This is a genomic window from Gilvimarinus algae (assembly GCF_030518215.1).
Classification (GTDB): domain Bacteria; phylum Pseudomonadota; class Gammaproteobacteria; order Pseudomonadales; family Cellvibrionaceae; genus Gilvimarinus; species Gilvimarinus algae.
The window spans coordinates 458,384-685,697 of sequence record NZ_JAULRT010000062.1; the positions used below are offsets into that span (position 1 = coordinate 458,384).

Genomic DNA, 227,314 nt, shown 5'->3' on the forward strand with positions numbered 1-227,314 from the left:
CGATCACATTGCCATTGGCATCGTAGCCGTAAATGCGATAGCGCTGCGCCTGGCGTTTCAAATTCATATTGCTGTCGCGATAGCTGCCCCCCTCCGGCCCCGGTCCGTTGCTGCCGCCTGGGTCTACCACCACGCCCAGTGCCTCTGGGCCAATAAAATACTCATCGCTGTTGCCAAGCCGGGCAATGCCAATGCCGGGGTGTATACGAATCTGCGTTATCTGATTGGCCATGATTGTTTTCCTTCTCCCTGTAACGAATACGGTGGCTGTGTCTGCACGCGCGGCGAGTTTATGGTTATGGCCGGGCGCTGATATTTATGCTTATCGGGCGACAATGTGGCGGCAGGGCAACGTCTTTGCGTGAACGCTAGACGCTGACACAACAGAAAAAGAGAAGGCCGCAAAGCGCTTTTGCGGTTGACCGGATTTTACTTGAGAATAAGACGCACTATCGTGCAGTGAAGTCCTCTGTTATCCATGGCACCTTCCCTTATCGGCCGACATACTGAACTGCTAGTGAGTATGGACGATTTGACGGAAATCACAAACGAAATTTTTGTGTCTATCCGATAAAGACAATCAACTGTGAATGCTGGGAGAATAGAAGCGCTATTCGCACGCTACTACTTTTTCTGTCTCATGCATTGAACAACTGCCGAATCTATAGAGGGTTTGTCGCCCAGGCATTCTTTTAGGGTCTTTTTGCTTTGTGATTCGCTATCCATCGCACGGATGCTCCCGACTTGTGCAACCCACCCATCGCTTGAATGCTTCTTATTACCTGATACGCCGGGCTTTTGTAGATAACGAGATGATAACTGAGGGGTGAGATTTTTTGACTGATGGTTTTGTTTGATTTTATCTGCCGCTTGTTTCAGTGAAAAAATAGCTCTGTCTTTATCCTCTATGACTCTTTGTAGATCAGCATTTTTAAGCTCAAGGTTTCTTAGCTCGCTCTTGATTGTGCGCAAGTTGATGGCAGTGAAAACAGCAAATATGATGGAACATATTGTGAGGCCGATAAGTATCAGCTTAACCGATGAGGATGTATGGTGAATAGGTAGGCGACCTATCAGCTCGTCATCCAGCAAGCTTGAGTTGATATTGTTCCAATCGTTTAGGCTCACTTTTTAGGCTCCTTCCTTTGGCCGGTTGCTGCGACAGCGGACTCATCTAAGACCTGCCAAAGCCGCGCCATCGAATCCTGAATCCGGTTTATATTCTGTTTAAACGATATCGTCTAACTTTTTAACCGCTGCCGAGTACCCTTGAGGCATTTTCTGTGCTTTTGTGGCACTCGTGTAAGAGGTTTTCTCCACCAATTTTGCCATGGCTTGATACCCAAAACCCTGATTAAAGGCAATGCCCCCAATGGGTTTCCAGCCTCGGTTGAGTAGGTCGCTGACTTTTTGCTCGAGTTCTTTAAATCCTTTTTCGCCTGTAATTACCCGGTATTCGTATTGCTTGATTGATTCCATTCCTTCTACTCCTGTTTGCTGACACGCCTGTGAACCAAGGTTCGATTTTCGCCTGACATGAGAGAAAAGCCAAGACGGCCTCTCGCTGGGGGCGAGGCTACGTGCCACTTGATGCTACAAATGACTTGGTCCAACGGGCTCCACTGTTCTACTTGCGTCCCTTATGGTATGTATGACTATAATACAAATTCCTGGGCCAGGGTTATGGCTCAGGCTATACCGATAACGACAATAGGAGAGCAACGATGAAAACCCGTCAGTTTCAAGGCTTTTGCCAAACGCTTGTGGCGCTGTGCTTTTGTGCCAGTGCGGTGGCCTGGGCGCAGGATGGAAAAATGTACCCCATAGAGGCACCTGAAGAACCTGGGGCCATTGCGCTGAACACCGGTGGCGTGGACAACCAGGAGGCCTCCGAGAGCTGGTTCCGCCAATGGGGCGACCCTATGGCGCGTAATATCACTAAGGCGACGCTCACGCCCGTGCTAGCCGACCCGGCCAAGGCCAATGGCACCTCGGTGATAGTGGCCCCCGGTGGCGGCTTTATGTGGCTGTCCATGGGCAATGAAGGCTGGGAGGTGGCAGAGGCGCTCGCCGCTCAGGGGATCAACGCTTTTGTACTCAAGTACCGCCTGCAGCCCACCGAGCCCTCGTTGGTGGATTTTGAAAAGCAAATGAATCAGCGCTTCGCCGATGCGGCCGAGTCCACTAACGAAGAGGGCACCGACACTCCGCCGGAGCGCCCGCGCTGGGATCTCTCTAACCAACTGGAGGATGTCGAGGCCGCTTATGACATGATTCTCGCGCGCAAGGACGAGTGGGGCGTAGACCCGGCTCGCATCGGCATGATCGGCTTTTCTGCCGGCGCGGGGCTGACCATGCACACCACTTTGAACTCCAAAAAAGTGGATTTGGCCTTTATCGGTCCGATTTACGGCGGAATGAATTCGGTTGACGTGCCCGAGGGTGCGCCGCCCATGTTCGCCGCTATTGCCGCCGATGATTTTCTGTTTCACGGTCAGTTCGGGTTGATTCAGTCCTGGTATGAAGCGGGCGTGCCCGTTGAGTTTCACCTCTACCAAAACGGCGGCCACGGCTTTGGTTTGGGCAACCCCGATCGCACCAGCAACAAGTGGTTTGATGCCTTTTTGAACTGGCTGGATGTCAACGGTTTTTTAAACGCTAAACAGTAGATTGTTCACAAGGGGCGCCGGAGAGGGCGTCCTTTTGTTTAGTGGTTCAATTATTGAGTTGTCTATTGGGCCAAGTGTCAAGTATTTAGCTTTGTGTTGATCGCTAGGTTATCCGCTCCTCTGAGTGCCAAAAGATTGTCTCTGTACACGGTTGATTGGCATCTGCTATAAATGGTTAAAAATACTATAAGTCAATAACAATAAGTCGCTGGAGTGCTTTGCATGCTTCGCTCGCTGTCCACCAAACTCATGGCTGCCATGACGGCCCTGATGCTCACCGTCGCCGCGCTCATTCTGATGGCCAGTTACTACGTCATATCTGCGCAGCAGCAAGCCGCTTTTGAAAAAGAAGTTCACAATACGGTCGAGCTGATCAACTCGTCACTGCTGGAGCCGGTGTTTGCCTACGATTTTCAGCAGATTGAGGCCATTGCCGAGTCTCTGGTTAACACCGCACTGATCGACCGGCTGGTGGTGACCGATCACCGGGGTAAGGCGTTGGCCAGTGCCGGCACCGCTGGCAGCCACAGCGAGCAGTTGCTGCGCACGGGCATTGAAATCCAGCGCGATGGCGATGTAATCGGCCAGTACGATGTAACCTTTTCGTCGCGCCAGGTTCAGACGGTGCTGAGCAATCAACTCACCATGGGGCTGGTGATTGTCGCCGCGCTGGTGCTGGCAGTGTTGATCACCCAGGCATTGCTTACGCGCCGTATTATCGTGCGCCCGTTAAATTTGATTTCCGATAACCTGGCGGCCATTGCCAAGGGCGGCGGCGATCTTACCCGGCGCTTACCCGCCGACAGTGGCGATGAAATCGCGCACCTGGCGGACAACTACAATCGCGTGATTGAGCAGATCGCCTCGATTATTCGCGGTGTGGTGGAGCTGACCCACACCTTTGATGGTCACGTCCGGCAAATGAGCGACGCCTCCGATGATACGGCCCGCTCTACAGAGCAACAAATGCGCGAGCTGGAACAGGCCTCGGCCGCGCTCAATCAACTGGCGGCCTCCGCCGAACAGGTGGCTCGCTCCTCGGGCGAGACCGCCGAGCGCACGCGCGATACCCAGGCAGCGTCCGATGAAGGCACCCAGGTGGTGGGCTCGTCACAAGCCAATATTCAGCGCTTGACCACCCAAATTGAAGCCACCGCACACAAAATCGACTCACTCAAAGCCAGCAGCCAGAACATTGGTAAAGTGGTTGAAGTGATTCGTGCCATCGCCGAGCAGACCAATTTGCTGGCACTGAATGCGGCCATTGAGGCCGCCCGCGCGGGCGAACAGGGCCGCGGGTTTGCGGTGGTCGCCGATGAGGTGCGCACTCTTGCCCAGCGCACCCAGAGCTCCACCGAGGAAATCGAAAATATTGTCTCCAAGCTGCAATCCGATGCCGACCAGGCACACGACGCCATGACGGAGAACACCCAGTGGGCCGAAGAGACGGTAGAAACCGGCAAGCGGGTAGAGGCGGTGTTAGCGAGTATTCAGGGCCATGTCACCACCATTAACGACATGAACCATCAGGTGGCCACGGCCGCCGAGGAGCAAAGCGCCGTGGCCAACGAGGTCAACCAGTTTATTACCGCGCTGTCCTCGCTCTCCGAAACCGTATCCAGCCATGCGCACACCATGCGCTCCAGCTCCTCCAAGCTGCTTGAAGAAAACAACGAGCTGCAAGAGCGGATGCACAAGTTTAAAATTTGAGAACCTGACATGCCTTTGTTTACACGCACTATTTCCAAGCTGCTGTCACCCCCGTGCCATTACCTCTTGGCAATGACCGCAGTGCTCGCATTCAGCGGACCGCTTTCGGCCTCGGCGCAAACACTGCTGCGGGTGAATCAAACCGAGCATCCGCTGGACGCCTACGCTGTCGGCGCCCTGCGAGTTGCCCTTGAGTACATGGAAGGTGACTACCAGCTGGACATCACCCAAGACCCAATCACCCAAACCCGGGCGATTGAGCGGTTGGAGTCCGATCAAATGGATGTAATGTGGTTGTCCTCCAACAAGCAGGTGGAAGAGCAGCTATTGCCTGTGCGCTTCCCGCTGCTGAAAGGCTTGCTCGGCTACCGGATTTTTATCATCAACCCCGAGAGCCAATCGCGTTTTAACCGTGTAGAAAGCTTTTCCGACTTGCAAGAATTGACCTTCGGCCAGGGCGCCGGTTGGCCGGATATTGAAATCTTGCAAAGCAATGATCTTGAGGTTATTACCACCAGCAAATACGACAACTTGTTTTACATGGTCGAGGGCGGGCGCTTCGATGCCTTCCCGCGTGGCGTGCTTGAGCCCTGGACCGAACTGGCCGCGCGTCCCGATCTGCCGCTCGCGGTTGAAGAGAATCTGGTGCTGGTGTATACCTTGCCGTTTTATCTCTTTGTCAGCCCCGACAAGCCCGAGCTGGCGCAAGCGCTGCACGAGGGGTTGGACAAGGCACTTGCCGATGGCCGGTTTGATCAATACTTCTACGGCACCGACATGATTGAAGACGCCTTGACCCGCTCCAACCTCAAAAGTCGGCAACCTTTTCCTCTGAAAAACCCGTCCCTGTCGGACCAAACACCGCTGGATCGCGAGGGGTATTGGCTGAGGTTGGAGGATCTTTGAGTTTTACCTCGTATTCACCCCGTTAGGTGCTGCCGAAGCTGGGTTTGGTGTTTTGGGATTGGATGGTTGAGGTGGGTGAGTTCTACAGACGCTACCGTCTCTGGCCTTTCAAGCAAGAGGTTGTCTTAACGGTCAGTAAACAAAGCTCTATTCAGCCTGCTAGGCTTCTAAGATGCGACTGCAGCCACTGTCCTCCTGCTTTGCCCGGCGAGCGATGCGCTGGTGTAGGCAGCCCATCCCCAGTTGAAGTCGCCCAAGGGCCGGGGCTCACTCTTATTCATTACGGCCAGTCCGCTTTTGCCTTGTGCAGCACCTCGGGCATCGCGCTAGTGCCTGCTGTGGGTGGTATAGATCCTGCTTAATTGATGTTCTTCAATGTAAATTGCTCTAAAACACGCCTTAGCAGCGCTAAGAGAGAAAAAATCACAATCTCAACGCGCTTTTGACAATTTGCCGGGCCAAGTTTGCGGGTGTTTTAGCGCAGTTCAACCAATCAAGTGAAAGGTGGATAGGCATGTTAATGAGTCGTTGGGTTTTCAGCTCCATGTTGGTCGTGGCTCTGGCGGGTTGTCAGTCGGTGTACTACGGGGCGATGGAGAAAGCGGGTGTTCACAAGCGCGATATTATGATTGATCGTGTGGAGTCGGTACAGGAGGCGCAAACCGATGCCAAAGAGCAGTTCGAGTCGGCCCTGGAGCAGTATCAATCGATTGTCACGATCGAAAATCAGGATCTGGTAGAGCGCTATGAAGAACTCAACGACGAATACGAAGACAGCAAAGCGGCCGCTGAAGCCGTGTCCGAGCGAATTAATTCGGTGGAAGACGTTTCTGAAGCGCTGTTCGATGAGTGGGAAGATGAAATTGATTTGTACAGCAATGCCAACCTAAAGCGACAAAGTGAGGCCAAGCTAAGTCAGACAAAAAAGCAATATGAAAAACTGATTAAAGCTATGCGCAGCGCGGAGGCGCGCATGGACCCTGTATTACAAGTGTTTCAAGATCAGGTATTGTTCCTGAAGCATAATCTGAACGCGCGCGCGATTGACTCGCTGCAGGGTGAACTGGGAAATGTAAATACCGAAGTCGCTCAGCTGATCAGAGAAATGGAAAAGTCCATTGCCGAGTCGGAAGCGTTTATTAGCAGCCTCAAGAATTAGTAGGGTAATGTTGCGCGGCGAAGCAGCTCACGAGTGCCGCTTGACGAGGCCGGCAAGCGCAAGGCGCGCTAATAGTTTGTCATTACCTGTCCGTGCTGAGCCCAGCCAGTAGGCGTTGTAGGAGTTTTTCATGAATCGACCCTCGCCCGATAAATTCTACTCCGAGCGGGCACCTATCGAGATCGGCCTGGTCATCATCGGCCGTATGGATCGTATTGATAAGCAGGCTATTCAAGCGGCGCGCGAACAGCTGCTCGTTTGGCTGCAATCACAGTTTCCCCAGTTTGCCTGGCGCATCAGCGCCGTTCAGCGTGAAGAGGTGCCGCTGAGCATTCGCCAGGAGCCCTCCGCGTTGTTGCGCGATGGCAGTGACTTGCGCGATGCCGAAGGCTGGGATTTTGCTATTTTGTTTACCGCCGCCGATTTAACGTGCCGGTACAAACCCTACTCAATCGCCGTTACTTCCAGCGCGCTGGACTTGGCAGTAGTGTCAACCAATCGAATTGATCCTCATGCGTTTGATGCGGAAGTGGATGAGCGCGAGCGCATTCACACAGTGGCGCAACGCTTAACCACGCTTTGCATTCGCTCTTTAGGCCACCTTAATGGTCTTGCTACTTCTGGCGAAGAAAGCAATTTTATGCAGATTCCCTCATCGCCTAAAGACTTGTCGCAGATGAGCGAGTTCGGCAGCGACCAGCACCGTGCGATTGAGCATAACCTGCATCAAATTGCTGATCCGCGTCTGGAAGAAACCCAGGCGGCGACCGAACTGTCGCCCTTTCGCTTTTACTTGCAGTCGGCCTACATCAACCGACACGAGATTTTTGACGCGGTAAGACACGCGCGCCCCTGGGAGTTTCCGCTGCGTTTGTTGCGCCTTACGGCTGCTGCGGTTTCAACGACCACGCTGCTAATGCTCACCGCAGAAACCTGGCACCTGGCTTCCAACCAGGCTATTGCCAAGCTTGCCATGCTCTTGGGGGTTGTATTGGTTGTGACCACCGCCTTGGTCGCCGTAAGACAGCGTTTGTTGATTCGCAGGCGTCGCTCGCTGATGAGAGAGCAAATTGTCATTACCAATTGTTCGGCGGTAGCGATCGTATTGATCGGCCTTGCCACCACGGCGGCCGCTCTCCTGGCGCTCAATCTTTCGGCAGGCTTCTTTCTGTACGCCCCTGATTTGGTAGCATCATGGGTTCAGTCGGCTGTTGTTGAGCCCGTTTCCACCACCTACTGGCAAGTGTCTTTATTCGTGACCACATTGGGTTTATTTATTGGTGCCTTAGGGGCCACTTTCGAACAACAGCACCACTTTCGCCATGTGGTGTTTGTGGATGAAGAAATATGATCGATGTGTTCGTTTCTTATTGCTGGTCGCAATGAGTGAACCGCGGCGGGGTTGCGTCCAACCCCGTATCTACAATCGACTCAAACCAAGAAGCCTCCGCAGGCGAGGGTTGGTCTATTTCCATCTTTGGATTTAACTGGTTGGATGCTAGGGGCGGGTGAATTCTAAAACGCTAGGGCGTTCTAGAACCCTGCGGGCTTCGCTGCGCTCGTTGCTCATTGCTGGTCGCAATGAGTGAACCGGGGCGGTTCTGTGGCTCACCCCGTACTACGGATATTAAAAACAAAGCCCCCGCAGGCGAGGCCTGCGGGGGCTTTGTTTTTAATATGGTAGCTAGGGGCGGACTTGAACCGCCGACCCCAGCATTATGAGTGCTGTGCTCTAACCAGCTGAGCTACCTAGCCATATCGAGGGCGCGTATTTTCGCCAGCTGGTGGGGTAAAGTCAAGGGTTAATGGTAAGAAAATCAGGCTATTATCGGGGGTGTTTGGGGTGGGCTTTGTGTGCGCCCGACTCCAGCATTATGAGAGCCTTGACTATTTCCTCAAAACAACACAAATCAAATAAAAACAATGGCTTAGCGCCTCAGTAGACCATGCTGGCCTAATAAAAACCTTTATTTATGGTACTCTGATAGTAGTTTTTATGTGCCACTGGTGGCAAAATCTATGTGCACCTCATATCGGAGATCGAAGGAATGAGTAAAGATAGAGATCGTACAGTTTTTCAGCGGCCCAATGGTACCTGGGTCAATAAACGGAATGATGCTGGCAAGGCTTCATCCGTCCACGCTACGCAAAAAGCGGCCGAGAGTTCTGCTAGGCAGATGCTTACTAATCAAGGTGGTGGTGAGTTAACCACTATGGGCCGTAATGGGAGAATACGCAGCAAAGATACTATCGGAGCTGGTAATGATCCTGTCCCTCCAAAAGATAAAGAGCATTAGTTCTATCTGGTGCTGCACTTTAAGTTTATAGATACCAAATCTTGATGATCAGCTCGATTTTTATAAGGCTGACACATTATTTGCTAATAACAAAAAAATTTTCAGAGTGTAATTTTAATATTTTTTAAGTATATGCTTTGATATTTGAAAGTTGGGGTAAGGATGCAATTAATCAATTTTTCAGTTGATAGAATAATTATTCATCAAGTTTTTCAGCGCGGTCCGGAAGGTGAAAAAATTAAGCCGTTACAAAGCCATGATTTCACCCGGTTCGATAATACAGCAATGGATGCGTTTAAGTCCCGTGTTAGAGATGCGCTTGGAGACGGCTCAAAAGCTGTTCAGATGGAAATTGTTGATGAAGACAAAAACGGTATGCCTGCTATAGTTAATGAAATAGTTGGCAAGGATGATGCTGATTTCGTTGTTTCTTCATATGATGTAGCTAAGAAGCTTACTGACGCTCAGAAAACTAGGGGTATACCCGGTGGCATTGTAGTTGTTTTTACTGGAACCCACGGCGCTCATAAACATAAATTTCTCGGGGTGATAAAGGCTGAAATATACAGCGCTTACGAAAAATTAATTGATAAGAAAACTAATGAAATATCTCTTAAATACGTAGAGGAAGTTCTTTTAACTCCGGGCACCAAGCTTTATAAAACGGCGGGATTTTTTGAGCGTGTAGGTTCTCTAAGTGATAGTGACGGCTTAAATAGTAAGTGGTCAGTTCTCATTTCTGATAATCAGATAAGTCAAACAGATGGCAAAGCCGCCGCTATGTATTTTTATTCTGATTTCCTTGGGTGTGGGTACCCAGAAACGAGTGCTAGAACTACTAAAAAATTCTATGATGCTGCTAGTGCTTTTATAAAGCAAATGAACGTTTCAGCCGAAAAAAAGATTGATTTGTATAACGCTCTAACTACCTATCTAAAGGTGAATACGTCTTCAGTTGTTTCTCCTCAAGAGTTTGGTTCTAGCTATTTTGATGTTGATACACAAGATGAGTTTATTGCTCATTTAAGTGAAAAAGGCCTTCCGCCTACATCTTTTACAAAGGATAATGCTCATATAGCCTCCAAGTTGAAAGTTAGGAAGGTTCAATTTTCTAAGAATGTTAAGATTATTGCGCCTTCTGACGTATTTAAGGATTTAGTCTCAATAGAAACTATTGAGGGTGATCTCGACGAATCTGGTGCCCCTAAAGTTTGGACTAGAATATTAGTTAAAGACCTTGTTGTGAATCAAGAATGAACGAAGTTGATTTCAAGGAAAAGTGGGATTTAGAAAAGCCTATTTATAAGGCTTGGGGTGACTTTGTTCTTGAGAATATCGAAAATGGAATTAGGGATTCTGGGGAGTCTCTGGATGTTTTTTTTAAAATCCCTCCTTCTGTTCGCTTAAAGTCCAATGAGTCTCTCGTTGATAAGGCGTTTTATCGTCCCGGTAAAAATTATTCTGACCCCTATAATGATATTGAGGATAAAGTCGGTGTCCGCTTTGTTGTCCTTCTTTTAGAGAATATAGATAAAATTTGTAAGTATATTGAAGGTTCGGCAAATTGGAGTTTTGATAAATGTAAGCATTTTAATTTGGATAGAGAAAGGGAGCCTTTACTTTTTACGTATCAGTCTGTTCATTATATTCTTCGGCCTGTAGATACTTTTAATTATGGTGGTGTAGAGGTTTTGCCCAATACGCCTTGTGAGGTTCAGGTGAGGACGTTGTTGCAGCATGCTCATGCTGAATTGACGCATGATGCAATATACAAATCAAAAAAGGCTGTTTTACCTGCAGTTCATAGGACTGTTGCTAAAAGTATGGCCCTTATTGAAACCACGGATGATTTTTTTACCGACGTTACGAAGAAGTTAAATGAAGGTCCTGTCGAACAGTTTTCTGTTCAGAGGTCGTTGGATGAAATATATATGTCGTTAACCCAAATAGAGCCTCTTAACCAGAAATCTTCACTTGCAATATTCGATTGTTTTGAGAAATTTGTAACTGAAGATTTGCCAAATGATATAGAAGATTTTATGAGTGAAAACTCTTTTCTTGTTGATAGTATTAAATCAAATTTTGACTCGGGTGGTCTCTACCGTCAGAGTGTTGTTCTTTTTGTTTATTACTTGCTTCGTAAGAGAAAGCAAAGACTCATGGCCGACTGGCCGTTTTCTATGGAGAAACTGGAGCCATTGGCTAATGACTTAGGTGTTAGTTTGTATTCCTAGTTAGCATCATATTGTATTGCTTTATGGTTTTTTTAAACCCCTCTTTTGATCTTTAATTTCCTCTCTTAGTATGCTGATAATTTTAGGCGCTTTAATCCCAATTTTTACCTGGCCTTTATCAACATCTGTTACCGTTAATTCCACCTTTCCTTGCTTTGTTTCTACGACAATGGTTTCGTCTATTGTTCTCGTGAATATCTCCATGATTTCATCCTTGATTGTTAGTTGGGTTAGGTTTACCAGCTTTTGTCTATTTCCCATCGAGTACATCTAATTACATCGTCGTCTATAACGCTATTGGGCTTAATGCATTCTTTTAGGCTTCTGTTTGGCTTGGGTATTGGGGTGTCTTTTAGCGCTACAATTTTGTCCTCTGACTGGTAATGTACCCAGTCTTCTCTCGCGCTTTTTCCCTTGGCTTTGTCCATAAGCCTTTGCCTTGATTGTTGTAATTTTAAATGCGTTTCTTCCCGCTCTATTCGTAAAGCCTCGTCCCTGCCGTATTTTTTTATTCGCTCGATCCGCTTGTCAAAGTGTTCGGTATCTACTTTTTGGCCGCCGAACTCCATGTCTTTTACAACATATTTTGCTTTTTCTTGGATTGCTATTGCCGTTATGTCTTGGGGGGAGAGCATGCGTGTTTCGCCTTCTTCGTTTTTAGCGCAAGCGATCAGCAATAGAGGTAGTATGATAGTAGCGGTAAGTTTTCCTTTCATGGTTGTTCTCCCTTCACGGCTGCTAAGACCTTAATTTATTCCCTTTCCAGCGTGTAGCTACCCTGGCCGCTATTACCCGGCCTTCCCGGTTGTCCCTAAGTCTTCCTGAGCTTGCTTTGTCATTGGGCTGATTTGCCCGGCTTCTGGCATTTCTTCTTCATAGGCTAGCCATAGCTTGTACTGTGGCCACGTTTTTCCAATAGCTTCGATTTCCTCATGCCGCACTTTCGCACGGCCAGAAAATAGGTTCGTTATCCGCGAATATGGTATGCCCGCTAGGCCTGCGAACTTTTCCCTAGTATGGCCTTCGGCTTCAATTATTAGCCTAATTCTATCAACCACTTCCATAGTCATTAACTAATTAAATTGTACTATGTAATACCAAATAACTACACTTACATAGTAATAGTTAGTTAGGTAAACCAAGTTTCATTGTGGCGTAACGAGGTTGAAAAGCCAAGCCAAATGAAAACCGACCAAAGGTGACACTATGGAAAAGGGATGCGTTTTTCTTCTGGACAATGGCCAGCCGTGGGTACTCCGCGCTTTCGCTACCGCACAAGGCTGGAGCTTCTCTGCCTCTCCCAATGATGGCTGCATAGCCTCCGTTCACATCGTCGATGATCGCCCCTGTTTCCCCGCTGTAGACGATGCCTGTTATGTCACTGCCTTTGGTATAGGTTCCGCTACCTTCATCGTCTCCCTGGCTGAATTCAAAAAGGCGCGCGCCTACGTACAGAAGTACGCTCAAGAGGTCGCAGCATGATCGCCCCTAATCAGCCTATCAACCTGTCCGTATTGCCCCCGGTAAGCTCACAAGAGCAGTTCGCTCAATGGCTGGGCATTACTCAAGATACCGTCCGGGGCTGGGTAGAAAACAACACCGTCCCCAACATCAAAATTGGCCGCCAGCGCTTCATCAACATCACACGCCTGGTCGAACAATTGCGCGAGGGTAAAACCATATTCAGCCGCGGGGACTACTCCGATGCTGATTAACCTCATTCATCATATATCCATGACTTGCAGTGCCCCCAGGGCACAAGGCCGCGTGAGCGGGGCCAGTGTGGGCGACAGTGACGCGCAAGCGCTCACGTCTGCTGTGCAGATCGTCCACACGGTAACTCTCGCACGAGTGGCCAAACAGAAAACCCTGTCCGCAGCCGTCCGCGCTGCTTTGCCCGGAAGCCTACCAGAGCTCCCATTAGCTCAACCCATACCCGGGCTTTTTTATTCAGAACACTTGCGCCAAAAGCCGGGGCGTGAGTTGAGAGGTAAACCGGCTGAACTCACCTAAAAGGTAACACTATGAACCAAGTACTGAACGTTGAACTCTACGGCGCCTCAATGGCTGACGTTGACGGCCGCCAATACGCCTCCCTCTACATCGGTCAAAAAGTCGAAGACGAAAAAGAGGAGGGCGCCAAGGGCATCGTCATTATGAAAATGCCGTGTGACCCCGATGTGTATCACGCCCTGAACGCCCCGAAATACCCGGCCCAGGTGCAAGCCCACGTTCGACTCAAAAAAGCCGCCGGCGGCAAGCTAGGCCAGCACTGCGTCAAGATCGCCCCGGCGCCGTCTGCTGCTCCTTCTGCCCCTAGCAAGTAATCGTTCGTTTAGTTTCTGTGGGGCCTTCAAATGACCAATTTACAGTGCTCGCAATGGAACATTCTCCCTGACGGCACAGTTCAATGCCTGGGCACTGTTACCGAATCAGCGGGCCTTCTCCCGCCGATAACCTTCGCTGAAGCTAACGTTTTACTAGGTGCAATTCTAGGCCTTTATGCCTTGATCTTTGTGATCGTTGCTAACGCGGATTCCCTAAAATCTTTTTTGAGGTAATACCTATGTCAACAGTCGTACAACTTCACTCTCGTTCTCGTCGCATCAAAGCTCTAGCAGCCGCTGCTGCCGCTGGACTCATGGTCGCAGGTTCAACTGCACTTGCACAGGTTGACCCAGCTGCTGTGGTTTCTTCTATCACTGCTGCAGATGCCGTTGTCATTGCAATCGGCTCTGCCGTCCTCGGTGTACTCGCCACTATCTTGGCCTTCAAGCTCGCAAAGCGCTTGATGTAAACCGCCGGAATTGAACACCGGGCTTCGGCCCGGTTTTTACTTTAAGGGTCTGCTAATGATTACTTGGGAATGGATTTACTTTTTCATTATGTTTACCGCATTCACCTTACTGTTCAGGGGTTTAGTCAAGTGAAGCGTTTTCTATTTTGTATTTTTTTACTTCCGCTTTTTTCATACGCTGAGCTTCAACCCGGCGAAGAGATTACTGTTCAAGCTCAAACCGTCAGCACAGGATACATCTCAACTGGTCAGGCATTCGATGATTGGATGGCCCAGTGCAGTCAGGACAGAACAGCGTGTTACCGCTACGCAGACCCTACTGAAGGCAACGAAGGTAAATGGCGCAAGGGGTATTGTGAGGCCACCTATACTCATTACCTCCATCCCGGCCAAGTTCTACAGCTCGTTTCCGGCCCTGACAGAAATCCCGATGCCTCCGGCTATCTGTGCACATATACACCTGAGAACGTCTGCGGCCCTCATGCTGGAGAACCTTTACAATCTAACCCACATCAATATTCCAACTGTCCCGGATTTCCTGCCCAGCTTTGTCAATTAGCCGTTGGTGAAACTGCAGAATTTTGCATCGCATCGCCGACAACTGTCGGTGAAGTACAAGGCGACTCCGCTTATATTGTCAATTACACATTTATCGCCCAAGTTTGTAATCCTCAAAATTTTCAAACCGAATTCGTGACTTACGCTGACTGTGATCACTCAAGCAGTTCTTCAGAAGGCTCTTCCTCTTCTTCGTCTGACGATAACGGCGAAGGCAGCTCATCAAGCGACAATCCCTCATCAGGTTCCTCATCGTCTAGTTCATCCTCTTCATCATCATCAAGCAGTATTCCGCCCGATATCGACGGTGACGGAATCGAAGACGGTGAAGACGACGATATGGACGGAGACGGCACACCAAACAGTGACGATGATGATATTGATGGCGATGGCATACCCAATGATGAAGACGGTTCACCAAACGGGGATGGTTACGGTGACTCCGGCGATGGTGAAGGTGACTGTGAAGGTGACGAGTGCGGTGAGGGTGAAGGCCCCGGCGGGGACTGTGACCCTGAAGTTGAAGAGTGTGGCTCTGGACTCGATAACGGTACATGTACAGAAGAAGAAGTCATAGCCCCCCAATGCGGCTCAAACGCTGATCCAATCCAATGCGCGATTCAAGAGCACACTTTCAACGTACGCTGTCAGGACAAGCTCTGGCGCGAAGACCTAGAAGGGGATGATGAATATAACGCTGGTGATTCACTTCTTGATGATCCACAGGACAACACCGCAAACGCCATTCAAGAGGAAGAAAATGATTTCACGGCTCACAATGACCTTGATGCTAGCGGCATGGGCGGCGGCGTTTGTCCTCCACCTACTGGTTTTTCTCTATTTGGTGTAACGCGAGAAATAACATGGCAGCCCATATGCGATCTCGCTGCCGATCTTCGCCCATTTATCATCGCTCTCGGCTACATCATCGCCGCTCTCGTTTTCTTTAGATCATTCACAGGAGGTTAATTATGCAAATGCCCTCTATCTTTTCACCCATTGCCGTATTTCTAGCCACCATTACTGGTCCATTGGTCGCTCGTGTAATGCTCGCTCTCGGCGTTGGTGTCATCAGTTACACCGGCATCGATGTAGCACTTACTGAACTGTTTGACCGCATCAATACGTCTTGGTCTGGTATACCCGCAAACGTTATTGCTATATGCGGCTTGGCCGGTATTGACGTTTTTATAACGCTCGTCGCCTCCGCTTACATGTCATCTATCACTTTCCGCTTAGTTTCCGGTGCTATTAAGCGAATCGGATTTATGAACGTCGAAACCGAGGCCTAATATGTTCACAATCGTTTCCGGCTTGCCTGGCGCAGGCAAGACTCTTCATACCATTGCTACCAATAAAAAGCACACCGGCAAGCGCCCTGTTTTTTATTACAACATCCCATTAAGTGAAGAGGGCGCAAAGATCCTCGGCTGGATTGAGCTCACAAAAGAACAGGTAATGACTTGGTACGATGAAATTCCCGCTAATGGGATTTTGATCGTAGATGAGGCTCAGCAGCTATGGCCCATCCGCCCAGCTTCGAAGCCTGTTCCGCGTTCACTATCTGAAATCGAGACTCACCGGCACAAAGGTGTTGATCTCATATTCATTACCCAGGACCCTACGCTTTTAGACTCTCATGCCCGCAAGCTTGCTAACGAGCATATACACTATGTGAGACCGTACGGCGCTAAATACGCTATTCGACACCACAGCGGTACAGGCGTTAAAGACGTTAAAAGCAAAGCCCAGCTAGACGCTACAACAAAATCCAGAATAGGGCAGCCGTCCGATATTTTCCCGCTTTACAAGTCCGCTGAAGTCCATACACACAAATTCAGACCGCCAAAGGTTTTGTTTATTATTCCTCTTCTGCTTATGCTCGTGGCCTATTCGATCTATTACGCTTTTTCCGCTATAACCGGTGGCTCATCCGCATCCCAGCAGACGACGCAGACTAACACCCAGCAAAACGGCCCGGCTTCGAAGTCACAGGTTGTCGACGAAGATTCTATGACCTGGCCACAGCTTTTAAAGCCTGAAATTCCCGGCCTTCCTTACACCGCTCCGTTATATCGTCAAAAAGCGATGCAGGTTGTTGAAGTTCCCCGTGTTGCGGGCTGTATGGAATTTGAAAATACATGCCATTGCTTCACCCAGCAGGGCAGCCGCATCAATGACGTTTCACAGCAAGTCTGTAGAAAGTGGCTCGTTAATCGCCCGTTTGATCACCTCGTTTACCAGAATCAGCAGCGAGAGGGCGGGCCGGATGAGTCGAGCGCGAGGCACGAGCGCCGATCAACCGGCACGCCTTCAACGCGCTACATATCAAGCCTCGATATTAAGGTTCCCTCTGAGCCCTACTAACGTCTCTGTAACACGTTAATAAAAAGGGGAGTGATACCCCACACAGAAACACAGCGAACCACAAAATAGTAATATTCAGGGTGATTCTATGAGATACGAAAATAAGCGCTGGCATCGTGAAGGGTCCGTTTTCATGATGGAAAACAAAACCGTTGACCTCTCCGGGCTCCGTTACCTGCACAGCGGTGTTGATACCGTAAAACAGTTGTATAACTGCCTGATCCGTCCTGACGTCCTGCAGGACTTACAGACCGCTTATGAGGGCTCTGATCAGTTCTTCACCGTTGGCGGTATAGACTGGCTGATTACCCGGTCCAGCAAGGCCAGCGGTTACCAGTTCATCCTCAAAAACCTAGATATTGGCTTCGTCGTCCTGCTTAAATCCTTCTACGCTGAGGCCGATCTGTCCGCCTCACACCTGAAAATCGAGGTCACCCCTCAGACCATCAGCGAGTACTCCCCGGAAGCGCTGACAGCCGAAATAGACCGCATTGCCGCCTTGTTCTGCGTCCAGCTGGTACACGCCGGAGTTTCCGTCCATATCGCCACTGACGTCAAAGGGCTGGTGATTCCGTCTGACTTTGAGGCTCGTCTAGTCGCCAAGGCTAAGCGCCAATACAAGTTCAACTCCATCAGCAACGCACAGATCGCCCTCAATGAAACCGCTGTTATCTATGGTTCTGGCCAGTCGTATACCTTCGGGTCTGCCGGTGCACTTCAATTCTGCGTCTATGACAAAACCGCTGAGGCCATTAAGAGCGACAAGATAGGGTTCTGGGAAGGGGTGTGGGGCAAAGTGCCCAGGGCGGACTTTGACGGCGATTTCAGCGAGGGTAACCCAATCTCTGAGTATGAGCAGGGCGATACCGTACACCGTATAGAGGCGCGTTTTCATCACTCTGTGATCAATCAATTCAGTTGGGGCACCAAAGACGCTGAGGGCCGCTCTGTCAGCATCAAAAACTATTCTGACCTCGTGCCACACCTGACCGCTCTCTGGCAGTACGCTCTGAACAATTTCCGACTCCAACACTCAACCAGCTACATAGACCCGCTCTGGCAGTCCCTCATTGAAGACGTGCAGTATTTCTGCCCTTCACCTGACTTGCTGTACAAACGAGCCCATAAGCCGCCTAGTGAGTGCTCACGGCGCAATGTCGCCTTCTGGTTAGGCAATCAGATCAAGCTCTATTCAAGAGGTCGTTTTAAACCTGAATACGTTGTCTCCCGTCTTCTGGAATCGGGTTTACAGGCTGACTTGGCTCATTACTTCAATGTGAAGCTGTACGGCGAATCAGAGGCCTTATATTCGGTCCTTCTCGAGTTCGTAAAAGACAAAATGCAAACCCATCTGCTGTCCGGTGTCGCTGCATGATCAGAAAGTTACCCGATGGCCGCTATGAACTCGATTTCTACCCGTTTGGCTCGTCAGGCCCTCGAATAAAGCGCATTCGGAAAACACGCAAAGAGTGCAAAGAGATTGAAACCGAGTTTCTTTCAAAGAAGCGTCAGTTATCAACGCCCGCCGATAACATGCGCCTCTCTGAATTCGTCCAGCTCTGGTACAACGTCCACGGCTGCACACTCAAGGACCACAAATACCGCCTGACCCGCACAATTAGGATAGTGGAGCGCCTCGGTGATCCCAGGGCAATAGACTTCACGGCCGCTGAGTTCGCGCACTACCGGGAACAAAGGTTAAAAGAAGTCTCTATAAACACCATCAATCACGAGACAAGGTATCTCCGGGCTGTGTACGCAGAGTTAATCCGGCTCGACCTGTTCACCGGTGACAACCCAATGTCTAAAATTCGTACCTTCAAGGTGGATGAACGGGAACTGAGTTACCTCACCAAAGTGCAGATAGCCCGACTCCTGGAAGAGTGCGATATATCGAGGAACAACCATACCGGCGCTGTCGCTCGACTATGCTTGGCTACTGGTGCTCGATGGAATGAAGCAAACCGTCTCATGTCGTCCCAGCTTCTCGAAGACAGGGTGGTCTACGCCGGCACCAAAAACGGCAGGGTGAGGGTCATACCCATACGCCCCAAGCTCTCGGCATACCTTCGCGGCTTAGCCTTTCCCCAGGGTAGATTATTCGATGATTGCTATGCCGCTTTCAGGCAAGCGGTTCAACGCTCGGAAATTATTTTACCCGATGGCCAGATGTCACACGTGCTTCGTCACACCTTTGCAAGTCACTTTATGATGAACGGCGGGGACATACTCGTACTGCAAAGATTGCTCGGTCACACGGACTTAAAAGTCACCATGAGATACGCCCATTTGTCACCACGGTATATGGATACAGTGCCGGATTTCTCGCCTCTGAATGGGGCTTTAATTTGAAGTTGGTAGGAAATTGGTAGGAAATAAAAAAGGGTCAGCAGGCGCTAACCTACCGACCCTTTCTAAATATGGTAGCTAGGGGCGGACTTGAACCGCCGACCCCAGCATTATGAGTGCTGTGCTCGGCAGAGGCGAAAAGGTCCATGCTATAGTGCTCTGCCCGTTCACAATTTAAGCATACTTTGGACGCAATGGCACAGATCATACGCATACTGTTTGTAGGTTTCACCCTGGCTTTGCTGGGTTGTTCACCGGATGGCCAGGTGGCGAGCGAGGCGGGGGCGGTGTCTTCCGCTGCCTCGTCGGCACCCGCCGAGCCGGCGCCACCGCCGGGTTTTCAGAACTACGTGGAAACCGGGGATTTGCCCGCCTTCCTCGAGCGCGGGGTGCTGCGGCTGCTGGCGCCTCGGCGCGAGTATCAGGGATTGCCGCGCTCGGGCATGCCCTCCGAGGGCTACCGCGAGTTGGCGGAGAAGTTCGCCCGCCTGAATAACCTGGAGCCCGAGTGGATTATCAAAGATTCGCTGGATGCCCTGATCCCGGCGTTGCTGGCGGGTGAGGGGGATCTGGTGGTCAACCATATGACCCGCACCGCCGAGCGGGCGGATAACGTCTTGTTTTCGCTGCCGATTTCCCGCGCCACTGAGCGGATTATCACGCCTGCGGCCGCGCCCTCGGTGGATTCTCTGGAGCAGCTGGCCGGTATGCGCCTGCTGGTGCCCAAGGGCTCCTCCTATGAGCAAACGCTGGCCGATGTGAAAGCCGAGCACCCGGATATCGATTTTACCGTGGTGGTGCGCCAGCTCGATGGCAACCCGGATACCCTGGTGGACTTGGTTACCAGCGGAGAGTACGACGCGACGGTGCTGGACGATGGCGTGGCGCAGACGCTCTCCCAGTACCGGGAGGACTTCACCGTGGGGCTGGCCGTTTCCGCCACCCGGCCCGTGGCCTGGGCCATGCGGCCGGGCAGTGAACATTTGCAAACACGCCTGAATGAGTTTCTGACCCGCTACGCCATTTACGCCTCCATGCGCGACTATCGCACCGACGATTTAAGTGGCATCAAAGAGCGCGGTGTGATCCGCATGATCACCCGCAACAACCCCACCAGCTATTTTATGTGGCGCGGCGAGTTGATGGGGTTTGAGTACGACCTGGTGAAAAAGTACGCCAGCGAGCAGAGCCTGCGCCTGGAGGTATTGGTCGCGCCGCCCAATGTGGACCCTATTGAATGGCTGCTCGCCGGTCGTGGTGATGTCATCGCCGCAGCCATGACGGTGACTCCGGAGCGCTCTGAGAGGGCGTCGTTTACCCGGTACTACAACAAAGTGGCCGAGCAGTTGGTGACCGGCGATGACCGGCCGCCCCTGGACACGCTTGAGGATTTAAACGGCCGCACGCTCGTTATCAACCCCCAGCACGCCTACTGGCAGACGGCGCAGGAGATTCGCGAGCTGGGCATTGATGTCACCGTCACCGCCCCTAACGATAACTTGTCCAGCAGCGAGATTTTGCTGGCGGTGGCCGAGGGCGGCTTTGATGCCACCATTGCCGACAGCCATTTGGTGAGCATCGAGCGCCAGTTTGCCACCAACCTTGTACCCGGTTACGGGTTTACCGAGCAGGATCACGCCTGGGCCGTGCGCCCGGACAATACCGAGCTGCTGGCCTCGCTGAATGAGTTTCTTAACCGCCACTATCGCGGCCTGTTTTTTAACGTGACCTACAACAAATATTTCAGAAACCCGGAGCGAATCGGCAAGTATCAGGGCGAGCGCCTGACCGTGAGCGATGGCCTTTCGCCCTATGACCATCTGGTCAAACCTCTGGGGCGCGAGTATCAGTTTGACTGGCAGTTGATTATCTCGCAAATGTATCAGGAGAGCCGCTTTGAGCCCGACGCCCGCTCCTTTGCCGGTGCTCAGGGCTTACTGCAGGTGTTGCCCAGCACCGCGAAAGAACTGGGCTATACCGTGCCCTTTGATGAGCTGTCGGGCATTGAGGCCGGCGTCAGTTACCTGGACTGGACGCGCGATCGCTTTGAGGACTACCTGCCGCTGGACGAGCGGTTGTGGTTTGCCCTCGCCGCCTACAACGCCGGTTTTGGCCATGTGCAGGACGCCCGTCGCCTGGCCCGGCAAAAAGGCTGGAACCCGGACGTCTGGTTTGGCAACGTCGAGCGGGCCATGCTGCTCTTGTCCCGGCGCGAGTACTACAGCAAAGCGCGCTTCGGTTATGTGCGCGGCACCGAGCCTGTGCAGTATGTCCGCAACATCCGCGACCGCTACCGGGGTTATCTGGCCTCGAAGAACAAGGTTAGGTAAAACGGTCAATGAGAGTATGACGTCGGCGGTTGGAGTCAGAGACCAAAAAGAAGAGCGTCAGACGTCCGACCTCAGACGTCTGACTTTTTATTACTTAAACATTAAACCGAAAGTGCACCACATCGCCGTCTTTGACGATATAGTCTTTACCTTCCAGGCGCCATTTGCCGGCGTCTTTTGCGCCTTGTTCGCCACCGAGCTCGACAAAGTCGTCGTAGCCGACAACTTCGGCGCGAATAAAGCCTTTTTCAAAGTCGGTGTGAATTTTACCGGCCGCTTGCGGCGCGGTGGCGCCCACAGGGATGGTCCAGGCGCGCACTTCTTTAACACCGGCGGTAAAGTAGGTGTGCAGGCCTAACAGCTCGTAGCCCGCGCGAATCACACGGTTTAGGCCGGGCTCGTCCATACCCAGCGCTTCTAAGAACTCGGCTTTCTCTTCGTCATCCAGCTCACTGATTTCAGCTTCGATTTTATTGCAGATAGGGACAACCACCGCGTTTTCTTCGGCGGCAATCGCGCGCACCGTATCTAAATGCGGGTTGTCTTCAAAGCCGTCTTCAGCAACGTTGGCAATGTACATGGTGGGCTTGAGTGTCATCAGACTCAGCTCGCGCAGCTGCTTTCGCTCGTCGTCGGTCAGCTCAAACGAGCGCAGTGGTTTGGCTTCATCAAGATGCGGTTGGATTTTTTCCAGCAGCGCTTTCATGGCAATGGCGTGCTTGTCTTGGCCTTTGGCCGCCTTGGCAAAACGCTGAATGGCTTTTTCCACGGTTTCCAGGTCCGCCAGGGCCAGCTCGGTGTTGATGACTTCGATGTCCGAGGCGGGGTTGATGTTGCCGTCCACGTGGATGACGTTTTCGTCTTCAAAGCAGCGCACTACGTGGGCAATGGCGTCGGTTTCACGAATATTGGCGAGGAATTTGTTGCCCAGGCCCTCGCCCTTGGAGGCTCCGGCGACCAGACCGGCGATATCGACAAACTCCATGGTGGTGGCGATGACCTTTTCCGGCTTGACGATCTCGGCCAGCTTGTCCTGACGCGGATCGGGTACGGCCACGACGCCGGCGTTGGGCTCGATGGTGCAAAAGGGGAAGTTCTCGGCGCCAATGCCCGCTTTGGTCAGCGCGTTAAACAGAGTGGATTTACCCACATTGGGGAGCCCGACGATACCGCAGTTAAAACCCATGACGATGTCTCTTTGCCTAGACGTGAACAGGAAATTGAGTGCAAAACGCTCAAAACGGCGGATTATACATGATTCGGCGCGCCGGTTGTGCGCTACGCCTGAGCTTGGAACTAGTGTCCTGTCCGAGAAGTTCGCATAATTTCAGCGCACCCTACAAGGTCTCTGGCTGTGTTGCGCGGACACTAGCGCTTAAACAGCCTCTCGGTGCGCTTTTTTGCGCGCCAGGCGAGGTTGAGCCCGCGTCTGGCTAGCTGGAAGGTACGGCTGTTGGTCAGGTTATCCAGCAGGTTTTGCAGCCGATGGTTGTCGCGGTACAGACGCGCCAGATGCTGATCGCGCCGCGCCAGCAGGGCTTGAATCTGTTGATAGTCTTGCTCGCTGAGCAGCTGACCGGGCCGGATGTGCTCCGGGAGAGGCCTTTCTATGTAGATGGTGGAGTGGCGGCCATGGTATTCAGCCGCTGGCCGGGTTTTCGTGTAAAAATACAGTGCCACGGATTTGCGTGTGTGCGGGTCGCTATCGCCGGCCGGCAGGCTAATGCGCTTGAAGCCGTGCCAGGAGTGGTCGTGGGTGGCGAAAATCACACAGCGGTTAAACAAAGGTGCCACTTCGGTAATGGCATTTTCGTGAGGGGGCAGGCGCGGGTCGGTATGGAACTCAATGGCCCCGCCCCAGTCCGCGGACCACTCGTGATTTAAATAGACGATGAGGTTGAGCCGGCGGTGGTGGCCGGTGACCGGGTGTCGATTGAAATCGACGTGGGGATCGAGATCCTGGCCGTGGCAGTTTTCATGCGTGCCACCGCCGAAATAGTCCGGGTCGTAGATCAAATCGTCGATGCCGGTGGCCTTGCTGACCCAGTCTAAAAACTCGCGCGATTTAATGAGCGTGTCCAGCTTTTGGTAGGTGGGGCCGATATCGCGAATGTTCGGGTAAGTGGCCTTGCGGCCTAGGGTGCCGTTTTCGTTTTTGGCCCGTTCATCGTCAAATGCGGGAAACTCGCTGAGCAGCGCTTCACAGAATGTCGGGTTAAAAAAGTTATCCACGACCAAATGCGAGAAGGGGCGAGCCTGCTGAAACGTCTCTGCCATTTGATCGTCAGCGGCCAAGGTAGTGTGGCTTAGGTAGTCCGACAGGGACATAGGGTTTACTCGTGTTATGGCTTTTGCGCTGAGTATACCTCAGCGCGTATGCAAATTCACAAAGCAGGTTTACCCCTGATAGGCCGTCAGCAGTGTTTGCAACGGGTGGGGCAGACGCTCGTCGAGCAGGCGCTTGACCTGGCTGCGGCAGGAGTATCCGGTGGCGGTCAGCTTGCCGCTGTTGTCGGCATTGGTGACCACGGCCTCCCAACTCATGGCAAAAATCTTTTTCGATGTGTCCACGTTGGCGCGCTCGTGACCGTAGGTGCCGGCCATGCCGCAGCAGCCGGTGTCCACCACGCTGAGGGTTTGCCCAAGGGCGCCGAACACGGTTTGCCAGTCTCTAATAGAGGCCGCCGCGTTGGTTTTTTCGGTGCAGTGGGCCAGGAGCTTGTAGTCGCTTTTGCCAAACAAGGCGGTGGAATCTGTGATGTCCTGTGCGGCGAGCCACTCCTGTATCAGTGCCACTGATGGGGCTTGTTCGCCCAGCAGCTTTTTGTACTCGCTGCGATACGCCAGGGTCATGGACGGCTCCAGGCCCACCAGCGGGATCTTGGTATCGGCCAGGGAGTTAAGCATACGGGCGTTATTGTTCGCGGCTTTAGCAAAGCCGCTCAAAAAACCGTGCACGTGCAGGGGCTTGCCGTTGGGTTTGAACGGCGCGAGCATGGGGTTAAACCCGAGAATCTTCAGCAGTTTAATGGCATCCAATACCAGCTGGGTTTCAAAGTAACTGGTAAAGGCATCCTGCACCAGAATGACGGTTTTGGCTTTTTGCTCTGCGTTTAGCGTGGCAATGTTTTCCGCGGTGGCGTAGCGGGCGCCAGCCTTTTGCAGCGCGGTGTCCAGATGAATGCCCGTGAGCAGGGGGCTGTCCACCATACCGGCGGTTTTGGCCAGGATTTTTTGCATAAACGCTGGCTTCATCAGGCCGTTATACAGCCAGGGCACCCGGGCCATGGTGGGCATCAGGTACTCCAGTGAACCGATAAAATAATCTTTTAATGGGCGCAAATAGCGGCTGTAGTAAAGCTCCAGAAACTTGGCGCGAAACTCGGGCACGTCGACTTTAATCGGGCACTGGCCGACGCAGGATTTGCACGCCAGGCAGCCTTGCATGGCGGTATTGACCTCGTGCGAAAAGTCATATTCACCGCGCTTTTTGTTAAAGGTGTTGAGCGCACGTGCGGGCAGGCCGGCTATAAACCAGCGCTTGCGCAGCTGCTGGGTTTCTTCCAGTGGGTTGACCTGCCGCTCGCTCAATTGTTTCAGCCACTCGCGCATCAAAGAGGCCCGACCTTTGGGCGAGTGAATGCGCTCGCGGGTGGCCTTCCACGAGGGGCACATGGCGTCGTTGGGGTTCCAGTTGTAGCACAGGCCGTTGCCGTTGCAGTGCATGCCTTCGCTGTAACCGTCCCAGACCTCGACGGGAATTTTGCGATCCTGCTGGCCGCGGGTGACGACGCCATCAATGGTCAGCAGTTGGGCGCTGTTATCGGGTGTGGCAATTTTCCCCGGGTTTAATTGATTGTAGGGGTCGAAGGCGGCTTTCACCTGCTGAATGCAGGGATAGAGCTCGCCGAAAAACTGCGGCGCGTACTCCGAGCGCACGCCTTTGCCGTGCTCACCCCAGAGCAGGCCGTGGTATTTTTGCGTGAGAGCCACCACCTGATCGGAGATTTGACGGATCAGTTTTTCCTGCTCGGGGTCTTTCATGTCGATGGCGGGGCGCACGTGCAAAACGCCGGCGTCCACATGGCCGAACATCCCGTATTGCAGCTTGTGACTGTCCAGCAGTTCACGAAACTCGGCGATAAAATCGGCCAGGTGCTCGGGCGGCACCGCGGTATCTTCTACAAAAGGAATCGGCCGCGCTTCGCCTTCGGCGTTGCCCAGCAGGCCAACGGCTTTTTTGCGCATGCCCCAGATTTTGTTGACCGATTCATGGCCCATGGCGATGGTGTAGCCGATGCGGCCGGTGGTCTCTTTGTCCGCTTCGCTCATGGCGTCCAGCGCGTCGGTCAGGCGCTTGATGCCCGCCTCCAACTCTTGCTGTGAGTCCGCGGTGTATTCCACAAGGTTAATACCTTTGATCTCCTGCCCCGGCACCGGCGGGAAAAAATCGCTGACGCTGTGCCAGACGATATCGTTCATGGCCAGGTTCAGGACTTTGGAGTCGACCGTTTCAATGGACGTGGGGCCGGCTTTCATCAGCTCTGTGGCATCGCGCAAGGCAGCATTAAAGTCGCGGTAGTTGACATTGACCAGCGCGGCGACTTTGGGAATGGGCAAAACGTTGAGCTTGGCCTCAGCGATAAACCCGAGTGTGCCCTCGCTGCCGCACAGCACGCTGTTTAAATCAAAGGCTTGGCTCTGGGTGCGCACATGAGCGAGGTCGTAGCCCGTGAGGCAGCGGTTGAGCTTGGGGAACTTGGCGTCGATGAGTGCGCGGTTTTCCCGCTCGATGTCGTCTACGGCGCAGTAGATGTCGCCGATACGCCCGGATTGCTCGCGGCGGCTCGCCAGCAGTTCGTCCGAGACGGGCTCAGAGTCGCACACGCTGCCATCCAGAAGCACAGTTTTCAAGGCCAGCACATGGTCGCGGGTTTTACCGTAGAGACAAGAGCCCTGGCCGGAGGCGTCGGTATTGATCATGCCGCCGATGGTGGCGCGGTTGCTGGTCGACAACTCGGGGGCGAAAAACAGTCCGTAGGGTTTGAGCGCGGCGTTCAGCTGATCTTTGACCACGCCGGTTTGCACGCGCACCCAGCGCTCGGATTCATTGATTTCCAGAATCTGGTTCATGTGGCGGGAGATGTCCACCACCAGGCCGTCTGTCAGCGACTGGCCGTTGGTGCCCGTGCCGCCGCCGCGCGGGCTGAGCACCACCTGGCGAAACTCATCGCGCTGCGAGAGCTTGGCAATCAGTACCAAATCGTCCATATGGCGCGGGTAGACGACGCCCTGGGGCAACACCTGGTAGATGGAGTTGTCCGTGGACAGCACGGTGCGGTTGGCGTAATCCGGGTTGAGGTCGCCGGCAAACCCTTGATCTTTAAGGGTTTCGATAAATTGCAGGTAAACCGACTGGACCGGTGATGTCTCGCGAATACGGGGGATCATAGAGCGTACAGACTGCTGGAAAGTTGAGGGTCTATTTTACTGGCTAACGGCGCTTTGAGCCAGTGTGGGTATGATACGTCAAGCGCCGGGTAATAGATGCACGATCAACTGCGGCCTGAGTGGGGCTTAGTCGGCCGCAGCGTTGCCCGGCGGAGCCGGGCAACAAGGAAGGGGGTCAGTCTTCGTAGGTGATGGTGATGTAACCATAGCGAAAGGCCGATGTGCCCTGGTATCCGCTCCAGGAGACGTGCTGCTCGCTGTACTGGCAGGCGCCCACCGGCTCATAGACAAACATATAACCACCCCAGCCGCCGTAGCTGGTGACAAATTCCCATTCGCAACCGGCGCGTTCTTGGAACATTTCATCGTAGGGCGTGGGAGCGGTTTGCGAGTAGTACTGAACTTCTGGGTATTCATAGGTCAGCGCGCTGGCTGAAAAACCCAAGAGTAACGCGCCCAAACCGGCGGTGAGTTTTACGTTTTTCATGGTGTTCTCCTTCGTTGGTATTGACTGAGAGCCGGACTCCAGCTCTCCTTTGGGCGTCCGCCCAAAGCCTTGTGCCTACTGATCCAGCAGGCTGGCGCTATCCTCGGCTCTGTCCAGATAAACCGTGGTAATGCCTGTGGTGGGGTCGGCCTGCGCGATGTAGTCGCCCACGGGGATCTTTGACGACTCGTCGTAAAACAGCGTCTCAAGTAGGTGGTTGACTGGGGCTTGATAGGCTCTCGGGGTAATCAGCTCAATGCGGCACTGCGAGGCACGGCACTCGTTGCTGACGATGGAGGGGGTTTCTTCAAGCGAACGAAGTGCTTGATTGATGGCGTTTTCCTGCTGGTAGGACCAGCCCATGTCGCGTTCTTGCTGTTCGAATTGGGCACTCAGTTGTCCCGTCATATCCCCGTTCGCTTGCCGGCGCAGGCGGGCGTAGTCTCGGGCTTTGCGTTGTAATTTTTCAGCTTGTAGCTGGGCCAGCTTTTGTTGCTGTTCTGTGTCGAGTGGTTCTGGCGGTTTTGCGGCGGCGGGCGCTTGTACGGCCTTGGTTGAGGCTGCCTCACCGCGCTGGTTGGTGGCCCGGGGGATTATCTTTTTAGGGGCGGCCGGTTGCTCTGGCTCGGACGTCAGAGAAGCGGTAGAGCGTATCTCGACGCTGGCGACCGGTTCTGCTGTTTTATCAAGCGCAGTGGCTGTTATCAGACCCAAAGAAAAACATACGAGTGCTGTGAGGATGAGCTTGGCGTCCATTTATCCATCCTTTGATTGGTTATTGGCTTCGGTGATGTAAACCGATGGACGCAGTGAAGCAGCCTCGGGTAGAGGCGTCGTCTCACTTTCGTTTGATCATGGAAATGGGAGTGCCACTTGAGTCATATCAGTAAGTGCAACTGCTCAAGTATCGAGTTCAGCGAGTTTTACAAGTGAACCCTGTCACATTGGATTGGGAATGCGTGGCGCTCTCGACAGATGACTGCCGAGGGTGTTTCGAGAATACTGGGGGATCAAAGGCACATAGGGGGCTAGAAAGTCGAGTACCTATGTCCTGGCTAACGGCGCTTTGAGTCAGTCTCTAGGATCATTGACCATGTGTAGACTGAAGTTCAGCCATCGATGTGGTAGTGAATTTTGAGCTCTTCCATGATGCGCGTTTCTTCGGGTTTGGGTGACGCGTGAATCGTCGACTGACTGATCCAATTTTGACCTAAGCTATCCTCAGAGTTGGCAGTCATTATAGTAAAACGTAAGGAATGGTTTGATGGAGCGAGTACTCTGTGAAACACCGGCTACAGGTCGTAAGGCCGTACGTATCGACCGATGGAAGTACGATTTTGTCGCCGAAGCTATTTTGTCTGCAGTACCCGACACTGAACCCGGTTTATTTTTTAAAGGCTTGCCGACGCAAGTGGCTAAATACCTGCCGGAAGACAAACCCATTGGTTCTGTGGGCTGGTACACCACAACAGTGAAGTTGAGTCTGGAGGTTAAAGGCAAGCTGCGGCGGTTGGCAGGTGTCTGGCCGCAGCGATTAGTGAAGGTGCTCTAATGGTTATTGCTGCCATTTGTTTTACGGGCAAGTAGGGCCGCATTAAACAAAAGGATAACGGCAATGACGCACTGAGCGACCGGGAAGATGCCGCTTTGCTGGGCTCTAAAGACTAGCATGCTTACCCCTGCAAGGGTCATGAGCAGTGCTAGTGCCAAGTATGGCCATTTTTTCTCTACAACTTTGTCATTACTCACTGCGTTTGATGCTCCTTGTGTTGTCCCGCTACCGTTAAAAAGCCTGCTGCAGCACCAGCAGAATCCACATGCCGACCAGGCAGACATTGCTGAGCAGGAAGACCCGCATGCGCCAGATGACTTTGTTGCGCGTTAGGTGAATGATCGCTTGCAGTGCGCGTAGGCCGACATACAGCCACGCCAATAGCAGCATGGTTGGGCCTGTCAGCCCGGTCACCATGGCGGCGAGGCAGGCGGCGTAAAACAGCGGCGGGATCTCCAGCAGGTTGTTGTAGCAGCGCTGGGTGAGCACCATGGCCTCGGGCAGTTGATCGGGCGGCAAGTGATAGGTTTTGAAGTATCCCAGGGGGACCTGATGCTGTTTAACGGCCCGGATTCTCGCCCTCAGCATGGTCAGGGCGACGGCAAAGGTCAGTAGGACCATGGCGGCCATGGGGTAGATCATATGGACCTCCGTGTTGATCAAAGTTTGATCGCCGGGCATTGGCACTGTAAATCGGCGTTAGGGACACTATAATAGCCCCCTTTGAAGGCCCGCAACCGGTATCTCTCCAGAGCGTGGGGGCCGGCGGAGAATTCCAGACCAACAGGACCGAAATACCTATGATCATCAAGCCAAAAGTACGCGGTTTTATCTGCATCAATGCCCACCCTCAAGGCTGTGCGGCTCATGTGCAAGAGCAAATTGACTACACCAAGGCCCAGGGCACCATTGAGGGAGGGCCAAAAAACGTGCTGGTGATTGGCTGCTCGACGGGTTATGGCCTGGCCTCGCGCATCACCGCGGCCTTTGGTAGCGGCGCCAAAACCCTCGGTTTGTGTTTTGAGAAACCGCCGACTGAAAAGAAAACAGCCTCGGCCGGCTACTACAACACCGCTGCCTTCCACGCAGCTGCGGAAAAGGAAGGCCTCTACGCCCGCAGCATCAATGGCGATGCCTTTAGTAACGAGATTAAAGCCCAGGCGATTGCCGCCATTAAAGAAGACTTGGGCAAGGTCGACCTGGTGGTCTATTCGCTGGCCTCACCACGGCGTACAGACCCCAACACCGGCGAAACCTACAACTCGGTGCTCAAGCCCATCGGCGAGGGGTACACGGCCAAGAACCTGAATACCGATACCATGAAAATCGGTGAGGTGACTGTCGAGCCGGCAACGGACGACGAGATCGCTCAAACCGTCAAGGTGATGGGCGGCGAAGATTGGGAAATGTGGCTGGACGCCCTGGCCGAGGCCGACGTACTGGCCGAAGGCGCGAAAACCGTGGCCTACACTTACCTTGGCGACAAGTTGACCTGGCCTATCTACGGCCGCGCCACCATCGGTAAGGCAAAAGAGGATCTGGATCGGGCTGCCGGTGCCATTAATCAGAACCTGTCTGACAAAGGTGTTAGCGCCAATGTTGCCGTGTTGAAAGCATTGGTCACTCAAGCCGCTGCTGCTATCCCGGTAATGCCTTTGTATATGTCCATCCTCTTTAAAGTGATGAAAGAAAAGGGCACTCACGAAGGTTGCATCGAGCAGTTGCAGCGCCTGTTTACCGAATGTTTGTACACTTCCAACCCACGTCTGGATGACGGCGGCCGCTTTAGAGTGGACGACAAAGAACTGGACCCGGCGACTCAGGCAGAGGTGGAGGCCATTTGGCCACAGGTGACCGAAGAGAACCTGATGGCGCTGACAGATTACAAAACCTATAACGCTAACTTCCTCAAGCTGTTTGGTTTTGGTTTTGACTCGGTGGACTACGACGCTGAAACCTCACCGCTGGTCGAGCACAATTTTTAATTGGCCTTGAGTGATGGGCATGGTAGGTCATTTACGCGCGCTGGTGAGTCTCTGCCTGTTTGTGGTGGTGACTCTGGTGATTGGTGTGCCGCTGATGAGTCTGTCGCTTGCCAAACTTGTGCTCTATCGCACATCGCTCAGACCTGTGCTCACGCGCTGGCTGGATAAAACCGCCAGCGCTTGGATTAGCTGCAACAATTTTCATCAGAAGGTGTTGTTGCCTACCCGGCTAAAGGTGGAGGGGCCGGAGACCTTTGCCCGGCGCCAGTGGTTTATGCTGATCGTCAATCATCAGAGCTGGGTCGATATCCTGGTGCTGATTCGGGTGCTAAACCGCAAGGTGCCATACTTCAAGTTTTTCTTGAAAACTTCGCTGTTTTGGATACCCATTATTGGTCTTGCCTGCTGGGCGCTGGATTTTCCGTTTATGCGCCGACACAGCAAAGAGCAAATCGAGCGGGACCCGGCCCTTGCCGGTCGCGACTTGGATACGACGCGCAAGCAGTGTGAGCGCTACAGCAATAAACCGGTGACTATCATCAGCTATGTCGAGGGCACGCGCTTTACGCCGGCCAAGCACGCGGCGCAGCAATCGCCCTACCAGCATTTGCTGATTCCCAAGGCCGGCGGCATGGCGTTTACTCTGGCTGCCATGTCCGGGCGCATCAACACGATTTTGGATGTGACCATTCACTATCCGGGCGGGCGGCCCAATTTCTGGGAGTATCTCGGTGGCAAGGTGAAGCGCATTGATGTTGTGGTGCAAGAGCGTCCGGTGACGGACGACTTAATTGGCGATTACGCTCGCGACCCGCAGTTTAAGGCACACTTTCAATCCTGGGTTAACGGGCTCTGGCAGGAAAAAGACGCACTGCTTGAGCGGTTGTCCGAACAGCGTTAGGCATATATGAATCGCACCCACTTTTCTCTCGGCCTGTTGCACCCGCGCTATTGGTTTTTTTGGCTGGGTGCTACAGCGTGGTTTTTACTGGCGCAGTTGCCGTTTCGCTGGCAGATGTGGTTGTCCAGGCGCCTGGCTCCTTTGTTGTTTTTGAACAAAAAGCGCATTGGCTACGCGCGGGAGAATTTAAAGCGTTGCTTTCCCGACATGAGCGAGACAGAGCGCGAAAGCTTGCTGAAAAAGAACGCCGAGTCCATGGCCGCGGCCGCCTTTGAAACCGGTATCGGCTGGTTTTGGCCCCAGTGGCGGCTGCGCAAACTGCACAGCATCACTGGCAAAGAGCACCTGGAGGAGGCCGAGCGCGACGGCGTGGGTGTATTGCTTTTAACCACCCATTTCAGCACTTTGGACATTGGCAGTGCGTTCTTGGGCTGCAATATTGAGTTTGACGGACTCTACCGGCCCCACAGCAACGCGGTTTATGATTATCTGCAGCGCAAGGGCCGCGAGTCCTACTGCAAAACCGGTCTTGCCATACCGCGTGACAGTGTGCGCACCATGATCGCCAGACTGCGCAAAGGCCGCGCGGTCTGGTACGCCCCCGACCGCGATCTCGGGGCCAAGAACAGTGTGTTTGTAAATTTTTTCGGCGTGCCCACTGCCATGATTACCGCCACCAGTAAAATTGTCGCACTGGGTAAGGCACGGGTGATTCCCTTTACTCAATACCGTCGTCCCGACGGCTCGGGCTACGATCTGATCATCCACCCGCCGTTTGCGGATTTTCCCAGTGACGATGAGGTGGCCGATACCCAGCGCATCGCCAGCTTTATGGAAGGGGAGATCGCCAAGTATCCCGAGCAGTATTTCTGGGCCCAGCCGCGTTTTAAAACCCGGCCCGAGGGCGAGGCCAGCTTCTACGAGTAGCGCTTGGGCTACTCGTTAACCGCGTCCATTGGCTCCACCGAATCCATAAAATGACGGGCGATAAAAATCGCCAACTCGCCAAACTCCCAAAACTCATCGGTTTTGCTGTTCATGCTGAGCGCTATTGTCATTTGATACTCGGGGATGATCATCAGCCAGCACTGGGCGCCGCGCGACACCCCGCCGTGATTGACGTTGGTGGCCATGTAATCGTCCCCTTCATGCAGCCGCCAGCCGAGGGCGTAATGTTGCGGGTTGAGCTCGCCGCTGTCGAGGCGCTGGGGCTGCCAGAAGCGCGCGCGAACATCAGTGGGAATAAATTCCGTATCCAGCCAGGCCGATCCGAGCTTTACCAAATCCGAGGGCGTCGAGACAAAGCCGCCGCCGGCGAGGCGGTGGCTCAGATCCACCTGGCGCCAGCGCTTGGCCCTATCGCCTTGCGTCCAGTAAAAGCGTGCCATGGGCTCGCGGTGCTCGCCGGGGTCGGCGCCGGTGGCGCTCATCTGCAAAGGTGTCAGTACCCGCTCCTGCAGCAACTGCTGATAGGGTGTGCCGGCGGCGCTTTGCATTACCGCGCTCAAGAGCACAGTGCTGTAGCTTGTGTACTGAAAATCGCTGCCCGGCTCGAACGCCAGCGGCGTGTCATCAAAGATATTCAGTGAATCCTCAACATCCTCGTAGTGGGTTTGTAGCGCCATGATGCGGTAGAGACCGTCCCACTCCGCTGTGTGCTTGTACTCCATCAGCCCAGCGGTATGAGAGGCCAGTTGCCGCGCCGTGATTTTATGCCACTGACGGTTGGGCAGCTCGGGCAAGTAGCGGGCAATCGGCGTGTCCAGATCGACGGTGCCATCGGCCACGAGCTGGGCCAGCGCGGTTATGGTCAGGGGCTTGGAGACGCTGCCAATGCGAAAGCGTGTTTGCGCCGTGGCCACCACTCGGTTCTCGATGTCCGCCCAACCCACCGCACCTGCCCAGACACGCTGGCCCTTAATGGCGACGGCCGCCGACAGCGCTGGTGCCTTTATAGCCTGGCGGTGTCGGCTCATCGCTTCCAGTGACCGCTCGGCGGCCTGCCGATAGTTGTCGTCATCCAGTGTGCTCGAGCTGGGCCCGTCGGCGGGTAGGGCCACAAAGCCCCAGGCCGGCATGGGGGCATCGCCTTTGTAGGCGAAAAACTGGTAGACCGGCCAGGCAAACCATAAGCAGACGCCCAGTGGTAACAGTGCGGCGAGGCTAATGGTAATAAGTCGTTTGTGTCGCATAGAGTCCTCCTGTGTGGGAGGACGATTGTGGTTGGCGCACCGGCGTCTGGCTCGCCGATTCCAAAAAAACTATGGCCGATTTTGAAATTGGCGGCGGTAGTCGCTGGGAGTGCAGGCAAAACGCGCTTTAAAGGCGCGGTTGAACGGGCCGATTGAGCCGTAGCCCAAGTCCAGGGCAAGGTTCGTGATAGGCGTGTCCTGGCTTTTCAGGCACTCGGCAGCGGCAGGCAGGCGATGGTGATTGAGAAAATCGGAAAAATTGCGATAGCCGAGCTCGCGATTGATCAGTTGGCGCAGCTGGTACTCCTGGCCACCGAGCTCACGGGCGAGCGAGGCAACGGTGAGGTTGGGCTGGGTGTAGCCGCCCTGTGCAAGAAACGCATCCAGCTTAAGCTGCAGTGGATTAGGTTGCCTGGCTGGCTCCTGGGCGGGTGCGCGAGCGGTGTTTGACAGCTCGTCGGCGTTTGACCGGCCAGGCCGCGGAAGCAAAGCAACCGACAGAGCACTGACGCCGATCAGTATCAGGGCCGCGTTTGACAGACCGAACAACCAGTGATGGCGGATAAACTCCGGCCCCAGCTCCACGCAGCCGAGGTACAGAAAAAAGGCGCTGGCAATGAGGGTAGCTTGCACCCTTAGGCTGCGTCTGGCATCAATGAGATCGTCACTCATGCCCTTCAGCAGGTGGACAATAACGTGGGCGACCAGGCCGATAGACAGCAGATGGTTCAGATCGTGAAACCAGCCGATACCCTGAAGAACGGCAAAATAGTAGATAAACCACAGGCCGTAGAGCAACAATGCGCCCTTGAGCAACTTCGGCCAGCGCGCCGGGGAAAAATCGTCGCGAAAATAGAGCATGGTAGCCAGCCACAGTGCGTAGGCCACGCTGTCGGTGAGCAGCAACAGCCAACCGCGCAGGGGGCCGTAGTGCGCATCGGCGATTGGAGCGGTAAGCAGCAGGTAACCGGCAGCGCACAAGGCGAGCCACGCAAGGGCCCGCTTTGCCGGGTACCAGGGGCGGTGCAAAAAGCCCAGGCTCAGCAGGAGGATTTGCCCGATGGCTGCCGCCCGCAGGCAGATGTCCAGCAGCTCGGCCGAGGGGTTAAGCATCCGGCCGGCTCCACAGGTAGGTGGTCACGCACAGAAAAATCACCGCACATATTGCTATTACTGGCCAGGGTGTTTGGGCCAGCCACATAATCATCAGGCTACCGATCAGCAGCAGGGGCGTGAGCCGCTTGGCATAGCGGGGCACGGCGCGTTTGTCGTGCCAGGCGGTGAGTATGGGGCCAAAGCGCGGGTGGCTGTAGAGCCACTGGTGCATTCGGGGCGAGCCCCGGGAAGCGGCCCAGGCGGCGACCAATAAAAAAGGCACCGTGGGCATTACGGGAAAGAACACCCCGATAAAACCCAGTAGAGCGCCGACCCAGGCGAGGATCAGCCACGGCAGCCGCAGCAGTAGCGTGGACTTGGGTTTGCTCGGCGGTGTCTGGTTCATTGGCCGCGGTAGGCTTCGGCCCCTTTATTGATGCCCTCAAAGGCGCGGATGCGCAGCGCCGCGCCCGGGTTTTCCTGCGCCGTGCGCACCGCGATGTGTTCGGCCAGGCATTCAACAGTGGTGTCGGTGTCGATCAGGTAGCACATGGCCTTGGGCAGACGCAGGGTAAATTCACCCTGATCTGAGGTATAGGCAAAATCGTAGTAATCGGCGCCGGCTATGTGCGGCTGGCCGATCAGGTCTTCCGCTGTACCTATGTAAATATCGCGCCAGCGCTCAGCCCAGGTGTGTTCCAGCTGGGGGGCTTTTACGCCGTCGCGCCAGATGTCGATGCGCGAGCGGTGGCCGTGAGCGATGCGCTGACAGTTGCCCTTGTGCTTTTTCAGACCGTGGGAGTAGTGATAGAAAGCGCCGTCGATCTGCTCAGTGGAAAAGTCCAGATCGAGCTTATCCAGTGGTTGGTCAAAAGCGTTCAGTAGCTGGGTTTCACACCATCGGGCGATGGACTCAGTGGTCAAAATGTCGGTATCGACCAGGGCGATGGCCTGGCGGGGGCAGGTGATTTCGATGCTTTCGCCGCTTTTTAGCCACCAGGTGAGTGCCAGGGTGTCGCCGGTTTGGCTGAGGTTGAGCTGCTCGGAGAGCGCCGGCACGGCCAAGCGGTGATCCAGCTCGGTATCCAGCCATTGGCGGGCCACTTTTTTGACCTTGCCAAAGTCGCACACCATGCTCTCGTCATTGAGGGCGCCGTGCAGGCGAATATTGGCCAGCCAGGTTTCGCCGACGATGCCGCGTTCGGGGTCGAGATAGCTAAAATCTACGTTGGTCAGGTTGTCGACGAATAAAAGCATAAGTGAACACAGTCAAGATGGCGCTAGATGGCAGGGCCAATATGATAACAGCTAGAGCGGTGATTCTCATTAGGCCTAACGGCGGTTGTGAATTTGTGCCAGACTTACTCTGCTGACTCGCGCTATCAACTCGCGTGCGGGAAAACACACATGGACAGGGAGGGTAAGTGGCATGGGTTTACTGAACGAAACCGCTATTGTCTGGGGCGCTCTACCTCTAGCGCTGATTCTCTGGGCGCTACCTCTGTTGGACGTTACCTATTCACGCCGTGTGACGGGCGGGGAAAAACTCGCATGGCTCGCCGCCTGCGCGGTGATGAGTTGGCTAGCCTGGATCGTGTTTTTCCTGGCCGCGCCGGTCACACGCCCAGACGCCCGCTGATGCTCGGCATGCGGGCGCCGGATTCGCGGCGGTTATCCCAGCGCTTTAAGGGCGCCTTCGTAGTCGGGCTCTTCAGCCACTTCGCTTACCAGCTGTGAGTAGCTCACTTCACCGGACTCATCAATAACGACCACGGCGCGGGCGGTAACGCCAGCCAGCGGGCCGTCGACCAGTTTCACGCCATAAGAGTCGGCAAAATCTGAACGGAACGCTGAACCTGTGACCACCTTGTCCAGGCCTTCGGCGCCGCAAAAGCGTGCCTGGGCGAAGGGCAGGTCGTGTGACACACAGACAACGGTTGTGTTGTCCAGGCCGCTGGCTTTCTCGTTAAACGTGCGTACCGATTGGGCGCAGGTAGGGGTGTCGACGCTCGGGAAGATGTTCAGGACCACCTTTTGTCCTTTCAGGTCGCTGAGTTTCAGCTCGCTCAGGTCCGACTTGACCAGTGTAAAATCAGGCGCCTTAGCACCGCTTGCCGGCAGATCGCCGCTGGTGTGAATGGGATTGCCTTTCAAAGTCACCGTGGCCATAGTGGTCTCCTTTAGTGGGTGATTGAACTGGAGAACATGGTGTTGAGGTGGTGTGAAATCAAGGCCTTTAGGATAGTTGATGAAGAATAATTCGGGGTTTGTGATTCGCGCCCTCGCGGCGCTTGAACGCGCGGGCAATCGCTCGCCGCAACCGGTGGTGCTCTTTGCCTGGCTGATGCTCGCCATCGCGCTCGCCTCGGCACTGGCTCAGTGGCTCGGCTGGCAGGTGAATTTACCCGGCGCGGCGGCGCCGGTGGCCGCGCGCAGTCTATTATCTGCCGAGGGCATTCACTGGGCGCTGACCCATATGGTGGACAACTTTGTCGGATTTGCCCCGGTGGGAGCAGTGCTGGTGATCATGCTCGGTTTGGGTATCGCTGAACACTCGGGGCTATTGCGGGTGATTCTGATGCGGGTGGTGTTGGCGCTGCGCCGCCGCTTTTTGAGTTTTGCGGTGGTGCTGGCCGGTATTTTGTCCAACATCGCTTTTGACGTCGGTTATGTCTTGCTGATTCCTCTGGCCGGTCTGTTGTTCCAGACGGCGGGGCGGCCGGCACTGGCAGGGATTGCGGCGGGCTTTGCCGGTGTGTCAGCCGGTTACAGTGCCAATCTGGTGCTCGGTCCGGCCGATATCATTCTCGCCGGCCTGTCCAGCGAAGCGCTGCAGTTGGTGGCGCCTGGCGAGTCGGTAAGTGTGGCGGCTAACTATTATTTTGCTGCAGTTTCCACGCTGCTGTTGGCGCTCGCCGGGGCCTGGGTCACCGAGCGGGTAGTGGTCCCTTACCTCGGCGAGTTGGATACCGATGCGGCCGAGTTGCCCGAGCAGGACCGGGGCAGTCCGACAGGGCTCAAGGCGGTGGCCCTATGGACGCTGGCTTTTGCGCTGCTGGTCGCTGTGCTGGCGGTACCCGAAGGGGCGCCTCTGCGAGATGGCGAGGGCTCGGGGTTTGCGCTACAGGCCCTGGTGCCCTTGATCGCGATTTATGCGGGTATAGCCGGCTTAATCTACGGGCGTCTCAGCGGCCGCTTTCGGCAAAGGGGGGATGCCACGGCTGGCATGGAACAGGCCATGTCGGCCCTTGCCGGCTATTTGGTGCTGATGTTTTTCGCGGCTCAGGCGGTGGCGTGGTTTGGCTGGAGCCAGCTTGGGAGTCTGCTGGCGGCCACGGGGGCCGGGGCCCTGGCGGCCTTTGATGGTCAGGTGGTGGTGTTACTCATGGCCTTTATCCTGATCAGCGCGCTGATTAATCTGTTTGTCGGTAGCGCGTCGGCCAAGTGGGGCATACTCGCGCCCGTTTTTGTGCCTATGCTGTTGCTCTTGGGGGTTGCCCCCGAGCAAACTCAAATGGCCTACCGCATTGGCGACAGCGTGACCAATATTGTCACGCCCTTGATGCCGTATTTTGGTGTGGTGCTGGCCTTTGCTGCGCGCCACCGGCCGGGGATAGGTGTGGGCACTATGCTCGCCATGATGCTGCCTTATTCGCTGGTGTTTTTGCTCGTGTGGAGTGCGGCCTTCGCGCTCTGGCTTGGCTTAGGGCTACCCTTGGGGTTTTAGGCTCGGTGAATGCGCCTTGCAAAGCGCGGTCAACTTGCGGATAATGCGCGGCCTCGACAGACTGGCTCTGTCGCTGCAGTGGTGGCCCTGCCGGTCCCCCCGCAATGATCAGCCGTGAACTCCGCCAGGCCCGGAAGGGAGCAACGGTAGCGGTGATATCATGTGCCGGGGTGTGGCTGGTGGGGTCATCTCCAACTTTTCCCCAATCTTGCGCCGTCTGCCCAGCCGTGTTTATTTGCGGCCGGTACCGCTATAATCCGTGCATTTACACGCAATACTGAGGATGGCATGAGTTATCAGGTCCTGGCACGCAAGTGGCGCCCCCGTACGTTTCGCGACCTTGTCGGGCAGGAGCATGTTCTGCGGGCGCTGGTGAATGCGCTCGATCACGATCGCCTGCATCACGCCTATCTGTTTACCGGCACCCGCGGTGTGGGCAAAACCACCATCGCCCGTATTCTCGCCAAGTGTTTAAACTGCGAAGTGGGCGTTAGTTCCACGCCCTGTGGCCAATGCGCGGCCTGTGTGGAAATTGCCGAAAACCGCTTTGTCGATTTGATTGAGGTGGACGCGGCCAGCCGCACCAAGGTGGAAGATACCCGCGAGCTTTTGGAAAACGTCCAGTACGCGCCGACTCGCGGCCGCTACAAGGTGTACCTGATCGATGAGGTGCACATGCTTTCCAGCCACTCGTTCAATGCGCTGCTGAAAACCCTCGAAGAGCCACCGCCACACGTTAAGTTCTTGCTGGCCACGACCGACCCCCAGCGGCTGCCGGTGACCATTCTGTCGCGCTGTTTGCAGTTTAACCTCAAGAACATGACCCCTGAGCTGGTTACCGGCCACTTGCAGCATGTGCTGGAAACCGAAATGGTGCCCTTTGAGCAGAGCGCGCTCTGGCAGCTTGGCCGCGCGGCCGATGGCAGTATGCGCGATGCTCTGAGCCTCACGGACCAGGCCATTGCTTTTGGCTCCGGCAAGGTCACAGAAGCCGACGTGCGCACCATGCTCGGTACGATTGACCGCAGCGCTGTCTACGATATTTTGCGCTCGCTTGCCGCCGGCGACGGCAAGGCGGTGCTGGCAGCCGTGGCGCAAATGGCCGAGCACGCGCCGGATTTTGCCAGTGCACTGGCCGACCTGTTGTCGATTTTGCACCGGGTCGCCATTGGCCAGGCCCTGCCGGAAGCGGTGGACAACAGTCACGGCGATCGCGAACAGATTCTCGCTCTGGCCAGCCAGTTGCCGCCTGAGGATGTGCAGCTGTTTTACCAAACCGGGCTGCTCGGACGGCGGGATCTACCCCTGGCGCCCGAGCCCCGCGCTGGCTTCGAAATGGTGTTGCTGCGCATGCTTGCCTTCCGCCCGCAGGGCGTCACCGATATTCCTGTACGCAAGCTGGCTGCGCCAGCTCCGGGGGAGGCCAGTCCCGTCGCCCAGACGCCACAACCCGAAGCCCAAAGCCAGGCCCAGGCCTCCGGTGCACCTCTGGACGCCCCGGCGGATAATGAATCGTCTTACGATGCCCCGGCCAGTTCCGCCGACGAGGCGCCACAGGCTCAACCCGCGCCAGAAGCGCCTGGGCCCGCAAGGCACGAAGCGCCGGTACCTGCCCAGGCCGACTCATCCCCCGTCTCAGCGCAAACACCTGGAACGATGGAAGAGCCGCCGCCCTGGGATGAAGAACCGGTACCGGATCACCTTGAATCGCAAGACTCAGGACCGCAAACACGGGCGTCCGAGCCCTTCGCTGAGCAAGCGCAGGCGATGCCCGCTGACGCAGCTCCGATTGCCGAAGCCGCTGCCACCGAAGCTCAAGCGCCGGCTTATTCGTCGTCCAATGATTCGGCGCCCGCCGCCCCTCACGCGCCCGAGCCCAATGAGCTTTCGCGTGATAGTGCTCCCGCTGCTGCGCCAGCACCTGCACCTGCACCTGCACCTGCACCGAAACCGGCTGTGGCGCGTATACCCTTGGAGCGAAGCGGCCCCGAGGCCTGGCCCCAGATTTTTCTCGGCCTCGATATTGGCGGTGTGGTGCAGAACATCGCCGCCAACTGCGAGTTGGTGGGCCGTCAGGGCAATGAACTGCACTTTATCTTGGATGAGCACAACAGCAGCCTTTACGGTGAAGGTCAACAACAGCGCCTGGCCGATGCGCTGGGCGATTACTACGGCGAGCCGGTCAGGGTCGTGATCACCCCAGGGGCGGTGCACACTGAAACCCCGGCCCAGATTGCCGCGCGCAAGCGCAGCGAGCGGCTGGAGCAGGCGGTTGAAGCGGTGAAGGCCGACCCCATAGTGCAGCAACTGATCGAACATTTTTCTGCCACCCTCGATGAGAGTTCCGTCGAGCCGGTGGACCATCACTGATTGCGAGGTAATACCATGATTAAAGGCATGGGCGACTTGATGAAACAAGCGCAGCAAATGCAAGAGCGTATGCAGCAAATGCAGGAAGAGCTGGCCAGCGCCGAGGTGGAGGGCCAGGCAGGCGCCGGGATGGTGAAAATCACCATGACCGGCCGTCACGACGTAAAGCGCGTGAGTATCGACGACAGTTTGATGAGTGAAGACAAAGAAATGCTGGAGGATCTGCTGGCCGCTGCCGTCAATGACGCTGTGCGCCGCGTCGAGGCCAACAGCAAGGAAAAAATGTCGGAAATGACCTCGGGCATGGGTATGCCTCCCGGCTTTAAAATGCCGTTTTAATCCAGTGCGAGCAGCTTTCTGATGTTCAGTCCTCTGATTGACGAGTTAATGTCCGCGCTTCGCTGCTTGCCGGGAGTGGGCCCGAAATCGGCGCAGCGAATGGCCATGCAACTGCTGGAACACGACCGCGAGGGCGCCAGCCGCCTGGCCGACTGTCTGAACCGCGCGGTCGAGGGGGTGGCCCGGTGTCGGCGCTGTCGCACCCTGACCGAGCAGGATTTGTGCGGTGTCTGCGCAAACGAGCGGCGTGACAGCAGCTTGTTGTGTATCGTCGAGACACCCGCGGATGTACTCGCTATTGAGCAGGCGGGCAGTTATCAGGGTAAGTATTTTGTTCTGCTCGGACATCTGTCGCCCATCGACGGAGTCGGCCCAGAGGACATTGGCGTGGACCAATTGCTGGCGCTGCTCGACAGCGAGCCTATCAGTGAGATTATTCTCGCCACCAACCCCACGGTGGAGGGCGAGGCCACAGCCTATTACATCAGCGAGCGCGCCCGCCGCGCCGGCGTGACTGTCTCGCGCATCGCCCATGGCGTCCCCCTGGGGGGGGAGCTGGAATACATCGACGGTGGCACACTGGCTCACGCCTTTTCCAGCCGCCGTACACTGTGACTGATCTTATGCCAATTGCGACACATCCCATTTGGGTGGACGATGAAGCCACCTTGAACCAACTTTGCCTGCGCTGGGCGAGCCAGGCGGCCATTGCCGTCGATACTGAGTTTATGCGCAGCGACACTTTCTACCCGATTGCCGGATTGATTCAGGTGGGCGATGGTCATGGCTGTTACCTGATAGATCCCTTGGCGATAGAGGATCTCAGCGCACTGGCCGAGTTGTGGCGCAACGAGCGAGTCACCAAGGTGCTGCACGCCTGCTCGGAAGATTTAGAGGTGTTTAATGCGCTCCTGGGCACTGTCCCTTCGCCGCTGTTTGACACCCAGATCGGCGCCGCTTTTGCCGGCTGGGGCTATTCACTGGGCTATGCCGCGCTGGTGCGCGAGCAGTTGGGGGTGGACATCCCCAAAGGTGAAACCCGCTCGGACTGGTTGGTGCGACCTTTGAGTAGCGCCCAAAAAGACTACGCCGCGCTCGATGTGGCGCATTTGCTGATTGTCTATGGCAAGCTGCTTAAAGCGTTAAAGGACAAATCGCGGTTGGAGTGGGTAAAAGCCGATTGCGCCGCGCTGGTGGAGGCGGCGAATGCTGCCCCTGAGCTGGACTCTGGCCACCTCAAAATCGGGCTCGGCTGGAAATTGTCGCCCCGAGGGGTAGAAGCACTTCAGCGCCTGTGTCGCTGGCGTGAAATCGAGGCGCGTGAGCGCGACATTCCGCGCAATCGTTTGCTGAAGGAGCAGCCGTTGTTTGAGATGGCCCAGCGCCTGCCCGCCGATTTTGGCGCCTTGCAGCGTATTGAGGGGATTCCCCGGCGCACACTGAAAGACGATGGTGAAACCCTGCTGGATATCGTGGCCAGCGCTCGGGCGGTGGCCGACGATGCGCTGCCCGCACGGCTCGACCCGCCCCTCGGCCGCGAGCATGGCCCTGCCATTAAGTCGATGAAAGCCTGGGTGCGTGAGCGCGCCGAGGAACTCGAGTTGCCGCCAGAGGTGCTGATACGCAAGAAAGAATATGAAAGCATTGTGCGCGCGGTGATTGCGGGCGAGGTGGTGTTGCCCGAGCGATTATTGGGCTGGCGCTACGGTGTGATTGGCGAGGGGCTTGAGCGGTTGGCCACCCAGGCGCTGGAGGAGCAACAATGAAGGTCATCTGCCAGATTTATCGCAGTACTCGCGACAGCGGTATGTACCTGTACTGCAAGAAAGAAGACGGCTTGAGCAAAGTGCCCGAGGCGCTGATGCAGCGTTTTGGCCGGCCGGAACCGGCAATGGTGCTGGCTCTGGATGAACAGCGCCGGCTGGCGCACGCCGATATCCAGAAAGTATTGCAGGCACTGGCTGAGCCCGGTTACTACTTACAAATGCCGCCGGCCGAGACCCTGGAGGCAGAAGCGGCGGCAGTGCGCGAACACAACGCCAAGCTGTCCTGATGGCCGAGCAGGTATTCTGGCAACGCAAGCGCCTTGAGGAGATGACGCCGCAGGAGTGGGAGTCATTGTGCGACGGTTGCGGTAAGTGTTGCCTGCACAAGCTTGAGGACGAGGACACCGGTGAGGTCTACTACACGGACGTGGCCTGCAAACTGCTCGATCAGGATACTTGCCGTTGTCGCGATTACGCCAATCGTCAGCAACAGGTACCGGATTGCCTGGTGTTGCAGCCAGCGGAGATCGAGCGTTTCCACTGGCTACCGGCCAGTTGTGCCTACCGTTTACTGGCCGAGGGCCAGCCGCTGCCGGATTGGCATCCGTTGGTCACTGGCGATCCGGGTTCGACCCTGGCGGCGGGCATATCGGTTGCCGGTTGCACCTTGGCAGAAGAAGCAGTTGATCCGGACGATCTCGAAGAGCGAATTATTTACTGGGTGAATTAAATGGATAAACAACTGATTGCCTGGAGCGTCTACCTGGCCGGCGGCGTCTTGCTGGGGCTTTTTGGCTGGCGTATTACCCGGGGGCTGTCGCGTTACTGGCGGCACTTTTTGCTGGTCTCTTATGCCGTGCTGGTGTTCACGCCCTTCAGTCTCAACCTCGCGGACAAACCCGATGCCTATGCGCCGGCACTGTTTATTGCAGTGTTAAATACCTTGTTTCAGGGAGCCGAGGCAGGCTTGGATGCGGCCGTCACCCTGGCGCTGATCTGGGTGGTGGCTCTGGTGATCTCGCTGGTCTACCTGCTGCTCACAGGCCGCCGGAAAAGACCCCCGGAGCCACCGGCTGGAGAAGCTCCCGCCGTGGATTAATGGCACTTTTATTCCACACTGCTATAAATGGATAGAAGATAACAGTAGGAGCGGTTATGGGATTGATGGCGAAAACTCTGGCAATGGTTCTGCTGCTGGTCGTGTCGCTGCCTTCAATGGGGCAGGGCGGTGAACCTGCCGATGTGCGCCTGGTGGTCGACATTTCGGGCAGTATGAAACAGACCGACCCCGAGAACTTGCGGGTGCCGGCCCTCGAGCTGCTGGTCAAGTTGCTTCCCGAATCGTCTCGTGCGGGTGTCTGGACCTTTGGTCAGCAAGTGAACATGCTGGTGCCCTACGACAGCGTGGACGAGCGCTGGAAAGAGCAGGCGCTGGGCGAGACGGGCAACATCAATTCCGTTGGTCTTTTTACCCACATCGGCAAGGCGCTCGAGCGCGCGACCGAGGTGCCACCCGGCGGCGAGCGAGCCGGCGTGGTCCTGCTGACGGACGGTAAAGTGGACATCGATAAAAGCGCCGCGCGCAACGCCCGCGAACGCGAGCGCATTCTCGCCGAGCTTTTGCCGCAACTCAAAGTGCGCGGCTTTACTCTGCACACCATTGCCCTGTCGGATGACGCCGACATTGACTTGCTGCAGCAGCTATCGGGCAGCACCGATGGCCGTCATGCCGTGGTGCGCAGTGCCGAAGAGCTGATGCAGGCCTATCTGCAGATTTTTGATCAGGCGGTTCCCGCCAAGCGCCTACCGCTCAAGGACAATCGATTCTTGGTGGATGACAGCGTCGAGGAATTCACCGCACTGATTTTTCGCGCCGCCGACGGTGAGCCCGCGCAACTCGTGGCGCCCTCTGGCAAGCGACTCTCCGCCAGGGATTATGGCGCCAACACCCGCTGGTACAGCGCCGACGGTTACGACTTGATCACTGTGCGTGAGCCCGAAGCCGGCCAGTGGCAAGTGATCGCCGAGCAGGCCCCGCAAAACCGGGTCACCGTGGTCAGCGATCTTGAACTTTTGGTGGAGCCCCTGCCGAATAATCTGGTGGCGGGTAAGTCGGTCACCTTAAATTTTGGGCTTTACGAAAAGGGCGAGCCGGTTGCCGATACGGATTTTCTCAGCCTGCTAACGGCCCGGGCGCGTATCTCTCAGGTGGGTTCGCCCGCTTCCTGGGCGATAGAGCTAATCGACGAAACACCGACCAAAGGTGTCTTTAGCGAGCCGCTACCGGCCTTTACCGAGCGCGGCGAGTATCTGATTTCGCTGGTGGTCGACGGCAAAACCTTTGCCCGCGAATACCAACACCGTCTGCGAGTGGGCTCGCTGTTTACTGTGGCCATGGACAAGCGCATTGACAGCAAGACCGTCAGCTACACCCTGAGCGTGGAGGCCGATTCACAGTTGATCAACAGCGCTCAGAGCGCGGTCGTTGCTCATGTTAAGCAGTCTACCGGCGATAGCGCCTTGCGCTCGTTAACGCAGACCGAGCCCGGCCACTGGACGCTGACTCTGGTGCCGGAATTACCGGGGCGCTATCTTATTGAGCTCAATGCCAGTGGTGAAGACGCGGCGGGCGCCAGTTTTGATGAGTCTCTGCCCAATCAATACTTCGATTATCCCGCCGAGGGAGACCCGGTGGTGACCGAGGCTGACCGTGAAATTGAACAGCTGGAGCAGGCCCTGGCCGATGAGCGCGCTGCACTGGCGAGGGAGCTAAACGGCGAGACGGAACCTGCGCCAGAACCTGAAGCAGAGCCTGAACCGCCGGCAGAAAAGGCACCTGAGCCAGCCCCTGAGCCCGAGGCCGAGCCGGAACAAAAGGCGGTTGATACGGGGCAGAGCAGCGGCATAAACTGGCTGCTGATTGCCGCGGTGGCGGCGGGCAATCTGGCATTGATCGGGTTGATTTATTGGGCTTACCGACGCTTTAGCAGCAAGGATGTGCAGAGCGAGCTGGATGAATTTGAGCAACAGCTCAAGCAAGCGGGCGAGTCCGAGGCGGCACAAGCGACAGCCTCTGACAGCGTGGCTCTGGATGACAGTGATCCCATGGCGGCGCTGGATGCCCTGGCCGAGCCGGGTATGGACGATGAAGCGCTGTTTCCGGTGGACGAGGATACCGCGAGTGACGATGATGATCTGCCGATGGACGATCTCGGCAGTGACGACGAGGACGATAAAAAGCCCTGATGCAACTGTATTTACCCCAGGTGGAGGCGTTTCCCGAGGCCACGCGCCTTTACCGTCACTGGGGAGAGCGGGTCAAATGCGGCAAGCGTGATCGCCTCTACTGCTTGCGCCAGGGGGAGCAAACACTGGGTATGGCCCGGGTGCTCGAACCGGACTCCGGCGTTTTTTTGTTGCGCAACTTAACGGTGGCGCCTGAGCGCAGAGGCCAATCGCTGGGGCGGGAATTGATGCGCCGCCTGTTGGCCGATCGCTCTGTTCAGCCGCTCCACTGCTATGCCCTGGGGCATCTTCAGAGGTTTTACGAGTCGCTCGGTTTTCAGTGTCTGCCATTGGATTCAGTGCCCGATGCCATCGCCGAACCCTTTGCACGCTACCAGGCTCGGGGCAAACCATTTGTACTCATGGGTGTGGATCTGCGGGAGAGAGTAGATGTGTGAACTACTGGGAATGTCGGCCAATGTTCCCACGGACCTTTGCTTTAGTTTTACCGGCCTTTTGCATCGTGGCGGTGGTACCGGCCCCCACCGCGATGGTTGGGGCGTTGTGTTCTATGAGGGCAAAGGTATCCGCGCTTTTCGCGACAGTGCGCCCAGTATCGACTCCGAAATTGCCCGTTTGGTCAGTCGCTTTCCCATGAAAAGCTGCATCGCCATTAGCCACATTCGCGAAGCCAATGTGGGCGCGGTCAATCTGGAGAACACACACCCCTTTGTTCGCGAGCTTTGGGGGCAAAACTGGACCTTCGCTCACAATGGCCAGCTGGAAAATTCCGCTGATTTGCCCCTTGGAGAATTCACTCCCGTCGGTACCACCGACAGTGAGCATGCCTTTTGCTGGTTACTGGCCAAAATAAAAAGCCGCTACGGCTCGGCCGATGGTCCCGCTAATGATCGGATCAATTACTGGCGCCAACTAAAGCGCTGGTGTGATCATCTTAAAGGTATGGGTGTGACTAATTTGTTGTTCAGTGAAGGGCGGTATTTATACGCTTATTGCTCAACCAAATTAGCCTGGATTACCCGCCGTGCACCTTTTGGAGAAGCCCGGTTAAGCGACGCTGAAATGACGGTTGATTTTGGCGAGCACACTACCTGCAATGATGTGGTTACCATAATCGCCACCCATCCTCTCACCGACAATGAAACATGGAAGCCGATGGAGTCGGGTCAATTTATAGTGTTTGATCAGGGGCAAGTAGCATTCAGCTTGAGTTAAGTTGATGAGAGCTACCTTAGTATTAGGTTTCGTTACCTGTCAGATTCTTAGATTTAAAAAGGGAGAGGTTATGTGCAAAAAAGGGTTTTTTCTGCTATTCGTAGTCACTGTGAGTGCTTGCGGTGGGGGTGGCCAGCAATACAGCGCTTCAAGCTCCTCCAGTGAGGCCAGCTCGTCAAGCTCAAGCAGTAGCAGTGAGGCTTTGGAGGTTTCAACAGAAACGACGGGTCAGGGGACCGTAACACCCTCTCAGATACAACTTGAGCCAGGAGCGGTTGCTGAATTTACCGTTCAACCTGACCCAGGCTATTCCGTCGAAAGTATTACCGGTTGTCCGGGGCAGCTGGAAGCCATGATTTTCACTGTGGGTGCTCTGCAAAGCTCTTGTGAGCTAAGCGTCACCTTTAGTATGAATGCGCTGGCCTCTCCGAGCTTGTCTGTGCAATATCAAACCAATAGACGATTGTTGTTTTCTTGGGAATCGACCGGGAACGCCTACTATAAGCTGATAGAAATAGACAGTTTGGGTGAGGAGCATATCGTTGACGAAAGAATTGACTTCGACAGAGATCGGCTTGTTAAAGATATCTTTATATTGGGCCAGCTGGGTTCAGCCTACCAATTGCTCAGCTGCACTGGTGAAGTATGTGCAGCTTCAGAACAAGTAGAGCCCGAGGGCGAAGCAGCCGCATCCGTACAAGTTTTGCAGCAAGATGAGAAAGACGGCTATTCCAAGAATGCGTTTGGACAGCATGCTCTCATTGGTGAGTCTAGCGGAAACATTTATGCGCCCTCTTATTACATAAACGAATCCTATATAGGCTATCTTCCTTCTGATTTAGTGATTTTCTCTGAGAGGGAAAGCAACGAGCTGCATTCGGTGCAGCGTATAGAAACTGCTTCTATTGATGGTTTGGCTATTGATTCTGCCGAAAAGAATATCTTTCTGGCGCTTGCTCCCAGTCTTAGTTCAGCGATTGGGGAATCCTACCTGTCTTGGTACAAGAGCGATGGCGATGAGTTTTTTCCGCCAGAGGCCCAGTTAAGTGATCTTAACAGGAGAATAAGAAGTATATCTGTCAGTGCAGACGGCGGCTTGCTGGCGCTGGGGGTCGACTCTTTCAGCGGTGATCTTAACGAGCTGCCAGAGGTCTGGCTTTACTCCGTTGGAGATGAATTGCCTTTTGTAACGTCGCTTGCTCCTGAGGTTTTGGATGCTCAAGATGAATTCGGAGCTTCAATCGCTATGTCAGCCAATGGTGATGTTTTGGTAGTCGGCGCGCCGGGAGAAGACAGTGCACGAATTGATGGGGAAATAAGTCCCCATGACAATTCGCAAAACCAAGCCGGTGCTGTGTATGTTTTTGAGCAAAATGGGGACATATGGAGTCAAACGGCCATGTTGAAGTCACCGAATCCCAGAGGTAGATGGTGGGATTGCTACATGGAAGATTGTGCCAAGCTCCACCGGCCAGATGATGCGAGTGGCGATTCATTTGGGGCTTCTGTTTCCGTTAGCGCTGATGGACGTCTGGTGGTGGTGGGCGCGCCTTTGGACGATCAAGGCAAAGGGAGCGTCCACATTTTTAGAGCCTCGTCAACGTGGGAGCATCAAGAGAGTTTGCAGCTGAATCATGCTGACAGTAAAAGTTGGATCTCTCCTACCGAGCACATGGGGGGAGACAATTTCGGTTACAGCGTGTCGATGAGTGGCGATGGGCAATACTTAGCCGTGGGGGCCCCTTATGAAGAGAGCGAGGCGACGGGGTTGCAAGGCAACTCTGCGGACAACTCCAGGCCAAATTCTGGTGCGGCGATGCTGTACAAGTTAGGCCCGGTTGGTGTTCAAAGCTCGACATATATAAAGTCGAACGACCCGGATAGTTTGTTTTTTGGCGTCTCTGTCGACATCTCTGAAGGAGGTGGTCGATCTATGGTGGTGTCTGACAGGGCAGGCGTGCACGTCTATTAGCTCTTTCGATCCAATTAAATTTGGTAATGGAGCCAATTTATGAATTTGATTTTCTGCGACGCCCTGAGACTTGCTAAGATTTCAACTAAATATTTTCAATGTAGTCAGGAGGCGACATGGACATAGATATTGGTATTGATCAATCGGATCGCAAGCAGTTGGCCGAGGGCTTGTCGCGCGTGTTGGCAGACACTTACACGCTCTATCTGAAGACCCATAACTTCCACTGGAACGTGACCGGCCCGATGTTTCAAACCTTGCATCTGATGTTTGAAACGCAGTACACCGAGCTGGCCGTTGCCGTTGATGACATCGCCGAGCGCATTCGCTCTCTCGGCTACCCGGCACCCGGCACTTACAAGCAGTACGTTGAGTTGTCTTCGATCAAAGAAGAGGAAGGTGTGCCCACCGCCAAAGAGATGATCGCCAGTTTGGTGGCAGGGCAGGAGTCTGTTGTCAAAACTGCACGCGCCCTCTATCCCGTGGTGGAAAAATCCAATGATGAAGCCACCGGAGATCTGTTGACCCAGCGAATTCAACTGCACGAGAAAACCGCCTGGATGCTGCGCTCGCTGCTCGAAGAGTAATTGTCCGATACGGCCCGCCGCAGCCACACTGGCTGCGGCGGGCCATTTTATTTTTAAGATCTGCAGGACAGGGTACAATAGCCGCCCCCTGTTTCTGGAGACGCTATGACCAGCCTGCCCCTCAATCTCGATCAACCGCTAGCGCAAGCAATGCTCATTGATGCCCAGCGCCTGCGCCGCAAGGCCCAGGATGTGCGCGAGCGCGAAAAGCAGGGCAAGCCAGTGGATCGCATTCTTGCCAAGTGGCACAGTGAGTGGGAGCAGTCCAGGGCCCGAGCTGAGGCTCGCCGGGGGCAAGTCCCCAGTGAGATCAACTACCCCGACAATCTCCCTGTCAGCGGCAAGCGCGATGACATCGCCGAGTTGATACGCGAGCATCAAGTGGTGGTCCTGGCCGGCGAAACCGGCTCAGGCAAGACCACCCAGTTACCCAAAATTTGTCTGCAATTGGGTCTGGGCGTGCGCGGCATGATCGGTCACACGCAGCCCCGGCGGATTGCGGCACAAACCGTAGCAGCCCGGGTGGCCGAGGAGTTGGGCTCACCGCTGGGCGGTTTGGTGGGCTACCAGGTTCGCTTTACCGAGCAGGCCACGGACCAAACCCTGATCAAGGTGATGACCGACGGTATTCTGCTGGCCGAAATCCAGCAAGACCCCTATCTCAACCGCTACGATACCTTGATCATCGATGAGGCCCACGAGCGCAGCCTAAACATCGACTTCCTGCTGGGTTACCTCAAGCAACTGCTGCCCAAGCGCCCCGATCTCAAGCTGATCATCACTTCGGCCACCATTGATGTCGAGCGCTTTTCCCGTCACTTCAACGGTGCTCCGGTGATTGAAGTGTCGGGCCGCACTTACCCCGTGGACGTCTGGTACCGCCCGCCGGTGGACAGCGACAGCGAAGACAGCGATAGCTATCAGGCCATTATCGAAGCCATCGAAGAAATCGACCTGTACGAGCGTAAGTCGGCCAAAACGCGAGGCGGGGACATTTTGGTCTTTTTAAGTGGCGAGCGTGAGATTCGCGAGGCGGCCAAACGTTTACGCTTGGCTGAGCTGCGCCACTACGAGGTCTTGCCGTTTTACGCGCGGCTGAGCCTTGCTGAGCAAAATCGGGTGTTCAGTGCGCATAAGGGGCGGCGCATTGTTCTGGCGACCAACGTGGCCGAAACGTCAATCACTGTGCCCGGCATTCGCTATGTGATTGATACCGGCGTTGCGCGCATCAGCCGCTACAGCGTGCGTACTAAGGTTCAGCGCTTGCCCATTGAGCCAATCTCCCAGGCGAGTGCCAATCAGCGCAAAGGCCGCTGCGGCCGGGTGAGCGATGGCATCTGTGTGCGCCTTTACAGTGAAGAGGATTATCTCGGTCGCCCCGAATTTACCGATGCGGAAATTCTGCGTACCAACTTGGCGGCGGTGATTTTGCAGATGTTGCAGCTGCGCATTGGCGATATCAACGAATTTCCCTTTGTCGATCCGCCAGATTCCCGGCTGATCAACGATGGTTTTAAGCTCTTGCAGGAGTTGCACGCGGTGGATAAACGCCACCGCCTTACCGGCGATGGTCGCCGCCTGGCGCAGCTGTCTGTGGATCCCACCTTAGGGCGCATGCTGCTTGCCGCCAACGACCTGGGCGCGCTGGAAGAGGTATTGATTATTGTCAGTGCTCTCTCGGTGCAAGACCCGCGCGAGCGACCCGCGGAAAAGCAGCAGGCCGCCGATCAGATGCACAAGCGTTTTGCCGATGAGCACTCGGACTTTATCGCCTATGTGAACCTCTGGCATTTCCACGAAAGCAAACGTCAGGAGTTGACGCAAAACCAGTTGCGCAAACTCTGCAAAAAGGAGTTTCTGTCGTTTTTACGCCTGCGCGAATGGCGGGATATTCATCGGCAGCTAAAACTTATCTGCAAAAAGCTCAACCTGAGTTTTAACACACAGCCTGCTGGCTACGACCAGATTCATCAGGCTATGGTGGCCGGCTTGCTCGGCAACGTGGGCTTTCACAATGAAGGGCGCGAGTACCTCGGCGCGCGTAACCGCAAGTTCGCGATATTCCCGGGTTCATCGCAACAAAAAAGGCGGCCCAAATGGCTGGTAGCGGCGCAATTGTTGGAAACCTCGCAGTTGTTTGCCCACGATGTGGCCAAGGTCGAGCCCGAGTGGTTGCTGCAGGCGGCGAAGCATCTGGTCAAGCGCCATCACTTTGAGCCCCACTATGATCCGCGCTCGGGGCAGGTCAAGGCGTTTGAAAAAGTGAGTCTCTACGGCCTGACCCTGGTGGAAAAGCAGCGGGTTAATTACAGCCAGATCAACCCACAAGAGTGTCGCGAAGTCTTTATTCGCGCCGCCCTGGTCGAGGGACGTTATCTCAAGCGCGGGCAGAAACCGCCGGCTTTTTACCGCCACAACCAGGATCTGGTGGCAGAACTGGAAGCGCTGGAGGCCAAGTCCCGGCGCCGGGACATTCTCGCTGAAGACGAAGTCATCTACGAGTTTTACAACGAGCGCATCCCCGCCGAGGTGATTAACCGCACCGGCTTCGAGGCCTGGCGCAAAGAGGCGGAGCTCACGCAACCGGAGCTGTTGAAAATTCCGCGCGAGCGGCTAATGCAGCGCGCCGTTGCCGATATCAGTGAAGCGCAGTTTCCCGATACCCTGCAGTGGCAGGGCATCAGCTATCCACTGAGTTACCATTTTGAGCCGGGGCACCCGGACGACGGCGTCAGCGTCAATGTGCCGGTGAGCTTGCTGCAAGAGTTGCCCGAGTACCGCCTGCAGTGGCTGGTGCCGGGTATGCTGAGGGATAAATGCATTGATTTGCTGAAGAGCCTGCCCAAGGCTGTGCGCAAACACTTCGTCCCCGTGCCGGATGTGGTGGACAAAGCCCTGGCGGCCATGTCGCCGGATAATGTACCCCTGACCGAGGCTCTTGGCCATCAGCTCAAGCGCCAAACTCTGGTGGTTGTTAGAGACGAGGATTGGGCGCAGGCCCGCGTGGAAGACTTTTTCCGCTTTAATATTAAAGTGGTGGATGATCGCGGTAAGACCATTGCCGCTAGCCGTGATCTTGCCGAACTGCGCGAGCGCTACCGGGAGACGGTACAGAGCAATATTCGCGATGCGGCCGATGATATTACTCGCGAGGGCATCACCCGCTGGGATCAGGCCCTGCCCGAGACGATTGAGCTCAAGCGTAAGGGCCTGTCCATTCGCGCTTATCCCGCTTTGGTCGATAAACGGGACTCGGCGGCCATGGAGGTGCTGGACGATCCGCGCCAGGCGCATGATCAGTCGCTGGCTGGAGTCTCCCGGTTGCTGCTGCTCGAATGCCGGGACACCGTTAAATACCTTGGGAAAGAGCTGCTAAAAGGCAAGGAGCTCGGGTTGTCGGTGGTGCAGGTTGGCAAACGCGATGCGGTGGTTGACGACCTGTGCCTGGCGGCGGCCTGCCAGCTGGCCATGGCCGATGGTGCGATTCCGCGCGACGAGCAGGCGTTTGATGCCGCGCTGGCACGGGTGAAACCCGACTTGGTGGAGCGTGCTCAGGCCCTTGAGGGTATTTTGGTGAAGGCCCTGGCGCAGGTGGTGAGTATCAAGAAAGCCCTCAAGCAAAGCAAGAACGCCCTGACGATCGCTCTGGCGGCTGGGGATATCAACCATCAACTGGATCGCTTGTTTTACCCCAAAATGGTTTTCCTTACGCCCTACGAGTGGTTTTGCGAGTATCCGCGCTACCTTGAGGCCATTACCCTCCGCCTGGAAAAGGCGGCCCTGAACCCGCAGAAAGACCGGATGCTGATGGCGGAGCTGGAGCCATTGGAACAGCGGTTGACGGACTATCTGAGCAGCCATGGCGAGTATCAGCTGCGCGAGAATCCGGCGCTGGCCCGCTATCGCTGGGCGTTGGAGGAGCTGCGAGTATCGCTCTTCGCTCAGACCCTGAAAACGCGGTTTCCCGTTTCGGTGAAACGGCTCAACAAGCTCTGGAGCGAGGAAGTGGGGGCATAATCGGCGCTCGGTAAGCAAAGAGTAAGGGGTTTTGCGAGCTGGGTGTAACAAATCGTAAAACAGATACTCTATAGTGGGAGCGCGGTGTATCCATAAGGCTCGCTGCGCATCATCAATGAAACAAATGGAGATGGTCCGATGAATAAGAACTTTAAATCCCCCCTCGCGGCTGCCGTTGGCGCAGCTTTTCTGGCTGGTGCCGCCATGGCGCCGGTAGCCACTGCCGCTGAAAATCCGTTTGCGGCCGAATCTCTCGGTTCAGGCTACAAACTTGCCGCGCACGATGGTGAAGGCAAGTGCGGCGAAGGCAAGTGCGGTGAGCACAAAGCCGAAAAGGAAGGAAAATGCGGCGAGGGCAAATGCGGCGAGAAAAAAGCGGCCAAAGAAGGTAAATGCGGCGAAGGTAAGTGCGGCGAGAAAAAAGCCGACAAGGAAGGTAAGTGTGGCGAAGGCAAATGCGGCGGCGAAAAAGCAGACAAGGAAGGCAAGTGCGGCAGCAAGTCAGATAAAGAAGGCGCTTGCGGCCACTGATGGATAAGCATCGCTTTGCGATAGCCGGTGCGGGTTTGGGCCTGCGCCGGAGCCTTCTGGCCCCTTTGGCGGATGTCTCCACCAATGAGGTCCAGTTTCTGGAGGTGGCTCCAGAGAATTGGATTGGTGTGGGCGGCCGTCTAGGGCGCCAGTTTCGTGCCTACACGGAGCGTTTTCCGTTTGTGTGCCACGGTTTGTCTTTATCCATTGGTTCGCGTGATCCGCTGAATATTGATCTGCTCAAGGCAGTCAAAGGTTTTATGCGCGATCACGGGGTTATTGGTTACTCTGAGCATCTGAGTTACTGTAGCGACGATGGCCAATTGTATGACCTGCTGCCGATTCCGTTTACTGAAGACGCCGCCCGGCGTGTGGCTGAGCGCATTGTCCGAGCCCAGGATATTCTCGGCCAGCGCATCGCCATCGAAAATGCCTCCTATTACTGCGCCCCAGGCGCGCAGATGAGCGAGAGCGAATTTATTAATGCGGTGGTGGAAGAGGCCGATTGCAGCTTGCTGCTGGACATCAATAACATCATCGTTAACAGCGTAAACCATGGCTACGACGCCGAGACGTTTCTGCGCTCGATGCCTTTGGAGCGCGTGGCCTACGCGCATATTGCCGGCCATTATCATGAGGCCGAGGATCTGCGCGTTGATACCCACGGTGCGCCCGTCGAGGCGCCGGCCTGGAAGCTTCTCGAGCGCTTTTATGCCCTGGCCGGGCCAGTGCCGACTTTGCTGGAGCGCGACTTTAACCTTCCGCCGGTACCCGAGTTATTGGGTGAGGTGGCGCAAATTCGAGAGCGCCAAGTGCGTTGCGACGCCGGTGCCTCTGGCCGTCGTGCGCACGCGGAGTCGTCAGTATGACAATGGGTGAGTCCGAGCGCTTGCAAGAGGCGCTTTCCCGTCATTTGCGCCACCCCGGCGTTCATCCTGCACCCGCGGGTATTGAAGACAGACGCCTGGCCATATACCGCGACCTGATTTACAACAACATCGAGGGATTCATCGCCGGGGGGTTCCCCGTGCTGCGCGAAATTCTCGACGATGACCGCTGGCACGCTCTGGTCAGGGATTTTGTCTCTACCCATCGAAGTCAAAGTCCGTATTTTCTCGAAATCAGCCAGGAATTTCTGGCCTACCTGCAAAATGAGCGTCAAGGTTCGCCCGACGACCCGCCATTTCTGCTTGAGTTGGCGCATTACGAGTGGGTGGAGCTGGCCCTAGATGTAGCCGAGGGCGAGTTACCTGCCGCCAGACAAGCTCAGGATCTGCTGGGCGGGCGAGTGCAGGTGTCCCCTTTACTGTGGTGTTTGAGCTATCGCTATCCGGTGCATCGCCTCGGCCCGGATTTTCAGCCCATGGAACCTCCCCCGGAGCCTACCTTCTTGTTGGTCTATCGCAACCGCGCCGAACAGGTAGAGTTTATGCTCTCCAATAATGTCACTGTGCGATTGATCAAGATCCTGCAAGCTGGCACTGAATCCGGTGAGTCGGCGCTGCGCCAATTGGCTCAAGAGATGGAGCACCCCGACCCGGCACAACTGATTGAACACGGCGCCGGCCTATTAGAAGAGTTGAGCGCCAGAGACATTCTCTGGGCCGAGTGAGCAGCAAACCCGCCAGTTTCATCTATAGTTACTGTGAAACAACCTATTGTGCGCCAGATGCGTTTTTTTGGTGCTTTTCTCCGGGTCTGTAACATAAATGAAATATATTCCTCGCACTATACGCGCCGTTTGTCATATAACTGTCACTAAAAATTCATCACCTTGACATTTAACTGTCATGAGTGGGCGGAGGCGATTCAATGAAAAAATCGGTTTTGAGCACGGCTTTCCTTGTGGTCATGGCGGCACAATCCGCCAATGCGGTTACCCTGTATGGCAAGGCCAATGTGGCACTGCAGCAAGTCGACGAAGCAGGGGACAGCGAGATCGAGCTGATCAGCAACTCCTCGCGCATCGGCCTGATGGGCGACGGCGCGGTCTCTGACAATGTGTTGGTTCTTTACCGCTTCGAATACGAAACCAGCGTTGACGATGGGGAAAACAGCGGTCAGACTCTGACCCAACGCAACATCTATCTCGGTGTGCAGACCCAGTACGGCACACTGATGGGCGGTGTGTTCGATACCCCCCTGAAAACGGCGGCCTCTCCTGTTGACCTGTTCAACGACCTGGAAGGGGATATTCGCAATATCTTTGCCGGTGAGATCCGTGCCAAAAATATCGTCCAGTACGTCACGCCCAAGTCCTTTGGCGCGGTGACGGGCAAGATCGCCTACATTACCAAGGAGGTAGATGGTATTGACGGGGTGTCGGCCTCTATCGCCTATTCAGATGGGCCGATTTATCTGGCCGCCGCCATGGATCAGGATGTGGAGGACAATGTCGCCAATACGGACACCTACCGTGTTATCGGCGCCTATACTCTTGGCGACTTACAGATCGGCGGCGCCTATGAAAAGTACGATAACGAGCAGGGTGATGGTGACGGTTACTTTGCCTCTGTTCAGTGGGACATTACCGACCAGTGGGTGTTTAAGACTCAGTATGGCCAGTCGGATATCAAGGTAGAGGGGCGCGAGAGCTTCAGTATCGGGGGAGACTATAAGTTCACCAAGGCCATCAAGGCGTTTGGCTACTTTACCCAAAATGAGGATGATCTGGTCCGGGATGACGACTACCTGGGTGTCGGTATGGAAATCAAGTTTTGATGATGCATAGAGCCCTTATCCGTATCGCTTTGGCTGCGTCAGCGACGATCGTCTTTCCCGGCGCTTTGGCGCAACAGGAGTGTGAGCCGGCTGTGGACATGATTGAAAGCAACGACGCGGTCAATCGCATCAGTGAATGTGACTATAGTGATGAGGGTATTAATGGCTGGTTGTCGGGACTCGGTGAGCGCAAGCCCACTGATTCCGCGGCGGCCGCGTCTTCCTCCGCCAGCGCTTCAGGGGCCGAGGGCGGTGAGTTCGAGTTGAGCAGCGCGCCTGTGGCCGAGCCGCTGGCGCTCCTGCAAGCCCGCTTTGCGTTAATCAGCAAGGCGGCGCAGCGCTGTGAGCAGGGCGCCGCCATTGTAAAGCTTGAGCGTTACCGCCCGCTGGAGGGGGGTAAACTGCGTCTGGAAATGCGGTTTCAGTGTCAGGACTGAGACCGGCATTGTGTCGCCTGGGTTGTTTCGCTAGAATATGAACAATCGTTCAGCGGCGGGTGGCGCAGGCCTAGAGGTTAGGCACAGACTTCCCATCGAGTGACCGACGTTGCCGAGGCTTTCGGCTTGCGCGGTCAATCCCCATCGGCATGCGGGTTCGTGTGTCGAGAGCTGCTCTTCATCTGCGGATATTACAGGAATGTACCCGTGAATTCATTGCACCGAATTTTATTGTTGCTGGCGCTTGCTGGCGCTCCCGTCTTTGCTCACGCCTCCGATGCGCAAGATCCTTGGGAGGAGTTTAACCGCGCTATGTTCGCGTTTAACGATGCGGCCGATACCTTCGTGATCCGGCCCGTGGCCAAGGGCTACAGCACAGTCACCCCGGCGCCCGTGCGCCGCGGCGTCAGTAATGTGTTTAACAATCTTCTCGAAGTGCGCAATGTCTTTAACGATGTTTTGCAGGGAAAGTTCGCCCAGGCGGGCAAGGACAGCGGACGCTTTTTGGTGAACAGCACGCTCGGCGTTGTCGGGCTGTTTGATGTGGCTACCCACATGGGCATGCCCAGGGGGGAGGGTGAGGATTTTGGTCAGACTCTCGCGGTCTGGGGTGTGCCCGATGGACCCTATTTGGTGCTGCCGGTATTTGGGCCGCGCACCTTGCGCGACGCAGCGGGCACCCCGGTGGATTGGGTCACCGACCCGAAAACCTACATTGGTCATACCCGTACCAGCTATGAAGTGAAGGTGGCCGAGCTGGTGGATACCCGGGCTGGTCTGCTCGCGCTGGAGCAGGATATCGGCTCTGACAAGTACACCCTCTATCGCGACATCTACCTGCAACGCCGGGAATATCTGATTAAAGATGGCGAGGTAGAGGACTCCTTCGGCAGCGACGTCGACGATTTTGAGGACTTCTGAACTTAGTCGATCACTTCGATAATCTGCATGCCAGTGGCGAAACGCTCGCCTTGAGGCAGGACCCTCACCACTTTGACCACCGCCCGCAGTTGAGGGCTGTGGCCATGATTGGAGGCGATGTTGATTTCCCACTCGCTGTCTTGTGCCAGCTCGTCGTCCAGCTCCAGCTGCATGCCACCGCCGCTCAGTTCGCGGCAGATCCCTTTGTAGGTGCCCCCATCGCCGGTGAGAGTGGCTTCCAGCGGGGTTTCAATTTTCATGCGGATAAAATCGCGTTTCTCGTCAAAGGGTTTGCCGGATAGGCTCATCGTTTACTCCTTCGGGTGGGTCGCTGCGATTGTTGTTATGCGCCTTAAGATTAGCAGCGAAAAGCGTGTAAGACCACTGTCTGTGTAAGGCGGCGGGGACGCTTGCGTGTGACGCTATAAGGGAGTACTGTAATGCGCCATTACGCTGGCCGGTTCGGGCCGGCGGGCACCAGTTGGGTTCAACGGGTAGAGTAATGACCGATACCAGCCGCACGCTATTGATCATCGATGACGATAAACCGGTGCGCCACAGTATCGCTGCTTTTCTGGAAGACAGCGGCTTTCAGGTGGTCGAGGCGGCGGATGGGCCCACCGGGCTTGCCCTCTACGCCGAGCGAGACATTGACTTGGTGATCACCGATCTGCGCATGCCCTCTATGGACGGTTTGACCGTTCTCAAAAATCTCCACGATATCTCAGCCGACACGCCCGTTATTGTCATTTCCGGTGCCGGTGTGATGAGCGATGTGGTTTCGGCGCTGCGCCTTGGGGCCAGTGACTACCTGATTAAACCTATTGTGGATATGGAAGTGCTGGTGCACTCGGTGGAAAAGGCGCTGGAGCGCCGCGACCTCTTGGCGCAGAACAAAAAATACCGGGAAAAGCTCGAGCGGGCCAATAAGGGCTTGCGGGAAAATTTGCGAGTGCTGGAGCGCGATCAGGTGGCCGGCCGACAGGTGCAAAGACGACTTCTTCCACATCCTCAGACTACGGCTGAGGGCTACAGTGTCGCTCATCATATTGCGCCCTCGCTCTACCTCAGCGGCGATTTTGTCGACTATGCTCATATTGGCCGTCGCTATCTAGCGTTTTATCTGGCGGATGTGTCCGGTCATGGGGCTTCCTCGGCGTTTGTGACCATTTGGTTGAAACACTTGGTGAGCCGGATGGTGCGTGAGGAGGGGCTGTTTGGCGATGAGGCGTCTTTTCAGACCGGGGCCAGCAGTATGCTGGCGGACATCAATCGCGAGTTGAACGAAACCAGCCTGAATCATCACCTCACGTTTTTTGTGGGCGTCATCGATACCCAGACACACGAAATGCGCTATGTGGTGGCGGGGCACCTGCCAATGCCGCTGCTGGTGACTGAGGGTAAGGCTGAGTTTTTACAGGGCAGTGGCAAGCCAGTGGGGATTTTTAAAAACGCCAGTTGGCAGGTCCACTCGTTGACGTTGCCTGAGCAGTTTTCGCTGGTTTGCTTTTCCGATGGAGTTTTGGAAATTCTACCGGCGGCAAGTCTCAAGGAAAAAGAGGCCTATTTACTGGAATTAATGGCGCAAAAGGCGCAAAATCTAGAAACCGTATGCAACGCCCTGGCGATTAAAGATGTCAGCGAAACACCCGACGATATCGCCATTTTGACCATTACCCGAGGTTATTGACAATGCGACCTGGCCAGATTCTGGTTGCCGATCACGATGGTGTGTTTGTGATTAAGATGGTGGGTGATGTGCGCTTGACCCTGTGCATTTCATTTGATCAGTTTATTGACAACATGTTTGGTCGGGAGGGGTTTGCCGGCGTCCTGTTTGACCTGTCTGACGCCGAGGCCATCGACAGCACGACCCTAGGGTTGATGGCAAAAATTTCCATCCTCGGGGAGGAGCGCGACGGTTCGCGGCCGATCATTCTCTCCACCAATGAAAGCATTAACCGCATTCTTGAAACCATGGGGTTTGCCGACATTTTTACCATAGTCAGCGAGCTGGATTCACCGGTTGAGGCGACAGAGCCTCTCCCCGAAGGCGAACAACCGGATGACGAAGAGGTGGTGAAAGGCAAGGTCATTGAGGCTCACCGCATTCTAATGGGGCTCAACCGCGACAATGAAAAAACCTTTACCAACCTCGTCAATATGCTAGAGGGCGATCAATAGGCGCTCAGTCTTGCGCCTGTTCCCTGGCCTGATTGCGCGCCACCAAAAAATCCGTGTGCGACAGATACACCAAATCAGCCACTCTGCGGATAAGGTGCTCCTCGTATTTATCCAGATCCCCGTCGGCCAGAGCAATTTGCCACATGGACTTGATCAGTACGAACTTCTCTTCCCGTGAGCAATGATCATTCACCCTTTGAGTAAACTGAAAGAGCGAGGTCGCATCCTGTTGCCTGGATTCGGCCTGTTGCTGCAGCTCGTTGACTTCCTCGGCAGAGAGTCCGTAAACCTCTGAGAGAATGGATTTGAACGCGGCAAGCTCGGCACCGTCAAACACCCGGTCGGCCGCGGCTACCTCCATCAACAAAGCGGCGGCGGCTAGGTGCTTTTCGTCGTCGGAGAGCGCTTCTTGATCGCCGCCTGCCTCAGACAGGCGGCTTTCGAAAAAACGGGCAATGCGATTAAGCATTGGCCAGCTCTTTCAGCAGGTCTTCCAATTTTACCTGATCCTTCGCGAAGTTACGGATACCCTCGGCCAGCTTTTCGGTGGCCATGGCATCGTCGTTCAGGCCAAAGCGGAACTGGCTTTCATTTTCCAGCAGCTTGTCGATGGCAGAACCGGTGTTGTTCGGTGACAGGACTCGCTCAAGAGAGCCGGTGTCTTCGTCCAGCTCTTTGAGCAGCTGCGGGCTGATGGTCAGGCGGTCGCAGCCAGCCAGTGCTTCAATTTCGCCGGTGTTGCGGAAGCTGGCGCCCATAACAACTGTTTCGTAGTTGTGCTGTTTGTAGTAGTTGTAGATGTGGCGCACGGACTGAACGCCAGGATCGGTTTCCGCGGTGTAATCTTCGCCGGTGGCGTTTTTATACCAATCGAGGATACGGCCGACAAACGGCGAGATCAAAAAGACGCCCGCATCGGCGCAGGCCGCCGCCTGACCAAAGCCGAACAGCAGCGTCAGGTTACAGTTAATGCCTTCTTTTTCCAGCTGCTCTGCGGCTCGGATGCCTTCCCAGGTAGAGGCCAGTTTGATCAGCACTCTGGATTTGTCGATGCCGTTTTGCTGATACAGATCGATCAGGTGGTGAGCCTTGTCGATGCTGGCGGCCGAATCAAAGCTCAAGCGCGCGTCCACTTCGGTCGAGATGCGGCCGGGCACGAGTTTGAGGATTTCGCAGCCGATAGCAACGGCCAGGTGGTCGCAGGCGTACTTGAGTTGCTGATCGCTGCTGCCGCCTTCTTTTTTGGCAGCGCTGATACACGCATCGAGCAGAGATTTGTAACCGGGCAGCTGGGCCGCTTTGAGCAGCAGCGACGGGTTGGTGGTGGCGTCCTGCGGCTTGTAGAGTTTGATGGCTTCGATATCGCCGGTGTCGGCAACCACGTCGGTCATCTGCTTGAGTTGTTCGAGTTTGGTACTCACAATTTGGCTCCTAAACGTATTGTCAAAAGTGCGAAGTTGACGCTAGCGGCACCCCGATTGCTCTCGTGGAGCTTGTAGTTGTGGTAGCCGCCCAGACGGATCCCAGGCGGTGGACTTGCGGGCGCGTGAGTGGCCGTTCGCGGACAACCACTCCCCAAAACCTCAGAGGCGCTATTGTAAACGCTATTGCGGGTCGGGCAAAGCGCGGGCCTCGCCGCCGAGCTGACTGAGGGCTTTTTCCAGCACCTCAATACCCGCACCTTTCTTGTGGGCATTTTCGCTGATCTCGCGCCGAAACCGCCGGGCGCCGGGTAGTCCCTGATACAGCCCGAGGATGTGCCGCGTCAACTGGTTCAACTTGGTACCTTTGGACAGTTCCCGTTCGCAGTAATTCATAAACTGCGCCATGACCTGAGCTCGGCTCGGTGGTGGCGCCGGGTCGCCATAGAGCGTCTGGTCGACGGTCGCCAGCAGATAGGGGTTGGCGTAGATCTCCCGCCCGAGCATAACGCCGTCGACCTCATCGAGCAGGCGCTGACACTGCTCCATGGTCACAATGCCGCCGTTGACAATGATCTCCAGCTCCGGCCTTTCGCGCTTGAGTCTGGCGACAAGGGTGTAGTCAAGCGGTGGAATGTCGCGGTTTTCTTTTGGGCTCAACCCCTGCAGCCAGGCCTTACGGGCATGCACAATAAACGTGCGGCAGCCGCTTTCGGCAACGGTATCGACAAAGCGCATCAGACCGTCGTAATCGTCCATGTCGTCTATGCCAATGCGGTGTTTGATGGTCACCGGGAGGTCCACGCGCTCGCTCATGGCGCTCATGCAGTCTCTTACCAACTCGGGTTCAGCCATGAGGCAGGCGCCAATTCTCCCGCTCTGCACGCGGTCCGAGGGGCAGCCGCAGTTGAGATTGACCTCGTTGTAGCCCCACTGCTGAGCAAATTGGGCGCAGCGCGCCAGCGCCTGTGGGTCAGAGCCGCCCAATTGCAGCGCTACGGGCTGCTCGGCCGGGTCAAACGCCAAAAAGCGCTCCCGGTCACCGTAAATCAGCGCGCCGGTGGTGACCATCTCGGTGTAGAGCACAGCCCGCTGACTCAACAGTCGCCAGAAATAGCGGCAGTGCCTGTCCGACCAGTCCATCATCGGGGCACAGGTGAAACGGCGGTTGAGTTCGGGACGTGCAGACATGGTGTTCTCGTGGCTGGTTTCGGGCCCGGGCATTTTACCCGTTTCCGGTGAGCTTGGACAAAGGGCGTTGCAGAGCTTTTGTACGCGGTGCCCTTAATGCGCAGTTTGGCTTTCAAGGGTGTATCAAAATACACAACATCAACCGTTATTCGTGCTTTGTGTCACCATGCATTACTTGGCGCTGCATCCAATCAACAAAAGCGTGCGTAGTACCCCACATTTCTCACTGGGCAGAAACTCAACCATCATCTCAGCCTGTGTATAATATCGCTCAGACATATTATCGACTCATAAGGGGATGTGATGAAAACCTTATACTTAAGTGCCGCTGCGCTGCTGTTCAGTGCAGGTATTGCCCACGCTCAGGATGAGGCAGAAGAGACGCCGCCATGGGTGGTATCTGCCGAGCTGGGCGCGATCAATACCACGGGTAATACCGAAACAACCTCGGTCAACGGCAAGCTGGACATTACCCAGAATCTTACTCACTGGAAAAATCAGTACATCGCCAGCGTGCTCTATAAAGAGGACATGGTAGAGAACGACGATGGCAGCGAAGACAAAGAGACAACGGCGGAGAAGTATTTTGTCTCGGCGAAAAGCGCTTATTTGCTCTCCGGGGAGCACGGGAATCTGTTTGTCTTCGGCTCGCACACGCATGATGAGTTTGGTGCGTATCGCAAGTACACGACCTTGTCAGCCGGTTACGGAAATCGGCTGATTGACCGTAAGAAGTTAACGCTCGATGCGGAAATCGGCCCGGGTTATTTCTGGGGCGACAAGGTCGAAGATGAAGAAAACGATATCATCGTCAAGGAAGAAGGTTTTATGGTGCGCGGCGCCGCAGAGCTTAAGTGGCTGATCACAAGCAACGCGACCTTTAATCAAAAGTTCGGCGTGGAAGCGGCGGATGATAACACTCGCTACCAGAGCGATACGTCACTGAGTACCAAAATCAGTGACCGTATGCAGATGAAAGTCGGTTATGCTGTCAGCCACGATACCGATGTCGCTGACGATAAGGAAAACACCGACACCACCACCTACATCAATCTGGTTTACAACTTTTGAGTCAAGTGCCCACCGGCCAACGCCTGTTTCACTTAGAGTGAACAGACCTCTCGCGCCTTGCCATAGGCTGGGCGCGAGGTGCACGCCTGCTGCCAGCGGTTGACCGCCTTGAATTCATCGAGTTGGAGCGGCTCGCTGGCCTGGTAAAAACCTCCCAGGCACTCCACCCAGGGCACTATGGCCATATCCGCGATGCTGTAACTTTCGCCCAGCATATACTCGTGGCGTTCAAGGTGATGCTCAAGCACGCCTAATAAGCGTCGAGTTTCATCGGTGTAGCGCTTGAGCGGATAGGGATGGTCGCACTTGTCGCGGGCGTATTTGAAAAAGTGCCCAAACTGCCCGAACATGGGGCCGATGTGCCCTACCTGAAAATAGAGCCACTGATCACAGGCACTTTTGCCTGCCCGGTCCAGCGGGATAAATTCGCCGGTTTTGTCAGCCAGATAGCGCAAAATGGCACCTGACTCCATCAAGCTGATGGGGTGGTCATCGGGGCCATTGGGGTCGATCAGGGCGGGAATTTTGCTGTTGGGGTTTATAACTTTAAAAGCTTCGCTAAACTGATCGCCTTCGAGTATGTTGATGGTGTGTGGCTCGTAGGCGAGATGCATTTCCTCAAGTGCCAGAGCCACCTTGATGCCGTTGGGCGTGTTCATGGAGTAAAGCTGGATGTGTGAGGGGTGGCTGGCAGGCCAGCGCTCCCTAACCAGGTGCAGCTGCATAGGGGCCTCCGGGGCAGTCCGTTTGCGGTCAATCCGCAGTGAGAGAGATAAATGACTTTAACACATTGTGACGACAGCGGTGCCGCCCGCATGGTGGATGTCTCGGACAAGCCGGTAAGCCAGCGAGAGGCCCGTGCCCGCGCCTATGTTGCCATGTCGGCAGTAACCCTTGAGGCGGTGGCTGAGAACCGTATGAAAAAAGGCGATGTACTGGCTACCGCGCGCATTGCCGGCATCCAGGCGGCGAAAAAGTGCAGTGACCTTATTCCCTTGTGCCACCCGCTGGCGCTGTCGAAAGTAGAGATCAACTTCGAGCTTCAGCCATCATCGGGTAGAATCCGCATCGAGAGTTACTGCAAGCTGGCCGGCCAAACCGGCGTAGAGATGGAGGCACTGACGGCGGCCAGCGTCGCGGCACTGACGATTATCGATATGTGTAAAGCCATGGATATGGCCATGGAGGTGACACAGCTCTGCCTGCTGGAAAAAAGTGGCGGCAGGCGTGGGCATTACCAGCGAGGCGACGATGATTAAACTGGTGTTTTTTGCCCGTCTGCGAGAAACCCTGGGCTGCGATGCGCTGACGCTGGATCTGGACAAGCCCGCCACCGCGGCCGAGGTGATCGAACGATTGAAAGTGCGCGAACCTCACTGGCGCCAAGCACTGGACGATACCCGCTTGTTGATGGCGCTCAACCAGCAGATGATAAAACCCGATGCTGAAGTTCGCCCGGGCGATGAGCTGGCGCTGTTTCCACCGGTCACTGGGGGCTAGCGGTGACTGGCCAAGTGCAGGTGCAGACAGGGGATTTTGATGTGGGCGAGCAATACCGTGCCCTGCTCGCATCGGGCGCCGACTCGGGTGGCTTGGCCCTGTTTATTGGCCGGGTACGCGCCGATGAGGGCGCCGACCCGGTGGTGGCTTTGGAGCTCGAGCATTACCCTGCCATGACCGAGCGCTCGTTGCAGGCGCTGGTGGGCCAGGCGCAGGAGCGTTGGGCGCTCGATCAGGTGAGTGTGGTGCACCGGGTAGGGCGGTTGAGTGTCGGTGACCAAATTGTCTTTGTCGGAGTCGCTGCTGCGCACCGGCGTGAGGCCTTTGCGGCGGCGCAGTTTTTGATGGATAAGCTCAAAACCACCGCACCTTTTTGGAAAAAAGAGTTTCGGCGCAGTGGCGCCAGCGCCTGGGTGGAGGCGAAAGCGAGCGACGAGGCCGCGGCCAGCTATTGGGCTTAAGGTCAGTGCACTATCTGGGGCGTAGGGGCTGATCTGGTTGCTGGGCTATCAACGCGCCGCTACACGGAGCCTAGCGCCCAGAGGGGCGCTGCCTCAATGTGCGGCCTCTGCGCGTGTCTCAGCCCCCAAGCTCAGAGGCGCTATTCTTCGATGGCCTCATCAACGGCGTCGGCGGTTTTGCGTCCCGCCTCTTTGGTTTTTTCCCAGCCCTCGCGCCCCAGATCCTTGGCGGTATCCACGCCTTCGCGGGTCACCTCTTTGGTTTTCTCCCAGCCCTCTTCGGCCGCATCGCCGGCGTCATCGGCCATGTCGGCGGCCTTGTCTTTCAGTTCGCGCGCTTTTTCACCGGCCGCCTTGGCGGCTTCCTGTGCGGTTTGCTTGGCGCTCTCAAGCGTTTGCTCGGCGGATTGCTCCAGTTTGGATTCTTCGCCCTCGGGGCTGCAGGCGGTAATGCTTGTCAGCAACGCCAGCGCTGGCAGTAGCAGAGATTTTGTCATGGTCGGTCCCTATATCGGTTGTCAGGGCGCTCTGGTTATCTTGAGGCCTGCGAAAGTGTAAAAGAGTTTTAGCGTCTGTGGTAGCGGGCATGGATGCGGGGGCAGGTCAAGTTGGTTACAATGGTGGCTTGTGTGAAGCGCTTCCCGATCGGAACAGATCATGTCATTTGAGCAGTTTGAAACCTGGTCGCTCTATCTGGGCGTTGGCGGCCTGATCGCCTTTATGGTGTTTATCGTCTGGGACCTTGCAAAAAAGTCCAAAGCCGGGCGATTCGGGACCTTCATCCTGTTTCTGGCGTTGGGGTTGGGGCTTCTCGGGTTTATCATCAAGACGCTCTTGGTCGAGGTTATCGACAAATAAAGAGCCTCTGCGGACAATAACCTATGTTTGATTTGTTTACGCCCACCTCCAAAGTGCAAAAAGACCGCCAGGTCATTCACGACACAGATGCTCGGGTGGCCAAATATAGTCGGCGTGGCCTAGTGCTCAATTTTCTCGTCTTTGCCTTGAGCTTGGCCTTTGGCGACTTTTTTTACCGCGAAACCAATCTTGCCATTGTCCTGGTGACGGGGCTTTTGCTCGTGACCTTGCTGCGCAGTTACTACTTGTTCCGCTTTGAGGCGCTCTACGCCCGAGCGCCCAAGCGCTGGCGCACTCAATATTTTCTCGCGTCGTTTTTTGGGGCCGTCTGGTGGAGCGTTATTCTGGTCAGTCTGACCTGGGTACTGGGCATGCGCGAAGAAACCTTGGTGATGTGGCTCTACACCGTGGTGTTTTACTCTTCGGTGGCGAATGTGTTTGCTCCTTATATCCGCTTTTTGAAGATTTACCTATTTATAGGCATGATTCCGGCCGCCTTAACGGCCATGCTGCTCGGCACCATTGACGGTTACCTCTACGCGGCAATCATGGTGCTGTTCTACATGATGCTGGTGCACCAGGCGCGGGTGACCGGCGTGGGGTACTGGGAGCGCCTGGAGGCCAACCATGTATTGCACGAGCGCGCCAGGGGGCTCGAGAATGAGCAAAAAAGCTCCCGCGCAGCCATCGAGCTGAAAAACGAGTTTTTGGTGAATCTGGGGCATGAATTTCGCGCCTCGCTCAATGATATTCTCGGCACCTTGTCACTGGTGGACGATGCTGAGTTGTCGGATCGCCAGCGCGACTTGTTGAGTATGGCCAGCAAGGCCGGCGAGCGGCAGTTGGACTTGGTGAACAACGTGGTGGACTTCTCCAAAATCACCACTAAGTCATTGGAGCTGGATGAATCGGTGTTTGATCTGCGCCGTCTGGTGGCTAAGCTGGTGCGGGATTTTTCCCTCGAAGCGCACCAGCAGGGGGTCGAGCTTAACTATCTGATGGACTCTGACTTGCCGGCGCGCGTGAGGGGTGATGCTGCGCGCCTGCGCCAAATTGTTGCCACCTTGCTGGGTCACTCGCTCAAGTTTTCAGTCACCGGTAACGTATTTGTCGAGGTGACTTACAACACCAGTCAAGGTGAAAACGGTGAGTTGCAGATCGTAATCAGCGACAGCCACTACCATCGCACCGACGAGGCCAAGGCTGAAGTGGACGAGTCGCGGCTGCAAGAGGCCGAGCAGACCGGCCGGGTAGGTATTGGTTTATCCATCAGCAAGGGGCTTGCAGAGTGTATGGAGGGGAGCGTTCATTTGCTGAAAACCCCCTCAGGCGGCAACCGTGCGGTTATCAACGTGCACTTGCAGACTATCAGTCATCACGGTAAATCCTTAGGCGCCGACCAGCGTTTGCGCGGCAAGCGCCTGCTGTTAGTGGACTTGCCGGACCGGGTGGCGCTGGATTTGGTGGACGAGCTGGGCAATTGGGGTGTCCAGGCGCAGACAGTCTATGGCTACGAGCAGGCGGTGGATCGAGTGGCTGATTGCGCAAGCAGTGGCGAGCCGGTAGATCTTGTGCTGATTTATAACCGTTTGAACAGTTTCAATGCGCTGGCGCTGTCCAAGGAGTTGGCGGGCGCTGAGACCACCGCCGATCTCAAGCAGGTGATTGCCATGAGTGTGCTTCAGCGCGATACCGAAGAGGTCCACCAGCACTTGTCGCGCTTCGAGCAAGTGAGTTGCCTGGAAAAGCCGATTATGTACAAGCAGCTCTACGATGCTTTGTGCCAGCGGCTTCTCACTCAGGTGCCCGCAGACCCCGAGCCCCCGGCCTCTAGGGCCGAGCCTGTGGCTCCGGTGGCAGACGGCCCAGGCATTCAGCGAGTGCTGGTGGTGGAGGATCACCGGGTCAATCAGATGGTCGCCTCGGGAATGCTGAAAAAGCTTGGTTGTTACGTGCAGTTGGTGAGTTCTGGGCCCGAGGCTGTGGCTATTTTGGAAAAAGAGCGTTTTGACTTAGTGTTGCTTGACAGCGAGCTTCCCGATGGCTCGGGAGTGGCCGCCGTGCAAAAAATCCGTGAGCAGGAAAAAGCCGCAAACAGCCGCCGCCGTGTGCCAGTGATTGCAATGATACCGGAGCTCAATGAGGAGCAGGTCAGTGCTTTGTTTTCAGCCGGTTTCGACGATCAGCTCAGCAAACCCCTGCGCTACGATGCTCTGGAGGGGAGGCTGCAGCGCTGGCTGGGCGTCGCCAGCGCCGGTTAGTGTCCCGCCAGGGCCAAGTCAGTGGCGCCGCTTTACGTGCTCGCTTTAAAACTGGCCCAAATGGGGCAGTGATCTGAGGGCTTTTCCATACCGCGCAGTTCATAATCGATACCTGCATCGACGCACTGGGGCGCCAGTGCCTGACTGGCAAGGATCAGGTCAATCCGCAGGCCTCGTTTGGGCTCTCTTTCAAAACCGCGGGAGCGATAATCAAACCAGCTAAAGGTGTCCTTGTCTTCGGGGTGCAGTTGTCGGTAGGTGTCAACCAGCCCCCAACCCAGTAAATGATCCAACCACTCGCGCTCCTCGGGAAGAAAGCTGCATTTGCCAGTGCGCAACCAGCGTTTGCGGTTATCTTCGCCAATGCCAATATCATCGTCGCGGTGGGAGACATTGACATCGCCCATCAACAGCAGAGGCTCGGTGGCGTTGTGCTGGGTTTGCAGCAGCTGATTCAGGTCGGCGTAGTACTTTTCTTTCGCCGGAAATTTAACCGGGTGGTCGCGACTCTCACCTTGCGGGAAATAGCCATTGTAGACACGGATGGGGCCAAAATCCGGTACCTCAAAGGTTCCGCCGATAAAGCGGCGTTGTGACTGCTCGGTATCACCGGGGAAACCCTTAAGCGTTTCTACAAACGGGTGACGGGACATCAGCGCCACCCCATAGTGTGTCTTCTGCCCGTGGAAGGCGACGTGATAGCCCATAGCTTCCACATCGGCCAGGGGGAACTGGTCGTCGGCGACCTTGGTTTCCTGCAGACCAATAAAATCGGGATTGTATTTATCGACAATCGCCTGCAATTGATGCAGGCGCGAGCGTATGCTGTTGATGTTAAACGATATGGCTTTCATGACAAGTCTGGTTGTTGTGGGGTTGTGGAGGGGCCGGTGGCTAGCCACCGGCGGAGTCTCAGAAGTTGGCAACCTTGGGAGCTTCATCACTTTGGGTGCCGCGAATAAAATCCATAAGAATAAAACCGGCTTCCGTCAGAAATGGGTCTTTCTCTGGCTCAATTTTATCTGGGCCCGTGTCCATGGCCTGCTCTTCAGGGTCGGCCTCGACACTGCTCTGCTCGCTGTCAATGTCTTCAAAACTCTCGTAAACGGCGAGGCCCTTGGCTTTGCGGCGCTTGTTCTCAAGTGACAGAAGCTGTTGTTCAAAGCCCGCCTTCTCGCTCAGGCGGGTCTTCTCGCTGAGCGAAATTCGGTCTTTGCTTGAGTTCTCCTCCACCAGGGTCTGCTGCTCGGTGAGGAAAATGAAATCTGGATCGGATTTCACCCTATCGCGATGAGTTTGCTCAATCGCTGGCAGCAGTTTGGCGATGTCAAAGTAGCGGTCGTGTTTGACCGCGTGAATGTTGTCCCAGGGCAGGGCGTAATCGTAACTACTTTCGCCGACCTCACTTGGGTCGATTAGCTCTGGCAGCTCGATATCGGGCAGCACGCCACGGTGTTGGGTGCTGTCCCCGGAGACGCGGTAGAACTTGGATTCGGTAATCTTCAGCTGTCCGTACTTCAGAGGTTGCAGCGACTGCACCGAGCCTTTGCCGAAGGACTGGCTGCCGACAATAATACCGCGGCCGTAGTCCTGAATGGCGCCAGCAAAAATTTCAGAGGCCGAGGCACTGAGTCTGTTGATCAGTACGACGATGGGGCCGCGGAACACCGCCTTGGAGTGAGAGCGGTAGTTGCGCGAAATGAGTTGATTGGTTTGGCGAATCTGTACCACCGGGCCCTGGTCGATAAACAGGTCGGTCAGCGACGTGGCCTCGTGCAGAGAGCCGCCGCCGTTGTTGCGAAGATCGACAATGATGCCATCCACGTTTTCCGCTGCCAGCTCGCCGAGTAGCTTAAACACATCCCGCGTGGTGCTTTTGTAGTTGGGGTCGCGTTTGCGGTAGGCCTCGAAGTCCATGTAAAAGGTTGGGATGTCGATCACGCCAATTTTATAGCTGTTCTCGCTCTCATCGGTCAGCTCGAATACGGCTTTTTGAGCCGCTTGTTCTTCCAGTTTTACCTTGTCGCGCTTGATGCTCACGATGTGGGTCGTGCTGCCGGCGGCGGCCTTGGCAGGCAGTACCTCAAGACGCACTATGCTGTCTTTTTTGCCGCGAATTAGATCGACCACTTCGTCCAGTCGCCAGCCCACCACATCAGCGATTTCACCATCAGTGCCCTGGCCGACACCGACGATGCGATCGGCCGGTTTGAGCTGACCCTGCTTGTCTGCTGGGCCAGCGGGAATCAGGCGGACAACTTTGGTGTATTCGTCCTCGCTTTGCAGCATGGCACCAATACCTTCGAGCGACAGCGACATGTTGATGTTGAAGTTTTCCAGCATGCGCGGTGACAAATAATTGGTGTGGGGGTCGTAGAGCATGGTGAAGGCGTTGATGACGGCATTGAAGGCGTCTTCACCGGTTTGTTGGCTCATGCGCCGCGATTGGTTACTGTAACGCTTGACGAGCAACTCGCGGGCCTCATCAACTGGCTTTCCCGCGAGTTTCAGATTGAGTACATCGGCCTTCACGCGTTTGCGCCAGAGCTCTTTGGCGGCCGCCTCATCGGCTGGCCAGCTGGCCTTGTCCCTATCTACCAACAAGCTTTCCTCGGTGTCAAAATCAAAGGTGTGCTCTTTGTTTTCCAGCAGGGCAACGGCGGTATCCATGCGGGCGATAAACCGCTCGCGATAGAGTTTGTAAATGTCAAAGGCCGGCTTCAACTCTCCTTTCTGGAAGTCATCATCGAATTGATTGCGATGCTTATTGAACTGCTCAATATCGGCCTGAATAAAGTAGCTTTTCCCTGGGTCGAGGGTTTTCAGGTAGTTATCGAGAAATTTCTGCGACAGTTCGTCGTTGATGTCCTGATCCCGGTAATGGTGCTCGTGCAGAGCACTGACAATGTCTGCAGTGGTCTTTTTCTGTTCGGCGGTGATCTCCAGTGGTTCGGGCTGCAGAGCCTGAGCCAGTTGCGAGAGCAGAAGCAGAAAACAAAACGCCAGGGAAAAGTTCACACCTGAATGCAGGCGGGGCAGGGGGTTGGATTTTTCCAGCATAGGTAACTCTTGGCTCCGGGTGTACTACTGAGGTGGCTTAAGGCGGGAGGTTCGGCTCCAGCGCCCGTGTCACCGTTATACGGACTCTTGGCTCATTTCAGACTAAGGCCCCGATAGGCCTAAGACAGCAACATAGCATTATTTGTTCGCCTAGCCCAGCAAGGCTCCCGGGTAAATAAGTGTTGATCGGGTTAAAGGCCGGTAAATACCCCCGCTGAATCAGTCTCGACTACGCAATATTTGCACTATTTTGGCGCTTTGCCCTTTGGGGGCCGGCTCCAGAGCACTCACTCGAGCGGCCAATTCCCGAGTGGTTCGCAGGTGGCGCACGAACCGGCGGCAGTTATGACACAGGGCCAAATGCAGCCGTATTTGCCATTTGAGCGATTTGGGCCCTGAGCCGTCCAGATATTCACTGGCCAGTTGGGCGAGTTCGCGACACTTCAACATTGGCCGGTCTCCTGATAGCGATCGATCACTTGCATCAAACTCAGGCGTGCCCGATGAACCAACACCCGGGCGTTGGCGCTGGAGATATCCAGTAGCTGGCAAATCTCCTCAAAGCTTCTCTGCTCTAAGTCGCGAAGCACAAAAGCGGCCTTTTGTGCAGGCGGAAGCAGAGCCAGTGTTTTGTTGATGCATCGGTGCAGTTGCGTTTGTTCCAGCAGAGCCTCGGGGCTGTCGAGGTGCCAGTGCGCTGGCGCGTTGGCCCAGTGGCCGTCGGCGCGAAACTTCATGCCCTCCAGGCCGTCGGTTTCGCCTGGCAGAGCGTCCAGTGACTGCTGGCGGGATTCGCGTTTCGCCCGGTTTTTCGCTTCGTTGCTGACGATGCGCAACAGCCAGGTTTTCAGGCTGGCGCGGCCTTCGAACTTGGACAGGGCGCGGTGGGCAGAAACCCAGGCTTCCTGTACCACTTCCTCTGCCAGTGAGGAGCCGGCAATGCCAGTGGCGACGGTGAGCATCACGCTGTAGTGGCGCTCGATAAGGCGGATATAGGCCTGGTCATCCCCGGCCAGGGCTGCCTCGATCAGTGCGGCCTCTTCGGTGTCGGTGTTGTCAGTATCCGTCAAAGGCTGTACTCGCGTTCTAGTGTTACGCCCCTGAAGCGGGGAAGTATCGAGAAAGGGGATGGCCGGCGGCCGGTGCCTGAACAGGGCGCAATATATCATTGTTAGCGGCTCTTTGAGGCGAGGCGGCTGAATGCGTAGCGGACGATCCAATAATCTGCGCTAAGATACCGCCCTGGGCCCCAGACCAGCAGGGCCAGTAACATAATTAAATAGGTAGCGGCGAACTCGATGCCATTATTAAGCACCACGAAGGAGCCGCTTGAGGTGAGCCAGTCGTAGTGACCGTGTTCGCGCAGTATATCCCGCGCGCGCTCCAGTTTAATGGCTGCCTGCTCGACCCGCTCGGTGGCAAAAGGGGCGCCCGGGTCGGCGATGGCCTGCCAGCCATAGTCCCGGTGCACCGTGCCGATGGCGACGAGCATGGTGATAATCAGCGGTATGACTGTCGCCCGGGTAAACAGGCCAAGCGCCAGCAGTATCGCGCCGCCGAGCTCGGCGGCAGTGGCAAGCGCCGCCATCAACCAAGGCAGCGGCAATCCCAGTCCCCAGTCGCTGTTGCCAAACCAGGCCACGGTATCGCTGAAGTGACTTAGCTTCTGTGTACCTGCCATCCAGAATATCGGCACGAGGTAGACTCTTAAGGCGAGCCCGGCAAAGACGTCGAGCTTCTGCAGCGCGGCGACAGCCGAGCGATACTGGTGGAACAAGGTGCTGAGCATAGGGGGCTACCTTTTGGAGTCGCTTGGGTTACTGATTCCGAGGCCCATTGAGCGCCGGCTTTTGACTAAAGAGGCTCAAAAAGGCATTTCGTTACAGTGGCGGTGGTTTAGCCGCGCCACTTTTTATATACTGGCCCGCTTTTAACGGCGCCACGAGCGCAAACACACAAGTGGCCTTTGGTAGGGGTCACCACTGAGAAGGATAGACAATGCCTGTTATTACCCTCCCCGACGGTTCAAAGCGCGAGTTTCCCCAGCCGGTTACCCTGCTGCAAGTGGCTGAAGACATAGGTCCGGGCCTTGCCAAGGCCACAGTCTGCGGTCGCATTAACGGTCGCCTGGTGGATGCCTGCGAACTCATTGAGCAAGATGCCGAGATTACGCTGATTACCGGCCGCGATGACGAGGGTTTGGAAGTGATTCGTCACTCCTTTGCGCACCTGGTCGGCCATGCCATCAAGCAGCTGTTTCCCGAGGCCAAAATGGCCATTGGCCCTGTGATTGATGATGGTTTTTACTACGACATTGATTACGAACGCCCGCTGACACCGGAAGATCTGGAGGCGATCGAAGCGCGCATCGGCGAGCTGATCAAGAAAGATTACGACGTGATCAAACAGATGACCCCCATCGCCCAGGCGCGTACCGTCTTTGCCGAGCGTGGAGAGGATTACAAGGTTGAGCTGGTGGATGGCCTGATCGCCGAAGGCGAGCAGGCAGTGGGCCTTTACCACCACGAAGAGTACGTGGACATGTGCCGCGGCCCCCACGTGCCCAATACCCGGGTGATGCGCCACTTTAAACTGATGCGTGTGTCAGGCGCCTACTGGCGCGGCGATGCCAGTAACAAGCAGTTGCAGCGCATTTACGGCACCGCCTGGAACGACAAGAAAGAACTGAAGGCCTATTTGCGCCGCTTGGAAGAGGCGGAGAAGCGCGATCACCGCAAGCTGGCGAAGAAGTTCGACCTTTTCCACATGCAGGAAGAGGCGCCGGGCATGGTGTTCTGGCACCCTAAGGGTTGGTCGGTCTATACCACCATTGAACAGTACATGCGCCAGGTGCAGCGCGACAACGGCTATCAGGAAATCAAAACCCCTCAGGTGGTGGATTTGAGCCTGTGGCAAAAATCCGGTCATGCCGACAAGTTCGGCGATGACATGTTTATGCTCAAATCCGAAGACCGTGAATTTGCGGTCAAGCCCATGAACTGCCCCTGCCACGTGCAGGTGTTTAACCAGGGGCTGCGCAGCTACCGCGATCTGCCGCTTCGTTTGGCGGAGTTTGGCTCCTGCCACCGCAACGAGGCTTCAGGCTCTTTGCACGGTATTATGCGGGTGCGCGGCTTTACCCAGGATGATGCGCATATCTTCTGTACCGAGGCGGCCATTCAGGAAGAGGTGTCAGCGTTTACTGACCTGCTGTACAAGGTCTACGCTGACTTTGGTTTCAATGAGGTGATTATTCGCCTGTCGACTCGTCCCGAGCAGCGCGTCGGCGATGACGCGGTCTGGGACAAGGCGGAAAAAGCCTTGTCCGACGCGCTTGATGCCAAAGAGCTCGACTGGAAGCTCTTACCGGGTGAGGGGGCGTTTTACGGACCGAAAATCGAGTTCTCCCTGAAAGATTGCCTGGGTCGGGTATGGCAGTGTGGCACCATTCAGGTGGACTTCTCCATGCCTGGACGCCTGGATGCCCAGTATGTGGCCGAAGATGGCTCGCGACAGGTGCCGGTTATGCTGCATCGCGCGATTCTGGGTTCGTTTGAGCGTTTTATCGGTATTTTGATCGAAAACTACGAGGGCGCTTTCCCCACTTGGTTGGCGCCGGTGCAGGTGGTGGTGGCCAATATTACCGACAATCAGGCCGAATACGTGCAAAAAATCGAAAAAACCCTCTCAGAACGTGGGTTTAGGGCGGTTTCGGACTTGAGAAACGAGAAGATCGGCTTTAAAATCCGCGAGCACACCATTCAGCGGGTTCCCTACTTGATCGTCGTGGGTGACAAAGAGGTGGAATCCGGCCAGGTAGCCGTGCGTACGCGCGACGGTAACGACCTGGGTGTAATGAGTCTGGAAGCCTTTACCGACCTGTTGGCAGCGGATGTTGCTAACCGTAGTCGGGTATTGGCGTCTGACTCGCAAGATTAATTGACAGGAGAAAGATACTATCAAAAGAGATAACGCTAAAGGCAAATCCAAGAAAGCCCGTATTAACGATCAAATTGAAGCGGATGAAGTCCGGCTGATCGGAGCCGACGGGGATCAGGTGGGAGTCGTCTCTCTCACAGAAGCCCTGAAAGTGGCTCAGGACGCCGATTTGGATCTGGTTGAAATAGCGCCTGATAGTACACCCATAGTTTGTAAGGTTATGGACTATGGCAAACACCTGTTTGAGATTAAGAAGACCAAGGCCGCTGCCAAGAAAAAACAGAAGCAGCAGCAGGTCAAGGAAATGAAGTTTCGTCCAGGGACGGAAGAGGGAGACTATAAGGTCAAACTACGCAACCTTATGCGTTTCCTCGAAAATGGGGACAAGGCCAAGGTGTCATTGCGATACCGCGGCCGGGAAATGGCTCACCAGGAGCTCGGGATGGAAATGATGCAGCGCATCGAAGTTGATCTTGAGGAACTGGCCACAGTTGAGCAGCGACCGAAAATGGAAGGTCGTCAGCTGATTATGGTGCTGGCCCCGAAAAAGAGATAGTAGCCGGGCTTTTAGCTGCCTTTGGTTACTGAATATTATCCATTGCAAATGCGGAGTTTTATCTCATGGCAACAAAAGCTAAAGTACACTCTGGCGCCGCCAAGCGCTTTAAAAAGACGGCCTCTGGTTATAAGCACAAGCACGCTAACAAGAGCCACATCCTCACCAAAATGACCACCAAGCGCAAGCGCCAGCTGCGCGGTACCAGCACGCTCAACGCCGCTGATACCCCGCTGGTAGATCGTATGCTTCGCGCCAAGTAATTGGTTCATTGAGAATTTAAGAGGAGTTTATTATGGCCCGTGTAAAACGTGGTGTAGAGGCGCGTCGTCGTCACAAGAAAGTTTTAAAAGCTGCAAAAGGTTACTACGGCGCTCGTTCGCGCGTATTTCGTGTTGCTAAGCAGGCGGTCATTAAGGCCGGCCAGTACGCGTACCGCGACCGTCGTGTCAACAAGCGCAATTTCCGCGCTCTTTGGATTACCCGTATTAACGCTCAGTCCCGTGCAGAGGGCATGACTTACAGCCAGCTGATTGCTGGTTTGAAGAAAGCCAACATCGCACTGGACCGTCGTGTTCTGGCGGATCTCGCCGTATACGACAAAGCGGCCTTTGCTGCCGTTGTTGCTCAGGCAAAATCAGCTCTGGCTGCTTAATCGCCGCAATGACGCAGGCGGGCTCGCTGCCCGTGCAATGACGCGATAAAGGGGAGGGCTGATCTTGGCCTCCCCTTTTTTATTGCCGGAATAACGTGGTTTGCCCTTGCAAACCTAACGCAACAACAATTGGATACTGCGATGGAAAATCTCGCCGCGCTCACCGAAGAGGCGCTCAAGCTGGTAGACAGTGCTGACGATCTGGCCGCCCTGGACAAGGTCCGGGTGGAATATCTTGGCAAGAAGGGGCTGATCAGTGCCCAGGCCAAAATGCTGGGTAAGCTCTCGCCCGAGGAGCGCCCTGCAGCCGGGGCGAAAATCAACGAGGCCAAGCAACAGGTACAGCTGCGCCTCGATGAGGTCAAGGCGCGTCTCGAGCGCCAGGCGATTGAGGCCAAGCTGGCGCAGGAGACCATTGATGTCACGCTGCCGGGGCGTGCCCGCGACACCGGTGGCCTGCACCCTGTGACCCGCACATTGGAGCGCATTGCTGAGATTTTTGCCCAGGTGGGCTACGAGGTGGCCGAGGGGCCCGAAATCGAAGACGACCATCACAACTTTGAGGCGCTGAATATTCCTGCGCATCACCCCGCGCGCGCCATGCACGATACCTTTTACGTCGAGGATAAGCACTTTGCTACGACGGGCAGCAGCTATGTGCTGCGCACACACACCTCGCCGGTGCAGGTGCGGGTGATGGAAACCAACCAGCCGCCCATACGTATTATTTGTCCGGGGCGGGTGTACCGCTGTGACTCGGATCTGACTCACACCCCGATGTTTCATCAGGTGGAAGGCTTGGTGGTGGACAAAAACATCAGCTTTGCCGATCTCAAGGGCACGGTGGATCAGTTTCTCAAGTCGTTTTTCGAGGTGGATGCGCCTGTGCGTTTCCGCCCGTCTTACTTTCCGTTTACCGAACCTTCGGCGGAAGTGGACATCGGCTGCACTCAGTGCCATGGCAAAGGGTGCCGGGTGTGCAAGTACACCGGTTGGATCGAGATCATGGGCTGCGGCATGGTGCACCCCAATGTGTTCAGCGCGTCGGGCATCGACCCGGAGGTCTATACCGGGTTTGCCTTCGGTATTGGCGTCGAGCGGATGGCCATGTTGCGTTACGGTGTCAACGATCTGCGCCTGTTCTTTGAGAATGATTTGAAATTTCTGCAGCAGTTTTAAGCGCAGGCTACCGACCAACAGCACGAAAACCGAACAGGCTAAGAGATTGGATTATGAAAGTAAGTGAATCCTGGTTGCGCGAATGGATCAACCCAGACATCAGCACCCACGAGGTGATAGATCAGCTCACCATGGCGGGCATTGAGGTGGACGCAGCCGAACCGGTTGCTGGCGCGTTTAGCGGTGTGGTGGTGGGGCAGATCGTCAGCATTGCGCCACACCCGGATGCGGATAAGCTGCGTGTGTGTCAGGTGGCCGGTCACCCGGATGGTGCTGAGGTTCAAGTGGTCTGCGGTGCGCCCAATGCACGGGCAGGGCTGAAAGTTCCCTTTGCGACCGTAGGCGCCCAGCTGCCCGGCGACTTTAAAATAAAAAAAGCCAAGCTGCGCGGTGTCGAATCCTTTGGCATGCTCTGCGCTCAGACTGAGCTTGAGGCCGGCGATGACGACGACGGTTTGTGGGAGCTGGTCGAGGACGCACCAGTGGGGACGGACTTGCGTGAGTATCTCAATCTCGATGACACCGTGATCGAAGTGGACATTACACCCAACAGGGGCGATTGCCTGAGCGTTCGGGGGTTGGCGCGCGAGCTGGGTGTTATCAACCGCCTGCCGGTAACCCAGGTGCAGGCCCCGCAGGTCCCAGCGGTCATTGACGATACCTTGCCGGTAACCCTGGAGGCGGGAGAGGCCTGTTCGCGCTACCTGGGTCGTATCATTCGCGGCGTGGCCGTCGATGCCCCAAGCCCCCTGTGGCTGCAGGAAAAGCTGCGCCGCGCCGGCCTTCGCTCCATCGATGCGATTGTCGATGTTACCAATTATGTGTTGCTAGAGCTCGGCCAGCCCATGCACGCTTTTGACTTGGCAAAAATCGACGGCGCGGTGCGCGTGCGTGAGGCCCGCGTCGGTGAGCGCCTGACGCTCTTGGATGAGCAGGACATCGAATTGTCCCCAGGGACATTGATAATTGCCGATAATCGCGGTCCTCTAGCGGTAGCCGGTATCATGGGTGGGCTGGCAAGCTCGGTAACGGCCCAAACTCGCGATATTTTCCTGGAGAGCGCCTTTTTTAATCCCTTGGCGATTGCCGGTCGCGCCCGCAGCTATGGACTGCATACGGATTCATCGCACCGCTTTGAGCGCGGTGTCGATTACGAGCTGGCGCGCACGGCCATCGAGCGCGCCACAGGCTTGCTGCTGGAGATCGTCGGCGGGCAGCCCGGCCCGGTAATTGAGCAAGTCAACGAGCATTTGCCCCAGCCCGCGGCCATCGAGCTGCGCGAGGAGCGCATCGCCAGTGGTCTGGATATTCAGATGGACGCGGCCACCGTTGAGGATATCCTCGGCCGCCTCGGCTTTACCGAGACGGCCACAAGTGCCGGGCAGTGGCGTTTCGCCGCCCCCAGCTGGCGCTTTGACTGCAGTATCGAGGCCGATCTTCTCGAAGAGCTGGCGCGCATTTACGGCTACAATCGCTTGCCGACCAAAGTGCCCGGTCAGAGTATGGATATCAAACCCCATACCGAGTCCCGCCTGAAACTTGGTGCTTTGCGCCGTCATCTGATTTCCAGAGGTTATCAGGAGGTCGTGACCTACAGCTTTATCGACCCGAAGCTCTGTGCTCAGTTTGAGCCGCAGATCGACCCAGTGGTGCTGCAAAACCCGATCAGCGCCGATATGGGCGTGATGCGCACCAGCCTCCTGCCCGGGCTGGTGAGCACTCTGCGCTATAACCTCAACCGGCAGCAGCAGCGCGTTCGATTGTTTGAGTCGGGTCAGAAGTTCGTGCCCGGTAGTGGGGGGGTGGCCCAGGAGCCAACGCTCGCAGGCCTAGTCTACGGTCCCGTGGCGGAGGAGAGCTGGGCCAACGAGAGCCGGGCAGCAGACTTCTTTGATCTCAAAGGCGACATTGAGGCCCTGCTGGGGCTGACGGGGCAGGCCGCGCGGTTTGACTTCCAGGCGGCGACGCATCCAGCCCTGCACCCCGGTCAAACAGCGCAGTTGCTGTTTGAGGGCGAGCGACTCGGCGTGCTGGGCGCTCTGCACCCACAGTTGCAGGACGATCTGGATCTGCCCGAAGGTGTTTTCGCCTTCGAGTTGTCGCTTAAGTCTCTGCTCAGCGCCCGGGTGCCAGCCTTTACCCCCCTGTCGCGTTTCCCGGCTGTAAGGCGTGACTTGGCGCTCCTGGTCGGGCGTGATTTGCCCGTGTCCGAGCTGCTGGCCAGCATCAAAAATGTGGCGGGAGAGCATTTGTCAGACTTAAAGGTATTTGACCTTTATATGGGCAAAGGCATTGATCCGCATAGAAAAAGTGTGGCTTTGGGCTTGACCTTTCAGCATCCTTCCCGCACTCTTAACGATGAGGAAATCAACGGGTTCATCGAGCGTGTGATGGACCATGTGACCCAAACCTACGGTGCAACCCTGAGATAGGCGGGAAACCTATGCCCAACGGCGCGCTGACAAAAGCGGACTTGGCAGAAAAACTCTACGAAGAGCTGGGCCTGAACAAGCGCGAGGCCAAGGAGCTGGTCGAACTGTTTTTTGAAGAAATCCGCCGCTCGCTGGAGTGCAATGAGCAGGTCAAGCTATCCGGCTTCGGCAACTTTGATCTGCGCGATAAAAGCCAACGCCCCGGTCGCAATCCCAAGACCGGGGAAGAAATCCCCATCAGTGCACGTCGGGTTGTTACCTTCAGACCGGGACAAAAACTGAAGGCCCGAGTAGAGACCTATGCTGGAACCAAGTCATAACGACGAACTGCCGGTTATACCCGGCAAGCGCTATTTCACCATTGGTGAGGTGAGCGAGCTCTGTGCGGTAAAACCGCACGTGCTGCGTTACTGGGAGCAGGAATTCCCCCAGCTCAAGCCGGTCAAACGTCGCGGTAATCGCCGCTACTACCAGCGCCAGGACGTACTGACCATTCGTCAGATACGCTCGCTGCTCTACGATCAGGGCTTTACCATTGGTGGTGCTCGTCAGCAAATGAGCGGTGAAACCGCTCAGCAGGATGCCAGCCAGTTCAGCCAGCTGGTCAGCCAGATGATTTCGGAGCTTGAGCAGGTGCTCGATGTTCTGAAAACCTGAGCTTCTCGTAAGTTATTGAAAACTAAGGCAGCTATTGCGTATTGCAATCTGCCAGAATTCGGGTATTATGCCCACCTCGTTTGGCGAGCCGAGCTCATCAAACGCACGAAAATACCTCTGTCGGAACGTAGCGCAGCCTGGTAGCGCACCACACTGGGGGTGTGGTGGTCGTGGGTTCGAATCCCGCCGTTCCGACCATTTTCCCTTTAATTTTCATCAGCTTGCCACTTCTTGGGTGGATCATTTCATCCCCTAGCTTGAATTTCTTCCGTCCGCCCCAACGTCTTCAGTTCTTGCCCCGTGAGTGGTGGCAGTACCGGCATAAGATGCTACTATGTGCACCTGATTTTGAGTGGAGAAGCGCAGCGCGCTCGACAATAACAACGAGGTATTTACGTGACCAAACAGTTAATGATTTACGACAACATCCAGCCGGTAACCAGTGATAAGCATCGCAACTTGGCGGTAAAGGTAACATCCCACGACTTTGCCGGTGAGCTCACCTCCGTGCCCCTGCTGGCGACTGAGATTCCTTTTGCCTCAGCTGAATTCCCAGTGATTTTCTCTGCCCCTAATCAGGATGGCGAGCACACACCACTGGCGGTTGTCGGTGTGCAGCAGGGCGAAAACCTGATGCTCAATGACGAGGGGATTTTTGATACCCGTTACGTGCCTGCATTTATTCGTCGCTATCCGTTCGTGTTTGCCGGCGACAAAGACAGCCAGAATCTGACTCTGTGCATCGATGAAGACAGCAAGGCGCTGGTTGCTGATGGCAGTGAAGGCCAGCGTTTGTTTGACGATAACGGCGAGCAGACTGAATACCTGAAAGAAATCCTGAAGTTTTTGCAGGACTACCAGTATCGCGCTGAGATGACCAAGGTTTTCTGCAGCAAGCTGAAGGAATTGGATCTGTTAGAGCCGATGCAGGCGAATATTGAGTTTCGCAATAACGCGGGCAACAACATGAGCATCAAGGGCTTTTACACAGTGAAGCGTGAAAAGCTCAAGGCGCTGACCGATGAGCAGGTGACCGATCTGTTTAAGCGCGACGGGCTAGAGCTGATTTACGCTCACCTCAACTCTCTGGGAAATCTCAATACCTTGGTTGAGCGCAAAAACGCCAAATTTGGTGATGCGCCGAAAGCGGCCAACGGCTAATAGACTGCTGTACAGTCCCTTCGAATGAGCCGGCTCACAGGAGCCGGCTTTTTTGCCGGGTTACCCGTCTGTGTACACCATCAAAGTATCCATCCTGGCGCTATGGACAATGTCGTCTGCCGTCGTGCCAAACAGCCTTTTCAGCCCTCGAGAGCCGTGACTGCCAATAACCACCAAATCGCTTGGTAGCTTTTGGGCCAGTGCGTGAATCTCCGGTGCTGGGTCTCCAAAGACAATGTGCAAGTGCTCTGAATTGAGCCCATAGGCGTCGCTGAGCTCGCGCAAAGCCGGAAAGACCCGCTGGCGAATTTGTGCCTCGTTCATGGCGTGATTGCGACCGGTGAGATCACCCAGCCCCGTCACCGGATGCTCCTCAACGTGAACCACATGAATATTCCGGGCGCTGGTCAGGCTTAAGGCTTTTTCCAGTAACTGCCGAGCCTGATGGTCATCGCCCAGAGCGACTGCTACTAGGATGCGCGTGTAGGATGCCATGGTTTACCACTCCTCTTTTGCCTAAAGTCTGGACCGGCACTCGTCAAATCACAACAGTCTGCCAGGAAACCGCTGAAAATCGACTGTGCTCGGCATTTGGGTGGCTGGCGGCGCTCGGATGTGCATTGATTTTCGCCTAAACCCTGTGCTCTGTGCTCCGGCGGCGCCCTACCTGCCTTCGTTAGTGAGCTCGTCAGAGATTCCCCAGGGCCTGGTGCCCCTGAGCTGGACAGCGGCGGAATTATCAACCACGCTCAATGAACCAGCTTTCCATTGTGGCGTACATAAGGCCATTGGCAAATGAGCGAGCAGGAGGTGTAAAGCACATGCAAGCGGGCGAGGTGTTGGGGCAGCGGCTTCAGGGGAAATCCATTTTGTTGACAGGGGCAACCGGCTTTGTCGGCTCGGCGCTGGTGCCGCAGTTGCTAGAGAGGGGCCTCAAAGTCACAGTCTTCACTCGCCGACCTAAGGTGGCGAGGGCACAGTTTGGCGAGCGGGTGGAAGTGCTGACCGACCTGATGCAGCTATCGCCCGCGGGCTATTACGGCGTTGTCAATCTGGCCGGTGCTCCGATTATGGCAGGGCGCTGGAGTCGCTCGCGGCGTGAGTTGTTGCTGCAAAGCCGTGTTGGGACCACCTCGGCCCTCCTTGAGCACTTGCGCAGTCTGGCCGTGTTCCCTGAGGTGGTGATCAGCGGCAGTGCCATCGGATTTTACGGTGATACGGGTGAGGCGCCCGCCACTGAGGCGACCCCTTCTGGCAGTGGCTTCGCTCCACAGCTGTGCCGGGAATGGGAAGCCGAGGCGCGAGGTTTTGAGCACGCTGGCGCACGCTTGTGCCTGTTGCGCACGGGAATCGTTCTAGGGCAGGGCGGCGGCGCCCTGGCGCAGATGCTGCCAGCGTTTCGCTTGGGCCTTGGTGGACCTATTGGTCAGGGGCAACAGTGGATGAGCTGGATTCACCGGCAGGACTTGATACATTTGATCATTTGGCTATTGGTCGATCATACAATCGAGGGGCCGGTTAACGGCACCGCTCCAGAGCCTGTGCGTAACGCCGACTTTACCCGCACCTTGGCCGAAGCTCTGGGGCGTCCCTGTTGGTTGCACATGCCAGCCTGGGTTCTTAAGGCGGCACTGGGTCAGGCGGCCGAGGAGCTCTTGCTCGCGAGCAATAGGGTTTTGCCACAAAAAGCCTCGAGTCACGCCTTTGGCTTTTCTTATCCCGAGCTGGCCGGAGCGCTCGATAATATTGTGAAAAAAAAATAATACCCGCACCTTGAATTATCTACGGCAGACCTTAAATAAGGGTTGTGCCGGCTCTATTGAGGGGTACGCAACCCGCCCGATCCGATGGATGGGCACTAGTTTTTATATTGCTCAAAATTGAGGATATTGCTATGCGTAATTTTGATTTTTCTCCACTGTATCGTTCTTCCATTGGCTTTGATCGAGTCGCCAGTTTGCTCGACTCCCTGTCGCGTACAGAGCAGAGCCAACCCAGTTATCCGCCCTACAACATCGAGTTGACCGGCGAAGATCACTACCGAATTTCTATGGCCGTGGCTGGTTTTGATCGCAGCGAATTAACCATTGAAGTGAACCAGAACCACCTGACGGTTGCCGGCCAGAAAGCCGCAGACGATGACTCGCGCACCTACCTGCACCGAGGGATTGCCGCGCGCAATTTTGAGCGCCGGTTCCAGTTAGCGGATCATGTGCGTGTGGATGCCGCCAACATTGAAAATGGCTTGCTGCACATTGATCTCGTGCGGGAAGTGCCCGAGTCGGTAAAGCCGCGCACAATTGAAATTGGCAACGCAACAGCTCAGCCGCGTGTCGAGCAGAAGTCGTCTGAAAATGCCGACAAAGACAGCTCTCAAGCGGCCTAGCCTTGCTGCCCTCCCTTTAACCCCCAAGCTTTTGTGCCGGCATACGCCGGCACTTTTTTGTTGAGTATGGACAAAATTGCCTGCCCATTGTGTGGCCGCGAGGGGGCTATCCCCTTTTATCGGGATCGCAGACGTGAGTACTGCCGCTGTCGCCAATGCCAGTTGGTGTTTGTGCCACCTTCTTTCTATTTAAGTGCCGTGGATGAAAAGGCCGAATACGACCTGCATGAAAACACGGTCGAAGACTCCGGTTATCGGCGCTTTTTGCAGCGCGCACTATCGCCACTGTTACCGAAGTTGCGGCCGGGGATGACCGGGCTGGATTTTGGTTGTGGCCCTGCTCCCGCGCTACAAGCAATGCTTTGCGAGCAGGGATTTGACGTGAGCGTGTACGATGTTTTCTACGCGCCCGAGTCCGCTGCCCTTGCAAGGACTTACGATTTTATTACGGCCACCGAAGTGGTCGAGCATCTGCATGATCCTGCGAGTGAGTTGGAGCGTCTTTGGCGGCAGTTGCGCTCTGGCGGTTGGCTCCTGTTGATGACTAAGCGGGTGCTAGACGTTGAGGCTTTTGCCAGCTGGCATTATAAAAACGATCCTACGCATGTGTGCTTTTTCAGTGAGGCGACCTTTGCCTGGTTGGCAAACCGGTGGTGCGCCACTTTGGAAATCGCAGGCGCAGATGTGGTGTTGCTGGGCAAAGCTTAGTGGCGTTCCAAACGCTCTGTGGCAGTTGGAAAGGCGTCAACTGGTTCGAAAGAGTTTGGCCCTGACGGTTGAGCGATAATCACTGGGTGTGGTGTCGAGCTGGCTCTTAAACAATTCAGTGAAATAGGTGGTGTCCTGATAACCCGTGCGCTCGGCGATTTCCGCAATGGACAAGTTGCTGGTTTTCAAAAGATCCTTCGCGGTATTGATGCGGGTGCGGCGCAAGTACGCCAAAGGTGTGCTACCGGTGGCGCTTTTGAAGCGGCGGTTTAGGGTGCGGGTACTCATATCAAAGCGCTTGGCCAGAGTGCTCATAGTAATGTTTCTGGCGTAGTTGTCCCTGAGCCACATTTGTACCTGGACGATTTGCTCATCCGGGTGCGGGTGATCGGCGTCTTCATAGTAGGCCATGCTTTCGTAGGAGCGGCGTATTTCGTGAGAAAAGTGGCGCTCGACGTGTGAGGCAAGCGAGCGATCCAAAAACCTGCCAATAAAATGCACGGTCAGGTCAGCAAGCGAGTTGACACTCGCCGCGCAATAGACGCGCCCGGCCTGGGTGATAAAGTGTTGGCGCTTTAAATCCACATTGGGATAATCCTTTTGAAACTGGTCAAAGTAATGCCAGTGGGTTGTCGCTACCCGGCCGTCCAGAAGTCCGGCCTCGGCCATAAAGCAGCAGCCCGTGCTCACGGCGCAAAGAATGGCACCCTGCTGGTGGCACTCTCGCAGCCACTGGATCAGCGGTTGCGAACGTTGCAGTGTCGGGCGCGGGTTTCGCCAAAGCGCCGGAAGGTAAATGATATCGCTGTCCCTGGCCTGCTCCAGGCTGAGCTCCGGCTGCCAAGTGAATCCATGCGGCCCTTGTGGCACCGCAGCATCGATAGACGCGGTTCTAATCTCTAGGCGGGGCGATGCTTTTTTGTCTCTGCGGGCACTGGCGAGCGAGGCGGTGTGCAGCATCTCCATGGGCAGCACGGTGCCTGTGGCCAGCATGTTGTCAGTGAGGATAAAGGTGATCTTCGTGGTTTCCATGGCTATCGCGAGGGTGAAGCGTGTGATGGCCAGAATACCATAGGTTTTGTCTTAAATGTCCCTGACGGTTGCCGCGCCATGGCTCTACACTCTCAGACCTTCGATCACGTCCCCCGAGTTAAACAGCTGGAGAGCAAGATGTCCCGATTGCCCGTTATTGTTGGTTTTGGCGGTTACAACGCCGCGGGGCGCAGTTCGGGGCATCACGCCTTTCGGCGCATGGTTATCGAAAGCCTGCCTGCCAAAGAGCGCCAGGAAACTCTGGCCGCGCTCGGCGTAATGATGGGGATCATCCGCTTTCAGGAAGGGCAGTGGCGCGATGAAACCGGCGAAAGCCTAAGTCTTGCAGCTATTGAGACGCGCCACGGTCAAGCCATACTGGATGGCAGTCTGATTCGTCGCATAGACACCTCTTTTTTTGACGTGGATTCTGCCGCCTGGCAGAAATCGGCGAGTCTGGGCGGTGAGACTGAGACCCAGACGTTTATCCTCAAGGCGCGCGACTTGCCAGAACCTGTGCCCGCCAATTGGCAGGTGACAGAGCTTGAGGGGCGCAAGGTCAAAGTCGAGGTCACCGGCCCCGTGGAGGTAAAGCTCGATAGCTACCGGGACATCCCGGTGAAATCTGCCGGGCAACTGCCGGCGGGGTTTGACCCGGCTCAGTTGTACAACGCGCGCTTTCATCCCCGCGCCTTGCAGCTGGCGGTGATCGCCGCCTCGGATGCGGTGCGCTCTTTGGGTATTGCCTGGGAGGCCGTGGCGGCCAGTGTCAAGCCGGACGAGGTGGGCGTTTACGCCAGCAACGTCATGAGTCAGATGGATGAAGACGGCTTTGGCGGTCTCCTGCAGGCGCGCCTGCGGGGCGGGCGGGTCACCACCAAGCAGTGCCCGCTTGGTCTCAACAGTATGCCGGCGGATTTCGTCAACGCTTATATCTTGGGCAGTGTAGGGCATACGGGGGCGATAGCCGGTGCCTGCGCGTCTTTTCTTTACAACCTGCGCTCGGCGCTGGAGGACATCACCAGTGGCCGCTGCCGTGTGGCGGTGGTGGGTAACGCCGAGGCGCCCATAACCCAAGAAATAATCGATGGCTACGCCACCATGGGCGCTTTGGCCAGCGAAGACAAACTGAAAAAAATCGATGGCAGCGATAGCACCGATCCGCGTCGCTCCAGCCGGCCGTTTGGTGATAACTGCGGGTTTACCATCGCCGAATCCGGCCAGTATGTCGTGCTGATGGACGATGCGCTGGCGCTGGAGTTGGGGGCGGATATTCACGGGGCGGTGAACGATGTGTTCATCAACGCCGATGGCTTTAAAAAATCTATCTCGGCTCCAGGGCCGGGCAATCACATTACCTTTGCCAAGGCTGTGGCCTCGGCGCGCGCTATTGTTGGCGATGAGGTCATCCGCCGGCGCTCTATGATTCATGCGCACGGCTCCAGCACGCCGCAGAATCGGGTGACAGAGTCGCAGATATTCGACCAGATTGGCGCTTACTTCGGTATTGAAAGCTGGCCTGTTGCGGCCATTAAGGCCTATGTGGGCCACTCCTTGTCGCCTGCCAGTGCCGATCAGTTGATTGCCAGCCTGGGCACTTTTAAGTACGGCATAGTGCCGGGCATCAAGACCATTGACCGGGTGGCGGAGGATGTCTTCAGCGATCGCTTGCATATTCCCGTCACCGATTACACCCCCCAAGAGCCCATAGATGTGGCCTTTTTGAACTCCAAAGGCTTTGGTGGCAACAATGCCACTGCCAGTGTGCTCTCGCCGCGGGTGGTCGAGGCCATGCTTGAAAAGCGCTATGGCGGTGCGGTATACGCCCGCTACGCGGCCAAGCGCGAGGCGACCCGGGCGGCGGCGCAGGCCTATGACGAAGCGGCAGCGAGAGGCGAGTTTGCGACCATTTATCAGTTTGGCGAGGGCCTTATCGATGAAAGTCAGATACGCCTGGAAAACGGCGAGCTGCGTCTGCCGGGCTTTGCTCAAAGCATTAATCTCGATTTGCCCAACCGCTTTGAGGATATGGTCTAGCCGGATCTGCACAAAACTCGCGCAGCAAAGCTATACAAACCCAGATCTTTCCCTTAGAATACGGCGCCTTTCGCAACCGGATAGAGTCCGGTCGCTTGCAACAGTTAATCGCGGGCAGGCGCAGCCTGTCCGCACAACCACAGGAAAGTATCAATGGTAACTATTCGTCTGTCACGTGGTGGTTCTAAGAAGCGTCCTTTTTACCACCTGACCGTAACCGACAGCCGCAGTGCACGTAACGGCCGCTTTATCGAGCGTGTGGGCTTTTTCAACCCCATCGCCCGCGGTCAGGAAGAGCGCCTGCGCGTGGATCAAGAGCGTGTAAACTACTGGGTTGGCCAGGGCGCGCAGTTGAGTGAGCGCGTTGCCAAGCTGGTTAAAGAAGCCGCTTAATCGCTGCTTGCCCGATGTCGGCGGGATCTTCCAATCTGGTAGATGTTGGGCGCATAAGCGCGGTGTTTGGCGTAAAGGGCTGGGTCAAAGTTCAGTCGTTTACCGAGCCGGCGGAAAACCTGTTTGACTACGCCCCCTGGTGGTTAAAAACCGCTCACGGGGTAAAAACAGTCGAAATAGACGAGGCAAAGCCCCACGGTAAGGGCTTTGTCGCCCATCTGAAAGGGGTGGATGACCGCGACTTGGCGGCCAGCTATGCGGGCCTAACCATCGCGGTTGAACGGAATTTGCTGCCCGAGCTTGAGACCGGTGAATTTTACTGGCACCAGCTCCAGGGTTTGAGCGTAATTAGCCGCTTTGAGAGTGGTGAGTATCGTCTGGGGCGAGTGGCCCGCCTGCTGGAAACCGGAGCCAACGATGTGTTGGTGGTGGCAGCCGATGCGGACAGCGTGGATGAGCGCGAGCGCCTGATTCCCTATGTGCCGGAGCAGTATGTGGTCGATATCGACCTGGCAGCGGGCACCATGATCGTGGATTGGGATCCGGAATTCTGACCACAGGGTAACCCAGGAGCCAGTGTGAGCGCTGATTTAAGCGGACATTCACCGCTGAAAATAGCCGTGGTTACGCTCTTCCCGGAAATGTTTCAGGCGGTGCGTGACAGTGGCATTACCGCGCGCGCTGTGAAAGAGGGGCGTGTTGCTATCGAGTGCTGGAATCCGCGAGATTTCACCACTGACAAGCATCGCACGGTCGACGACCGCCCTTACGGTGGTGGCCCGGGAATGTTGATGAAAGTCCAGCCTCTGGCCGATGCGGTGGCAAGTGCTAAGGCCTGGACGGGCGAGGCCCGAGTGATTTACCTGTCGCCACAGGGGCGGGTTTTCCATCAGGCCGCCGCCAGAGATATGGCCCTCGGCGGCAACCTGATATTGCTTGCCGGGCGCTATGAAGGCATAGACGAGCGCCTGATTGAGGCGGTCGTGGATGAAGAGTGGTCCATTGGCGATTATGTCTTGTCCGGCGGTGAGTTGCCGGCCATGGTGCTGATGGATGCGGTGATACGGCTTTTGCCTGGTGCGCTGGGCGACAAGCAGTCGGCGGTAGAGGACTCTTTTACCGATGGCTTGCTGGATCACCCACACTATACGCGCCCAGAGGCGCTCGAAGGTGTGGCGGTTCCCGACGTCTTGCTCTCGGGAGATCATGAAAAAATTCGGCGCTGGCGCCTGAAACAGGCGTTGGGGCGGACCTGGCTGAGAAGGCCAGATTTGTTGCAACAAAAAGACTTAACCGAGGAGCAGCAGGTGCTGCTGACGGACTTTCGTCGGGACCTTAATGACTCACTCTAGCTGTGAAGCTACAGACTCTCAGGAGAAACGAGATGACCAACAAAATCATTCAAGAGCTCGAAAACGAACAGCTCAAAAAAGACGTACCTGATTTTTCCCCAGGCGACACCGTTGTGGTGCAGGTAAAAGTGACCGAGGGTAACCGCGAGCGTCTTCAGGCGTACGAAGGTGTGGTAATCGCCAAGCGTAACCGTGGACTTAACTCTGCTTTTACCGTGCGTAAGATTTCTCACGGTGTTGGTGTAGAGCGTACCTTCCAGACTCACAGCCGCCAGGTGGACAGCATTGCTGTTAAGCGTCGCGGTGATGTGCGTCAGGCCAAGCTTTACTACCTGCGTGATCTGACCGGTAAGGCGGCTCGCATCAAGGAAAAGCTGGGCGCCTAATCGCGTTTGGCAAGACAAAAAGCCGGTGCAGCACGCTGCACCGGCTTTTTTTGTTTTTGCCAACCGAGCTCTGAGATGCCCATAATGAACCTCAAAGGGCTCGGACGACAATGACAGCGCCACATCACATACAAATTCAATCCTATCTTGACAGTCTCTGGCTGGAAAAGGGGCTCTCCGCTCATACCCGAGACAGCTATGGCCGCGACCTCAAGGCTTTTGGCCGTTGGCTCGAGGAGAGGGGCACCTGTGAACTCAACGCCGTTGAGCAAGAGCAGGTTATGGCCTATCTCGCCTGGCGTCACTCCCAGCACTATTCAAGCCGGTCCACGGCCAGGCTGCTCTCCTGCCTGCGCGGTTACTATCGGTATCAGATCCGCGAGGGCAAGCTGACGGCGGACCCTATAGCCGCCATTGATAACCCCAAGCTGCCACGCGCACTGCCCAAACTTTTGACCGAGGCGGATGTCGAAGCTTTGCTTGGCGCACCCGATACTGATGATGCGATTGGCCTGCGGGATCGGGCGATGCTTGAGTTGCTCTACGCCTGCGGCCTGCGGGTGTCTGAGTTAACGGGTCTAACCCTGGCCATGTTGAATTTGCGCCAGGGCGTGGTTCGGGTTGTGGGCAAAGGCAGTAAGGAGCGGTTGGTGCCGCTGGGGGAGGAGGCGAGTCACTGGCTCAATCGTTATTTGCAGGGTGGGCGAGCGCAATTGCTGGGTAATAAGCCCGTGGATACACTCTTTCCCAGTACCCGTGGCGGCCAGATGACGCGTCAGACCTTTTGGCACAGAATAAAGCACTGGGCCCGGGTGGCGGGGATCGAAAAGCCGCTTTCGCCCCATACGCTGCGCCACGCCTTTGCCACCCACCTGCTGAATCACGGCGCCGACTTGCGGGTGGTTCAGCTGTTGCTGGGACACAGTGATTTGTCGACCACGCAGATCTACACCCATGTAGCTCAGGCCAGAATGCAGTCTCTGCACCGCCAGCACCATCCGCGTGGCTGAGGCTTTAACCTTATCTTGTGTTAAACTGCGTGGCCTTAATTGGCTATCGCCGGAATGAAAGAGACGTAGTTATGATTTTGACCGCTGTTCGCTCCTGCCTGCTCTGCCTTGCCTTCTGGGCTGTTACCGCCGGTGCGCAGGACGCTGCTGAAACCGAGTCCTCGCCCAGTGCGGTACAAACGCCTGAGCAAACCATCACCGCCAAGCTCAATAAAATCACCGGCGGCGCCCCTCTGGGTGATATTCGCCCCTCGGTGATTGACGGTTTGTACAATGTGCAGATCATCGGTGGGCCGGCCGTGATGATTACCGGTGACGGTCAGCACGTGATTATGGGTGACATGTACGAGGTAACGGACGGCGGTTTGGCCCCCATTCAGGACCCCTACTTGCTCAATGCTCGCAAGGACTTTGTTGCCAGCCTGAAAGAGGGTGATACCATCAATTTTGCCCCCGAGGGTGAAACCAAGCACGTCGCCTATGTATTTACTGACGTGGATTGCGGCTATTGCCGTCGGCTCCACACTCAAATGCACAGCTACCGCGAGCGCGGCGAGAAAAAGCCCGGCTACAACGATTTGGGTATTGAAATTCGCTATCTCGCCTTTCCGCGCGCCGGTGCGAACAGCCCCTCAGCGGCCAAACTCGAAAGCGCTTGGTGTGCGAAGGACCCGGTAGCGGCCCTGGACAAGCTTAAGAACCTTGAGCAAGTCGAGCCTGCTACTTGCGACAGCGCCCCGATTGAACACCAGTACGTAAAAGGTGGCGAGCTCGGGGTGAACGCAACACCGACGATTCTCTTGCCCGATGGCCGCCTTTTTGTCGGCTTTCAGTCACCGGATCGCTTGCTGGAAAGCATCGAACAGGGCCAGTAAACTGCCCGGAGTCTGCCAGCCCCTGCGCTATGCTAGGCGCCTGTTAGGCTCCGGAAACCCCAAAAGGCACCCCTAATTGACAGCAACCTTCCGCCTGAGTAAGGTTGCCGTCTTTTCTATATACAGACTCCATAAGAGGAATCAATGTTGAAACCGGTCAGAATAGGTATCTGCGGTCTGGGCACCGTAGGCAGTGGCACCGTCAATGTTCTCGCGCGCAACCAGCGCGTCATTAACGCCCGCGCCGGTAGTGACATTATTGTGGAGCAGGTGGGTGCCCGGCGTGACAATCCGCAGGTGGATATGACGGCGCTGAATGTTACCCGCGATATTTTCGAGGTGGCCAGCAACCCGAACGTGGATGTGGTGGTCGAACTGATCGGCGGCATCACCGTGGCGCGCGAGCTGATTCTCAAGGCCATTGCCAATGGCAAGCATATTGTAACGGCCAATAAAGCGCTGATTGCCGAGCACGGCAACGAAATTTTTGCTGCCGCCGATGCCGCCGGTGTGACCGTGGCGTTTGAGGCGGCCGTGGCTGGTGGTATTCCCATTATCAAGTCGATTCGCGAGGGGCTGTCGGCTAACCGAATCGAGTGGCTGGCCGGAATCATTAATGGTACGGGCAACTTTATCCTCACTGAAATGCGCGACAAAGGCCGCGCGTTTGAAGACGTTTTGGCGGAAGCGCAGGAGCTCGGTTACGCCGAGGCCGATCCGACCTTTGACGTCGAGGGGATAGACGCGGCCCACAAGTTGGTAATTCTCGCCTCCATGTGCTTTGGTATTCCACTGCAGTTCGACAAAGTCTTTACCGAGGGTATCAGCAAGATCGAGCCTGTGGATGTGGCCTACGCCGATGAGCTGGGCTATCGTATCAAGCACTTGGGCATTGCCCGTAGGGTGGCCGATGGCATCGAGCTGCGGGTGCACCCGACCTTGATCCCCGAGCGCCGTCAATTGGCGAATGTCGATGGGGTCATGAACGCGATTATGATCAAAGGCGATGCCGTAGGGCCGACCATGTACTACGGCGCTGGTGCCGGTGCCGAGCCCACGGCCTCCTCGGTGATTGCCGATATCGTCGATGTTGCCCGCACTCTGACCGCAGACCCCGAGCATCGCGTTCCCTACCTGGGCTTTCACCAAAGCAGCCTGGTCGACAGCGCTATTTTGCCGATCGAGGACATTGAAACGGCGTATTACCTGCGTATGTCGGCGCTGGATAAGCCCGGTGTTTTATCTCAGGTGGCGACGATTCTCAGCGACTCCGGCATCAGTATTGAAGCACTGATTCAGAAAGAGGCGGATGAAGACGAAGAGATTGTCCCCCTGATTTTGCTGACCAACCGCGCGGTTGAAAAAGATCTGGCAGCGGCCATCAGTAAAATTGAAGCGCTGAGCTCTATTACCGGGCCCATTACCCGTATCCGTTTAGAGCCGTTAAAATAATCGGGCGCCTAGCGCCCCTTCCATGATTGCATTCAGGTTATCGACGTGAAATACATCAGCACCCGCGGCCAGGCGCCGTCACTGTCCTTTGAAGAAGTGGTTTTGACTGGCCTTGCCTCTGATGGCGGCCTCTATGTGCCGGAAACTCTGCCGCAGTTTTCCCACGAAGAAATCGCCAGCTGGGCTGGCCTGTCCTATCAGGAGCTGGCGTTTAAGGTGATGTCGCCTTTTGTCGCCGGTGAAATTCCCGATGCGGATTTGCGCCGGCTGATTGACGATGCCTACGCCGGTTTTCGTCACGAGGCGATAGCGCCGCTGGTACAGACCGGTCACAACGAGTGGATTCTCGAGCTGTTTCAGGGGCCAACCCTGGCGTTTAAAGACTTTGCGTTGCAGTTTCTCGGTCACTTGCTCGATTACATTTTGAAAAAGCGCGATCAAAAAGTCGTGGTCATGGGAGCTACCTCGGGTGATACCGGCTCGGCCGCTATCGAGGGTTGCCGGCGCTGCGAGAATATCGATATTTTTATTCTTCACCCACACAATCGGGTATCCAACGTGCAGCGTCGCCAGATGACAACAGTGCTGGAAGGCAATGTGCACAATATCGCGCTCGACGGTAACTTTGACGACTGCCAGAACATGGTCAAAGCCAGTTTTGCCGATCAGTCCTTTTTGCCGCAAGGGCGCCAGCTGGTAGCGGTTAACTCCATCAACTGGGCGCGTATTATGGCTCAGATCGTTTATTATTTTTATGCCTCATTGGCGCTTGGCGGCCCGGCGCGCCCGGTGTCTTTCTCCGTGCCGACCGGTAATTTCGGTGATATTTTTGCCGGCTACCTGGCATCGCGCATGGGCCTGCCAATTGATCAGCTGGTGATCGCCACCAACAGCAACGATATTTTGCACCGCGCTATCAGCAGTAACGATCACAGTAAGCACGAGCTGCAGCATACCTTGTCGCCGAGCATGGACATCATGGTATCCAGTAACTTTGAGCGCATGCTGTTTGACCTCTACGATCGCGACGGTGCGGCCATTGCCGCCTTGATGGAGGAGTTTAAGTCAGGCGCCATGCACTTGAGCGAAGGAGCGCTGACCCGAGCGCGCGAGCTGTTTGCAAGCCACAAAGTGGATGACGCGCGAATGCTTGAAGTCATTCGCGATGTGTTTGAAAAAACCGAGTATCTGCTGGACCCTCATACTGCTATCGGGGTAGAGGCCGCCCGAGCTACCCGTCGTAATCGGGATCTGCCTATGGTCTGCCTGGCGACGGCGCACCCGGCCAAGTTCCCCGAGGCCGTGCGCCAAGCCGGCCAGGAAACCGATCCTCAGTTGCCTCATCATATGGCTGATCTTTTCCAACGAGAAGAGCGCTATGAAGTCCTGCCCAACGATACCGAGACCGTGCATAAATTTATGCGTGAGCATTTGGCTTGCTGATGTGCGAGCCTGAGGGTCGATATCGCCCCTCAGGCTCGCGTAAATTTTTTGCACAAGGCACACTGTGAGTTTGTCTTGTACGCCGGCCCTCAGACCTCAGTCGACCGACGAGTTCTCCCCATGCAGAAAACCATAAAACGCCGTCCCCTTCCCGCCCACCGGTTGGTGGATACCGGTTTGCCGGCGTTGCTGGAAAGACTCTATGCCGCCCGGGGCATCGATAGCCCAGAGCAACTGGAGCTGACGCTCAAGCGGCTGCTAAAGCCCGGCATGAAAGGGCTTGATGAGGCGGCCGAGCTACTTGCCGATGCAGTAGTCGCTCAGGCGCGGATTTTGATTGTCGGCGATTTTGACGCTGACGGCGCCACCAGCTCGTCTCTGGCGGTATTGGCACTTAAGGCCATGGGGGCGCAGCATGTGGATTTTCTGGTGCCGAACCGATTCGAATATGGTTACGGCTTGACACCGGAAATTGTATTGGTTGCGGCCGAGCGCGAACCCGATGTCATCGTTACAGTGGACAATGGTATCTCCAGTGTTGAGGGTGTGAGGGCCGCGCAGGCGCTCGGTATGGCCGTGGTGGTAACCGACCATCACCTGGCCGGCTCAGTGTTGCCTAAGGCGGAGGCCATCGTTAATCCCAATCAGCCGGGCTGCGACTTCCCCAGTAAAAACCTTGCGGGTGTCGGCGTTATTTTCTACGTTATGAACGCCCTAAAGAAGGTGCTTTCGACCATGGGCTGGTTTACCGAGGTGGGGGTCGAAGAGCCCAATATGGCTCAGTACCTCGATCTGGTGGCTCTGGGTACGGTGGCCGATGTGGTGCCGTTGGACAGCAATAATCGCATTTTGGTCGAGCAGGGTATTCGCCGTATTCGTGCCGGTGTCGCCCGCCCGGGTATTTTGGCCTTGCTGGAGGTATCCGGTCGGCAGCGTGAGCGGCTCGTGGCCAGTGATCTTGGCTTTGCACTGGGCCCGCGCCTCAATGCCGCGGGCCGGCTTGATGACATGAGCATTGGTATTCGCTGCCTGCTAGCCGATGACTACCCGCAGGCGAGGGAGTTGGCCGCCGAGCTGGACGGATTTAACCGCGACAGGCGTGCCATTGAAAGCGGAATGCAGCGCGAGGCGATGGACATGCTGGACAAGCTCAGTGTCGACGAGGCCAATCCGCTGCCCTGGGGGCTCTGCCTGTACGATGCCAGTTGGCATCAGGGGGTGATCGGTATTCTCGCCTCGCGCATTAAAGACCGCTTTCACCGCCCGGTGATTGTGTTTGCCGACGCCGCTGAAGGTGAGATCAAAGGTTCGGCGCGTTCTATTCCGGGGCTGCACATTCGCGACGTCCTGGATGCGGTCGCCACGGCGCACCCCGGTTTATTGCAAAAGTTTGGCGGTCACGCCATGGCCGCCGGGATGAGTCTCCAGGCGCAAGATTATGCAGCGTTTTGTGAAGCGTTTGACCAGGAGGTGAAACGTCAACTCCGCGAAGAGGATTTGCAGGTTGTACTGCTTAGTGACGGCGAGCTTCGCGCCGAGGAGTTTCAGCTGGAACTGGCACGCCAGTTGCGCGAAGCCGGCCCCTGGGGACAGCACTTCCCAGAGCCATTATTCGACGGTGAATTTTACCTGGTGCAGCAGCGGATTGTCGGCGACAAGCATTTAAAGCTGGTGTTGGCACAGGACCCGTCGCGCCGGCAGTTGATTGACGCCATTGCCTTTAACGTTGACCTGGCGGTGTGGCCCTGCCAGACGGCCGAAAAAGTGCGCGCTGCGTTTAAGCTGGACGTGAACGAGTTTCGCGGGCACGAATCGCTGCAGCTGATGATCGATTACTTGGAGCCACTCTGAGCGAGCATGGGCTCAAGCACCCGCCAGACGTTGTCGAGTAAGATCGGTTGCGCTTCTGCCTTGGGGTGAATACCGTCGTTTTGCATCAGGTTGTTATCCAGGGCCACTCCTTCCAATAAAAAGGGCACCAACGCCAGCTCGTACTCATCCGCGAGAGCGGGAAACACATCGCTAAATGCGTCGGCGTAACGCGCCCCATAATTGGGGGGTATCTGTATGCCCACCAGCAGCACCTGAGCCTCATGCGACTTGGCCGTTTCGATCATAGCAGCGAGATTCGATTGCATGATTTTGATGGGCTGGCCTCGCAGACCATCGTTGCCGCCGAGCTCGAGAATTACAAGGGTGGGGGAGTGGGTGGTCAGCAGCTTTTCCAGCCGTGCGCGGCCGCCTGTGGTCGTCTCACCACTGACACTGGCATTAATGACACGCTGTTCGTAGCCCTGATCGCGCAATTTTTCTTGCAATAAATTGGCCCAGCCCTGCTCAAGATCGATACCGTAACCGGCACTCAAGCTGTCGCCCATCACCAGAATGCGGCCCGGCTCGGCCATCGCTTGCAGCGCAAAAAGCAGCGCCAGCATGCATCCATTTACCAAAATTAAACGTCTTAAGCTATTAAGCATTGTAGAATCCAGTGAAATTCAAACCGTTTACAGACCCGCCTATCCAGGGAGACTCCATGGCTTATATGCTCCAGGCCGCCCAGTTGGGAAAAACAGTTACGACCGCCGCCGGTGATCTTACCATTCTCAAAGACATTAATCTCAGCGTTGCCAAAGGGGAGAGCCTGGCGATTACGGGGGCCTCGGGTTCTGGTAAATCCACGCTTCTCGGACTGCTCGCGGGTCTGGATGTTCCCACCACCGGCCGGGTTGAACTTGCCGGCATCAATCTAGGTGAGCTGGACGAAGAGGGGCGTGCGCGCGTGCGTGCTGAGCATGTTGGCTTTGTGTTCCAGTCGTTTCAGCTGCTGCCTGGGTTGACGGCACTGGAAAACGTAATGCTGCCGCTTGAGCTGGTCGGCGATGCCAAAGCGCGCCAGCGCGCCAGCGAATACCTGGAGCGGGTGGGGCTGGCGGCTCGCCTCGGACATTATCCGCCGCAGCTTTCCGGCGGAGAGCAGCAGCGCGTTGCCATTGCCAGAGCCTTTGCCTGTGAGCCGGACATCCTGTTTGCCGATGAGCCCACCGGCAACCTCGACAGCAGCACTGGCCATACGATTAATGATTTGTTGTTCGGCCTGAACGAGGAGGCCGGCACTACGCTGGTGCTGATTACCCATGAAGAGCGGTTGGCCAATCGCTGTGCCCGCCAGTTACAGCTCGCGGGTGGGGAGTTGATGATAGCCAGCGCCGAGGCTATTGCCTGATGTTGGCCTGGCGATTGTTGTGGCGTAATTGGCGCAGTGGCGAAATCAAATTACTGTCCGTCGCGTTGGCGCTGGCGGTTACTGTGGTCAGTGCGATTGCTCTGTTCACTGACCGGCTTGAGGGCACGTTACTCGAGCAGAGTAACTCCCTGCTCGGTGCGGATCGACTGGTCACCAGTAATCAACCTCACAGACGCGAATGGGCCGATGAGGCCAGGCGGCGCGATCTTGCACAAACTCGCGTGGTGCACTTTGCCTCCATGGTGTTTGCCGGCGATGAAATGCACCTGGCATCGGTTAAGGCCGTTGCTGAGGGGTATCCGCTGCGCGGTTACATCGATACCAGCCAAACGCCCTTTGCGCTTGAGCCCGAGCTGATCGAGCGTGCCCAGGGAATTCCAGCGGCCGGAGAGGTCTGGGTGGATTCGCGACTCTTGCCTCTGCTGCACATAGAGCTTGGAGATACGCTGCAAGTGGGGGAGGGGCGTCTTAGGGCTACCCGTGTGATTACCAGTGAACCCGATGGCAGTGGCCCCTTCAGTGTCATGGGTGCCCGTATTCTGATGAATTGGGCCGATCTGGAGCGCACCCGGGTAATTCAGCCGGGCAGTCGGGTGGAGTATCAGTGGTTGTTGGCTGGCGAGGAGGCGCAAGTCTCTGAGTTTATGCAGTGGCTGGAGCCCAAGCTCTCCGAGCATGAAGAAGTCATGGACATTGAAAACGCGCAACGCCGCTTGCAGGGCACCTTGCTGTCCGGGCGACGCTTTTTGGTGCTGGCTGCGGTGATGGGTGTGCTTCTGGCCGGCGTTGCCATCGCCCTAGCGGCACGCCAGTTCGCCGACCGCCACATTAATCAGGTGGCGCTTTTGAAAAGCCTGGGCACCTCGGCCGGGCGTATTCGTGGTCTTTATCTAGCTCAGCTGCTGATTCTCGCCGCCCTGGCATCGTTGCTCGGCCTGGCATTGGGAGCACTCTTGCAGGAGGTGATTGCCCGAGTGGTGCTCAAGCTTTACCAGATCGAGATGGCGCCCAGTGGCCTGATACCGATTGCGCTGAGCCTTCTGAGCGGGCCTTTGGCGCTTGTGGGCTTTGCGCTGCCAAGTCTTTGGTTTTTGCCGGGTGTGCCGCCGATTAAAGTGTTGCGCCAGGAAATGGTCATACCGCGCGGAGCCTTTGTCTGGCAAGTGATTCTGGCGTGCGCGGTTTTGATTCTCTTGGTCGGTGTGTTCGGGCGCGATCTGGTGCTCGGTTTGACGGTACTGGCGGCCCTTGCGGTTGTTGGCAGTCTCGCCAGTGCATTGGCTCTGGGGCTTTTGGCCACCAGCCGGCGCGCCGGTGCTCAAGCCGGTAGCCGCTGGCGTTTGGCGCTGGCCAGTATCCAGCGTCGCCGCGGTGCCAGTGTTTTACAGGTGGTAGTCTTCGCTACAGCCATTATGCTGTTGTTGAGCCTAACCATTGTGCGAACGTCGCTTATTGAGGAGTGGCAGGTTAAGGTGCCGGACAACGCGCCCAACCATTTTCTCCTCAACATTGCGCCGTCGCAGGTTGAGGATTTCAGAGCGCTGTTGACCGCCGACTCGCTGAAAGTAGAGCAGCTCTACCCAATGGTGCGCGGGCGGCTGACGCACATAAACGATGAACCCAAACCCGAAGATACCCTGAACAGAGAAGCCTCTTTGACCTGGACCGCTGAGCTCGCCGAGGATAATCAAGTGGTGGCTGGTAAGTGGTGGGGCGAGTGGCAGCGCGGCGAGGCAGACCTGCCGGGTGTGTCGGTGGAGCAGGAGGTGGCCGAGCGCTTGGGCATAGCTTTGGGAGACCGCCTGAGCTTTTCGATCGGGGGGCTAGCCGCCGAGGCTGAGGTGGCAAGCTTTCGCACCTTGGAGTGGGAATCCCTGCAACCGAATTTTTACTTTATCTTCGAGCCCGGTGCACTCGATGATTATGCGCCCATGTACATGACGAGCGTATATTTGCCCGCGGAGAAAAAGCGTTTTATCAACACCTTGCTGACGCGTTACCCGACCGTTGTGGTCATTGAACTCGACAGAATCATCAACCAGATCCGGACGATTATTTCTCAGGTCAGCGATGGCGTGGGTCTGGTACTGGCCATGGTGCTGCTGGGTGGCTGCCTGGTATTGATCGCGGCGGTGACCGGCAGTATCGATGCGCGCAAACAAGAGGCAGGCCTGTTGCGTGCGCTCGGTGCCCCTCGCCGCCTTATGGTGGGAGGCATCTGGATTGAATTTGCCCTGCTGGGCGGTTGTGCTGGCGTGATTGCAGTGATGGCCTCGGAGGCGTTGTTGCTGGGTTTGCAAGTGTTCGTGTTTGAAGTGCCTGTGCAGCCTCACTATCTGTATTGGCTTCTGACGCCCGCGGTAAGCGCAGTGTTCGTTGGTGTTCTAGGCGCAATTAGCTGTCGCCATGCGGTGACCACACCGCCAGCGATTGTCCTGCGCGAGGCTCAGTAGCGGTGTGAGATTGATAGGCGTAGTTGTGGCTGGCCGACGGTTGATGTAGAGGGTTTGGGTGAGTCGCGAACGAATACCTTCAGCATCGCCTTCGCTGCGATCTTTTCAATGTCACAGCCTCTGTTGGATGTCATGACATCCAACACTAGCTATTCTTTGTGAGGATGGGTGTGCTTACGCCCTCAGGTGTTTTCTAACATTCACTCGTTTTGGGCCCGAGCACGTGCCCATCATAAAGGTGTGCGTGGTTTCTCGTAAACCGTATATCAGCTCTGAAAATTTCCAGGTCCCAGTCTTAGCGCTAAAAACACGCAGTTGAATTGGGTTGGGTTATGCTTTAGGCACCGTGTATATTGGTTTGAATTGGAGAGCGCTTCACCGATTATGAAACATTCTCGCTTTGCGGAAGAACTGTATCAGAAACTTACCAACGAAGAAGACGCGCGGGTCTGTAAGGCCATTGAAGAGCGCGCCTGTCGCGAGGTGCCTGGTAATTTTTTGTTGATGATTCTGAGTCACTTCCTGACCAAGTGTGGCGATACCCTCACCAATCCCAAAATTGTCATGCCCTGGGTGTTTCAGGCGGTGGCTGCGCCTGTGGCATTTATCGGTTTTTTGGTGCCCATTCGTGAGTCGGGCTCGCTGTTACCACAGCTGATGATCGCAGCGTTTGTGCGCGGGCGTGCCCTTAGAAAGTGGATCTGGGTATTGGGCAGTGTCTTGCAAGCAGGTGCTGTTTTAGCGATGGCTGGTACGGTGCTGACTCTTTCTGGTGCTCTGGCCGGCTGGACGCTGTTGGTACTACTGGTGGTGTTTTCGCTGGCGCGTGGTCTTTGTTCTGTGGCATCGAAGGATGTGCTCGGTAAGACCATTCCCAAGACGCGGCGCGGTCAGATTAACGGCTGGTCGGCGAGTGCAGCGGGATTGGTGACCGTAGTCTTTGCAGTATGGTTGTTTTTGCAGCGCGATCGGATTGAGTTCGGCCCTAGTGACTGTGCCCTTTTACTGGCGGTAGCTGGGGCTTTCTGGTTGCTTGCAGCGGTGGTGTACGCCATGATTCGGGAGTTTCCCGGCGCCACCAGCGGCGGGGCCAACGCTTTGGCAACAGCGTTTGGCTCACTTGGGCTGTTGGTTAAGGACAAACCCTTTCGCCGCTTTGTCATTACCCGGGCCATGCTCTTGTGTTCTGCTCTGACAGCTCCATACATCGTCGCCCTGGCCCAGCAGGAAGTGGGGACTGAGGCTTACATGCTGGGGTTGTTCTTATTGGCCTCAGGAGCTGCAAGCTTAATTTCAGCACCGGCATGGGGGCGCTTTGCAGATCGTTCCAGTCGTCTGGTCATTATGTTTGGTGCTGCCATGACAGCCAGTGTTGCGGCGAGCGTCGCCTTGGCTTTTTGGATGATGCCGGCAGTGCTGGCATTACCCTGGATGTTGCCGCTGGCCTACTTTTTTCTCGCATTGGCTCACCAAGGTGTGAGAGTCGGACGCAAGACCTATGTGGTGGATTTGGCCGAAGGCGATCAGCGCACCGACTACGTGGCCGTGAGCAACAGCGTTATCGGTGTGGTTTTACTGCTGCTCGGGGGTTCGGGCTGGATCGCCAGTGTGTTTGACATCGCCACGGCTATTGCGTTTTTGTCGACGCTGGGGGCGATGGGTGCATGGCTTGCCCGCTCTTTGCCAGAGGTTCAGTCTCGCCCCTGATCTCGCTGATGTGATAGCGGGGCCGGGCTTTGACTTCCTGGTAGAGCTTGGCCAGGTACTCACCGATAACACCGAGGCTCAGCAATTGCACGCTGCCGATAAACAACAGTGGTAGCAGAATAGAGGCCCAACCGGGAATGGCGTTGTCGGTGAAAAAACGTGTTATCAGGACCCACGCAATCAGCAGCATCGAAAGGGCGCTGGCGGTAATACCCAGCAGCGTAATGGCTCGCAGTGGCGCGGTGGAGAAGCTGGAAATGCCGTTCCAGGCCAGTGACAACATCTTGCGCAGCGGGTATTTGCTTTCACCGGCGAGCCGGCTCTGTCGGTCGTACTCGATAATGCTGGAGGTAAAGCCCACCTCGCGGACAATGCCGCGCAAAAACAACTGACTCTCACGATACTCCAGCAGCGCATTGAGCGCGCGCCGGGACATTAGGCGAAAATCAGCGTGGTTGAACACCAGATCCACACCCATGCGCCGCATCAGATAGTAATAGCCCTCGGCGGTAAAACGCTTAAAAAACGTGTCTGTTTTGCGTGCAGCCCGCACGCCGTAGACTACGTCTGAGCCTTTGTGAAACTCATCGACCATGCGTTCGATGTTGCTCGGATCGTCTTGCAGGTCGGCATCGATACTGACCACCATATCCTCAACCGTTGTCTCAAGTCCGGCGATTAGAGCGTTCTGGTGACCCCGGTTGCGCGAGAGTTTTATACCGACGACCTTTCCGCTGCTTGCGAGACTGGCCTGGTCGATTTGCTCCCAGGTGTTGTCGCGACTGCCATCGTCCACCAGATAGAGCTTGGATGTGTTGGAAATTTTTCCCTTCTCGATAAGTTCATCGAGAGTTGCCAGCAAAACCGGAAGGCTCTGCGGCAGCATGTCTTGCTCGTTGTAGCAGGGGACTACAATTGCCAAAGTTGCCGTTGCCATATGCGTTACCGATAGATCCAGAATTTGTGTAGTAGAAAATTACTTACCAAGGTGACCGCTGTGGCCAGCATTTGCGCCAGCACATAGTGGGGCATTAGCATATCCGCCAGGTAAAAAACCGCGGTGTTGAGCCCCAGGCCAATCGCGACCGTAACGGCAAATCGCAATGCCGACTCGCTGTGCTTTTGCGTCGCCTGAAAGGTGAAGTAGTAGTTGGCCAGGTAATTAAACACCGCCGATAAAGTAAAGGCAGCGGCGGATGCGGCCACGTTGGGCAAAATAGTCAGCTCTACCAGAAGGATCAGTAACAGATACTGCAAGACTGTTGCCGCGCCACCGACGAGCAGGAAGCGTCCGAACTGCAAGCGATACAGCCGGTGCAACCATTGTCCAACAGACGTGGTGCGCCCGTTGGTGGTTTTGGCAGAAGTCTCTGACACTGTGAAGTTCCCAAATGGCCCCTATTGCTGGACGGCGTTAAGGGGCACTGGTTATAGTTATAGCGTGCGATGCACGTTGCGTTTTATAACATTTAACCGGCGAGAGTGTAAGGCGCCGTTCACTGGAATACGAGGTACTTATGTCAGAGGAAAAGCTCGATCATCTCATTACCCGGTTACACGATTTGTTTGGTAATGACGAAGTGAGCCCGGCGCAACAGCGGTTAATGGCAGAGTTGGAGCGGCACACTCATGCGGCGGGTACGGCCGAAAGTCCAGACCCGCGACCGGTGGATACGCTTGAGGCTATGCTTGAGGATTTTGAAGAGGAGCACCCTCAGGTATCTGCGGTGCTCGGGGAGATCATCAACGCCCTGAGAAACATGGGCATGTAAACGCGACGATTGCCGCCTTGACGCGCGCCGCTTAGGCCCAGCCCACTGCGGCGCGGGCGCGCTCAATGTAGATATACTCCGCCCTGCCTGTAGCGGGGTGGCAGGCATGGCGCAAATGATGGTGATCCAGAGTCGAGCCCATGTACTCCCAGCACTGGCCGCCATTAATACACAGGTGATCCCCGCCGTTGATCTTATACAGCGAAAGTTCGTCCCACATTCTGGCCCATTCGGGGTGTGATACGTCCAGATATTCCATCGTTAGCATTGATCCAGTCTACTTATCCTCAAGTTATTTTCAACATTTCACTTTGTTTGTCAACTATAGCTCATAAACTGTTGATTTATATTATTTTTATGTGAGTTTGTATAGCTTTTATCGGCCGAAGAAAGTTATCTAATTGCGCATTTTAAAGAGAATTGTTCCCAGCTTCTGGCGACTTGATCGCAAAAAGCGTCAAAATGCCTGCTTGACCTTCACCTTACTGGAAGGTTTAGTATCCGGGTAAATGCTGATCGGGAGTTCGAAAATGAAAATCGGTGAAGCCGCCGAGGCCACGGGTCTGAGCCCCAAATCCATTCGCTACTACGAGTCTCTGGGACTCGTGTGCAGTGAGCGCCAGGAAAATGGCTACCGCTATTACAGTCCGGCGAATATCCGGCAACTGACCCTGGTGTCGCGCGCCCGCAAAGTGGGCTTTTCTCTCGAGGAGTGTCGCGAACTGCTGTTGCTGCAAAGTGATACCCGCCGGCACAGCGCCGCTGTAAAACGGGCGGTGGAGCACAAAATCGAGCAGTTGGATGAGCAGCTGAGCCATCTCAAGGCCATGCGCCAGACGCTGACCGAACTGGCTGTCCGCTGTCGCGGTGATGAGGCGCCCGAATGTGCCATTTTGCAAGGTTTAACCCGCGAGGATTCGGGAATGACCTTTACCCTTCTGGAGGACCATCATGAGTGAGCCGTGCCATAAAGACCCGGAACCCACACCGGCGCACAGCTGCTGTGCCCCCGCTGGCAACTTCAAGGGTAAGACGCGCCCGGACATCCTCCTATGGGGCTCGTTGATCGGTTGCGTGACTCTTTATCTGGCCTATTTTACTGGCGCGGTGGCGGAAGGCTGGTTGATGCACATGGCGCACGCCGTGTTTGAGCTGCTCAATACCATGTGGTGGGGGGTTGCCCTGGGGATTGTGTTTGTCGGGCTGCTCCATTTTGTGCCGCAGACATTGGTGGTTTCTCTGCTCGGCCGTGGAGGTTCATTGTCTGGTATTTTGCGGGCCACGGCGGCCGGCGTACTGCTTGATTTGTGCAGCCACGGCATTTTAATGGTGGGCATGAAGCTCTACCAAAAGGGCGCGAGCCTTGGCCAGGTAATGGCTTTCTTGATTGCCAGCCCCTGGAATTCGCTGTCGCTAACGCTGATTATGATTGCCTTGATCGGGGTACCCTGGACCCTCGCCTTTATTCTTTTGTCCATGGTGATTGCCGTGATCGCCGGATTGATTTTTGATCGGGCCGTCGCTGCACGACGCCTGGCCGACAACCCATACGGGCAGGACACTGACAGCGAGGCCCAACCCATCGCCCCCCAGCTTAAATCGCTGCTGGCGGATATTACCCTAAGGCCGCGAGCACTGGCGGCGGTGGGTCGCGAGGGGCTCAAGGGATCGCGCATGGTGATTCGCTGGTTGCTCTTCGGGGTGTTACTGGCCGCGGCCATTCGTGCGCTGGTACCCGCTGACGCCTTCGCCGACTGGTTCGGTCCGACCCTGCTGGGCTTATTGCTGACGACCGTCGCCGCTGCGATTATCGAGGTCTGTTCTGAGGGCTCAACCCCCATCGCCGCCGACTTGATGAATCGTGCCAAAGCCCCGGGCAACAGCTTCCTGTTTCTAATGGCCGGAGTGGCCACGGACTACACTGAGATTATGGTGATCAAAGACACCATGAAGTCCTGGAAGACCGCTCTGTTTCTGCCGTTGATTGTTCTGCCACAGGTGATTGTGGTGGCCTGGATACTCAATTTCTTCGCGCCCTGAACCCAGCCTGGCTTCAGTCGCCGACGGTAGTGTGCAGGCCGTTTGTAAGGTAGAATGCGCCGCTTTTGTACACCATTTGCGAGCACCCATGGAAATCAATCCGCACCTGACAGCCCTTAAAGACCTCAAGGCGCGCACCGACGTGCTTAGGGGGTATCTTTGACTACGATGCCAAGAAAGAGCGCCTGACAGAAGTCGAGCTCGAGCTCGGCGAACCTGACGTCTGGAACAACCCCGAGCGCGCCCAGGCTCTGGGCAAAGAGCGGTCGTCCCTCGAGGCCGTGGTAAAGACCATCGATGATCTGGACAGCGGCGTCAGTGACCTGACCGAGCTGCTGGAAATGGCCAAAGAGGAGAACGACGAGGACAGCCTGAATGATGTGATCGAAGAGATCACGGGGCTGGATGATCAGTTGCAGCTGCTGGAATTCCGTCGTATGTTCTCCGGCGAAATGGACGAAAACAGCGCCTACCTGGATATCCAGGCCGGCTCTGGTGGCACCGAGGCGCAGGATTGGGCCGAAATGGTGCTTCGTATGTATTTGCGCTGGGGCGAGGCCAAGGGCTTCAAGGCGACGCTGGAAGAGGCATCGGCGGGCGAGGTGGCTGGCATTAAAAGCGCTACCATTCGCTTTGAGGGCGAGTACGCCTTTGGCTGGCTGCGCACAGAAACCGGCGTTCACCGCCTGGTGCGCAAATCGCCGTTCGACTCGGGCAACCGGCGCCATACGTCTTTTTGCTCGGTGTTTGTGTCACCGGAAATTGACGACGACATTGAGATTGATATTAACCCGGCCGACGTGCGCACCGATACCTACCGTGCCTCGGGCGCCGGTGGCCAGCACATTAACAAGACCGATTCGGCTGTGCGTTTGACCCATGAGCCTACCAATACGGTTGTGCAGTGTCAGAGCGAGCGCTCGCAGCACTCCAACCGCGATAAAGCCTGGAAAATGCTGCGCGCCAAACTCTACGAGTTGGAAGTGCAAAAGCGCAACGCAGATAAGCAGGCTCTGGAAGACACCAAATCCGATATCGGCTGGGGCAGTCAAATCCGCTCCTACGTGCTGGATGATCAGCGCATCAAGGATTTGCGCACCGGTGTGCAAACCAGCAACTGCCAGAGCGTACTGGACGGGTCGCTGGATCAATTTATTGAAGCGAGCCTAAAGGCTGGACTCTAATCGAGATAAGTGACCCGCTATGACTGACGAGCAACTAAACGCACAGGAAGAAAACAAGCTGATCGCCGAGCGCCGCGCCAAGCTTGCGAGCATTCGCGAGCGCGGCAACGCCTTTCCCAACGACTTTCGCCGCACCGACGTCAGCGTTGATTTGCTGGCCGACTTTGGTGACAAGAGCAAAGAAGAGCTCGAGGCGCTGGACCATCAGGTCAGTGTCGCCGGACGCATTATGGCCAAGCGCGGTCCCTTTATGCTGATTCAGGACGGTGAGGGCAGCATTCAGTTTTACGCCTCAAAGGAGGTGCAAAACGCGATTAAAGACAGCGATGGCCAGTGGGATATTGGCGATATCGTCGGCGGTTCAGGGCCGCTGCACAAATCCGGCAAGGGTGATCTGTATGTGAACCTGAGCGAGTGGAAGCTGCTGACCAAATCCCTGCGGCCGCTGCCGGAAAAATATCACGGTCTGGCCGATCAGGAGCTGCGTTATCGTCAGCGCTACGTGGACTTGATCGTCAATCCCGAGGTGCGCAACACCTTCCGCCTGCGTTCAAAGTGCATCAGTTTTATTCGCAACTACCTGGACGGCCAGGGCTTTATGGAAGTGGAAACACCCATGCTGCAGGTGATCCCGGGCGGTGCCAGTGCGCGACCCTTTGTAACGCACCACAACGCGCTGGACATCGATATGTACCTGCGTATAGCGCCTGAGCTTTATCTCAAGCGCCTGGTGGTTGGCGGCTTCGAGCGAGTTTATGAAATCAACCGCAACTTCCGCAACGAGGGTTTGTCGACACGTCACAACCCTGAGTTCACCATGCTCGAGTTCTATCAGGCCTATGCCGATTATAACGACTTGATGGACCACACCGAAAACATGCTGCGCGGCATGTGCGAAAGCGTGGTAGGCAGCACCACCGTCCATTATCAGGGCAGTGAGTATGATTTTGCCAAGCCCTTCGCCCGTATCAGCGTCTTCGATTCGATTTTGCGGTACAACCCTGAACTTAATGCAGAGGATATTGCCGATCTTGAATCGGCCCGCAAGGTCGCGGAAAAGTTGCACATTCCGCTGAAAGACAGTTATGGGCTTGGCAAGGTGCAGATTGAGATTTTTGAAGCGACGGTGGAAGAAAAGCTCGATCAACCCACCTTTATCACCGAGTACCCCACGGAAGTCTCGCCACTGGCCCGGCGCAAAGACGACAATCCCTTTGTCACCGAGCGCTTTGAGTTTTTTGTCGGTGGCCGCGAAGTGGCCAATGGCTTCTCCGAGCTCAATGACGCCGAAGACCAAGCCGAGCGTTTTCGCGCACAGGTGGCCGAGAAGGATGCTGGCGATGATGAGGCCATGCACTATGACGCCGATTATGTTCGCGCCCTGGAATACGGCTTGCCGCCTACCGCGGGCGAGGGTATTGGCATCGACCGCCTGGTGATGCTCTTTGCCGATGCGCCGTCCATTCGCGACGTCTTGCTTTTTCCTCACATGCGCCCGGAGTAATCCGTGGCGCTGGGGGCAAGTGTTTACAAGGTCAATCTCAATCTGTCGGACACCGACCGGCATGTTTATCTGGATACCCGGCTGACGCTGGCCCGCCACCCCTCGGAAACCGAAGAGCGGATGATGGTGCGCCTGCTTGCGTGGTGTCTGCACGCGCACGATGATTTACTTTTCGGTAAAGGCCTGTCTACCGAGGATGAGCCCGATGTCTGGCAAGTTGATCCCTCCGGCGATATCCTCGAGTGGATTGAGGTGGGTCAACCGAGCTTGGATCGGCTTAAAAAAGCCCGCTCGCGATCCCGCCGGCAGTTTGTCTATAGTACCGGCCGCGGGCGTGATCAGTGGTGGCCGAGTGTGGCCAAAGAGTGCAATGCTATGGCCTCTCTCAGCGTGCGACATTTGGACGCTGACGAGGTGGCGGCGCTAGCCGATTTGGCCGAAAGGAACATGTCACTTTCCGTCTACATCAGCGAGGGGAGCGCGCTTTTCACAAGCGCTGATAAATCCCTTACCATTACCCCCCAACAGTAATTAACAAGGCGAGACAAGGCTATGAACATTGTCGATATTACTGCCGAAAATGCGCAACAGTATGTGATTGACGAGTCGTTTAAGCGGCTGGTTGTGGTGCAGTTTTGGTCGGGCCGCAGCGAGGGCTGCAAAGCTCTGATGCCCGTGCTTGAAACCATTGCCGGTGAATACCCGGGTGATTTGCTACTGGCCAAAATTAACACGGACCAGCAGCAAATGCTGGTGGCTCAGTTTGGTATTCAAAGCCTGCCGACGGTAATGATCATCAAAGACGGTCAGCCGGTGGACGGCTTTAGTGGCGTTCAGCCGGAGCCGCAAATCCGCGAGCTGCTGGAACCCTACCTGCCCAAAGCCTGGGAGGCCGACGTACTGGCCGCTAAGGCCTGGATGGATGAGGCCAACTACGCCGAGGCCCTCCCACTGCTGCGCCAGGCGCACGAAGTGTCCAATCAATTGCCCATGATTACCTGCCTGCTGGCGCTGTGTTATGCCGAAATGGGCCGGGTGGAAGAGGCTGAGGGCCTGCTGGCGACGGTAAAAATGGCCGATCAGGATGCCGTCTACCACCAGGCCCTTTCGGTGGTGGAGTTGAAAAAGCAGGCCGCCGACTCGCCCGAGCTGGAAAAGCTGCAGGCCGAGTACGCGGCCAATCCGGATAATTTGCAAGCCGCCTACGCTCTGGCGCTGCAAATGAACGAAGAGGGTCAGCACAAAAACGCCCTCGAGCTGTTGCTGGATATTTTCAAGCGCGATCGGGGCTTTAATGACGGCGCTGCCCGCAAAGCCATTACCGATATTCTCGCCGCCCTTGGCAAGGGTGATCCGCTGGCGGTTGAGTATCAGCGCAAGCTTTTTACCTTGCTCTACTGATGCGCCGCCCAATAGCACTTATGTGCCTGGCGCCGTTTGTAATGAGCGCCTGCACGCCTGAGCCGGAGTCCTCCGCGGGCATTACCCCGCCCGATTACTTGTCCATGGCGCAGGGGCAGGTTGTCCTCGAGCGGGACCAACTGAAAGTCACACTAACGCCGGGTGTCGGCGGGCGTATCGCGTCAGTGGTGTTCGCGGGCAAAGAAAGATTGATGACTGCCCAGGGGGCTGCCAACAGCAACAGCTGGGGCAATGTGCTCTGGACCAGCCCCCAGAGTGAGTGGGGGTGGCCGCCGCCAGCGGCGCTCGACTCGGAACCCTACCGCACGCAGCTCACAGAGCAGGGGGTTACCCTGGTTGGGGATGCAGACCCCGGGCTCAAGGTCGCGGCGAGCAAAAGCTACTCGCTGGGCAACACGGAAAACACTCTGGTTATCGACTACCAAATTCGCAACACCGGTGAAGAGACGGTGACACTGGCGCCCTGGGAAATTACCCGTTTACCCGCCGAGGGGCTGATCTTTTTCCCCAAAGGTGAAACGCCTTATACCACTGGTAATTTTTCCGGGCTGCCGTTTGCGGAAGCCGACGGCATCAGTTGGTATGAGTACCAGCGGGCCGATCTTACCGCCGAGCACCATAAGGTGATGACCGATGGCGAAGAGGGGTGGCTGGCCTATCAGTCTGATGATTATCTGTTCGTGAAGGTCTTTGAGAATGTACCGGCTGAACTCATGGCCCCCGGAGAAGGGGAAATTGAGTTTTATGCCAATGGCGCAGGGACCTATATAGAGCTAGAACAGCAGGGCTATCTGACAACCCTGATGCCCGGTGAGTCGCTCAGTTGGGAAGTCTTGTGGGTCTTCGCCACAGTGCCGGAAGATCTGGTTGGCGAGCACGGTGTGCTGGCTCAGCGCGCCCGGCAACTGGCCGGAGGCGCGCTGGCGCAGGCGGACTGATCAGTCCGCTTTGGCGTAGAGGTTAGCGTACTTCACGCCGTAAAACAGGATGTAGCCGTAGCACAGGGCCGGCAGCAGGAACGACAGCTGAATGCCAATGGTATCGGCCAGTACCCCCTGCAGCAGAGGCACAATAGCGCCGCCGACAATCGCGACACACAAAAGCCCTGAGCCCTGACTGGTCAGGCTGCCAAGCTTGTGCAGTGCCATGCTGAAAATGGTGGGAAACATAATCGAGTTGCACAAGCCCACGGCGATAATCGCCCACATGGCCAGTTTGCCGTCAAAGAACACCGCCGCCAACACCAGCGCAATGGCCGCTACGCAGTTAAAGGCCAGCACCTTGCCGGGCTGGACATGGCGCATGACCACAAAGCCGATAAACCGGCCGATCATGGCACCACCCCAATAAAAACTCACGTAGGCTGCGGCTTCGTGCTCCTTCATGCCAGCGATGTTTTCCTCGCCAAAGAAGTTCACCAAAAAGCTGCCAATGGCTACCTCGCCGCCCACGTACATGAAAATACCCAGGGCGCCAAGGATCAGATGGGGCTGCTTGAAAATAGAGCCTTTTTCACCCATATGCGCGGCATCTGACAGGTCGGCCGGGTCATTGTCGTGGGAGATTTGAGGCAGCTTCGCCAGTTTGAAAAACACCGCCAGAGCGATCAGCGAGCCGGCCAGCACCAGGTAGGGCATCTGCACGGCGGCGGCTTCTTTGGCTTTCATGGCCGCCACTTCCATTTCTGACAGGCTTTCGTGGTCGAGCACTTCGCCGGCGGCAGCGAGAATCAATAAGCCGCCAAGCGCCGGCGCGATGGTGGTGCCCAGCGAGTTAAAAGCCTGGGTCAGGTTCAATCGGCTCGAGGCGGTGCGTGCGGGCCCAAGCACCGTAACATAGGGGTTGGCCGCCACTTGCAGCACAGTGATGCCTGCCGCCAGGATAAAAAACGCGATCAGAAACACGGTGTAGGTGCTCATTGAAGCGGGGTAGAACAGGAAACAACCAAACCCGGCAATGACCAGACCGGTAACGGCGCCGTTCTGGTAGCCTATTTTCTTAATCAGCGATCCCGCGGGCAGAGATACCACCGCGTAAGCGAAGAAGAAGCAAAATTGCACCATCATCGCTTGGGTGTAGGTCAGGGTATAAACGTTTTTCAGGTGGGGAATCAGCACATCGTTCATGGCCGTCAGTAGGCCCCACATGAAGAACAAAATCGTGATAATAATCAGCGGGCCCGTGTAGTTTTCATCGGTATCGGTCGTTTGAGCGACACCAGCGCCGGTCGGAGCAGTTGCCATAGTTACACCTCGTAGGAAGAATCTGTTATGTCACCGCACTGGATGCGTGCCTTGCGGTTTGTTTGTTGTGTCAGGTGTGCCTTGTTGTTATGAGCCCTGGAGCGGACCTCTATTTAGCGCGGCTACTATAAAGCAAACTGACAGCGCTGTCAGCATAGCGCGCCGCCGCCGTTCCGGTTTTCAGGTAGAATGCCTTCTTTTTGCGCAGGAAGGACTCAGTGGCCAAGGCAACCATTGACGACGTCGCCGCTCTTGCCGGCGTCTCTATGAAAACCGTCTCGCGGGTAGTGAACAAAGAGCCCAATGTGCGAGCCAGCACCCGGGACAAGGTGCAGGCGGCCATTGCCGAGCTGGAGTATCGCCCCAGTCAGTCGGCCCGCTCGCTGGCAGCCAACCGCTCCTATGTGCTGGGGCTGCTCTACGATAACCCCAGCGCCAACTACGTGATTGATGTTCAGGAGGGGGCGCTCGAAACCTGCCGCCGCGCCGGTTACGACTTGCTCATTCACCCCTGTCGTCACGACGAGCCCAGTCTGGCCAGTGAAGTATTGTCGCTGGTGCGCCAGAGTCGGGTTGACGGGCTGATTCTGACGCCGCCGTTGTCTGATATTGCCGAGTTGGTCGAAGGGCTGGTGGCCGCCCAGGTGCCCTTTGTCCGGCTTTCGCCTACCGAGAACAAGCAGGCCTGCCCCTATGTGCAAACCAACGATCAGGAGGCGGCCTATGATATGACCTGCCAGTTGATCGAGCTCGGCCATGAGCGTATTGGTTTTATCGCCGGGCACCCGGACCACAAAGCGGTTGCAGAACGCTTCAAAGGCTACAGGGCTGCCTTGAAAGAGAGTCGGATCAAGCTGGATAAATCTCTTGTGGTGCAGGGCTACAACTCGTTTGAATCCGGTCGCGCGGGTGCCGCTCAACTCCTGGCGCTTGAGTCCAGGCCCACGGCGATTTTCGCCAGTAACGATGATATGGCCGCGGGCGTGATTATCGAGGCGCATCATCGGGGTATTGCCATCCCGCGCGAGCTGTCGGTAGCCGGCTTTGACGATACCCCCGTGGCTCACCAGATTTTCCCCTCTCTTACCACCGTCAGCCAGCCCATTGCCGATATGGCCAGTAAGGCCACGGAACTGCTGATCAAGCAGCTCAAGGGAAAAGCCGTGCAAATGCCGGCGGCGATTATGAGCTGTCGGATTCTGGTGCGCGAAAGCACTGGCAAGCTGGGCAAGTAATCTCAGCGCTTTTCCGGCAAGTGTGAACTTGTTTGGGCTCCATTCCGGTTGGTTTTTTGCCCACTGAGGTGGCCGCTAACCATCGATTGACGCAGCCACGGTGGTACTGCTACAAAGTGCCCGTTGCAGTGTTTTCTGCTGCTACTTTTCCTAGGTTGCTAGTACAAGGTGTCTATGATCTACGCTCTTTTGGCTGTGGTATTGGGGCTGGCGCTATTGGTGTGGAGCGCTGATCGCTTTGTCGACGGCGCTGCCGCTACCGCGCGCCACTTTGGTATGCCGGCGCTGTTGATTGGCATGGTGGTGGTGGGCTTTGGGACTTCCGCGCCCGAAATGGTGGTTTCAGCATTGGCGGCAGGGCAGGGTAACCCTGGCCTCGCGCTCGGCAACGCCTATGGTTCCAACATCACCAATATTGCGTTGATTCTTGGGTTGACCGCGCTGATCAGCCCGATTGTTGTGCACTCGCAGGTGCTGCGCAAAGAGTTGCCCATTTTGCTCGCGGTGACGGTGCTGGCGGCCTGGCAATTAACGGACGGTGATATTGATCGGGTCGACGCGCTGGTGCTTCTCGGCGTGTTTGTGGTGGTCATGGCCTGGACTATTTGGCAGGGCATGAAAAAGGCCAGCGACCCGCTCGGCGTGGAAATGGGGCAGGAGCTTGAGGCAAACGCCCTGCCCATCAAGCGTGCCGTCTTTTGGTTGGTGGCGGGTTTAGTGCTGCTGATCATCAGCTCGCGGATTCTGGTTTGGGGTGCGGTGTCGCTCGCGCAAAGCTTCGGCGTCAGCGACTTGATCATCGGCCTGACGGTGGTGGCAGTGGGCACGTCGCTGCCGGAGCTGGCATCGTCCATTCTCGCCATCCGCAAGGGCGAGCACGATCTCGCGCTGGGTAATGTACTTGGATCTAATTTGTTTAATACGTTGGCTGTGGTGGGTATAGCCGGTGTCATTCACCCCTTGGAGGTAGGGCCAGAGGTGCTTAGTCGCGACATGCTGGTTATGGCGGGTTTGACGGCCTCACTGTTTGTATTGGGCTATGGCTTTCGCAGGCAAGGTCGGATTAACCGCTTCGAAGGGGCGTTTTTACTGGCGTGTTATCTCGGTTACACCGCGTATCTGATTGCCGCTACCTTTGGCGGTTAGTAGTCCGACCTGTAAAGAGGCTTTGCCGGAGGCTCAAAGAAGGTATAGGTTTGGTGCGTCTGTTGCCGCGCGAACTGTCGCGCCAGTGCGGTCCCCGGTTTTATGCTTGCCGGGTAACTTGTTACCGAGCTAATCGTTGCCGGGCCCAGCCGCTTGCTCAGTCGCACCGAAAAGCCGCTCGAAAACACCGTCGAGCGCTTGTTGGTCAGGCTCGAACTCAATGTGCGACCGGGCTCTTGCCAAAGCGCGTCGCGCTGCTGCCAAGGCGGCGTGATGAAAGTGTGTATCTATCGCGGCCAGTGCGCCTAAGGATTTTTGCAGGCGAATTTGCACTTCAAGCATGGTTGCCCCGTCGCGTGCGATGGGGCTGAAAAAATCGATAAACAGCTCTTCTAGTTCAACGCGCGGCACCCAAACCCGCGGGTAAGGAATCTCGTAGTCGCTGACATCCTCGGGTGTGACTTTCCAGGCGCTTATCAAGCGCACGCCGCGGCCCAGCACTTCAATAGCCGTGCCGGGATCGTTAATGCCCGGAGAGAGCGCACGCGAGGCAATTTCAGCCATGACCAAGAGCCCGAACCGTGGGTCCTGATCAAAAGATCGGGTATCCCCCAGGGTAATCGCGTTGTGCAGTGGTTTGAACTCATCGTCAGAGCTCTGGACGCTGCTATAGAGCAAGGCTCTGTGGGGGTGAACAAAAGAACCCGGCAGGCAGGCAATGTACAGTTGAGCCTTTCGCTCATCCGCCCACTGATTGAGAGCTTGAACGTCGATATGTTGGATATAGCCCGTGGCCGAGCTGTAAATTGCCTGACAGCCTTCGGGTATGTCGTCCAGGCTGTCGAGCCTTTGTCCGTCCAGCCAGGGGTGTTCACTGCGCCTGACGATAGCCGCCATGGCCGCGCTCTCGACCCGGTCAGCTATCTCGCTAAAACGGCTCAGCCTGGCCAGGTGATTAATCCAGAGTAAAATGGTACCGACAATCAACACCACCACGGCGATGGTGACGACGAACAGTATCACGCGCCCTTCGTCGCCATAGACGCCGGTGCTGAGCGCAATGATGCCGACTAACGAGTAGACAAACGAGCCGACAAACGTCGCCAAGGCGTTCTGCGTGGTCGTATCTTCTATGAGCAGACGTGTAGCCCGTGGGGTAAGGCTGTTGGCGGCACTGCTGTGGGCCGTCACCATCACGCTTAGGGAAAAAGTCGTCACCGCAAGCATGCTGGAGGCGAGAATTGACAGAATTTTATCGACCGCTTCGGACCCGATGAGCCCTGAAAGAGAGGCGGGGATAAACCCCTTGAGCGCAATAGCGATCAGCGCCGTGGCCACGGCGAGAATGGCAAAGGCCAGAGTACGCATCCAAAGGGCGCGGCTCAACTGCAGGAGTTTCCATCCGAACTTGGTGAGCATAAGGTGTGCTTCCTGGATTATTCGCTATCGGCTCTGCGCCTGGGTCTCCATACTCCGAGCTCAGGGGCGAGGTGCGATTCAACTTGTGCCAGCGCTGGGGTATGATGTTCGGGCTTCGCGGTCAAGCAAAGCGCTGCGTGAATACTGGCACAATGCCTGTTTAATGGAAAGGAAAGACGTATGATAAATCGCCCTATGTTTCTACTGCCTGGCTTGCTGACCGTTGTGAGTATGGGCGCAAGTGCAGAACCGCTGGAGTTGGAAAGCCGCTTTGATTCCAGTGAGGTCGATTGGGTAATGCAGCCAGGCAGCGCCACGGTGTCCGGCACAGCCTCTATTCGTCTGGAAACTGGTGAGCAGAAAGGTTGTGGCGGCTTTCATGTAGAGCTCCTGCCGGCGGCCGATTACGCCAACGAGCGAATTTTTCGAACTTACGGCAATAACGATCAGGGACAAATCTTGATGTCTCAAGATCCGCCGAGCTTTACCCCCGACGCCAAGGCCTATCATGAGCTCAACCTAAGCGCCCCGTGTAACGAAGACAACCGGTTTGAGTTTTTGCAAGTGCCGGCTGGGGACTATTATGCGATAGGGTTTATTATTTGGTCCGAAGGTGACACGAAAAAAGGCGGCGGAGTGATGAAGCGAATTCGTGTGACTGAGGGCGAAAGCCTCGTTGTGGATATTTAACGGCATTCAATGGTCGCTGTGTCAGAACGAGCCATTGGCCCTAAGGCGATGACCCCTCCTTCTGCGGCAGTTCGAATTCTTCTGCTATAAAAACCTTAACACTTGATGAACTCTATCAGCATTCGTTATGCCCGGTGTCTCATCGGGCATAGCGAATGGACCTTTGGTTAGACTCTCTGTAACGCTTTCTCCAGATCGGCGGTCTTGCGTCTGGCGAGCGCCAGATTGGCGGATTTTTTGTCCAGGACCAAATAGATAAACAGGCCCTCGTTCGAGGTGCTGGGCCGTATGATGTGTAGCTGGGTGTCCAGGGTGATCAGTATGTCCTCGATGCCGCCGTCGATGCCCAGACTTTTCATGGTTTTCAGTTTCGCTTTGACCACTTCACTGTTGCCGGCTGCCGCCAACTCCAGATCGACGCCGGCGCCGTCGGAGGCCAGCAGCATGCCGGTGGTGTAGTCCACAATAGCGCATCCAAGCGCTCCGTCAATTTCCATTAACCCTTTTTTAATATCATCAAGATTGCTCATTGGCTTCTCCTTCTATGAACAAGTATTGCCTATACCGAGGCAATGGCGGAATCGGGTGTTAACTCATGAATCTCGTTGGCCAGTCGCGTGATCAAAAGGCGCAGGCTGGCAATGTTCAGCGACTGTTGCGCAGACATCACTAGCACGTAGTTTTTTCCCTGCAGCTCAAGATCGACGAAGGCGACGTTGCCCTGCTGCGCTTCGATAAAAGTAACCTTAAAGCGCTTACCCAGAATCTGTTGAGCCACCGCGTTACTGACAGAGTGAAGTGTGCTGGCCGCGGCGGACAAGCTGTCTTCTTCAATATTGTGGTTGGCCCGGTTGAGGGTGTATACCGGAAAACCGTCGGTGGTCGACAGAGAAATGACTTCAACCGCTTCGTTCTCCGCGTACTTTTCGCAGAGGGCTTTAATAGGCTTATGCAGGGTTTTATCAAATGACATCTCTGTGTGCCTCCATCGGGTCGTGCACGGTGTCTTGCAGCGAGTCGAACAATTGCAACAACAGCAGAGAGGACTCCACCTCTCTCGGGTCAAGGCAGACAATCGGTGCTGTCACACCATTTTGTTCAAGGGCGTAGTGTAAAATATCAACGAACAGGTCAATTTGATCTTCGTCCGCAGCGAGGTCGCTGTGGGTCAGCCCAATTACCAGGGGCAACTGGTTTTTCATCGGGTCAAAATGATTCAGCACATCATTCAGGGCGCTGACGTTGAGCTCATCGTTGTATTTCACTAGAACCAATAGCCCCCATAAGCCCTGCTTGACCATATCCCAGAGCAGCTGAAAGCGCTTTTGTCCGGGTAGACCATAAAGGCCGAGCGCAATGTCGCTGTCCAGGCTTAGCCTGCCGTAATCGATACCGACAGTGGTGTATTCTTTGCCAATATCCACACTGGATTTTGCCTCTGTCACAAAAGGGGAGATCTCGCTGATGGTGTGCACCAGTTGTGTCTTCCCCGCCCCGACTTCGCCGACAATGGCGAGTTTGTGATAAATCCTACTCATGACCGGCGATTCCTTTGGCCCTGTGGTTGCTGATAAAACTGCGCAATGCCTGGCTGAATCGACCCCTGGCGGGAGCCGGAGCCTTGTTTTCCCGCTGTGAGCTCAATATGCGTAGATTGTCCGGCTCGGCCACGGCGATCACCTCTAGGGCTCTGGCCTGCTGTAATCGATGAAGCAGCTCTGTCAATTCCTGCTCATGAGCAAAGAGGTTAAGGGAAACCAGCCGCTGGTAGGGAACGTGCTTTTTAATCAGTAACGGACAAAGCTTCATAAGTGCGGCGTCGAGTCTTAGCTGAGTTGGGCGCGGCCAGGAAGGCATGGACAGTACCGTGTCGCGAAAAGGAGCGCTTTGCTCATGACTGTCGATTTGTTGCTTGCTGGTCGGCGCGCTGGTCTCCCCCATGTTAAAGAGCTTGTGATAGCGAATAGAGTCAATAGCGCCCGACAGGTTCAATCCGCCTTTTAACAGGTTTTCTATCTTTTTCAGGTGTTGTGCATGGGCGTCACAATTCTCGCTGAGCAGCTTTATCGACCAGCGACTGAACGCGGGCTTTTCGATGTGCTCGTTAACGATAATGGAGACATCCGAGATTCTTGGGTCCCTGTTGATTCTGTAGATGACTTTTGCCAGCTCATTGGCTTCGCCTTCAGCCACTTGCAGCAGGATGTTTTTGAAGACTAGAAAGACGCCAACAATATCGTGCTCTTTGTTGTACACCCGCGCGGTGTCAAAGGTGTTGAAAACCTGCTCGGAGTAGCGATTATTATTGTCTGGCCCGTCGATGGAGCTTAAGCAGGCGATGCGTTTGAGCAAGGTGAAATTCCCTCTTCGTAGTCGGTGGCAGGTTCGATATAAGAAAAGCTTTTAAACACGTTGTGAAATCAAGCTTAGTTGAACTTATGGTTGGCGCAAATTCGCGATTATTCTAATTTATCATTAGAAACGGTCTTTCTCTAACCCGAGCGATTTCCGTGACGGATTGCTGGCGAAAAAGTAAAAATACAGTTTTCTGATCGTAAAATAGCAGTAAAATCGGCGCAGTTTTTTTCGCGTAAACTTGCTTTCTAAATTTTAGTGCCAAAGGGTTGTGCGAGGCTGGAGCGTTTAAGGCGAAGCGTTTGGAGAGGTGAGTGTAAGCGGATAACAACAAAAGCGCGATTGAGAGTTGGGGTTTGGGCGCCACTCACTGTGTAGTGACGCCTCAGATCCTTAGGATTAGGATTGCAGGGCCGGAGTGGTATCCACCAGCCAGGCGGCTGTGCCAATCAGAGCCGCTTTGTCGTTGGTGACCATATGCACCGGAATGTCCTCCACGTAACCGCGCATAACGCCCTTGTGCAGATAGCGTTTGATAAAGTCGGTCTGTGGCAAGTAGTGAGCGATCTTGGGAACAATGCCTCCGCCCAAATAAATGCCGCCAAGCGCGCCCCAGCTTAGGGCTTTGTCGCCCGCGACGCTGCCGAGTATATTGCAAAAAGCTTGCAGCGCTTGTTCGCACAATGCGTCCTGATGTTTCATGCCGCGTTCGCTGACATCGGCCGGTTGTAAATCCTCGGCGTCTTTACCTTCAATCGCGGCCAGTGCCTTGTATATAGAAACCAGACCCTGACCCGAAAGCAGATGCTCAATGGAGACATGATCAAAGCGCTTGCGCAGTTCTTGCAAAATGGCAATTTCGGTATCTGTCGTCGGTGCAAAGCTGCAGTGACCGCCTTCGGTGGGGATAATCTTCCAGGCTTTATTGACAGGTGCCAGCAGTGCCGCGCCAAAACCCGTGCCCGGCCCCATGACACCGATGGGCGCGTAGGGGTTGGCCTCGGTGTTGTACAAAGTGGTGATGTCTTCTTTTTGCAGGTGAGGGGCGGCGTAGGCGAGTGCGGAATAATCGTTGATGACGTCCAGCGCCTGCATGTTCAGCTCGTCGCGCAGGCGCGAGATGGAGAATTCCCAATTGAGGTTGGTGACTTTGACGTGCCCGTCCTGAATGGGACCGGCGATGGCCAAACAAGCAAACTTGGGCATGCTAATGCCGGCTTGTTTGACATAGTCACGGATCATATCGGCGAGGGTGGGGTAGTCGGCACTTCGCAGGCTGATCTGCTGCTCGGCGTTATAGCCTTTGCCGTGAGAGCAGGCGTTGACCAGACCGAAGCGTCCGTTGGTGCCGCCGATATCAGCTACCAGAATAATGCTCATACTTGTTGTTCTCCTCGCGCTGGCTTGATGCGTTGACCGGCCACCAGCTTACCGGTATTGCCCGGTCCTGCCCAGTGTCCGCCATGTTATCGATACAAAATGCGCCGCAGTCTAGTTTGAATTGACAGCGCTGTCAATAATGGTGTAGTTTGCGCCGCAATTCGCTATGCTACGGCAAGCCGAACGATAACGACACGAGGCCTGCAAAAGGCCCACAAAACCCTGACACATAATCTCTGGAGGTAGCTGTGCCCTGGCCCAAAGTCACCAGTGTGGTGAAACCCGATGCGAATCTGGAAAAACGGATTGATGACCTTCTCGCGCAGATGAGCGTGGCTGAGAAAGTTGGCCAGATGATTCAGCCCGAGATCAAACAAGTGACGCCGCAGGACATCAAGGACTACCACATAGGTTCTGTGCTAAACGGTGGCGGGTCGGTGCCGGATAACAATCGCTATGCCAAAGCCGCCGATTGGGTGGCGCTGGCCGACCGTTTTTTTGAGGCCGCCGCCGATGGCTCAGACGGCAAAGTCTATATTCCGATTATGTGGGGCACTGATGCTGTGCACGGCGTGGGTAATGTCGTTGGCGCGACTCTCTTTCCGCACAACATCGCGCTGGGCGCGACGGACAATCCCGAACTGATTCGTCAAATCGGCGAGGTCACCGCCCGTGAGATCGCGGCGATTGGTATCGATTGGGACTTCTCTCCCACCGTGGCCGTTGCCCGCGATGATCGCTGGGGCCGCACCTATGAATCCTACGCCGAAGACCCTGAATTGGTGCGCGCCTATGCCGGCAAAATGGTGGAGGGCTTGCAAGGGGCGGGCGACACTAGTGACTTTTTAAATCAGACGCATGTCATTGCTACCGCCAAGCACTTTATTGGCGACGGCGGCACCATTAACGGTATTGACCGTGGCGATTGCATTGATGACGAACAGACGCTCTGTGATATTCACGGGGCAGGTTACATCAGTGCTATTGAGGCGGGCGTGCAAAGTGTGATGGCTTCGTTTAACAGCTGGCACGGTGAGAAGTTGCACGGACATCAGCATCTGCTAACCACCGTGCTCAAGGACACCATGGGCTTTGATGGCCTGGTGGTGGGTGACTGGAACGGTCACGGGTTTATTGAGGGCGCTAGCGTGTTGGATTGCCCCCACGCGATTAACGCCGGTCTCGACATTTTTATGGTGCCTGACCCGGATTGGAAAACCCTGTTCACGAACACCGTTGAGCAAATCAACTCCGGTGTGATTCCCATGGCGCGCGCCGACGACGCTGTGCGCCGCATTTTGCGGGTTAAGCTGCGCGCCGGGTTGTTCGAGCGTGACAAGCCCTCATGTCGACCGCTTGCGGGTCGCGACGAGCTAATCGGTGCGCCAGAGCACCGCGCCGTCGCCCGCCAGGCGGTGCGCGAATCGCTTGTATTGCTGAAAAACAAAAACAACCTCCTGCCGCTCAGTCCTTCGCAGCGAGTGCTGGTGGCCGGTGACGGGGCCGAGAATTTGTCCAAGCAGGCCGGCGGCTGGTCGGTTACATGGCAGGGCACGGGAACCAGCCGCCGGGACTTCCCAGGCGCCTCCTCGGTGCTGGACGGTATTCGCGACGCTGTCGGTGCAGCCGGAGGCGAGCTTGAATTCAGTGAAGATGGAAGCTATCAGCAAAAGCCGGACGTTGCCATCGTTGTTTGGGGTGAGGCGCCCTACGCCGAGATGCAAGGCGATGTGCAGAATCTGCTCTATAAAGAGTCCGCTGGGCGCGATTGGGCGCTGCTGCAACGACTCAGGGCGGAGGGAATACCGGTGGTGTCGCTGTTTATTACCGGGCGTCCCCTGTGGGTAAACCGAGAGCTCAACGCCTCTGATGCCTTTGTGGTGATTTGGCAGCCAGGCAGTGAGGGCGCAGGTGTGGGCGATGTGATTTTTACCGCAGCCGACGGCTCGGTGCCGCACCCGATAAAAGGCAAGTTGACCTTCTCCTGGCCGCGCGACCCGGATCAAGTGCCACTCAACCTGGGCGATGCCGACTATGAGCCGCTCTTCGCCTATGGTTATGGCTTGCGCTATGGCGAGGTGGATACCCTGGGCGATGACCTACCTGAGGCCTACGATGCGCGCTTCGAGGCCAGTGACGCCATGCCAATATTCAACCGCCGACCCATAGAGCCCTTTGGCATTGTGCTTGAGGGCTGTCGTAATGACCGCGTCACCATGACTGGTAACAGTGCTCAAACCACCAGTATCAGTGTTACTGCTGTGGATCGCGAGGTTCAGGAGGATGCCCGTCGCGCCGTCTGGAACGGTGCGGGGGAAGGGCTTGTCGCTCTCACCACCCGCGATCGTCAGGTGATGGTGGACTACTTGGAGAACAACGGCGCTCTTTTGTTTGACGTTAAGGTGGATCGTGCCCCGAGCGCCGCTGTGATTTTGCGCCTTGGCTGCGGCCCCAACAGCAACTCTGACCTGGAGATTACCGATACTCTGACCAATTTGACCGGCCAGGGCTGGGCAAGGGTCACCGTGCCGCTTAGGTTATTCCCCGATGTGGGCTCGGATTTTGGTCTGGTCTTACCGCCGGAGGAGTTCTTTTACCGTATTCTGGAGCCGTTTACCCTGGTAACAAGCGGCGAGCTGGATTTGCGCTTTTCCTATGTGGAAGTCAAAAAGGCAGCAGCGGGCGAGGGTATAGAGGTGAGCGCCTGCTAACTCCTTAGGCTTTCGGCTCACCGGATCGCCCGGTGGGCTTGATTACGCCGGCCAAATGAATACCATAGGCCCGCTCACAGCCAGTGAGTCTGGCATGCAACTTCTGGCGCAGGCAGGCGTCTAAGGCGCGTTACGGATCCCACCCGGGACTGCGGCAAAGAATCCGAACAACGGTCAGACGCAGTACAAGCGAACATACTATGGTAAAAGTCCGCCAAGACCACCCCATCGCCGAAGATGGCAGTGTCGACATTGATGCGTGGCTGCAGCGCCTGGAAGGCATAGAGCAGCAAACGTCTCCTACCCTTGCTGAACTCAAGCGCGCCTGCGAGCTTTGTCAGAGCGTGGATGTTCTGCCAAGTGTGGCACAACACCGCTGGGGCGAAGGCAGCAGTTGCTTTCGTATTGGCCTGGAAATGGCCGAAATTCTCGCCGACTTGCAGCTCGATCAGGAAACTCTGGTCGCGGCCATCCTCTACCGCACGGTGCGCGAAGAAAAAGTCCCGCTGGAAGACGTCGAGGCCCAGTTCGGTGAAACCGTCGCCAAGCTGATCAAGGGGGTGCTGCGTATGGCGGCGATCAGCTACCAGCGCAGCGAGTCGGAAGAGCGTGTCTTTGGTCGTCAGTCGGAGGAGCAGGCCGAGAATATCCGCAAGATGCTGGTAGCCATGGTCGATGATGTGCGAGTGGCCCTGATCAAGTTGGCCGAGCGCACCTGCGCGATTCGGGCGGTAAAAACCGCATCGCCTGCGCGCCGCCGGCAGGTGGCACGCGAGGTTTCCGATGTCTATGCGCCGCTCGCCCATCGTCTGGGTATTGGTCATATCAAATGGGAGCTGGAGGATCTATCGTTCCGCTATCTGGAGCCCACGGATTACAAGCGCATTGCCTCTTTGCTGGATGAACGACGCATTGCCCGCCAGGAATACATCGATAACGTCTTGGCGCTGTTGCGTGAAGAGCTGCAAAGCGCGAGTATCGATGGTGAAGTCGCGGGCCGTGCCAAGCATATTTACAGCATCTGGCGAAAGATGCGGCGCAAGGGTATTGGCTTTTCCCAAGTCTATGACATTCGCGCGGTGCGCATTCTGGTGCCGAGCGTGCGCGATTGCTACACGGTGCTGGGCATCGTCCATAGTCTTTGGCGCAACATCCCTCACGAGTTTGACGATTACATCGCCTCGCCCAAGGAAAACGGCTACCGCTCACTACACACTGCGGTCATCGGCCCGGAAAACAAGGTGCTGGAAATTCAGGTGCGCACTTACGCCATGCACGAAGAGGCCGAGCTGGGCGTCTGCGCCCATTGGCGCTACAAGGGCACGGATACCGATGCCTCGCAGGATGGCTACGAGCAAAAAATTGCCTGGCTGCGGCAAGTGCTTGAATGGCACGATGAGCTGGGCGGCAACAGCGAACAGTTGCAGGAGGATTTCAAATCCTTTGATCAGGATCGCATCTACGTCTTTACCCCCGAAGGCCATGTGGTGGATTTGCCCAAAACCGCTACGCCACTGGACTTCGCATACCGTATTCACACCGATGTGGGCCACCGCTGCCGGGGGGCAAAAGTCAACGGCCGAATAGTGCCGCTCAACTACCACCTCAACACCGCGGATCAAGTGGAAATTCTTACCGGTAAGCGCGAGGCGCCCAGTCGCGATTGGCTGTCGCCGGCTCTGGGTTATGTGAACACCGCCCGTGCCCGTGCCAAGGTTCAGCACTGGTTTAAAGTGCAGGCTCGCGATGACAATATTGCCGAAGGACAGGCACTGCTTGATCGCGAATTTAAACGTTTAGCGCTGCTGGATCTGGATTTTGAGGAACTGGCCAAAAAGCTCAACATGCAGTCGCTGGATGATCTCTACGCGGCAGTGGGTGCCAGTGATATTGGCGTCGGTCAGGTGCTCAATGCCGCGCAACGGCTGATTGACAAAAAACACCCGAAAGAGCCAGTCATACCCTTTAAAGCGCGTTCGCCCAAAACGAAAAAGGAATCCGACGTTTACATCGAAGGCGTGGGTAATTTATTAACGCAAATCGCCAGCTGTTGTAACCCGGTGCCCGGTGATGCCATCACCGGTTACATTACCCTCGGGCGCGGGGTGTCTATTCATCGCGCCGACTGCAGCAACGTTTTGCAATTGCAGTCGGATGAACCCGAGCGCATCATCAAGGTGGATTGGGGCGCGGCTCCGCAAAGCAGTTATTCGGTGGATGTCATTATCGAGGCCTATGACCGCTCGGGGCTGTTGCGCGACATTACCTCATTACTCGACAACGAACGCATTAACATCAGTGCCATGCAGACCTTGTCGGACAAGCGCAAAAATACTGTGGATATGCAGATCACCGTTGAAATCCGCGGCTTTGATGAGCTCAGCCGTGTACTGACGCGCCTGAATCAGCTGCCCAACATTGCCTCGGCAAGAAGGAAGTTATAGCGTGCAAAGTCGAGGACCGGCGGGGTGTTTTTTGTGGCTCGAGTGAGTTTACAATGCGCTAACCGCCTATTCTAAGGACGCTTATGGCATCGCCAACCTACAGCCTGGACGATTTGATTTACCTGATGCAGCGCCTGCGGGATCCGCAAGACGGCTGCCCGTGGGACTTGCAGCAAACCTACCAGAGCATTGTTCCCTCTACTATTGAAGAGGCCTACGAGGTCGCCGATGCCATTGAACGTGGCGACCTAGATCATCTGAGCGAAGAACTGGGTGACTTGCTGTTTCAGGTGATTTTTTACAGCCAGTTTGGCGCGGAGCAAAAGCGCTTTGACTTTCATCAGGTGGTGGATACTTTGGTGGCCAAGCTGGTGCGTCGCCATCCTCATGTTTTCCCCAACGCCAATCTCTACGAGCGCTACGGTGATCAGCCTGCCGATGAAGCCGCCATTAAGCAGCGCTGGGAAGACATTAAACAGGAAGAGCGCGCCGCCAAAGGCTCCAGAGGCACGCTGGACGATATACCGCTCAATCTCCCGGCGCTTACCCGCGCCGCGAAACTGCAAAAGCGCGCCGCGCGCACGGGTTTTGATTGGGATGATGTCCAAGGCCCCATCGCCAAAGTGCGCGAGGAATTGCAGGAGGTCGAGCAGGCGCTGGCGAGCGGTGATATGAGCGCAGTGGAGGCCGAGCTCGGTGATCTTTTATTTGCGGTGGTGAATATCAGCCGCTACCTTAAGCAGGACCCGGAGGGTTCACTACGCCGCGCAAACCATAAATTTGAGCGCCGCTTTCGCTATATTGAAGCGAATGCGACCGATGCATTGAATAAACTCTCTCTTCAGCAAATGGACCAACTCTGGGATCAGGCCAAGCGTGAGGGCCTTTGAGCTCAAACCGCTCGCAAGCGTTAGGCAAGGTAAAGGCCGTTGTTTTCATCAGTGCAATTTGTTTAAGGTAGCCTAAAACCATAATCACCCAAAGGCTGCCGCTATGCGCAAACGGACTCGTCCCTCTCATCTACTCCCCAGTTTGTTTGCTGCGCTTTTGTCGTTAGTCGCCTGCTCGGGCGGCGGTCAGTCGACGGCACCTATTGCCGACAATCCCGCCAGCCGGGCATCGTCCAGCGCGTCTTCCGTGAGCAGCGTCGGCGCCTCTTCTTTACCGTCGTTGAATTTCATCGCACCCGATGACCCGGCCATTCGCTACACCGGGCGGGTGGCCGTCACTCCAGAGGCTGCCAGCTACGACTGGGCCAATACGCAAATTGAATTTCGCACCAACGCGGCGGCGGTAACGCTGCTACTGGACGACGGGCTGAATGATTACAATGTGTTTGTAGGTGGTGAGCTTCACTCTAAGGTGTCAACGGCCTCCGGTCAGGGCGACTATCCTCTCAGTCTGGGCGAGGGGGAGCACCGGGTTTTGCTCACCAAGCGCACGGGTCCTAACTTTGGCGCGGGGCGCTTTCTAGGGCTTCAGCTGTCCAGTGACGGCGAGCTCTTACCCTTGCCGCCGGCGCCGGAGCGAAAGCTAGAGTTTATTGGCGATTCCTACACCGTAGGCTATGGCAATGAAGGGCCGGGGCTTGACTGCGGTGGCGTACTGCGCCCCTATGAAAACAGTTACCTCTCATACGCGCCCATTGCCGCTCGAGCCTTGGGCGCGCAAAGCCATTCCATTGCGATATCCGGTTTTGGGGCCGTGCGTAATTACGGCGATGAAGATTCCACCAGTGCGACGCCAATGCCGTTTTACTACGGCAGAACGCTGATGGCCCGCGATGATCTGCCTTGGGGGTTCAGCGCCTGGCGCCCTGACGCCGTGGTGATCAAACTGGGTACCAACGATCACAGCACGCCGCCCATGCCGGAGGCCAGCGTGTTTATCCAGGCTGTGCAGGATTTAATTGGCCAAGTGACCTCGGCTTACGGCGAGTTACCCATCGTCCTTTTGGCCGATAGCTCCCTACCGCAAGTGGTGGAGCGGTTACAGGCGGCAGCCCACGAGCAGGCGCAAATGGGTAACCCGCACGTGCATTTCGTCCAGGTCTCCCATCCACCCCAGTCCCAGCTCGGGTGCGACTGGCACCCGCTGGTGGCCGGGCATCAGGCCATGGCCAATCAGTTGGCTGAGGCGCTCAGGCCTATTATGCAGTGGTAGTCAGGCCTGCCCTGACTCCTTAAAGTGCTCTGCCATAAGCTCCAGAAATCGCGCTAAGCGTGGAGGCATAAAGCGGCGTTCAGGGTAGAGGGCATAGAGGGTCATCTTGGGTTTTCGGGTTTTAGCCAGAATTTCAACCAGCTCGCCAGTATCGAGAGCGTTTTGGCAAATAAAACTCGGAATAAACCCAATGCCCTCTCCGAGCTTGATGATCTCCAGCAAAAAGACAGAACTGTTGGCTTTGAGTTGACCGCTTATGGCAATGCCTTGTCCACCGACCGGCCAGAGATTTTTGTCACGAAAGTAGGTGTATTCAAAGCAGTTATGTTTTTTTAGATCGCTGGCGCGTCTAATGGGATCGTGCGAGGCGAGGTATGCCGCTGAGGCGCAAATACGGTAATCAAAATGCGTGAGCACGCGGCCCACGTAAGGGGAATCAAAACTGCGGCTGGCCACTCTCAGGCCCACATCGAAATTGTGTTGAATCAAATCCAGTGATTCGTCCGAAAGCTGGATGTCCAGTTCTATATCCGGGTATTGCTGCATAAACGCGCTGATGGCAGGCCGCAAGGCCGTTAGGCCGAGTGCCATGGGTGCATTGACTCTGAGTTTGCCTTTGGGAAGCTGCAGCTCATCTTGAATATGAAGCTCTGCCTCATCGACTTGTTGCAATATATTCCGGCAGCGTTGTAGATAGGCATCGCCCAGTGGGGTGAGCTGCAGTTGTCGCGTTGAACGCTGCAGCAGGCGAGCGCCCAAGGCGTCTTCAAGCTTGGCTATTTGTTTGCTTACCATGGATTTGGTCGTTCCGCATTGCTCGGCTACTTTGCTGAAGCTGCCAAGCTCGCTGACTTGAACCAGTAGCTGCATGGCTTTGAGCTTATCCATGGTATCCCCCAAGGAAACAGTAGGTATCAATTGTAGTTATATATTCGCTAAGTCGGCAAGTCTATAGTGGGCCCTGTCAACCAAGTTATCTTTACACAGGAAAGCTACTATGTATCAGTTGTACTATTCACCGGGAGCGTGTTCATTGGCCACTCAGGTGATTTTGCGTGAGCTGGGCCAGGATTTTTCCCTTATTAGCAAGGCCGAGATCGCCGACTATTCGCAAATCAACCCAGTGGGCGCTGTGCCCGCGTTAAAAACAGGGGATACTGTTGTTACCGAGGGCGCTGCGATTATTCTCTATCTATTGGAGCGCCATGCAAATCAGCTGCTGCCCACCGATGCGCAGGCTCGTGGTCGGGTGATTGAGGCCTTGATGTTTGCAAATGCCAGCATGCACCCGGCCTACAGCAAACTGTTTTTCCTGGCTGGTAGTTTGGAGGACTCCGAAACCAAAATGGCGCTGCTTTCAGCCGCGGCTCAGAAGGTTTCAGCGCTCTGGGAAGTAGTGGAAAGCCGGCTTGAAGTGCACGCCTACTTGGCCGGTGAGGTTCTGAGCCCGGCCGATATTTTGTTGGCCGTCTACGCCGCTTGGGGGGAATTCTTTCCTGTCCGCATTGAAATAGGCCGCAGGTCAAAGGCACTTATCGATTCGGTCAGAGCCATGCCCAGCTACCGGGCATCGGTAGCGGCCGAGCAGAGTAAGGTGGCCTGAGAATGTCTGCCAGTGATTCTGTGCAGATTGAACGCTTGGTCGAGGACTATTTTACGGGCTTGCATCGTGCCGATCGTGCGTTACTCGACACCGTGTTCGATGATCGGGCGCAGCTGCAGGCTCCGGGGATTCGCCGCACGAAAGCTGAGTGGCTGGAGCTCGTGGTCAGTCGCCCGGTGCCCGCCGAGCGTGGGGATGCCTTTGCTTACCGGTTGGAGGCCATTGATCTTTTCGGTGAGCAAGCGGTGGTCAGAGTCTATTGCCCGCTGCTCGGTCGTGAGTTTGTAGACTTTCTCAGCCTGCTGAAAGAGCAAGGGCGCTGGCGTATCGTCAATAAAATGTATGCGGATAAACCCTAAGGAGACAAAAGTGCCTTACGTGAATATAAAAGTGACTAATGAAGGGGTGAGCCCCGAACAAAAGCGTCGGCTGATTCGTGGGGTAACCCAATTGCTGGTGGATACCCTGAACAAAGACCCCAAAACCACTTTTGTGGTGATTGATGAAGTCAGTACCGATAACTGGGGTATCGGTTACAAGAGCGTTACCGAATTAAGAGCTTAGGGGTCGAGAACTTTTATCACAAGGAAGTGTCCGTAAAAGGGTTCATATTACTGATCAGGGAAGGTTTGCCATGCCCCTCTTTTTTCGTCTCTTACTCGTGTGCTTGTTGACGAGTATACTGTTCGCTTGCTCCTCCATGCCCGTCGGCTCTATGCTGAAAATGCGCTCTGTCGACCCCCTGACCATGGATGGACGTCAGTTAAAAATCGCGGTAATTCTTCCCAAACGTATCGACATCTCCCAGGCCCATGTAGTGATGCTGCTGGGTTTTGACGCTGTGGATGACCAATTGGATATTGCGGAAAACCTTGAGTTTTCAGCGGTCTCTGAACAGCGCTTACCCGCCGACTTTGTCTATTCCCTTCAGCCAGAAGAAAATTTGGTGGTGATGGAGCTGACCGACGAGCAGGCCCGGCGCCTGACTCAGATGCAAAAGCGCATTGCCGATAAAAAGGCTGAAGGTGTTGAAGGCAAGGGTGCCCTGGGTTTTAGCGTCAGTGGCTTTTGTCTCAAGGACACACCTGAGGGCGATTCATCGCTGATTGCCAATATTTACCTCCAGCTCGACACAACCCAGGAGTACATGCATTTGATTCGCGATTTGGACCTTACCGAGCAAGACATAGAGGCGGAGCAGGCCCTGTGTAAGAACTGGAAGGGTTATCAGGGCACTAACCAGTTGGCGTGCTCGCCCGCGTGGGTAAAAAGAGTGTCGGCTGCACTGCCGGTGACCGATGGCGCAGGCCATGGACCCGATCCAGGTTCTGTCGAATGGCAGGGCGCGCTGGAGTTTGCTTTGGGTCTTAGAGATGACCCCGATGTGCCGCCTCGCCAATCACAGCAATGGTGTGAGTATATTGCCGGTCATCTGGAGGCGCGGCAGTGATACTCTTTCGATCGCGATTGTTTTCTGGGGGAGTTGCGGGCGTTTTGTCCTGGTTTGCCGTTTCGGTTGCACAGGCAGACGAATCACTGGCTTTTTCGCAGCGACTGGCTGCCGCCGCTTTTGAGCGCACAGAGCACAGAGTCGTTTACGATGGCCGCTATATACCAATGGACTACCCCGGTGGCGATGTGCCTGCGGGTATCGGTGTCTGTACCGATGTCGTCATTCGTAGCTATCGCGCCCTCGGCATAGATTTACAAGAACGGGTGCATAAGGATATAACTGCCCACTTTAGTGCCTACCCCTCTCGCCGGATATGGGGTTTGACTGCGCCAGACAGTAACATTGATCATCGCCGGGTGCCGAACCTGCAAGCGTTCTTTGCGCGCCACGGTGAGGCGCTCGCAATAACCGATAGCGCGGGCGATTATCTGCCCGGCGATTTGGTCACCTGGATGTTGCCAGGCAATCTTCCACACATTGGTATTGTCAGCGATCGCACCACTGCGGCCGGCGTGCCTTTGGTGGTCCATAACATCGGTGCGGGTCCGCAGCTGGAGGATCGCTTGTTTGCTTACCCTATTAACGGGCACTATCGCTATCACTCCGACACACAATAACAAGCAAGGAGCCGGAAATGACACCAATAGCCCGAGCCGCGTGGCTTTTAATGATGTTTGCGGCACCGACTGCTATGGCCGAGAGCGTCGCCAACTGCGATCAACCCGTTGAGCTCTGCACTTTTGTGCTCTACAGCGAGCCGACCGGTGGTTATACCGTGAGCGGGGAAGCGCGCGCCAAACAGCGGTTTTCTCCTTTTTCGACCTTTAAGGTGGCCAGCTCGGCCATTACTTTGCAAACTGGTGTTGTTCGGGATTTAACACAGCCACTTAATTACAGCCGGGATGACTATCCGCCAGAGCCCTGGTGGCCAAGCTCCTGGCAGCGCACTCCCATGACGCTCCCACAGGCTTTTCAGCGCTCGGCGGTACCTGTCTACCGTACGCTGGTCTCGCAGATGGGGTCAGAGGCTATGACAAAATGGCTACAGGCCTTTGAGTATGGCAACCAGGATATCTCCTCAGGCCTGGATGACTTCTGGTTGAGCGGTTCTCTGCAAATTTCAGCCCTGGAGCAAGTCGCGTTTTTACGCCGCATCGCCAATGATGAGGTGGGGCTGGATGCGGAGGTGACTTCCCGTTTGTTGAAGGTGATGCAAGCCGAAAAAGCAGACCAATACACCCTCTATGCCAAGACCGGCGCTGGTTACTTGGCTGTGGACGAGACACTTGGCTGGTACGTCGGTTGGGTGGACAACGCCGAGGGCAGATACTATTTTGCTCTTAACGTATCCGGTAATACCGTTGCCGATATTCAAGCTCGTCGCGAGGCCTTGGCAAAGGCCTATTTACGTCAGGCCGGGTTGATCACCAATTGAGAATTCCCATGTCCGATAACACAGCGCCCCAAACCCTTCACCTGAAAGCCCTGGACGCTATTAGCCGGGGCGAATGGCACGTGGCCCATGAAACCGTCCAAGATGAGACGGATAGGTTATCGTGCTTGATACACGCCTACCTACACCGGCTAGAGGGCGATATGGGCAATGCTCGTTATTGGTATGGCCGCGCTGGAGAGCACATGCCGGCCAATACCCTGGCTCAGGAACTGGCGCGCCTACAAAAGGGGAAGAATGATAAGGGCTAGCCGAAAATTGAAAATGAATATCATTTTATGCCTGTGTATAGCGCTAACTAATAAAGCCCCTAGACATTATTAATATTTATCCGGGCAGCCATAGGCTAGACTGGCTATAGTGGGGTAATAGTGACGCATAAAATAGCTTTTTAGGCTGGCACAGAGCCCTCCCTGTGCCCTCGCGTGGTCAGCAACGAGAACTGCTTTGGATACCCGAGAAATACGTCCCGGCTTTTACGATAAAAGCAAGCGCAGCATCAAGATACCCGTGGGTGAACTGCGGGTAGGCATGTACGTGTCCAAGCTGGACCGGGATTGGCTCGAAACGCCGTTTTTGCTGCAGGGCTTTCTCTTAGAAAGTCAGGACGACGTCGATACCGTGGCCGAATACTGCCAACATGTCTGGATTGACGCCGTACAGCCAGAGTGGGTGCCGCCCGACGAACACGGTGTTATGGAGCCCAAAACTCGCAAGAAAACCACCTATATCAACAAAGTCTCCGCCCGGGATGAGCACGACCAGGCGCTGGGCGTTTTTCGCGAGGCGCGGCGGCTCACCAAAACCATTATCGACGATATCCGCCTCGGTGGTACCCTCAATACTGAGGAGGCCAAGTCGACGGTCAAATCCTGTGTCGACAGTATTTTGCGCAATCCAGATGCGCTGCTGTGGATGACCAAAATTCGCAACCAGGATAACTACACCGCCGAACATTGCCTTAACGTGTGCATTCTGGCCATTGCCTTTGGTCGGCACCTCGGCTTTAGTGAGGCCGAGCTGGAAAAGCTCGGCTTGTGTGGCTTGCTGCACGATGTGGGCAAAATGCGTGTGCCTCCCGAGGTGCTCAATAAGCCGGGCCCCTTGGATAAAAAGGAGTGGAACCAAATGCGCGCCCATGTGATTCACGGGCGTAACCTGTTGCTGTCGAGCCCCGGCATTACTCACGCTGCCGTCGACGTCGCCTACAGTCATCACGAACGAATGGACGGGCAGGGTTACCCGCGCAAATTACCCGCCTCGGGCATCTCTGAGTTTTCTCGTATTATTGCCTTGGTGGACGCCTACGATGCCATGACTGCCAAGCGTTGTTATGCACCGGCTATTCCCACTACGCAGGCGTTGAAAATCATCTACAAAGATCGCGGCACTCACTTTGATGAGCGCTTGGCGCTGGCGTTTATTAAGAGTGTTGGACTCTATCCGCCGGGTTCGCTGGTAGAACTTAAAAACGGGCTCGTCGGGCTGGTGCTGGAAGGCAATAAGCAATACCGTCACCTGCCAAAAGTCATTCTCTTGGCGCAGGGCGATGAGCCGCTGGAGCGCGAAAAAATTGTGGATCTTGCTCAGGTAGAAGCTGGAAAACTTGATAAGAGCTACTTAATTCGCGACACCCTGCCCGATGGAACTCACGGAATTTTTGTCCGCGATTATCGCGAAAAAGGGCTGGTGTTTAAGAGTTGATCGCTTTTGGGTATTCAGGGCTTGAGAATGGATAACAAGGAAAAGCTCCAAGTGCTAAAGCGCGCTGCGGCGGATGATCTTAGGTTTAATCAAACCGAAGAAAGCAGGCACTAAAGCGTTGGCTTGTCTCATAGCACCGTCAAAAACCTTCTATCCCGTTTTGTGTATTAGAGCTCGGTTTGCCGAATCAAGAAAGTAAACTCGACCTGGGGTTTCGGTTTGTAAATTTCCAGATCAAGTAAGAGGTCGGTCTAAGCGCACTGCAATTTCTTTAGGCGCCACTAGGTTATCGCTAAGCGGAATTGATTGAGTCTCGGGCTACCCATCGCAATTCGAGAATCGCTGCAAGCGCTCTAATCCACATACCCCTCAGTCACTTCCTCCACCCAATTCATAAACACTTTTAACCGCTGCGCCTGGTGTCGCCGGTTGGGGTAGACCATAGAGAGCGGCATGGGTTCGGCCGGAAAATCTTCGAGCACTTCTACGAGGACGCCCTCGTTAAGGTATGTCAGGACGCCCGCTCGGGGGGCCTGAATAATGCCCAACCCCGCCAAGCAGGCGCTGGTGTAGGCCATAATACTGTTGACCGTTAGGGCCACAGGTACCTGGCAGGTGCTATGGCGCTGCCCATCGAGGTACTCAAAGTCGCCCGTTTGGCTGCCGAGGGTTTGACTGTAATCGATCAGACGGTGGTTGGATAGTTCAGCGGGGTGCTCGGGTTTGCCCCAGCGTTCGATATAGCCGGGACTAACGCAATTAGCCATGCTCAAACGGCCCAGTGGTCGGGCAATCAGCCCCGAGCTGTGGACGTTGCCCACGCGCAACACGCAATCAAATCCCTCACGGATCAGGTCTACCTGCCGGTCGCTGCAGCTGAGCTCAAACTCGATGCCTGGGTAGTTGTCGAGAAAGTCCGGTAGTTTGGGCACAACCAAATTCCGGGCGAGACCGGTAGGCATGTCTACCCGCAAGCGTCCACTCACTGTGGCCGGGGTTTGCTGGAACATGGACTCCAGTTCATCCACATCGGCCAGTAAATCCCGGCAGCGCTCGTAATAGGCTTGTCCATCCGGCGTTAGGCTGACCCGGCGCGTGGTGCGCTGCAGAAGACGTGCACCCACCTGACTCTCCAGCTGGCTAACAGCTTGAGACACGCTGGCTTTGGGCAACCCCAGACTGTCGGCTGCGGCGGTAAAGCTAGCTTGTTCGGCCACGCGTACAAAAACAGTCATCGCATTAATACGGTCCATAATGCCCCAATTGTTCAAAAATTTTGAACAGTTTAACCAAAAAATACAGGTTTATCCTGATTTTTATGACCAATAAGCTAAGGGCGTGATTTACTCAACCTGGGAGAAACGAGATGACCAACAAGATTGCTTTGATTACTGGCGCAAGCCGCGGCTTGGGACGCAACATGGTTCTGCACCTGACGCGAATGGGCGTTGACACCGTCTTTACCTACCACACCGACGCTCAAGCCGCCCAAACACTGTGCGCCGAGGTGGAGGCTATGGGCGGTAAAACCCATGCGCTGGCGCTGGATGCCAGCGACATCGTGTCGTTTGAGCCCTTTGTCAAAGCGCTGCGTCAGGCGCTAGAGGTTAACTGGCGGCGCGACAGCTTTGATTATTTGGTCAACAACGCCGGTATTGGTATTAATGCACTGTTTGAGCAGACCACGGAGGAGCAGTTCGACCGGCTGATGAACATTCATGTCAAAGGGGTGTTTTTCTTAACGCAGGTTCTGTTACCTGTCATCGCCGACAGTGGGCGCATCGTGAATATCTCTTCGGGCCTGACCCGCTTTTGCTATCCCGGCTACGCTGCCTATGGTGCCATGAAAGGTGCTGTTGAAGTGCTGACGCGCTACCTTGCCAAAGAGCTGGGCCCCCGGGGCATTCGCGTTAATACCCTGGCGCCGGGTGCTATTGAAACCGACTTTGGCGGTGGTCATGTCAGAGACAATGCCGAGCTGAATCGCTTTATCGCCTCGCAAACCGCGCTCGGGCGTGCAGGTCAACCAGACGATATAGGTGGAGCTATCGCCGCTTTGCTGGCCGATGATAGCGGTTGGATCAACGCCCAACGTCTGGAAGTCTCTGGTGGCATGATGCTCTAGCTCGCGACTGCTTTCGCGAGGCTGTCAAACCTACACAGGGTTCTATAACATCGGCGGTAGAGAGTGCAACAAGGTATTTGTTGTCGCTAGCGTTTTTAAGGGAGATTTTGGTTTGGCGAAAGCCGCACGAAAGAAAGTTGTGCTTCAAGGCTATCTGCTGGTGCCAGAAGCGGAGTTGGCGGCCGTGCTTGTGGAATTGCCCCGGCATATTGCCCTTACCCTGGCCGAAGAAGGCTGCTCGGTATTTGTGGTTCAGCAAGATTCGGAAAATAGATGCAAATTTCACGTGTACGAAGAGTTTGTGGATAAGGCCGCTTTTGCGGTCCATCAAGCGCGGGTGCGTGATTCGCAGTGGGGTTTGGTGTCGGTCAACGCTGAGCGGCATTATCAGGTGATGGGACTGGAGTAGCTGAAGAAACTCTGGCTTAGAATGTGCTCTCTGTTAGGATCGCTCTGTTTTATGGATAAAAATATTGTAGACATTTTGCAAATGCACTCTGGTGAATTTCTCTGTCACTCTCTTGGCGTTGCGTGTGTTGAAAGGGAGGAGGGTTTTCAACACATCCTAATCGCACCTCAAGAGCCGGCTTGGGTCTCAGAGGTGCTGGAAATTAACGAATTCTTCGAAAATATTGGATCTGCGTTATTGTATTTCTGTCCGCAAAGTGAAGTTGCAGCTTTTTATTTGGCAAATCCCAAAGAGTGGCGCGAGCTGGAAGATGGCATGTTTGCTTGGATCGAAGTGCTTGATGATGACGAGAAGAGAGAGGTCCTTCCATCTTGGTTCGGACAGCATAAGGTTATTGGGGAGGTACCGGCGAGCGGAAACTACTTGCTCTGCGTAGAAAGTGGCGCTGAGTCAGGAGCGATATACATTTTTGACCACAATGGGCTCGAGTTTCATAAGCTGGTGGACAGTCTTCGGGAGTTTATCTTAACTGCGTTAGATCCGACCCCTCGTTTTCTCTCGTACATGGCCTCCTTTATGCGGTTCGTTACGCATGACAACTACGGCGATCAGTGGTGGATAAAGGAACTGAGACACAGCTGTGGAAAGGTGGTGTCTAAGGAGGTTTAAAGCTATTTTTTTGTGCTTTGAATCATAGAAAACGCGTCTGCGAAGCGCTCAGGCGATATACTCAATCCCTGTGATATAAAACACCTTATCCCCCTGTTCACTTTTGAGCACCACTTCATCGTCCACTTGCTTTTTCAGCATGGCGCGGGCGAGGGGGGAGTCCATGCTGATTTTGCCTTCGCCGACATTAAATTCATCGGGGCCGACGATGCGGTAGCGTGACTCCACACCGTCGTCGTCCTCAAGAGTGACCCAGGCGCCGAAGAACACCCGAGTTTGATCGTCCGGCAAGCGGTCGACGATGGTGAGCGCCTCGAGCCGTTTGGTAAGAAAGCGCACGCGTGAGTCGATTTCCCGCAGTCTTTTTTTGCCGTAGATATAGTCGCCGTTTTCCGAGCGGTCGCCGTTTTTCGCCGCCTCATGCACCACATCGGTGACTTTAGGGCGTTCCTCTTTCCACAGATAGCGTAGCTCGGCTCGGAGCGCTTCGGCACCTTCAGCGGTTATGTAGGCCGAGCTTTTCGGGCGCGGCGCTCGCCAGCGGCCCATCGCTTAGTGGGCCTGCCGTTCAAATTGCGTAAGGTAAAACGCAAGCTCTTCGCCAATGGCGGTTTGTATGGCTTCGGCGCTGCGAAAGCCGTGCCCTTCGTCGGCGAAGGTGACGTAGCGATTGGCAATGGCTTTTTCTTCCAGAGCGGCCACCATGGCCTCGGCTTGCGCCGGAGGAACGATTTTATCCTTTAGTCCCTGCAGAAAAATCACCGGGCAATTTAACCGGTTGATGTGATGGATGGGGGAGCGCTCGCGATAGAGCGCTTCGCTCTCGGGATAGGGGCCGATGAGGGAATCCAGGTAGCGCGATTCAAACTTGTGGGTGTCTTCGGCCAGAGCGGTTAAATCACCAATGCCGTAGAGGCTGGCGCCCACGGAAAAAGTATCGGTAAAGGTCAGCGCTGCCAGTACGGTGTAGCCGCCCGCGCTGGAGCCGCGAATGATCAACCGGTCTTGATCGGCCAGCCCCTCGTTTACCAAATACTCAGCCCCCGAGGCAACGTCGATGACATCGCTTACTCCCCAGTTGCCCTTGAGTCTGTCGCGGTACTTGCGGCCGTAGCCAGTGCTGCCGCGGTAGTTCACATCGAGCACGGCAAAGCCGCGGGAGCTCCAGAACTGCACTTTGTAGTTGAGCGAGCTGGAGGTGGCGCCGGTTGGCCCGCCGTGACACACCACCACTAATGGTGGCTTGTCACCCTCGGGGGCGCGAAACTCGGGGTTGGTGGGCGGGTAGTAAAAACCGTGGCAGGTTTCGCCATCGCTGGTGGCGTAGCTCACGGGCCAGGGCTCGGCGAGATAGGCTGGGTCCACATGGGCGGGCTGCGAGCGGCGCAGCTGCTGCATGGGCGGCGCGGCTTTGTGGCCAATGGACTGCCCGAGCAGGTGATACAGAATACTTGCCCGCTGGGCGTTGGCACCGAGAAAGACAACGTGCTCGTCATTGGCGGTGATGGCACTGATCTCGGTTAGTGGGCTGGTCAGTTCGCTGAAGCGGTAGCGCCCGTCGGTCTTTTGTCGGGTGACGAGCCCCAGTGACCAGGTGCCATCGCGGGTAAAGGTACAGATGATTTTATCGTCCGATAGAAACCCGTAGGTGGACATGCCAAACACCCATTGTGGGGTGGCAAATTCCGCTTCCTGGCGGGTGACCAGGCGGGCCCGCTCGCCGTCGGCGACATACAGGTTCCACCAGTTGCTTTTATCGCTGACGTAGTAGAGTTCGCCGCCGGGGCTCCAGCTCGGCTGAAAAACCGATTCCGTGTCTGAGCCGGCAATCACGCGGCTCTGGGTGATTTTTCCATCCTGATCCAGTTCGGCGAGTGACAGGTGGGTGCCGTCCCAGGGCATGTTTGGGTGGTTCCAGCTGAGCCACAGCAGTTGCTTGCCATCCGGGCTCAGGCGCGGGTTGCTGTAAAAGTCCGCGCCGCTGGCGAGTACCTCCACAGGTGCTTTGCCGGTGATGTCGATGGCAACCAGCTCACTCTTTTCTTCTCTGCCCTCGCGGGTGTGATCTTCGCGCACGGCAATCAAGCGTGAGCGTCGAATGTCCAGGCAAAAATCGGCGTAGCGGTAGCGCTCTTGTCCGGTGATGGGGGCGGGCGTCAGGGAGTGGCCCTGTTTCAGGGGAATGCGGTAGAGGCGCTCGTCGGCATCAAACACGGCGTAGACAGCATCATCGCTGGCGATATAGGCGCCGCCGCCGTATTCGTGGGCGCGGGTACGAACACTGACGCTGGCATCGAGCAGCTCGCGCGGTTCGCGGCCCAGCTCCTGGCGCATGAGCACATTGCGCCCGCCCTCATCGGGTCGCGATTCCAGCCAGTAAACCACATTGCCGCACAGCTGTGGCTCGGCGAGGCGCATGCTGTTGGCCGTTAAGGTCTCAGGGGTGATGGGCGATTGCCAGTGGCCATAAGGGGCGGTTTGCATAGAGTGTTGATCGCTCATAGGGCTCGCGTTGTCTGAATTGGGCTCCAAACACTAACGATTGTGGTGCGGCCGCGCAAGTGTTCGCTTGCCGGACTTTGGGGGCTGGGGTTTAATGCCCGCATGAGTGAGTCTCCTGTCAATACGCAATCCGAAGCGGCGACTTTGCCGGCCCTTCTGGCCCGCGAGCTTGCCGGCTTGGACCTAGCTGGTCGCTGGTTGGTGGGGCTGAGTGGCGGTGTCGACTCAGTGGTGCTTTTGCACGCGCTGCTTGCCACCGGCCCGACGCAACCGGTGGTGGCGGTGCATGTCAATCACGGCCTGTCCTCCTTGGCCGATGAGTGGGAGGCACACTGCCGTGCGCTTTGCCAGGCGTGGGGCGTAGCACTCGAGATCCGGCAGCTGCACTTGGGCGAGGGTGGCAGTGGTATAGAGGAGCGAGCCCGCCTGGCGCGTTACGGTGTTTTCCGCGAACTGATGCAGCCCGCTGACGCTCTGTTGTTAGGCCATCACCGGAGCGATCAAGCAGAAACCGTGTTGTTTCGTTTGATGCGTGGCGCCGGTGTACGTGGGCTCGCTGCTATGGCCAGTCATCGGCCTCTGGCCGGGGGCCGGTTGCTGCGCCCGCTGCTTTCACTCGGCCGCGAAGCCATAGAAGCCTACGCCAAGGCGCAGGGTCTGAGCTGGGTGGAGGACCACTCCAATACCGATACCGACTTCGACCGCAATTATTTGCGTCACAAGGTGCTGCCTTTGCTGGCGGCGCGCTGGCCAGAGGCCGAGCGTCAACTGGTGCGCACCGCGGAACACTGCCGCGAAGCCGATGCTTTGCTGGCCGATTTGGCCGCGCTGGATTTAAGCGCCTGCGACGAGCAGCCGGCGGCGCTCGGCTTTAGTGTTAAGCGTTCGGCGCTACAGGCGCTGACGCCCAAGCGCCAGCGTAATTTATTGCGCCACTGGTTGTTGCGGCGCTGCGGTCAATTGCCGGGGCATCAGGCTCTGGCCGATATCGACAGCCAGTTGCTGCGTGGCGACAGTCACAGCGCCTGCATTGGTTTGTCCTGGTGCCAGCTGCGGGTTTATGGCGGCCGTCTGTTTGCACTGGACCTGCAGCGCCAGTGGCAGCCGAGCGCCGTCGAGCCCACCTTGTATTGGGTGGATTTGGCCGAGCCTTTGCGCCTGCCCGGCGGCGATGCCTTGCAGTTTGGCCCGGCAAGGGTGGGGGCGGGCCTGGCCGAGCGCTTTTGCGCGAGTAGCGCTGAGGTTCGCTGGCGTAAGGGGGGAGAGCGCTGTCATCCGGCGGCTCGCGGGCACTCGCAAACCCTGAAAAAGCTGCTGCAGGAGTACGACCTGCCCACTTGGCTGCGCAGCCGCGTCCCTTTGCTTTATCTGGACGGTGAGTTGGCGGCGGTAGGGGATCTCTGGGTCTGCCGCGAGTTTGCCGCAGCGGTCGACGAGCCGGGTAGGCCATTGTGTTGGCAGCTGCCCTAAACTGGCCTTTGCGGCAAGTTTCGATTGAGCCTTGGGGGCCTTTCTGGTATTCTGGCGCCCCATCTTAAGAGCACTTCTTGAGCCACTGCTGCGGTACTTTTGCACCGCCGACAGCCACGGATGTGCGCCGAGTGAGTGGGGCTCCAAGTCTGCTCATTCTCCCCGATTTCTCTAACGCTTAAGCTCAACAAGGCTATACATGACGCGCTATATATTTGTTACCGGTGGTGTGGTTTCGTCGCTGGGCAAGGGCATTGCTTCGGCCTCTCTCGCGGCCATTTTGGAGTCTCGCGGTCTTGCGGTCACCATTATGAAGCTCGACCCTTACATCAACGTCGATCCCGGGACCATGAGCCCCTTCCAGCATGGCGAGGTGTTTGTCACTCAGGACGGCGCCGAGACCGACCTAGACCTCGGTCACTACGAGCGGTATATCCGCACCAAAATGACCCGCCGTAACAATTTCACCACAGGCCGCGTCTACGAGACAGTGCTGCGTAAAGAGCGCCGTGGCGACTATCTGGGTGGCACCGTCCAGGTGATTCCCCACATTACCGACGAGATTAAACGCAGAATTCTAGAGGGCGGCCGCGATGTGGATGTGGCGCTGGTGGAAATCGGCGGCACCGTGGGTGACATTGAGTCCCAGCCCTTTCTCGAGGCCGTGCGCCAGCTGAAAGTCGAACTGGGCCCGCAGCACGCCATGTTGGTGCACCTGACACTGGTGCCCTACATCGCCACCGCCGGCGAAACCAAAACCAAACCAACCCAGCACTCGGTGAAGGAGCTGCGCTCCATTGGTCTGCAGCCCGAGGTGTTGTTGTGTCGCTCGGAAGTGGCCATTGATGACGACTCGCGCCGCAAGATCGCACTTTTTACCAACGTGCCGGAAAAAGCCGTGGTACCCGTGCCCGATGCCAACACCATTTACGCCATACCGCGCATGCTGCACGAGTATGGTCTGGACCAGATTGTGGTGGATTACCTCAACCTTGAGTGCGGCCCGGCGGATTTGTCCGAGTGGGACGCGGTGGTCGATGGCAAACTCAATCCGGAGCAGGAAGTCACCATTGCGATGGTCGGCAAGTACATGGACCTGCTGGACGCCTACAAGTCACTCAACGAGGCGCTGACTCACGCCGGTATTCACACCCGCACCAAGGTGAATATTGACTACATCGATGCCGAACGCATCGAGGAAGAGGGCATCAGTGTGCTGCAAAACGCCGACGCCATCCTGGTGCCCGGCGGCTTTGGCAATCGCGGCGTAGAGGGCAAGCTTGCAGCGGTTCGTTACGCACGGGAAAACAAAGTGCCGTATCTTGGTATTTGCCTCGGTATGCAGTCGGTGGTGATTGAATTCGCGCGCAATGTCTTGGGCCTGAAAGACGCCAACAGCACCGAGTTTGACCGCCACTGTAAGGACCCAGTGATTGGCTTGATCACTGAATGGGTCACCGCTGACGGCGATGTGGAAAAGCGCGATGAGAAATCCGACCTCGGCGGCACCATGCGCCTGGGGGCGCAGGAGTGTCGTTTGGTCAAAGACTCCAAGGCCCGCGATATCTACGGCCAGGATGTGATCGTCGAGCGTCATCGCCACCGCTACGAAGTCAACAACAATTACGTAGATCAACTACAGCAAGCCGGTTTGAAAATCGGTGGCTGGTCCAGCGATGACACTCTGGTGGAGGTGGTGGAGATTTCAGATCACCCCTGGTTTGTGGCCTGTCAGTTCCACCCGGAGTTTACCTCCACGCCCCGTGATGGCCACCCGCTGTTTACCAGCTTTGTTGCCGCTGCCACCAAAGCACGCACGTAAAACTGTGCCCGGCGCTGCCGGGCGCCTCATACAAAGAGATACATTGAGTGAGCACTAAAACCGTAAGTGTCGATAACATCGATATTGCCAACCATCTGCCGTTTGTCCTGTTTGGCGGCATGAATGTGTTGGAGTCGCGCGATCTTGCCCTGCGCGTGGCCGAGGCCTATGTCCAGGTGACCGAAAAGCTCGGCATTCCCTATATTTTCAAAGCCTCTTTTGATAAAGCCAACCGCTCTTCCATTCACTCTTTCCGCGGCCCAGGCATGGAAGAGGGTATGAAGATTTTTCAGGAAATCAAAGACACCTTTAAAGTGCCGGTGATTACCGATGTGCATGAGATTGACCAGTGTGCGCCTGTGGCTGAGGTGGCGGATATTATCCAGTTACCGGCGTTTTTGGCCCGGCAAACCGATCTGGTGCGTGCTATGGCAGAAACCGGCAGCGTGATCAACATTAAAAAGCCACAGTTTCTGAGCCCCGGTCAGATGAAAAACATTTGCGAAAAGTTTCGCGAGTGCGGCAATGACAATCTGATTTTGTGCGACCGCGGCAGCAACTTTGGTTACGACAATTTAGTGGTGGATATGCTCGGCTTTTCCACCATGAGAGAGGTGAGTGGTGGGGCGCCGGTGATTTTTGATGTGACCCACGCGCTCCAGTGTCGCGACCCAATGGGTGCGGCCTCCGGCGGGCGTCGCCATCAGGTGGCAGAACTTGGCCGTGCCGGTATGGCCGTCGGCCTTGCAGGGCTTTTTCTCGAAGCGCACCCTGACCCGGATAACGCCCGCTGCGATGGCCCCAGTGCCCTGCCGCTGGATAAGCTCGAACCCTTTTTAACACAAATGAAAGCGATTGATGAGACAGTAAAGTCTTTTCCCGAGTTGGACATTCGCTGATTTTTCCCTGAATTTGAAACGACAATTGGAGCATTTACCCCAATGAGCAAGATAGCTGATATTAAAGCCTTTGAAGTTCTGGACAGCCGCGGTAACCCCACCGTCAGCGCTGAAGTGATTCTGGAATCCGGTGTGGTGGGCTCTGCCTGCGCTCCCTCTGGGGCCTCTACCGGCTCGCGCGAAGCGCTGGAGCTGCGAGATGGCGACAAGTCCCGCTACCTGGGCAAGGGCGTTCTGAAAGCCGTCGGTAATATTAACAACACCATCAAGCCCATCCTGGTGGGTATGGATGCGGCCGACCAGCGCGCGCTGGATAACGCCATGTTGGAGGCCGATGGCACCGAGAACAAATCAAAGCTGGGCGCCAATGCTATCCTGGCCGTCTCTTTGGCCGCTGCCAAAGCAGCCGCTGCCGACAAAAAAATCCCGCTGTACCAACACATTGCCGAAGTAAACGGCACGGCGGGTAAGTACAGCATGCCTGTACCGATGATGAATATTCTCAACGGTGGTGAGCACGCTGATAACAACGTGGATATTCAAGAATTTATGGTTCAGCCAGTAGGCGCCAAATCGTTCGCCGAAGCTTTGCAAGTGGGCGCTGAAATTTTCCATGCGCTTAAGAAAGTATTAAATGAAAAAGGTTTGAACACCGCGGTGGGTGACGAGGGCGGTTTTGCACCCAACCTGCCTTCTAATGAAGAAGCACTCTCAGTGATCGGTACTGCTGTGGCCAACGCTGGCTACAAGCTGGGCGAGGACGTTACCCTGGCTTTGGATTGCGCCGCCTCTGAGTTCTACAAAAACGGCGAGTACAACCTCTCCGGCGAAGGTAAAACCTTTAACTCGGAAGGCTTCAGTGACTACTTGGCTGATCTAACCGCCAAATACCCCATCATCTCTATCGAAGATGGACTGGATGAGAGCGACTGGGAAGGCTGGGCGTACCTCACCAAAGTGTTGGGCGATAAAATTCAATTGGTCGGTGATGACCTGTTCGTTACCAACACCAAGATTTTGAAAGAGGGCATCGAGAAAGGAATTGGCAACTCGATTCTGATCAAGTTCAACCAGATCGGCTCTCTGTCTGAAACACTGGACGCCATCAAAATGGCGCAGGATGCCGGCTACACCGCGGTTATTTCACACCGCTCAGGCGAAACCGAAGACACCACAATCGCCGACTTGGCTGTCGCCACTGCGGCGGGCCAGATCAAAACCGGTTCTCTGTGTCGCTCGGATCGCGTTGCCAAGTACAACCGCTTGCTGCGCATTGAAGCCGAGCTGGAAGGCAAGGCGCCATACAAAGGCCGCGCAGAATTTAAAGCCTAATAAGGCTCGCTGCACAAAAAGCCCCGCTAGCGGGGCTTTTTTATGGCTCAGATAAAATCAAGTTAAAGGTCTTATCGGCAATCAGCTCGCCGTCAATGGCAAGGGTAATGCGCCAGGGGCCAGCTTTGTTTTCCACCGGCGCCCAAATGGTGTCGCCGATAAAAAAATTCCAGTCGTTCTGGCGGATGTACTCTTCACCGGCAAAGGGCGCCAGCGGCTGGCCGTCTTCATCGGGAATCTTGGGGTGGTAAATGCAATACTGCAGTTTGCGGTTTTTTGCCTTTTTGATGGTGACGGTGTAGCCGAACTCAATGCCTAGTTCGCAGGGTATGTCGTGAGTGACCTTGATCAGCTCGGGCAGCTCTTTTGAGCCGTGTTCCCAAGGGGTGTAAATGCCCCAGTGGTTGATGCGGACTTCGGGTTTCTTCTTGGCCATGGTGTCGGGTGATTTGCAAGGGGCGGCCATTCTACCAGCGCTGTGCCTTCGCTTGTAGTCAGCCGCCAGGTGGTGCGCTAAACTGCCGACTATGAAATGGTTGCTGGCAATTCTTATCGCCGTCTTTGTGGGGCTGCAATACCGGCTTTGGGTCGGAGAAGGCAGTTATGCCCACAAAGTGCGGCTTGACGATGAAATTGTCCGGCAGGAGGCGGAAAACGACCGCCTGCGTGAACGCAACCGGGTGCTCGCGGTGGAGGTGGACGATCTGAAAAGCGGCCACGAGGTCATTGAGGAGCGCGCGCGCAGTGATATGGGCATGGTAAAAAAGGGTGAGACCTTTTTTATGACCCAAAAGCAACAGTGATCCCCGATGAACACACCCTCTTCGTTTTGGGCGGTGGTGCCCGCCGCCGGTATCGGCAGCCGCATGGCGGCCGCTCTCCCCAAGCAGTACCTGGAAATCGCCGGCAAGACCATTCTTGAGCACACCATTGAGCGCCTGCTCTCGGTCGAATCCATAGAAAGGGTGGTGGTTGCCCTACACCCTGAGGACGTTCACTGGAACAAACTCGGCTGCGCCTCGCACCCGCGAGTCTCCGCCGTTACCGGCGGCGCCGAACGCGCCCAATCGGTGGCCCTGGCACTGGAGTACATCAAAGGCTGCGCCGCGCAGGACGTTTGGGTGCTGGTTCACGATGCCGCCCGCCCCTGTGTGCGCATCGAGGACATTCAACGCCTGATGGCTGCGGGAGAAGGGGCGCTGCTGGCCGCGCCCATCAGCGATACGGTTAAGCGTGCCGAGAGAGCTCAGGTGATTGAAACGCTCGATCGCCAGCAGCTCTGGAGCGCCATGACCCCACAGATGTTTAGCCTTAACCAATTACACAGCGCCCTCACGAGCGCGGCCGCCAAGGGCCAGCCTGTGACCGATGAGGCCAGCGCCATTGAGTTTGTCGGCGGGCGTCCTCGGTTGGTTGAAGCCAGCCGCGACAACATTAAAGTGACCAGGCCGGAAGATCTGGCTCTGGCCGAAATGATACTGACACGGCAGCGGGAGGAGTAGCGCCATGCGAATAGGGCAGGGCTTTGATGTGCACGCCTTCGGGCCCGGCGACAAAGTGATCATTGGCGGTGTGGTGATCCCGCACAGTCAGTCACTGGTGGCGCACTCCGATGGCGATGTCTTGCTGCACGCCCTTTGCGACGCTCTGCTGGGCGCTTGCGGGCTGGGTGATATCGGCCACCATTTCCCCGACACCGACCCCCACTACAAGGGGGCCAACAGCCGGGAGCTTCTGCGTATGGTGTATCAAAAAGTGCGCGCAAGCGGGTGGCAGCTCGAAAACGCCGATATGACCATTATCGCTCAGGCACCGAAAATGGCGCCCTACATTCGTGCCATGGGCGAGGCTATCGCCAGCGATCTCCAGTGCGCAGAAGCGCGAATCAACGTAAAAGCCACCACCACCGAAAAGCTCGGTTTTACCGGTCGGGGTGAAGGTATTGCCGCTCAGGCGGTCGTCTTGCTCTCAAGCATCGGGTGATCCATTGACCAGTTTTGATCTGAACTTTCCCTGCGCCTTCGGCGCGCCAGTTGGTACCGCCGGTTTTCGGGTGGCCAACGAAGATTTTTTTGTGGATGAGGCGCTTGGGTTTGTGCCCGAGGGCGCCGGCGAGCATGTGCTGCTGCAACTGGAAAAAAACGGTGACAACACTCCCTGGCTGGCCCGCCAGATTGCGCGCCTTGCGGGTGTAGAGAGTCGCGATGTAGGTTATTGCGGCCTGAAAGACCGCCATGGTGTGACACGCCAGTGGTTCAGTGTCTACTTACCCAAAGGCGATGAGCCCGATTGGTCAGCGCTTAACAGCGATACCGTGACGCTGCTTCAGAGTGCTCGCCACCGGCAGAAGCTCAGGCGCGGTCAGCATCAGTGCAACCGTTTTCGTATCCGCCTGCGCGATATTGATGGCGAGCGTTCAGCGCTGGATGAGAAGCTGAGCCGCATCGCCGAGCGTGGTGTGCCCAATTACTTTGGCGAGCAGCGTTTTGGCCTGGACGGCGGCAACCTAGAGGCTGCCGAGCGCATGCTGGTTGCGGGTAGCAAAATTAAAAACCGGGAGAAGCGCTCTATGGTGCTCTCCGCCGCGCGCTCCTGGCTTTTTAATCAGGTATTGGCCGCGCGAGTCGTTCGGGGCGATTGGGCTCAACGTCTGCCCGGGGATCCCCTAGAGGGCGTCTACCCGAGCGGGCCCTTGTGGGGGCGTGGCCGCTCGCTGGCGAGCGATGATACCCGGCAGTTGGAGACTGAGGTGCTAAACACCTGGCAAAGCTGGTGTGAGCCGCTGGAGTTTACCGGCCTGACACAGCAGCGGCGCAGCTTGGTGAACGTGCCCGAAGCACTCAGTTGGGCGTATGACGGCGCCGATCTAGAGTTGCGTTTTTCTCTGACTACCGGTGCTTACGCAACCGCCCTGGTACGCGAGTTGGTCCACCCCAGATCCGGCACCTGAGCCCTGGGATTATGCTATAGTGGCCCGACAAAAAAGAGGGCCAGAGTCGTGATTTGGACGAACTTGGGCGCTAACAGGGGTGAACGGTGAGTAATTTAATTCTTGAAGGGGTGGGCATGACATCCCTGCGCACGCGCGAGCGACTGGTGCAGCGTCTGATGGAGCAGGGCGTCAGCGATTTTCGCGTACTGGATGTGATTCGCAACACCCCCCGCCACCTGTTTCTCGACGAGGCGCTTTCTCACCGCGCCTACGAAGATTCTGCCCTTCCCATCGGCTACGGCCAGACGCTGTCTCAACCGTATATTGTCGCCCGCATGACCGAGATTTTGCTCGGCGCCGCCGGCGGCCGCCTGAGCCGCGTGCTGGAAGTGGGCACCGGCTCAGGCTATCAAACTACGGTGCTGGCCCAGCTGGTCGATCAGGTGTACAGCGTTGAGCGCATCAAGCCTTTGCAGGACCGGGCGCGCGTGCGTTTGCGCGAGCTGGGCCTGCGTAACGTCCAACTTTCTCACGCCGATGGTGGCTTTGGCTGGCCGGAAAAAGGGCCTTTTGACGGCATTTTGAGCACGGCCGCGCCCCAGTATGTCCCCGAGGAGCTCAAGCACCAGCTCGCGCCCAATGGTGTGCTGGTGATTCCGGTGGGTGGGCAGCAACAGAGCCTGTATTTGATAGTTCGCGATGGTGACTCGGATAGCTTTCACACCCAGGAGCTTGAGCCTGTGCGTTTTGTCCCTCTGCTATCGGGTACGGCGCGCTGATGTTGAAACGCTGGTTGGACTCCTACGCACTGATTACCTTGAAAGGTATGGCCATGGGCGCGGCCGATGTCGTGCCCGGGGTCTCAGGCGGTACCATCGCCTTTATTACCGGTATCTACGAGCGTCTCCTGTTGGCGCTCAAGTCTTTCACGCCTAAGGCTCTGGTGATTCTCAAGCGCGAGGGGTTTGCGGCTTGCTGGCAGCATGTCGATGGCACCTTCCTGGTCTCGCTCTTCGCCGGTGTTTTGCTCAGCATTGCCGGCCTTTCCCATGGTATTGTCTACGCACTGGAAAACTACCCCTTGCAAGTGTGGGGCTTTTTCTGCGGCTTAATCCTGGCGGCGAGCGTCTACATCGCGCGCTCATTGGACCTCTTGCACAGCAAAACGCTATTGGCGATTGGGGCCGGTGTACTGGTCGCCCTGCTGGTGGCCGTACTCCGGCCAGTGGACGTGCCGGTCAATTCGGTGACGGTGTTTTTAGCCGGCGCTATCGCTATTTGTGCCATGATCCTGCCGGGTGTCTCCGGCAGTTTTTTGCTGCTGATTATGGGAATGTACCCGGTCATTATCCAGGCGGTAACGGAATTGAACCTGACTATTCTCAGTTTGTTCTTGGGTGGTTGCGTGCTCGGCTTAATGGCGTTTTCCCATGTACTTTACTGGCTGTTGCAGCGCTTTCGCCAAATAACCTTAGGTGTATTGACGGGTTTTTTAGCCGGCTCTTTGATTATTGTCTGGCCCTGGAAGCGGGTGGTTGAAACCCGTGTCGATCGTCATGGCGAAGTGGTGCCTGTGGTGCAGGAAAATGTGTGGCCCTGGGTGTACGAAGCTGCCAGTGGTAGCTCATCGCAGTGGCTGGAAGTCACCGCCATGGCAGTATTGGGAATTGTGTTGGTTCTTGTTCTCGAATACGTGGGTGGGCATGCGCAGAAACGCGACTTATAGTATAGGTGACCATATTTCCAGTGTGTCCGAAAGTGGCTTTTTTTCGGCATTATTTAAGATAATTTTTTAATAAACCCGGATCGTTAATCGCAAAAGTAAATAAGCTGTTTGAATTGGCGTGCCCTACAGTGGAGCACTGAATGTTGACCGGTTGGTTGAGCAGACATTGGCGTCGAATCGCACTGTTTGGAATATTGAACAGTGCTCTTCTGGTGGGTTGTGCGTCGGCGCCACCGGCGCGAGTAGCCGATCGCGAGCAGCCGCCCACGCGCAAAATTCAGGTGCATACTGTCTCCTCCAATGAAACCCTTTACAGTATCGCCTGGCGCTATGGTCTGGATTTCCGCGAACTGGCGCGACACAACGGCATAGGCCCCCCCTATACCATTTATGTATCCCAGCAGTTGCGGCTGGATGTGAACGATGCCTCGCGGCGCCGGCCACCGCCGGCCATCGCCTCCCGGACCCAAGCGCCTGCCGCGGCGCCTGTGAGCTCACCGACATCCGCGAGCCGAACTCCCAGCCGAAGCACACCGACAACCCCACCGGCGAGCTCATCAACCCGTTCTGAAAACAGAACACCTGCAAACAGCACCGCTGAACCCCCGCCGATGCTCAGTGGGCCGGTAAAATGGCGCTGGCCGGCGTCGGGTCCTGTGATTGCGGGGTTTAGTTCAGCGGGGGGCTTGAACAAGGGTATTGATATTGGCGGCAAATTGGGGGAGCCTGTGGTTGCAGCCGCGAGTGGGAATGTGGTTTACGCCGGTTCGGGGCTGCGAGGGTACGGCAAGCTGGTGATCGTCAAACACAACGAGACCTATCTGAGTGCCTATGCACACAACCGAGTGTTGATGGTACGTGAAGGCGAAAGTGTTAAAGCCGGTCAACAGATTGCCGAACTAGGTTCTAGCGGTACCGATAAAGAGAAATTGCATTTTGAGATAAGGCGCGATGGAAAGCCGGTGAACCCCTTAACGTTTTTGCCCAAACGTTAGTGTTAACCACAAAGTTTCTGAGCCACTGTCTTTAAAATGACACCTACAGGAAGTAGCTATACGGGTACCGTTTGAGTTGCTAACGGCCGGTAACACACTTACCGGATGGGATCCATAAGGGGGCCTGACCATGAGAGTAGAAAACAGGGAAACAAGCAGCAACCTTGACCGTGATGAATTTGTACTGGCCCAAGGCGTAGACGCTGAAGACAGCGAACTCGCCCTGGACGATAACCCCAAACCCTCCAAGACGCGCTCCGCGCGCAAACCTGCTGCATCCGGCCGGCTCCCCGGCGACAACAGCACCATGGATGCCACCCAGCTCTATTTAAACGAAATTGGTTTTTCGCCTCTGCTGAGCGCTGAAGAGGAAGTCTACTTCTCTCGCCGTGCGCGCAAAGGCTGCGAGGCCTCGCGCAAACGCATGATCGAAAGCAACTTGCGGCTGGTGGTAAAAATCTCTCGCCGCTACGTCAATCGTGGCCTGGCACTGTTGGATCTGATTGAAGAGGGCAACCTCGGCCTGATTCGCGCCGTGGAAAAATTTGATCCCGAGCGCGGGTTTCGCTTCTCTACCTATGCGACCTGGTGGATTCGTCAGACCATAGAGCGGGCCATCATGAATCAAACCCGCACGATTCGCCTGCCGATCCATGTGGTGAAAGAGCTCAACGTCTACTTGCGCGCGGCTCGCGAACTCACGCAAAAGCTGGATCATGAACCCACCGCTGAAGAAATCGCCACCATGCTGGATAAGCCGGTGGCCGATGTAGAGCGTATGCTTGGGCTCAATGAACGGGTGACCTCGGTGGATACCCCTATCGGCAATTCTTCTGACCGCACGGTGGTCGATACCATCGCTGATGCGCACGAATCCGACCCGGCGTCGCTGATGCAGGACGACGACATCAACGCCAGTCTGGACCACTGGTTAGACGATCTGAGTGAAAAACAGCGCGAAGTGCTGGCCCGCCGTTTTGGTCTGCGCGGTCACGAGGTGAGTACTCTGGAAGAGGTGGGCAAGGCGATAGGCCTCACCCGCGAGCGGGTGCGCCAGATTCAGGTGGAAGCGCTGCGTCGTCTGCGCGACATTCTGGAAAAGCAGGGCCTGAACAGCGAGTGCTTGTTTAATCCTTGAAGAGCGAATCGCAAGGCATAAAAAAACCGCGCACAAGCGCGGTTTTTTTATGGGCAAAACGTTGCTTTATCGCTCGAGGTATTGCAGCTTGCCCTCGACACCGTCCCACTGCTCGTGGTCTTCAGGTGCGTCTTTTTTCTCGGTGATATTCGGCCAGACTTCGGCCAGCTCTGCGTTCAACTCGAGGAATACCGCCTGCTCCTCGGGCAGCTCGTCTTCGGAGAAAATGGCATCCACCGGGCACTCTGGCTCGCACAGGGCGCAATCGATACACTCGTCCGGGTGAATCACCAGAAAATTGGGGCCTTCGTAAAAGCAGTCGACTGGGCAAACTTCGACACAGTCGGTGTGTTTACATTTAATGCAGTTTTCCCCAACTACAAACGTCATTGTGCAGACTCCACGGTTACCAGTGCTGAATAAAGGGGGGCATTTTACAGCGAGGCCGGGGTTAAGTCTATTCGAAAGCCGCCCTCAGGGGCACTCTCCGACGCCGGGCAGAGAGTGAAAATCATTATTATTTACAGGGACTTAAGGCGGTACAGGGCCTCAAGTGCCGCTCGGGGACTAAGGTTGTCCGGGTCGATATCTGCCAGGGCCTCCACGGCCGGGTGCGTGGCACTGTCAAATAAGCCGCCCTGCAGGGGTGCACTGGGCGCCGGAGCGACCGGGGCCAGGCTGTGGTGGTTACCGCTTTCCAGGTTGGCCAGTTGCTTTTCCGCACTGACGAGCACCGGCGCGGGAATACCTGCCAGGCGTGCGACCTGAATGCCATAACTCTTGCTCGCCGGTCCGTCCTGCACCTTATGCAGAAAGACAATACTGTCTTTGTGTTCAGTAGCGCTCAAATGCACATTGGCAATGCCCTCGATGCTCGCGGGCAGCTCGGTCAGCTCGAAGTAGTGTGTGGCAAACAGGGTAAAGGCCCTGACGGTTTCGGCCAGGTGCCGGGCGCAGGCCCAGGCCAGAGCCAGGCCGTCAAAGGTACTGGTGCCGCGGCCGATCTCATCCATCAATACCAGGCTGCTTGGGGTGGCGTTGTGTAGGATGTTGGCGGTTTCGGTCATTTCCACCATAAAGGTCGAGCGACCACCGGCGAGATCGTCAGACGATCCGATGCGGGTAAAAATCCGGTCTACCATGCCAATGGAAGCCGAGGCAGCCGGTACAAAGCTGCCCACATGCGCGAGCAGCACGATCAGGGCCGTCTGGCGCATGTAGGTCGATTTGCCACCCATGTTTGGCCCGGTGACGATCAGCATATGCCGCTCGCGGCTAAAGTGCAGATCGTTGGGGACAAAGGGGCCATCGAGCACTTGCTCGACCACCGGGTGACGGCCGCCTTCAATGATAATGCCGGGCTCGGGTGTCAGCGCCGGGCAGTTCAGCTCCAGCGTCACGGCGCGCTCGGCAAAGTTGCACAGCACATCCAGCTCGGAAACCGCGGCGGCCGAGTCCTGTAGTTCAATCAGCTGAGTATTCAGGGTTTCCAGCAGTGCTTCATAGAGCGCTTTTTCACGGGCGAGTGCGCGGCTTTTCGCGGACAGCGCCTTGTCTTCAAATTCTTTTAATTCCGGGGTGATAAAGCGCTCGGCATTTTTCAGTGTTTGGCGGCGAATATAATCCGCCGGTGCCTGGCTCGACTGAGCCCGGGTGAGTTCAATGTAGTAACCGTGTACTCGGTTGTAGCCCACTTTCAAGGTGTTGATGCCGGTGCGCTCGCGCTCGCGAGTCTCGAGATCCACCAGATACTGACCGGCGTTTTCGCTGATGCTGCGCAGCTCATCCAGTTCGGCGTCATAGCCCTCGGCGATAACACCCCCGTCGCGGATCACTACCGGCGGATTTTCGACGATCGCCTTGTCGAGCAGCTCCACCAGTTCGGGAAAGGTGCTGATGTGCTCTGCCAACTGTTGCAGACGCGGGCTTCGGCACTGCGCCAGGGCCGACTGCAATTCGGGGTAAGTGGCCAGTGAGAGAAACAGCCGGGACAGATCCCGTGGCCTTGACGAGCGCAGGGCGAGGCGGCCGAGAATGCGCTCCATATCGCCAATGCGCTTGAGTTTGTCCCGCACCGGCTCGAAGCGGTAGTTGTCAGCCAGTACACCGACGGCATCCTGGCGTGCTTGCAAGGTGGCCAGATCGCGCAGCGGCCGGTTTAGCCAGCGGCGCAACAAGCGAGAGCCCATGGCCGTCGCGGTTTTATTGAGTACCGCAAAGAGCGTATTGTCATCGCCGCCGGTCAGGTTGATGTCAATCTCAAGATTGCGGCGGGTGGCAGAATCCATGGCCACGGCTTCGTCGCGGTTTTCGTGAGCGAGGGTGCGCACATGGGGTAGGGCGGTGCGCTGGGTTTCGCGCGCGTAGCTCAGCAGGCACCCGGCAGCGGCAATGGCGGTTTGCAGGTGGTCGCAGCCAAAGCCGGACAAATCCTTGGTGCCAAACTGCTGGGTCAACAGCCGTTCGGCGGTCTCCAGCTCAAACTCCCAGGGGCCGCGGCGGCGCAAGCCCTTGCGGTTCTCCGTCAGTTCGGGCAGGTTCAGCTCATCGCTGATCAGCAATTCGGCCGGGCTCAGGCGTTGCAACTCGCTGGCCGCCGCCTCCAACCCATCCACCTGCAGCACCAAAAACCGACCGCTGGCCATATCCAAAGAGGCGATGCCAAAGGTTTCCTCGCGCCGGTGCAAGGCCACCAACAGATTGTCCCGCCGCTCATCCAGCAGTGCTTCATCGCTGACCGTGCCCGGCGTTACAACCCGCACCACCTTGCGCTCCACCGGCCCCTTGCTGGTGGCCGGATCGCCAATTTGCTCACAGATGGCCACCGACACACCGGCGCGCACCAGCCGCGCCAGATAACTCTCCGCCGCGTGATAGGGCACCCCCGCCATGGGAATCGGCTCCCCGGCAGACTTTCCACGCGCTGTCAGCGTGACGTCGAGCAGCTCCGCCGCCTTTTTGGCATCGTCAAAAAACAGCTCGTAAAAATCGCCCATCCGATAAAACACCAGCTCATTGGGATGCTCCGCCTTGATTTTGAGGTATTGCTGCATCATGGGGGTGTGCTGGTCTGCTCGTGCTGATAAGGCCATAAAGTCTTGTCTGAGTCGTTAAGAGGCTGGAAATGACCCATATTCTACGGCAATTTACTCTTAGCCTAAAGGCGGTGAAAGCCGGTGGCCGGGGGCAGATAGGGGAAAATGTGAGATCAATTACCCAGTCAAGTAACGTTCAGCTTGTCGTTGCAGACATCATGTTAAGCCGGTAAGTCTTATGGTAAACTGCTTCCTCAAACGGATGATCACTTGCTTTTGGACGTAGGGTGCTTCAGGGATAGCGACACATGGAAAGAATAGCTTTTATTGGACGACTTTTTTTCAAGAATGAAATTCCATTCACGCTCTATCGCGCCTTCTTTTTTGTTTTTATCTCTTTTCTGCCCGTATTTGCTTGGTCCAATCCTTTAACTGGCGCAGATTCGGGTTATTGTCCAGCAGGGCAGGTAAGCTCTACCTCTAGACCCCAGAGAGCACTGGATTATTCCTGTGCTATCACCTTCGCTTCACTTTCCGATGACCTCGATAGCTATCAGCTGATCGACTCTAGCTCCGGGACAAACCCGCCAGTCTCGGGCGGCTGGAAAATACCAGTAAGCAAATTCAGACAAGCGAGTTTTTTGCAGGGGAGGCGCTTGTTGGTTATCCAAGAATCTTTCAGAAGAAGTGCACTGTCGCGTATTTGTCAACTAAGCCGTGAAGCTGATCTGGATATCAGCGTGGCTGTTGGCAAAGGGTGGCCCCCAGAGATTCAAAGGGCGCTCTACCCGAGCCTTGAGCTTTCAGCGAATGAGCTTTTCCTGGAGTACCACTTGGGTGATCTTGACTTAGTGGCTTCATCCCCCGGTGTGTCACGCCAGTTGATGTCGATTGGCTTATCAAATCATCGGCTTCAGGACGGAATGACGTACCTAAAAGCCAGCAAAGGCGCCTTTTCAGCACCCATAGTAATAATAAGTGATCCATTTAATATGGAGCCAAAATCTGTTTCGAGAAAATCTGGTGCCTATAGTGTAGAGGGCGGAGTACAAGCTCTGGCAGCCTACAACATGGATGCAAAAAAAACACATCAAGGGCAATCGGGAAACCGTAATGATTTCAGTTGTGCGGTCCAGTAAGTGGTGCCTAATCGCGCTAATGGCCTCAATAGCAATATGTGCGGTCATTTTTGTCTTAGATACACGGCAGGATGATGATCCAGATTGGAGAGAGAAATCGCTACGTTTCAGCTTTTTGGTAGAGAATAAGACAACCGAATTTCTACCGAAAACAATGTTTAAATTTTTGGTGCCTTTGGAGATCGAAGGGCGCCAAGGCCTCATAGGTTTAGACTCTGATCAGTCTTTGGAAATAGAGGTTCAAGAAGGCAATGCCAGGTATGCCCGGGTTTTACTGCGAGAGTTTAAACCTTATGAAAAGCGCGTCGTTAAGGTGGATATCAAGGTGCGCCTTGCGAAGAGCCCCCCCCATTCGGCAGTGCCGTCTGATGAATACCTGAGCAATGAGAGCTATATAGAGGCCAGCCATCCACTTGTTAGATCGGTGGTAGCAAAAGAGGATTTTGTGGGGCCGCAGGAAATCTATTCATGGGTTTCGCAGCGCATTCAAAAAGACGCTTACACCCTTTTGCCAAAAGGCGCTGTCTGGGCATTGAGTCGGCTACATGGTGACTGTACAGAGCACATGTTTTCTTTTATGGCGCTTGCCAGAAATAGGGGTATTCCGGCTAGAGGAGCTGCCGGCTTAGTAAGCCGGAATCGGGTGCATAGGGTGTCTGGCAGCGATTTTCACAACTGGGCAGAGTACTACGGCGGCGATAGATGGCGTATAGCTGATACCTTTTCAGAGGTGTTTGACGAACACTACGAAAGCTATGTGCTGTTAAATTTTTATAAAGGTGAAATCGCCCCCTTCGTTCAAGCCGACGATGGCTTGGCGGTGCGGCTTTAAGAATCAAAAAGTATTTGGGAATAACAATGCATAAATGGACGACCTTTCTGTTGTGGCTGGTACTTGCCATCGCCCCTTTTCTATCGACGCCTCTTCTGGCTCAAGTAGTGATTACTGAGCCGCTGGAAATCGCCGCCTCTGACACTACCTATGATGGGCAGGATGTGACTGTTGATGGTGTGGAAGTAGTGATAGATGGCTATCATCAACTAGCCAGTTTGCGTCTTGTGAACGGGGCGGCGCTGACACACTCGGAGGAGAGCGGGATTGAACTGGATATTGAAACTGAGCTATATGTTGATGAAGCCAGCCGTATAGACGTCGAAGGCAAGGGCCTGCTGTCGAAAGAAACCGATGGTTGCTGTGTGACCGGAAGCCATGGTGGGCGAGGAGGTGTGTATGGCAATGCCCTATACAATGAAGAAGAGGGTGTCTACTACCCGAGTGAACCCTCTTCAGAGTATGGCAGTTACGCAACGCCCGAAACATTGGGCGAAGGAGCTAAAACGTATGGTCGCTACGGAAATGGGCAGCCTTACGCTACGAGGGGCGGCGGCAGAGTTAAAGTGTTTGCTCAGTCTATTGTTTTACAGGGTAGAGTGTCGGCCAATGGGGCGGCAATTCAAGACAATAATAAAACGCATGGGGCTGGAGGTTCTGTTTGGTTCGATGCTGATGAAATTATTTTGGGCTCATCTTCTCAAACGCATATCACTGCGAATGGAGGCGGGGCAGAAGGCGGTAGTGGAGGTGGCCGAGTTGCAATCCATTATAGCTCATTTGAATATACACTTGAAAATTTTTCCGTGTCAGGTGGTAATGAGTTCAATAATATTCCAAGTACGATGAGTGGCGGTGCTGGTACCGTATACCTCTACGATAAATCAAAGCAGCACGGTAAGCTGATTGTTAAAAATAACGTATGGGAGAAAGCGCCACATACGCGAGTCAGTCTTGAAAATGATGTTCATGAATTACTCGTCAGTGGCTCGGAAACCGCTTTAGAGGTCTTAGCCAGTGACTTTACTCTGAATGGAGTTCCTACAGTATCTGTAAGTTTGCTAGATCAAGGACGTCTAATCGTGCAAGGCGATCTTGTCTTCCCTGAGGCTTTGCAGTTGGAGCTGGAATTACCCGAAGCCCCAGAAGGAGAGTCCCTGACTTTTGATCTTGAAGAAGGCCACTTAGAGGTGTTTGGCGAGTTGGAGGTCAATGCACCGATCTCTTTCGGTGAGGTCTCTGCTAACCGCTTGGTGGTGAATAACACCTTTAGTTGGTTGTCCGCGACGATAAACCATTTAATATTAAATCATCCATTAGCGAGTGAAGTCCAAGATTCGGTTCTTTCCGTTAGTGAGTCAATTTCGGCAGACGAAAATTCGTTAGTAGTGAATGGTTTCCGTCTTTGGCTTGGTTTTGATGCCGATTTTGAAGCCTTGAGTGTCGTCAATGGAGGCATGATTAGCACGACCCCAGTTGACCGGGAAGCTGGAGAGAAATTTAAGACTCTCAACTTAGTGGCAAATACACTCTGGATTGACTCGGATAGCTCTATCTCTAGTGGAGACCGGGGGTTTTTGGAGAGATCCCCGGATGTTGGGCCATATGGTATAGACTGCTCCGATTATAAAGAGCCCATTTGCCCGGGGGTGGGTAATAATCAGTTACATAGTCAGGGGGGCGGAGCTATTCATTTATCCCTTGAGAGCTTGCAGATTGATGGAATAATTGACGCATCTTCTTCTTACGGCGGAGGTTCAATTTGGATAATAACCAAAGAAATTTCGTCTACGGTTGAAGATTCTAAAATTACAGCAAATAGCGTCTATGAAGGTTTTTCATCGGGGTCAGTGTCACTTCACTATGAAACAAACAGTGGGTTTGATTTCACGAACATTACTTCAAATAATAAGTCCATACGGAGTTATGCTGAGAAACTTCGGCCGGGCACGGTCTTTATTCTCAATACTGTTTCTGGTGAAAGTACTTTAAAGATCTCCGATGGCGGCACCAACGACCTATGGCCTTTTCCTGATATCGATTCAGATACCCAGCTAGTAGTAGAAGCCGCCAACTTTTCATATTCGGGAGATGTGCGGGGACAGGAGTGGGATCTGATTTCCGGTTCATTGGTCTCATTTACATCGGGTCAGAATCTGTCAAATTTTCACTCTTTCAACATTGTCGATTCAACGCTTAGGTTCGAGCAAGGATTGACCTTCCCAGAAGAGTCTCCCGTGTTGGGCAGTGGCGTATCCGTTGAGGTTCTAGGTCCGCCGGTTTTTGAGGGTGATAGCTTGCGAGTAGATGGGTTTGATTTGTCGCTGTCGGGTCATGTAGAGCTTGAAGATATTTCGGTGATTAATGGTGGCATTTTGTCCGCGTCAAAATTTGGGCTTGATGGACGCCTGTCCCTTGTGACAAACCGGCTACATATTGATGAGCAAAGTCGAATTGATGTTTCAGGGAAGGGTTTTCCCTGGAGTCAGGAAAATCTCGACAGTGGGGTAGGAGGCAGCCACGGCGGTGTAGGCGGGTACTATCTGAACTCTCGCGACGAGCGCTTTGACAGCCTTCCCGCCTCAGGTGACGAGTTTTGGCCAACAACGCCAGGCTGGGGGTCACGTGATAGCTACGGCGGCGGAGCCCTGTCAATAGAGGCGATGGTCGTCGAGCTGGGCGGCCAGATACTGGCAGATGGTTGGACCCGCCCCGGTTTGCCTTCAAATGCAAGGGGCGGCAGCGCCGGGGGATCAATACTTCTCAACGTGAACGAGCTGGCGGTATTGTCTGATCAGGCCCTGATTCGCGCGAGTGGTTCTCACGCAAGAGGTGGCGGTGGGGGCGGCGGGCGTATTGCAATATATTATTCTAGTTTAATGGAGAGCTTTCCGTTGTTACTGGAGGCTCAAGGCGGGGTCTCCGAGTTTTACAATGGGCAGTACTACTCCTACGGACACGGTGAAGACGGAACTGTATATCTCAAACAGAAAGAAACCGGACCCTACGTGACCTCAAGTAGCCTAAACGCGGTGAGCAAAGACGCCTTTCGGATAATTACCTTGGCGCTGAGTGAGCCTATAGATCCGGCTACTGTGACGGCAAACGATTTGACGCTTGAGAATATCGAGAGCGGTGTAGTCATGCACCCAGACCAACTGTTGCCGGATTCTGTGTCAGATCTTCGGGCCGAGTTTTCCCAAGACATCCCCGATGGCAGCTATTTTCTTACTCTGGCGCCTAGTATTGCCAACCTATCCGGCGTGCTACTTGATCAAAACCAAAACCAAATTGCCGGGCAAACCCCTGAAGATCACTATACTGAGCACTTTGTTGTCGATACTGTGGCCCCTGATGCGCCTGTGCTCGGCCCCTATCCAGACACCACGGGTAACCGCACCATTACGTTCTCGGGTAGTAAGGAAGCTGGAACGACGCTTTGGGTCAACAATGCGCCTGTCGATGGGTTTCGCGATGCTGAGGCTTGGCAGTATTCTGCAGAGCTTATTGAAGGTCAGAATTTCCTTTCCTTCTACTTGGTTGATGAAGCAGGCAATGAAAGCGGCCAAGTCGAAATCGCCGTTAACTACGATTCTTCCCTCGGTAGTACTATAGCCCCAGCACTTGTTGAAGAACTTTTGTGGATTCAAGGGGACGGTTCAAGGATTGTTGTGGATTGGAGTTCATACGATCCATTGGGTAATGAAAATGATATATCTGGATATCACGTTTACTATTCTGGAGCACCGTTTTCTTCCTACAATAGTGGTGTAAATGCGATATTTGTTCCAGCGAATAGCCAGTCTTTCGATATCTCCGGTTTGCCACCCTTTTCAACAGTCTATGTGGTTGTAGTTGCTATTGACACCCAAGGCTTAACTTCAGAATTTTATGAGTCTGTCCCTATAGACCTTGTGGATGAAGAATTACCAGGAAGAGCAAAAAATTTAACGGTGCTTCCTGATTATACAAGCCTTTTACTAACATGGACTCCGGCTTCCGATCCGTACGATAACTTGGACATCTACCAAGTCCTTGTTGGTGACGAAGTGTTTGTGGTGGACCCAACTGAAATTCAGGATGGCTTTTTTCATCTCGAAGTAAGCGGGCTGTGGCCAGCGTCTGCATATCCGGTAGAAGTTCGGGCTCTGAACCCCAGGGGCAATTACAGCGCGGCAGCAACAGACCCCGGCGCCACTCTACTTGGAAACCCTTCCGACGTTTCGATTTCAGATGATTACGTCCTAACCTGGTCAGCGTCCGGACCTAGGGAGTTGGTGAGTAGTTATAGAATCTATGCCGCCCCGCAAAGCTTTACTTCGGTATTGGGCATGGAACCTATTCGGATTGTGCCGTCAAGCGGTCCGACGCAGGCGGATTATTCTCTGCAGTTGAATCAACTGCCAGAGAATACTCTGCACTATTTTACGGTGGTGGCCGTGAATGTATCTGGTGGGAGTTCAGAGACTATATTTACCGACTCTGGGCTTTATCTGACAGACAATCTTGGGCCGACTATAGATTTTGCAGAACTTGTAAACAATGGCCACCACCACGATCTGAGCGCATTTCCGACGGTAGCGAAGAATTCGAGTCTTGTGGCCAGTTTTTCTGACAACACAGGTGTTTCTCATGTCGTGGTGTACTTGAATGATGCTATTCTTGGAAATTTTCCTTTGTCTACTTCCGAGATCCATTTGCCTGTTAATATACAGGCGCTAGCCGACGGAACTCACGTTATAGCTTTAGATGTGTATGACACGAGTGGTAATGTTTCAAGCGTAACCTACGAATTTTCCGTTGAGCTATCGCAGCCAGAAGCGCCATTGATTATCACCAGTTCGTCTAGCGTGACCAACAACAGTCGAATGCTTATCGAAGGGAAATCTGAGCCCTACGCGGATGTTCGTTTGGTGGTTAATGGGGCTGAGCAAACAGCTGCCGCTATCGCTGATCAGTCTGGGTATTTCTCCCAGTTTGCACAGCTTAGAGAGGGAGAGAATATTGTCCAGGCTGTTGCTAGTTTTTCCGGAAGAGGCCGTTGGAGTTTTCTCTCCGAAGGCGTCGTCGTTATCAAAGACACGTCAATACCTGATGCACCTAAAACACTCAAGAGCCTGTCAGTGAGCGGAGGTCGTGTTAAATTGTATTGGGGAAGCTCTGGCGGGCAAGTGGATGGCTATAATATCTATCGTGGGGCCTCCATTTTTTCTCAGCCCGAGGCAGCAGAAAAAATCAATGAAGAGGTGTTGACAGCCAGAGAATTTGAAGATGTCCTCATGGAGGATGGCACTTATTATTATGCGGTCTCGGCCCAGAATTCATTGGGTACTGAAAGCAGTCTTTCAAACATCGTAGAGGCAAGCGTAGACAGCACCGGCCCGGTCGCAAACTTGATAGAGTATGAATTTTACGGTCATCCCACCGGTGAGCCTTTCCGCTTTTCTCAGGGGCGGATTGATCTTCGAGTCCGTTTCAGTGAGCCTTTGCGCAATGATCCCTACCTGGCCTTTAGAGCCTCGGGCTCTCTGTTTCCTTTGGTCGTTGATTTAACCCGGGATTATCAAGATGACAGTCTCTACGTTGGCTCGGTAACCTTGGATGATCAAGTGTCCTCTGCGACTTACTACGCAGTGATGTCCGCTTATGATGCGGCGGGCAATCGCGGCACTCAAGTGGTTGAAGGCGGTGTCATAGAAATTGATGCTGCCGGGCCCGATGCTCTCTCTCTGGCGCTACTACCTGAAGAGCCTATTGACGTAGACGCTACACGGGAGGTTGAGCTTACGCTTACCGTTAGCGAGCCCACGGCGGGCGACCAATTGCCGCACCTAAAACCATATATTGACGGCGTACCACTGGCTGCCTACTCGGAGGGTATAGAGCTAACAAAAATGCCGGGCTCAAATGACTGGCATGGAAAAATCACCCTGACAGAGTCCGACTTTCCGTCAGATAGCACTGTCGCTTCACTGTCTTTTGTCTACCGCGCTGAAGATGCCTATGGCAATGCATCCTCCCGTATTCGCGGCAACTCCGTTTTTCAAATATATATGGGAGAGCTTCCGCCTGCAGGCATCCCGCAAGGCTTGGAGGCGCGCTCGAAGCCCGCGGGCGACGTGGGCCTTAAATGGAGAGAAGAGCCGGACGCATCAAACTATAGAATATATCGCCGCCCCTATGGGTCAACAGCGCTTGAAATCATCGGGACGGCTGACGGACTTACGTTTAACGACACGCCAAGTCAGGATGGGCGCTATGAGTATGCGGTTTCTTCACTTCGTTTTAAGAACGAACAGCATTCGGAGAGTGCCTTAACTGAGACGGTAGCGGTTTACTCTGATCGAATTCCGCCGCCTGACCCAACCGGGCTATCGCTCAACCTCACTGGTGCAGGTATTCTGGCCGCTTGGAATAGCGCGGGAGACCAGACCTCACAGCCGCACAGCGAGCAAATGCGTCACCGATTGTATCGTTTACGTGAAAGTGGTTCCCCGGTATCGGTTACCTCTGAGCTAACCCCCATCATAGATAACATTGTTGGTTTAATGGCTTTGGATGAGAAGCCATCCAATGATGAGCACAACTATTTTGTGACGGCTATTGACCACGCCGGAAACGAATCGCTCCCGAGCAATACGGAGTACCTGAATGTTGACCTTTTGCCAGTCAGTAACTTTGACATAGTGTTTTCTGCGCTGGGTGTGCCCACCCTGAGCTGGGAGCACTCTTCGAGTTCGGTGTCTTACTTCGCGCTGCACAGAACCGTCGATGATGTGGCAGTCGACCTTGGGGTCGTAACAAACCACCCAGGAAGCCATTCCTTTGTTGACCAACAGTTCCGTTATCAACCCGGCAGTGCCAGCCTAGACTACGCGGTCGTGGCGGTAGATGAAAACAGCGTGGCCAGCTTGGCGAATAAGGTTCGCGTGCCGTCATTATCCCTGTCGCCAGTTGACGATGAGGTACTTCTACAAAGGGGTGTGTTTAATACGTTGACATTCAAGGTGACAAACCTGGGCGATGAGCCTTTAACGGGCATTCAGCTATCGGTCACCATTGATGTCGGCGGTGAATTAAAAGAGCACTTTTCAGAAACTGTTTCTTTAGGCGGCGGTGAAACCAAACCTGTATCGGTGACAGTAGGTGGATACACCGCGCTGAACGACCAAGTAACGCTGGAAACCAAGCTCATTTATCAACTATCTGAACAGTCGACTGTTGCTTTTACCGAGACATTGGATGTACCTGTAGAGAACGCTTCGCTTCGCTATAATTTTACGGTGAATGAGCTTGTTCGCGGTGGTAGTGCCAAGGTTGCGTTTACGGTTGAGAATACGAGCTCCGCGCCAGTGGAGCTGCTAACGGCAAGAGCCGATGGCCAAGAGCCCTCTGAAGAGATCATCTTACGTATTGAGGATATAAGTGGCAACGTGCTCGCTGAGAAGCAACTGCAACAGTTCACCGGCGGTGTGCTCAACGTCGGTTCAGGCCATGTCGTAGCCCGCGTTCAGCCGGGGCAATCTTTTACTTCTGTGCCGGTTGACATTCCTATACCTGAGGCTGCCCCAGAGGATATAAAGCTCAGGCTTAATGTAAAAACATATCGCTTGAACACGGGAGGAAAAAATCCACTGTCCATTAGCGGGTCGGGCTTGGTTAAGCCGTATCGGTTGGCCGATGTCGCCTACACAGCGGTGGTGGATAGCGTATCGCCCGAGCAAGTCTACGGTAGCCAATCGGTGGTGGTTGCGGGTCGAGCGCTTTCCACAAACGAAGCTCCCCTGGCAAACGTGCCGGTGAAATTGGTGTTTTCCGTCCGTGGTTTTGAAGAGGAAGTAACGGTGTTTTCCGACGCTTCCGGCCATTTCTCATACGACTATGAGGGCGCGGGCTCCGCCGGAATTTATACGGTATCGGCATTACATCCGGACATCACCACACGCCCCGCTCATGGCAGTTTTACTATTGTCGGCGCCAGTGCCTGGCCAGAAGAGGCGCGTGTTTCTATTCCCAGAAACTACGAGCACACTATACCTCTGGAAATTACTGCAAGCCCGGGCGCAGTGCTTACCAATGTGAGGCTTCGCCTTCTTCCTCCGTTGGGTGAGGCGGCCCCGCAGCTCCCAGGCGGACTTTCGGTCAGTCACTACCCTCTGGAAGAAGTGGCCTCAGGCACAACCCAGTTCCTGAATTTGGAGATGTATGCCGATAACAGCGCTGCGGACACCGGCACCCTAAGGTTTGCCGTTGAGGCCGATAATTTCATCGGTCCTAACGCCATCGGCTACTTTTCTATACGGTATGCGTTGAGCGCCGCACGGCCAGCACTGGTGTCTGAGCCCTTTTATCTCGATACCGGTGTTACCCTGGGCTCTAACATTACCGAAACCCTAACGCTCACCAACATGGGCGCGCAGACACTTCACAATGCCCGTGTTACCGTGTCGGGCAAGGAGGGCGCTTCCTTGCCCGACTGGGTCACTTTGGTGTCTACCTCTGCCTTGGGTGAGATCACCTCGGGGGGCAAAAAGCAGGTTCAGATCAGCTTTGCCCCGCCCAGCAACGCATCCGTGGGTAACTACGAGTTCTACTTGACCGCCAGCGGCGACAATAGCGAGGAGCAGTCCTTTCCGCTGTTTGTAACGGTAACTGACGCCCGCACGGGGAACGCCTTCTTTCATGCGTCCGACATCTATACGGCGACACTGACTCCAGCCGGCGAGCTTATTGAGGGCTTGTCGGGTGCGAAAATATCCCTGCAAAATGAGCAGGTGTTGTTTGAAACCTTTGAGTTGTCCACGAATGAACTCGGTGAGGCCTTTTTCGAGGGCATACCTGCTGGCCGGTATCACTTTCGTGCCAGCGCCTTCGATCACGAGAGCACTTCCGGCCGGGTGTGGGTGAAGCCAGGGGTGACGGTCTCCGAGGACGTATTCTTGCAAAACTCTCTCATTAATGTGGAGTGGTCTGTTAATGAAATTACCATTGAGGATCGCTACGAAATCACCATCGAGGCCACCTTTGAAACCAATGTCCCGGCCGCCGTGGTATTGCTTGAGCCGCTAAGAATTAATCTGCCTGTCATGGAGAAGGGGCAGGTGTACCAGGGTGAGCTAACTCTGACCAACTACGGCTTGGTCAGGGCGATCAATGTTGCCCGCTCGGTAACTTTTCCTGAGCATGTGATGCAAATGGAGTTTTTACGCGAGGTTCCCTCAACGCTCGAGGCCGGTGAGCGGGTGGTCTTGCCCTACCGCATCGAGGCCGTTCGAGACTTTGATGTGGATGCCCAGGATCTCGCCTCGGGTGGCGGTTGCGGTAAGGTCGCAGGTGGCGTGAGCGTTAGTTATAACTACGAGTGTGCTAACGATTCTGTTGCCACCGGCAATGCCCAAACGAGCGTTGGCAGTAACTGGGGCAGTGGTTCTGGCTGTGGTGGCGGCAGTGATAGTGGCGTTGACAGCACCGGCGGTTTCTGGGGTACAGAGCGGCCTCGCGTAGACGATGTTGGCGATAGTGGCGACTATTACTGGTGCAAGAACGATACAGTTTGCGATGAAGACAATTGCGATAACACCTCGGCCAAATAGTGAAATGCCGACTTCACGTATTGAATGGAGTGAGAATGAACACAATATGGAACCCAAGCCGGCTGTATAAGGCTACGCTGGTATTGCTGCTCAGTTTGGCCACTACGGAGGTCTTGGCAAAAGCGGGTGTTACGTCTAACCAGGCGTCGCCACACTATTCCGAGGCTGAAAACCTGGAAACCTTTGAGGATATGCGCGTTAAGGTGCTGGGGGGCAGTGTACGTATGACTCGGCGCTGGACCGGGACTCAGTGGGTGTGGAATGCCCGTTGGAACGGCGTCAGCCACGGTGGCGGAACCTCCCTGGCGGCGGAGCTGGAGCAGCGTATCAACAACAATGAAATCTCGCCCGCGGATCTGCAAGAGCCTATTGAGCCGCCCGGCAGGCTGTTTCGCGCCTCGCAAGCCTATGTGATCAGCCATACCAGCGAGACCGAGACCGTTTACGAAAACCGGCTCAAGCGGTTTATCGCGCACACTGGTGAGGGGTACCACTGGTATGACTACCACGGTAACCATATTGACTACGATCGCTTTGGTCGCATGATCGCCTATAGGGACAAAAATGGCGTTCAGGTCACATTAAACAGAGACGTCAACGGCTACATTCAAAGTGTAGCCGACCACCACGGCAATACTGTAATTACCTACACTTGGGAAGCGGACCCTACACAGGTGCCCCGGCAAAATCTGCAGGGTGCCAGCTATCAGCCTCAGCGCCTAAAGCGGTTAACAGATTATACGGGGCGGTTTGTCGAGTATGAGTACAACGCCGATAGCCAGCTGCTGGCTCTGACGGATGTGCTTGGGCAAAAGTGGCAGTTTCACTATGGGGATAACGCGGTGCTCACTGGCATAACCGACCCGGACGAGCGCACCACCCACTACGACATCGACTTTCAGGGGCGCGTCATGTCCGTGATTGATAGTGATGGCAAGGGGGTTTACTACACCTATAACTACGATGAGAGTAAAAACCGCTACTACCGCTCCGAGGAGCACACCTCCGGCAAGGTGGTTGAGCTGTGGTTTGATCAAGTTGGCTTGTTGCTGTCAAAATCGGTCAATGGCGAGCAAGAGTTCAGTAACAGCGTGACGGCCTCAAACGGCAGCCTGGGTTCAGATTTCCTCGTCGAGTACTATGCGGCGCAGTTTTGGGAGAAATACCGCAACCAAACGCTTATAGAGCGCCATCTGGTCTCTTGCCGTGCCTATAACTCCAATAAGTGCGCGTGTCTCATTGACCCCAATGTGTCTTGTCCGCCACCGGAGGAGCCCGCGGAGCCTTCTTTGCCGGGAGACCTGGCCGAGAAAAAGGGCCTCTATATCAAATACCGCCTGAGTGAAGACGCCCGCGGCCGCAAAACCTACACTGAGTACGACCAGTGGGGCAACCGGACCAAAACCACTTATCCGGATGGCACCAGCGAGACGGCCACCTGGGATCATCGCTACAGCCAACCGCTGAGCCGCACCGACGAGCGGGGCACTATAACCTCCTATGAGTACGACAATACCGGCAACTTACTCACGCTGATTGAGGCGCAGGGCACGCCGGACCAGCGCACCACCCGCTACGCTTACGATGAATACGGCCAGCTTAGAGAGCTCACGACCGGCGAGTCCGCCGCCGGTAACACCGAGCTGGCCACCACCTACTATGACTACGACACCTACGGCAACCTCACCCAAATAACCGATCCCATGGGTCATATCACAACCTACTCGGATTACGATGCGCTGGGTAACGCCGGCATCATGAAAGACGGGCGCGCACATGCGCTCAATACCACTGACCAGTGGCTTTACGATTACGATGCAGCGGGTAATCTGTTAACCCTGACGATCCCCACTGGCGATCAGGAGCTGTATCGCTACAGCCCCGCTGGTGACCTGCGCTCGGTGACCAGTGCCGCCGGTGTCCACTACGACATAGACACCAACGCCCAATCATTGCCCATTTCACTAACCGATGCCAAAGATCAGGTGTCCCGCCTGGAGTACGATGGCCACTACCGCTTGTCTGGCGTGGTGGATGCCATGGGCCACAGCAACCGACTTGAGTACAATCACCGCGACCAGCCGGTTAAAGTGACGGACGGTGAGGGTAATGAGACCACGCTGGCGTACGAGAAAACCCAGCTGAAACACATTCTCTACCCCACCTTTAAAACCGAGCTGGACTATGACGCCCGCGAGCGGGTGCGCCAGCAAAACCACATCGCCAATGGTCAAAACCACTACGTGAAATTTGGTTACGATAAAGCGGGAAACCGCACCCGCCATACCGATGCCAAAAACCAAACCGAATCCTACGTGTACGATCGCCTCAACCGCATTGTCGCCATTAACGACGCCGAGGAAGGTGAAACCCTGTTTGCCTATGACGCGCGCGATAACTTACTCAGCGTTACCGACCCCGAAGGCCGGGTAACGGAGTTTCACTACAACTTGAACAATCAGCGCACCCAGGAGATCAAGCCCACAGGTTCCCGCCGCTACGAGTACGACGTCAACGGCAATCAAACCGCGCATATAACCCCAATGGGGGAAGTTACCCGCATGCAGTACGATGCCGCCAACCGTTTGGTGGCGAGCGAACTCTTTGCCAGCACTGAGCAAGCTCAACCGGTTAAGCGTGTCACCTACAACGTAGCGGGGCGCGACCGCTACACAGGCTACCAGCAAAGCCTGGGGACTGATGCCGCCAACCGCACCGCGGATATCATCGCCTTGTCGGGAAGCTATACCTACAACGGCCTGGGGCAGGTGACCAGCGTCACCGTTAATTTTGGCGCATTCAGTAAAAGCTACCAGTACACCTACTACCCCAATGGCCTGAAAAAAACGTACACCAACCCGGAGGGGGTTACTTACACCTACTACTACAACAAAAACAATCAGTTTGCCGCTTTGCACATTCCGGGCGCAGGGCAGATCAGCCACACCAATTTCCAGTGGATGCAGCCGCAAACCATCGTCTTCCCCGGCGGCGGCCAAGTGCAGCTCAGTTACGAGGACTTTCAGCGCGTGAAAGAGCGGGTACTGAAAAACCCCGAACAAGAGAATATGGCGCAAGCCGTCTACGACTATGATTTGGTCGGTGATATCGAAACCATTGATACCGAACACGGCCTGTACAGTTTTGGTTACGACAGCTTGTATCGGTTAACCGAGGCTGACTACCCTGTAGAGGTGGCGGCGAATGATGAAAGTTTTGGTTACGACGGTGTGGGCAACCGCACGTCTCACACCCTGGCGCCGGAGTCGGTGGATTCCGAACACATTGAGTCCACCTACAACGCACAAAACCAGCTGGTCCGCCAAACAAAAAATGGTGAGGTCACCACCTTTACCTATAACGACAATGGTCATACGGCCAGCAAAACCACGCCACAGGAGACAGTCGAGTACGTCTATAATCGTGAGGAACGGCTGATCGCCGTTAAGCGCGATGGCGTTGTGGTGGGCGAGTACGCCTATGACCTGCTCGGCCGGCGCATCAAAAAAACCGCGAATGGTAAGACTACCTGGTTTCTGTATACCGACGAAGGCCTCGCGGCGGAGTACGACGCCTCGGGCAACTTGGTCGCTGAGTACCAGTTTACTCCCTACAGCACCTGGATGACCGACCCGCTGATGCAGCGCCGAGGTGGGCAGGTGTATTACTACCAGAACGATCACTTGGGTACGCCCCAGCGCATGGTGGATACCACAGGGCAGGTGGTGTGGGAAGCTCGGTATGAGGCGTTTGGTAAGGCGACTCTCGTTACTGAACTTGTAGAGAATAATTTGAGGTTTCCTGGGCAGTATTTTGATGGGGAGACTGGGCTGCATCATAATTATCATAGATATTACATGACATCTATTGGTCGGTATTTAAGGGCTGATCCACTTGGAATGGCGGCAGGTCTTAATAATTATATTTATACAGATTCGTCTCCTTTAAGGTACTTTGATCCTCTTGGTTTGGATAAGTGGGATCTAAATGGTAGAGGCGATACAAGCGTTTGTGAATATTACGATGAACGTATGGAGGAAACGTGCGGAGACCTTCAGGATTATTACGAAACAGCAGGAAAAATATGTCGTGGGGATCGAATAGATGTGAATACTATTATGGATGCAGGTATAGGATCGGCTTGGGCTCTAGACTCAACCGATCTCTCTCAGAGCGAGATATATGATCAAATTAGAAGTGATTTAATTAGTGCTGATTCTAGATTAGTAGAAATTTATGGTAGCAATGCTATTACTGGAAACATGATAGATTCATACCATGATGAAGCGTTCGATAAAGCAGGTATTGGTTCGGGCTTTTATGGCGGAAATCTTTGGCCTCAAGGAGTTTTCCCAAACCCAGTACCTTTTGATGACGAGGGAAAGTCAAATCTTGATCCTAGAAACCTATTGCCATCGAATGATGAATGCTCATGCTGAAGGTTAATTATGTTCTATTTCTTTAAAATTATTTTTTGGCTTATTCTTTTGTTGTTTTATGCCCTTATTTCTGTTTTTGTTTTTTTGTCGCTTGGGGAGTCAGAGGTTTTGGTTGTCTTAAGACATGTGGTGTTTGTGTTGGGGTTTTTTCCATTACTTTCATGGTCTTTTTTTCTTCTTTTGAAGAATCCGATTTTTGACAAATCTATTTTTTTGTTTTGTATTTTTATATCATTTTTTCACTTCTTTGTGTTTGCGGTATCCTCTCATAACGATGGTTATACATATTGGTCTGTTCAGTTTCTTGAGGCGTTTATGGTTTTTGTTTTTTTTATCTTTAGATTCAGGAAAAAATTACAGATTCATAATAGGTGACAGATTTATTTTCCGTCACTTAACAAATAAAAGGTGACAGATTTATTTTCTATCGCTTGATTTTGTAGGGAAAAGGATAATAAAAGGTGACAGATTTATTTTCCACTGCTTAAACAATAAAAGGTGACAGATTTATTTTTCACCGCTTGATTTTGTAGGGAAAGTTGCGTTTCAGGGAGGAGGCGATATGCCGAGGCGGGCGAGGGTGATTGTGCCGGGTTTGCCGCATCATATAGTGCAGCGTGGTCATAACAGGGATGTGGTGTTTATTGAGGATCGGGATTATGAATACTATCTCGATAACTTAGCGGAGTGGAAAGCGTTTTTCGGTTTGCAGGTGTATAGCTATTGCCTGATGACCAATCATGTACATTTAATCGTTGGGGCGAATGACTGCCCTGGCGATATTGGCCGCTTGATGAAGCGGCTGGCGGGTAGGCAAACACGATTTGTCAATAAGATGGAGGGGCGTACCGGCTCCTTGTGGGAAAGTCGGTACAAAATTAGCCCTATTGAGACGGATGCCTATTTGTTGCAGTGCAGTCGTTATGTAGAGCTAAATCCCGTAAAGGCACGCATGGTGTCGCGGGCTGAGGACTACCGGTGGTCCAGTTATCGCGCCCGTATTGGGCTAGAACCTTGCGAGTGGTTGGATACATCGCCCGTATTTGAGGCCCTAGGTAAGAGTGTAAAGGCTCAAATAACGAATTACGCTGGTTTTGTGAATAAGGCGAAAGAAGCAAAGAGTGAAGAGGCGTTTATAAGGGGCGCGGTGGAGCGGAATCAGTTGACTGGCTCCCACGCTTTTATCGACGAGGTTGAAAGAAGAACGGGTGTTCGGGTGGAGTACAGAAGTCGAGGGCGGCCACCGAGCACGAGAGAATAAATCTGTCCCCCATTTAAAAGAAAAGCATGGTTGCATTATGACAGGACGTTTGGCGTTAAAATTAGTGGCTATGATCGCGTGGTTTTCATGCGTGGCCTCTCATACAGCGATTGCGCAGGAGGAGCTCTGCGCCGAAGTTAAAATTGAAATCAAACAGGAGCTGACCTTTGAGCGCCAGGGTTTTGAGGCTCTGATGCGTATAGAGAACTCGCTGGATACGGTGCCGATTGAGAATATCGACATTGAGGTTCTGTTTGAGGACGGGCTTGGCCAGCCGGTGGTAGCCACTTCCAATACCAGTGCAGGCAACGCCAGCTTTTTTATCCGCTTGGACGCTACCCGGGAGGTCAGTGACTTAACTGAGGGCCAGGCCGGCGCCGTCAGTGGGGGGCGCATTGCGCCCAACCAAATAGGCGAAATCCGTTGGCTGATTATTCCAACCGCCAACGCCGCCGGCAACTCGGCAAACGGCAAGCTGTTCTTTGTCGGTGCCCAATTGAGTTACCGCTACGGCGGTAAATCGGAAAGCCTGAAGGTGGCGCCCGACAGCATTGTGGTGAAACCCCAGCCGGCCCTGACCCTGGATTATTTTTTGACCCGTGAAGTTATTGCCGATGACGCCTTTACCACGTCCGTAGAGGCCCCCGAGCCTTATACCCTGGGCGTGCGGGTAGCCAACTCCGGCTACGGCTGGGCGGGCGATGTGCAGATTGAGTCGGCGCAGCCCACGATTGTCGAGAACGAACAGGGCTTGGCCATCGATTTCACCATTTTGGGCAGTTACGTCGGCAATGCACCGGCGGCGCCTACGCTTACGGCGGACTTTGGTGATATCGCTCCTCAGCAGGTCGCAATGGCCCGCTGGTTGATGCAAAGTAGCTTGTCGGGCGAATTTACAGCGTTTACGGCGAGCTTTACTCATGCCGATGAGTTAGGAGGTGAGCTAACCTCCTTATTGCAGGCCACCAGCGCCCGCTTTTTGCTGCGTGACGTGGTGGTAGACAGTATCGGGCGCGACGCGGTGCGGGATTTTCTGGCGTATAACGAGCACAACGAGCTGTTTGTGTACGAGTCTGAGAATACCGGTCTGCACGAATCGCTGTGCAGCAATTGCATGCCTGTCGAGGTGCAGCAAGGCGCGCTGCAAGCGGCTGGGCAGAGTCACCGGCTGCGCTATGAGGCGGTACCCGGTGTGACCTACACGAAGGTTGCCGACCCCTACCGTGGCGGGAAGACACTCTCTCGCGTTGTGCGATCCGATGGCAAGCTTCTCAACCCGCAAAATGCCTGGCTCTCCAAAGAGCGAGCGGAAGACAACCGCACATTTGATTATTTTGTTCACGTTTTCGATACGCAGAGCACCGGCGAGTATACCCTGCATTGGGGGGGCGATCCGATAGATGTGCCTCAACCCCCCGTACTGGGCTTTTTGCCCGATCGCGTGACCCATGAGCAGGGGCAGGTGGGGTTTATCGTGCGCGCCTCTGACCCGAACAACACTACGCCTATGCTCTCGGTAGAGCAGATGCCAGCCGGGGCGAGCTTCACCGATGCCGGCGATGGGACCGGCAGTTTTCAGTGGACACCGGCGATGGGTCAAAGCGGCGTTTATGCGCTGACGTTTCGCGCCAGCGATGGTGAGCTCAGCGCAAGCCAAAGCCTCACAATTCGTGTTCATCCGCACAATGATACCGACGGGGACGGTATGGATGATGATTGGGAAATGGAGCACTTTGGCACCTTGGATCGCGATGGCACCGGTGATTTTGACGGTGATGGCCGCTCAGACTTGCAAGAGTTTTTAGATGGCACTGAGCCCACGTTGGCGGAAGTTGTGCCGGGCGAGCCACAGGTTCTCTCGCCCGCGTTCAATGCCGAGGTTCTTGAGGGCGGGCAGGCCCCCTGGCTGACAGAATTGGTTGTAACCAACGGCGAACACAGTGATTTCATTGGCGCGGTAGTGGTGCTGTTTGAGGTTTATGGCGATGAAGCCATGACCGAGTTGCACGCGGCTGCCAGCGTGCCTGAGGGGCCCTTGACCACTTCGGTCCAACTGACGGAGCAGCATCTGGGCGATGGCGAGGCGTTTGCTGATAATACCCTGTATTACTGGCGCGCCCGTGCCGTCTCCCAGCAAAATCCGGGGTTCTCCAGTGCCTGGGTTGGCAGCCGCTATTTTATTAACGGCGCGAACGATGCGCCGGTTGCGCCGGCCATCAACAGCCCGGCCGATGGTGGCGAGGTGGACGGGCCGCAGGTCACCCTGAGTGTCGCTAACGGCTCTGACATCGACAGGGATTATCTGTACTACAGCTTTACACTCTACGCCGACACTAACCTGGATGAGCCTGTGGCCGAGCTGCTTGCCACTGAGGAGGGCGAGCAGGGCGTCACCCGCTGGACGGTACCCAAGCGGTTGAGTGGTGGCCAGGGCTATGTGTGGCGGGTGATAGTAGAAGACGAGCACGGCTTATCGGCCTCCTCGCCCTGGGCCTCTTTTACGCTGTCCGGCACCAGCGACAATCCGGCCCCTTTGCCGCCTGTGCCGCTGTCCCCGGCCGATGGCTCAGAAATCACGGCTTCTCTGACGCCCGTTGCTTTGCAGGTAACAAATGGTAGTGACCCGCAGAATCAACCGCTGAGCTACTGGTTTGAGCTGGATACGGTACCTAGTTTTGACAGCCCGGCAAAGGTTGCCTCTGGCGCGGTCAGCGAATCTGCAGAGGTCACGCATTGGGTAACACCGGATTTAGCGAATAACACCACCTATTACTGGAGGGTAAAAGCCGATAACGGTCAAAAGACCAGCGACTGGGTGGAAGCCGGGTTTTCGGTCAACGTCGAGGCGCACAACCGAGCGCCCGCTATACCCACTCTAAACGGTCCGCTTGACGGCGTAACACTCGACAGCGTCAGGCCCTATTTTGAGCTGAACCCGGTGCAAGACCCCGAAGGCTTAGAAGTGACCTATGAGTTTGAGCTGTACGCAGACGCTGCTCTGACCACTTTGGAATCGTCTCATGCTGCCGATGAACCTTATTGGCAGCTGGACTCATCACTCATTACCCGCGTGCCCTATTACTGGCGCTATCGCGCGTCAGACCCCGCCGGCAATACTCTTGGGTGGGCCGGGCCTTTTAGCTTTGTCATTGTCGCTGCGCAGCAGAACCAGCCGCCGACCTTTCAGTTTCTCAAGCCCAAAGGCAAAGTAAAGATACACACCGGTGCCAAGGTGCTGATCCAGTGGCAGGACTCAGACCCTGACAGCAGCGCGCAGATCAATCTTTATTACCGCAGAGGGGGGCACGAGCGTGTCTTGCTGGAGAGCGACTTACCGGAGGATGCGGACGGCGACCATGACAGCTTTACCTGGAAGCCCGGGCGATTAAGCCCCGGTAAATACTCGCTTGAAGCGGAAATCTTTGACGAAGATCACCGGATAGAAATTGGCCCATGGGGGCATATCATCGTCAAGCCCTGGACGTGTCAACGCAAGCCCTCCGCGCGCGAAGTGCAAAACGGAGAAAGCGACAAGCCCTGTGTTAATTAGCCCATGAGCTGATGGTTGATTGTATACAGGTGGCGAAGTTTTCAGTTTTTCTGTTTGCCAGTCAAAACGGGTATGGGCGTTGGTGCATCGTTCATTTCTGGTATGTATGTGGGTGGTGAAATTCTTGATTGTGAAGAATTATATTCGGGCGGTCGCTTTGTTAAACCGATTGCTAGAAATGTTCGAGCATATAAGTTTCTTTTTTAAATAGTGGCCTTAACAAGCTAAAGACAAAACAGCTCAGATTTTGGTATCTACTAATGAGAGTCGAGACGATTGTGTTTTTGTAGTGCGCGGCGGGCTGTATTGTGTCGATTCGCTTAAGTGAGATCAACAAAGAGGTGACGGATATATTATTCGTCACCTCTTTGCGGGTAATACTGTTGTCGAGTGAAAAGCATTTTTGGTTTGCCGGTATAAAAATAAATCTGTCCCCTTTTTTGTTTATCCATTTTTTCGATATAAGACCTTTCGGGTAAGATTACAAACCTAACGATTACTAAAGGAAACAAATGCGATTTTTGATCACCCTTCTGTTTATTAGTGTCAGGTGTTACTCAACTGATATATATGAAAGTCGAGTCAAAAATATTGATTATTTACAGCTAATCGAAAATCATATAGATGTGTCAATGCTAAGTGAGGGAAACAATTATTCGGTTTTCGTCAATTTTAAGAAAGGCATTCCATGTGAAGTTAATAACTGGTTAGGTTATGCTCTTTTGAACGAAAGAGCTAGTGTTGGACCGTACGAAATCTTTAGAAACGACAATATGTTTTTTATTCGATTAAGGAATGATTATAAAAAGAGAATATACATAGACTTGGTTTGCAAGCCTGGAAGTGATCTCGATATATATAGGGTGAATGTATTGCTTGAAGGTTGGAATAACTCTAATGTTACTTCATGGAAGGCTTGGAAGACCGCGCAAAAAAGGTGACAGATTTATTTTCCATCACTTAGTTTTGCACTTAGTTTTGGAGGGAAAAGATTGCGTTTCAGGGAGGAGGCGGTGTGCCGAGGGTGATTGTGCCGGGTTTATCGCTTCATAGAGTGCAGCGCGGTCATAGCAGGGAGGTGGCGTTTGTTGAGGATCGTGGCTATGAGCACCATCTCGATAATCTGGTCGAGTGGAAAGCGTTCTTTTATCTGCAGCAGTATAGCTATTGCTGGATGACCCAGCATGTATCTTTATCCTTTTCGGGGAAATGAAAGTAGGGTTTTGCTTTTCTCGCCATTTCATTTTTACGGGGACGGCGACCGTCGCAATGAGGGTTTATGCGCCAATCGCGGGCTGCTTAGGCAGACGCGTCTTTTGCCTCAAAAGGCTTGCGCTCGGTGGGGCGAGTGTCCTAAGTTACCGCTCGAACTTTCCTTTAGGCGGTGTCCCATGACCTCTGAATCCACAGATTTGACGTTACTGCATCTGGCGCAAGAGCTGGGGGCGCATTTGGCCGAGCGCGGCTGGACTGTGGCCACTGCCGAGTCCTGTACCGGCGGCGGCATTGCGGCAGCGATTACCGAGGTGCCCGGCAGTTCGGCCTGGTTTGGTACCGGGCTTGTAACCTACGCGAACGAGGCCAAAAGCCGGCTGCTGGGCGTCGAGCCGCCGCTGATCGAGCGCTTTGGCGCGGTGAGCCGCGAGGTGGTTGAGCAGATGGCGCTGGGGGCCAGGCGAGTTGCTGGGGCGGATCTGGCTGTTGCCGTGAGCGGCATAGCCGGGCCCGATGGCGGCACCCGCGACAAGCCGGTCGGCACGGTATGGCTCGCCTGGGCCGGGCCGGATGAGTCGGTGGTCTCTGAGTGCTATGTTTACCAGGGCGGGCGGGCGCAGGTGCGCCGTCAGGCCTGCGTGACGGCGCTACGTGAGCTGTTGAATCTGTGTAAGCACTGAATTGTCCCTCTTGCAGCCAGGCCAACAGTAAACTACTGTATAAATTCATAGTACTGTTTTCATATACAGGTTTTTCCTGTATGCTGGACGCATAAACCGGAGAACGCCCAGGGCGCCGGCATAAAAAATTGCATTTTTACGTTTTTCAGTTGAGGTGACATATGGACGCGAATAAAGAAAAGGCTTTGCAGGCGGCGCTGGGCCAAATTGAGCGCCAGTTTGGTAAAGGCACGGTCATGCGCATGGGCGACCGTGAGCAGGTGTCGGTACCGGCCATTTCCACCGGCTCGTTGGGGCTGGATGTGGCCCTGGGTGTGGGCGGCTTGCCGCGCGGCCGGGTGGTGGAAATCTACGGTCCAGAGTCCTCTGGTAAAACCACCTTGACCCTGCAGGTCATTGCTGAAGCCCAGCGCGCCGGTGGTACCTGCGCCTTTATCGATGCGGAGCACGCCCTCGACCCGATTTACGCCGAAAAGCTGGGCGTGAATGTGGATGATTTGATTATTTCTCAGCCCGATACCGGTGAGCAGGCGCTGGAAGTGTCCGACATGCTGGTGCGCTCTGGTGCGGTGGACGTTCTGGTCGTGGACTCAGTAGCGGCCCTGACCCCCAAGGCTGAAATTGAAGGTGAAATGGGCGACCATCACGTGGGCCTGCAGGCGCGCCTGATGTCCCAGGCGCTGCGCAAAATCACCGGTAATATCAAAAACGCCAACTGCCTGGTCATTTTTATCAACCAGATTCGGATGAAAATCGGTGTGATGTTCGGCAACCCCGAAACCACCACCGGCGGTAATGCCCTTAAGTTTTACGCGTCGGTGCGCCTGGATATCCGCCGCATTGGCTCGGTCAAAGAGGGCGAGGAAGTCATCGGCTCTGAGACCCGCGTGAAGGTGGTGAAAAACAAAGTGGCGCCGCCGTTTAAGCAAACCGAGTTTCAGATTCTCTACGGCCAAGGTATTAACCGCCTGGGCGAGGTAATCGACAGCGGCGTTAAGCTCGGCATGGTGGATAAAGCCGGCGCCTGGTACAGCTATAACGGTGACAAAATTGGCCAGGGCAAAAACAACGTTGTGAAGTTCCTGCAGGAAAACCCGGACATAGCCGAGGAGCTTGAAGCGCGGGTGCGGGCCGAGCTCTTGGGTGCGCCCGCACCGGCAGCCAAGGCCAAGGCTGAGGAAGAAGACGCCTGATTGGTGCCGCCATGGACGAGCAAGAGCAGCAACTGCGTGAGCGAGTGCGCAACAGCGCGCTCGCTTCACTGACCCGCCGGGAGCATTCCCGCACCGAGCTTGGCCGCAAACTGGCGTCCAAGCAGCACCCCCCTGAATTGATTGATGAAACCCTCCACTGGCTGGAAGAGCTGGGTTATGTGGACGATGAGCGCTTTGTTCAGGTGTTTATTCGCGCATCACTGGGCAGTGGCAAGGGGCCTGTGCGAATTTCTCACGAGCTGCGGCAAAAAGGCATTGCCAGTGGCCATATTGAATCCGCACTCGCGCAGGCCGATGCCGACTGGTTCGAGCTGGCGCGCGAACTGCTACTGAAAAAGTATGGCGAGCCCGCCCGCGAGGGCAAAGAAAAAGCAAAACAGATCAGGTATCTGCAGTACCGGGGTTTTCAGCCCGACCATATTTTTTGTCTGTTTGATCGTTAGGTGCTTGCACGGCTGTCGCCGGTGCTGCAGCGCCCTCTGATTGGCGGTGCGGCCGCTGTTGCAGTGTTTGCCACAGCACCCAAATAAACGAGAGAGCGGCCCCGACGCTGGCACCGTATACGTGCGCAATGGAAAGCACGGGGCCGGCGATCAGCACTTCGGTGGCGCTATTGCCGCCGGGAATGATGCGCTCGTAACACAGCTTGATGATCAGGGCGAGAATGGTGGCCCAGCCCACGGGGTGATTTTTCGCGCACAGTGGCGCCAGACCGAACACAAGTAAGCCGTGTAAAACCCCCGAGAGCCCCACGTAATAATCCACACCCGGCTGCCAGATGTACAGCCCCACACTGATGCCCAGCGCGATGAATAGTGCTGCGGCACACCAGGCGAGTGGGCGGCGCTGGTCGCCGAGCCAGAATACAATCAGTCCGAGCCCGAGCAGGTTGAGTATGGCGTGGGTGAGGTTCAGGTGCGCCACGTGGGCCGTGAGCAACCGCCAAAGCTCCAGTTGGGTAAACGCGGCGGGGCGGTATTCAAGGACGGGGTTGACCAGCCCGGCGTACCAGCCGAGACCCAGGATGGCCGCGCTGACGCACAAGCCGGTGAGCACTGCAAATCCGCGCGACAACATGGTGACTTTGGCCTGTAAGCTGTTTGGAGTATCGGTGCCTGAGAGGGGCAGAACAGTATACCCACTATAACGAAAAGCGCCGGGCATTGTCACAGGGGCTTGAGCCGCACTCTGGCCGTAGACCATGGAGCCGCTAGCTGGCATAATCAGCGCCCAAATTTCATACACCTGCCCGGCGGCTTTGGCCGGGCATTTGCCGAGTCATCCCGGACATTTCAGAGGAACGCCATGCAACCATCGGTGAAACCGCAAAACCCCAACTTTTCCTCCGGCCCCTGCAGCAAGCGACCAGGCTACGACGTCAGTAAACTGGACACCTCCACTCTGGGCCGTTCGCACCGTTCATCCTTGGGCAAAGCGGCCCTCGGACGCGCCTGCGAGCAAACCAAAGCATTGCTGGGCCTGCCTGAGGATTACCGCGTGGGCATAGTGCCGGGCTCGGACACCGGCGCGGTGGAGATGGCCATGTGGTCCCTACTGGGCCAGCGGCCGGTGGATGTGATGCAGTGGGAATCGTTTGGCAAGGGGTGGCTCACCGATGTCACCAAGCAGCTGAAACTGGATAACGTGACCGCTCTGGAAGCGGACTACGGTGAGCTGCCCGACCTGACCAAAGTGAATTTTGATCACGATGTCATTTTCACCTGGAACGGCACCACCTCAGGCGTTAAGGTGCCCAACGGCGACTGGATCCCCAGTGACCGTCAGGGGCTGACTATTTGCGATGCTACCTCGGCGGTGTTTGCCATGGAGCTGCCCTGGGAGAAGCTCGATGTGGTGACCTTTAGCTGGCAGAAAGTGCTGGGCGGCGAAGGGGCGCACGGTGTGCTGATCCTCGGTCCGCGTGCCGTTGAGCGTCTGGAGAGTTACGAGCCGCCGTGGCCGATGCCCAAGCTGTTTCGCATGACCAAAGGCGGCAAGCTGGAAGAGGGTATCTTCCAGGGCGCGACCATCAACACCCCCTCGATGCTCTGCGTGGCGGATTATCTGGATGCGCTGGACTGGGTGGAATCCATTGGCGGTGTACAGGAAACCATCAATCGCAGCGAAGCCAACCTCGAAGTGCTGGAAGGTTTTGTGGCCGAGAACGCCTGGATTGAATTCCTGGCCGGTGATAAGGCGTTGCGCTCCAACACCAGTGTCTGCTTTAAGCTTGACGCCACTCCCGATCAGGTAAAAGCCATGGTCAAGCTGCTCGACAGCGAAGGCGTTGCCTACGACATCGGCGCTTACCGCGATGCACCTCCGGGGCTGCGCATCTGGTGCGGTGCGACCGTTGAAACGGCAGACCTCAAGGCGCTGCTGCCCTGGCTGAGTTGGGCCTACGAACAAGTGACTGCCTGATTAAACCGGTCACCTCACTTTCATGTGACCGGCTGCAGCTCCCCTCTCAGGGCCTGCCGGCAGGTCCTGGGCAATCCCGACAGGAACACTGGAAAGATTCATGTATAAGATCAAAACCTACAACACCATTTCTGTAAAAGGTCTGAACCGCTTCGACCGCGCCAAGTACGAGGTCGCCAGCGACATCAATAACCCCGATGGCTATGTGCTGCGCAGTCACAAGCTGCACGATGAAGTGCTGCCCGAGTCGGTCAAGGCTGTGGCGCGTGCCGGTGCGGGCACCAACAATGTTCCGGTGGCCGAGTACACCAAAAAAGGGGTAGTGGTTTTCAACGCCCCAGGCGCTAACGCCAACGCGGTAAAAGAGCTGGTGCTCGCGGGTATGTTGCTTGGCTCGCGCGGTATTATCCCGGGCATGAACTGGGCGAACTCTCTCACCGACATGACCGATGCCGCCGAGATGAGCAAACTGATGGAAAAGCAAAAATCCCAGTTTGCTGGCAGTGAGCTGATCGGCAAAACCCTGGGTGTGGTGGGCCTGGGGGCTATCGGCTCGCTGGTGGCCGAAACCGCTCTGGCGCTCGGGATGAATGTGGTCGGCTACGACCCGGCACTGTCGGTTGAGGCGGCCTGGCGTCTGCCGAGCCAGGTTATGCGCGCTGAAAACCTGCAGGCGCTGCTCTCGCGCTGCGACTATGTCACCCTGCATGTCCCGGCCATTGAAGCGACTCAACACCTGATCAACGAAGAGTCTCTGAAGTCGGTGAAAGCCGGCGCTGTGCTTTTGAATTTTGCGCGCGAAGCCATCGTCGATGCCGAGGCCGTGGTCAAGAGCTTGGATGCCAAGCAGCTTCGCATGTACATCTGCGATTTCCCCGAGCCGAGTCTGCTCGGTCGCGACGACGTCTATGCCATGCCGCACATCGGTGCCAGCACGGCCGAGGCCGAGGAAAACTGCGCGATCATGGTGGCCGACCAATTGATGGATTACCTGGAAAACGGCAACATCAAAAACTCGGTCAATTTTCCGCAGGTCGCCATGGAGCGTGCCGCACAAGGCAGCGCTCGTATCACCTTCTGCAACGATAACGTCTCGGGTGTGCTCGGTCACGTGCTCTCGGTTCTGGCCGATCACGACGTCAACGTCATCGATATGGTCAATAAGAGCCGTGGCGATATCGCCTACAACATTATCGATGTCGAGCAGCCGCCCTCAGACGCTGTGGTGAGCGCGATTGAGTCGGTAGAGCATGTGATTGCTGTCAGGGTGATTTAACCTGCAGCTCGGGCGCGCCTGACGACCAGGTGCCCCGCGTTGATCCCGTTGGAGGTGCCAATGTACAAGTTTGTCTTTTTTGTGCCTGATAGCCATCTCGAAACGGTCAAAGAGGCCGTGTTTGCCGTCGGTGCCGGGCGTATCGGCGATTACGATCGCTGCTGTTGGCAGGTGGCGGGCAAGGGGCAGTTCAGACCTCTCGCGGGCGCTAACCCCTTTAGCGGAACCCATGGAGAACTCACCCGCGCCAGCGAGTGGCGCGTTGAAATGGTCTGCGCCGATGAGTGCATTAAGGCCGCTCGCGAGGCCCTGATTCAGGCCCACCCCTTTGAAGAGCCCGCCTACGACATCTGGCGTCTGGCCGATGTCTGAGGCGATTTACCGGCATATCGCCAGCCAGTTGTTTCCCGCCGAGCGCCATACGCCCGAGCCTCCCGCCCGAGGACAGGCCGCCGTGCTCATTGCGCTGATCGACAAGCCCGAAGGCCCCGATGTACTGCTCACCCTGCGCGCGCGCCATTTGAAAAATCACCCGGGCGAGGTGGCCTTTCCCGGCGGCAAGTGGGAGCGCGAGGATCACAACCTGGTGCGCACCGCACTGCGTGAGAGCTTTGAGGAAACGGGGCTACCCTCTGACAAGGTGCGTCTGCTGGGCCGCCTTGCCAACTACCAGACTCAAAAGGGCGTGGTGGTGACACCGGTGGTGGGAGTGATACCGCCGGGGCTGGCACTGACGCCCGACCCGTCCGAGTTGGACGACATTTTCTCGCTCCCGCTTGCCGAGCTGGCGGCCGGGCGCGCCCAGCGCTGGGACGAGTTTGAGCGCGCAGGCAAACGCTACCGCGTGCCCGTTTACCAGTGGCAGCAGCACACCATTTGGGGGCTGACGGCCGCCATGGCCTGCAAGTTGGCAAAGCTGGCGGCGCTGTAAGCATTCATGGCGCACTGGGCTATACTGCCTGTAAGCCATGTTGGTGTATCATCACAGGGCACCTCTAATAAATCACAACAACTGAGGGAGACGGCAGTATGACACTGGATTGCAATCGCACCATCGCCGAGGTTTTTGCCGATGCGTGCCGCGAGTTTGCTGACAGTCGGGCGTTTACCTGTTTGAACCACACGCTGAGTTTTCGCGATCTGGACCACCTGAGCGGCCGCTTCGCCGCCTATCTACAGCAGCATACCTCGCTCAAGCCCGGTGATCGCATCGCTGTACAGCTACCCAATGTGCTGCAGTACCCGGTCGTGGTGTTTGGTGCGTTTCGCGCCGGCCTGGTGGTGGTGAACACCAACCCCCTGTACACCGCCGCCGAACTCAAGCATCAGCTGACAGACTCGGGCGCAAAGGCTCTGGTGGTGCTGGCCAATGTCGCCAGCCATGCCGCCGAGGTGGTGCCCGATACCGACGTTGAAGAAGTGATCGTCACCGAGCTTGCCGATCTGCATCCGCCGCTTAAAGGCACGCTGATCAACTTGGTCGTCAAGTACGTGAAAAAAATGGTGCCCGAGTTTTCCTTTGACAACAGCACACCGCTGAAAAAGGCCCTGTCGATGGCAAAGCGCGAGTGGACACCCCACAGTGCGACCGCTGACGATGTCGCCGTGCTGCAATACACCGGCGGAACCACCGGTGTTGCCAAAGGTGCCATGTTGACCCACCGCAACCTGGTGGCAAACATGCTGCAAGTCAATCTGCACATGCAGGAGGTCTTTCGCAAAAATCAGGACGTGTTTGTTGCGCCCTTGCCGCTGTATCACATCTACGCCTACACCATTCACTGCATGTGCGCTTTTTCTCTGGGCAATGAAAACCTCTTGATTCCCAATCCGCGGGATATTCCCGGGTTTGTGAAAAGCCTAAAGGGCGTGCCCTTTAGTTGTTTTGTCGGGCTCAATACCCTGTTTAATGCCCTGTGCCGCAACGAGGATTTCAAGAAGCTGGATTTCTCTCATATGCGGCTGTCCTCTTCGGGTGGTATGGCCCTGACGCACGATGCGGCTAAGCGCTGGGAAGAGGTCACCGGAACCCCCGTGTGCGAGGGCTACGGGCTGACGGAAACCTCGCCGGTGGTGTGCATTAATCCTCGTCACGCTATCAAGCTTGGTACCGTGGGTTTGCCGCTGCCGCAAACCGAGGTGAAAACCATCGACGATAACGGTGCTGAGTTGCCCGCCGGCGAAGCCGGTGAGCTCTGTGTACGCGGCCCGCAGGTGATGAAAGGTTATTGGCAGCGCGCCGAGGCAACCGCGGAAATTCTCGGCGAGGACGGCTGGTTAAAAACCGGCGACATCGCCGTCATCGATGCCGAAGGCTATGTCAAAATCGTTGACCGCAAAAAAGATATGATCAACGTCTCGGGTTTTAAAGTGTTTCCCAACGAGGTGGAAGACGCTCTCACTGAGCACCCGGACATTGTCGAGGCGGCGGTGGTCGGCGTTGAAGATGAAGAGACCGGTGAACTGGTCAAGGCCTTTGTGGTATCGTCCAACCCGGCGCTAACCGAGCAAGAGGTTCGCCAGTTTGCCCGGCAGTCGCTCACCGCCTACAAGGTACCGCACAAAGTAGAGTTTCGCGATGAGCTGCCAAAAACCAATGTGGGCAAGGTGTTGCGGCGTAAACTCAAAGATTAGGGCGGTTAGAAGATAGCGTGTGACAAAAACCGCACTGATTCTCTCTGGTGGTGGCGCCCGCGCCGCCTATCAAGTAGGTGTTCTCCAGGCGCTGGCGGATATTTTGCCAGAGGGCGCGGAGAACCCTTTTCCTATTATCTGCGGCACGTCCGCCGGCGCCATCAATGCCATGGCGCTGGCGGCGCATCCTGGCAATTTTCGCCAGGCGGTCACTGATCTGGCCGGCATCTGGCAATCGTTGACCATCGACCAGGTGTATCGCCACGGTTGGCTGGATCTGACCAAAGGTCTGGCGCGCATTGGTTTGTCATTGTTTAACGAAGGGGTAGGGCGTCAGCGGCCTCTGTCATTGTTGGATAACGCCCCCCTGTGGGAACTGCTGGCGAGTAAAATCGAGTTTGCCAATGTGGCAAAGAATATCGAGGCAGGCCGGCTGCACGCCGTGAGTGTGACCGCCATGGGTTACACCTCGGGGCAGTCGGTCAGCTTTTTTCAGGGGCACAGTGACCTTACGTCTTGGCGGCGGTTTCGCCGCGCGGGGGTGCCGACGCAAATTCGCCTGGAGCATTTGCTGGCCTCTTCGGCCATCCCGACCATTTTCCCTACAGTGCGCATCCACCGCGAATACTTTGGCGATGGCGCTCTGCGTCAGTTGGCGCCAATGAGTCCGGCGTTGCACCTGGGCGCAGACGCGCTTTTTGTCATTGGCGTCAGTGGTAACCGCAACCCCAAGCACTGGGGTAAACGGGTACCAGTGCGTCATTCGCCGTCCATGGCGCAAATTGTTGGCCATTTGCTCAACAGCGCTTTTATCGACGCTTTGGAGAACGACATTGAGCATCTGGAGCGTTTGAATCGCCTGCTGGCGCTGATTCCCCCTGAAGTGCGTGAACAGGAGCAACTGGATTTACGCCCGGTACGCAATATGGTGGTGTCTCCCAGCAAAGCGGTGGACGTGATCGCCGGGCGCAAGGTGCGCTACTTGCCCCGCAGCGTGCGTTTTTTTCTGCGTGCTATTGGCGCTACCACCAAGGGGGGCGGTGCCACGGCGGCCAGTTACCTGTTGTTTGCCAACCCGTTTATTGCCGATTTGATTGAGCTTGGCTACCAGGACACCATGTGGGAGTCGGCGGCGATTGGGCAGTTTTTTATCCCACCTTGACCCGTATCAAATTGCCCGGGCGGCGCGAATCGTAAGCTACTCCAAAATCAGGAGTGCTTATGAACCAGTCAGTCATGCCTTTGCACAGCGCCGCCGAGTTGATTGATCGCTACGATCTGTCCGGCCCACGCTACACCTCTTACCCCACCGCGCCGCAAATGCGCGAGGACTTTGCCGAGGTTGAGCTACTCAATGCACTGGCCCGAAGTGTCAGATTACAGCGCCCGCTGTCGCTCTACTTTCACCTGCCTTTTTGCCAGAGCCTTTGTTACTACTGCGGCTGCAACAAAGTCGTGACCCAAAAACGCCAGCGGGTGCTCGCCTACCTGAGACGGCTGGAGCAGGAAATGGCCGACTACGCTGCCTTACTTGGCAGTCACCGTCCGGTGCGCCAGTTGCATTGGGGCGGCGGCACGCCCAGCTATTTGAGTGATGATGAGATGCACCTGCTGATGCAGATGACTCGCCGCCACTTTCACCTGGCCGATGACGACAGCGGTGATTTCTCTGTGGAAATCCATCCGGGCCAGACGGCGCCCTCGACCCTTGGTGTGTTGCGCGAGTTGGGTTTTAACCGGGTGAGCATGGGGGTGCAGGATTTTGACGAGAAGGTTCAAGCCGCGGTTAACCGCCACAACTCCCGGGCTCAGGTTGAGCAGTTGATGACGCAGTTGCGCCGGCACCAGTTCCGCTCCGTTAACATGGATCTGATTTACGGCCTGCCGCACCAGAGCGCCGAGTCTTTCGCCCATACTCTGGAGGTGGTGCAAGCGCTGCGCCCGGATCGTATCAGCTTGTTCAACTACGCTCATATGCCCGAGCGATTTAACAGTCAGCGGCTGATTCACACCGAGCACTTGCCCTCGCCAGCGCAAAAGCTCGAGATTTTCACTGAAGCACTGGACCGGTTAACTGACTCGGGTTACATCCATATTGGGATGGATCACTTTGCCTTGCCGGACGACGAGCTGGCTGTTGCCCAGCGCGAGGGAAGACTGCAGCGCAACTTTCAGGGGTACGTTGTCCACAACCATTGCGATTTGCTCGGCCTAGGTGTGTCGTCTATCAGCTCGGTGGGCGATGTGTATTGGCAGAACACTCGGCGCATCGACACCTACCAGCAACGTCTCGATCAAGGCAAGCTGGCTGTCGAGCGGGGTAAGACCTTGAGTCGGGATGATCAGATTCGCCGTTACGTCATCAGTGAACTCATTTGCCACTTTTCTTTGTCTTTTGCCGAGCTGCAGTACCGTTTTGGTATTGACCCGTTTATGTACTTTGCCCCGGAGCTGGCTGAACTCAACCGCCTAGCGAAAGATCGGTTGTTGACACTGGATAGCAAAGGCATAAGCGTTAGTGGCCATGGTCGCCTGTTGATTCGCCGAATTTGCATGGTGTTTGACACCTACCTGGCCGATTCGCAAGTGGTCTATTCGCGAGTTATTTGAGGCGAGAGGTTTTAATGGGCGATGAGGCCAGCCAGCGCTATTAACCCGATAATCATAATGGCCGGGCTAATGGGCCGGCTGACCGATAGGCCAGGACTCCAGCCGCAGAGACTGCTTATCGGCGCTCAGGCACCAGGCGTGGTCGTGCCAGTCGCCAAGGACGATACGCTCGCCCTGACCACTGCCTAGGGCAATGGAGTGGCGATCCGGCCGGTGGGTATGGCCATGAATCATCAGGTCTACTTGGTGCTCCAGCATCAGCTCGACTACCGCCTCGGGGGTCACATCCATAATGTCTTCGGGTTTGGAGCTGTTCATGGTTTTGCTCTTGGCGCGCAGGCCCGCGGCAAAGGCGCGCCGCGCCGCCAGTGGCTGAGCAAGAATTTGCGCTTGCCACTCGTTTGAGCGCAGCTGCTGTCGGAGGCCCATGTACTCGGCGTCGCGAGTGCAGAGGCTGTCACCGTGTAATAGCAGAGCGCGGCGGCCATAGAGGTCGATCACGCTCGGGTCTTGCAGCAAGGTGGCACCGGCGCGTTTGGCAAAGGCCTCGCCCAACAGAAAATCCCGATTGCCGTGCATCAGATACACGGCCGTACCTGAGTCAGACAGGCGGCGCAACTGATCGGCCACCGCCTGCCCGAGGGGTTCGTCATCGTCATCGCCGATCCAGACATCAAAGAAATCACCGAGGATATACAGCGCCTGCGCGTTCCGGGCTTTGCCTTCGAGCAGATCGTAGAAAACCTGCGTGGCTTCGGGCCTTGAGGCGTGCAGGTGCAGGTCGGAGATGAACAGTGAGGACATAATCAGCTCGCGACCGTGACCTTCTCAATCAGAACCGATTCGCGGGGCACGTCCTGGTGGAAACCTTTGCTGCCGGTGTCAACGGCTTTGATTTTTTCTACAACGTCCATGCCCTCGGTCACTTTACCGAACACGCAGTAACCCCAACCCTGAGCGTTTTTGCCAGAGTGGTTGAGAAAGTCGTTGTCCTTAACGTTAATAAAAAACTGTGCGGTGGCACTGTGCGGGTCGTTGGTGCGGGCCATGGCCAGGGTGCCAGCGGCGTTTTTCAGACCGTTGTCCGCTTCGTTTTCAATGGGGGCCCGGGTTTCTTTTTGCTCCATGTCTTCGGTCATGCCGCCGCCCTGAATCATAAAGCCGTCAATCACCCGGTGAAAAATAGTGCCGTCGTAGAAGCCATCTTCGGCGTACTGCTTAAAGTTGGCGGCGGTCTTGGGGGCCTTGTCAAAATCCAGTTCTACAGTGATATCGCCGTAGTTGGTGTGCAGGGTAATCATGGGCAATCCTCGGTTGTGCTTTGGCAAAAAGGCGTAATGATACGGTCAGGGGGTGAGTTTGGCCACCGCTGCTTTCAGGCCTTCAATTTCGATGGTTAATAAGTGATCAAAAGCCCGCTCTTGCGCCTCGGGGTGCGCGGCCGAGAAGGTATCGGGCCAGTGGCCGCAGTAAACCGCGCCTTCAATACTGCCGGTTTTCACCAACATGGTCAGCCCGTGAACTAACGACCAGGCACTGAGGGTCGCCACCGAGCTTTGATAGTCACCCGCCGGCAGGTCGTTGTCGCTAAACAGCTGCAAAATCGCGTTGCGCAGCAGGTCAACGCTATCGATACCCGCTTCAATGCACTCGGGCTTGATGCGCTCGCGCTCCGGTGCCCAGGAAAACAAGTTGTCGAACAGGTTAGGGTTTTCGGCGGCGAAGCTCATATAGGCGTGACCGAGCAGGCGCACTTTCATTTCGCCGCTGCTTTTAGGTTGCGCCTCAAGTGCCCGGGTCAGGTGTTCGGTGAGCAGGCGAAAACCCTGGGTGCGTAAATCGATCAGCAGGTCGGTTTTGTCGGCAAAGTGGCTGTAGACTGCTGTGGCGCTGACGCCCACGGTTTTGGCCAGCGCGCGCAGGCTGAGGTTGTCCAGCGTGTCGGTTTTCAGGTAGGCGAGGGCCGCATCGAGCAACGACTCGCGCAGGTTGCCGTGATGGTAGCGGTTTTTGGTCGGTGCCGGTTGAGCACCCGTTCCCGCTTTGGAGGAGTCTTTCGCCATAGCGCCTTCCAGCAAAAAGGGTCAGTTTACCAGATGCGGGCTGCCAGTGGCCCGCTGAGCCGGCAGGTGACCTGGCCATCCGCTACAGCCCCCAGCGCAGGGTCACCAGCAAGGTGTCGTTATAACGATAGGGATGAATCAGTGCTTGCGGGTCATGGCCGTCGTATTCGATGGCACTGATGCCAATACTGAACTCGTCAGAGACCGCCCAATCGGCGGACAATCGGATCAGCGAGCCTTGGTTACCGGTGATCATCGTGCCGAAGGCTTCTAGAGTCAGGCGTTCGTTGTAGAGGCTATAGCTGGCGCGCGCCGAAGCGCCCGGTTGCCAGCGTTTACCGGCTAAGCTCGAGTCCCAGTCGCTAATGTACAGCCAGCTTAGCTCGGCGGTCAGGGTCAAGTCGTTTATGCCGCTGTAGTCAGCGCCGAGCATGCCCCGCCATTGGTCGGTGCTGCGCCAAGGCGCCATAGGGTTGTCCTGGGCGACTTTGGTATTGTGGTGCCAGGCCTGTTCGCTGCGCAGCAGCAGATTGCCGCGTACCGCCTGCAGCCCTAAGCCCGCGACCTGCTGACGCCAGGGCTCGAGAAAGACCTGTGGCTGCGCGCCGGTGTTATCGACCTCGGCGGGCGCCAGCTCGTAGCTGGCCAGATCGGCCAGCATCAACTGGGTGTCCATCCCCTGCCAATGGTGGCGGTAGCGCAGGGCAAAGCCGGGGCTGGAATCCGGCTGTCGAATCAGCGCCGGGTCTTGCTCGGGCTCGCCGGTTCGAAGCGCCAAATAAGGGTCAAACTCGTCGTAGGCGGCGGGCAGCCGGTCCGGTAGCGGCTCAATCAGGGTGACCAGGTCCAGGCGGTTTTGCCAGCTGATTCGCACCGAGGCCACCGGCAGGCGCAGCTTTTCCAGGTCCTCCTGGCCGGGCCAGCGCTGGTCTCGCCTAGCCAGTACATCGGTGACCTTGAGCGATTCGGCTTCCCCCCAGGGCAGGGTTTGATAGCCGGCCTTCAGCCACCAGTCGCCGTTCTCCCAGGAGACAAAGCTGTCGGCTAATTCGAGCCGCCAGCGGCGTTGGTGGATTTGCTCATCGGTAAACTCGTAAGCCGACCAGAGTCCCGCACGCTCGAGATCCGGCAGCCAGTCATGCACCAGCGAGCCCGACAGCTGGGCTCGCCACTGGCCCTTGCGCCAGCCGAGTTCACCGAACAGCTGGGTCTCGGTGCGTGTGAGCGCCGCTTGGTCGCGGTTGACCGCCACAGCCGGGGTGTGCCAGCCGTAGCCGGTTTTTTGCTGCAGCCAGGCCCGGTGGCTCCAGGGGCTTTGCAGGTTCAGCTCGCTAGGTGCCCTGGTCTCCACACTTGAGAAAAAATCCTCTGCCTTGAGGGGTAAAGCCTCGGTGGCCGTCAGAGCGAAAAGGGTAATGCCGATCGGCTTCATTGAATACCACGCTGCATGCTCTGGGTGGTAAACAGGGTTTCGTCGGTGTGTTCGTTGTAGACCGTATTGCTGAATTGAAAGACACTGGCGTGCTCTTTTTCTTCTCCGCGCACGGTCACCATTTGCAAGCGCATGGGCGTCCAGATGTCGTCGATCAGCTCCAGCTGTGTCGCGCTGTAGTATTTCATGCGCCCGCCGCGTTCGAGCCAGATCTTTCCCTGCACCTGGACAAAGTTGTCTTTGCGTATCCATAGGTGGGATTTTTTATAGCCGGTTTCGCTGGAGACTTTGTCGGCGAACTCGGTTTTGGGTGTGGACTCGATCAGCCAGGCATCGGCGCCGTCCACGCTCGCATTGTTATCGAGCAGCTCGTAGTGGTACCAGTCGGTGTTGACGCCGTTAATGTCCGAGTAGGTAAAGTCGCTGCCCATAAACGAGCCTGACCGATCGCCAGCGGCCACCCGGCGCACTTGTTTGAGCGCGGGCAGATAGAGCCAGGAGTCATCGTCCCGGCCGTCTTCGTAGTCGTAGTTCATGTAGGTGGTGCCGGCCACATCCGTGGGCGACAGAAAAAAGGAAATGGACTTTTCCACCTCTTCATTTTCCAGGGTGTAAAGACGAATGTCGCGCACTCGCTCGCGGCCTTTGCGGTCAATCAGTATCAGTTGCGCATCCGAGCGTGAAGAATCGCCCGTGTAGCGTGTGTCCATTTTCTCGACGATGTCCCGCGCCGTTAATGTTTCAGCGTTAACCGGCGTGCTAAACGCGGCGAAAATCAATGCAGTGATGATCAGCGATTTCATGATGACAACTCCTCGGTGAGTGGTTCGCGAGCGGCAAGAGGGACTGTGCGCTTGCCGTCAATCCAGAACAGCAGTGCGGGCAAAAAGAGCAGGTCGCCCAGCAGTGCCAGCGCCATAATGGTGGCGGCGAACAGGCCGGTGTAAATGTAGGGAATAAACGACCCTAGCAGCATGACGCTAAAGCCGGTGACCAATACAATGGAGGTGAAGATCACCGCGCGACCCGACTCGTTCATAGCGCGGGCGACGGCCTCGTAGGTGGTGTGGCCGGCGCGCTTGGCGCTGAGGTAGCGGTTCATTACGTGGATGGCGTCATCCACGGCAATGCCCATGGTCATGGCGCCGACGATCATGGTGCCGAGGTTGAGCGGAATGCCTAATACAACCAGCAAAGCACCGGTTATAAGGATGGGCACGACGCTCGGTATCAGCGCAATCAGCCCGTATTTGACCGAGCGAAACAGCAAGATAAAGCTCAGGCCAATGATGCCCAGAGCAATGGCAAAGGAGCGGGACATGCCGTTGTTGATATAAATATCCTGAGCGTTGTACATGGCCAGTGAGCCGGTCAGCTGAACAGCCAGCTGCGGGTGCTGCTCGCGCAGATGTTGATCAATGGTATCGAGCAGCTGACGCGTGTCGCTCGCCGCCATATTGGTGACCGGCACGGCCAGGCGCAGATAGCGCTCGTAAAAGTCCTTGACGTCGGTGAGGTCTTCCTCGGGGCCGGTGTTGTCATAGAGCAAGAGAAACTGCGCGGCCATCTGCCGGTCTTCAGGCAGTTGATACCACTGGCGCTCATCGTAGTGCAGGGCTTGATTAATCTCTTTGTGAAAGTCCACCAATGAGTTAACGGCGCCGGTTTGCGGCAGCGCTTCTAGCCACTGCTGTAACTGATCCACTTCGCGCAAGAAGGCCGGGTCGTGAATACCGCCTTCGCTGCCGCTGTCGATCATGACATCGATGTTCTGCAGCCCGTTGTACTGCCGATCAAAATACACCAAGTCCTGCCGTGTCGGGTTGTCGGCTTTAAAATACGTAATAAAGTTCGAGTCAATTTCAAGTCGTGGCACCAGCACTAGACTGATTGTTAGCAGCGCTGCGCCGCTTAGCAGCAGGGGCTTTTGATAGCGACGCGTCAGCTCTGGCAGCCGGCGGGTCAGCCGCGCAATGAGTCCGCTGCTTACCGCCTGGCGCGTGCGCGCTGAGAAAGGCCTGATAAAACTCAGCACCGCAGGCAGCAAGGTCAGGGACACGGCAAAAAGCGTCATGGCACCAATGGCGCCGAGCCAGGCAAACTGCTTGACGGGCAGCAGCTCGGTGACTCCCAAAGCGAGAAAACCGGCTGCGGTGGTCAGCGCGGTGTAAAAAGCCGGAACCCACAAGTGAACGATGGTTTTTTCCGCGGCCGCTTGCGGCTCCAGCCCGTCGGCGCGGGCGTGATAAAACTCCACCAGCACGTGTATGGATATACCGATGCCGATAATAATCAGCGCCGGTACCAGTGCCGACTCCACTACCGAGTGCGGCCACACCATGGCGCCCTGAATGCCGGTGACATACATAATGCTGGTGCCAATGACGAGCCAGGGCAGGAGCATGGCGGCCAGCGAGCGAAAGCTGAAAAACAGAATCACAATCATCACCACCGCCATGGTGGGGTTGATCCAGCTTTGGTCACGTTTGGTGAGCACTTCAAACTGCTCATCAAACACAGGCTGGCCGCTCAGGCGCAGGTCAAAGCCGCGCTCGGCGTACTGCGCCTGTTCAAGGTGTTGGCGCAGTTGCGCCATGAGCGCCATTTTGTTCTCGTTGCTACCCACCTGATAGCGCAGGCGCGCGACCACTCTTGTGTGTTGCAGATCCTCGGTGAGCAGAGTCCCGAGCGCCATCGGCTGTTTGCGAATAATCTCTCTGGCAGCGGTTCGGCTGGCCGGGTCGTGAATGTCTTCGAGCAAATCATCGGTGGCCATCATGGCGCCTTCGGAGTGGGTGTACTCGTACTTGCTCAGCGAGCGCACCTGGGTGACTTGAGGCTGCTCTTCAAAAAAGCGCGTCAGCTCGTCGATGACGGCTAGGCTGGATTCAGAAAAGACGTCTTCTCCCGGGGGCGCGACAACGCCAACAGAGAGATACTCAATGTCGCCAAAGCGCTCCAGCAACTGATTGAACGCTTTCAGGTTGGGGTCGCCTTCGACAAAAAAGCGTTCGTTGGCATTGTCGTAATACAAGTTGTCCATGGGAATGATGGACGCGCCCAGTGCGGCGAGGGCCAGGGCTATAACCAACCAGCGACCCCTGACCACAGCTGTAGCCCAGAGTTGAGTAAAACGGCGCACGTCGTGTACCTCCTTTTTCCTTGGGGCGATCACGATGGCGATCGCTTAACAGTGTAAAGTTATCACCATTAAGTTTACGGTGTAAAGTTATTTTGCGTGATCTTTTTGTGACGAAACAGTCGTGCTCGCGAGCGAGCCTGTGTAGACTTCGGCCAAACAAGCGCAGCGGCAGTGTGAAGCTTTCCGTTGTGGCAAGGTCAAGAGGGCGGGGGCATTACTGGTGGTAGAGCGCGGCAAGTTCATCACAATCGAGGGCACCGAAGGGGTCGGCAAAAGCACTAACCTGGCTTTTGTGCGGGACGTACTGGCCTCCTGGGGCGTAGATTTGCTGCTCACACGTGAGCCCGGCGGCACGCCGCTGGCGGAGGAAATTCGTGAACTCCTGCTCAGCCCTCGTGAGGAGCCGGTGAGCGCCAGCGCCGAATTGCTGCTGGTGTTCGCCGCACGGGCGCAGCACCTTGAGCGTGTAATTGAACCGGCACTTGCCCGCGGCGACTGGGTGCTCTGCGATCGTTTTACCGACGCGACCTACGCCTATCAGGGCGGTGGGCGTGGGCTGGACAGAAGCCTGATTGAATCGCTGGAGCAGCAGGTGCAGGGCGAGCTGCGCCCGGACCTGACGATTGTGCTGGATATCGAGCCCGAACTCGGTCTGGCCAGAGCGGCTGAGCGCGGCGATTTAGACCGGTTTGAACGCGAAGACATCGCCTTTTTCAACCGGGTGCGGGCGGCCTATGGTGAGCGGGCCAAACGCGCGCCCGAGCGCTATATCATCGTGGATGCTGGCCAGCCGTTAGACGAGGTACAACGCGAGTTGCGCCGTCAGCTTGAGGCGCTCAAATAAACGTCCGTTCCTCTAAAACGCCGCAGGGCAGGATACCGCCAAAGGCTCACCACTGATGGGGTGGGTAAACCCGATGGTTTCCGCGTGCAGCAGCAAGCGCTCGGCGTCCTGCCAGGGCGGCTCGGCGTAGAGCCCGTCGCCGATAATCGGGTGGCCTAGCGAGCTCATGTGTACCCGCAGTTGATGGGAGCGGCCGGTCACCGGGGTCAGTGCGACGCGCGTGCGCTGCATCTGCATCTCGCGCCCAATCACGCGGTAGCGGGTCAGCGCGGCTTTGCCGACGGCGTGGTCCACCATCTGCCGCGGCCGGTTCGGCCAGTCGCAGATCAGTGGTAAATTCACCTCACCTTCATCGGATGCCAGTAAGCCGCCCAGCACGGCTACGTATCGCTTGCTCACCTGGCGCTGCTCAAACTGACGGCCGATGTGCTTTAGCGCTTCGTAGCCTTGCGGCACGATCACCAAGCCCGACGTTGGCTGGTCCAGCCGGTGGACGATGCGACTGTTGGGGTAGGTGGGCAGGAGCCGGTTGATCAGGCAATCCTGCTTATCCGGGCCGCGGCCGGGCACGGTCAAAAGCCCCGGTGGCTTGTTGACGACCAGCAGATGTTCGTCCTGCCACAAAATAGCCACGCTGTGATCCTGCTCCGGCATAAGCGCCCCGTTACAAAAATTAAGCGGCGCATTATCGCAAATGCGGCGATGCCTTGGTAAGCTGCAACGCAAAAGGCAGTAGAAAGAGTCCATGAGCGATTTTCCCGCACTTCCCTATCCCTGGCAGCAAGGCATCTGGCAGAGCTTTTACCAGCAGCTGCAGGATGACCGTTTGCCTCACGCCATTATGCTGGCGGGTCCGGCGGGATTGGGCAAGCGTCACCTGGCGCGGGTGCTGGCGCAGTATGTGTTGTGTCAGTCACCGAGATCCGAGTCCGCTTGCGGGCGCTGCAAATCCTGCGAGCTGAACCGCGCCGCCACCCACCCCGATTGGTTGCAGGTGACACCTGAGGAGCCCGGCAAAGCGATTCGGGTGGACGATATTCGCGCGCTGGCCGAGGTCCAGGGCAAAACCGCGCAGCAGGGCGGTTACAAAGTCGTGACCTTACAGCCGGCCGAAGCGATGAACGTTAATGCGGCCAACGCCCTGCTGAAAACCCTGGAAGAACCCGCGGCGAAAACCCTGCTCTTGTTGGTGAGCGACGCCCCCAGTGCCGTCTTGCCCACCATCCGCAGCCGCTGCCAGATTCGCACCCTCGCCGTGCCGCCCGCCGAGCAAAGCCTGCACTGGCTCACACCCCTGGTTTCGGGTACGGATTACAATGCCCGGGAGCTACTGGCCATGGCCCGGGGGGCGCCGCTGGCCGCGCGTGATTTGATGCAGGGCGATGAGCTGGAAAAGCGCGCCCAGTGGCTGGCCGATGTGGCAAAGCTGACCCTGGGGCAGGTGGACGCCGTGGCCCTGGCGGGTGAGTGGCAGCGCGGCGATGTGGCGGCTCAGGTCAACTGGTTGCTGGGCTGGTTGCACGATCTGGCCTGCTGGCAGGTAGGCGCGCCCGTCACTCAATTTGAAGCGCTTGATCCGGCGTTTACCGGAGCGCTAAAAAACATATTGCCGGCGCTCTTGCACCGCTACCAGGAAAAACTGCTCAGCTGCAAACAGCGCCTCGCCAGTGGGGCCAACCCCAACAAACAGTTGCTGATTGAGGAACTGTTAATGGATTGGGGTGTATTACTGAAAGCCAGAGCCGCTTAATGGCGCAACCGGGAGTATCAATGACACACGTATTTCGACAGCCAGTGACTCGCTACTTGGCGGCCCTTGGTACCTTGCTGCTGGTGTGCGCAAGCGCACTGACTCTGGCCTCCGAGACGGACACTGCCGAGTCCGAAGAGGCGGCTTTTTATCAGTGGTTGGATGAGCTGCGTGCGCAGGCACGTGAGGCCGGCGTTAGCGAGCAGACACTGGAGCAAGCGTTTTCTGAGATAACGCCGCCGGTAAAGCGCATCATTAAAAATGACCGCTCCCAGGCCGAGGTGGTAGAAACCTACGATGGCTATTTGAGTCGCCGCTTGAGCGACTGGAAAGCCGACAAAGGCCGGGCGCTGATGGACAAGCACCGCGAACTGCTGGAACAGGTGGGCGAACGCTACGGCGTACAGCCTCGCTTTATTCTCGCCATTTGGGGCATGGAAACCAACTACGGCACTTTCCCTTTGAAAGAACCGGTGTTTAATGTCCTGGCCACGCTCGCGTATGACAAACGGCGCGGCGCTTACTTTCGCAAGGAGTTTCTGGCTGCACTGAAAATGCTCGATAGCGGTTTCCCGAGTTACGAGCAAATGAGAAGCTCATGGGCCGGCGCCATGGGGCAATCGCAGTTTATGCCCACCAGCTACTTGGCCTACGCTCAGGACCATGACGGCGACGGCAAAAAGGATATCTGGAACAACGAGGCGGATGTGTTCGCTTCTATCGCTTACTACTTTAGCGTGAGGGGCTGGCGCGACGACCAGACCTGGGGCCGCCCGGTGCGCCTGCCTAAAGGCGGTGAGCAGAGCCTGCCGGCCGAGCAGGCCGAGGGCCTGACGCCCGACGCCGATTGCAAGCGCTTTAAGAGTCTCGGCGTATGGCGCGATCTGCGCGATTGGCAAAAGCTCGGCGTGCGCCGCGACGATGGCTCGGATTTGCCCGATGTGGCGATCCCTGCGGCGCTGGTGCTGGCGGATAAGGGCGACAACCGTGGCTACATCGTCTACCGCAACTTCTGCACCATCATGAGCTTTAACCCGGCGTTTAAATACGCCCTGTCCATTGGCTTGCTGGCTGATGAGTTGGAGCGCTAATCACTGGACAGTCAATGGCTTATGGATTAGTGTTAAGCGACTAGTTAAAAGACGGACTCAACCCTATGCAAGCTCTTGGTGGCGCCCGCAACGGCATACTCTCGCTGACCATTAAGGACAAAGCCGTCCTCTATGCGGCCTATATGCCCTTTGTCCAAAACGGCGGCTTGTTCATCCCCACCAACAAAGCCTACAAGCTCGGGGATGAGGTGTTTATGCTGCTCAACCTCATGGACGAGCCCGAGAAGATCCCAGTGGCTGGCAAAGTCGTCTGGGTGACGCCCAAGGGCGCCCAAGGCAACCGGGCAGCGGGTATCGGTGTGCAGTTTACCGACGAAGACAACACCGCTGTCACCAAAATTGAAAACTACCTCGCGGGTTCGCTGGAGTCGGATCGCCCGACTCACACCATGTAACCCGCCTCTTCTCTTACGAACCAACGTGTTGGCAAAATTATGCTAGTGGATTCCCATTGCCATTTGGATCGCCTGAAACTTGAACCCTACGACGGCCAGCTCCAAGGCGCGATTGACGCCGCCCATGAGCGCGGCATTGGTCAGATGCTGTGCATCAGTATCAGCCTGGATAACGTGGAAACAGTGATTGATATTGCCCACCGCTACCCAAGCGTACTCGCCTCTGTGGGGGTGCACCCCTGCGATGTCAGTGCCGGCACTGCCAGCCGCGAGCAGCTTACCGAGTGGGCCGGTCGCCATAAGGTCGTTGCCATCGGCGAAACCGGACTGGATTACTATCATGAAACCGACTCCATTGAAGAGCAAAAAGCCAGCTTCGCTCTGCATCTTGAAGTGGCGGGGGAGGTGGGTTTGCCCGTCGTGGTACACACCCGCGATGCCCGCCAAGATACCCTGGCGCTCATCAAAGCGCACGGCAACCCTGAGCACGCCGGTGTGCTGCACTGCTTTACCGAAAGCTGGGAAATGGCCCAGGCGGCCATGGACATGAACTATTACATATCGCTGTCAGGCATTGTCACTTTTAAAAACGCCAAAGAGCTGCAAGAAGTTGCACGAAAGATGCCGCTGGAGCGCCTGCTGGTGGAAACCGACTCACCGTATCTGGCGCCGGTGCCCTATCGCGGCAAACCCAATGAGCCGAAAAACGTGCGCGAGGTGGCCCAGTTTGTCGCCGATAGTAAAGGCATTTCCTACGACGAGCTGGCCGAGATCACCACCGCCAATTTCTACCGCCTGTTCAGTCGGGCACAGCAGTACCGACCTGTATAACCATATCGAGACCGAGGAAGCCCAAGTGTCACTGGAAACCATGAAGCAACAAACCCGCACCATGCTGCAATTGCAAGATCAAATGAACAGCAAGGTGCACCCCGAGTGGCGCGCTCAGGGCAATGCCTGGTACCGGGCTATCTGGATCGAGTGCGGTGAGTTGATGGATCACTACGGCTGGAAATGGTGGAAACACCAGAGCCCCGATACCGAGCAAGTGGCCCTGGAGTTGGTGGATATCTGGCACTTTGGTTTGAGTATCCTGCTCGAATCCGGTGCCTCGGTGGACGAGATTGCCGAACAGGTCGCCAGTACCTTGAGCATCGCTACCGATGAACCGGATTTTCGCCTGGATGTTGAAGCGTTTACCGCCGCCACCCTGGCCGACAAGCAATTTCACCTGGCGCTGTTTGGTCGCATGATGGCGGGCGTCGATATGAGTTACTCAGAGCTGTATCGCCGCTACGTAGGCAAAAACGTCCTGAACTTTTTCCGCCAGGACAATGGCTATAAAGACGGCAGCTATCGCAAGCAGTGGTTTGATGGGCGCGAGGACAACGAGCACCTCGTGGAAGTGGTGGAAACCCTGGATGCCGGTGCGCCTGACTTCTCCAAGGCGGTCTACCGGGCCTTGGGAGAGCGCTACGCTAAATAGAGACGCTGCCAAGTGAAACTGGCACTGCTGCCAGGCCTGGATGGCTCTGGGGTCCTTTTTCAGCCCTTACTGAAGTGTCTTTCGGGGTTGGATGTGGAGGTGATTACGCTTCCAGACAGTGGTCCGCAAGACTATGATTTTCTCTCCGAGTATGTGGCTTCTCGGTTACCCGATAGAGACTTAGTGCTTTTGGCCGAGTCTTTCTCAGGAGCGCTGCTAGAGCGGCTGTTAGCAAACAAAGGCTGTCATCCTAGAGGGGTTGTCTTTGTCGCGTCTTTTTTGTCTTCTCCAGCGCCATGGCTGGTCTGGGTGGCGGCACGACTGCCGCTGAAGCTTCTTATTCGGCTTCCAATCGTTGCGCCTTTTGTTTGCAGAGCGTTGATCTTCGGAAAATTTGCCTCTGCAGACTTAACCCGACTGTTGTTCAAAGCACTGGAACGAACACAAAGCTCCGCTTTAAGGGCCAGGTTGAGACAGGTCGCCAGCTGCCAAGCGTCAAGTGCCGTTTTTCCTGTGGACGCTCTCTATATTCGCCCTGCAAACGATCGCCTTGTCAGTAATCGGCGGTGCGAATTCGAAAGAAAATTTCCTAGGTTAAAAACTATTGAGGTTGCTGGTCCACACTTTATTCTTCAGTCTCGCCCAGATATCTGTGCCGAGTATATCAGGCAGTGGGTAAGCCAGTTGAGTGAGAGTAGCGGGAGCTCGCAATAGCGCTTACTATTAGCAGGGTTACTTCCCGGAGGCGCTTCTATGGCTCAGATCATCCGCAGTGTTGACTGCGGCAATTCGCCCAAAAACCAAATAGTGGAAGATTTAGCGGTCGCTTTCGAAAGCGGTGACAGCGGGTCTTTGACGTCGGCGCTTGAGCAGGCGGCGCGCTGGAATAGCGCCGCGTTTGAGTTAGTCACTGCTGAAACGATTTTGGCAAGCGTGCGCGCACAGCCAAAGCCCGATGAGGTGTTTATCGATCGGGTGATGTCTCACGGGAAGGTGGGGGCAGTGAATGGGGTGAGCCGCCGGGGTGGGGCCGAGCGTCGCTTTTGCTACGTGTTCGCGTTTAGCTCAGTAAAGTGTCAGCGGTTGAGCCGTATTGAATCTTACTGAGGCCGCCGCCAGTGAAGACTGTGGTGGCCTTGCATTGGCCCGGTAGCGGTCACTGCCGGGCCAATGTATTGAGGGTCAATCGGCTGCCGATGCCTGGTTAAGCCGGTGCTTTTTCCAAATACGGATAGTCGGTATAGCCCTCTTCGCCGCCGCCGTAAAACAGCTCGGGCCGTGGCGGGTTGAGTTCAGCATCGCTGTGTAGTCGCTCGGGTAGATCCGGGTTGGCGATAAATGGGACACCAAAGGCCACGGCGTCTGCTTTGCTTTCCTCTAGCCAACGTGTTGCGCTGGCCTTATCGAACTTTTCGTTGGCGATGTACACGCCGCCAAATTGCTTTTTGAGCATTGGCCCCAGGCTGTCGTCGGCGGCGTGTTCGCGGGTGCAGATAAACGCCAGTTGGCGCTTACCAAGCTCGGTGGCGATGTAGCCAAAGGTTTCGGCGGGATTGGCGTCGCCCATGTCGTGACCATCGCCGCGGGGGGCAAGGTGCATACCCACGCGCCCGGCTGGCCAGACGCTGAGCACCGCATCGGTTATCTCAAGCATCAGCCGCGCGCGGTTTTCCAACGAGCCGCCGTAGGCGTCGGTGCGCTGGTTGGTGCTGCTTTGCAGGAACTGATCCAGCAGGTAGCCGTTAGCGCCGTGTATCTCAACGCCGTCAAAACCTGCGCGCTTGGCATTCTCCGCGCCTATACGAAACGCCTCGATCACACCGGCGATTTCTTCGGTTTTCAGCGCGCGGGGTGTTTCATAGTCTTTCATGGGGCGCACCAGGCTGACGTGGCCGTCGGGTTTGAGTGCGCTGGGTGCGACCGGCAGCTCCCCGCCGAGATAGATCGGATCGGAGATCCGCCCGACGTGCCACAGCTGCAGCAACATAGTGCCGCCCGCGGCGTGTACAGCCTGGGTTACCTGGCGCCAGCCCTCGACCTGTGCGTCGCTCCAGATTCCCGGGGTGTCGGGATAACCGACGCCCATGGGGGTGACAGAGGTGGCTTCGCTGATAATCAGCCCGGCGCTCGCGCGCTGGCAGTAGTACTCGGCCATCAGGGCATTGGGCACCCGGCCTTCGCTGGCGCGGCAGCGAGTCAGTGGCGCCATGATGACGCGGTTCTTCAGAGTCAGTTCTCCCATTTGCAGGGGGTCAAATAAGCTCGCCATGGTTACAGCTCCTGTGGGGATAAATAGGCTTGTATCGCTTGGGAAAAGGCTTCAATGGCCGCTTCATCGCGGCGGTAATAGTGCCACTGGCCGTGCTTTTGGCAGCGGATGAGTCCGGCTTTGCTCAGCGCCGCCAGGTGGGCCGAGGTCGAGGCGGCAGACAGCCCGCATTTTTGCTGTATTTGCCCGGCGCAGACGCCGAGCTCCAGTGGGTGCAGCTGCTCGGGAAAGTGAGTCTCGGGGGATTTTAGCCAACCGAGCATATCCCGTCGTAGCGGGTGGGCGAGGGCTTTGATGGCCTCGCTCAGCGATGCTGATGTCATGGTGTCTCTCTGTATTTCGTGAATTGGCTAATCATATTTCGTGAGTTGGCTAATCATATTTCGGAAAAATACGAAATACAAGTTCGTCGGCCGCCTGTTGCGGGTAAAGAAGGGTAAGAAGCCGAAATGCCGCTGAGGGTCTATTGCGGTTTGTTGAGGTGCGCTGGTGGGCATACGCCTTATATCGTGTTACTGATGATTCGCTTTTGTTAATGATAATAGTTGTTATTTGTGTTACTGTGCCGGCCTGATGTTGACCTACCCCTCTTTGGAGTACTTTCGTGAACTTTAAACGCCTCCCGCTCTGCACTGCTCTATTGCTTTGTTTTCAGTCTCAATGGAGTCTGGCTCAGGACACCGCCAGTGATACCGAATCGCAAAATCGCCAGGAAGGCTCTATTGAAGAAATGTTGGTAACCGGCAAATACAGTGTGCCCCAAACCCTTAATACCGCCACAGGTCTCGGCCTGACTCTGCAGGAAACACCGCAGTCGGTGTCGATTTTGACCTTTGAGCGCATGCAGGATCAGGACATCACCACGATTCTTGAGGCGGTTAATAACGCGGTGAGCGTGAGCTCGGAAGAAGTGGACAATGTGCGCAACAATTTCTACTCGCGCGGCTTTCGTATCGACAGCTACCAGATTGACGGCGTCCCCACTTCCTGGAGCCTCGGTGGTGACTCGGGAGAAACCGTGGCCGATACCGCGATTTACGAGCGCATTGAGTTTGTCCGCGGCGCTACCGGGTTGCTGACCGGGGTGGGAGATCCCTCGGCCTCTATTAACCTGGTGCGGAAAAAAGCCGACAGCCGCGAGTTAACCGGCTTTGTGGATTTTGCCGTGGGCAGTTGGGATGAGCGCCGGGTAACCGCCGATGTCGCCACCGCTCTGAACAAAAGCGGCAGTCTGCGCGGCCGTGTGGTGGGTCGTTACTTAGAGGGTGAGTCGCACGTTGATTACTACGAGGACGACAGAAACGTCTTTTACGGTGTTATTGAATCCGATCTGACGGACAACACGTTACTGCGCCTCGGTGCCAGCTACCAGCACAGTGACCCGAAAAGCACAGTGTGGGGCGCGCTGCCGACGTTCTTTTCCGACGGCAGCAAAACCGACTGGGACGTTTCTAAAACCACGGCCATGGACTGGAACCGCTGGGAGACCACCAACACCAACTACTTTGCCAGCATCAGCCATGAGTTTGCGAACGGCTGGGAGCTGAACGCCAACTACAACAAACTGCTGTACGAAAAAGACACCAAGCTGCTCTACGTCTATGGCTCCCTTGACAAGGAAACCGGCGAAGGGCTGAACGCCCAGCGCTATCGCAGCGATGGCGAGTCAGAACAGGACAGCATTGATGTTCAACTGAAAGGTGACTTCAGCCTGTTCAATCAGACCCACGATTTTGCCCTGGGCGCTTTGTACAGCGATCAGTCCGCCGATACCTTTACCCAGTTGCCCTTGGGGGGTGACATGAGCGGCGGCTACGACCGAGTGGATGTGGGTAACTTCTACGAATGGGGCAACCTGTACGAGCCCGAATGGTCCGACGAGCGCACCCAGTCCCAGGCAAGTGAAACCGAGCAGCGTGGCTACTACGGCGTTACCCGACTCTCTGTGACAGAAAAGTTGAAATTTATTGTCGGCGGCCGTGTGGCGACCTGGTTGCGCACCGGTTTTGACTGGAGCGGTAACGTCGATTATGGCAACCGAGACGAGTTTATCCCCTATGCCGGCGCGCTCTACGATGTCACAGACACCCATCGTGTTTACGCCAGCTACACCGAGATTTTTAAGCCGCAAAATAACCGCGATGCCAATGGCGAGTTTCTCGCGCCGTTGGTGGGCGAGAGTGCCGAAATCGGTTTAAAAAGCCGTTTCCTGGATGATCGACTGAACACCACCATCGCGGTGTTTGATATACGCCAGGATAACCTCGCACAGGTGGATACCGGCTTTGAGGGCACGCCCGAGCAGCGGACGGCTTACATTGCCGCTCAGGGCGCTGAGAGCACGGGCGTGGAAATTGAAGTGGTAGGGCAACCCATTGACGGCTGGAACATTAGTGCCGGCTATACCCAGTACGACATTGAAGACGCCACCGGTAATAACATCAACACCGATATACCCACCAAACTGTTTAAGGTGTTTACATCCTATGAGTTCGCAGGTGCCTTATCGGGTTTGACAATCGGCGGCGGTGCCAACTGGCAAAACGAGAGTTACTCGGAAGGGGAAAACCCGGCGGGTGATGATGATCGCTTTACACAAGAGGCCTATGTGCTGGTCAATGCCATGGCGCGCTACGCGTTTACCGACGCGCTGAGTGTGCAGTTTAACGCTGCCAATCTCACCGATGAAAAGTACTACTCGCAGGTGGGGCAGTTCAGTTCCTACCGCTATGGCACGCCGAGAAACTACACGCTGGGTCTGAACTACCGGTTTGACTAAAAGGCCTATAGCGGGCTACCGCCGTCAGCGGAGCGCGGAAGGCTGATTTATTACTTTGCAAACTCAGTGTTCTGTGCAGCGGCGGCACCCGAGCGGCTCTGTTGCGATGCTTTTCGAAGGCTCGCTCGTTAAGGGTCGAGCGCCCATTAGCGCGGTCACCACCGTGGCTGCGCTAATGAGCCCAGGGGTTAATCTCTTTTGTAGAGTGCCTCAATGGTGCTCGAGGCCAGGGCATTGGCATTGACCATATACCCGGCGAGCGCCCCCGAGGCGTTTTCCGGGATATCCAACGCCTTTGGCAGCGCGTAGACCGTAAACTGGTAGCGGTGAACGCCATGCCCTTGAGGTGGGCAGGCGCCGCCGAAACCTTTAATGCGGTAATCGTTGCTGACGTGCATGGCGCCCTCCGGCAGGCCCGAGCCGTCTGTGCTGCCTGCACCACGCGCCAGCTCAGTGGTTGAGGCGGGTAGGTTCACCAGCTGCCAGTGCCACCAGCCGCTGCCGGTGGGCGCGTCCGGGTCATAGGCAAACACCGCATAGGCTTCGGTGCCTTCGGGTGCTCCGCTCCAGCTCAGCTGTGGCGACAGGTTGTCGCCGTTGCAGCCAAAGCCTTCAAACTCAAAGGTCTTGCTCATCATTTCGCCATCGCTGATGTCGTCGCTGTGCAGGGTAAAGGTATCGGCCTGAACCTTGGCGCATAGCGCCAGCACCAGTGCGCTCAAGCCGTATGATAAACGCCGTTTCATGGTCACTCCTTATTGGGTTGGACGGTAGAACATCATACCGAAACCCGAATCAACGCACATAGCCACCACGCTCTTGGCGAGTGCGAGTGGCTCCTTGCGGGGCGCTTTTTCCGATAGCCAATGCTTATACGACTATAGGGCGACTACTGCTGGCGTAAGCGTTGTTATTTGTATTATTATAATTTAATAAATTCATCGCGGACTTTATTTGCCGATAACAATAGCTGTAGGAGATGACGATGTCCCCTTTCTTGACGCGCGCCCTGGGTGCGGTTTTATTCGCTTTGGCCGCCAGTTCTCAGGCCGATAACCCCATCATCAAAGAGCGTTTTAGTGCCGATCCAGCGGCGATTGTTCACGATGGCAAAGTCTATCTGTACGTCGGCCACGACCAGGCGGCACCCGATGGCGACTTCTTTGTGTTGCGCGAGTGGAACATCTACTCCTCTACAGACCTAGAGAACTGGACACTGGAAGGGGCTGTACCACGCAAGATTTTCGAATGGGCGGAGGCAGATTCGGCCTGGGCCGCACAGGCGGTGGAGCACGATGGCCGCTTTTACTGGTACACCACAGTGCGTATGCCGGTGCCGCCCAGCGGCGAGGGTTTGGGCGGTTATACCCTGGGTGTGGCGGTGTCGGACCATCCGGTGATCGGCTGGAAAGACGCTCTGGGCAAGCCGCTGCTGGACCCCAATGAGACCGAGCCCGCCCCCCATATGCTCGAGCATCAGCACAGCTGGGATGATATTGATCCCACGGTGTTTATCGACCACGACGGTCAGGCCTATCTGTATTGGGGCAACTCGCACCTGTACTACGCCAAACTGGCGGAGGACATGATTTCCTTTGACGGCGAGATTCACAGGGTAGAGATCGCCAACATGCCCGGCACCTTTACCGAGGCGCCCTGGCTGCACGAGAAAAACGGCCGCTATTATTTGACTTTTGCCATGAATTACCCCGAAGAGCTGGCCTACGCCATGAGCCATAGCCCCAAGGGACCCTGGGAGTTTAAGGGCAAGCTGATGGAGACGCTGGAAGACAGCGGTACCAGTCATCAGGCGATACTGGAGTATCAAGGCGGTGATTACTTTGTCTATCACACGGCCGCTTTGCCTACGGGCGGCAACTTCCGCCGTTCGGTGTCCATGGAGGCACTCGTATACAACGCCGATGGAACCATCCAACCGATCACGCCCACCGCCTCTGGTATTACTCACGCCGCTCAGGCGCTGCAGAGTCTGGCGGACACGGACGAGTACCTGCGCTACGGCGACCATAGCTCAGTGTCCATGGGTGCGCTGAGCGCCGCCGATCGCTGGCAGTTTCAATGGCATTTAGCGGCTCTGGTCGAGCTCGACAACGCCGTTTCTTTCCAGCCGGAAACTCGCATGGGCTACTACCTGAGCCATCAAGAGGGTGAGCTGAGCATTCAACGTCATAATGGCACCGACGCATTTGCCCAAAGTGCTACTTTCATCAAGGTCGACGGCCTGGCCGGGCAGGGCAGCTCCTACCGGCTGCTGAACGACAGCTCAACGTACCTGATGAGCAAAGGCGACGGCCTGACACTGGGCCAGCCCGGTTCCGCCGCCGAGCGCAAGGCCGCCAGCTTTCAGGCGATGCCGGTGGAGTAAAACCTTGCGGCAGGGCTGACGGCGCCATTCGAGTGGCCTGATGCCAGACCGGCTCCGGCGGTGAGCGGTGTCATATTTGATTTCCAGCGCGGTCTTGGGCGATAGCGCGTGATCGCCGACCACTGCCGGAGCCGTCATATCTTGGGCGTCTGATCTCAGGCGCTCTAGCCCAATAGATGAAATTTTTTCTCAATAGCCTATAATACCGGCCCGTCGATGGGCTGTGGGCAACCCCGCAATCCCGGCCGTTACCGAGTCTGGCGCTCACCGCGCGCCAGATAGTGGGTAGGCGCCGTGTTGCCAGCTTGCACCCCGATACTAACCCCATAACAGGCGGGCAGCGGCCATCCCGCGGCCACCTGCACACTACGGAGATCTATCGTGAAAGCACCCGTTCGAGTTACCGTCACCGGCGCCGCTGGTCAAATCAGCTACTCCTTGTTGTTCCGCATCGCCTCTGGCGCCATGCTGGGTGAAGACCAGCCCGTGATCCTGCAACTGCTGGAAATTACCCCGGCGCTGGAAGCACTCAAAGGTGTTGCCATGGAGCTGGATGACTGTGCTTTCCCGCTGCTCGCCGGCATGGTGTGCACCGATGATCCGAACGTCGCTTTTAAAGACACCGACTACGCCCTGCTGGTTGGCGCGCGTCCACGCGGCCCTGGCATGGAGCGCAAGGATTTGCTTTCCGCCAATGCCGAAATCTTCTCTGTGCAGGGCAAGGCCATCAATGACCACGCCTCTCGCGATGTGAAAGTGCTGGTGGTCGGCAACCCGGCCAACACCAACGCCCTGATCGCTCAGCGCAACGCGCCGGACATCAACCCCCGCCAGTTCACTGCCATGATGCGTTTGGACCACAACCGCGCGCTGACGCAACTGGCGCAGAAAACCGGCAAGACCATCGCCGATGTGAAAAATCTGGTGGTCTGGGGCAATCACTCAGCCACTCAATACCCGGATGTTCACAACGCCACCGTTGATGGCGCTGCTGCCATGAGCCTGATCGACCAGCCTTGGTACGAAAACGATTTTATCCCCACCGTACAACAGCGCGGCGCCGCCATTATTAAAGCGCGTGGTGCCTCTTCAGCCGCTTCGGCCGCCAATGCCGCTATCGACCATATGCGCGACTGGGCCCTGGGCAGTGCAGAGGGCGACTGGGTGAGCATGGGTATCTACAGCGATGGCAGTTACGGCATCGAAGAAGGACTGATTTACTCTTTCCCCTGCGTGTGCAAAAACGGGGATTGGGAAATCGTTCAGGGTGTCGAAACCAACGACTTCTCCAAGGCCCGTATGAAAGCCACTGAGCAAGAGTTGAAAGAAGAGCGCGACGCCGTGGCTCACCTGCTGCCCTAAGGGTTAGTGTGTGCCAAAGAAAACCCGCGTTTTTACGCGGGTTTTTTTATGTGTAGTCGATTTACCTTCATGCCTCGCCCTCCTATAATCGCCAATGACATAAATTTTTATATATAAAAAATAGGCGAATCACGATGAGGTACCGTTTCCGCTCTGGCATTGCAGCTCTTTGTGCTTATCTACTCATCACGGCCTTGTCTGGCTCCGCCTTGGCCGCTGCCGAGCCCGAGCCGGCTCGCACTGCACGCGTGATCCCGCTGGCTGACGACGCCTTCGCCGGCAGCTCGGTGAATATGGTGGCCGGGGCCCAGTCCTTGTACACCGACAGCGTGCATCAATACGCCGGCTTTTATAACGCCAAGGGGCAGCTCGTGTTGGCCAAGCGCCGTCTGGGGGAGGATCGCTGGCAGCGCGAGATCACGGCGTTCACCGGTAACGTCAATGACGCCCATAACAGCATAAGCCTGATCGCCGATGGTAAGGGTTACCTGCATCTTGCCTGGGATCAGCACAACAACCCGCTTAATTACGCCGTCAGTGACTCGCCGGGCTCGCTAACGCTCAGGCGCGCCGATATGCTCGGGCGCAAAGAATCGAGCGTGACTTACCCACAATTTCTGCGTCTGCCCGAGGGGGACCTGTTGTTGTCCTACCGCGACGGGGGCTCAGGTAGAGGTGATTTGGTGCTTAACCGTTTCAGCGTCGCGTCGGGGCGTTGGGTGCGCGTGCAGGACAACCTGATCAGTGGCGAGGGCGAGCGCAGCGCCTACTGGGACCTGACCCTAGACGGCCAGGGTGGTTTGCACCTGGCCTGGACGTGGCGCGAAACGCCGGATGTGGCGACCAATCACGACCTGCTCTATGCCTACTCGCCCGATGGAGGCGAGCGCTGGCAAAAGAGCAGTGGTGACACCTACACCTTGCCCATTACCGCCCAGAGCGCGGAGGTGGCGAGGGCCGTGGCCCAAAACACCAATTTGATGAACCCACCGCGAATCGCCACCGATCGTGAGGGAAAAGCGTATTTGGTTTCATACTGGTCACCCGAAAAGGATCAGCCGCCGGCCTTTCACTTGGTATACCAGGACGATGGCGCTTGGCGGACTTTGCGAGGGCCGGGCGCGGGGGAACATTTTACCCTGTCAGGGTGGGGCACCAAGCGGCCTCCACTCTCCCGGGCGAGCCTGTTGATTGAGTACGACTGGGAAAAAAGCTGGGCGCACATTATCTACCGGGACGATACCGCAGGCGGGCGTGTTTTGATGGGCACCGCGGAAGACTTAACCCGCCCTGAGTGGCGCATGCGTTATCTGACCGACACCTCTGTGGGCGCCTGGGAGCCAAACATCGACCCGGCTCAATGGGCTAGGCTGAAGCAGGCCCAGCTGTTGTTGCAGCCGGTGCGACAAATCGATGGCGATGACTCAACGGGCGCGGGCAGCGAGGCTGCGCCCATTGAGCTACTGATGTTTAAGCCCGACTGGGAGTCTCATCAGTCCCGCGAGGCGGCCGGCGATACGATGCAAGTAAAGCGCCAGCAGACAAGACCCATTGACCCGGCGCAGGTCAAGGCGCTCGCGAAACAGGTGGCTGATTGGCAGTGGGCCAACATGCCTGATGGCTGGCATTATCACCCCCAAGGGTGGGGCGTTTGCCCGTTGTATGTCGGTATGCTGGACATGGATCCCTTTCTGCCTGCGGGTAACTTGAAAGCCAGGCTGCTTGAGCGTGGCCGCGAGCTAGCATTTGCCCCGCGCGATAACAATCCCTTTGATGCCGACGATTACTGTGTTTCTCAGGCGTGGCTTCGCCTATATCAGGACGAGGGTGACGAGGCGATGCTCAGCCCCAGCAAAAATTGGCTGGATAGAATTTTGCGAAACCCGCCCACCCACTCGCTAGATTGGGGCTACCCTCATAGCCGCCACCGTTGGAGTTGGAGTGATTCGCTGTTTATGGGTCCTATGGCGTGGATCTTACTATGGGAAGTGACGGGCGATGAAAAATACCTGAGCTTTATGAACCGCGAGTGGTGGGCCACCACCGAGCGCTTGTATCGCCCGGACATCGGCCTGTACTTTCGCGACGAATCTTATCTGGATGTGCGTGAACAAAATGGCAAAACCGTGCACTGGTCGCGTGGCACTTCCTGGGTGATTGCCGGTTTGGCGCAGATGCTGGAGCATTTGCCGCAAGATTATCCGGAGTATCAGCGATATAAAGTGCTGTTTCAGGAAATGGCCGCAGCGTTTCTTCAGGCCCAGCAAGCGGACGGGCTATGGCGCCCGGGTCTGCTCGACCCGCAAACGCACAACGCCCGCGAAACTAGCGGCAGTGCCTTTATCGCATTTGCCTTTGCCTCGGGCATTAATCAAGAAGTGTTGCCAGCTGAAACCTATAGGCCGGCGGTACAGAAAACCTGGGCGGCTTTATCGCAAAGCGTTCAGCCAAACGGCAAGCTCACTCAGGTGCAGCCGGTGGGGGCAGGACCCCACGGCTTTGACCCGGACAATGCCGCGCCATTTGCCAGTGGGGCACTGTTGATGTTGGCCAGCGAGCTGATGCGTCTGGCTGATTAGCGATCGGTGGTGGGTTTGTCCGAGTAGTGCACCTGACCGTGTTCATCGGTGTAGCGGTAGACGGTGCCGGTCTCACCTTCGGTAACGGAGGCATCGGCGCCTTTTTGGATTTCCTTGATGGTGATTTGGTTGTCGGCATTAAAGGCGGCGATTGAGCCTGTGCCATCAACAAAAATAATTTCGGCCAGTTCGTTGAGCTTGGGATTGGCGAGCAGCGGGAGTTTGTTCTCGGCCTGCATCTGGGCTCGGAACTCGGGATCGTTGACGATGGATTGCACCCGTGGGTCGTTTTTCATGAGCTGCACGCGCTGCCACCCCAGGGTGATTTTTTTCGCGGTCTCGCGGGCGCTGTCTTTGCTGTCGACACCCAGGCCCGAGGCCTCGAGCAGGTGCTTCATATCCTGGTTTTCCATCAGCCGACGAAACTCCGGCACTTTCATCAGCTCGTCGACGTCGCCCTCTTTCATCAGTCGCTGAGCGCGATTGTCGTTGAGCAGTTTTTGCAGGTCGGGATTATTGCTAACCCGGGTCACGCGATCCACGCTGTCTACCGGGTCGGCGATAAACGCTTCGCCCAGTTTCACACTGCTGCGGTCGGCGCCGCTCAGCGACATAATCGCACCGGCGGATTTGCTCACGGCCAGCTTGGCCGCCTTACCCACTGGGTCGCTTTTGGCGGGCGCGGTGGGCTCGTTGTTTTCAGCCTTAAGGTCTTTGGCCGAGTTGTACACATCCAAGGTATACACCAGCAGCAAGCCGACAAAGGCGCCCACCAGAGCGCCCACCAGCAGTCCGGCAATGCGCGAGCCTGCGCCGGGATTCTTGTCGTTGCCGGGGGTGAGCTTGGCCAGAATCCAGAAAATCAGGCGGATACCGATCATGACCACGATAAAGACCGCGATGCCCCCGGTGATGTAGGCGGCAATGCCGTCGATGGGGGTGTGCATTTTGACCTGCGCGGCGGCGGGTTTGCTGAAGTAAAAAGCCGCGCCATAGGCGCCGACAAAACTGACGGTGCGCGCCAGTGACCCCCAAAACCCGTTAAAATAACCGCGAATAGCAAAAAAAGCGGTAATGACCAAAAATACAATTGCGTAAACGCCCATCTTGTCGTCCTGTTGCTGATTTATTGTGAGCCGCCAGGTTGAGATCATATAACACAGACTCTTTGGGTGCCACGCTATCGGGGGAACTCCTTTGACCAATTTACCTAAAGCACCGGCATCTTCGGCTACAGGAACACTGGGCTGGCAGTATGAGTGCCTGATTCCGGGGCGCCACTGATGTATCTGTGCCCCGTCTGTAAAGCGCCGCTCGCGCAAAAGAGTGGCGGGCTTGGCTGCGAGCAGGGCCATAGCTTCGATCGCTCGCGCAAAGGATATGTGAACCTGCTCTTGTCGCATCGGATGAAATCCCGCCAGCCTGGCGACAGTAAAGAGATGATCGAGGCGCGCAGCGCCTTTCTCTCGGCCGGGTACTATCGACCGTTGGTGGAGGCACTGGCCGCCGTGTGCCAGAGATATGACGTTGGCCATTTGCTCGACGCCGGCTGTGGCGAGGGCTACTACGCCAGCGAACTGGCCCGCCGCGGCGTTAACGTGGCCGGAACGGATATCTCCAAAGCGGGGATTGTGGCCGCCTGCCGGCGCGATAAAAACCCCGCCTGGTGTATCGCCAGCATCAGCGACTTGCCCTATGAGACTGGCTACTTTGACGCCGTCCTTTCGGTGTTTTCGCTGGTCGATGAGGCGCAGTTTATCCGGGTGCTCAAGCCCGGCGGTATTGTGATTTTCGTGGGCCCGGGTGAGGATCACCTGCCGGCGCTGCGCGCGGGTTTGTACGAGTCTGTGCGCCCCTACAAAAGCGACAAGCCCGATCGCTACTTTACCCGGTTGCAGGACATTGAGCGGCAAACGCTGCGTTTTCCTCTGGCGCTTGAAGAGCGCTCAGCCATTGAGCAGCTGCTGAAAATGACGCCGCACTATTGGAACACCAACCTCACTCAGCACGAGAGGCTGTTTGCTCAGGCGCCACTGACCGATACGGCCGACATGCAAATACGGGTATACCGACGCGACTCCGATCCCGTCACGCCCTCCGATCTTAGCCTGTGATGGCGAAGCCTTTCGGCTACACTCTATAACGCATTGGCGGCCGCCTCAATCGGCGTGCGGCTTACCTTTCTTCCTCTGGGTGTTATGGCGGGGGACTTCAAGGTTTAACGGCGGCAGCAAACGGGACGCACTGACGCAGCCCGAGTGCAGGAGGCGAGTATGCAAGCGCGGTTTTGTCAGGTGGTGGTTCTTTGGTTATCGGCGTGCCTGTCGGCGGTTTGTCAGGCGGTCGAGTGGCCCCAGCAGATTGAGGCGAAAGAGGGCACCATTGTGGTGTACCAGCCGCAGCCAGAGCGGCTCGCGGGCAACTTACTCACCGGTCGGGCGGCGATGTCGTTGGAGCTGAAAACCCAGAGCGAGCCGGTGTTTGGCGCTTTTTGGTTTTCGGCCAGGCTGGATGTTAATTCCGATTCGGGTCAAGCGCTGGTGAGAGACATCAAAGTTACCCGCGTGACCTGGCCCGACTCCTCTGAGACCGATGAGGCTCGATTTACCGAGGTGGTGGAAACGTCCCTGCCGCAAACCGGGTTTGTGATCGCAACCGAGGCGTTAAGCGCCAGTCTGCAGGGCGCGGAGCTTGAGCGCAAAAGTCTCGATGCCATCAAAAACGAGCCGCCCGCCATTGAGTTTCGCGAACACCTCGCCGTGCTTTTACTCTACGATGGCGAGCCGCGGTTTTTCGCGGTGGACGACACGCCCTATGAGCGCGCGCTCAATACGCCCTTTGCCGTTGTGCGACGCAAGGGAAGCCAGAGTTACTACCTGACCAGCGGCGATTTTTGGTACAGCGCCGGGCAACCACTGGGGCCCTGGAAGCCTATTAATGCGCCGCCAAAGGATTTGGTCGCCCTGATACCCCAATCCGCTGACAATGCCGCGGTGAATGCGCCTACACCTGGCGAGGCGCCCGACGTCGTCGCGACCACCCAACCCACGGAGCTGGTGGTGAGTGATGGTAAGCCGCGCTGGAAAAGCCTCGATGGCGGTGAGCTGCTTTATGTCGAGAACACCGAAACGCCCTGGATTCGTGATGTTCAGGCCGGCACCATGTATCTGTTGTTGTCCGGGCGCTGGTTTCGCGCCAAGCAGGCCTCGGGCCCCTGGGTCTTTGTGCGTGCCGATCAGCTGCCAGAGAGCTTTCACAATATTGCGCCTGACTCGGACATCGGTGGGGTCCGTACCTCGGTAGCCGGCACCGAAGAGGCTCAGGACGCGGTACTGGACGCTCAGGTGCCGGAGACGGCCGCGATCAAGCGAAGTGAGGACTCTTTTAAGGCCGAGTACGACGGCGAACCGCAGTTTGAAGCGATTCCCGGCACCGAGGTGGCCTAGGCAGTCAATACCGGATCTCAGGTGTTGAAAATAGCGGGGCACTACTACGCCGTAGACAATGGCGTTTGGTTTGAGTCGGCATCGGCCAAAGGCCCCTGGGCCGTCGCCGACAAGGTGCCCAGCGATAAGATACAGCAAATACCGCCGAGCTCACCGGTCTACAACACCACCCATGTTCACGTGTATGAGTCCACACCCGAGGTCGTTTACGTTGGCTACACGCCGGGTTACCTTTGGTCCTTCCCCTACTACGGCGTGCCGGTGTACGGCACTGGCTGGTACTACCCGCCGTACTGGGGCAGTTACTATTATCCTCGTCCACCAACCTGGGGCTTTCACGTCGGTTATAACCCCTGGACGGGCTGGAACTTCGGCGTCAGCTGGAGCAATGGTTTTTTCAGCATGGGTGCCAGTTGGCACGGTGGCTGGAGTGGGCCCTATCACCCGGGTGTGTGTTGCAATGGTTGGTACGGCGGAGGCTACCATCGCCCGCCGGTGGTGATTAACACGGGCGATATCAATATTGGCAACAACATTAACATTGGTAACCGCGCGACGGTTCAGAATAAATTGGGCAATAGCACCCGCTTGGGCAGCGGGCGCGCCAGTCTCTATCATCAGCCCGCCAATCGCGCACGCAACGCCAGTCCAGCGCAGGCGCGCGGCCAACTAAAAATGGCGCGGCCGGCGCCTACGCGCGCCAATAACGTGTTTGCCGATCGCAGCGGCAATGTGGCCCGGCGGGTGGATGACCAGTGGCAAGTGCGCAACAAGGGGCAGTGGAGCACAGAGCACAGCACGCTCAAACCCTTGCCGAACCAGACGCACGACAGGGCGACCCAATTTCATCAGTCCCACCCCGATTACCAACTGCCCGAGCGAACCTCCTCGGCCAATCGCGGTCAGATGCACGGTTCCGGTGGCATGCACTCGTTTGATCGCTCGGGGTTGAATCGCGATTTTCACTCGCGCCAGCGCGGCATGCAGCGCTCTATGCCCAGAGGCGGCGGTATGCGCTTTCAGCGCTAGTATTTTTAATGAATTTAGTAAGGGAGTTCGTTGTGAAAGTGTCTGCTGTTACCTTGCGCCGGGTGTTGTGCGTGTTTGTTCTGTTGGCATGCGTCGGCTGTGGCACGGTCAATACCACCTTGCGTGGCGATCACTATGTGTCGTCTTCGCTGCGCAAGCATGAGAGTGCCTGCGGCAGCCTGCCGCGCGTTTATAGCGGTGTCGGTTATGACCTGTGCCGGCTCAATGCCGCCGCGCCCAATGATCTGGTATGGCCGGTGTTTTTGTTGCCGGTGATGGCCGTGGATTTGGTGTTGTCCGGTGCGGCGGATACCCTGGTGCTGCCATACACAGCGGTGCGCCAGTACCGCGATGGTTCCATAACGCTCTAGCAGCAACTGTGTTCAGATCGGGAGAGCCATATAAGCCCATCGCGATTTAGAACACAGTTGCTGCTAGCCACACATAAGTAGTGTAAAGCCGTGTTGTGACTGCGCTGGGTGTATCGTTAAATAAGTGAACGTGATGAACGATCTGCTCAATAGGAGGCCGTAAAAGATTATGCGACTGCCAAATCCGGGACTCGGGACTTTCCGCTTAAAAGACGAGGCTGTGATCGAATCGGTGTGTTCAGCGCTGGAGCTGGGTTATCGCCATATCGATACTGCCACCCTTTATGATAACGAGCAGGCGGTAGGGCGCGCGATTGTACAAAGCGGCATCGGCCGGGCAGAGCTGTTTGTCACGACCAAGGTCTGGTTTGACTCTCTGGCCGGCGAGGGCGTTGTGGACTCTCTGCAGGCAAGTCTTGAGCGACTCGGTCTGGACTATGTGGATCTCGCGCTGATTCATTGGCCCTCGCCGGGCGACGAAGTGCCTATGGCTCATTATATCGCGGCGCTCAACGACGCCCGTGAGCGGGGCTTGACTCGTCATATTGGCATTTCCAACTTTACCATAGCGCAGGTGGATGAGGCTCTGGCGGCGCCCGGTGGCGAGCACATGGTCACCAATCAGATTGAGGTGCACCCATTTCTGGCCAATCGCGCTCTGGTAGAGCACTGCCAGCGCCGAGGCCTGACCGTTACCGGCTATATGCCGCTGGCCGTGGGGAAGGTAATGGACGATCCCGTGTTGCAGGATATTGCCAGGGCGCATCAGGCAACACCGGCGCAGGTTGCTCTGGCTTGGGTGGTGAGCAAAAACATCGTGGTTATTCCATCGTCAACAAAACCCGCCCATCAAAAAGCCAACTTGCAGGCCATGGATTTAGTGTTAAGCGAGCAAGAGTATCAACGTATTGATGCACTCGATCGCGGCGAGCGCATCGCCAATCCGGATTTCGCCCCCCAGTGGGATGCCTGATGAGACTTCCGCAGACCATCCCTATTTGTTATTCTCTGCGGCCTTGTTCGCTTTTACAGGCTGCCTGAAATAAAACCATGCTGCGTGCACTGATTGTTGTTTTAGCCTTGACCGTCGTTGCCCAGGCAACCTTGGCGGCAGCCGACGCGCATATTTTGCATCAGGTGTCCGGTGAGCTTGAGCACCATCATCAAGTGTCACCCCACGACGGACCCAGCGAAGACGGTGGCGCCGATCACGGTTGTCAGCACTGCTGTCACGGCCACAGCGTAAAAGGTGTCTCGGCGGTGGGCTTGGTGTTTGTGCTGCATCATGGCAAACCGCTGAGCGCGATTACCGCAGACCACACCGGCTTGTCGATCGCGCCCGATTCTCCCCCTCCCATTTCCTGACATTTCCAGAAATCAACACTAACGAAAGTCCGGCGACTGTGTCGCGGGGCGATCCTTCACGTTTACGCGGGATGTCAGATTATGTTTTACAAGGTTCAACCGGGCCACTGGCGCGGTGTCTTTTTTTGCCTGAGTGTTTTTCTTTGGGCCCCCTTTGCCTTATCCAGCGATGAGCATGGTGCTCACGCACACGACGATCACGACCATGACGAACACGCAGCGCAAGGCGTGCGTTTAACCGACGACGCTTTGCAGCGTTTTGGCGTGCAGCTCGCCGAGGCGTCGCCCGGTCGTATTCGCCCAGTGGTAAAGCTGCCGGGCCAGATTCATTTAAACGAAGAGGCGGTGGCACACATTACGCCGCGCTTTCCAGCCAAAGTGTTGGAGGTACTGGCGCGCACCGGCGATAAGGTCAACGCCGGGCAGGTGTTGGCAAGAGCCGAAAGCTCGGAAACCCTCGCGCGCTTTGAACTCAAGTCACTGATCAGAGGGCAGGTGATCGAGCGGCACATTACCCTGGGCGAGCACTTACAACCCAGCGACAACGCCTTTGTGGTTGCCGATCTTTCGACGCTTTGGCTCGATATTGCGCTCTACCCTCAGCAGTGGCGCGCCGTGCAAATTGGTCAAACGGTGAGCGTGCAGGGGGTCGATGGCGCAGAGACCGTGGAGGCGCACATTGGCTACATCGCGCCCACCATCAACGAGCAGACACGCACCGGTCTCGCTCGTGTGTTTTTGGACAATCGCGAGGGGCGTTGGAAACCTGGCATGTTTGTCGAGGCCAGTCTCCGCCTTGGGGACTACCCCGAGTCAGTGGTGGTGCCCCTGACTGCGGTGATTGATCTGGAAGGTGAGCCGGTGGTTTTTGTCGCCGACAAAGGGCAATGGCGTCCTCAGCCGGTTCAGCTGGGGCGCAAAGACTCCCGGCAAGTTGCGATTGTCCAAGGCCTTAGCGCCGGGCAGCGCTATGTCAGCGACGGCGGGTTTGTGCTGAAAGCACAGTTGCAAAAGTCGGAATTCGAATCCGGCCACAACCACTAAAGGAGACAGCTGTGCAAAAAGTGATTGATATGGCGATTGCCAATCGCCTGCTGATTGGCGTGGTCTTCTTGGCCGTTTTGCTTGCCGGCGCCTTGTCCTATCGCACGCTGGCGGTGGATGCCTATCCGGATATTTCCCCGGCACTGGTACAGCTATTTGTGGAAACCGAGGGCCTGGCGCCCGAAGAGGTGGAAAAGTACGTGACCTATCCGCTCGAGACGAGCATGAGTGGTTTGCCAGAGTTGGAGTCGGTGCGCTCGGTGTCCAATTTTGGGTTGTCCGTACTCAACTTGTATTTTGCCGAGGGTACTGACATTTACTTCGCCCGTCAGCTTGTCAGTGAGCGGCTACAGAGTGCCCGTGAGGCCATTGCCGAGGGCTATGGTGAGCCGGTAATGGGGCCAGTGAGCACAGGGCTGGGGCAGGTATTGTTCTACGTACTGGAAGATACAACAGGGCAATACACCTCAACGCAGTTGCGCACCTGGCAGGACTGGCTGGTGAAACGCAATCTTGAAACCCTGAAAGGCGTTGCCGAAGTCTTGTCTATCGGCGGGCACGTTAAACAGTATCAAGTGCTGATTGACCCTCTCGCTCTGGAGCGTTACGACGTCAGCTTACCTCTGCTCAAGCAGGTGATTGAAAACAACAGTGCCAATGTCGGTGCGCAGTTTATCGTGCGCAACGGTGAGGAGTACGCCATTCGTTCGGTGGGTTTGGCCACAGACGCGGAGGCCATAAAGCGGGTGGTGATTAAGCACGAGGGCGGCACGCCGGTTTACCTGGAGCAGCTGGGTCGCGTGGAAATCGGCGGTGCGATTCGTCGCGGAGTAACCAGTAAAAACGGCGCCGGGGAAGTCGTGGTGGGTATGGTGTTAAAGCTGATTGGCGCCAACACATCGGACGTTATTCAGCGGGTTAAGAGCGAGCTTGCTAGCCTGAACCAGCGCCTGCCCGAGGGGTTAGAAGTGCGCCCTTACTATGATCAGGCACAGCTGGTTAGCGCCGCCTTGGACACGGTGAGCTCTGCTTTGTTGCAGGGTGTGGGATTGGTCACTCTGGTGCTTTTTGTGTTTATGGGAGGCTACCGGGCAAGCTCGGTGGTGGCATTGTCTATTCCTTTTTCTGTAGCCTTTGCCCTTGTGGCGATGAATTTTTTTGGCATTACCGCCAATCTGATGTCGCTCGGTGGCCTGGCGATTGCCATAGGGTTGATGGTGGACGGTGCCGTTGTCGTGGTAGAAAACATCGACAGACGCTTGCGAGCCGATCCCGAGCCACCCAAGCTTGCGCTGATTGCCCAGGCGGCGGGAGAGGTAGCGCGCCCCATCGTCTTCGCGATTGCGATTATTATACTCGTGTTTTTGCCGCTGTTTAGTTTACAGGGCGTGGAGGGAACGACCTTCCGCCCCTTGGCTCAAACCGTCGCGCTCGCGATGCTGGGTTCTCTGTTTTACGCTTTATTGGTGGCGCCGGTTTTGGCCGGCGTGCTCATGAGAGCAAAACGAATCGCAGGTAGGGCTAAGGCCGGTGAAAGCTCAGAGCCAAGTTGGCTAATGCGCGGCTTTTTACGTGTTTACACACCATTGTTGAACCGCGCCCTAAAGCACTGGCGGTTGGTGGGCCTTGCCGCCGTGTTGCTTCTTGCGCTGGGAGCTATCATAGCGCCACGCCTGGGTTCAGAGTTTGTGCCGCGGCTCAACGAAGGCGACTTATTGATTCGCGCCACCATGGCACCGACCATTTCGCTCGACGGGGCGCAGCAACTGATCGGTGAGTTTGAACGGCAGTTGCTTCGCGAGTTTGAGGAGGTCGAACAAGTGGTTTCACGCATCGGCCGTGGTGAAGTGGGTGCTCACGCCGATCCGGTCAATAACGCCGAAATTTTTGTCGCACTGAAACCTCAGGGCCAGTGGCGGGCGGCTTCCTCCCTCGATGGTTTGTATCGGGCCATGAGTGAACGATTCGCGGATTTTCCCGGCGTCAAATTTACGTTTACCCAACCCATTGCGGCGGCCGTGGATGAGCTGCTAACCGGCACTAAGGCCGAGCTGGCGCTCAAGCTCTATGGCGACGATTTGACCTACCTCGCCGATAAGGCGGCCGAACTTGAAGCGGTGTTGCGTCAGGTGCCGGGGGCGAGCGATGTCCAGCGCGATCAGCTCAGCGGCAGCGGGCAGCTGCAGATTACGCTTAAGCGCGATGCCATTGCCCGCTACGGCTTTAATGTCAGCGAGGTCCAGCAGGCGCTGCAAATTGGGGTCGGTGGTGCACGCGCCGGAGAGGTCTTTGAGGGCGTGCAGCGCTTTGATATTTATCTGCGACTGCAAGAGCCCTACCGCCACAGCGCCGAGGCCATTGCAGCCCTGCGCCTGACGAGCCCCGGCGGCGCCAAGGTCACACTGGAGCAGTTGGCACAGATCGAGGAGGTCACCGGGCCGCGCCAGATCACGCGGGAAAACAATCAGCGCTTTGTGACCGTACAGGCTAATGTGCGCGATCGGGACATCGGCTCGTTTGTCGCTGAGGCCAACCGAGCGATTGATCAAGCCGTGAGCCTCGAGCCGGGCTATGTGTTGCGTTGGGGTGGGCAATTTGAGTTGCAGCAAAAAGCCAATGCCCGACTTGCGCTGGTGATCCCACTGACTCTGGCGCTGGTAACTCTCATGATTTACCTCAATTTCCGCTCATTTATCAGCACCGCGCTGATTATGTTGACCTTACCCCTGGCCTTGGTGGGTGGTGTGGTGGCGCTCTGGCTGGCGGGCCTCAGTGTATCTGTACCGGCTTCGGTGGGTTTTATCGCGCTGTTTGGCATCGCCTTGGAAAATGCGCTGGTTCTGGTCTCGGCGATCAATCTGTTGCGCGAGCGCGGCTGGGCCCTTGCCGAGGCCTGCCGCGAGGCGGCCTGTGCCCGCCTGCGACCGGTGCTGATGACGGCGGTCACTTCAGGACTGGGTTTGCTGCCGCTGCTTTTTGCTACAGGCACGGGCAGTGAGGTGCAAAAGCCGCTGGCGACGGTGGTTGTTGGTGGTTTGGTCAGCGCCACCTTGGTGACGCTGCTTATCGTGCCCGCGTTCTATCATTGGTTTTGTGGTGTAAAAAAAGGGTAATGGCATTGGAATCCGTGTTTCAGGCATTGCTACAATAAGGCTTATGGTATTGGGGAGTTCGGTATGGCGGTAAACAAATCCAACCAAGGGCTTTTGCTGTTCTGGCTAACCCGGCGCCAGCGCTTTGCGCTGGGCACCCTAAAAATCAAAGAGATCGTGCCCTTCACCGAACTGACCCACATGCCTGAACCTCACCCGGCGGTGCTGGGTGCGGCCAATATTCGCGGTACCACCATGCCAGTGGTGGACCTGGCCGCTGCGGTAGGTAGCACACCGCTGACGGATGAGGAGCGCCAGTCCGGTTACATCATTATCACCGATTGTCAGCGCAAAACCATCGGCTTTTTGGTACGGGCGCTGGATCGTATCGTCGAGTGCAGCTGGCGAGACATAGAGCCGCCCCCCAGAAGCCTCGGGCGCAACGCCAGTGTGACCGGGGTGACGCGTGTGGATGATCAGCTGGTGCAACTGGTGGATGTGGAGCTGATTTTTGCCAACATCTATGGCCGCGAACCGGTGAAGGCCAAGGGCGAGCTGGAGTCCGAGCAGATGGCCGTGCTACGCAGCCTGAATATCCTGCTGGTGGATGACTCATCGGTGGCACGCAAGCAGCTCTCCGACGCGCTCAATAATCTTGGCATTGAGTACCGAATTACTGCCAACGGGCAAAAGGCGCTGGATATCATGCGCGAGCAAGCCGCTGGTGGCCATCCCATTGATCTTCTGGTGAGCGATATTGAAATGCCGGGGCTCGATGGCTACGAGCTGGCCTTTGCCATTCGCGACAACCCAACGTTGGCGCGTGCCTATATTATCCTGCACACGTCGATTTCCAGTGAAATCAGCGTCAGCCAGGCCCATCAAGTCGGTGCCAACGAAGCCTTGACCAAGTTCGATGTGGACGAGCTGATCCAGGCCATGCTGCGTGGCGCCGAGCATCGGTCGACATAATCCCCCGGTTCCTTCTGAACGATAATTTCTAGCCAGCCTGCGTTTGATTGGGTAGACTTTGCGCTCTGCGCGGCGCTGCCGACCGCTTTTCACTTAGGATAAGGATGTTAGCCGCTATGGACGCCTCCCGATTTTTCTCCCTGTTGTTAATCCTGTGCATGACGCTTAGCGCTCAGGCCGAGAGCGAGCAAGTGCAAGCTGCCATGTCCATTGACCGTGCGGTGCAGTTATATGGCGCTTTGCCCCGCACCAGCAAAATGCGAGTATCTCCTAATGGCAAGCTGATTGCTTTTCTAAAGAGCACCACCGACAGCAGTTCAGTTTTGGTGTATTCCCTCGAGGAAAAAAAAGTGGTCTCGGGTGCAAATGTCAGTGAAATCCGGCCACATCAAATCTACTTTATGGACGATGATCACTTGATCTTGGTGGCGTCCGAGCACCGCCGCGTCATGGGTTTTCGCGGCAGGTTTGATGTGAGTACAGCCTTTGCCTTGAACACTAAAAGCGGGGATATTAATCAGCTATTGCGCCCTGGCGAGGGCATTTATGCTGGTCAAACTGGCCTAGGGGGTGTGGTAGGCACATCGGAAAACAATCGCTACATTTACATGCCGGCGTTTGTAGCGGAAAGCGCCACTGATCTGAGCCCTGATTTCTCACTGATGCGTGTGAAAGTGTCCTCTCCGCGCAGGCCCAAGCAGTGGGTCAAGGGCGATAAGGACACCATTGATTATTTTATGGACGGCGAGGGCAATGTGGTGGCCCAGGAGCAGTTTGAAAATCACAACAACAGGCACCTGATAAAAGTACCCGCTGAGCGTGGTTGGAAAACAATATTTTCGCAAAATACGGTGATTAAGGATGTCGAGTTTGTCGGCCTCACCCCGAATTACCAGTCACTGGTGATGATCAATGAAAATCCCGCTACCGGGCGCATTGGCTATTTCACCGTGTCGCTGGCTGATGGCGAAGTGTCGCAGCGGCCTCTGGGGCGCGAGGATGCGGATGTGGACCACGTGCTTATGGACATTAACCGGGTCGTGCACGGTTTGGTGTACGCCGGTTTTACGCCGGACTATGAATTATTTGACGCAAGCCGTCAGTCCAGAGTTGAAGCGATAATCAAGCAGTTTCCCAATGAAATGGTCAGCCTGATAGATTGGTCCCCGGATTGGAGGCACCTTGTGTTTAAAGTAGAGGGACTCTCCAGTGCCGGCAGTTTTTACCTTGCCAGCGAGGGAGGCGAGCCCCGCTTCCTGGCCAATGCTTATCCAGATATTTCGCCCGAGATCATCCAGCCAACAGCGGTTTATGCCTTTCAAGCGTCGGATGGTATGACCATACCGACCTTGCTCACGCTGTCTCTGAGTCAAGCCGAAAACCCGCAAAGAATGGCCACTGTGATTCTGCCTCACGGCGGGCCTGCGAGTTACGATCGCAAGGGTTTTGACTGGTTGGCTCAGGCCCTGGCAGCGCGTGGCTATCTTGTATTGCAGCCCCAATTTCGCGGCTCTACCGGTTTTGGCGTAGAGCACTATCTTGCAGGCCAAGGTCAGTGGGGGCGAAAAATGCAAGATGATCTAACCGAGGCGGTGCATTATTTTGCCAAGGGTGGGTTGGTGGACCCAGAGCGGGTCTGCATTCTGGGCGCCAGCTATGGAGGGTACGCCGCTCTTGCCGGTGTCGCGTTTACCCCGGAACTCTATGCGTGCGCCGTATCAATCAATGGTGTCGCGGATGTCAAACGTATGCTAAAGGACGAGCGTTCTGCTCGCGGTAAAGATCATTGGGTGGTGGCATATTTTGAGCAATCGGCCGTCGCAAAAGATTATTCGGATGACGACTTAAGGGCGATTTCTCCTTACTACGCCGCCGACAAAGTCCAGGCGCCGGTGCTGCTGATTCATGGTGAAGAGGACGAAGTTGTGCCCATTCACCACTCCATTGAAATGGAGGACGCGCTCAGTGACGCTGACAAACTCGTGCGTTTTGTTACGCTTAAAAATGAAAACCACTATTTGATGGAGGGCGCGACCCGGCAACAGGCCTTGCATGAGATACTGCGTTTTATTGAACCCTATCTTGCGGAATAAAAAATGCCCGGCTTTTGGCCGGGCATCTTTTTGGGCATTCTGTTATGGCTATTGTCTACTGGGCACCGTTGAATTAACGGGCAGTGTATTTCAAAGTAACAAAGTGACCTTCTTGCAGGTCTTCTACGCTGGCACCTGAGTGCAGACCGGAAACGGCTACGGTTTCTGGCAGCTCAATAACGCGCGGGGCACCGCCATCTACAGGGCGGATCAGGGCGAGGTTTTGCTCGCGGTTAATCTCCAGGATTTCGCCTTTAACCAGGTTCACTGGTTTTTCTTTCTTAATGGTTTTGACTTTCAGGGTGACGTGCTGACCGGGTTCAACGGCGGTCATGTCGCGCAATTTGCGACCGTTTACGTCCACCTTAGGAGTGCCGGTAAAGGCGTAGGTGAATGCTTCACCGGCATTGTCGATCACGGTTACGCTGTTGGTTTCGTAATCCACGGATTCGACAATACCTTCAATTTTTTTATCCGCAGCGCCAACATGGCCAGCGGCAACCAGAGTCAGG

Annotated in this window: 212 protein-coding genes, 2 tRNA genes, 1 other RNA gene and 1 pseudogene (2 of these 216 cut by a window edge); 152 read left to right on the forward strand and 64 right to left on the reverse strand. The window is 56.0% G+C overall.

Going from position 1 to position 227,314, the window contains the following annotated elements; translation table 11 throughout:
- The 3 genes from QWI16_RS16750 to QWI16_RS16760 all read right to left on the reverse strand — a co-directional run.
- Positions 1-232 carry the beginning of a LodA/GoxA family CTQ-dependent oxidase gene (locus QWI16_RS16750; RefSeq protein WP_302714896.1) on the reverse strand. Its footprint begins 1,778 nt before the window's first position, so 232 of the gene's 2,010 nt are visible here — the first part of the coding sequence; it begins with the start codon at positions 230-232; its stop codon lies off the left edge, out of view.
- A 392-nt stretch (positions 233-624) separates the two neighbouring features.
- Entirely contained in the window at positions 625-1,128 is a 504-nt protein-coding gene (locus QWI16_RS16755) for a hypothetical protein (RefSeq protein ID WP_302714897.1), read from the reverse strand.
- Positions 1,129-1,227: 99 nt separating this feature from the next.
- Positions 1,228-1,479, reverse strand: a complete 252-nt coding sequence (locus QWI16_RS16760) for a DUF1737 domain-containing protein (RefSeq protein ID WP_302714899.1) — start codon at positions 1,477-1,479, stop codon at positions 1,228-1,230.
- Between the two features lie 245 nt (positions 1,480-1,724).
- Here QWI16_RS16760 and QWI16_RS16765 point away from each other — a divergent pair, with 245 nt between their 5' ends.
- The 5 genes from QWI16_RS16765 (at position 1,725) to QWI16_RS16785 (ending at position 7,795) form a co-directional block, all read left to right on the forward strand.
- Entirely contained in the window at positions 1,725-2,669 is a 945-nt protein-coding gene (locus tag QWI16_RS16765; protein ID WP_302714901.1) for an alpha/beta hydrolase, read from the forward strand.
- 222 nt (positions 2,670-2,891) lie between these two features.
- Entirely contained in the window at positions 2,892-4,379 is a 1,488-nt protein-coding gene (locus QWI16_RS16770; RefSeq protein WP_302714903.1) for a methyl-accepting chemotaxis protein, read from the forward strand.
- 9 nt (positions 4,380-4,388) lie between these two features.
- Positions 4,389-5,285, forward strand: coding sequence for a transporter substrate-binding domain-containing protein (locus QWI16_RS16775; protein WP_302714904.1), 897 nt, complete (start codon positions 4,389-4,391; stop codon positions 5,283-5,285).
- 520 nt (positions 5,286-5,805) lie between these two features.
- Positions 5,806-6,444 carry a DUF2959 domain-containing protein gene (locus QWI16_RS16780; RefSeq protein WP_302714907.1) on the forward strand — a complete coding sequence of 213 codons (639 nt, stop codon included), beginning with the start codon at positions 5,806-5,808 and terminating at the stop codon, positions 6,442-6,444.
- Between the two features lie 130 nt (positions 6,445-6,574).
- Positions 6,575-7,795: a hypothetical protein gene (locus QWI16_RS16785; protein WP_302714909.1), complete on the forward strand. Its 1,221-nt coding sequence runs from the start codon at positions 6,575-6,577 to the stop codon at positions 7,793-7,795.
- A gap of 327 nt (positions 7,796-8,122) precedes the next feature.
- Here QWI16_RS16785 and QWI16_RS16790 read toward each other — a convergent pair.
- A tRNA-Met gene (locus tag QWI16_RS16790) sits at positions 8,123-8,199 on the reverse strand.
- Positions 8,200-8,492: 293 nt separating this feature from the next.
- Here QWI16_RS16790 and QWI16_RS16795 point away from each other — a divergent pair.
- The 3 genes from QWI16_RS16795 (at position 8,493) to QWI16_RS16805 (ending at position 10,975) form a co-directional block, all read left to right on the forward strand.
- A complete protein-coding gene (locus tag QWI16_RS16795; protein ID WP_302714911.1) occupies positions 8,493-8,741 on the forward strand; it encodes a DUF2188 domain-containing protein in 249 nt (82 codons plus the stop codon).
- A gap of 162 nt (positions 8,742-8,903) precedes the next feature.
- Positions 8,904-9,998 carry a nucleoid-associated protein gene (locus tag QWI16_RS16800; RefSeq protein ID WP_302714912.1) on the forward strand — a complete coding sequence of 365 codons (1,095 nt, stop codon included), beginning with the start codon at positions 8,904-8,906 and terminating at the stop codon, positions 9,996-9,998.
- Complete coding sequence (locus tag QWI16_RS16805; RefSeq protein ID WP_302714915.1) at positions 9,995-10,975, forward strand: GTP pyrophosphokinase; 981 nt, start codon at positions 9,995-9,997, stop codon at positions 10,973-10,975. Before QWI16_RS16800 ends, QWI16_RS16805 begins: the two co-directional genes overlap by 4 nt.
- A 21-nt stretch (positions 10,976-10,996) precedes the next feature.
- Here the strand turns inward: QWI16_RS16805 and QWI16_RS16810 are convergent, their stop codons facing one another.
- The 3 genes from QWI16_RS16810 to QWI16_RS16820 form a co-directional block, all read right to left on the reverse strand.
- On the reverse strand, positions 10,997-11,179 hold the full coding sequence (locus QWI16_RS16810) for a carbon storage regulator (RefSeq protein ID WP_302714917.1): 183 nt from the start codon (positions 11,177-11,179) through the stop codon (positions 10,997-10,999).
- Positions 11,180-11,211: 32 nt separating this feature from the next.
- A complete protein-coding gene (locus QWI16_RS16815; RefSeq protein WP_302714919.1) occupies positions 11,212-11,691 on the reverse strand; it encodes a hypothetical protein in 480 nt (159 codons plus the stop codon).
- Positions 11,692-12,100: 409 nt separating this feature from the next.
- Positions 12,101-12,442, reverse strand: coding sequence for a hypothetical protein (locus tag QWI16_RS16820; RefSeq protein ID WP_302714921.1), 342 nt, complete (start codon positions 12,440-12,442; stop codon positions 12,101-12,103).
- 11 nt (positions 12,443-12,453) lie between these two features.
- Between QWI16_RS16820 and QWI16_RS16825 the strand changes: the two genes are divergently transcribed.
- The 9 genes from QWI16_RS16825 (at position 12,454) to QWI16_RS16865 (ending at position 21,376) form a co-directional block, all read left to right on the forward strand.
- Positions 12,454-12,690 carry a helix-turn-helix domain-containing protein gene (locus QWI16_RS16825; RefSeq protein ID WP_302714923.1) on the forward strand — a complete coding sequence of 79 codons (237 nt, stop codon included), beginning with the start codon at positions 12,454-12,456 and terminating at the stop codon, positions 12,688-12,690.
- A 309-nt stretch (positions 12,691-12,999) separates the two neighbouring features.
- Positions 13,000-13,302 carry a hypothetical protein gene (locus tag QWI16_RS16830; protein WP_302714925.1) on the forward strand — a complete coding sequence of 101 codons (303 nt, stop codon included), beginning with the start codon at positions 13,000-13,002 and terminating at the stop codon, positions 13,300-13,302.
- A gap of 239 nt (positions 13,303-13,541) precedes the next feature.
- Positions 13,542-13,772 (forward strand): major capsid protein, encoded by a 231-nt coding sequence (locus QWI16_RS16835; protein WP_302714926.1) that lies wholly within the window; start codon positions 13,542-13,544, stop codon positions 13,770-13,772.
- A gap of 69 nt (positions 13,773-13,841) precedes the next feature.
- On the forward strand, positions 13,842-15,299 hold the full coding sequence (locus QWI16_RS16840) for a virulence factor TspB C-terminal domain-related protein (RefSeq protein ID WP_302714927.1): 1,458 nt from the start codon (positions 13,842-13,844) through the stop codon (positions 15,297-15,299).
- Between the two features lie 2 nt (positions 15,300-15,301).
- Positions 15,302-15,622: a DUF2523 domain-containing protein gene (locus QWI16_RS16845; RefSeq protein ID WP_302714928.1), complete on the forward strand. Its 321-nt coding sequence runs from the start codon at positions 15,302-15,304 to the stop codon at positions 15,620-15,622.
- Position 15,623: 1 nt separating this feature from the next.
- Positions 15,624-16,697, forward strand: a complete 1,074-nt coding sequence (locus tag QWI16_RS16850) for a zonular occludens toxin domain-containing protein (RefSeq protein ID WP_302714930.1) — start codon at positions 15,624-15,626, stop codon at positions 16,695-16,697.
- Positions 16,698-16,785: 88 nt separating this feature from the next.
- Positions 16,786-18,072 carry a phage replication initiation factor gene (locus QWI16_RS16855; RefSeq protein WP_302714933.1) on the forward strand — a complete coding sequence of 429 codons (1,287 nt, stop codon included), beginning with the start codon at positions 16,786-16,788 and terminating at the stop codon, positions 18,070-18,072.
- A complete protein-coding gene (locus tag QWI16_RS16860) occupies positions 18,069-19,049 on the forward strand; it encodes a phage integrase (RefSeq protein ID WP_302714935.1) in 981 nt (326 codons plus the stop codon). Before QWI16_RS16855 ends, QWI16_RS16860 begins: the two co-directional genes overlap by 4 nt.
- 191 nt (positions 19,050-19,240) lie before the next feature.
- Positions 19,241-21,376 (forward strand): MltF family protein, encoded by a 2,136-nt coding sequence (locus QWI16_RS16865; RefSeq protein ID WP_302714936.1) that lies wholly within the window; start codon positions 19,241-19,243, stop codon positions 21,374-21,376.
- 94 nt (positions 21,377-21,470) lie between these two features.
- Here QWI16_RS16865 and ychF read toward each other — a convergent pair whose 3' ends face one another.
- From ychF to QWI16_RS16895, 6 genes are all read right to left on the reverse strand, one after another.
- Entirely contained in the window at positions 21,471-22,562 is a 1,092-nt protein-coding gene (gene ychF, locus QWI16_RS16870; protein WP_302714938.1) for a redox-regulated ATPase YchF, read from the reverse strand.
- Positions 22,563-22,744: 182 nt separating this feature from the next.
- A complete protein-coding gene (locus QWI16_RS16875; RefSeq protein WP_302714940.1) occupies positions 22,745-23,704 on the reverse strand; it encodes a 2OG-Fe(II) oxygenase in 960 nt (319 codons plus the stop codon).
- 69 nt (positions 23,705-23,773) lie between these two features.
- Positions 23,774-26,827: a D-2-hydroxyglutarate dehydrogenase YdiJ gene (ydiJ, locus tag QWI16_RS16880; protein WP_302714941.1), complete on the reverse strand. Its 3,054-nt coding sequence runs from the start codon at positions 26,825-26,827 to the stop codon at positions 23,774-23,776.
- A 175-nt stretch (positions 26,828-27,002) separates the two neighbouring features.
- A complete protein-coding gene (locus tag QWI16_RS16885; RefSeq protein WP_302714942.1) occupies positions 27,003-27,314 on the reverse strand; it encodes a hypothetical protein in 312 nt (103 codons plus the stop codon).
- Between the two features lie 75 nt (positions 27,315-27,389).
- Positions 27,390-28,070 (reverse strand): hypothetical protein, encoded by a 681-nt coding sequence (locus QWI16_RS16890; protein WP_302714943.1) that lies wholly within the window; start codon positions 28,068-28,070, stop codon positions 27,390-27,392.
- 353 nt (positions 28,071-28,423) lie between these two features.
- The gene (locus tag QWI16_RS16895; protein ID WP_302714945.1) at positions 28,424-28,552 is read right to left on the reverse strand and encodes a hypothetical protein; all 129 of its coding nucleotides are present in this window, start codon (positions 28,550-28,552) and stop codon (positions 28,424-28,426) included.
- A 26-nt stretch (positions 28,553-28,578) separates the two neighbouring features.
- Between QWI16_RS16895 and QWI16_RS16900 the strand changes: the two genes are divergently transcribed.
- Positions 28,579-28,866: a DUF6958 family protein gene (locus tag QWI16_RS16900; RefSeq protein ID WP_302714946.1), complete on the forward strand. Its 288-nt coding sequence runs from the start codon at positions 28,579-28,581 to the stop codon at positions 28,864-28,866.
- Here the strand turns inward: QWI16_RS16900 and QWI16_RS16905 are convergent.
- Complete coding sequence (locus QWI16_RS16905) at positions 28,863-29,063, reverse strand: hypothetical protein (RefSeq protein ID WP_302714947.1); 201 nt, start codon at positions 29,061-29,063, stop codon at positions 28,863-28,865. The two genes, QWI16_RS16900 and QWI16_RS16905, sit on opposite strands and share 4 nt — an antisense overlap.
- A 34-nt stretch (positions 29,064-29,097) precedes the next feature.
- Entirely contained in the window at positions 29,098-29,508 is a 411-nt protein-coding gene (locus QWI16_RS16910; protein WP_302714949.1) for an MAPEG family protein, read from the reverse strand.
- 158 nt (positions 29,509-29,666) lie between these two features.
- Between QWI16_RS16910 and fabV the strand changes: the two genes are divergently transcribed.
- The 3 genes from fabV to lpxL are packed head-to-tail and all read left to right on the forward strand — an operon-like array spanning position 29,667 to position 32,679.
- Positions 29,667-30,851, forward strand: a complete 1,185-nt coding sequence (gene fabV, locus QWI16_RS16915; protein WP_302714950.1) for an enoyl-ACP reductase FabV — start codon at positions 29,667-29,669, stop codon at positions 30,849-30,851.
- A gap of 19 nt (positions 30,852-30,870) precedes the next feature.
- Positions 30,871-31,752 carry a 1-acylglycerol-3-phosphate O-acyltransferase, YihG family gene (yihG, locus tag QWI16_RS16920; protein WP_302714952.1) on the forward strand — a complete coding sequence of 294 codons (882 nt, stop codon included), beginning with the start codon at positions 30,871-30,873 and terminating at the stop codon, positions 31,750-31,752.
- 6 nt (positions 31,753-31,758) lie between these two features.
- Positions 31,759-32,679, forward strand: a complete 921-nt coding sequence (gene lpxL / locus QWI16_RS16925) for an LpxL/LpxP family Kdo(2)-lipid IV(A) lauroyl/palmitoleoyl acyltransferase (RefSeq protein ID WP_302714954.1) — start codon at positions 31,759-31,761, stop codon at positions 32,677-32,679.
- Positions 32,680-32,687: 8 nt separating this feature from the next.
- Here the strand turns inward: lpxL and QWI16_RS16930 are convergent, their stop codons facing one another.
- From QWI16_RS16930 to QWI16_RS16945, 4 genes are all read right to left on the reverse strand, one after another.
- On the reverse strand, positions 32,688-33,944 hold the full coding sequence (locus QWI16_RS16930; protein ID WP_302714956.1) for a serine hydrolase domain-containing protein: 1,257 nt from the start codon (positions 33,942-33,944) through the stop codon (positions 32,688-32,690).
- A gap of 69 nt (positions 33,945-34,013) precedes the next feature.
- On the reverse strand, positions 34,014-35,057 hold the full coding sequence (locus QWI16_RS16935; protein ID WP_302714959.1) for a helix-turn-helix transcriptional regulator: 1,044 nt from the start codon (positions 35,055-35,057) through the stop codon (positions 34,014-34,016).
- Positions 35,050-35,445, reverse strand: a complete 396-nt coding sequence (locus QWI16_RS16940) for a YbaN family protein (RefSeq protein ID WP_302714960.1) — start codon at positions 35,443-35,445, stop codon at positions 35,050-35,052. Before QWI16_RS16940 ends, QWI16_RS16935 begins: the two co-directional genes overlap by 8 nt.
- Positions 35,442-36,296, reverse strand: coding sequence for a 6-carboxytetrahydropterin synthase (locus tag QWI16_RS16945; RefSeq protein WP_302714961.1), 855 nt, complete (start codon positions 36,294-36,296; stop codon positions 35,442-35,444). Before QWI16_RS16945 ends, QWI16_RS16940 begins: the two co-directional genes overlap by 4 nt.
- 172 nt (positions 36,297-36,468) lie before the next feature.
- Here QWI16_RS16945 and QWI16_RS16950 point away from each other — a divergent pair, with 172 nt between their 5' ends.
- Positions 36,469-36,678: a hypothetical protein gene (locus QWI16_RS16950; RefSeq protein WP_302714962.1), complete on the forward strand. Its 210-nt coding sequence runs from the start codon at positions 36,469-36,471 to the stop codon at positions 36,676-36,678.
- A gap of 32 nt (positions 36,679-36,710) precedes the next feature.
- On the opposite strand, the gene tpx is transcribed toward QWI16_RS16950, so the two are convergent.
- On the reverse strand, positions 36,711-37,208 hold the full coding sequence (tpx, locus tag QWI16_RS16955) for a thiol peroxidase (protein WP_302714964.1): 498 nt from the start codon (positions 37,206-37,208) through the stop codon (positions 36,711-36,713).
- A gap of 79 nt (positions 37,209-37,287) precedes the next feature.
- On the opposite strand from tpx, the gene QWI16_RS16960 reads away from it, so the two are divergent.
- From QWI16_RS16960 to QWI16_RS17060, 21 genes are all read left to right on the forward strand, one after another.
- Entirely contained in the window at positions 37,288-38,766 is a 1,479-nt protein-coding gene (locus tag QWI16_RS16960) for an AbgT family transporter (protein WP_302714966.1), read from the forward strand.
- An 88-nt stretch (positions 38,767-38,854) separates the two neighbouring features.
- An RNA gene (gene ffs, locus QWI16_RS16965) (signal recognition particle sRNA small type) lies at positions 38,855-38,951 on the forward strand.
- A gap of 103 nt (positions 38,952-39,054) precedes the next feature.
- The gene (gene dnaX / locus QWI16_RS16970) at positions 39,055-41,136 is read left to right on the forward strand and encodes a DNA polymerase III subunit gamma/tau (protein ID WP_302714968.1); all 2,082 of its coding nucleotides are present in this window, start codon (positions 39,055-39,057) and stop codon (positions 41,134-41,136) included.
- Positions 41,137-41,154: 18 nt separating this feature from the next.
- Positions 41,155-41,475 (forward strand): YbaB/EbfC family nucleoid-associated protein, encoded by a 321-nt coding sequence (locus QWI16_RS16975; RefSeq protein ID WP_441294565.1) that lies wholly within the window; start codon positions 41,155-41,157, stop codon positions 41,473-41,475.
- Between the two features lie 21 nt (positions 41,476-41,496).
- Positions 41,497-42,090, forward strand: a complete 594-nt coding sequence (recR, locus tag QWI16_RS16980; RefSeq protein ID WP_302714972.1) for a recombination mediator RecR — start codon at positions 41,497-41,499, stop codon at positions 42,088-42,090.
- Between the two features lie 8 nt (positions 42,091-42,098).
- Entirely contained in the window at positions 42,099-43,241 is a 1,143-nt protein-coding gene (gene rnd, locus QWI16_RS16985) for a ribonuclease D (protein WP_302714974.1), read from the forward strand.
- The gene (locus QWI16_RS16990; RefSeq protein WP_302714975.1) at positions 43,238-43,528 is read left to right on the forward strand and encodes a YcgL domain-containing protein; all 291 of its coding nucleotides are present in this window, start codon (positions 43,238-43,240) and stop codon (positions 43,526-43,528) included. Before rnd ends, QWI16_RS16990 begins: the two co-directional genes overlap by 4 nt.
- A complete protein-coding gene (locus QWI16_RS16995; protein ID WP_302714977.1) occupies positions 43,528-43,971 on the forward strand; it encodes a YcgN family cysteine cluster protein in 444 nt (147 codons plus the stop codon). Before QWI16_RS16990 ends, QWI16_RS16995 begins: the two co-directional genes overlap by 1 nt.
- A complete protein-coding gene (locus tag QWI16_RS17000; protein ID WP_302714979.1) occupies positions 43,972-44,340 on the forward strand; it encodes a hypothetical protein in 369 nt (122 codons plus the stop codon).
- A gap of 56 nt (positions 44,341-44,396) precedes the next feature.
- Positions 44,397-46,487, forward strand: coding sequence for a VWA domain-containing protein (locus tag QWI16_RS17005; RefSeq protein WP_302714980.1), 2,091 nt, complete (start codon positions 44,397-44,399; stop codon positions 46,485-46,487).
- Positions 46,487-46,924, forward strand: a complete 438-nt coding sequence (locus QWI16_RS17010; protein WP_302714981.1) for a GNAT family N-acetyltransferase — start codon at positions 46,487-46,489, stop codon at positions 46,922-46,924. The genes QWI16_RS17005 and QWI16_RS17010 overlap by 1 nt, the downstream gene beginning before the upstream one ends.
- The gene (locus tag QWI16_RS17015; RefSeq protein WP_302714983.1) at positions 46,917-47,702 is read left to right on the forward strand and encodes a class II glutamine amidotransferase; all 786 of its coding nucleotides are present in this window, start codon (positions 46,917-46,919) and stop codon (positions 47,700-47,702) included. The genes QWI16_RS17010 and QWI16_RS17015 overlap by 8 nt, the downstream gene beginning before the upstream one ends.
- Before the next feature lie 70 nt (positions 47,703-47,772).
- On the forward strand, positions 47,773-49,674 hold the full coding sequence (locus tag QWI16_RS17020; RefSeq protein WP_302714985.1) for an FG-GAP repeat protein: 1,902 nt from the start codon (positions 47,773-47,775) through the stop codon (positions 49,672-49,674).
- A gap of 116 nt (positions 49,675-49,790) precedes the next feature.
- A complete protein-coding gene (locus QWI16_RS17025) occupies positions 49,791-50,261 on the forward strand; it encodes a Dps family protein (protein ID WP_302714987.1) in 471 nt (156 codons plus the stop codon).
- Between the two features lie 105 nt (positions 50,262-50,366).
- Positions 50,367-54,278: an ATP-dependent RNA helicase HrpA gene (hrpA, locus tag QWI16_RS17030; protein WP_302714990.1), complete on the forward strand. Its 3,912-nt coding sequence runs from the start codon at positions 50,367-50,369 to the stop codon at positions 54,276-54,278.
- A 138-nt stretch (positions 54,279-54,416) separates the two neighbouring features.
- On the forward strand, positions 54,417-54,809 hold the full coding sequence (locus QWI16_RS17035; RefSeq protein WP_302714992.1) for an HvfA family oxazolone/thioamide-modified RiPP metallophore: 393 nt from the start codon (positions 54,417-54,419) through the stop codon (positions 54,807-54,809).
- Positions 54,809-55,678 carry an HvfB family MNIO-type RiPP peptide maturase gene (locus tag QWI16_RS17040; protein WP_302715014.1) on the forward strand — a complete coding sequence of 290 codons (870 nt, stop codon included), beginning with the start codon at positions 54,809-54,811 and terminating at the stop codon, positions 55,676-55,678. The genes QWI16_RS17035 and QWI16_RS17040 overlap by 1 nt, the downstream gene beginning before the upstream one ends.
- Complete coding sequence (locus tag QWI16_RS17045) at positions 55,675-56,421, forward strand: HvfC family RiPP maturation protein (protein WP_302715015.1); 747 nt, start codon at positions 55,675-55,677, stop codon at positions 56,419-56,421. The genes QWI16_RS17040 and QWI16_RS17045 overlap by 4 nt, the downstream gene beginning before the upstream one ends.
- Positions 56,422-56,621: 200 nt before the next feature.
- Positions 56,622-57,530 (forward strand): porin, encoded by a 909-nt coding sequence (locus tag QWI16_RS17050; protein WP_302715016.1) that lies wholly within the window; start codon positions 56,622-56,624, stop codon positions 57,528-57,530.
- Positions 57,530-57,967 (forward strand): hypothetical protein, encoded by a 438-nt coding sequence (locus QWI16_RS17055; RefSeq protein ID WP_302715018.1) that lies wholly within the window; start codon positions 57,530-57,532, stop codon positions 57,965-57,967. Before QWI16_RS17050 ends, QWI16_RS17055 begins: the two co-directional genes overlap by 1 nt.
- A gap of 207 nt (positions 57,968-58,174) precedes the next feature.
- Positions 58,175-58,888 carry an MlaA family lipoprotein gene (locus QWI16_RS17060; RefSeq protein WP_302715019.1) on the forward strand — a complete coding sequence of 238 codons (714 nt, stop codon included), beginning with the start codon at positions 58,175-58,177 and terminating at the stop codon, positions 58,886-58,888.
- Positions 58,889-58,890: 2 nt separating this feature from the next.
- Here the strand turns inward: QWI16_RS17060 and QWI16_RS17065 are convergent, their stop codons facing one another.
- A complete protein-coding gene (locus tag QWI16_RS17065; RefSeq protein ID WP_302715020.1) occupies positions 58,891-59,196 on the reverse strand; it encodes a PilZ domain-containing protein in 306 nt (101 codons plus the stop codon).
- A gap of 194 nt (positions 59,197-59,390) precedes the next feature.
- Between QWI16_RS17065 and QWI16_RS17070 the strand changes: the two genes are divergently transcribed.
- Positions 59,391-60,578, forward strand: coding sequence for a SpoIIE family protein phosphatase (locus QWI16_RS17070; protein ID WP_302715021.1), 1,188 nt, complete (start codon positions 59,391-59,393; stop codon positions 60,576-60,578).
- Between the two features lie 2 nt (positions 60,579-60,580).
- A complete protein-coding gene (locus tag QWI16_RS17075) occupies positions 60,581-61,072 on the forward strand; it encodes an STAS domain-containing protein (RefSeq protein ID WP_302715022.1) in 492 nt (163 codons plus the stop codon).
- A gap of 4 nt (positions 61,073-61,076) precedes the next feature.
- On the opposite strand, the gene QWI16_RS17080 is transcribed toward QWI16_RS17075, so the two are convergent.
- The 3 genes from QWI16_RS17080 to dusA all read right to left on the reverse strand — a co-directional run bounded on the left by QWI16_RS17080 (position 61,077) and on the right by dusA (position 63,684).
- Positions 61,077-61,541 carry a tellurite resistance TerB family protein gene (locus tag QWI16_RS17080; RefSeq protein WP_302715023.1) on the reverse strand — a complete coding sequence of 155 codons (465 nt, stop codon included), beginning with the start codon at positions 61,539-61,541 and terminating at the stop codon, positions 61,077-61,079.
- Positions 61,534-62,493 (reverse strand): transaldolase, encoded by a 960-nt coding sequence (tal, locus tag QWI16_RS17085; protein WP_302715025.1) that lies wholly within the window; start codon positions 62,491-62,493, stop codon positions 61,534-61,536. The genes QWI16_RS17080 and tal overlap by 8 nt, the downstream gene beginning before the upstream one ends.
- A 183-nt stretch (positions 62,494-62,676) precedes the next feature.
- Entirely contained in the window at positions 62,677-63,684 is a 1,008-nt protein-coding gene (gene dusA, locus QWI16_RS17090; RefSeq protein WP_302715026.1) for a tRNA dihydrouridine(20/20a) synthase DusA, read from the reverse strand.
- A gap of 303 nt (positions 63,685-63,987) precedes the next feature.
- Here dusA and QWI16_RS17095 point away from each other — a divergent pair, with 303 nt between their 5' ends.
- A complete protein-coding gene (locus tag QWI16_RS17095; RefSeq protein WP_302715027.1) occupies positions 63,988-64,755 on the forward strand; it encodes a DUF481 domain-containing protein in 768 nt (255 codons plus the stop codon).
- Between the two features lie 32 nt (positions 64,756-64,787).
- Here QWI16_RS17095 and QWI16_RS17100 read toward each other — a convergent pair whose 3' ends face one another.
- Entirely contained in the window at positions 64,788-65,480 is a 693-nt protein-coding gene (locus QWI16_RS17100; protein WP_302715028.1) for a glutathione S-transferase N-terminal domain-containing protein, read from the reverse strand.
- Positions 65,481-65,531: 51 nt separating this feature from the next.
- Between QWI16_RS17100 and moaC the strand changes: the two genes are divergently transcribed.
- From moaC to QWI16_RS17115, 3 genes are read left to right on the forward strand one after another with little or no spacing between them, the layout of a single operon-like run.
- A complete protein-coding gene (moaC, locus tag QWI16_RS17105) occupies positions 65,532-66,014 on the forward strand; it encodes a cyclic pyranopterin monophosphate synthase MoaC (RefSeq protein WP_302715029.1) in 483 nt (160 codons plus the stop codon).
- The gene (moaD, locus tag QWI16_RS17110) at positions 66,007-66,255 is read left to right on the forward strand and encodes a molybdopterin converting factor subunit 1 (protein WP_302715030.1); all 249 of its coding nucleotides are present in this window, start codon (positions 66,007-66,009) and stop codon (positions 66,253-66,255) included. The genes moaC and moaD overlap by 8 nt, the downstream gene beginning before the upstream one ends.
- A gap of 2 nt (positions 66,256-66,257) precedes the next feature.
- Positions 66,258-66,716 carry a molybdenum cofactor biosynthesis protein MoaE gene (locus QWI16_RS17115; RefSeq protein WP_302715032.1) on the forward strand — a complete coding sequence of 153 codons (459 nt, stop codon included), beginning with the start codon at positions 66,258-66,260 and terminating at the stop codon, positions 66,714-66,716.
- A gap of 140 nt (positions 66,717-66,856) precedes the next feature.
- Here QWI16_RS17115 and QWI16_RS17120 read toward each other — a convergent pair whose 3' ends face one another.
- Complete coding sequence (locus tag QWI16_RS17120; protein WP_302715034.1) at positions 66,857-67,213, reverse strand: hypothetical protein; 357 nt, start codon at positions 67,211-67,213, stop codon at positions 66,857-66,859.
- Positions 67,214-67,373: 160 nt separating this feature from the next.
- Here QWI16_RS17120 and QWI16_RS17125 point away from each other — a divergent pair, with 160 nt between their 5' ends.
- Positions 67,374-67,574: a DUF2788 domain-containing protein gene (locus QWI16_RS17125; protein ID WP_302715036.1), complete on the forward strand. Its 201-nt coding sequence runs from the start codon at positions 67,374-67,376 to the stop codon at positions 67,572-67,574.
- A 23-nt stretch (positions 67,575-67,597) separates the two neighbouring features.
- Positions 67,598-69,835, forward strand: coding sequence for a response regulator (locus QWI16_RS17130; protein ID WP_302715037.1), 2,238 nt, complete (start codon positions 67,598-67,600; stop codon positions 69,833-69,835).
- Between the two features lie 32 nt (positions 69,836-69,867).
- Here the strand turns inward: QWI16_RS17130 and xthA are convergent, their stop codons facing one another.
- The 5 genes from xthA to QWI16_RS17150 all read right to left on the reverse strand — a co-directional run bounded on the left by xthA (position 69,868) and on the right by QWI16_RS17150 (position 74,684).
- The gene (gene xthA / locus QWI16_RS17135) at positions 69,868-70,689 is read right to left on the reverse strand and encodes an exodeoxyribonuclease III (protein ID WP_302715038.1); all 822 of its coding nucleotides are present in this window, start codon (positions 70,687-70,689) and stop codon (positions 69,868-69,870) included.
- Between the two features lie 58 nt (positions 70,690-70,747).
- Positions 70,748-72,895 carry a carboxy terminal-processing peptidase gene (locus tag QWI16_RS17140; RefSeq protein ID WP_302715040.1) on the reverse strand — a complete coding sequence of 716 codons (2,148 nt, stop codon included), beginning with the start codon at positions 72,893-72,895 and terminating at the stop codon, positions 70,748-70,750.
- A gap of 219 nt (positions 72,896-73,114) precedes the next feature.
- Positions 73,115-73,345: an anti-sigma factor family protein gene (locus QWI16_RS18765; RefSeq protein WP_368045303.1), complete on the reverse strand. Its 231-nt coding sequence runs from the start codon at positions 73,343-73,345 to the stop codon at positions 73,115-73,117.
- A complete protein-coding gene (locus tag QWI16_RS17145; RefSeq protein ID WP_302715042.1) occupies positions 73,339-73,965 on the reverse strand; it encodes an RNA polymerase sigma factor in 627 nt (208 codons plus the stop codon). The genes QWI16_RS18765 and QWI16_RS17145 overlap by 7 nt, the downstream gene beginning before the upstream one ends.
- Before the next feature lie 101 nt (positions 73,966-74,066).
- Positions 74,067-74,684 carry an HvfX family Cu-binding RiPP maturation protein gene (locus QWI16_RS17150; RefSeq protein WP_302715044.1) on the reverse strand — a complete coding sequence of 206 codons (618 nt, stop codon included), beginning with the start codon at positions 74,682-74,684 and terminating at the stop codon, positions 74,067-74,069.
- Between the two features lie 209 nt (positions 74,685-74,893).
- On the opposite strand from QWI16_RS17150, the gene thrS reads away from it, so the two are divergent.
- The 10 genes from thrS to QWI16_RS17200 all read left to right on the forward strand — a co-directional run bounded on the left by thrS (position 74,894) and on the right by QWI16_RS17200 (position 83,474).
- Positions 74,894-76,834: a threonine--tRNA ligase gene (gene thrS, locus QWI16_RS17155; protein ID WP_302715046.1), complete on the forward strand. Its 1,941-nt coding sequence runs from the start codon at positions 74,894-74,896 to the stop codon at positions 76,832-76,834.
- A gap of 19 nt (positions 76,835-76,853) precedes the next feature.
- Complete coding sequence (gene infC / locus QWI16_RS17160; RefSeq protein WP_302715602.1) at positions 76,854-77,390, forward strand: translation initiation factor IF-3; 537 nt, start codon at positions 76,854-76,856, stop codon at positions 77,388-77,390.
- Between the two features lie 65 nt (positions 77,391-77,455).
- Positions 77,456-77,653 carry a 50S ribosomal protein L35 gene (gene rpmI, locus QWI16_RS17165; RefSeq protein WP_302715048.1) on the forward strand — a complete coding sequence of 66 codons (198 nt, stop codon included), beginning with the start codon at positions 77,456-77,458 and terminating at the stop codon, positions 77,651-77,653.
- Positions 77,654-77,685: 32 nt separating this feature from the next.
- A complete protein-coding gene (rplT, locus tag QWI16_RS17170; protein ID WP_302715050.1) occupies positions 77,686-78,045 on the forward strand; it encodes a 50S ribosomal protein L20 in 360 nt (119 codons plus the stop codon).
- Positions 78,046-78,186: 141 nt separating this feature from the next.
- The gene (gene pheS / locus QWI16_RS17175; RefSeq protein WP_302715051.1) at positions 78,187-79,224 is read left to right on the forward strand and encodes a phenylalanine--tRNA ligase subunit alpha; all 1,038 of its coding nucleotides are present in this window, start codon (positions 78,187-78,189) and stop codon (positions 79,222-79,224) included.
- Positions 79,225-79,277: 53 nt separating this feature from the next.
- Positions 79,278-81,656, forward strand: a complete 2,379-nt coding sequence (gene pheT, locus QWI16_RS17180) for a phenylalanine--tRNA ligase subunit beta (RefSeq protein WP_302715052.1) — start codon at positions 79,278-79,280, stop codon at positions 81,654-81,656.
- 11 nt (positions 81,657-81,667) lie between these two features.
- On the forward strand, positions 81,668-81,976 hold the full coding sequence (gene ihfA, locus QWI16_RS17185) for an integration host factor subunit alpha (protein ID WP_302715053.1): 309 nt from the start codon (positions 81,668-81,670) through the stop codon (positions 81,974-81,976).
- Positions 81,957-82,313, forward strand: a complete 357-nt coding sequence (locus QWI16_RS17190; protein WP_302715055.1) for a MerR family transcriptional regulator — start codon at positions 81,957-81,959, stop codon at positions 82,311-82,313. The genes ihfA and QWI16_RS17190 overlap by 20 nt, the downstream gene beginning before the upstream one ends.
- A 121-nt stretch (positions 82,314-82,434) precedes the next feature.
- A tRNA-Pro gene (locus tag QWI16_RS17195) sits at positions 82,435-82,511 on the forward strand.
- A gap of 198 nt (positions 82,512-82,709) precedes the next feature.
- Positions 82,710-83,474, forward strand: coding sequence for a SapC family protein (locus QWI16_RS17200; protein ID WP_302715057.1), 765 nt, complete (start codon positions 82,710-82,712; stop codon positions 83,472-83,474).
- A gap of 60 nt (positions 83,475-83,534) precedes the next feature.
- On the opposite strand, the gene QWI16_RS17205 is transcribed toward QWI16_RS17200, so the two are convergent.
- On the reverse strand, positions 83,535-83,969 hold the full coding sequence (locus QWI16_RS17205) for a universal stress protein (RefSeq protein WP_302715060.1): 435 nt from the start codon (positions 83,967-83,969) through the stop codon (positions 83,535-83,537).
- A gap of 326 nt (positions 83,970-84,295) precedes the next feature.
- Between QWI16_RS17205 and QWI16_RS17210 the strand changes: the two genes are divergently transcribed.
- The 3 genes from QWI16_RS17210 to QWI16_RS17220 all read left to right on the forward strand — a co-directional run bounded on the left by QWI16_RS17210 (position 84,296) and on the right by QWI16_RS17220 (position 86,568).
- On the forward strand, positions 84,296-85,237 hold the full coding sequence (locus QWI16_RS17210; RefSeq protein WP_302715062.1) for a TIGR01777 family oxidoreductase: 942 nt from the start codon (positions 84,296-84,298) through the stop codon (positions 85,235-85,237).
- Positions 85,238-85,368: 131 nt separating this feature from the next.
- Positions 85,369-85,860 (forward strand): Hsp20 family protein, encoded by a 492-nt coding sequence (locus tag QWI16_RS17215; RefSeq protein WP_302715064.1) that lies wholly within the window; start codon positions 85,369-85,371, stop codon positions 85,858-85,860.
- A gap of 171 nt (positions 85,861-86,031) precedes the next feature.
- Positions 86,032-86,568, forward strand: a complete 537-nt coding sequence (locus tag QWI16_RS17220) for a class I SAM-dependent methyltransferase (RefSeq protein ID WP_368045304.1) — start codon at positions 86,032-86,034, stop codon at positions 86,566-86,568.
- A 36-nt stretch (positions 86,569-86,604) separates the two neighbouring features.
- Here QWI16_RS17220 and QWI16_RS17225 read toward each other — a convergent pair whose 3' ends face one another.
- Entirely contained in the window at positions 86,605-87,600 is a 996-nt protein-coding gene (locus QWI16_RS17225; protein WP_302715066.1) for a GlxA family transcriptional regulator, read from the reverse strand.
- Between the two features lie 138 nt (positions 87,601-87,738).
- On the opposite strand from QWI16_RS17225, the gene QWI16_RS17230 reads away from it, so the two are divergent.
- From QWI16_RS17230 to recJ, 10 genes are all read left to right on the forward strand, one after another.
- Complete coding sequence (locus QWI16_RS17230) at positions 87,739-89,637, forward strand: beta-ketoacyl synthase (protein WP_302715069.1); 1,899 nt, start codon at positions 87,739-87,741, stop codon at positions 89,635-89,637.
- 153 nt (positions 89,638-89,790) lie between these two features.
- A complete protein-coding gene (gene rpsP, locus QWI16_RS17235) occupies positions 89,791-90,030 on the forward strand; it encodes a 30S ribosomal protein S16 (protein ID WP_302715071.1) in 240 nt (79 codons plus the stop codon).
- A gap of 14 nt (positions 90,031-90,044) precedes the next feature.
- Positions 90,045-90,584: a ribosome maturation factor RimM gene (gene rimM / locus QWI16_RS17240; protein ID WP_302715073.1), complete on the forward strand. Its 540-nt coding sequence runs from the start codon at positions 90,045-90,047 to the stop codon at positions 90,582-90,584.
- Positions 90,585-90,671: 87 nt separating this feature from the next.
- Complete coding sequence (trmD, locus tag QWI16_RS17245) at positions 90,672-91,382, forward strand: tRNA (guanosine(37)-N1)-methyltransferase TrmD (RefSeq protein ID WP_302715604.1); 711 nt, start codon at positions 90,672-90,674, stop codon at positions 91,380-91,382.
- Positions 91,383-91,414: 32 nt separating this feature from the next.
- Positions 91,415-91,768 carry a 50S ribosomal protein L19 gene (gene rplS, locus QWI16_RS17250; protein WP_302715075.1) on the forward strand — a complete coding sequence of 118 codons (354 nt, stop codon included), beginning with the start codon at positions 91,415-91,417 and terminating at the stop codon, positions 91,766-91,768.
- Between the two features lie 110 nt (positions 91,769-91,878).
- Positions 91,879-92,778: a site-specific tyrosine recombinase XerD gene (gene xerD, locus QWI16_RS17255; protein ID WP_302715077.1), complete on the forward strand. Its 900-nt coding sequence runs from the start codon at positions 91,879-91,881 to the stop codon at positions 92,776-92,778.
- Between the two features lie 71 nt (positions 92,779-92,849).
- A complete protein-coding gene (locus QWI16_RS17260) occupies positions 92,850-93,653 on the forward strand; it encodes a thioredoxin fold domain-containing protein (protein ID WP_302715078.1) in 804 nt (267 codons plus the stop codon).
- A gap of 144 nt (positions 93,654-93,797) precedes the next feature.
- Positions 93,798-95,105 (forward strand): homoserine dehydrogenase, encoded by a 1,308-nt coding sequence (locus tag QWI16_RS17265; protein ID WP_302715079.1) that lies wholly within the window; start codon positions 93,798-93,800, stop codon positions 95,103-95,105.
- A 45-nt stretch (positions 95,106-95,150) separates the two neighbouring features.
- Positions 95,151-96,548: a threonine synthase gene (thrC, locus tag QWI16_RS17270; protein ID WP_302715081.1), complete on the forward strand. Its 1,398-nt coding sequence runs from the start codon at positions 95,151-95,153 to the stop codon at positions 96,546-96,548.
- 120 nt (positions 96,549-96,668) lie between these two features.
- Positions 96,669-98,399: a single-stranded-DNA-specific exonuclease RecJ gene (gene recJ, locus QWI16_RS17275; RefSeq protein ID WP_302715083.1), complete on the forward strand. Its 1,731-nt coding sequence runs from the start codon at positions 96,669-96,671 to the stop codon at positions 98,397-98,399.
- Here recJ and QWI16_RS17280 read toward each other — a convergent pair.
- Positions 98,381-98,983: an arylesterase gene (locus tag QWI16_RS17280; RefSeq protein WP_302715085.1), complete on the reverse strand. Its 603-nt coding sequence runs from the start codon at positions 98,981-98,983 to the stop codon at positions 98,381-98,383. The genes recJ and QWI16_RS17280 overlap by 19 nt on opposite strands.
- A 107-nt stretch (positions 98,984-99,090) precedes the next feature.
- Between QWI16_RS17280 and QWI16_RS17285 the strand changes: the two genes are divergently transcribed.
- The 3 genes from QWI16_RS17285 (at position 99,091) to QWI16_RS17295 (ending at position 103,952) form a co-directional block, all read left to right on the forward strand.
- Positions 99,091-99,771: an ABC transporter ATP-binding protein gene (locus QWI16_RS17285; protein WP_441294566.1), complete on the forward strand. Its 681-nt coding sequence runs from the start codon at positions 99,091-99,093 to the stop codon at positions 99,769-99,771.
- Positions 99,771-102,245, forward strand: a complete 2,475-nt coding sequence (locus QWI16_RS17290; protein ID WP_302715088.1) for an ABC transporter permease — start codon at positions 99,771-99,773, stop codon at positions 102,243-102,245. The genes QWI16_RS17285 and QWI16_RS17290 overlap by 1 nt, the downstream gene beginning before the upstream one ends.
- A gap of 384 nt (positions 102,246-102,629) precedes the next feature.
- Complete coding sequence (locus QWI16_RS17295; RefSeq protein ID WP_302715090.1) at positions 102,630-103,952, forward strand: MFS transporter; 1,323 nt, start codon at positions 102,630-102,632, stop codon at positions 103,950-103,952.
- Here QWI16_RS17295 and QWI16_RS17300 read toward each other — a convergent pair.
- Both QWI16_RS17300 and QWI16_RS17305 read right to left on the reverse strand, forming a co-directional pair.
- The gene (locus QWI16_RS17300; RefSeq protein WP_302715092.1) at positions 103,873-104,889 is read right to left on the reverse strand and encodes a glycosyltransferase family 2 protein; all 1,017 of its coding nucleotides are present in this window, start codon (positions 104,887-104,889) and stop codon (positions 103,873-103,875) included. The genes QWI16_RS17295 and QWI16_RS17300 overlap by 80 nt on opposite strands.
- A gap of 5 nt (positions 104,890-104,894) precedes the next feature.
- A complete protein-coding gene (locus QWI16_RS17305) occupies positions 104,895-105,329 on the reverse strand; it encodes a GtrA family protein (RefSeq protein ID WP_302715095.1) in 435 nt (144 codons plus the stop codon).
- Positions 105,330-105,469: 140 nt separating this feature from the next.
- Here QWI16_RS17305 and QWI16_RS17310 point away from each other — a divergent pair, with 140 nt between their 5' ends.
- Positions 105,470-105,724: a DUF4404 family protein gene (locus tag QWI16_RS17310; RefSeq protein WP_302715096.1), complete on the forward strand. Its 255-nt coding sequence runs from the start codon at positions 105,470-105,472 to the stop codon at positions 105,722-105,724.
- 31 nt (positions 105,725-105,755) lie between these two features.
- Here QWI16_RS17310 and QWI16_RS17315 read toward each other — a convergent pair whose 3' ends face one another.
- Positions 105,756-105,992 carry a 4-diphosphocytidyl-2C-methyl-D-erythritol kinase gene (locus QWI16_RS17315; RefSeq protein ID WP_368045305.1) on the reverse strand — a complete coding sequence of 79 codons (237 nt, stop codon included), beginning with the start codon at positions 105,990-105,992 and terminating at the stop codon, positions 105,756-105,758.
- Between the two features lie 262 nt (positions 105,993-106,254).
- On the opposite strand from QWI16_RS17315, the gene QWI16_RS17320 reads away from it, so the two are divergent.
- From QWI16_RS17320 to QWI16_RS17350, 7 genes are all read left to right on the forward strand, one after another.
- On the forward strand, positions 106,255-106,683 hold the full coding sequence (locus QWI16_RS17320) for a MerR family transcriptional regulator (RefSeq protein ID WP_302715097.1): 429 nt from the start codon (positions 106,255-106,257) through the stop codon (positions 106,681-106,683).
- Positions 106,676-107,764, forward strand: a complete 1,089-nt coding sequence (locus QWI16_RS17325; protein WP_302715098.1) for a permease — start codon at positions 106,676-106,678, stop codon at positions 107,762-107,764. The genes QWI16_RS17320 and QWI16_RS17325 overlap by 8 nt, the downstream gene beginning before the upstream one ends.
- An 88-nt stretch (positions 107,765-107,852) precedes the next feature.
- Positions 107,853-108,948, forward strand: a protein-coding gene (prfB, locus tag QWI16_RS17330; protein WP_302715100.1) for a peptide chain release factor 2 whose coding sequence is annotated in 2 segments (ribosomal slippage) — positions 107,853-107,924 and positions 107,926-108,948 — 1,095 coding nt in all. Because the reading frame shifts where the segments join, the coding sequence is not laid out codon by codon here.
- 19 nt (positions 108,949-108,967) lie between these two features.
- Positions 108,968-110,452, forward strand: coding sequence for a lysine--tRNA ligase (gene lysS, locus QWI16_RS17335; RefSeq protein ID WP_302715101.1), 1,485 nt, complete (start codon positions 108,968-108,970; stop codon positions 110,450-110,452).
- Between the two features lie 3 nt (positions 110,453-110,455).
- Positions 110,456-110,983, forward strand: coding sequence for a YaeQ family protein (locus QWI16_RS17340; RefSeq protein ID WP_302715102.1), 528 nt, complete (start codon positions 110,456-110,458; stop codon positions 110,981-110,983).
- Positions 110,984-111,004: 21 nt separating this feature from the next.
- On the forward strand, positions 111,005-111,853 hold the full coding sequence (locus tag QWI16_RS17345; protein ID WP_302715103.1) for a thioredoxin family protein: 849 nt from the start codon (positions 111,005-111,007) through the stop codon (positions 111,851-111,853).
- Positions 111,854-111,894: 41 nt separating this feature from the next.
- Positions 111,895-112,812, forward strand: coding sequence for a DUF4380 domain-containing protein (locus tag QWI16_RS17350; RefSeq protein WP_302715104.1), 918 nt, complete (start codon positions 111,895-111,897; stop codon positions 112,810-112,812).
- Here QWI16_RS17350 and fucP read toward each other — a convergent pair whose 3' ends face one another.
- On the reverse strand, positions 112,813-114,117 hold the full coding sequence (gene fucP, locus QWI16_RS17355; RefSeq protein WP_302715107.1) for an L-fucose:H+ symporter permease: 1,305 nt from the start codon (positions 114,115-114,117) through the stop codon (positions 112,813-112,815).
- A 218-nt stretch (positions 114,118-114,335) separates the two neighbouring features.
- Between fucP and QWI16_RS17360 the strand changes: the two genes are divergently transcribed.
- The gene (locus QWI16_RS17360) at positions 114,336-115,352 is read left to right on the forward strand and encodes a LacI family DNA-binding transcriptional regulator (RefSeq protein ID WP_302715108.1); all 1,017 of its coding nucleotides are present in this window, start codon (positions 114,336-114,338) and stop codon (positions 115,350-115,352) included.
- 174 nt (positions 115,353-115,526) lie between these two features.
- Entirely contained in the window at positions 115,527-116,498 is a 972-nt protein-coding gene (locus QWI16_RS17365) for a calcium/sodium antiporter (protein WP_302715110.1), read from the forward strand.
- Between the two features lie 129 nt (positions 116,499-116,627).
- Here the strand turns inward: QWI16_RS17365 and QWI16_RS17370 are convergent, their stop codons facing one another.
- Positions 116,628-117,917 carry a DUF2254 domain-containing protein gene (locus tag QWI16_RS17370; RefSeq protein WP_302715111.1) on the reverse strand — a complete coding sequence of 430 codons (1,290 nt, stop codon included), beginning with the start codon at positions 117,915-117,917 and terminating at the stop codon, positions 116,628-116,630.
- A gap of 180 nt (positions 117,918-118,097) precedes the next feature.
- Between QWI16_RS17370 and QWI16_RS17375 the strand changes: the two genes are divergently transcribed.
- Positions 118,098-118,607: a hypothetical protein gene (locus tag QWI16_RS17375; protein WP_302715113.1), complete on the forward strand. Its 510-nt coding sequence runs from the start codon at positions 118,098-118,100 to the stop codon at positions 118,605-118,607.
- Positions 118,608-118,774: 167 nt separating this feature from the next.
- Here the strand turns inward: QWI16_RS17375 and QWI16_RS17380 are convergent, their stop codons facing one another.
- The 5 genes and pseudogenes from QWI16_RS17380 to glk all read right to left on the reverse strand — a co-directional run.
- Positions 118,775-119,137: a hypothetical protein gene (locus QWI16_RS17380; RefSeq protein WP_302715114.1), complete on the reverse strand. Its 363-nt coding sequence runs from the start codon at positions 119,135-119,137 to the stop codon at positions 118,775-118,777.
- A 29-nt stretch (positions 119,138-119,166) separates the two neighbouring features.
- On the reverse strand, positions 119,167-119,580 hold the full coding sequence (locus QWI16_RS17385; protein ID WP_302715116.1) for a roadblock/LC7 domain-containing protein: 414 nt from the start codon (positions 119,578-119,580) through the stop codon (positions 119,167-119,169).
- Entirely contained in the window at positions 119,570-120,145 is a 576-nt protein-coding gene (locus QWI16_RS17390) for a GTP-binding protein (protein ID WP_302715117.1), read from the reverse strand. The genes QWI16_RS17385 and QWI16_RS17390 overlap by 11 nt, the downstream gene beginning before the upstream one ends.
- On the reverse strand, positions 120,138-120,959 hold the full coding sequence (locus QWI16_RS17395; protein ID WP_302715118.1) for a BLUF domain-containing protein: 822 nt from the start codon (positions 120,957-120,959) through the stop codon (positions 120,138-120,140). Before QWI16_RS17395 ends, QWI16_RS17390 begins: the two co-directional genes overlap by 8 nt.
- A 402-nt stretch (positions 120,960-121,361) precedes the next feature.
- Positions 121,362-122,363, reverse strand: a pseudogene (gene glk, locus QWI16_RS17400) (glucokinase); the annotation flags it as partial.
- A 227-nt stretch (positions 122,364-122,590) separates the two neighbouring features.
- On the opposite strand from glk, the gene QWI16_RS17405 reads away from it, so the two are divergent.
- The 4 genes from QWI16_RS17405 (at position 122,591) to QWI16_RS17420 (ending at position 129,660) form a co-directional block, all read left to right on the forward strand.
- Positions 122,591-125,053, forward strand: coding sequence for a glycoside hydrolase family 3 protein (locus QWI16_RS17405; RefSeq protein ID WP_302715119.1), 2,463 nt, complete (start codon positions 122,591-122,593; stop codon positions 125,051-125,053).
- A 200-nt stretch (positions 125,054-125,253) separates the two neighbouring features.
- Positions 125,254-127,497, forward strand: a complete 2,244-nt coding sequence (relA, locus tag QWI16_RS17410) for a GTP diphosphokinase (protein WP_302715121.1) — start codon at positions 125,254-125,256, stop codon at positions 127,495-127,497.
- An 83-nt stretch (positions 127,498-127,580) separates the two neighbouring features.
- On the forward strand, positions 127,581-128,387 hold the full coding sequence (gene mazG, locus QWI16_RS17415) for a nucleoside triphosphate pyrophosphohydrolase (RefSeq protein ID WP_302715122.1): 807 nt from the start codon (positions 127,581-127,583) through the stop codon (positions 128,385-128,387).
- 103 nt (positions 128,388-128,490) lie between these two features.
- Positions 128,491-129,660 carry an SGNH/GDSL hydrolase family protein gene (locus tag QWI16_RS17420; protein ID WP_302715123.1) on the forward strand — a complete coding sequence of 390 codons (1,170 nt, stop codon included), beginning with the start codon at positions 128,491-128,493 and terminating at the stop codon, positions 129,658-129,660.
- Here QWI16_RS17420 and QWI16_RS17425 read toward each other — a convergent pair whose 3' ends face one another.
- Positions 129,661-130,548: a LysR family transcriptional regulator gene (locus QWI16_RS17425; protein ID WP_302715124.1), complete on the reverse strand. Its 888-nt coding sequence runs from the start codon at positions 130,546-130,548 to the stop codon at positions 129,661-129,663.
- A gap of 109 nt (positions 130,549-130,657) precedes the next feature.
- Between QWI16_RS17425 and QWI16_RS17430 the strand changes: the two genes are divergently transcribed.
- From QWI16_RS17430 to QWI16_RS17465, 8 genes are all read left to right on the forward strand, one after another.
- Complete coding sequence (locus tag QWI16_RS17430) at positions 130,658-131,263, forward strand: glutathione S-transferase family protein (RefSeq protein ID WP_302715126.1); 606 nt, start codon at positions 130,658-130,660, stop codon at positions 131,261-131,263.
- Positions 131,264-131,265: 2 nt separating this feature from the next.
- Positions 131,266-131,622, forward strand: a complete 357-nt coding sequence (locus QWI16_RS17435; protein WP_302715128.1) for a nuclear transport factor 2 family protein — start codon at positions 131,266-131,268, stop codon at positions 131,620-131,622.
- Positions 131,623-131,632: 10 nt separating this feature from the next.
- Entirely contained in the window at positions 131,633-131,827 is a 195-nt protein-coding gene (locus tag QWI16_RS17440; protein WP_302715131.1) for a tautomerase family protein, read from the forward strand.
- A gap of 106 nt (positions 131,828-131,933) precedes the next feature.
- Positions 131,934-132,713 carry a hypothetical protein gene (locus QWI16_RS17445; protein ID WP_302715134.1) on the forward strand — a complete coding sequence of 260 codons (780 nt, stop codon included), beginning with the start codon at positions 131,934-131,936 and terminating at the stop codon, positions 132,711-132,713.
- Positions 132,714-132,757: 44 nt separating this feature from the next.
- Positions 132,758-133,333, forward strand: coding sequence for a DUF1287 domain-containing protein (locus QWI16_RS17450; RefSeq protein WP_302715136.1), 576 nt, complete (start codon positions 132,758-132,760; stop codon positions 133,331-133,333).
- Positions 133,334-133,350: 17 nt separating this feature from the next.
- A complete protein-coding gene (locus QWI16_RS17455; RefSeq protein WP_302715138.1) occupies positions 133,351-134,151 on the forward strand; it encodes a penicillin-binding transpeptidase domain-containing protein in 801 nt (266 codons plus the stop codon).
- Between the two features lie 8 nt (positions 134,152-134,159).
- Positions 134,160-134,420, forward strand: a complete 261-nt coding sequence (locus QWI16_RS17460) for a hypothetical protein (RefSeq protein ID WP_302715140.1) — start codon at positions 134,160-134,162, stop codon at positions 134,418-134,420.
- Positions 134,421-134,616: 196 nt separating this feature from the next.
- Positions 134,617-135,873 (forward strand): cyclic di-GMP phosphodiesterase, encoded by a 1,257-nt coding sequence (locus QWI16_RS17465; RefSeq protein ID WP_302715141.1) that lies wholly within the window; start codon positions 134,617-134,619, stop codon positions 135,871-135,873.
- Between the two features lie 353 nt (positions 135,874-136,226).
- Here the strand turns inward: QWI16_RS17465 and QWI16_RS17470 are convergent, their stop codons facing one another.
- A complete protein-coding gene (locus QWI16_RS17470) occupies positions 136,227-137,108 on the reverse strand; it encodes a LysR family transcriptional regulator (protein WP_302715142.1) in 882 nt (293 codons plus the stop codon).
- 131 nt (positions 137,109-137,239) lie between these two features.
- On the opposite strand from QWI16_RS17470, the gene QWI16_RS17475 reads away from it, so the two are divergent.
- From QWI16_RS17475 to QWI16_RS17485, 3 genes are all read left to right on the forward strand, one after another.
- Positions 137,240-137,998 carry an SDR family NAD(P)-dependent oxidoreductase gene (locus QWI16_RS17475; protein WP_302715145.1) on the forward strand — a complete coding sequence of 253 codons (759 nt, stop codon included), beginning with the start codon at positions 137,240-137,242 and terminating at the stop codon, positions 137,996-137,998.
- Positions 137,999-138,110: 112 nt separating this feature from the next.
- Complete coding sequence (locus QWI16_RS17480) at positions 138,111-138,407, forward strand: putative quinol monooxygenase (RefSeq protein ID WP_302715147.1); 297 nt, start codon at positions 138,111-138,113, stop codon at positions 138,405-138,407.
- A gap of 51 nt (positions 138,408-138,458) precedes the next feature.
- Positions 138,459-139,076, forward strand: a complete 618-nt coding sequence (locus tag QWI16_RS17485) for a hypothetical protein (protein ID WP_302715150.1) — start codon at positions 138,459-138,461, stop codon at positions 139,074-139,076.
- 48 nt (positions 139,077-139,124) lie between these two features.
- Here QWI16_RS17485 and greB read toward each other — a convergent pair whose 3' ends face one another.
- The gene (gene greB / locus QWI16_RS17490; RefSeq protein ID WP_302715152.1) at positions 139,125-139,625 is read right to left on the reverse strand and encodes a transcription elongation factor GreB; all 501 of its coding nucleotides are present in this window, start codon (positions 139,623-139,625) and stop codon (positions 139,125-139,127) included.
- 3 nt (positions 139,626-139,628) lie between these two features.
- Positions 139,629-141,578: a S9 family peptidase gene (locus QWI16_RS17495; RefSeq protein WP_302715154.1), complete on the reverse strand. Its 1,950-nt coding sequence runs from the start codon at positions 141,576-141,578 to the stop codon at positions 139,629-139,631.
- 102 nt (positions 141,579-141,680) lie between these two features.
- On the opposite strand from QWI16_RS17495, the gene tilS reads away from it, so the two are divergent.
- The 4 genes from tilS to eno all read left to right on the forward strand — a co-directional run bounded on the left by tilS (position 141,681) and on the right by eno (position 147,101).
- The gene (gene tilS, locus QWI16_RS17500; RefSeq protein ID WP_302715156.1) at positions 141,681-143,048 is read left to right on the forward strand and encodes a tRNA lysidine(34) synthetase TilS; all 1,368 of its coding nucleotides are present in this window, start codon (positions 141,681-141,683) and stop codon (positions 143,046-143,048) included.
- Between the two features lie 199 nt (positions 143,049-143,247).
- Positions 143,248-144,870, forward strand: a complete 1,623-nt coding sequence (pyrG, locus tag QWI16_RS17505; RefSeq protein WP_302715159.1) for a CTP synthase — start codon at positions 143,248-143,250, stop codon at positions 144,868-144,870.
- A 47-nt stretch (positions 144,871-144,917) separates the two neighbouring features.
- Positions 144,918-145,769: a 3-deoxy-8-phosphooctulonate synthase gene (gene kdsA, locus QWI16_RS17510; RefSeq protein ID WP_302715161.1), complete on the forward strand. Its 852-nt coding sequence runs from the start codon at positions 144,918-144,920 to the stop codon at positions 145,767-145,769.
- A gap of 42 nt (positions 145,770-145,811) precedes the next feature.
- Positions 145,812-147,101 carry a phosphopyruvate hydratase gene (gene eno / locus QWI16_RS17515; RefSeq protein WP_302715163.1) on the forward strand — a complete coding sequence of 430 codons (1,290 nt, stop codon included), beginning with the start codon at positions 145,812-145,814 and terminating at the stop codon, positions 147,099-147,101.
- Between the two features lie 40 nt (positions 147,102-147,141).
- On the opposite strand, the gene QWI16_RS17520 is transcribed toward eno, so the two are convergent.
- Positions 147,142-147,567 carry a DUF3859 domain-containing protein gene (locus QWI16_RS17520; RefSeq protein WP_302715165.1) on the reverse strand — a complete coding sequence of 142 codons (426 nt, stop codon included), beginning with the start codon at positions 147,565-147,567 and terminating at the stop codon, positions 147,142-147,144.
- A gap of 61 nt (positions 147,568-147,628) precedes the next feature.
- Here QWI16_RS17520 and ftsB point away from each other — a divergent pair, with 61 nt between their 5' ends.
- From ftsB to rpoS, 8 genes are all read left to right on the forward strand, one after another.
- Positions 147,629-147,904, forward strand: coding sequence for a cell division protein FtsB (gene ftsB / locus QWI16_RS17525; RefSeq protein ID WP_302715168.1), 276 nt, complete (start codon positions 147,629-147,631; stop codon positions 147,902-147,904).
- Positions 147,905-147,910: 6 nt separating this feature from the next.
- On the forward strand, positions 147,911-148,603 hold the full coding sequence (gene ispD / locus QWI16_RS17530; protein WP_302715171.1) for a 2-C-methyl-D-erythritol 4-phosphate cytidylyltransferase: 693 nt from the start codon (positions 147,911-147,913) through the stop codon (positions 148,601-148,603).
- 4 nt (positions 148,604-148,607) lie between these two features.
- Positions 148,608-149,084: a 2-C-methyl-D-erythritol 2,4-cyclodiphosphate synthase gene (ispF, locus tag QWI16_RS17535; protein ID WP_302715173.1), complete on the forward strand. Its 477-nt coding sequence runs from the start codon at positions 148,608-148,610 to the stop codon at positions 149,082-149,084.
- 4 nt (positions 149,085-149,088) lie between these two features.
- A complete protein-coding gene (gene truD / locus QWI16_RS17540; RefSeq protein ID WP_302715175.1) occupies positions 149,089-150,051 on the forward strand; it encodes a tRNA pseudouridine(13) synthase TruD in 963 nt (320 codons plus the stop codon).
- Positions 150,052-150,167: 116 nt separating this feature from the next.
- A complete protein-coding gene (locus QWI16_RS17545; RefSeq protein ID WP_302715606.1) occupies positions 150,168-150,812 on the forward strand; it encodes a protein-L-isoaspartate(D-aspartate) O-methyltransferase in 645 nt (214 codons plus the stop codon).
- Positions 150,812-151,759, forward strand: coding sequence for a DUF368 domain-containing protein (locus QWI16_RS17550; RefSeq protein ID WP_302715177.1), 948 nt, complete (start codon positions 150,812-150,814; stop codon positions 151,757-151,759). The genes QWI16_RS17545 and QWI16_RS17550 overlap by 1 nt, the downstream gene beginning before the upstream one ends.
- A gap of 140 nt (positions 151,760-151,899) precedes the next feature.
- Positions 151,900-152,754, forward strand: coding sequence for a peptidoglycan DD-metalloendopeptidase family protein (locus tag QWI16_RS17555; protein WP_302715179.1), 855 nt, complete (start codon positions 151,900-151,902; stop codon positions 152,752-152,754).
- 130 nt (positions 152,755-152,884) lie between these two features.
- On the forward strand, positions 152,885-153,892 hold the full coding sequence (gene rpoS / locus QWI16_RS17560) for an RNA polymerase sigma factor RpoS (protein WP_302715181.1): 1,008 nt from the start codon (positions 152,885-152,887) through the stop codon (positions 153,890-153,892).
- Positions 153,893-153,958: 66 nt separating this feature from the next.
- Here rpoS and fdxA read toward each other — a convergent pair whose 3' ends face one another.
- Positions 153,959-154,282 carry a ferredoxin FdxA gene (fdxA, locus tag QWI16_RS17565; RefSeq protein ID WP_302715182.1) on the reverse strand — a complete coding sequence of 108 codons (324 nt, stop codon included), beginning with the start codon at positions 154,280-154,282 and terminating at the stop codon, positions 153,959-153,961.
- A 131-nt stretch (positions 154,283-154,413) separates the two neighbouring features.
- The gene (mutS, locus tag QWI16_RS17570; RefSeq protein WP_302715184.1) at positions 154,414-156,984 is read right to left on the reverse strand and encodes a DNA mismatch repair protein MutS; all 2,571 of its coding nucleotides are present in this window, start codon (positions 156,982-156,984) and stop codon (positions 154,414-154,416) included.
- 251 nt (positions 156,985-157,235) lie between these two features.
- On the opposite strand from mutS, the gene QWI16_RS17575 reads away from it, so the two are divergent.
- The 9 genes from QWI16_RS17575 (at position 157,236) to QWI16_RS17615 (ending at position 181,293) form a co-directional block, all read left to right on the forward strand.
- Positions 157,236-158,066 (forward strand): hypothetical protein, encoded by an 831-nt coding sequence (locus tag QWI16_RS17575; protein ID WP_302715187.1) that lies wholly within the window; start codon positions 157,236-157,238, stop codon positions 158,064-158,066.
- Positions 158,041-158,898, forward strand: a complete 858-nt coding sequence (locus tag QWI16_RS17580) for a transglutaminase-like domain-containing protein (RefSeq protein WP_302715189.1) — start codon at positions 158,041-158,043, stop codon at positions 158,896-158,898. The genes QWI16_RS17575 and QWI16_RS17580 overlap by 26 nt, the downstream gene beginning before the upstream one ends.
- A 26-nt stretch (positions 158,899-158,924) precedes the next feature.
- The gene (locus QWI16_RS17585) at positions 158,925-168,491 is read left to right on the forward strand and encodes a hypothetical protein (RefSeq protein ID WP_302715191.1); all 9,567 of its coding nucleotides are present in this window, start codon (positions 158,925-158,927) and stop codon (positions 168,489-168,491) included.
- 35 nt (positions 168,492-168,526) lie between these two features.
- Complete coding sequence (locus QWI16_RS17590) at positions 168,527-172,930, forward strand: RHS repeat-associated core domain-containing protein (protein ID WP_302715193.1); 4,404 nt, start codon at positions 168,527-168,529, stop codon at positions 172,928-172,930.
- 580 nt (positions 172,931-173,510) lie between these two features.
- On the forward strand, positions 173,511-174,191 hold the full coding sequence (locus QWI16_RS17595) for a transposase (protein ID WP_302715195.1): 681 nt from the start codon (positions 173,511-173,513) through the stop codon (positions 174,189-174,191).
- Between the two features lie 91 nt (positions 174,192-174,282).
- On the forward strand, positions 174,283-177,741 hold the full coding sequence (locus QWI16_RS17600; RefSeq protein WP_302715197.1) for an Ig-like domain-containing protein: 3,459 nt from the start codon (positions 174,283-174,285) through the stop codon (positions 177,739-177,741).
- A 1,391-nt stretch (positions 177,742-179,132) separates the two neighbouring features.
- Positions 179,133-179,636 carry a CinA family protein gene (locus tag QWI16_RS17605; protein ID WP_302715199.1) on the forward strand — a complete coding sequence of 168 codons (504 nt, stop codon included), beginning with the start codon at positions 179,133-179,135 and terminating at the stop codon, positions 179,634-179,636.
- Positions 179,637-179,797: 161 nt separating this feature from the next.
- Complete coding sequence (recA, locus tag QWI16_RS17610; RefSeq protein WP_302715202.1) at positions 179,798-180,829, forward strand: recombinase RecA; 1,032 nt, start codon at positions 179,798-179,800, stop codon at positions 180,827-180,829.
- Positions 180,830-180,840: 11 nt separating this feature from the next.
- Positions 180,841-181,293, forward strand: coding sequence for a regulatory protein RecX (locus QWI16_RS17615; protein WP_302715203.1), 453 nt, complete (start codon positions 180,841-180,843; stop codon positions 181,291-181,293).
- On the opposite strand, the gene rrtA is transcribed toward QWI16_RS17615, so the two are convergent.
- Positions 181,232-182,071, reverse strand: coding sequence for a rhombosortase (rrtA, locus tag QWI16_RS17620; RefSeq protein ID WP_302715204.1), 840 nt, complete (start codon positions 182,069-182,071; stop codon positions 181,232-181,234). The genes QWI16_RS17615 and rrtA overlap by 62 nt on opposite strands.
- A gap of 84 nt (positions 182,072-182,155) precedes the next feature.
- Here rrtA and QWI16_RS17625 point away from each other — a divergent pair, with 84 nt between their 5' ends.
- The 7 genes from QWI16_RS17625 (at position 182,156) to hemN (ending at position 189,791) form a co-directional block, all read left to right on the forward strand.
- Positions 182,156-183,271, forward strand: coding sequence for a phosphoserine transaminase (locus QWI16_RS17625; protein ID WP_302715206.1), 1,116 nt, complete (start codon positions 182,156-182,158; stop codon positions 183,269-183,271).
- A gap of 100 nt (positions 183,272-183,371) precedes the next feature.
- Positions 183,372-184,547, forward strand: a complete 1,176-nt coding sequence (locus QWI16_RS17630) for a phosphoglycerate dehydrogenase (protein WP_302715207.1) — start codon at positions 183,372-183,374, stop codon at positions 184,545-184,547.
- A 60-nt stretch (positions 184,548-184,607) separates the two neighbouring features.
- Complete coding sequence (locus tag QWI16_RS17635; RefSeq protein WP_302715209.1) at positions 184,608-184,919, forward strand: YqfO family protein; 312 nt, start codon at positions 184,608-184,610, stop codon at positions 184,917-184,919.
- On the forward strand, positions 184,912-185,478 hold the full coding sequence (locus QWI16_RS17640) for a CoA pyrophosphatase (RefSeq protein ID WP_302715211.1): 567 nt from the start codon (positions 184,912-184,914) through the stop codon (positions 185,476-185,478). The genes QWI16_RS17635 and QWI16_RS17640 overlap by 8 nt, the downstream gene beginning before the upstream one ends.
- 98 nt (positions 185,479-185,576) lie before the next feature.
- Entirely contained in the window at positions 185,577-187,181 is a 1,605-nt protein-coding gene (locus QWI16_RS17645; protein ID WP_302715213.1) for an AMP-binding protein, read from the forward strand.
- Between the two features lie 19 nt (positions 187,182-187,200).
- Complete coding sequence (locus QWI16_RS17650) at positions 187,201-188,343, forward strand: patatin-like phospholipase family protein (protein WP_302715214.1); 1,143 nt, start codon at positions 187,201-187,203, stop codon at positions 188,341-188,343.
- A gap of 59 nt (positions 188,344-188,402) precedes the next feature.
- Positions 188,403-189,791: an oxygen-independent coproporphyrinogen III oxidase gene (gene hemN / locus QWI16_RS17655; RefSeq protein ID WP_302715215.1), complete on the forward strand. Its 1,389-nt coding sequence runs from the start codon at positions 188,403-188,405 to the stop codon at positions 189,789-189,791.
- Positions 189,792-189,857: 66 nt separating this feature from the next.
- On the opposite strand, the gene QWI16_RS17660 is transcribed toward hemN, so the two are convergent.
- The 6 genes from QWI16_RS17660 to QWI16_RS17685 all read right to left on the reverse strand — a co-directional run bounded on the left by QWI16_RS17660 (position 189,858) and on the right by QWI16_RS17685 (position 196,428).
- On the reverse strand, positions 189,858-190,595 hold the full coding sequence (locus tag QWI16_RS17660) for a UDP-2,3-diacylglucosamine diphosphatase (RefSeq protein ID WP_302715217.1): 738 nt from the start codon (positions 190,593-190,595) through the stop codon (positions 189,858-189,860).
- A gap of 2 nt (positions 190,596-190,597) precedes the next feature.
- On the reverse strand, positions 190,598-191,092 hold the full coding sequence (locus QWI16_RS17665; RefSeq protein WP_302715219.1) for a peptidylprolyl isomerase: 495 nt from the start codon (positions 191,090-191,092) through the stop codon (positions 190,598-190,600).
- 45 nt (positions 191,093-191,137) lie between these two features.
- Entirely contained in the window at positions 191,138-191,854 is a 717-nt protein-coding gene (locus QWI16_RS17670) for a TetR/AcrR family transcriptional regulator (RefSeq protein WP_302715221.1), read from the reverse strand.
- A gap of 82 nt (positions 191,855-191,936) precedes the next feature.
- Positions 191,937-193,286 (reverse strand): DUF1302 family protein, encoded by a 1,350-nt coding sequence (locus tag QWI16_RS17675; protein ID WP_302715223.1) that lies wholly within the window; start codon positions 193,284-193,286, stop codon positions 191,937-191,939.
- Positions 193,283-194,089 carry an outer membrane lipoprotein-sorting protein gene (locus QWI16_RS17680; protein ID WP_302715225.1) on the reverse strand — a complete coding sequence of 269 codons (807 nt, stop codon included), beginning with the start codon at positions 194,087-194,089 and terminating at the stop codon, positions 193,283-193,285. Before QWI16_RS17680 ends, QWI16_RS17675 begins: the two co-directional genes overlap by 4 nt.
- Positions 194,086-196,428, reverse strand: coding sequence for an efflux RND transporter permease subunit (locus tag QWI16_RS17685; RefSeq protein WP_302715228.1), 2,343 nt, complete (start codon positions 196,426-196,428; stop codon positions 194,086-194,088). Before QWI16_RS17685 ends, QWI16_RS17680 begins: the two co-directional genes overlap by 4 nt.
- 220 nt (positions 196,429-196,648) lie before the next feature.
- Between QWI16_RS17685 and tmk the strand changes: the two genes are divergently transcribed.
- Positions 196,649-197,272 carry a dTMP kinase gene (tmk, locus tag QWI16_RS17690; protein ID WP_302715230.1) on the forward strand — a complete coding sequence of 208 codons (624 nt, stop codon included), beginning with the start codon at positions 196,649-196,651 and terminating at the stop codon, positions 197,270-197,272.
- Between the two features lie 12 nt (positions 197,273-197,284).
- On the opposite strand, the gene QWI16_RS17695 is transcribed toward tmk, so the two are convergent.
- Positions 197,285-197,926, reverse strand: a complete 642-nt coding sequence (locus QWI16_RS17695) for an RluA family pseudouridine synthase (RefSeq protein ID WP_302715231.1) — start codon at positions 197,924-197,926, stop codon at positions 197,285-197,287.
- Between the two features lie 91 nt (positions 197,927-198,017).
- Between QWI16_RS17695 and QWI16_RS17700 the strand changes: the two genes are divergently transcribed.
- The 6 genes from QWI16_RS17700 to QWI16_RS17725 all read left to right on the forward strand — a co-directional run bounded on the left by QWI16_RS17700 (position 198,018) and on the right by QWI16_RS17725 (position 203,122).
- Positions 198,018-199,022 (forward strand): DNA polymerase III subunit delta', encoded by a 1,005-nt coding sequence (locus QWI16_RS17700; protein ID WP_302715233.1) that lies wholly within the window; start codon positions 198,018-198,020, stop codon positions 199,020-199,022.
- 20 nt (positions 199,023-199,042) lie between these two features.
- On the forward strand, positions 199,043-200,113 hold the full coding sequence (locus tag QWI16_RS17705) for a lytic murein transglycosylase (protein ID WP_302715234.1): 1,071 nt from the start codon (positions 199,043-199,045) through the stop codon (positions 200,111-200,113).
- Between the two features lie 65 nt (positions 200,114-200,178).
- Positions 200,179-200,529 carry a PilZ domain-containing protein gene (locus tag QWI16_RS17710; RefSeq protein WP_302715236.1) on the forward strand — a complete coding sequence of 117 codons (351 nt, stop codon included), beginning with the start codon at positions 200,179-200,181 and terminating at the stop codon, positions 200,527-200,529.
- A 39-nt stretch (positions 200,530-200,568) separates the two neighbouring features.
- Complete coding sequence (locus tag QWI16_RS17715) at positions 200,569-201,360, forward strand: TatD family hydrolase (RefSeq protein WP_302715238.1); 792 nt, start codon at positions 200,569-200,571, stop codon at positions 201,358-201,360.
- 40 nt (positions 201,361-201,400) lie between these two features.
- Positions 201,401-202,015, forward strand: a complete 615-nt coding sequence (locus QWI16_RS17720) for a dUTP diphosphatase (RefSeq protein WP_302715608.1) — start codon at positions 201,401-201,403, stop codon at positions 202,013-202,015.
- A 753-nt stretch (positions 202,016-202,768) separates the two neighbouring features.
- Positions 202,769-203,122, forward strand: coding sequence for a hypothetical protein (locus tag QWI16_RS17725; protein WP_302715239.1), 354 nt, complete (start codon positions 202,769-202,771; stop codon positions 203,120-203,122).
- Positions 203,123-203,219: 97 nt separating this feature from the next.
- Here QWI16_RS17725 and QWI16_RS17730 read toward each other — a convergent pair whose 3' ends face one another.
- Both QWI16_RS17730 and QWI16_RS17735 read right to left on the reverse strand, forming a co-directional pair.
- Positions 203,220-204,284 (reverse strand): alkene reductase, encoded by a 1,065-nt coding sequence (locus QWI16_RS17730; RefSeq protein WP_302715240.1) that lies wholly within the window; start codon positions 204,282-204,284, stop codon positions 203,220-203,222.
- Positions 204,285-204,286: 2 nt separating this feature from the next.
- Positions 204,287-204,607 (reverse strand): ArsR/SmtB family transcription factor, encoded by a 321-nt coding sequence (locus QWI16_RS17735; protein WP_302715241.1) that lies wholly within the window; start codon positions 204,605-204,607, stop codon positions 204,287-204,289.
- Between the two features lie 281 nt (positions 204,608-204,888).
- Between QWI16_RS17735 and QWI16_RS17740 the strand changes: the two genes are divergently transcribed.
- Complete coding sequence (locus QWI16_RS17740) at positions 204,889-207,063, forward strand: TonB-dependent siderophore receptor (protein ID WP_302715243.1); 2,175 nt, start codon at positions 204,889-204,891, stop codon at positions 207,061-207,063.
- Between the two features lie 188 nt (positions 207,064-207,251).
- Here the strand turns inward: QWI16_RS17740 and QWI16_RS17745 are convergent, their stop codons facing one another.
- Positions 207,252-207,809: a YbhB/YbcL family Raf kinase inhibitor-like protein gene (locus tag QWI16_RS17745; protein ID WP_302715245.1), complete on the reverse strand. Its 558-nt coding sequence runs from the start codon at positions 207,807-207,809 to the stop codon at positions 207,252-207,254.
- Between the two features lie 239 nt (positions 207,810-208,048).
- On the opposite strand from QWI16_RS17745, the gene QWI16_RS17750 reads away from it, so the two are divergent.
- The 3 genes from QWI16_RS17750 to QWI16_RS17760 all read left to right on the forward strand — a co-directional run bounded on the left by QWI16_RS17750 (position 208,049) and on the right by QWI16_RS17760 (position 213,390).
- The gene (locus QWI16_RS17750; RefSeq protein WP_302715247.1) at positions 208,049-209,449 is read left to right on the forward strand and encodes a family 43 glycosylhydrolase; all 1,401 of its coding nucleotides are present in this window, start codon (positions 208,049-208,051) and stop codon (positions 209,447-209,449) included.
- Positions 209,450-209,830: 381 nt separating this feature from the next.
- Positions 209,831-210,811: a malate dehydrogenase gene (locus QWI16_RS17755; protein ID WP_302715249.1), complete on the forward strand. Its 981-nt coding sequence runs from the start codon at positions 209,831-209,833 to the stop codon at positions 210,809-210,811.
- A 134-nt stretch (positions 210,812-210,945) separates the two neighbouring features.
- Positions 210,946-213,390 carry a BNR-4 repeat-containing protein gene (locus tag QWI16_RS17760; protein ID WP_302715251.1) on the forward strand — a complete coding sequence of 815 codons (2,445 nt, stop codon included), beginning with the start codon at positions 210,946-210,948 and terminating at the stop codon, positions 213,388-213,390.
- Here the strand turns inward: QWI16_RS17760 and QWI16_RS17765 are convergent.
- Positions 213,387-214,496: a CvpA family protein gene (locus tag QWI16_RS17765; RefSeq protein WP_302715252.1), complete on the reverse strand. Its 1,110-nt coding sequence runs from the start codon at positions 214,494-214,496 to the stop codon at positions 213,387-213,389. The two genes, QWI16_RS17760 and QWI16_RS17765, sit on opposite strands and share 4 nt — an antisense overlap.
- A 177-nt stretch (positions 214,497-214,673) precedes the next feature.
- Between QWI16_RS17765 and QWI16_RS17770 the strand changes: the two genes are divergently transcribed.
- From QWI16_RS17770 to QWI16_RS17815, 10 genes are all read left to right on the forward strand, one after another.
- Positions 214,674-215,504, forward strand: a complete 831-nt coding sequence (locus QWI16_RS17770) for a methyltransferase domain-containing protein (protein WP_302715253.1) — start codon at positions 214,674-214,676, stop codon at positions 215,502-215,504.
- Between the two features lie 159 nt (positions 215,505-215,663).
- The gene (locus QWI16_RS17775; protein ID WP_302715255.1) at positions 215,664-216,836 is read left to right on the forward strand and encodes a hypothetical protein; all 1,173 of its coding nucleotides are present in this window, start codon (positions 215,664-215,666) and stop codon (positions 216,834-216,836) included.
- 21 nt (positions 216,837-216,857) lie between these two features.
- Positions 216,858-217,865, forward strand: coding sequence for a hypothetical protein (locus tag QWI16_RS17780; protein WP_302715256.1), 1,008 nt, complete (start codon positions 216,858-216,860; stop codon positions 217,863-217,865).
- Between the two features lie 32 nt (positions 217,866-217,897).
- Positions 217,898-218,236, forward strand: coding sequence for a YceK/YidQ family lipoprotein (locus tag QWI16_RS17785; protein WP_302715258.1), 339 nt, complete (start codon positions 217,898-217,900; stop codon positions 218,234-218,236).
- Positions 218,237-218,405: 169 nt separating this feature from the next.
- Complete coding sequence (dkgB, locus tag QWI16_RS17790) at positions 218,406-219,209, forward strand: 2,5-didehydrogluconate reductase DkgB (RefSeq protein ID WP_302715259.1); 804 nt, start codon at positions 218,406-218,408, stop codon at positions 219,207-219,209.
- 77 nt (positions 219,210-219,286) lie between these two features.
- Entirely contained in the window at positions 219,287-219,601 is a 315-nt protein-coding gene (locus QWI16_RS17795) for a hypothetical protein (RefSeq protein ID WP_302715261.1), read from the forward strand.
- An 81-nt stretch (positions 219,602-219,682) separates the two neighbouring features.
- A complete protein-coding gene (locus QWI16_RS17800; protein ID WP_302715263.1) occupies positions 219,683-220,645 on the forward strand; it encodes an efflux RND transporter periplasmic adaptor subunit in 963 nt (320 codons plus the stop codon).
- A gap of 11 nt (positions 220,646-220,656) precedes the next feature.
- Entirely contained in the window at positions 220,657-223,758 is a 3,102-nt protein-coding gene (locus tag QWI16_RS17805; RefSeq protein WP_302715264.1) for an efflux RND transporter permease subunit, read from the forward strand.
- A gap of 63 nt (positions 223,759-223,821) precedes the next feature.
- Complete coding sequence (locus QWI16_RS17810) at positions 223,822-224,709, forward strand: chemotaxis protein (RefSeq protein WP_302715266.1); 888 nt, start codon at positions 223,822-223,824, stop codon at positions 224,707-224,709.
- A gap of 116 nt (positions 224,710-224,825) precedes the next feature.
- On the forward strand, positions 224,826-226,802 hold the full coding sequence (locus QWI16_RS17815; protein WP_302715268.1) for an alpha/beta hydrolase family protein: 1,977 nt from the start codon (positions 224,826-224,828) through the stop codon (positions 226,800-226,802).
- Between the two features lie 73 nt (positions 226,803-226,875).
- Here QWI16_RS17815 and QWI16_RS17820 read toward each other — a convergent pair whose 3' ends face one another.
- Positions 226,876-227,314, reverse strand: the 3' portion of a protein-coding gene (locus QWI16_RS17820) for a hypothetical protein (RefSeq protein ID WP_302715270.1). Its footprint extends 47 nt past the window's final position; 439 of the gene's 486 nt are visible here — the last part of the coding sequence; the start codon falls outside the window, past its right edge; the stop codon is at positions 226,876-226,878.

What these genes read in the sequence shown, in the direction of transcription:
- dkgB (WP_302715259.1), top strand. Translation starts at nt 218,406, where the DNA reads ATGCGACTGCCAAATCCGGGACTCGGGACTTTCCGCTTAAAAGACGAG.
- QWI16_RS16770 (WP_302714903.1), top strand. Translation starts at nt 2,892, where the DNA reads ATGCTTCGCTCGCTGTCCACCAAACTCATGGCTGCCATGACGGCCCTG.
- QWI16_RS16945 (WP_302714961.1), bottom strand. Translation starts at nt 36,296, where the DNA reads ATGCTTTTATTCGTCGACAACCTGACCAACGTAGATTTTAGCTATCTC.
- QWI16_RS16875 (WP_302714940.1), bottom strand. Translation starts at nt 23,704, where the DNA reads ATGTCCCTGTCGGACTACCTAAGCCACACTACCTTGGCCGCTGACGAT.
- QWI16_RS16990 (WP_302714975.1), top strand. Translation starts at nt 43,238, where the DNA reads ATGAAGGTCATCTGCCAGATTTATCGCAGTACTCGCGACAGCGGTATG.
- QWI16_RS17495 (WP_302715154.1), bottom strand. Translation starts at nt 141,578, where the DNA reads ATGAGCGATCAACACTCTATGCAAACCGCCCCTTATGGCCACTGGCAA.
- hrpA (WP_302714990.1), top strand. Translation starts at nt 50,367, where the DNA reads ATGACCAGCCTGCCCCTCAATCTCGATCAACCGCTAGCGCAAGCAATG.
- QWI16_RS16775 (WP_302714904.1), top strand. Translation starts at nt 4,389, where the DNA reads ATGCCTTTGTTTACACGCACTATTTCCAAGCTGCTGTCACCCCCGTGC.
- QWI16_RS17420 (WP_302715123.1), top strand. Translation starts at nt 128,491, where the DNA reads ATGCGCAAACGGACTCGTCCCTCTCATCTACTCCCCAGTTTGTTTGCT.
- rplS (WP_302715075.1), top strand. Translation starts at nt 91,415, where the DNA reads ATGACCAACAAAATCATTCAAGAGCTCGAAAACGAACAGCTCAAAAAA.
- QWI16_RS16935 (WP_302714959.1), bottom strand. Translation starts at nt 35,057, where the DNA reads ATGCTTAACCCCTCGGCCGAGCTGCTGGACATCTGCCTGCGGGCGGCA.
- QWI16_RS17730 (WP_302715240.1), bottom strand. Translation starts at nt 204,284, where the DNA reads ATGGCGAGCTTATTTGACCCCCTGCAAATGGGAGAACTGACTCTGAAG.
- QWI16_RS17455 (WP_302715138.1), top strand. Translation starts at nt 133,351, where the DNA reads ATGACACCAATAGCCCGAGCCGCGTGGCTTTTAATGATGTTTGCGGCA.
- QWI16_RS17005 (WP_302714980.1), top strand. Translation starts at nt 44,397, where the DNA reads ATGGGATTGATGGCGAAAACTCTGGCAATGGTTCTGCTGCTGGTCGTG.
- thrS (WP_302715046.1), top strand. Translation starts at nt 74,894, where the DNA reads ATGCCTGTTATTACCCTCCCCGACGGTTCAAAGCGCGAGTTTCCCCAG.
- QWI16_RS17370 (WP_302715111.1), bottom strand. Translation starts at nt 117,917, where the DNA reads ATGCTCACCAAGTTCGGATGGAAACTCCTGCAGTTGAGCCGCGCCCTT.
- QWI16_RS16885 (WP_302714942.1), bottom strand. Translation starts at nt 27,314, where the DNA reads ATGAAAAACGTAAAACTCACCGCCGGTTTGGGCGCGTTACTCTTGGGT.
- QWI16_RS16845 (WP_302714928.1), top strand. Translation starts at nt 15,302, where the DNA reads ATGCAAATGCCCTCTATCTTTTCACCCATTGCCGTATTTCTAGCCACC.
- QWI16_RS17640 (WP_302715211.1), top strand. Translation starts at nt 184,912, where the DNA reads ATGTCTGAGGCGATTTACCGGCATATCGCCAGCCAGTTGTTTCCCGCC.
- ftsB (WP_302715168.1), top strand. Translation starts at nt 147,629, where the DNA reads ATGAAATGGTTGCTGGCAATTCTTATCGCCGTCTTTGTGGGGCTGCAA.
- QWI16_RS17815 (WP_302715268.1), top strand. Translation starts at nt 224,826, where the DNA reads ATGGACGCCTCCCGATTTTTCTCCCTGTTGTTAATCCTGTGCATGACG.
- recA (WP_302715202.1), top strand. Translation starts at nt 179,798, where the DNA reads ATGGACGCGAATAAAGAAAAGGCTTTGCAGGCGGCGCTGGGCCAAATT.
- QWI16_RS17325 (WP_302715098.1), top strand. Translation starts at nt 106,676, where the DNA reads ATGAGTGAGCCGTGCCATAAAGACCCGGAACCCACACCGGCGCACAGC.
- rpmI (WP_302715048.1), top strand. Translation starts at nt 77,456, where the DNA reads ATGGCAACAAAAGCTAAAGTACACTCTGGCGCCGCCAAGCGCTTTAAA.
- QWI16_RS17260 (WP_302715078.1), top strand. Translation starts at nt 92,850, where the DNA reads ATGATTTTGACCGCTGTTCGCTCCTGCCTGCTCTGCCTTGCCTTCTGG.
- QWI16_RS17545 (WP_302715606.1), top strand. Translation starts at nt 150,168, where the DNA reads ATGACATCCCTGCGCACGCGCGAGCGACTGGTGCAGCGTCTGATGGAG.
- QWI16_RS17140 (WP_302715040.1), bottom strand. Translation starts at nt 72,895, where the DNA reads ATGCTGGAAAAATCCAACCCCCTGCCCCGCCTGCATTCAGGTGTGAAC.
- dusA (WP_302715026.1), bottom strand. Translation starts at nt 63,684, where the DNA reads ATGTCTGCACGTCCCGAACTCAACCGCCGTTTCACCTGTGCCCCGATG.
- QWI16_RS17080 (WP_302715023.1), bottom strand. Translation starts at nt 61,541, where the DNA reads ATGCTTAATCGCATTGCCCGTTTTTTCGAAAGCCGCCTGTCTGAGGCA.
- QWI16_RS17265 (WP_302715079.1), top strand. Translation starts at nt 93,798, where the DNA reads ATGTTGAAACCGGTCAGAATAGGTATCTGCGGTCTGGGCACCGTAGGC.
- QWI16_RS17660 (WP_302715217.1), bottom strand. Translation starts at nt 190,595, where the DNA reads ATGTCCTCACTGTTCATCTCCGACCTGCACCTGCACGCCTCAAGGCCC.
- pheT (WP_302715052.1), top strand. Translation starts at nt 79,278, where the DNA reads ATGAAAGTAAGTGAATCCTGGTTGCGCGAATGGATCAACCCAGACATC.
- QWI16_RS16815 (WP_302714919.1), bottom strand. Translation starts at nt 11,691, where the DNA reads ATGAAAGGAAAACTTACCGCTACTATCATACTACCTCTATTGCTGATC.
- QWI16_RS17010 (WP_302714981.1), top strand. Translation starts at nt 46,487, where the DNA reads ATGCAACTGTATTTACCCCAGGTGGAGGCGTTTCCCGAGGCCACGCGC.
- mazG (WP_302715122.1), top strand. Translation starts at nt 127,581, where the DNA reads ATGGCATCGCCAACCTACAGCCTGGACGATTTGATTTACCTGATGCAG.
- QWI16_RS16895 (WP_302714945.1), bottom strand. Translation starts at nt 28,552, where the DNA reads ATGACTGCCAACTCTGAGGATAGCTTAGGTCAAAATTGGATCAGTCAG.
- QWI16_RS17635 (WP_302715209.1), top strand. Translation starts at nt 184,608, where the DNA reads ATGTACAAGTTTGTCTTTTTTGTGCCTGATAGCCATCTCGAAACGGTC.
- QWI16_RS17100 (WP_302715028.1), bottom strand. Translation starts at nt 65,480, where the DNA reads ATGCAGCTGCACCTGGTTAGGGAGCGCTGGCCTGCCAGCCACCCCTCA.
- QWI16_RS17285 (WP_441294566.1), top strand. Translation starts at nt 99,091, where the DNA reads ATGCTCCAGGCCGCCCAGTTGGGAAAAACAGTTACGACCGCCGCCGGT.
- QWI16_RS17810 (WP_302715266.1), top strand. Translation starts at nt 223,822, where the DNA reads ATGGCGGTAAACAAATCCAACCAAGGGCTTTTGCTGTTCTGGCTAACC.
- QWI16_RS17470 (WP_302715142.1), bottom strand. Translation starts at nt 137,108, where the DNA reads ATGACTGTTTTTGTACGCGTGGCCGAACAAGCTAGCTTTACCGCCGCA.
- trmD (WP_302715604.1), top strand. Translation starts at nt 90,672, where the DNA reads ATGTTTCAGGCGGTGCGTGACAGTGGCATTACCGCGCGCGCTGTGAAA.
- QWI16_RS17315 (WP_368045305.1), bottom strand. Translation starts at nt 105,992, where the DNA reads ATGCTAACGATGGAATATCTGGACGTATCACACCCCGAATGGGCCAGA.
- QWI16_RS17590 (WP_302715193.1), top strand. Translation starts at nt 168,527, where the DNA reads ATGAACACAATATGGAACCCAAGCCGGCTGTATAAGGCTACGCTGGTA.
- ihfA (WP_302715053.1), top strand. Translation starts at nt 81,668, where the DNA reads ATGCCCAACGGCGCGCTGACAAAAGCGGACTTGGCAGAAAAACTCTAC.
- QWI16_RS17475 (WP_302715145.1), top strand. Translation starts at nt 137,240, where the DNA reads ATGACCAACAAGATTGCTTTGATTACTGGCGCAAGCCGCGGCTTGGGA.
- QWI16_RS17055 (WP_302715018.1), top strand. Translation starts at nt 57,530, where the DNA reads ATGATGCATAGAGCCCTTATCCGTATCGCTTTGGCTGCGTCAGCGACG.
- QWI16_RS17225 (WP_302715066.1), bottom strand. Translation starts at nt 87,600, where the DNA reads ATGGAAACCACGAAGATCACCTTTATCCTCACTGACAACATGCTGGCC.
- xerD (WP_302715077.1), top strand. Translation starts at nt 91,879, where the DNA reads ATGACAGCGCCACATCACATACAAATTCAATCCTATCTTGACAGTCTC.
- QWI16_RS17735 (WP_302715241.1), bottom strand. Translation starts at nt 204,607, where the DNA reads ATGACATCAGCATCGCTGAGCGAGGCCATCAAAGCCCTCGCCCACCCG.
- QWI16_RS16950 (WP_302714962.1), top strand. Translation starts at nt 36,469, where the DNA reads ATGGGTTTACTGAACGAAACCGCTATTGTCTGGGGCGCTCTACCTCTA.
- QWI16_RS17125 (WP_302715036.1), top strand. Translation starts at nt 67,374, where the DNA reads ATGTCATTTGAGCAGTTTGAAACCTGGTCGCTCTATCTGGGCGTTGGC.
- QWI16_RS17695 (WP_302715231.1), bottom strand. Translation starts at nt 197,926, where the DNA reads ATGCCGGAGCAGGATCACAGCGTGGCTATTTTGTGGCAGGACGAACAT.
- QWI16_RS17280 (WP_302715085.1), bottom strand. Translation starts at nt 98,983, where the DNA reads ATGCTGGCGCTGCTTTTTGCGCTGCAAGCGATGGCCGAGCCGGGCCGC.
- QWI16_RS16850 (WP_302714930.1), top strand. Translation starts at nt 15,624, where the DNA reads ATGTTCACAATCGTTTCCGGCTTGCCTGGCGCAGGCAAGACTCTTCAT.
- QWI16_RS16795 (WP_302714911.1), top strand. Translation starts at nt 8,493, where the DNA reads ATGAGTAAAGATAGAGATCGTACAGTTTTTCAGCGGCCCAATGGTACC.
- rimM (WP_302715073.1), top strand. Translation starts at nt 90,045, where the DNA reads ATGTCGGCGGGATCTTCCAATCTGGTAGATGTTGGGCGCATAAGCGCG.
- QWI16_RS17550 (WP_302715177.1), top strand. Translation starts at nt 150,812, where the DNA reads ATGTTGAAACGCTGGTTGGACTCCTACGCACTGATTACCTTGAAAGGT.
- QWI16_RS17725 (WP_302715239.1), top strand. Translation starts at nt 202,769, where the DNA reads ATGGCTCAGATCATCCGCAGTGTTGACTGCGGCAATTCGCCCAAAAAC.
- QWI16_RS17300 (WP_302715092.1), bottom strand. Translation starts at nt 104,889, where the DNA reads ATGGCAACGGCAACTTTGGCAATTGTAGTCCCCTGCTACAACGAGCAA.
- QWI16_RS16805 (WP_302714915.1), top strand. Translation starts at nt 9,995, where the DNA reads ATGAACGAAGTTGATTTCAAGGAAAAGTGGGATTTAGAAAAGCCTATT.
- QWI16_RS17050 (WP_302715016.1), top strand. Translation starts at nt 56,622, where the DNA reads ATGAAAAAATCGGTTTTGAGCACGGCTTTCCTTGTGGTCATGGCGGCA.
- QWI16_RS16800 (WP_302714912.1), top strand. Translation starts at nt 8,904, where the DNA reads ATGCAATTAATCAATTTTTCAGTTGATAGAATAATTATTCATCAAGTT.
- QWI16_RS17380 (WP_302715114.1), bottom strand. Translation starts at nt 119,137, where the DNA reads ATGAGCAATCTTGATGATATTAAAAAAGGGTTAATGGAAATTGACGGA.
- QWI16_RS17365 (WP_302715110.1), top strand. Translation starts at nt 115,527, where the DNA reads ATGATCTACGCTCTTTTGGCTGTGGTATTGGGGCTGGCGCTATTGGTG.
- QWI16_RS17645 (WP_302715213.1), top strand. Translation starts at nt 185,577, where the DNA reads ATGACACTGGATTGCAATCGCACCATCGCCGAGGTTTTTGCCGATGCG.
- QWI16_RS17000 (WP_302714979.1), top strand. Translation starts at nt 43,972, where the DNA reads ATGGATAAACAACTGATTGCCTGGAGCGTCTACCTGGCCGGCGGCGTC.
- QWI16_RS17765 (WP_302715252.1), bottom strand. Translation starts at nt 214,496, where the DNA reads ATGGGCGTTTACGCAATTGTATTTTTGGTCATTACCGCTTTTTTTGCT.
- QWI16_RS17750 (WP_302715247.1), top strand. Translation starts at nt 208,049, where the DNA reads ATGTCCCCTTTCTTGACGCGCGCCCTGGGTGCGGTTTTATTCGCTTTG.
- QWI16_RS17070 (WP_302715021.1), top strand. Translation starts at nt 59,391, where the DNA reads ATGACCGATACCAGCCGCACGCTATTGATCATCGATGACGATAAACCG.
- QWI16_RS17435 (WP_302715128.1), top strand. Translation starts at nt 131,266, where the DNA reads ATGTCTGCCAGTGATTCTGTGCAGATTGAACGCTTGGTCGAGGACTAT.
- ispF (WP_302715173.1), top strand. Translation starts at nt 148,608, where the DNA reads ATGCGAATAGGGCAGGGCTTTGATGTGCACGCCTTCGGGCCCGGCGAC.
- QWI16_RS16830 (WP_302714925.1), top strand. Translation starts at nt 13,000, where the DNA reads ATGAACCAAGTACTGAACGTTGAACTCTACGGCGCCTCAATGGCTGAC.
- ispD (WP_302715171.1), top strand. Translation starts at nt 147,911, where the DNA reads ATGAACACACCCTCTTCGTTTTGGGCGGTGGTGCCCGCCGCCGGTATC.
- QWI16_RS17375 (WP_302715113.1), top strand. Translation starts at nt 118,098, where the DNA reads ATGATAAATCGCCCTATGTTTCTACTGCCTGGCTTGCTGACCGTTGTG.
- QWI16_RS17705 (WP_302715234.1), top strand. Translation starts at nt 199,043, where the DNA reads ATGACACACGTATTTCGACAGCCAGTGACTCGCTACTTGGCGGCCCTT.
- rnd (WP_302714974.1), top strand. Translation starts at nt 42,099, where the DNA reads ATGCCAATTGCGACACATCCCATTTGGGTGGACGATGAAGCCACCTTG.
- QWI16_RS17795 (WP_302715261.1), top strand. Translation starts at nt 219,287, where the DNA reads ATGCTGCGTGCACTGATTGTTGTTTTAGCCTTGACCGTCGTTGCCCAG.
- QWI16_RS17310 (WP_302715096.1), top strand. Translation starts at nt 105,470, where the DNA reads ATGTCAGAGGAAAAGCTCGATCATCTCATTACCCGGTTACACGATTTG.
- QWI16_RS17700 (WP_302715233.1), top strand. Translation starts at nt 198,018, where the DNA reads ATGAGCGATTTTCCCGCACTTCCCTATCCCTGGCAGCAAGGCATCTGG.
- rrtA (WP_302715204.1), bottom strand. Translation starts at nt 182,071, where the DNA reads ATGCCAGCTAGCGGCTCCATGGTCTACGGCCAGAGTGCGGCTCAAGCC.
- QWI16_RS17460 (WP_302715140.1), top strand. Translation starts at nt 134,160, where the DNA reads ATGTCCGATAACACAGCGCCCCAAACCCTTCACCTGAAAGCCCTGGAC.
- QWI16_RS16860 (WP_302714935.1), top strand. Translation starts at nt 18,069, where the DNA reads ATGATCAGAAAGTTACCCGATGGCCGCTATGAACTCGATTTCTACCCG.
- QWI16_RS17680 (WP_302715225.1), bottom strand. Translation starts at nt 194,089, where the DNA reads ATGAAATCGCTGATCATCACTGCATTGATTTTCGCCGCGTTTAGCACG.
- QWI16_RS17320 (WP_302715097.1), top strand. Translation starts at nt 106,255, where the DNA reads ATGAAAATCGGTGAAGCCGCCGAGGCCACGGGTCTGAGCCCCAAATCC.
- greB (WP_302715152.1), bottom strand. Translation starts at nt 139,625, where the DNA reads ATGGGCCGCTGGCGAGCGCCGCGCCCGAAAAGCTCGGCCTACATAACC.
- QWI16_RS16890 (WP_302714943.1), bottom strand. Translation starts at nt 28,070, where the DNA reads ATGGACGCCAAGCTCATCCTCACAGCACTCGTATGTTTTTCTTTGGGT.
- rplT (WP_302715050.1), top strand. Translation starts at nt 77,686, where the DNA reads ATGGCCCGTGTAAAACGTGGTGTAGAGGCGCGTCGTCGTCACAAGAAA.
- QWI16_RS17385 (WP_302715116.1), bottom strand. Translation starts at nt 119,580, where the DNA reads ATGTCATTTGATAAAACCCTGCATAAGCCTATTAAAGCCCTCTGCGAA.
- ydiJ (WP_302714941.1), bottom strand. Translation starts at nt 26,827, where the DNA reads ATGATCCCCCGTATTCGCGAGACATCACCGGTCCAGTCGGTTTACCTG.
- fdxA (WP_302715182.1), bottom strand. Translation starts at nt 154,282, where the DNA reads ATGACGTTTGTAGTTGGGGAAAACTGCATTAAATGTAAACACACCGAC.
- moaD (WP_302715030.1), top strand. Translation starts at nt 66,007, where the DNA reads ATGATTAAACTGGTGTTTTTTGCCCGTCTGCGAGAAACCCTGGGCTGC.
- QWI16_RS17190 (WP_302715055.1), top strand. Translation starts at nt 81,957, where the DNA reads ATGCTGGAACCAAGTCATAACGACGAACTGCCGGTTATACCCGGCAAG.
- QWI16_RS17630 (WP_302715207.1), top strand. Translation starts at nt 183,372, where the DNA reads ATGTATAAGATCAAAACCTACAACACCATTTCTGTAAAAGGTCTGAAC.
- QWI16_RS17345 (WP_302715103.1), top strand. Translation starts at nt 111,005, where the DNA reads ATGAACATTGTCGATATTACTGCCGAAAATGCGCAACAGTATGTGATT.
- QWI16_RS16840 (WP_302714927.1), top strand. Translation starts at nt 13,842, where the DNA reads ATGGATTTACTTTTTCATTATGTTTACCGCATTCACCTTACTGTTCAG.
- QWI16_RS17230 (WP_302715069.1), top strand. Translation starts at nt 87,739, where the DNA reads ATGTCCCGATTGCCCGTTATTGTTGGTTTTGGCGGTTACAACGCCGCG.
- QWI16_RS16785 (WP_302714909.1), top strand. Translation starts at nt 6,575, where the DNA reads ATGAATCGACCCTCGCCCGATAAATTCTACTCCGAGCGGGCACCTATC.
- QWI16_RS17035 (WP_302714992.1), top strand. Translation starts at nt 54,417, where the DNA reads ATGAATAAGAACTTTAAATCCCCCCTCGCGGCTGCCGTTGGCGCAGCT.
- QWI16_RS17390 (WP_302715117.1), bottom strand. Translation starts at nt 120,145, where the DNA reads ATGAGTAGGATTTATCACAAACTCGCCATTGTCGGCGAAGTCGGGGCG.
- recJ (WP_302715083.1), top strand. Translation starts at nt 96,669, where the DNA reads ATGCAGAAAACCATAAAACGCCGTCCCCTTCCCGCCCACCGGTTGGTG.
- QWI16_RS17770 (WP_302715253.1), top strand. Translation starts at nt 214,674, where the DNA reads ATGTATCTGTGCCCCGTCTGTAAAGCGCCGCTCGCGCAAAAGAGTGGC.
- fucP (WP_302715107.1), bottom strand. Translation starts at nt 114,117, where the DNA reads ATGGCAACTGCTCCGACCGGCGCTGGTGTCGCTCAAACGACCGATACC.
- QWI16_RS17800 (WP_302715263.1), top strand. Translation starts at nt 219,683, where the DNA reads ATGTTTTACAAGGTTCAACCGGGCCACTGGCGCGGTGTCTTTTTTTGC.
- QWI16_RS17040 (WP_302715014.1), top strand. Translation starts at nt 54,809, where the DNA reads ATGGATAAGCATCGCTTTGCGATAGCCGGTGCGGGTTTGGGCCTGCGC.
- QWI16_RS17710 (WP_302715236.1), top strand. Translation starts at nt 200,179, where the DNA reads ATGCAAGCTCTTGGTGGCGCCCGCAACGGCATACTCTCGCTGACCATT.
- QWI16_RS17715 (WP_302715238.1), top strand. Translation starts at nt 200,569, where the DNA reads ATGCTAGTGGATTCCCATTGCCATTTGGATCGCCTGAAACTTGAACCC.
- QWI16_RS17745 (WP_302715245.1), bottom strand. Translation starts at nt 207,809, where the DNA reads ATGAAACGGCGTTTATCATACGGCTTGAGCGCACTGGTGCTGGCGCTA.
- QWI16_RS16910 (WP_302714949.1), bottom strand. Translation starts at nt 29,508, where the DNA reads ATGATCTACCCCATGGCCGCCATGGTCCTACTGACCTTTGCCGTCGCC.
- tpx (WP_302714964.1), bottom strand. Translation starts at nt 37,208, where the DNA reads ATGGCCACGGTGACTTTGAAAGGCAATCCCATTCACACCAGCGGCGAT.
- QWI16_RS16865 (WP_302714936.1), top strand. Translation starts at nt 19,241, where the DNA reads ATGGCACAGATCATACGCATACTGTTTGTAGGTTTCACCCTGGCTTTG.
- QWI16_RS17025 (WP_302714987.1), top strand. Translation starts at nt 49,791, where the DNA reads ATGGACATAGATATTGGTATTGATCAATCGGATCGCAAGCAGTTGGCC.
- xthA (WP_302715038.1), bottom strand. Translation starts at nt 70,689, where the DNA reads ATGAAAGCCATATCGTTTAACATCAACAGCATACGCTCGCGCCTGCAT.
- QWI16_RS17675 (WP_302715223.1), bottom strand. Translation starts at nt 193,286, where the DNA reads ATGAAGCCGATCGGCATTACCCTTTTCGCTCTGACGGCCACCGAGGCT.
- QWI16_RS17575 (WP_302715187.1), top strand. Translation starts at nt 157,236, where the DNA reads ATGGAAAGAATAGCTTTTATTGGACGACTTTTTTTCAAGAATGAAATT.
- QWI16_RS16810 (WP_302714917.1), bottom strand. Translation starts at nt 11,179, where the DNA reads ATGGAGATATTCACGAGAACAATAGACGAAACCATTGTCGTAGAAACA.
- QWI16_RS17015 (WP_302714983.1), top strand. Translation starts at nt 46,917, where the DNA reads ATGTGTGAACTACTGGGAATGTCGGCCAATGTTCCCACGGACCTTTGC.
- rpoS (WP_302715181.1), top strand. Translation starts at nt 152,885, where the DNA reads ATGAGAGTAGAAAACAGGGAAACAAGCAGCAACCTTGACCGTGATGAA.
- QWI16_RS17625 (WP_302715206.1), top strand. Translation starts at nt 182,156, where the DNA reads ATGCAACCATCGGTGAAACCGCAAAACCCCAACTTTTCCTCCGGCCCC.
- QWI16_RS17520 (WP_302715165.1), bottom strand. Translation starts at nt 147,567, where the DNA reads ATGGCCGCCCCTTGCAAATCACCCGACACCATGGCCAAGAAGAAACCC.
- QWI16_RS17775 (WP_302715255.1), top strand. Translation starts at nt 215,664, where the DNA reads ATGCAAGCGCGGTTTTGTCAGGTGGTGGTTCTTTGGTTATCGGCGTGC.
- recR (WP_302714972.1), top strand. Translation starts at nt 41,497, where the DNA reads ATGTTCAGTCCTCTGATTGACGAGTTAATGTCCGCGCTTCGCTGCTTG.
- QWI16_RS17215 (WP_302715064.1), top strand. Translation starts at nt 85,369, where the DNA reads ATGCGTAATTTTGATTTTTCTCCACTGTATCGTTCTTCCATTGGCTTT.
- relA (WP_302715121.1), top strand. Translation starts at nt 125,254, where the DNA reads ATGGTAAAAGTCCGCCAAGACCACCCCATCGCCGAAGATGGCAGTGTC.
- hemN (WP_302715215.1), top strand. Translation starts at nt 188,403, where the DNA reads ATGAACCAGTCAGTCATGCCTTTGCACAGCGCCGCCGAGTTGATTGAT.
- QWI16_RS17120 (WP_302715034.1), bottom strand. Translation starts at nt 67,213, where the DNA reads ATGACAAAATCTCTGCTACTGCCAGCGCTGGCGTTGCTGACAAGCATT.
- QWI16_RS17065 (WP_302715020.1), bottom strand. Translation starts at nt 59,196, where the DNA reads ATGAGCCTATCCGGCAAACCCTTTGACGAGAAACGCGATTTTATCCGC.
- lpxL (WP_302714954.1), top strand. Translation starts at nt 31,759, where the DNA reads ATGAATCGCACCCACTTTTCTCTCGGCCTGTTGCACCCGCGCTATTGG.
- QWI16_RS17555 (WP_302715179.1), top strand. Translation starts at nt 151,900, where the DNA reads ATGTTGACCGGTTGGTTGAGCAGACATTGGCGTCGAATCGCACTGTTT.
- QWI16_RS17020 (WP_302714985.1), top strand. Translation starts at nt 47,773, where the DNA reads ATGTGCAAAAAAGGGTTTTTTCTGCTATTCGTAGTCACTGTGAGTGCT.
- dnaX (WP_302714968.1), top strand. Translation starts at nt 39,055, where the DNA reads ATGAGTTATCAGGTCCTGGCACGCAAGTGGCGCCCCCGTACGTTTCGC.
- QWI16_RS16995 (WP_302714977.1), top strand. Translation starts at nt 43,528, where the DNA reads ATGGCCGAGCAGGTATTCTGGCAACGCAAGCGCCTTGAGGAGATGACG.
- QWI16_RS17760 (WP_302715251.1), top strand. Translation starts at nt 210,946, where the DNA reads ATGAGGTACCGTTTCCGCTCTGGCATTGCAGCTCTTTGTGCTTATCTA.
- QWI16_RS18765 (WP_368045303.1), bottom strand. Translation starts at nt 73,345, where the DNA reads ATGTTGAAGTGTCGCGAACTCGCCCAACTGGCCAGTGAATATCTGGAC.
- QWI16_RS17210 (WP_302715062.1), top strand. Translation starts at nt 84,296, where the DNA reads ATGCAAGCGGGCGAGGTGTTGGGGCAGCGGCTTCAGGGGAAATCCATT.
- yihG (WP_302714952.1), top strand. Translation starts at nt 30,871, where the DNA reads ATGGTAGGTCATTTACGCGCGCTGGTGAGTCTCTGCCTGTTTGTGGTG.
- QWI16_RS16780 (WP_302714907.1), top strand. Translation starts at nt 5,806, where the DNA reads ATGAGTCGTTGGGTTTTCAGCTCCATGTTGGTCGTGGCTCTGGCGGGT.
- tilS (WP_302715156.1), top strand. Translation starts at nt 141,681, where the DNA reads ATGAGTGAGTCTCCTGTCAATACGCAATCCGAAGCGGCGACTTTGCCG.
- QWI16_RS17045 (WP_302715015.1), top strand. Translation starts at nt 55,675, where the DNA reads ATGACAATGGGTGAGTCCGAGCGCTTGCAAGAGGCGCTTTCCCGTCAT.
- pyrG (WP_302715159.1), top strand. Translation starts at nt 143,248, where the DNA reads ATGACGCGCTATATATTTGTTACCGGTGGTGTGGTTTCGTCGCTGGGC.
- QWI16_RS16940 (WP_302714960.1), bottom strand. Translation starts at nt 35,445, where the DNA reads ATGAACCAGACACCGCCGAGCAAACCCAAGTCCACGCTACTGCTGCGG.
- QWI16_RS16825 (WP_302714923.1), top strand. Translation starts at nt 12,454, where the DNA reads ATGATCGCCCCTAATCAGCCTATCAACCTGTCCGTATTGCCCCCGGTA.
- QWI16_RS17670 (WP_302715221.1), bottom strand. Translation starts at nt 191,854, where the DNA reads ATGGCGAAAGACTCCTCCAAAGCGGGAACGGGTGCTCAACCGGCACCG.
- QWI16_RS17585 (WP_302715191.1), top strand. Translation starts at nt 158,925, where the DNA reads ATGCATAAATGGACGACCTTTCTGTTGTGGCTGGTACTTGCCATCGCC.
- QWI16_RS17605 (WP_302715199.1), top strand. Translation starts at nt 179,133, where the DNA reads ATGACCTCTGAATCCACAGATTTGACGTTACTGCATCTGGCGCAAGAG.
- QWI16_RS17430 (WP_302715126.1), top strand. Translation starts at nt 130,658, where the DNA reads ATGTATCAGTTGTACTATTCACCGGGAGCGTGTTCATTGGCCACTCAG.
- ychF (WP_302714938.1), bottom strand. Translation starts at nt 22,562, where the DNA reads ATGGGTTTTAACTGCGGTATCGTCGGGCTCCCCAATGTGGGTAAATCC.
- QWI16_RS17580 (WP_302715189.1), top strand. Translation starts at nt 158,041, where the DNA reads ATGATTTCAGTTGTGCGGTCCAGTAAGTGGTGCCTAATCGCGCTAATG.
- moaC (WP_302715029.1), top strand. Translation starts at nt 65,532, where the DNA reads ATGACTTTAACACATTGTGACGACAGCGGTGCCGCCCGCATGGTGGAT.
- QWI16_RS17665 (WP_302715219.1), bottom strand. Translation starts at nt 191,092, where the DNA reads ATGATTACCCTGCACACCAACTACGGCGATATCACTGTAGAACTGGAT.
- QWI16_RS16930 (WP_302714956.1), bottom strand. Translation starts at nt 33,944, where the DNA reads ATGCGACACAAACGACTTATTACCATTAGCCTCGCCGCACTGTTACCA.
- QWI16_RS16960 (WP_302714966.1), top strand. Translation starts at nt 37,288, where the DNA reads ATGAAGAATAATTCGGGGTTTGTGATTCGCGCCCTCGCGGCGCTTGAA.
- QWI16_RS16855 (WP_302714933.1), top strand. Translation starts at nt 16,786, where the DNA reads ATGAGATACGAAAATAAGCGCTGGCATCGTGAAGGGTCCGTTTTCATG.
- rpsP (WP_302715071.1), top strand. Translation starts at nt 89,791, where the DNA reads ATGGTAACTATTCGTCTGTCACGTGGTGGTTCTAAGAAGCGTCCTTTT.
- QWI16_RS17720 (WP_302715608.1), top strand. Translation starts at nt 201,401, where the DNA reads ATGAAGCAACAAACCCGCACCATGCTGCAATTGCAAGATCAAATGAAC.
- pheS (WP_302715051.1), top strand. Translation starts at nt 78,187, where the DNA reads ATGGAAAATCTCGCCGCGCTCACCGAAGAGGCGCTCAAGCTGGTAGAC.
- QWI16_RS17205 (WP_302715060.1), bottom strand. Translation starts at nt 83,969, where the DNA reads ATGGCATCCTACACGCGCATCCTAGTAGCAGTCGCTCTGGGCGATGAC.
- QWI16_RS16765 (WP_302714901.1), top strand. Translation starts at nt 1,725, where the DNA reads ATGAAAACCCGTCAGTTTCAAGGCTTTTGCCAAACGCTTGTGGCGCTG.
- QWI16_RS17290 (WP_302715088.1), top strand. Translation starts at nt 99,771, where the DNA reads ATGTTGGCCTGGCGATTGTTGTGGCGTAATTGGCGCAGTGGCGAAATC.
- QWI16_RS17350 (WP_302715104.1), top strand. Translation starts at nt 111,895, where the DNA reads ATGAGCGCCTGCACGCCTGAGCCGGAGTCCTCCGCGGGCATTACCCCG.
- QWI16_RS16760 (WP_302714899.1), bottom strand. Translation starts at nt 1,479, where the DNA reads ATGGAATCAATCAAGCAATACGAATACCGGGTAATTACAGGCGAAAAA.
- QWI16_RS17425 (WP_302715124.1), bottom strand. Translation starts at nt 130,548, where the DNA reads ATGGATAAGCTCAAAGCCATGCAGCTACTGGTTCAAGTCAGCGAGCTT.
- QWI16_RS17075 (WP_302715022.1), top strand. Translation starts at nt 60,581, where the DNA reads ATGCGACCTGGCCAGATTCTGGTTGCCGATCACGATGGTGTGTTTGTG.
- QWI16_RS17150 (WP_302715044.1), bottom strand. Translation starts at nt 74,684, where the DNA reads ATGCTCAGCACCTTGTTCCACCAGTATCGCTCGGCTGTCGCCGCGCTG.
- QWI16_RS16900 (WP_302714946.1), top strand. Translation starts at nt 28,579, where the DNA reads ATGGAGCGAGTACTCTGTGAAACACCGGCTACAGGTCGTAAGGCCGTA.
- fabV (WP_302714950.1), top strand. Translation starts at nt 29,667, where the DNA reads ATGATCATCAAGCCAAAAGTACGCGGTTTTATCTGCATCAATGCCCAC.
- lysS (WP_302715101.1), top strand. Translation starts at nt 108,968, where the DNA reads ATGACTGACGAGCAACTAAACGCACAGGAAGAAAACAAGCTGATCGCC.
- mutS (WP_302715184.1), bottom strand. Translation starts at nt 156,984, where the DNA reads ATGGCCTTATCAGCACGAGCAGACCAGCACACCCCCATGATGCAGCAA.
- QWI16_RS17295 (WP_302715090.1), top strand. Translation starts at nt 102,630, where the DNA reads ATGAAACATTCTCGCTTTGCGGAAGAACTGTATCAGAAACTTACCAAC.
- QWI16_RS16835 (WP_302714926.1), top strand. Translation starts at nt 13,542, where the DNA reads ATGTCAACAGTCGTACAACTTCACTCTCGTTCTCGTCGCATCAAAGCT.
- QWI16_RS17095 (WP_302715027.1), top strand. Translation starts at nt 63,988, where the DNA reads ATGAAAACCTTATACTTAAGTGCCGCTGCGCTGCTGTTCAGTGCAGGT.
- eno (WP_302715163.1), top strand. Translation starts at nt 145,812, where the DNA reads ATGAGCAAGATAGCTGATATTAAAGCCTTTGAAGTTCTGGACAGCCGC.
- QWI16_RS17130 (WP_302715037.1), top strand. Translation starts at nt 67,598, where the DNA reads ATGTTTGATTTGTTTACGCCCACCTCCAAAGTGCAAAAAGACCGCCAG.
- QWI16_RS17485 (WP_302715150.1), top strand. Translation starts at nt 138,459, where the DNA reads ATGGATAAAAATATTGTAGACATTTTGCAAATGCACTCTGGTGAATTT.
- QWI16_RS17615 (WP_302715203.1), top strand. Translation starts at nt 180,841, where the DNA reads ATGGACGAGCAAGAGCAGCAACTGCGTGAGCGAGTGCGCAACAGCGCG.